Below are 230,686 nucleotides of genomic sequence, written 5' to 3'. Positions count from 1 at the left end.
GCGGTACGGACCTCCGGCCTCAGGGCGGACGATCTCGCGGCCCGGCTGGCCGCCCTCGCACCCGAGCTGACCAAGCTCAACCAGGGTGCGGGGCGGCACGGCGTGCCCGAGACGCTGCAACGCGCGGACCGGGTGCTCCGGGATGCGGAGGCCGTGCGGACCGAGGCCGAGCGGCTGCCGGAGCGGGCGGCGGAGATCGACCGGCGGCTGGTGTCGCTGCGGACCCGGGCGCAGGCGCTCACGACCCGGGCGGGCAAGGTCGAGCCGATCCTGAGTGAGCTGCGCCGCCGGTTCACCGCCGCGTGCTGGCAGGACCTTCAGGCCGTGCCCGCGCAGACGGCGAGCACGGTCCGCCAGGCCGAGGAGAAGCTCGAAGAGGCGGTCAAGGCCCGCGAGGAGCAGCGGTGGCCCGACGCCACCGCTCTGCTCAGTACGGTCCGTGCCCTGCTGAACTCCACCGACGAGGCGGTTTCGGCGGCCGGCGACCGGCTGCAACGGCTCAACGCCGTGTCCAAGGACCCGCAACACGAGATCGAGCGGACGCGGTTCGCGATCAGGGACGCCCAGCGGCTGGCCATGGCCGGTCGCAGTACGCCCGACCCCCGCCATGCCCGCCCGCTGGACGATTCGGTGGCCCGGGTGGAGCGGGCCGTCGCGGGTCTGGAAGGCCGTCACCCCGACTACTGGCACTTCCTGACGGAGATGGAGGGGGTACGGCGCACGGTGGCGCGGGTCGTCTCGGGCATCCGGGAGGAACGGGGCGCGGGCTCCTGAACGGCCCGATGACTCAGTAACCTGTGGGCATGCCCCGTTACGAGTACCGCTGCCGCTCCTGCGGCACCAGCTTCGAGCTGAACCGGCCGATGGCCGAGTCCTCCGCGCCCGCCACCTGCCCGGACGGGCACGACGACACCGTCAAGCTGCTGTCCGCCGTCGCCGTGGGCGGAACGGCCAGGTCCGCCGCTCCCGCACCTTCCGGTGGAGGTGGCGGCGGCGGCTGCTGCGGCGGTGGATGCTGCGGCTGAGGCGGCGCGGGACGGCCGGCGCGGTGCGCCGGACGTCCTCCCGAGGACGGGCTCGCGAGGACGCGCTACCGCCGCGATCAGCGCTTTCGCGAGAGCGTCACTCCGTCCGCCACGGGGATCATGACGCTCTCCATGCGCTCGTCGGCCGTCACCCGGTCGTTGAACTCCTTGATCGCGGCCGCCGCACCCGTCGCGTCCGGGTCGGTGACGCCTCCGTGGAAGAAGACGTTGTCGGTGGCGATCACACCGCCCTGCCGCATCCTGGGCACCAACTCCTCCCAGTACGGCACGTAGTTCACCTTGTCCGCGTCGAGGTAGGCGAAATCGATGTGCGGCTCGGCGGGCATCGCGCGCAGGGTGTCCAGGGCGGGGCCGATGCGCAGCTCGACGCGGTCGGCGACGCCCGCCTTCGCCCATGCCTCGCGTGCGTACTCCGTCCACTCCTGCGACACGTCGCACGTGATCAGCCGGCCGTCGGAGGGCAGGGCCCGCGCCATCGACAGCGCGGAGAAGCCGGTGAACGTACCGATCTCGACGACGTGCCGGGCCCCGGTCAGCCGGACCAGGAAGGCCAGCAGCGGCCCCTGTTCCTCGGCCGACTGCATGCCCGCGTGCTCCGGAAACTGCCGGTAGGTGGTCTCTACGAGTTCCCGCTGCACGGTGTCCAGCCGCGGGTTGTGCGCCAGCATGTAGGCGTACAGCTCGTCGGTGAGTGGAGTGCTGTTTCCCTTGCTCATCGCGTTCCTCACGGTAGTCGGCGCGTTCCCGGACAGTAGTCACCAGTCACGTCATCGGCCCGGTCCCGCCGACCCGCCCGCACGGCAGTGGCCGGCGGGCTTCTTCAGCGTGGCTTCAGGCGCGGAATTCTATTGTGACGCGCATGATCGGAAGCGGCGCACCACAGTGGATCAGCGACCTCATGGACACCCTGGGGGCGCCGGGGGCGGGCCTCGCCATCGCCCTGGAGAACCTGTTCCCGCCCCTGCCCAGCGAAGTGATCCTGCCGCTGGCCGGGTTCGCCGCCAGTACCGGGCGGATGAGCCTGGTCGCCGCCCTGTTGTGGACCACGGCGGGCTCGGTCGTCGGCGCGCTCGCGCTGTACGGGGTGGGGGCGCTGCTCGGCCGCGAGCGGACCGTGGCCATAGCCGCCAGGCTGCCGCTGGTGAAGGTGTCCGACATCGAACGGACCGAGGCGTGGTTCCTGCGGCACGGGACCAAAGCGGTGCTGTTCGGGCGGATGATCCCCGTCTTCCGGAGCCTAATATCGGTGCCCGCCGGGGTGGAGCGCATGCCGCTGCCGGTCTTCCTCGGGCTCACCACGCTCGGCAGCGCGATCTGGAACACCGTCTTCGTCCTCGCCGGGTACGCGCTGGGCGATAACTGGCAGGACGTGACGGGTTACGTCTCGGCGTACTCGAAGGTCGTGCTCGTGGGGGCCGTGCTGGCGGTACTGCTCTTCGTGGGCCGCCGGGTGGTCAGGCCGGGTGCCGGCCGGCGGCGCGGATGAAGGACCGCAGGATCTCCTCGCCCGCCGCGACGCCCGCCTCGGGCAGCACGGTGACCTGCGGGGCGGTCCAGCCGGTGTCGGCCAGCTCGCCGTGTCCCGGCCGCCAGCCGTGGTCCGCGGCCAGCAGCAGGTCGGCGTCGAGCAGGGAGTCCCCCGCGGCGAGGGTGAGCGTGGCACCGGTGCGCCGGGCCACCTCGCGCATCGCCGCGCTCTTGGTGAGCGGCTTCGGCACGGCGTAGATCTTGCGGCCCTGGAGGGAGACCGTCCACCCGCGTTCCTCCGCCCACTCCCCTAGTTCCTTGACCCATTCGTCCGGCAGCAGGGCGCGCTCGACGACGAGATAGGCGAAGAGGTCCTCGGCGATCCGCTCCTTGAGCAGCCAGGCGGGGTCGGCGGCGGCGAGGAGGTGGGCGCGGACCTCCGCCAGGGAGGCGCACTCGTCCGCCAGTCTCGCGGCGACCTGGACCTGCCAGTCGGGGTCGGACACTCCGTCGACCAGCAGGTGCCCCCCGTTGGCGCAGATCGCGAACGCCGGGGTGGGAACGGGGAGCCGGATGCGGTGGTACTGCTCGCGGGTGCGGGTGGTCGTCGGCACGAAGCAGGTCTCGGCGGCGAGCTGCCCCATCAGGCCGGCGGCGGTCTCGGTGACGTAGGACAGCGGCTTGCTCTCGTACACCTCGACACAGAGCAGGCGCGGCGCCTCGGCGTCGGGCATGCGCAGGCCGAGCGCCGCGGTGGAGTAGATCAGCGTGCGGTCGAGGTCGCTGGCGATCAGGACGGGAGGGTGGCTGGTCACTTCGCTGCTACCGCCTTGCCGTCCGCGCCGGTGGCGCCGCGTGTGTACTGGGGGTGGATCAGCCCGACGCAGGTGTACGGGAGCCCGTCGACCTCCTCGACCGGGACCCCGCGCTGCTCCGCGAGGAGCCGTACGTGGTCGAGGTCGGGTCCGGCGCCGCGCTTGGCGAGGATCTTCCAGGGGACGCGGCGCAGCAGGACGCGCGTGGTCTCACCGACGCCGGGCTTGACGAGGTTGACGTCGTGGATGCCGTACTCCTCGCTGATCCGCTCGACGGCCGCCCAGCCCTCCCAGGTCGGGGCGCGGTCCGCCGAGAGCAGTTCCTTGACGTCGGCGCCCACGGCGTCCGCCACCTCGTCGAAACGGGCGGCGACGGTGTCGACGAAGAGACCGGACACGTCGTCGCCGGCGAGCTCGCGGTAGAACTTCGCCCCGTGGAAGTCGTCGGGGCCGACCAGATCGGCGCGCAGGACCGTGCGCGAGATCAGGCCGGAGACGGTCGAGTTGAGGCAGGCGGACGGGATGAGGAAGTCCTCGCGGGTGCCGTACGTCTTCACGCAGCCGCCGGGGTCGGCGAGGACGGCGATCTCCGGGTCGAAGCCGTGGATGCCGGTCCGGGCCGCGAAGTCGTCGAGGGCCTGGGCGAGTTCGCGGGTGATCGCGCCCTTGCCCGTCCAGCCGTCGACGAAGACGACGTCGGCCGGGTCGTGGTGCGCGGCGAGCCAGCGCAGCGCGGTCTCGTCGATCCCCCGGCCCCGCACGATGGAGACGGCGTAGTGCGGGAGGTCGAGACCGTGCCGGTGGCGGCCGTAACGGCGCATCAGTACGCCGACGGGTGTGCCCGCGCGGGCGAGGGAGACCAGCACGGGGCGGGGGGAGCGCTCGGCGAGGACCGTCTCGGTGACGGTGGCGACGGCCCGGGCGATACGGGCGGCCGAGGTCTCCAGGGCGGCCTTGAAGAGCTGCTGGTACTGGGCGCTCGGCTGGTACTCGACGGGCAGCGACTCGGCGTAGTGGGCGCCGCCGCTCTGGATCGCTTCCTCGCGCTCCTCCGTCGGGGCTTCGAGCTGGATGTCCGAGAGGTCCTGGAGGAGCCAGCCCACGTCCTCGGCCGCGTAGGAGGAGAAGGCGGGGCCGCGGAGAGGTTCGGGCATGTGCGGCTCCTGCCGTCCGGGGGCTTGCTCGGGTACGTCGCCGGGTATGCCGGGCGCACCGGGTATGTACGAGGGGACGACCGCCAGCACCACGTGCCCGGTGTGGGCGGCGAGCGCGGCGAGCAGGCCGTCAGGGGCGTGCAGCGCGGGGGTGTCGGCCGCGGAGTCGACCACGGCGACGACGGCGTCGAATCCGGCGCCCGCCACGTTGTAGGCGTAGCGCGCGCCGGGCCCGTCGGCGGGGTTGTCGTGCGCGGGGAAGACGATGCGGGTACGGATGGCGTAGCCGGGGTCGTCGACGGCGAGGACGGGCGAGCGCGTGGTGGTCGAGTACCGCACCTCGGCGTCGACGCGCTCCTCCAGCGCGGTGGCCAGCCTGAGCGGCGCGTACATCAGCTCCTCGAAGCCGAGGACGAGTACGCGGCGGGCGCCTTCGGGGAGCGCCCCGGCGATACGGTCCGCCATGCCCGGCAGCGCGGCCTCCAGCGCGGCCCGGTGCGCGGGCCCGAACCCGTGCCGGCCCCCGTCGGGCACGCCCGCGGGCCAGTTCAGCTCCACGCGGACGGGCGCCGCGCCGGGGGGCGCTGTGCGCGCCGGGACGGCGCCGGGGGTGGCTTCGTACCGCGCCACCAGGGCTTGGCCCCGTTCCAGTACGTCCTCGGGCAGGCGGACCGTGCCCGACGCCGTCGCGATCAGGTCGACCCGGGCGCCGATCTCACGGGCGAAGTCCTCCAGCCGCCCCCGGTCCCGCGCCGAGCGCATGTCGACCAGGGCGACGATGACGTACCACTCACGCGGGTAGCGTTCGTGCAGGCTGCGGATGGTGTTGAGCACCGTGTTGCCGGTGGAGAACTCGTCGTCGACCAGGACCAGCGGTCCGTCGCCCGCCAGCAGTGCTGGGTCTTCCGGCAGCAGCAGGTGGGAGGTGGCATGCGAGTGGGACTCCTCGAAGCCGCCCGCCGTGGCGACGCCGTCGACCGGGCGGCGCGTCGAGTGCAGGTACGGCGCTGTGCCGACGCCGTCGGCCACCGCGTGGCCGAGCCCGGTGGCCGTCTCGGCGTACCCGAGGACCACCGCGCGGGCGGCCGCCTCGTCGCCCAGCAGCCTGCGGACGTCCTCGCCGAGCGCGAACCCCGCCCCGTACACCCGGGACGGCAGTTGCGGCACGTGCTTGCCCAGCACGTTCGACACCAGCAGATGGGCCCGCTTCGGGTTGCGGCGCAGGGCCAGGCCCAGCAGGTCCCGCAGGCCGCCGGACCCCTGTCCGCCGCCGTCGGCGACGAGCTCGACGCCCAGCCGCTCCGCGACCCACGTACCCGACCACACCACGTCGTCCGTTCCCATCTCAGCCGGCCGTCCCCGCTGTCAGCAGCTCTACGAAGCCGACGTCCTCGCGTGCCACACCGAAGACCTCGGCGCGCAGCAATGTGCGCTCGGCCCACGCGCGGTGCGGCTTCACTTCGTTCATCTTGTTCGTATACGCGGAACGCATCACTCCGCCACCGTCCCGCTCGGGGCGCAGGATGTCCTGCGCGTCGCTGAACTCCTCGTGGCTGACCACCGACAGTGCGTGCACGGGCAGCACGTGCGACGGGTGGATGCACGTCTTGCCGAGCAGCCCGTTCGCGCGGTCGAGCGCGATCTCCCGCAGCAGCCCGTCCATGTCGTGCTCGATGAGCGACGCGCGCAGCGCCTCCGCCTGCCCCACGAAGGGGCTGCGGCGAAGCTGCGGCTTGAACATCCGCTCCTGGACGCGGAAGTACTCCCACACCGGGCCGGTGATCGTGAAGCCGGTGCCGTCCGAGCGCCCCAGCACGTTCACCACGTCGGCGATGACCCCGGCCACGATCTGCACGTCGTACGCCGTCATGTCGGGCGCCCTGCGCAGCCCGTACGCCGAGCAGAAGTCGGTGACGCCCAGGCGCAGCGCCAGTACGCGCTCCCGGTACTTGTCGATGGTGCGGGCGATGCCGCGGAGGGTCTCCGCGCGGGTCTCCAGGTGGAGCAGCTGCGGCGATTCGAGAACGGGCATGGCGAACAGCCGGTGTCCGCTCACCGCCTCCGCGGCCGTGAGCGCCTCCAGGAACGCGACGCCGCGCTCCTCGGTGAACTTCGGCAGTACGAATCCGGACAGCAGCCGCGCCGAGGTCCCGAGACGCTGGACGAGGTCGGAAATCTGGCCCGGTTCCCGGACCCGGACGAAGAGCAGCGGCAGCTCCGCGCCCAGCGCTTCGAGCTCCGCGAACTGCCGGACGAGGTTCTCCTCGGCCCCGGCGACTTCCGCGTCGTCGATGGAATCCTCCAGGCAGAGCACCATGGAGACGACTCCGCGCCCCGCCTGCTTCAGGACGTCGCCGGCGAGCCGGGGCCGGGTGGCGGGGCTGTAGAGCGTGGCGCCGAGAGCGGCGGAGAGCGTGCGGGCCGAGGACCCGGCGTCGAACGCGACCGGCTCCTGGTGGAACAGATTCTCCCGGACAGAGGGCGGGATATGCCCGAAATGACGCATGTAAATCCCCCCGTGCTGCCGTGTCGGCCCATCGTTGTATGGCCGGTAATAGTACGTAGGGACAGTGTCAAGAGTTCCCCGCATACGTGAATTTCAGGTTACCCACGTGAAAGCAGATATGCGGCTATGGGCCCCCGCGTTGTCGGTGGGAGCCCCGGGAGGGCAGGATGACAGGCATGACGCACGCCATGCTGAAGGGCTCGAACGTCCCGCTCGAAGCCACGGCCGTAAGGGCTGTGCTGCGCTGGACCCCCGGCCCCGACGTCCCCGAAGTGGATGCCTCGGCCCTGCTGCTCGGCGTCGACCGGCGCGTGCGGTCCGACGAGGACTTCGTCTTCTACAACCAGCCCCGCCACCCGTCGGGTCTGGTGCGGAGCCTGGGCAAGAAGCGGCTCCCGGACGGCGTCACCGACTCGGTGCAGACGGACCTCGCGGCACTCGAACCGGCCGTGGACCGGGTACTGATCGTGGCCTCGACGGACGATGTCCCGTTCGAGCGCGTACGGGATCTGCGCATCGAGGTGTACGACGCCTCCGCCGCCGGGGGCGCCGAGCCGCTCACGTACTTCGAGATCAGGCCCGAGACGGGGGCGGAGACCGCGCTGATCTGCGGGGAGCTGTACCGGCGCGGCGAGGGGTGGAAGTTCAGGGCGCTGGGCGAGGGGTACTCGAACGGGCTGATCGGGCTGGCCACGGACCACGGGATCTCCGTGGACGAGACGGGAGACGCGGCGGAGGAGGCGTCCGGCGCCGGTGCGGCGCCCGCGACGCCGCCTCAGGCATCGCCCTCCGAGCCCACGCAGCCCATGCAGCCCGCGTACGGGTACCCGCAGCCGGCCGCCGACCAGGGCCAGGCCGCGGCCACGGCCGCGCCCGCTTACGGGTTTCCGCAGTCGGCGTCGACCCAGCCCGCCTACGGCTACCCGCAGCCGGCCGCTGCCGCCGCCTTCGCTCCCGACCCGAACTTCCGGCTGCCGCCGCAGGGGCCGCAGTTCGTACGCGCCCAGTAGATCCGGGCCGGAAGCGGGCTCTTCACGCCTTCGTCTTGTAGCCGCGGCCCCATTGCAGGCCCCATCCGTACAGCCGGTCCAGTTCCGCCTGGAAGCCGTAGACGAACTTCACCTCGCGGCGCACCATCAGCTCGCCCTTGCTGTTCTCGACGGTGAAGACGGCGCACGAGCGCGCCTGCGGGGCGCGTTCGTCCAGTTCGATCTCGATGCGCGGGCCGTTGCCCGGGAACAAGGTCACCACGGCGTGCGTACGGTCGAACGCCGGGGTCTGGTCGTAGATGTAGACGAAGACCAGCAGTCGCCTGATCTCCTCGCGGTGGTCGAGGTTGACGTAGATCGTCTCGCCCGACGGGGCGCCGAACCGGTCGTCGCCGCTCAGCTTGATGTACGGCGGCGCGTTCAGGCTTCCCAGGAAGCCGCCCAGCGGCTGCACGACCCCCTTGGTGCCGTCCGTCAGCTCGTACAGGCAGCCCAGGTCGAGGTCCACGTTGACCATGCCCTGGGTGTGGGCCTGCACCAGTTCCGGCTGGAAGAACTTGAACGGCCGGCGCAGCAGGCTGCCACTGCGCCGCGACGACGTGCCCCCGATGTCCGAGGTGCGCATCCGCCACGAAAGGTTGACGCGCAGATTTCCGGTCGTCGCGCCCTGCTTGGCGAGCGAGACCGAGGGGTTCCTCCTGGTCAGTTCGATCGTGTTGCTCGCGGCGTTGCCGGACGCGAACTGATCTGCCGCCCTGTCCCTCCGCAGGCTGTCCCAGATAGCCATACCGCCCCCACCCCCAGGTGTCTCGTGAGCCCCCGCGCATAGGCTTGCAAAGCCTCGCGGGGCGGCCCCGAGGCCCGACGCCTCGTGACCGCCCCGCTTCAGAGCGTTCCTCAATCCCTGCCGGGTCACACCCCGGACTGGACCTCAGTCTTGTCGCCCGGCGCCGGACCGTCCGGTCCCTTGCCGCTCTCGGCGGCCTCGAGCCGCTTGTTGCGGCGGATCGAGGACCAGAACGAGGCGGCGATCAGGAGGACACCGACGAGACCCGTGATGATCTCGCTGATCTCGTGCTCGATGGTGACCAGCAGGATGGCCGCCAGCGCGCCGATCGCGTAGTGCGCGCCGTGCTCCAGGTAGACGTAGTCGTCGAGAGTGCCCTGGCGGACCAGGTAGACCGTCAGCGAACGTACGTACATCGCGCCGATACCGAGGCCGAGCGCCATCCAGAAGATGTGGTTCGTGATGGCGAAGGCGCCGATGACGCCGTCGAACGAGAACGAGGCGTCGAGGACTTCCAGGTAGAGGAAGAGGAAGAACGCGGCCTTGCCCGCCAGACCGACGAGGGACGGGTCCTTGCCCTCCGCCTTGGCCTTCTCCTCCTCCTCGTGCTCGCGCTCCTCTTCTTCCTCGATCTTGTTCTCGAAGTGGCTGGAGAGACCGCCGACGACGAGGTACGTGATCAGGCCGGCGACGCCGGCGAGCAGTACCGTGGCCGACTTGTCCTGATAGCCGGAGCTGGTGTGCGCGTGCGTCGCGAACGTCATCGCCGTGCCGAGCAGGACGATCAGCGCGATGCAGACCGACAGCATGTCGACCTTGCCGAGCTTGGCCAGCGGGCGCTCGAGCCAGCCGAGCCACTTGATGTCCCGGTCCTCGAAGATGAAGTCCAGGAAGATCATGAGCAGGAACATGCCGCCGAAGGCCGCGATCGCCGGGTGGGCGTCCGTGACCAGGGCTTCGTACTGCTCGGGCTTGTCCATCGCGAGCTGGATCGCCTCGATCGGACCGACCTTGGCGCTGATCGCGACGATGGCGACAGGGAAGACCAGCCGCATACCGAAGACGGCGATCAGGATGCCGATCGTGAGGAAGATCTTCTGCCAGAAGGCATTCATCTTCTTCAGGATTCCGGCGTTGACGACCGCGTTGTCGAAGGACAGTGAGATTTCGAGGATCGACAGGATCAGTACGACCCCGAACGCCTCCCACCCCCACTGCCAGGCGGCGAAAGCCAGTCCGAGTGCCGTGACGGCAAACGACCAGCCGAAGGTTTTCAGAACCACTGGCTACCCCATCGTGTAAGTACGGGTCTCCCCCGCGCCGTGCGCGGCTTTACGAAACGTTGACCCCGAAGTCTAGGGCGATGCCTCGCAGACCCGACGCATACCCCTGTCCAACGGCCCGGAACTTCCATTCCCCGCCGTACCGGTACACCTCACCGAAGATCATCGCCGTCTCGCTCGACGCGTCCTCGGAGAGGTCGTAGCGGGCCAGTTCCTGACCGTCCGCCTGATTCACCACGCGAATGAAGGCATTGCTGACCTGGCCGAACGTCTGCCCTCGATTGTCCGCGTCATGAATCGAGACCGGAAATACGATCTTGTCGCAGCTCTCCGGCACCAGGGTGAGGTCGATGATCATCGACTCGTCGTCGCCGTCGCCCTCACCGGTCAGGTTGTCACCGGTGTGCTCGACCGAGCCCTCGGGGCTCTTGAGGTTGTTGTAGAAGACGAAGTACTCGTCGCCGAGCACCCGGCCGTTCTGGCACAGCAGCGCGCTGGCATCGAGGTCGAAGGGGGCTCCTGTGGTGGAGCGCGCGTCCCAGCCGAGCCCGACCAGCACCTGGGTGAGGTTCGGTGCGGCCTTGGAGAGGGAGACATTGCCTCCCTTGGCGAGCGTAACGCCCATGATCTTGATTCCTCCCCGCGGTACGGAATGAGTGGTGAGGCGCGTCCGGCGCCACACACGCACGTGCGTGTGCGTATGCGGCGCCGGACGGGACGGGGCTCGGCTCAGACGTTGACGCCGAAGTCCTGCGCGATGCCGCGCAGGCCCGAGGCGTAACCCTGGCCGATGGCCCGGAACTTCCACTCCGCCTGGTTGCGGTACAGCTCGCCGAAGACCATCGCGGTCTCGGTCGAGGCGTCCTCGCTCAGGTCGTAGCGCGCCAGCTCCGTGTTGTCGGCCTGGTTCACGACGCGGATGTACGCGTTGCGGACCTGGCCGAAGCTCTGCTGCCTGGCCTCGGCCTCGTAGATCGAGACCGGGAAGACGATCTTGGCGACATCGGCCGGTACGCCCGCCAGGTTCACCTTGATGACCTCGTCGTCGCCCTCGCCCTCACCGGTGGTGTTGTCGCCGGTGTGCTCGACCGAGCCGTCGGGGCTCTTCAGGTTGTTGAAGAAGACGAAGTTCGCGTCGTTGGTGACCTTGCCCTCAGCGTTGGTCAGCAGGGCGCTGGCGTCGAGGTCGAAGTCACCCCCGGTGGTGGTACGAGCGTCCCAGCCCAGACCGACGATGACCGCGGTCAGGTTGGGGGCGGCCTTGGTCAGCGAGACGTTGCCGCCCTTGCTGAGGCTGACTCCCACGAGTCCTCCCATGTGTGTCGAGGGGCCGAGGGACCCCCGTAATGCGCTGGCATCGGATCAACGAGTCGATCCTAGTGACCGGTTCCCGTACGCAGCATGCCCGGTGTCCCGATTTTTCGGGCGTTCACGCCGGGACGTCCGGGGTCCCGGCGGTCCCGGCGGTCCCCGCGGTCCCCGCGGTCCCGGCGGTCCCGGCGGTCAGAGCGTGCCGAGCGCCTTGAGGTAGTCGTTCAGGTCCCGCGCGTCGGGCAGGCCGTTGACCACGGTCCAGCGCACCACGCCCTCCTTGTCGATGACGAAGGTGCCGCGCACCGCGCAGCCCTTGTCCTCGTCGAAGACCCCGTACGCGCGCGAGACCTCACCGTGCGGCCAGAAGTCCGACAGCAGCGGGAACTCGAAGTCCTCCTGCTCGGCGTAGACGCGGAGGGTGTGGATGGAGTCGGTGGACACGGCGAGCAGCTGTACGTCGTCGTTGACGAACCTCGGCAGCTCCTCGCGCAGCGCCCGCAGCTCGCCCGTACAGACCCCGGTGAACGCGAAGGGGTAGAAGAGCAGCACCACGTTCCGGGCGTCGCCGGGGAAGCCGCCGGAGAGCTGGAAGCCGGACAGCGTCACGGCGCGTCCGTGGTTGTCCTTCAGCTCGAAGTCCGGGGCCCTGTCGCCCACCTCGACCGCCATGGATGCGTTACCCCCTCATTGGGCCGTATGTGTCCGGCCAGCGTACGCACAGGGCCCCCGCCGACCGATGTCGGAGGGGGCCCTGTTTCGCCTTGGGCGCAGCCTGCTCATGAGGAGTCTGCTCGGACGCGGCGGTGGCTCAGCGCTTGCCCTTGGGGGTCACCAGCCGGCCGGCGCTCCAGTCCTTGCCCGCGCTGACGGTCTTGGTCTGGGACAGACCCGCCGTCTGGGCGGCCTCGCTGATGTCGCTGGGCTCGACGTAGCCGTCGCGGCCGGTCTTCGGGGTCAGCAGCAGTACGGTGCCGCCGTCCTCGAGCAGACCGATGGCGTCCACCAGCGCGTCCGTAAGGTCGCCGTCCTCGTCACGGAACCAGAGAACAACGACGTCAGCGACGTCGTCGTAGTCTTCGTCGACGATTTCCTGGCCGGTGATCGCCTCAATGCCCTCACGGAGTTCCTGCTCGACGTCGTCGTCGTAGCCGATCTCCTGGACCACCTGTCCGGGCACGAACCCCAGGCGTACTGCCGGGTTGGTCCGCTCCTCCGCGTGGTCCGCGGTCGCGCTCACGGATTGCCTCCTGATCATGTTTTGGGGAATACCTTCACTCCACGCGCGTGCGTGGGCGTTGGCCGTAGTCCACACGTGCGGGACCGATCGCGCAAGTACCCGGCCGTGGAGACAGCCGAAACGGTGACGGATGGGGCCGGTTCACCGCAACTCCAGACCCGGCCGGAGACGGCCCCGGTGATCCATCCCACACCATTGCGACACGTTTGTAAGCCTACGCGGCTTCGGTAGGCCAATCGGACCCGAACAGCCGTACCGAACGCATAAACGTGTTGGGCGTAAGGTTGCGATTTGGCCGGACCCATCCTCGGGCTGACGCCGAGCCTCGTACCGCGTGGGGGTTACCCCTCGGTAGAGATGACGTTTGCGATTCCGGGGTACACGATGGAGGCGGCGCGACAGCCCTCAAGACCCAACCAGCGAAGGAACAGCGTGGCTTCCGGATCCGATCGTAATCCGATCATCATTGGCGGCCTTCCGAGCCAGGTCCCGGACTTCGATCCTGAAGAGACCCAGGAATGGCTCGACTCCCTCGACGCCGCCGTCGACGAGCGGGGCCGCGAGCGCGCCCGCTACCTGATGCTCCGTCTCATCGAACGGGCGCGTGAGAAGCGCGTCGCCGTCCCCGAGATGCGCAGCACGGACTACGTCAACACCATCGCCACCAAGGACGAGCCGTTCTTCCCCGGCAACGAGGAGATCGAGCGCAAGGTCCTCAACGCGACCCGCTGGAACGCGGCCGTGATGGTGTCGCGTGCGCAGCGCCCGGGGATCGGCGTGGGCGGTCACATCGCCACGTTCGCCTCCTCCGCCTCCCTGTACGACGTGGGCTTCAACCACTTCTTCCGGGGCAAGGACGAGGGCGACGGCGGCGACCAGATCTTCTTCCAGGGGCACGCGTCCCCCGGCATCTACGCCCGCGCGTTCCTGCTGGACCGGCTGAGCGAGCAGCAGCTCGACGCCTTCCGCCAGGAGAAGTCGAAGGCTCCGTACGGGCTGTCCTCGTACCCGCACCCGCGGCTGATGCCGGACTTCTGGGAGTTCCCGACCGTCTCGATGGGCCTCGGCCCCCTCGGCGCGATCTATCAGGCGCGGATGAACCGCTACATGGAGGCGCGCGGCATCGCCGACACCTCCAAGTCGCATGTCTGGGCGTACCTCGGCGACGGCGAGATGGACGAGCCCGAGTCGCTCGGCCAGCTTTCCATCGCCGCCCGTGAGGGCCTGGACAACCTGACCTTCGTCGTCAATTGCAACCTCCAGCGCCTCGACGGCCCGGTGCGCGGCAACGGCAAGGTCATCCAGGAGCTGGAGTCGCAGTTCCGCGGCGCCGGCTGGAACGTCATCAAGCTGGTCTGGGACCGGAGCTGGGACCCGCTGCTCGCGCAGGACCGCGACGGCGTGCTGGTCAACAAGCTCAACACGACCCCGGACGGCCAGTTCCAGACGTACGCCACGGAGACGGGCGCGTACATCCGCAACCACTTCTTCGGTGACGACCACCGCCTGCGGGCCATGGTCGAGAACATGACCGACGACCAGATCCTGCACCTGGGACGCGGCGGTCACGACCACAAGAAGGTGTACGCGGCCTACGCGGCGGCCAAGGCGCACAAGGGCCAGCCGACCGTGATCCTGGCCCAGACCGTCAAGGGCTGGACGCTGGGTCCGAACTTCGAGGGCCGCAACGCGACCCACCAGATGAAGAAGCTGACGGTCGAGGACCTGAAGCGCTTCCGCGACCGGCTGCACATCCCGATCACGGACAAGCAGCTGGACGAGGGCTACCCGCCGTACTACCACCCGGGCCGCAAGTCCGAGGAGATCCAGTACATGCACGACCGGCGCAACGCGCTGGGCGGGTACGTACCGACCCGTGTCGTGCGGGCGAAGCCGCTGCCACTGCCGGTCGAGAAGACGTACGCGGCTGCGAAGAAGGGGTCCGGACAGCAGTCGATCGCCACGACGATGGCGTTCGTGCGCGTGCTCAAGGACCTCATGCGGGACAAGGAGATCGGCAAGCGTTTCGTGCTGATCGCGCCCGACGAGTACCGCACCTTCGGCATGGACGCGTTCTTCCCGAGTGCGAAGATCTACAACCCGCTGGGCCAGCAGTACGAGGCGGTCGACCGCGACCTGCTGCTCGCGTACAAGGAGTCGCCGACCGGTCAGATGCTGCACGACGGCATCTCCGAGGCGGGCTGCACGGCGTCGCTGATCGCCGCGGGTTCGGCGTACGCGACGCACGGCGAGCCGCTGATCCCGGTCTACGTCTTCTACTCGATGTTCGGCTTCCAGCGGACCGGCGACCAGTTCTGGCAGATGGCCGACCAGCTCGCGCGCGGCTTCGTCCTGGGCGCGACCGCCGGCCGTACGACGCTGACCGGTGAGGGCCTCCAGCACGCGGACGGCCACTCGCAGCTGCTCGCGTCGACGAACCCGGGCTGCGTCTCGTACGACCCGGCCTTCGGGTACGAGATCGCGCACATCGTGCAGGACGGTCTGAGGCGGATGTACGGCGAGAACGCCGAGGACGTCTTCTACTACCTGACCGTCTACAACGAGCCGATCCAGCACCCGGCGGAGCCCGAGAACGTGGACGCCGAGGGCATCCTCAAGGGCATCTACCGCTTCAAGGAGGGCGAGAAGGGCGAGATCGCGGCCCAGATCATGGCCTCCGGTGTGGCGGTGCCGTGGGCGGTCGAGGCGCAGCGGATCCTCGCGGAGGAGTGGAACGTCAAGGCCGACGTCTGGTCCGCCACCTCCTGGAACGAGCTGCGCCGCGACGCGGTCGAGGCGGACGAGTACAACCTGCTCCACCCGGAGGAGGAGATGCGCGTCCCGTACGTGACGCGGAAGCTCTCCGGCGCGCAGGGCCCGTTCGTGGCGGTGTCCGACTGGATGCGTTCGGTTCCGGACCAGATCTCCCGCTGGGTGCCGGGTCCGTACACCTCGCTCGGCGCGGACGGCTTCGGCTTCGCCGACACGCGTGGGGCGGCCCGCCGGTACTTCCACATCGACGCGCAGTCGATCGTCCTGGCGGTGCTCACCGAGCTCGCCAGGGACGGCAGGATCGACCGCTCGGCGCTGAAGCAGGCGGTGGACCGCTACCAGCTGCTGGACGTGACGGCGGCGGACCCCGGTGCCGCCGGGGGCGACGCGTAGCACGGCACGGTCGCGAAGGGCGGCGGGGCCCTCTGGTCCCGCCGCCCTTCGGCGTTCCCTACGATGCGGGCATGAAGGTGCAGACGGCGCAGACCCGGTGGGAAGAGCGCACACACGGGCTCCTGCTGGGGCTGGCCGGGGCCTTCGCTCTCGCGTACGCGGTCCCGATAGTGGCGCCCGACGCCAACGGACTGGTGCGCCAGGTGTGCCTGGTGACCGAGTGGGTGGTGTGGGGGGCCTTCGCCCTGGACTACGTCGTACGGCTGGTCCTGTCCCCCGGCAAGTGGCTGTTCGTCCGCAGCCATCCGCTGGACCTGCTCGCCGTGCTGCTGCCGCTGCTGCGGCCCCTCCAGCTGCTGCGGCTCGTCTCCACGCTGCTGCTGGTCGGCCGGCGGGCCAGGATGGCGCCGCAGATACAGCTCACGACATACGTGGGCGGCGCGGTGGTGGGTCTGCTGATGTTCGGCTCGCTGGCCGTGCTGGAGGTCGAGCGGGACTCACCGGACGGGAACATCAAGACGCTGGGTGACGCCGTGTGGTGGTCGTTCACGACGATGACAACCGTCGGGTACGGCGACCACCCCCCCACGACGGGCCTCGGCCGGGTGCTTGCGGTGGGCCTGATGCTTTCGGGAATCGCGCTGCTCGGTGTGGTGACCGCGAACATCGCGGCCTGGTTCATCTCCCGCTTCGAGCGGGACGACGTCGAGGAACGCCGTCAGACGGCGGCGATCGAGCTGCTCACGGCGGAGGTGCGCGCCCTGCGGGCGCAGGTCTCGGAGCTGACGTCGGGGGCGCCGGGGGCGCCGGTCCCCGCGCCGGGCACGGCTGAGGGGCCGCCCGTGCGGACGGCCCCCTCACCGCGGCTTCCGGAACAGACGCGTCAGATGGACATGCCGTAGACGGCGGCGCCGCCTATCAGCGCGACGATCGCGAGAACGGTGATGATCAGGCCGAGGATGAAGCCGATCATGGCGGGCACGTTGCCGCTGTTGAAGCGCTTGCCCATGGCGATCCAGCCGGTGATCAGCGCGACGGGGCCGAGAACGATGCCGAAGGTGAAGAATCCGACGATGCCGCAGATGAGCGAGACCCAGCTGAGGGCGCTGGTGTTGGACGAGCTGTGTGCGCGGCTGTTGGTCGCCATGGTCACTCCCTAGGTCGTGCCCTGGAATTCGTGTGATCCGGGCTTGACCACCGGTTGCCCCGCTTTCCGGCGCGCATCCCCCTCAGTTCTCCCACACTTTGAACGCCCGTACGCGGTACGGCGATTGGGGCACCCAGGTCCCGCCGCCGGGGTATGTCTCGAATTCTCCCGTTTCGGCGCACTCGGCTGACTGGTACGTCGTGACCGGCCGCCCGGTGCGGTTGGCGACGGCCTGGGCGTCGGTGCCGGGCGGGAGCGGAACGCAGCTCTCGATGTCGACGACGGACAGTTCGTGGGTCTGGCGCGCCCCCTTGAAGTCCGGCTTCTGCCACAGGCAGAGCTCGCCGGGCGCGCAGGTGCCGAGGCGCGGCGGCCCGGCCTGGGCGGGCTGCGGCAGCAGTGCGGTGACGGCCAGGGCGCCGGCCGCGAGGACGGTCGTACGCAGCATCGGAACGGTCGTGCGCATCGGAATCAACCCCCGTGTGGTGTGGATCGGTTGGCCCACACTGAGCTGCGCGGACGCCGCCGCGGAAGACGCCCGGGGCTGTTCCACCCGCATAGGCGACAGCCCCGCCGGACGCGTCCGGCGGGGCTGTCGTACGTACGGGGTTGACGTCAGATGTGGGCGCCGCCCGCGGCCGCGTCCGCGTTCTCGCCGCGCTTGGTCAGGGTGGCGACGAGCGCCGCCACGACCGCGACGATGCCGGCGACGGTGAAGGCGAGGTGCATGCCCGACACGAACGTGTCATGGATGACGCCACCGATCTTGTCGATCAGGGGCTGTTCCAGGCCGGCCTTGGCCAGTTCCTTGGTCGGTACGGAGGCGAACTCGGCCGCCTCCTCCAGCTTGGGGTCGGCCGGGATCGGGATGCCCGCTTCCTTCCAGTTGCCGGCGAAGTCCGCACTGACCTTCGAGGACATGATCGCGCCGAGGACCGCGGTGCCGAGCGCGCCGCCGACCTGCATGGCGGCCTGCTGGAGTCCGCCCGCGACGCCGGAGAGCTCCATGGGCGCGTTGCCGACGATGACCTCGGTGGCGCCGACCATGACCGGCGCGAGGCCGAGGCCGAGGAGGCCGAACCACAGCGACATCATCAGCGTGCTCGTGTCGGCCGTGAGCGTGGTCATGCCGAACATGGCGGCGGCCGTGGCGACCATGCCGCCGACCAGCGGGACGCGGGGGCCGAACTTGGTGATGAGCACGCCCGCCAGCGGCGAGGAGACGATCATCATGCCGGTCAGCGGCAGCAGGTGCAGGCCGCTGTCGACCGGGCTCATGCCGTGCACGCCCTGGAGGAAGAACGTCACGAAGAACAGGCCGCCCATGAAGGCGATGGCCATGAGCACCATGAGGACGACGCCCGCGGAGAGCGGGACGGACCGGAACATCGCGAGCGGGATGAGCGGTTCCTTCACCTTCGTCTCCCAGACCGCGAAGACGACGAAGAGGGCGACGGAAGCGCCCAGCCAGGCCCACGTGCTGGGGCTGTCCCAGCCCCACTCACCGGCCTTGATGATGCCCCAGACCATGGCGAACATCGCGCCGGAGAGCAGCACGATGCCGGGGATGTCGAAGGAGCGCGGGGCGTTGGCCGCGCGGTGGTCCTTGAGGATCACCAGGCCGAAGACCAGCGCGACGACGCCGACGGGCACGTTGATGAAGAACACCGACTGCCAGTTGACGTGCTCGACGAGCAGACCGCCGACGATCGGGCCACCGGCCGTGGACGCGCCGATGACCATGCCCCAGATGCCGATGGCCATGTTCAGCTTCTCGGCCGGGAAGGTGGCGCGCAGCAGGCCGAGCGCGGCCGGCATCAGGAGCGCGCCGAACAGTCCCTGGAGTACCCGGAAGGCGATGACCAGGGAGATCTCGCTGGAGAGGCCGATGGCGCCGGAGGCGAGAGCGAAGCCCGCGATGCCTATGAGGAAGGTCTGGCGGTGGCCGAAGCGGTCGCCGAGCTTGCCCGCGGTGATCAGGGCGACGGCGAGCGCCAGCAGGTAGCCGTTGGTGATCCACTGCACGTCGGCGAGGGAGGCGCCGAGGTCCTTCTGGATGGCGGGGTTGGCGATCGCGACGATCGTGCCGTCGAGCGCGACCATCATCACGCCGATCGCCACGGAGAAGAGCGTCAGCCAGGGGTGGCCCCGGAGCCCTTTGGCCGGCGCGGGCGCGGGATCCCGCGGCGGCGGCGTCTTGTCGATGGTGGTCTGACTAGTCATACGGACCACGCTAGTGACAGTCGCTGACAGTTGACAAACGAATTCACAAGCCGGTAACTGTCACGTAGCTCACAGGTATCCTGAGCTGGACAAAAGGCGAAAGAGGCGTACCTACGCATGACCGAGCAGCAGGCGACCGGCGCGTCGACGGCGGGGCTGCGCGAGCGCAAGAAGCAGCGCACCCGCGACGCCCTCCTGCGGGTCGCGCTGGAGCTCTTCACCACCCAGGGGTACGAGCGCACGACCGTCGACGAGATCGCCGACGCCGTCGACGTCTCCCAGCGCACCTTCTTCCGCTACTTCGCCAGCAAGGAGGAAGTCGCCTTCGCCGTCCAGGAGATGGTGGAGTCGCACTTCGTGGCGGAACTGCTCGTACGGCCCCCGGAGGAGCGCCCGTTCGCCGCCATGCGCAACGCCGTGCTGTGCGCATGGAACACCATCGGCGAGGCGATCGAAGCCGTCGTGCCGGTCGAACTGCACATGCGCACCTACCTGATGATCGAGTCGACGCCCGCCCTGCTCGCGGCGCATCTCCGCCGCTCCACCGAGCTGGAGGAGCGGACCGCCCGGATCGTCGCCGACCGCGAGGGCGTCGACCTCGACGCCGACCCGCGGCCGCGCATCGCCGTCGCGGCGTTCACCGGCGTCATGCGGGTGACGGGGCGGCTGTGGGGGCAGGGCGAGGACGCCAGCATGGAGTCCATCAGGTCCCTGACCGAGCTCTACCTGGACCACCTCGAACCGGCGCTCGCCGCGGACTGGCGCGCTCCGGCGCGTACGCCGGGAGCGCCGGGCGCACACGAAGAGTGACGGAGCCTCAGCCACTTCTGCCTTGAAACGTGATTCGCATCACGGATTTCGCGGGGAGCCCCACGCTTCTCCTAGGGTGGCCAGCAGTGACTTCCTTCGACTCCTCCCCCACCCTCAACGCATGGCGCGCGCTGCTCGCTCTCGCCGTGGTGTTCGTCCTGCTGGCCACCACGGGCTGGACCGCGATACGCCACCACAACGGCGACTCCGACCTCCGAGGCGCGTCGTTGGCCGCCTGGGCGCGGGACCGCGTCGACGGCCGCGCGTTGCCGGCGGCCGGGTCGGCGCCCGAGCGGCTGGCCCGTTTCTTCGCCGGACTCACGGCTTCCCAGCGCGCCCGGCTCGTAGACCGCCACCCGCTGGTCGTGGGCAACCTCAACGGCGTCCCGCTCACCCTCCGCTACCGGGCCAATCACCTGGCCCTCACGCAGGCACGGGCGGTCGAGCGGGAGCGCATGCACGACGAACGTCTGACTCCCGCAGGCCGTCAGACGGCGGGGCGCAGGATGCACCGCTTCGCGTCGCTGATGGGCGAGGGGCGGCAGATCCTCGCGTTCGACCCCGACGGCTCCGGCCGGGTCGCGGAGGTCTTCGGCGACCTCGGGCGCGCCGAGCGGGTCTCGGTCGTGGTCCCCGGTGTCGACACCAACGTGGTCAACTTCGAGCGGACGCGCCGCAAGTACACCGCGCCGGTCGGCATGGCGAAGTCGCTGTACGCCGCCGAGCGCGCCGCGTCGCCCCGTACCCGTACCGCCGTCATCGCCTGGGCCGACTACACCTCGCCCGTGGGCGTCGGCATGGACGCGGCCATCGGCAGGCTCGCCCGGGACGGGTCGAAGCGGCTCGGCTCCCTCGTGCGGGCGCTGCCCGGAGACTCGAAGGTGTCGCTCTTCTGCCACAGCTACGGCTCGGTGGTGTGCGGAGTCGCCGCCGGCGCGTTGCCGTCCAGGGTCTCCGACATCGCGGTCGCGGGCAGTCCGGGCATGCGGGTCGAGAGCGCGAAGGAACTGGGTACCGGGGCGCGGGTGTGGGCCGCCCGCGACAGGGACGACTGGATCCAGGACGTGCCCTACCTGGAGGTCGGCGGGCTCGGGCACGGCGCCGATCCCATGACGCCGGAGTTCGGGGCGCGGGTCGTCTCGGCCGCCGGCGCGGTGGGACATACCGGCTATTTCGAGCCGGGTACGGAAAGCCTGAGCAACTTCGCCGGCATAGGCGTCGGCTCGTACTCCACCGTCAGCTGCGCGGGCGGCGACGGAGCCTGCCGGAGTGGAATTTCCGGCGCGGAAGCGAACTGACGCGCGTAGAACCTCGTGACGACCGGAGTGCGGCCGGAGCATGGCCCGGGGATCGCCCCCGGCACCGAGGGCGACGCGCGGGCGCACGCCGCATACGATGAGCCGCATGGGTGATGTGCTGGCCGGAATTCATGCCACCTGGGAGTTCGAGAGCGACTCCGTGCTCATCCGCTTCGAACGGGGGATCCGCACGCCGAAGCTGTTCCAGGCGCTCGGCGAAAGACGCGTCCCGCACGAGGCGCTGGCGTTGGTGACCCTGACGCCGGGGAAGCGCGGCACAGTCGTTCTGCACGCGATCCCGCGACCGGGTGCCGACCCGCTGATGGAGGCCGCGGCGGGGCAACTGCGGGACGGCTCCGACCCGTACCGGCTGGTGCTGCCGGCGGAGCGCGAGATGCTCGCCGAGTACTACGCCGACGAGCTGCGCGCCCTGCTCGGCCCAGAGGCGGCGCTGCCGGCCGAGAAGTTCCTGGTGGCCGCCCCGCAGGCGCCACTGCACTTCAAGGCGTACGACGGCAAGGCGTCCTTCGACGGGTCGCGGGTGTCCTTCCGCTGGTTCTGGACGGGTGCGTCCTCCGCGAAGTGGAAGGCGGGCGACCAGAGTTTCCCCGTGCAGGAGCTGCACGGCGTCGAGTGGCGTTCCCCCGACGTATTCGACGGGTACCTGCGGCTGCTGCGGCGCGGCGGCGGCCTGGGCGCGCCCGCGGCGCAGCCGGCCCAGGCCGACCAGGATCCGGCCGCCGTCGTCTTCGGCCTCGGGTACGGCCCGGTGCACGAGTCGCTGCCGTTCGCCGCGGCGGTGCTCGGGGCGGTGCGCACCGGGAGTGCGGCCCCGGACCACCTGGTGCCTGCCGAACCCGTGCCGGTGCCCGTCGCGGCGCGGCGCGACCCGGCGGACATCGCCGAACGGATCCGGCACCTCGGCGATCTGCGCGAGGCGGGCCTGGTCACGGACGAGGAGTTCACGGCGAAGAAGGCGGAACTGCTCGCGGAGCTCTAGCCGTTGGGGGGCGGCCGCTGATCCGCGCGGGGGCCCCTGCGGGGCGTTCCCCGATCCGCCCCTTCCCGGACCGCGCAGCACCGTTCGGCGGCGGGGGTAGTACCCAGGTATGAGGGCCGGGTCCGGACCCGGGTATGACGACCCGCGCCGCCGGGCTGCCTACGCTGAGCGGGCCATGACCCCACCCTCCGCTCCCCCGCCCCCCGCCGACGGTCTCCTCGCCGCCGGGCGACGCAATCTGCGTGCCCTCGCGCACGCCGTGTCGCACCCCTCGCACCCGCCGACGCCCTTGTTCGCCGATGCGCCGAAGCGGTGGCAGAGGCTGCTGCCGTACGTCGTGGTGGTCGCGCTCGTCGCCACCTTCCTCCCCCTCACGATCACCGTCCTCACCGACTACGGCATGTCCGGCGGGCTGGCCGGGGCCATCGCCGCCGTGCAGACCGTTCCGCTGCTGATGATCGCCCACCGGCCCCTCCAGGCGTGGTGGATCATCCTGCCCGCCGATGTGGTCGGCGGGCTGTTCGCGCTGGGCGGGCCCGCCTCGCAGAGCTCCTGGCCGTGGACCCCGTCCGTCATCGTGGCGTATCTGTTCCTCATGCTCGCGCTCGCGCTGCGCGAGACGCGCCAGACCCTCATCGGTGTCTGGCTCGTCACCGGCGCGGCCGGCGCTGTCCTCGGCCGGCTCTTCCCCGGGGAGAGCGACGGTACGAACGTTCTCCTGCTCGTGCTCAGCGCGGTGGTCCTCGTCATCGGCGGGGCACTGCGCGAGCGCGGTGAGGCGCAGCGGCGGCTCGTCGAGCAGGAGACCATCAGCGAGGCGGAGCGCGCCCACCGCACGCTGCTCGAAGAGCGCACCCGTATCGCCCGCGAACTGCACGACGTCGTCGCCCACCACATGTCGGTGATCACGGTGCAGGCGGACTCCGCGCCGTACCGCGTCGGCGGCCTCCCGCCCGAGGCACAGGCGGAGTTCGCCTCCATCGCCGCGAGCGCGCGCGAGTCGCTGACCGAGATGCGCCGGCTCCTGTCGGTGCTGCGCAGCGAGGACGCCACGGGTGAGCGCGCCCCGCAGCCCGGCCTCGACCGGCTCCAGCAGCTCGTCGAGGCGACGGTACGGGCGGGGGTCCCGGCCGGGCTGTCCCTCACCGCGGGTCTCGCCGAACCCGGCCGACTGCCGCAGACCATCGACCTCTCCGCCTACCGCATCGTCCAGGAGGCCCTGGCCAACGTGGTGCGTCACGCACCCGGCGCCGACACCCGCGTCTCCGTCTCCAGCGACGGCACGGACCTCACCGTCCTCGTCGTCAACGGCCCTCCCGCTGGGCCGGCTTCGCCCGTGGAGGCCGGCGGGGCGGGCGGACACGGACTCGTGGGCATGCGTGAACGCGTACGGTTGACCGGCGGCACGCTCGACACCGGCCCGCTGCCCGACGGCGGCTTCCGGGTCGCCGCCCGGCTTCCCCTCGGCACGAAGGAACCCGTCTCCCCATGACCATCCGCGTGATCATCGTCGACGACCAGGCCATGGTGCGGGCGGGGTTCGCCGCGCTGCTGTCGGCGCAGAGCGACATCGACGTGGTCGGCGAGGCACCGGACGGGCGGCAGGGGATCGAGGTCGGCCGGGCCACCCACCCCGACGTGGTCCTCATGGACGTCCGCATGCCGGAGTTGGACGGGCTCGCGGCGGCGCGCGAGCTGCTGGACCCGCCGCCCGGCGTCGTCCACCGGCCGAAGGTCCTGATGCTCACCACGTTCGACGTGGACGACTACGTGTACGAGGCGCTGCGCGCCGGGGCGTCCGGATTCCTGCTCAAGGACGCACCCCCGGCGGACCTGATCTCGGCGGTACGGGTGGTGGCGGCCGGAGACGCGCTGCTGGCGCCGTCGGTGACCCGGCGTCTGATCGCGGACTTCGCGCAGCAGCGGCCGGCTCCGCGCAAGGACCCGTCGCTGCGGCTCAACGGGCTCACGCCGCGCGAGACGGAGGTCCTGGAGCTGATCGCGCGCGGGCTGTCGAACCAGGAGATCGCGGCGGCGCTGGTCCTGGCCGAGCAGACGGTGAAGACGCACATCGGCCGCGTCCTGGCCAAACTGGACCTGCGCGACCGCGCGCAGGCGGTGATCTTCGCGTACGAGTCGGGGCTGGTGTCGCCGGGAGCCTGACGCCCCGCCGCCGCCCGCACCCCCGGACCGGTACGCCGACCCGGCACCCCCGCCCCTCCCAATACCCCAGTAGCACAACCGACTTGGCTCCCCGGTGTGACGCCCCCGCAGGCGTCGCCCTCCTACCTTCCTCCCGCCACCCACCGGAAGCGGAAGAAGAAGAGGGCACCATGCGCCGCTACAAGAGGACCATGGCCGCAGTCGCGCTGGCCACCACCGTCATATCCGGCACCGCCGGCTGGGCCTCCGGCTCCGCGCAGGAGCCCGTCACCGGCCCGCCCCCCGGCTCCGCCGCCTGGCAGCGCGAGGGTCTGCCCGATCCGGCCGCGACCACCCCCGCCCAGGTCGCCCGCTTCTTCTCGACGCTCGGACCCGACCGGCAGCAGGACCTCGTACGCCGCCATCCCACCGTCGTCGGCAACCTCGACGGCGCCCCGGTGAAGCTGCGTTACGCCGCCAACTCCCGTACCGCCAAAGCCGGCGGCTTCGAGGACCTCGCCCGGCCCGGCCGTCAGATCCTCGCCCTCGACCCGCGCGGCCGGGGCCAGGTCGCCGAGGTGTACGGAGATCTGAGCCGGGCGGAGCACGTGGCCGTCGTCGTCCCCGGCTCCGACATCGACGCCCGCACCTTCGACCGTACGAACGACGCCTACGGCACCCCGGCGGGCATGGCCAAGTCCCTGCGCGACGCGACGAAGGGCCACCGCACCGCCGTGATCGCCTGGGCCGGCTACACCACGCCCGTCGGCGTGGGCGTGGACGCCGCCACCGGTGACCTCGCCGAGGCGGGCGCCGACCGCCTGGCCCGGCTGACGCGAGGGCTCGACGCCACCGGCGCCCCGGACCCGGCGCTCTTCTGCCACAGCTACGGCTCCGTGGTCTGCGGCCTGGCCGCCCGCGCCTCGACGCCGCCGACGTCGTCGCGCTCGGCTCCCCGGGGATGCGCGCGGACACGGTCGCCGACCTGCACACGAACGCCCGCGTGTGGGCGGCCAAGGACCCGTCCGACTGGATCGACAGGATCCCGAACGTCCGGTTCGCGGGCCTCGGCCACGGCACCGACCCCACCGACCCGGCCTTCGGGGCCCGCCGCGTCCCGGCCTCCGACGCCGACGGCCACACCGGCTACTTCGCCCCCGGCACCGAGTCGCTCCGTACCTTCGCCTCGATCACCGTAGGAGCGTCGCGATGAAGGCTCTGGCGATAAAGGCCCAGGCAGTGCGCATCGACGCACGGACCCCAGCCCACCGCGACCGGGCCGTCGACGGTCTGCGCGCCCTGGCGCTGCTCGCGGTGCCGGTCGGCCACTGGATGCTCGGCGGCTTCACGCCGGACGACGACGGCGCCCTGCACAATGCGAGCCCGCTCGCCACGTTCGGGTTCTTCGCGCCCGTGAGCTGGGTGCTCCAGATGCTGGGGATCTTCTTCCTGGTCGGCGGCTACGCGTCCGTCCTGTCGTACCGCCGTCACCAGGGCCCGCCCGGCGAGTGGCTGCGCGGCCGGATCGTGCGGCTCGGCCGGCCGGTGCTCGGCGTGACCGCCGTGTGGGCGGCGATGCTGCCGGTGCTGTACGCGACGGGGGTGCCCGGCGCGACGCTGCGGACCGGGTCGACGCTGGTGATCCAGCCCCTGTGGTTCGTGGGGGTGTACGTCGCGGTGACGGCGCTGACGCCGTACTGCGTCCGCGCCTCGCGGAGGATGGGCGCCTGGGCCGCCGCACCGCTCATCGCCTCCGTGGCGGTGGTCGACTTCCTGCGGTACGGGCCGTACGCCGACGCCGTGCCGTCGTGGCTGAGCCTGCTGAACCTGCTGCCGGGCTGGCTGTTCGCGTACCAACTCGGCGTCTGCTGGGGCGAGAAGCGCATCGGCCGGCGCGGTGCGGCGGTGCTGCTGGCCGGTGGGGCGGTGCTGTTCGCCTTGCTGCTGGTGGTGTTCCACTATCCGGCGTCGATGGTCGGCGTACCGGGAGAGACCCGTACCAACTCGCACCCGCCGTCCCTGCTGGTGCTGGCCCTCGCGGCGGCGCAGAGCGGTGCGGCGATCCTGCTGCGCGACCGGATAGGGCGGCTGCTGCGCAGGCCGGCGCTGTGGGCGCCGGTCGTCGTGATCAACCTGTCGGCGATGACGATCCTGTGCTGGCACCAGACGGCGATGCTCGCCGCGGCCGTCCCCGCCTCGTTCCTCGGTACGGTTCCGGGCCTGACCGGGGCGCCGGACTCGCTCGGCTGGATCCTGGCGAGGGTCGCGTGGCTGCCCGTGTTCGCGGGGCTGCTGCTCCTGATCGGGCGGTACGCGCGGGCGTTCGAGGCGCCGTGGGGAAACGTGACGGCGGCCCGGCGCGCGGTGGCGGGGCTGCTGGCGGCGGGGTTCGCGGTGTTCGCGCTGGGGCTGGCGTGAGCGGGGCCCCGGGCGCCGGCGCCGTGAGCGGGGCCCGGGGCACCGGCGCCCCGAACCCACCGCCCCGGCGCTCCCGCCCCTACTCGCGCCCCGCCGAAGTGAACGTCATGTCCGCGTACCGGCCGCCCGCGACCTGGCTCGCGATCGGTTCGAGCAGCTCCATCTCGCTGTCGGTGAGCAGCAGCCGCGTCGCCGCCGCGTTCTCCTCGACCCGGATGCGGCTGCGGGTTCCCGGGATCGGTACGACCGCGAGTCCGTGCACGCTCGCCTGCTGCTGCACCCAGGCGAGCGCCACCTGCCCGAGCGTGGCGTTGCGGCCCTCGGCCAGCTTGCGCACCGGGTCGAGCAGCGAGGCGTTCACGGCAGCGTTGTCGCCGGTGAAGCGGGGCTGGTTCCGGCGGAAGTCGTCCTCGGTGAGGTCCCTCTCGGCGCTGGTGAACGCGCCGGTGAGGAAGCCGCGGCCGAGCGGGGAGTACGGCACCAGGGCGACGCCGAGCTCGCGGGCCGCCGGTACGACGCCTGCCTCGATGTCGCGGCTGAACAGCGACCACTCGGACTGCACGGCCGCGATCGGGTGCACGGCCTGTGCGGCCCGCAGCTCGCCGCCGGTCACCTCGCTCAGCCCGAGGTGCTTGACCTTGCCCTCGCGCACCAGCTCGGCCATCGCGCCGACCGACTCCTCGATGGGGACGTTCACGTCACGCCGGTGCATGTAGTAGAGGTCGATCTCGTCAACGCCGAGGCGCTGGAGGCTGCCCTCGACGCACTGGCGGATGTACGCCGGGTCGTTGCGGATGATCCGCTTCGTCGGGTCGGCCGGGTCCACCGACAGCGCGAACTTCGTCGCGACGACGACCTCGTCGCGGTGCGCCTGGAAGAACGGCGCGAGGAACCTCTCGTTCTCGCCGACCGCGTACGCGTCCGCCGTGTCGTAGAGGGTGATGCCCAGTTCGAGCGCCCGCTCCAGCGTGGCCCGCGCCTCGTCGGCGTCCGTGGGTCCGTAGGCGAAGCTCATGCCCATGCAGCCGAGGCCCTGTACGCCGACCTCCGGCCCACCGGTTCCCAGTCGGACCTTGTCGATCTTGTTGTCGTCGCTCATGTGGGTTTCAGACCCTCTCCGACGCCCTCCGGGCGTCCGCGTAAAAGTCGATCTTGTAGTCCAGTACGGCGAGCGTGTCCCGCAGTTCGTCGATGCGCGCCCGTACGTCCCGGCGCGTGGACTCCAGCAGCTCCTGCCGCTCCTCGAAGGTGTGCTCGCCCTCCCGCAGCAGTTCGGCGTACCTGACCATGTCCGCCACCGGCATGCCGGTCAGCCGCAGCTTGCCGACGAACGCGAGCCAGTCCAGGTCCCGGTTGGTGAAGCGCCGCTGGCCGGTGTGCGAGCGGTCGACGTGCGGCATCAGCCCGATCCGCTCGTACCAGCGCAGGGTGTACGCCGTGAGGCCGGTGTGCGCGGCGACCTCGCTGATCGTGTAATGGTCCCGGCCCTCGGGACGGGGGTGCGGGCGGGGCTCGGTGGCGCAGGAATCGGTGCGTGCGGGGACGGTTTCCGTCACGGTCATGGCCTCCACGCTAGGACCTTGGAGTGCACTCCAAGCAACCGTAAACCGGAAGATTTCCGCGGACGCCATGACTAGCCTCCGGGATCATGAATCCCGCACGCCGCGCCAACGCCGCGGACGCCGCCGAAGTGCTCCGTCTGCGTCAAGTCATGATCGACTCCGTGCACGGCGGTGACCCGTCCACGGACTGGCACGCCGAGTCCCTTCCGACGGTACGGAGGAAGCTCGCCGACCCGGACGGGAACTTCGCCGCCTTCGTCGTCCACGACCCCGGCCGGCCCGGCGCGCTGGCCGCGCTCGCGGCCGGAACGGTCGAGTACCGCATCGGGCGCTCCGGCAATCCCCACGGCTCGGTCGGACAGCTCTTCAGCGTCGCCACCGACCCCGCCCACCGCCGCCGGGGTCACGCCCGCGCGTGCGTCGAGGCGCTGCTCGACTGGTTCCGCGAGCGCGGCGCGGGGAGCGTCGACCTCAACGCGTCAGCCGAGGCGGAGCCGCTCTACGCCTCGCTGGGCTTCGTGCGCAAGCCCGACCCCTCCATGCGGCTCACCCTGTGAAGCCTTTACGCTCGTACGCATGCAGAGCCTGGCGTCGCTGATCGAGAACTGGCCGGTACCCACCGCGGCGGCCGCCGTCGTGCGGGCGGACGGCACCGTCCTCGGGTCGTACGGCCCGACCGGCCACCGCTTCCCGCTGGCGTCGGTCACCAAGCCGCTCGCCGCGTACGCCGCGCTCGTCGCGTACGAGGAGGGGGCCGTCGAGCTCGACGAGCCGGCCGGCCCCGAGGGGTCCACGGTCCGCCACCTCCTCGCCCACACCAGCGGTCTCGCCTTCGACGAGCACCGGGTGACGGCGCCGCCCGGTGAGCGCAGGCTCTACTCGAACGCGGGCTTCGAGGTGCTCGGCGACCACATCGCGAAGGCGACGGACATCCCCTTCGCCGACTACCTGCGCCAGGCGGTGCTCGAACCGCTGGGCATGTCGGCCACCTCGCTGGACGGCTCGCCCGCGAAGGACGGGGTCTCGACCGTCGACGATCTGGCCCGTTTCGCCGCCGAGCTCCAGGCCCCGCGCCTGCTGGACCCGCGCACGGTCGCGGAGGCGACGGCCGTGGTCCACCCCGGACTGAAGGGCGTCCTGCCCGGCTACGGCCACCAGAATCCCAACGACTGGGGCCTGGGCTTCGAGATCCGCGACTCCAAGTCCCCGCACTGGACGGGTGGTTCGTCCTCACCGCGTACGTTCGGGCACTTCGGCCAGTCCGGTACGTTCCTGTGGGTCGACCCGGACGCGGGCCTCGCCTGCGTCGCGCTGACGGACCGCGCGTTCGGCCCGTGGGCCGTCGAGGTGTGGCCGCCGTTCACGGACGCGGTACTGGCCGGATTCGGCGCCCGCTAGGTTCCGCGAGCCCGCGCGGACGCCTTTCCACGGGCCGCGCGCTCATGGACGCGCTCGCGGCGTGGCTCCGAACGAGTGGACTCCGGGCAACGCGTACCGGACGAGGACTTCCACCGGGGGGACGGATGGTGATGTTTGCCGTCCGAGCCCTTGACCTGGAAGAGGCGCCCTGACATGCGACGTACCCCCTCCCGCCGGCTGTTCGCCGCAGGGCTGCTGATGGCGTCCGCCCTGGCTCCCCTGGCAGCGGCTCCCGCCACGGCCGTCCACGCGCCGGCCGTCGACCGGCACGACCAGGACACGTACCCGTCGGGCGGTCTCGGTCCCGAGCTGAACGCCCGGCTGGACCAGACCATCGAGCACGTCCGCCGGCAGGCCCGCATCCCCGGTGTCGTCGTCGGGCTGTGGATGCCGGGCAAGGGGAGCTACGTCCGCGCGACGGGTGTCGCCGACACCCGCACCGGCCGGCCGATGACCACCGACGTCTACACGCGGATCGGCAGCGAGACGAAGACGTTCACCGTCACCGCGCTGCTCGAGCTCGTCGACGACGGCCGGATCCGGCTGGACGACCCGATCGCCCGCTACGTCGACGGTGTGCCCAACGGCCGCCGGATCACCCTGCGCCACCTCGCCGAGATGCGCAGCGGCCTGTTCCCGTACACCGCCGACCCGGAGTTCACGCGGGCGCTGGAGGGCGACCCGAGTCGCTCGTGGGACCCGCGGGAGCTGCTCGCGTACGGCTACAAGCACCGGAACACCTTCGCGCCGGGCACGAAGTTCCAGTACTCCAACAGCAACCTCATCCTGCTCGGGCTGGTGATCGAGAAGGTCAGCGGCCGGCAGTTCGGCGACTTCCTGCACCAGCGGGTGCTCCGCCCGGCCCGCCTGCACCACACGCTGCTCCCCGAGGGCGCCGAGTTCCCCGAGCCGCACGCACGCGGCTACACCAACCAGACGCTGAGCGGCGCGTACGTCGACTCGACGAACTGGAACCCCAGCTGGGCCTGGTCCGCCGGGGCGATGATCTCGAACCTGCACGACCTGCGCCGCTGGGCCAGGGTCGTCGCCACCGGGACGCTGCTCAGCCCGGAGACCCAGCGGGAGCGTCTCAAGACGCTGCCGACCGGCTTCCCCGGTACGTCGTACGGCCTCGGCATCCTGAAGACCGGCGGATGGATCGGGCACAACGGCTCCCTGCCGGGCTACGAGAGCGTGACCGTCTACCTCCCTTCGCAGAAGGCCACGTTGGTGCTGATGCTGAACACGGACGCCATGCACGAGGGCCAGGAGCCGTCCTCGCTCCTCGCCCGGGCGATCACCGAGATCGTCACCCCGGACAACGTCTACGACCGCCCGGTCCCCGCGCGCTAGTCCGGGCGCCGGGAGACGGCAGGCGGTCCTACGAGCAGGCGGTCGCCGGCAGCGAGCCGTCGCTTCCCGTGAGGGCCACCTTCACCAGGCCCTCGGGGTCCTCGGCGTGCGCCGCGGTGCAGACCAGCTGCCGGACGGCGGCCGCGTCGAGGGAACGCACCGCGAACCCGGTCGTGACGCGGACGGCGTCCGGCGCACCCGCCTCCCGGCCGGGCCCGGAGTCCTCCCGGTCCGCCGGCACCACCTCGATCTCCTTCGCCGCGGCGGGCAGCCGGGTGGTGATCCCGACGGCCCGCTCCTCCTCGGTGGGGCCGCCGAGCAGCGCGTCGAGCGTCCTGGCGGTCGGCGAGGGAACGTCCGTCACGTCCAGGGGCCTGGCCACGGGGATCGGCCTGCCGTCCGGTCCGACGAAGAAGAGCAGCATCCTCTCCAGCTGGTCGGGGACGACGGGGACGACGGCCGGGCCGCCGGCCTCGACCACTTCGCTGGCCTGGATTCCGCAACCGGCGAGCAGCAGCAGCGACGCCGACACCCATGCCGCGGCGCCGCCGCGCACCCGCCTCACGCGGTCACCTCGCTCGTGGTGAGCGGTATTTCGACGACGAACACGGCGCCGCCGTCAGGGCCGTTCGCTGCCCTGACGGTACCGCCGTGGAGCCGTACGTTCTCCAGGGTGATGGCGAGTCCCAGGCCGCTTCCCTCCGAGCGGGTACGGGCCTGGTCCGCCTTGTAGAAGCGGTCGAAGACGTGCGGCAGCACGTCCGCCGGGATGCCGGGGCCCCGGTCTGCCACCTCGGTGACCAGCCAGTGCGTGACGCCGCCGCCCGGTGCGTCCGGCGTGCCGTCCGCCGGCCCCTCGGCGGCCTCCGCCGGGCCCGGCGGGCGGGTCTCGGTGCGCAGCGCGACCGTGACGGGCGGCCGGCCGTGCCGCAGCGCGTTGCCGACGAGGTTGGCGACCACGACGTCGAAGCGCCGGGGGTCGAGCCGGGCGCGGATGCCGTCGGGCAGGTCGAGGACGATCCGCTCCGGGTCGGTCCAGTGCCGGCTCTGGAGGGTCCTGCGGATGGTCTCGGCCGCGTCGACCTCGTCGGTGTTCAGCTCGGCCGCGCGGGCGTCGAAGCGGGAGATCTCCATCAGGTCCTCGACCAGTACGGCGAGTTTGTCCGTCTCGCTGCTGATCAGCCGGACGGCGGCGGCCGTGTCCGGGTCCAGGCCGGCCGCGTCCTCGTCGAGCAGCTCGGTGACGGCGAGCATCCCGGCGAGCGGGGTGCGCAGTTCGTGCGACACGTCGGAGGCGAAGCGCCGGGCGCGGGCCTCGGCGCGCTGGAGTTCGTCCACGGAGCGTTCTAGCGCGGCGGTGGACTCGTTGAACGTACGGGCGAGTTCGGAGAGTTCCCCGCCGCCCTTGACGGGGATACGGGTGTCCAGCCGGCCCCGGCCGAGGCTGCGGGCCGCCTGTCGCAGGTCGCGGACCGGGCGCAGCACGCTGCGGGCGGCGAGGAGGGCGGGCACCAGGGCGACCGCGAGCGCCGGCAGCGCGCCGTCCCGTGCGGCGACGACCATGGCGTCGACGTTGACCTGTTCGTCGGTCAGCCGCATGACGGCGTAGAAGGTGAGACCGGCGGGCCGTCGTGTCTGTCCCCCGGTGCCCGTCTGGGCGGTCTTGAAGACGACCGGCATGGCCATGGTCAGGTAGGGCTCGCCGTTCTTGACGACCCGCTGGAAGCTGCCGTGCGGGGTGCCCCGGGCCCGGCGGCGCAGCTCGGGCGTGATGACGGTGGAGGTGGGGTTGGTGCCGGAGGAGAGCCGGACCGACCCGTACTCGACGTACACCCACCAGTTGCGGGGCTTGCCCTGCCGGGCGAGCGAACGGGCCATCCCCTGCATCTGTTCCGTGTTGGGCGGCAGGTTGAGGTGGAAGCCCTCGACCTGGTCGCGGAACGACGAGACGGCCGTGTCCTGCGCCTGTTCCAGGAGGGCGTTGCGCGCCTCGCGGTAGGTGAGGGCGGCGGTGGTGCCGCAGCCCACCGCGGCGACGAGGAGGAAGGCGAGGACGAGCCGCGTGCGCAGCCCGGAGATCATCACAGCGGTCCGAAGCGGTAACCGAAGCCGCGCAGGGTCTGGATGTAGCGGGGGCTGCCCGGCACGTCCTCGATCTTGTTGCGCAGCCGCCGTACGCACGCGTCGACGAGCCGCGCGTCGCCGTGGTAGCTGTGCTCCCAGACGTGTTCCAGCAACTGCTGCCTGCTGAAGACCTGTTCCGGAGCGGCGCTCAGGTGCAGCAGCAGCTTCAGCTCCGAGGGGGCGAGGGCGACGCGCTCGCCGGACTTGGCGACGGTGAGCCCGGCCCGGTCGACGGCGAGCTCGCCGTGGAACTCGACGGCGGGCCGCCCGCCGCCGGGCTCCTCGATGCGGCGCAGCACGGCCCGGATGCGGGCCTCGATCACCTCCGTACGGGCCGGTTTGACGATGTAGTCGTCGGCGCCCGCCTCCAGGCCGATGACGACGTCGAAGTCGTCGCCGCGGGCGGTGAGCATGATGATCGGCAACTGGCTGGTGTCGCGCACCCGCCGGCAGACCTGGACGCCGTTCATGCCCGGCAGCATCAGGTCCAGCAGCAGCAGGTCGGGACGGAACTCGGCGAGGGCGGCGAGCCCGGCCTCCCCGGTGGCGGCGGTCCGCACGTCGTGGCCGCGGCGGCGCAGCCCCAGCTCGACCCCTTCGCGTACGGCGGGGTCGTCTTCTATCAGGAGCACGCGTGGCATTTGTGGAGTATCCCAAGGGGTGAGGGCCGGGTGTTCGTCGCTGTCCTGGCGGGCGCTGTCCTCGCGCGCGCCGTCCTCGTGGCCGCCGTCCTCATCGCCGCAGCCGCCGTACCGCTCCCGTCAGCAGGGCGTCGACCTCGGTCAGGCGCAGCGGCTTGGCGAGGGCGGCGAACACCGCGAGGATCGCGGCCGCTCCCGCCGCCGTCGCCGCCGGGGCTCCGGCCCCGGACGCCCATCCGGCGGCGAGATGGCCGAGGACCGCGGCGGGCACGGCGGCGGCCAGCAGGCGGGCATGGGCGGCCAGCGAGGGGGAGCGTCCCGCCGTCCGGTCCGGGGGCAGGCGCCGGTGCAAGGTGTACGCCGTGAGCGCCCAGCCCGCGCACAGGGCGAGCGAGTACGCCCCGGCCATGCCCGTCACCGCCCAGCGCGCCGGCAGCAGGAGGTACGCGGCCGTCGACAGGCCCGCGTTGAGTGCGGCGATCACCAGGTTGAGGAGGAAAGGAGTGCGGGTGTCGCGCAGGGCGTAGAAGGCGCGGGAGAGGACGTACTGGCCCGAGAAGGCGATCAGGCCCGGCGCGAACGCCATGAGGATGCCGGACATCGCCGCGATGTCGTCGGCGCCGGTCCTGCCGTACTGGAAGACGAGCGCCATCAGCGGCTGGGCCAGGGCGAGCAGCGCGCAGGCCGCCGGCACGACGGCGGCGGCGCTGGTGCGCAGCGCGTACGAGACGTCACGGCGGACGGCAGGCCCGTCCCCGTCGGCCGCCGCCCCGCTCATCCGGGGCACCAGGGCGGTGACGAGCGAGACGGTCACGATGCCGTGCGGCACGGCCCACAGGAGATAGGCGTTGTTGTACGCGCTGAAGCCGACGCCGCCGTCGATGCCCAGGGCCAGCGCCCGCTCTCCGGCCGACGTGGCGAGCCGCGTCACCACCCAGTACGCGGCCTGGTTGGTGAGGACCAGCAGCACCAGCCAGCCGGCCGCGCGCATCGGCCTGGTCAGTCCGCTGCCCCGCCAGTCGAACCGGGGCCGCCACCGGAAGCGGGCCGCGCGCAGGACGGGCAGGAGGGCGAGCGCCTGGACGGCTATGCCGGCGGTCGTGCCCCAGCCGAGCAGGGCCGTCCGGCCCGGCGTCAGGATCCCGTCGCTCCGCGCGGCGAGCCCGAGCCCGAGGTAGAGCCCGAACACGGCGATGACCACGACGTTGTTGAGGACCGGCGTCCACATCATGGCGCCGAACCGGCCGCGTGCGTTGAGGACTTGGCCGAGCAGGGTGAACAGGCCGAGGAAGAAGATCTGCGGCAGGCAGTAGCGGGCGAAGGCGACCGTCATGTCGGCCCGCGCACCGGTGTAGGAGGTGTACGTGTCGACGATGGCGGGCGCCGCGAGGACCGCTCCCCCGGTGATCGCCAGCAGCGCCACGACGCAGACGGTGAGCAGCCGGTCGGTGTACGCGGCTCCGCCGTCCTCGTGCTCCTTGGCGGCCTTGACCAGCTCGGGCACGAAGACGGCGTTGAGGGCGCCGCCGAGCAGCAGCATGTAGACGATGGTCGGCACGGTGTTGCCGACCGCGTATCCGTCGGCGGTCACGCCGACGCCGAGCGCCGCCGCGACGACGGCGGACCGTACGAATCCGGTGGCGCGCGAGACGACGGACCCGGCCGCCATGAGCGCGCCGCTGCGCAGCACGGACGACGGCTTCGGCGCGGCGAGCGTCGTGGTGCTCATCGGCGGGCCAGATAGGCCTGGAACGCGCGGTACAGCGCGTGGTTGGTCGTGCCTGCCATCGGCGTTTCCCACTCCCCCAGTGTTTCGACGACCTGTCCGCCCGTGCCGAGTTTCCAGCGCAGCAGACCGTGTTCGCGGTCGTCGGGATCGAGGGTGGAGGGTACCCCGCGCATGTCGTAGACGGCGGCGCCCAGTTCGTGGGCTTCGCGCAGCATGCGCCACTGCAACGCGTTGGACGGGCGGACCTCGCGCCGGTGGTCGGCGGAGGCTCCCGTCTGGTACCAGACCCGGCGGCCCACCGTGAGCATGGTGTGGGCGGCGAGCGTCTCGCCGCCGTGGCGGGCGAGGTAGAGCTTCATCCGGCCCGGCTCCTCGGCGTTGAGGACCTCGTACTGCCGCTCGTAGTACGCCAGGGAACGGCCGAGCCGGAATCCGTCGCGCTGCTCGGTGATCCGCAGCAGCCGGTAGAACTCGGGGAGGTCGGCCGCGCCGCCCACGGTCACCTCGACACCGCACTTCCGCGCCCGGCGCACATTGCGGCGCCACTCCTGGTTGAGCCCGTTCCACAGGTCGTCGGCGGTGCGCCCGGCGAGCGGCACCTGGAAGACGAGGCGGGGCTGCGCGTCGCCGTCGCCGGCCGGGCCGTCGCCGCCGCAGCGCCGCCAGCCGCGTGAGCGCAGCCGCTCGGACACGGCGGTGCCGAGCGGGTCGACCTCGCAGGCGAGGACGTCGTCGACGCGCCGGCCACGGCCGGTGAGCTGCTTGAGCCGGGGGGCGTTCCACCGCCGGTAGGCGGGCGCGGGCCCGATGCGTACGGCGAAGACGCAGGCCTCCCGCAGATGCTTCAGCAGCGGGGTCAGCCAGCCGTCGATGTCGGGATCGGCCCAGTCGGCGTACGGCCCCTCGGGCAGGTACGCGAAGTACTTCCGGGTGCCGGGGAACTGGCGCAGCAGCACCAGGGCCACCCCGGTCAGCCCCTCGGCGCCGGGCGGGCCGGAGCCCTGCGGCGCGGGTCCCCAGCCGATCAGCCGGGACTGCCACCCCTCCTTAACAGCGGCCCAGGAGGGGCACTGGAGAAAGCTGGGACCCGACGGCCCGGCCGCCCGGGACGCCAGGAACGCGCGGTACGTCTCGGCGGTGACGGGCCCGAGCCACGTCTCCCGGCTGCGGGCGGCCGCCGTCACGAGCAGAGCTGACACAGCGTGAGCCTCCGTTTTCCGCCCCCTCGTCGGTGGGGCGGCAAGGAGATTCACAGCCCGCCATGACCGCATCGCGCGACGAATGTGACCGGACGGCGACGGTTTGTCTTCAGCCGCTGTCACATGGCCGCCACGCCGGTTTCCGGCGCTTTTCGCGGCCTAGAGTCCGGACATCCCACCCCTTTCTGGAGGCTTTTCGTGAGTCAGATACGTGCGTCGCGTTCCGCTGCCGTGGCCGGCGTACTGAGCGCCGTGCTCTGTGCCTGTTCGTCCGGCGGCGCGAGCGTCGCGCCGTCCGCCGACGGCAAGCGGGCCGGCGGGTCCGACCGCCCGGCGACCGTCACCGTGGCCCCGGACGGCAGGGGCGCGGCGGCCGGGAAGCCGGTCGTGGTCACGGTGAAGGACGGCACGCTGACCTCCGTGACGGTCGTCGACGCCGAGGGCCGGCGGCTCCCCGGCCGGCCGGCGCCCGGCAAGGCGTCGTGGACCTCGGACCGCAAGGCGGTGCCCGGCACGACGTACACGGTGGAGGCGAGGACCCGTACCGGCGACGGCCGCAAGGCCACGAGCAGGACCTCGTTCACCACGGCCGCCGCCGGTCACGTCAACAAGCTGTCGCTGGCACCCGGCAAGAACACCACGGTCGGCGTCGGCCAGCCGCTGTCCGTCGTCTTCGACCGCCCGGTCGCGAGGAAGGCCGACGTGGAGAAGCAGCTCAAGGTCACCACCTCGAACGGCACCGAGGGCTCCTGGGGCTGGGTCCGGGACCACTCCGGCAAGGACCGCGCGGACTGGCGGCCGAAGGAGTACTGGAAGGCGGGCACGAAGGTGACCCTCGACGCCCAGCTCAACGGCACCGATTCCGGGCCCGGCGGGGGCTGGTTCGTCCGCGACTACCTGACCGGCTTCACCGTCGGCGCGAACCAGGTCGTACGGGTCGATCTCGACCGCAAGCGCCTCACTCTGGTACGGGACGGGAAGACGGTCCGGGAGATCCCGGTCTCCGGCGGCACCCCCGGCGGCGTCAAGCGGTCCTGGCGGGGCACGGCCGTCCTCATGTCGAAGGAGGGCACCATCAACATGAACTCGGAGACCGTGGGCCTGGCGAACGCGTACGACAAGATGGTCGACTACTCGATGCGGCTCACCTGGTCCGGGATGTACGCGCACGCCGCCCCCTGGAACGCCCGCTACTTCGGCAGGGCCAACATGAGTTCGGGCTGCATCGGCATGAGCGACGCGGACGCGGCGTACTTCTACGGCCAGGTCCGGGTGGGCGACCCGTTCGAGATCAAGGGCGAGGACACCAAGGGCACGGTCGCCGAGGGCAACGGCTACGGCGCGTGGAACCTGTCCTGGGAGCAGTGGAAGGCCAAGAGCGCGCTGAAGGGCTGACGTACGCCTCAGCCGCTCATCTCCCACAGCAGCACCTCGGCCGGGCCGGCGTCCGCCACCAGCTCCAGGCCGTCCGCCCCGGTGATCCGGGCCGCGTCACCGGGCCCGAGCGCGTACTCCCCGAGTCCGAAGCGGCCCCGTACGACGTGGGCGTACACCAGCGGCGCGTCCGGGACGGCCGTGCGCTCGCCGGCGCCCGGCCGCCGGACGTGCAGCAGCGCGCCGGCGGCGGGCAGGGCGTACGGCGTGGCGTCCGCGATGCCGCGCACCACCTCGTACGACGGCTCGCCGCCGGGGTCGCGCGGCGCCAGCCACATCTGTACGAACACCAGCGGCACGTCGCCGTCGTTGCGCTCGACGTGCCGCACCCCGCCGCCCGAGCTGAGCCGCTGCACGTCGCCGGGGCGCACCACGGTCGCGTGCCCGGCCGAGTCGCGGTGGGTCAGCTCCCCCTCGACGACCCAGGTGACGATCTCGGTGTGGCTGTGCGGGTGCTCGTCGAAGCCCGCTCCGGGTGCCAGGCGTTCCTCGTTGCAGGCCAGGACCGCCCCGAAGCGCAGGTGGTCCGGGTCGTAGAAGTGCCCGAAGGAGAAGGCGTGCAGGGACTCGATGCCGGCGGGGGCGTCACCGCCGCGGAAGCGGTCCGCGGAACGCCGTACGGAAATCACGAGGCCCACCGTAGCCCCGGCCCACCGACCACGGGTTCCGATAAGGCAGTCTTGTCCCGTGCCCCAACCCGATCCTGAGCAGCCCGCCGCGAAAGCCGCCCACCCGCATTCCGCGACCCTGCGCCGGCTGGAGAAGTCCTCCGGCCGCCTCGCCGCGAACGCGATCGCCCGCATGGACGAGACGCTGCCGTGGTACCGGGCCATGCCGCCGGAGAACAGGTCGTGGATCGGCCTGGTCGCCCAGGCCGGTATCGCCGCCTTCACCGAGTGGTTCCGGCATCCCGAGACCCCGCAGGCCATCTCCACCGACGTCTTCGGCACCGCGCCCCGCGAGCTGACCCGGGCGATCACGCTGCGCCAGACCGTCGAGATGGTGCGTACGACGATCGAGGTCATGGAGACGGCGATCGAGGAGGTCGCGGCGCCCGGCGACGAGTCGATCCTGCGCGAGGCGCTGCTCGTGTACGCCCGCGAGATCGCCTTCGCCACCGCCCAGGTGTACGCGCAGGCCGCCGAGGCCCGCGGCGCCTGGGACGCCCGGCTCGAATCGCTCGTCGTGAACGCGGTGCTGTCCGGCGAGGCGGACGAGGGCGCGGTGTCCCGCGCCGCCGCGCTCGGCTGGAACTCCCCCGAGCACGTCTGCGTCGTTCTCGGCACCGCGCCCGACGGCGACTCCGAGCTGACGGTCGAGGCCATCCGCCGCGCCGCCCGGCACGCCAAGCTCCAGGTGCTGACCGGGGTGCTCGGCAGCCGCCTGGTGGTCATCGCGGGCGGCAGCGACAACCCCCTCCAGGTCGCGAAGGCCCTGATCGGACCGTACGCCGCCGGGCCGGTGGTCGCGGGGCCCATCGTGCCCGACCTGCTCGCGGCGACCCGGTCCGCGCAGGCCGCCGCGGCGGGGCTCAAGGCGTGCCAGGCATGGCAGGACGCCCCGCGTCCGGTTCTCGCGGACGATCTGCTGCCGGAGCGGGCGATCGCTTCGGATCCTGCCGCGCGGGACCAGTTGGTGGAGGAGATCTACAGACCGCTGGAAGAAGCGGGCTCGGCTCTGCTGGAGACACTGAGTGTGTATCTGGAGCAGGCGAGCAGCCTCGAAGGGGCGGCGCGGATGCTTTTCGTCCACCCCAACACCGTGCGATACCGGCTCCGACGTGTGACTGATGTCACCGGCTGGTCACCCTCCGATGTTCGATCCGCCTTCACTCTGCGGATCGCCCTCATCCTGGGGCGTCTGGCCGACGGCGACCCGCAGTCCTAGACTTTTGTCGAACACCAACAAATCCCCCGACGGTTCTTGGTCCCTGTCCCCACGGGTACGCAGCACCGTCCACAAGAGAGAGTGTGAGGGTGCTCGTACTCGTCGCTCCCGGCCAAGGCGCCCAGACGCCCGGCTTCCTGACTCCCTGGCTCGACCTCCCCGGCGCCGCCGACCGGCTCGCCGCCTGGTCCGACGCCATCGGGCTCGACCTTGTCCACTACGGCACGCAGGCCGACGCGGACGCGATCCGCGACACGGCCGTCGCGCAGCCCCTGCTGGTGGCCGCCGGACTGTTGTCCGCCGCCGCGCTCGACGCCCGCCCGGACGTCTCTGCGGTCGCCGGTCACAGCGTCGGTGAGATCACCGCCGCCGCGTACGCCGGTGTGCTCACCGAAGAGGCCGCTCTCGGTTTCGTGCGCACCCGGGGCCTGGGCATGGCCAAGGCCGCGGCCGTCACCGAGACCGGCATGTCGGCTCTGCTCGGCGGCGACGCCGAAGTCGTCGTCCCGCACCTGGACAAGCTGGGCCTGACCCCGGCGAACGTCAACGGCGCGGGCCAGATCGTCGCCGCAGGCACGATGGAGCAGCTCGCCGCGCTCGCCGAGGACAAGCCCGAGGGCGTACGCCGCGTGATGCCGCTCAAGGTCGCCGGCGCGTTCCACACGCTCCACATGGAGCCGGCGGTCACGGAGCTGGGCAAGGCCGCGCAGGATCTGGTGGTCTCCGACCCGGCCGTCACGTACGTCTCGAACGCCGACGGCCGTACCGTCTCCACCGGCTCCGAGGTCGTCGCGCGTCTGGTCAGCCAGGTTTCCAGCCCGGTCCGCTGGGATCTGTGCATGGAGACGCTCAAGGAGCTGGGCACCACGGCGCTCATCGAGGTCTGCCCCGGCGGCACGCTGACCGGCCTCGCCAAGCGCGCGCTGCCCGGCGTGCAGACTGTGGCGCTCAAGACCCCCGACGACCTCGACGCGGCCCGCGCGCTCATCGCTGAGCACGCGGCGCGATAGGAGCCCGAGAGAGCATGTCGAAGATCAAGCCCAGCCAGGGCGCCCCGTACGCGCGCATCATGGGGGTCGGCGGCTACCGTCCGACCCGTGTCGTGCCCAACGAGGTGATCCTCGAGACGATCGACTCGTCCGACGAGTGGATCCGCTCCCGCTCCGGCATCGTGACCCGCCACTGGGCCTCCGACGAGGAGACCGTGGCCGCCATGTCGGTCGAGGCCGCCGGCAAGGCGCTGGCCGACGCCGGGATCACCGCGGGAGAGGTGGACGGCGTCATCGTGTCCACCGTCTCGCACTTCCAGCAGACCCCGGCCGTCGCGACCGAGATCGCGGACAAGATCGGCGCCAAGAAGCCGGCCGCCTTCGACATCTCGGCCGGCTGCGCCGGTTTCGGCTACGGCCTGACCCTCGCCAAGGGCATGGTCGTCGAAGGCAGCGCGAAGTACGTCCTGGTCATCGGCGTCGAGCGGCTCTCCGACCTGACCGACCTGGAGGACCGCGCGACGGCCTTCCTGTTCGGCGACGGTGCCGGAGCGGTCGTCGTGGGCCCCGCCCAGGAACCGCACATCGGCCCGACCGTCTGGGGGTCCGAGGGCGACAAGGCAGGCACGATCAAGCAGACCGTGCCGTGGGACCGCTTCCGCATCGGCGACGTGTCCCAACTGCCCCTGGACTCCAAGGGCGAGGTCAAGTTCCCGGCCATCACGCAGGAGGGCCAGGCGGTCTTCCGCTGGGCCGTCTTCGAGATGGCGAAGGTCGCCCAGCAGGCGCTCGACGCTGCCGGGATCACCGCGGACGACCTCGACGTCTTCATTCCGCACCAGGCGAACATGCGGATCATCGACTCGATGGTGAAGACTCTGAAGCTGCCGGAGCACGTCACGGTCGCCCGTGACGTCGAAACCACCGGTAACACCTCGGCCGCCTCGATTCCGCTCGCGATGGAGCGGCTTCTGGCGACCGGACAGGCGAAGAGCGGCGACACCGCGCTGGTCATCGGCTTCGGGGCGGGTCTCGTCTACGCCGCGACGGTCGTTACCCTCCCCTAGGCACGTCCGGACCGTTTCCGGCCTGCCGCACCACCCAATTCCCTCTGCTCAACACCGAAGGAGCGCCACAATGGCCGCCACTCAGGAAGAGATCGTCACCGGTCTCGCCGAGATCGTCAACGAGATCGCCGGCATCCCCACCGAGGACGTCCAGCTGGACAAGTCCTTCACCGACGACCTGGACGTCGACTCGCTGTCCATGGTCGAGGTCGTCGTCGCCGCCGAAGAGCGCTTCGACGTCAAGATTCCCGACGAGGACGTCAAGAACCTCAAGACGGTCGGCGACGCTGCCGACTACATCCTCAAGCACCAGGCCTGATCCGGCCGGTCCTGTGTCGCCGCCCGGCGGTGGCGCCGTGAAAATTCAGCACCCTCTACACGTGGAGAAAGAATTCCTGTGAGCCCGACCAATCGCACCGTGGTCGTCACCGGTATCGGCGCAACAACACCGCTGGGTGGCGACGCCGCATCGACCTGGGAAGGCCTGCTGGCCGGACGTTCCGGCGTCAAGCCCCTGGAGGGCGAGCGCTTCGCCGAACTGCCCGTCCGCATCGCGGCCCTCGCGGCCGTCGACCCGGGCGACGTACTGCCCCGCCCGCTGGCCCGCAAGCTGGACCGCTCGGCGCAGTTCGCGCTGATCGCGGCCCGTGAGGCGTGGGCCGACGCCGGTTACACCGGCAAGGCGGGCGAGGACGACAAGATCCAGCCGAACCGCCTGGGGACGGTCATCGCCTCCGGCATCGGCGGCGTCACGACCCTGCTCGACCAGTACGACGTGCTGAAGGAGAAGGGCGTACGCCGCGTCTCCCCGCACACCGTGCCCATGCTCATGCCGAACGGCCCCTCCGCCAACGTGGGCCTGGAGGTCAACGCCCAGGCGGGCGTGCACACTCCGGTCTCCGCGTGCGCCTCCGGCGCCGAAGCCATCGGTTACGCCGTCGAGATGATCCGCACCGGGCGCGCCGACGTGGTCGTGGCCGGCGGTACGGAAGCGGCGATCCACCCGCTGCCGATCGCGGCCTTCGCCAACATGATGGCGATGTCCAAGAGCAACGACGAGCCCGAGAAGGCCTCGCGTCCATACGACACGGGCCGCGACGGCTTCGTCCTCGGCGAGGGCGCGGGCGTCGTCGTCCTGGAGTCGGCCGAGCACGCCGCCGCGCGCGGTGCGCGGGTGTACTGCGAGGTCGTCGGCCAGGGCCTGTCCGCCGACGCGCACCACATCGCGCAGCCCGAGCCGAGCGGCCGCGGCATCGCCGCCGCCATGCAGAACCTGCTCGACGACACCGGTCTGAAGCCGGATGAGATCGTGCACCTCAACGCCCACGCCACATCGACCCCGCAGGGCGACGTCGCGGAGATCAAGGCGCTGCGCCGGGTCCTCGGTGACGACCTCGACCACGTGGCGGTGTCCGCCACGAAGTCGATGACCGGGCACCTGCTGGGCGGCGCCGGCGGCATCGAGACCGTCGCGACGGTGCTCGCGCTGCACCACCGGACGGCTCCGCCGACCATCAACGTCGACGACCTGGACGCCGACGTCGACGCCGACATCGTGCGCGGCGAACCGCGCGCCCTGCCCGAGGGCACGATTTCCGCGATCAACAACTCGTTCGGCTTCGGCGGCCACAACGTGGTGCTGGCCTTCCGTTCGGTCTGATCCGCGCGTCGCACAGCCGAAAGGCCCTGCCGGGAGCTCCGTGCTCCCGGCAGGGCCTTCGCCGTCCAGCGGTTCCCGGCGCCGGTCAGCGCACGGCGAACACCGACGGCTCCCCGTCGGTGTACCGGTTGACGACGACATAGCCGTCGCTGACCGCGAGCATGTCGGCGTCGATCGACACCGGCGCCTCCGCCCCCAGCGCCGTCTTGCGTGCGGCGCCCTTCGCGGCCGGGTCGAGCACGACGACGTCCGTACGGGGCCAGCCGGACGTCAGCGCCGCGACCCGTCCGTCCTCCCGCAGGGCGAGCGCGCCGATGACGCCGAGCCTGCCGGTACGCCACAGCTCCCTGCCGTCCGCGAGCGAGAACCCGCCGACGTACTGGGGCTGGTCCTCGCCCGGCTTCTTCATGGCGGCGACCAGCGTGTCGCCCGCCACGAAGGGGCCCTCGGTGGTCAGGTCCGCCTCGGAGAGTCTGATGTCGAGGTCACCCGAACGGCCGGTGAACGGCACGGCCGCGCGCCTGGTGCCCCGGTCGTCGAAGGCGAGCACCGCGCGGACGCCCCGCTGGTCGGACTCCTGGAAACCGATCACGGCCGGCTCGGCGGAGTACACGTACGCGGTGCCCGCGCTCTCCACCGGCAGCTTCGTGGCCCACCGCTCCTCGCCGGTACGGGTGTCGAGGGCGAGCAGCCGCGCGCCGACGGCGCCGCCAGTCTTCGCCGGGAGGCACTCCTCGACCACCAGGGTGCGCGCGGCGCTCGCGCCCACGGCCAGCGCCTTGCAGCGCTCGGGCACCGGACGCTGCCACCGCTCGCCGCCGGTCGCGGCGTCGCGTCCGACCACCGCCCCGTCCTCCGGGGTGACGGCGGTGGCGCCGCCCAGCGCGATGCCCTTGCCGATGCCTTCACCCTTGAGTGTCCGCTTCCACAACGTGGTGCCGTTGTCGAGCCGTACGGCGGCGAGCGTCAGGCAGGGCTTGTTCTGGCGTCCGTAGGCGACGAGTCCGATGCCCTCGGCCGGGCGCGTGCTCTGGGCGCACACGGACTGGCGGACCGGCGCCGTGACGTTCCACCGCTGTTTGCCGTCCCGCACGGCGTGGGCGGAGAGCCCGTCGGCGCGGACCCGGACGACGGTGTCGCCGGCGGACCAGCCGCGAAGTCCGCGGGGGGCGGCGCCGCTGTTTGGTTCGGTCCGCCAGGCGAGCTTCAGCCGCTCGGCGCCGCGCACCGGCCCGTCGGCCGTCGCCGGCGCGTCGGCGCGCGCCTGCTCGCCGCGGAGCCACTGGTAGCCGTACACGCCGGGCAGCAGGCCGGCCAGCAGGCCGCTCACCACGACGGCCGCGGCGGCCCCCCGGCTCAGTTTCGCCCGCGTCAGCGTCCAGCCGATGAGAGCCACACCGCCGACGGAGAACACGACGGCCAGGACGAGCACGGCGGGCAGGCCCTCCGGGCAGTCGTCACCGCCGCACGAACCGCCGCTCTCGCGTACCAGCGCGGTCCAGCCCAGGGCATGGAAGAGAACGGCCCAGCAGAGCACGACCGAGGACAACAGGACGGCGGCCACTTTGGCCGCCGGTCGTATACGCACAACCGACCCCTACACAGGTGGTGCACCGTGTGTGCACTGTGGGGCGGAATGTATCCGGGCGGCGGACGGCCGCGGTCGGGAGGGTCAGACCACCTGGTGGAGCCAGCGCACCGGGGCGCCCTCGCCCGCGTATCTGAAGGGTTCCAGTTCGTCGTCCCACGGCTTGCCGAGCAGCTTGGCGACCTCGGCCTCCAGGTCGGTCTCGCCGCCCACCGAGCGGGCGAGAGCGGCGCGCAGCCGGTCCTCGGGGATGAGGATGTCGCCGTGCATTCCGGTGACGGCGTGGAAGATGCCGAGGCCGGGGGTGGAGCTGTAGCGCTCGCCCTCGGCCGTGGGGCACGGTTCGGCCGTCACTTCGAAGCGCAGCAGGTGCCAGCCGCGCAGGGCGGAGGCCAGCTTGGAGGCGGTGCCCGCCTGGGCCTGCCAGGAGAACTCGGCTCTCCAGGTGCCGGGCGAGGCCGGCTGTCTGATCCAGTCGAGATTGACCCGCACACCGAGTACGCCCGCTACTGCCCATTCGACGTGCGGGCACAGCGCGCGCGGTGCGGAGTGAACGTACAGAACTCCACGTGTCGTCACCGGGACCTCCAGTGTGGGACGAGGTTCGCCTTCCCCAGCGGCCTCGCGCCCGTACCGCCTCTTCCCGGTCGGCTCCCGAGGTTGTCAACAGTAAACAGCATCGGGAGTTAATCTCCTGAAAAGGGACAGTATGTGACGTGATGTAATTTACCGGAGCCCCGGATGGGCGAAGGGCTGCTGGTTCGACGGGGAAAAACTACCGTGCGGCGGCGTCCGGCGGGTGACGTACTGTCGGTCCGGGGGGCCGTGGACACGAAGCTTTCACTCGCCAGGACCCCCGTCCGACGCAACGGAGGGGATCAGGGGATGCGGGTACGCCGCCGCGAACGCCGCTCGCGCGCCGCCGTGGCCACCGCGACGGCGGCGCTGCTCGTCCTGCTGGGCGCGGTCGCCGGGTGCGACGCGGCGGACGACACGGGTCCGGGCGGTTCGTCCGAGGCCCGGCGGCCCTCACCGAGGCCCACTCCTCCGTGGGACCGCAGCCCGGACTCCGTCGCGGCGGTCGGGGACTCCATCACGCGCGGTTTCGACGCGTGCACGGTACTCGCGGACTGCCCCGAGGTGTCCTGGGCGACGGGCACGGAGCCGACAGTGCGCAGCGTGGCGTGGCGGCTGCTCGGCAGGGCGGGAGCGACCGCGCGCACCTGGAACCACGCCAAGTCGGGCGCACGGATAGCCGAGCTGCCGGAGCAGATGGCGCGGGCGGTGGCGGACAGGCCCGAGCTGGTGACGGTCATGGTGGGGGCGAACGACGCCTGCCGTGACGATGTGTCGCACATGACATCGGTGGCTGACTTCCGGACGTACTTCGAGACGTCGGTGAAGAAGTTCCGTGGCGAGCTGCCCAAGTCCCAGCTGTACGTGTCGAGCGTGCCGGATCTGAAGCGGCTCTGGTCCGAGGGTCGTGTGAACCCGATGGGCAAGCAGATCTGGGCGCTGGGGATCTGCCAGTCGATGCTGGCGTCGCCGGACGCGATGGACGCGGCGGCGGTGGCGCGGCGGGAGTCGGTGCGGGAGCGGGTCGTCGCGTACAACAAGGTGCTCGAGGACGTGTGCGCGCGGGACTCGCGCTGCCGGTACGACGGCGGGGCGGTCTTCGAGTACCGGTTCACGGGCGACCAGTTGAGCCAGTGGGACTGGTTCCACCCGAGCCGGAACGGTCAGCAGCGGCTCGCGGAGATCGCGTACCGCAACATCACGGCCGCGCGGCCCCCGGAGTAGGTCGCTTAGGCTTTCCGATCATGAGCGCGCACTCCTCGGACCTCTTCGGCACACTCCACGACGGCACGCCCGTCCATCGCTGGGTCCTGGAACGGGACGGGGTGGTGGTGCGCGTCCTGACGTACGGCGGGATCGTCCAGTCGGTGGAAACGCCCGACCGGGACGGGCGTGTCGGCGGCGTGGGGGTCGGCTTCGGCAGCCTCGCCGGGTACCTGGACTGCCCCGGCCCCTACTTCGGGGCGCTGGTCGGGCGGTACGCGAACCGGATCGCGGGCGGGGCCTTCGAGCTGGACGGGCGCGGGTACGCGCCGACGCGCAACGGCGGGCCGCACAGTCTGCACGGCGGTGAGCGCGGCTTCGACAAGCGGGTGTGGGACGCGGAGGCGGTCGCGCAGGGCGTGCGGCTCTCGCGGGTCAGTCCCGACGGCGAGGAGGGTTTCCCCGGGCGCGTCGAGGTCTCGGCGACGTACACGCTGGAGGAGGGCGGGGCGCTGCGGATCGCCTACCGGGCGGTGACGGACGCGCCGACGGTGGTGAACCTGACGAACCACACGTACTGGAGTCTCGGGGGCGGCGGCCCGTACGAGCTGCGGCTGGCGGCGGGGGCGGTGACGCCGGTGGACGGCACCGGGATACCGACCGGGGAGATCCGGCCGGTGGACGGGTCCCGCTTCGACTTCCGCGAGGCGCGGGTGCTGGGCGGCGGGTACGACCACAACTTCGTACTGGACAAGGGTGTGACGGGCGGGCCCGAGGCGGTGGGCGAGCTGTACGACCCGGGGTCGGGGCGGGTGGTGACGCTCGCCACGACGGAGCCGGGGGTGCAGCTGTACACGCCGGACGGGTTCGACGGTGTCGCGCTGGAGACCCAGCACTTCCCCGATACGCCGAACCGGCCGGAGTTCCCGCCGGTGGTGCTGCGGCCGGGCGAGGTCTTCGAGTCGGCGACGGTGTACGGGTTCGGGGTGCGGGGGGTCTGAGCGGGGCCGGTGGGCCGCCGGAGGGGCTGGATCGGCCGCGGTAGCCGATCCGGCCCCTCCGGCGTTCGAGGACGTGCCCGCAAGGGCTCAGCCCTGGAGGTCCAGGGTCGCCGTCAGGCGGGTGTCGGTGAGGGAGCGGCCCGTGCGCACCTCGTACGCGCCGGGGACGAAGGCCCAGGAACCCGTCTCCTCCTGCCAGACCTCGAACGCACGGGCCGGCAGCGCGATCACCGCGTCCACCCACTCCCCCGGCCCCGCCCCGACGCTCGCGAAGCCCGCCAGCCACCGCGCCGGCCGCTCCACCCCGTCCGCCTGCGGGGCCAGGTAGACCTGGACGACCTCGCGGCCCGGGCGTGAACCGGTGTTGCGGACCCGGACCTTGGCCGTCGCCGGGGTCACCTCCAGGGACTCGTACTCCCAGGTGGTGTAGCCCAGGCCGTGGCCGAACGGGTACGCGGGCGCGGTACCGGCCCTGTCCCACGCGCGGTAGCCGACGAACAGGCCCTCGCGGTAGCGGAGTTCGCCGTCGGTGGGCACGACCTCCGTGACCGGCGCGTCGGCGAATGCGGCCGGCCAGGTGGTCGGCAGCCGCCCGCCCGGCTCCTCGGCGCCGAGCAGCACGTCGGCGAGCGCCGCGCCGCCCTCCTGGCCCGGGAACCAGCCGAGCAGCACGGCCGCGACGTCCTCGCGCCACGGCATCTCCACCGGCGAACCGGCGTTGACGACCACGACGGTGTTCGGATTGGCGGCGGCCACCGCGCGGACCAGGTCGTCCTGGCGGCCCGGCAGGCGCAGGTCCGTACGGTCGAAGCCCTCCGACTCGACGCGTTCCGTCGTGGCGACGACGACGACCGCCGCGTCGGCGTCCCGCGCCGCGTCGACGGCCTCGGCGATCAGTTCGTCGGCGTCACGCCGGGGCGCTCCGTGCAGGAACGAGAACATGACCGCCGGGAGCGGCGCGTCGTCCCGCCTGTCGACCGGGTGGGTGAGGGAGACCTCCACCGGCTCGCCCGCGGTGAGGCGGACGCGGCCGCGTTCCGCCGGGGCGCCGAAGAACGCCTCGAAGGGGTCGGAGGCGTCGGAGATGGGCTGGACGCCGTCGTAGAGGACCTCTCCGGCGACGGTCAGCGTGTAGGCGCCGAGGCCGCGGGTGCCGAAGGCGTGCTCGCCGCTCTCGCGCGGGACGAAGGTGCCCCTGACCTCGACGCTGTGGAGCGTCTCGTGGGTGACGCCGTCCGGCAGGTCGTTGCCGATCCACTGGACCTGGCCGCCGGGCAGCGAGCGCGTACCGATGACGTCGCCGGCGGCGTCGCGGCAGACGGCCTGGAGGCTGAAGCCCTTGTCGGCGGGGCTGAGTTCGTCGCTGGGGTCGGCCCCGACGGCGTAGGTGAGGGCCGAGTCCGGGAGCGCGGCGGCGAGGCCGTCGAGGGGGGCGATTACCCGCTCGGGGAAGACGGTGGCGGAGCCGCCGCCCAGGACGCGCGCGTCGCGCGCCGCCGCCCCGATGAGCGCGAGCTTGCGGAGCTTCGAAGCGTCGAAGGGCAGGATGTGGTTCTCGTTGCGTACGAGGACGAAAGCGCGACGGGCCACCTCGCGGGCCAGCGCCTGCCCGTCGACCGCCTCCGGCAGCTCGGTGACGACCGGCGGGGCGCCTTCCAGAATGCCGACGCGGGCGGCGAGCCGCAGGACGTTGCGCACCGCGTCGTCGACGGCGGCCTCGTCGGCCTCGCCCGACCTGACGGCGCCGGCGAGCGCGTCGCCGTAGACGGTGGCCGGGCCCGGCATCGCGACGTCGAGGCCGCCTTCGATGCCGCCGGTCGTGGAGCGCGCGGCCATCCAGTCGGAGACGATGAAGCCGTCGAAGCCCCACTCGCCGCGCAGCACCTCGTTCTGGAGGTAGCGGTGCTCGGTCATGGTCACGCCGTTGACCTGGTTGTACGCCGACATGATGCCCCAGGGGTGGGCGTTCTTGACGATGGCCTCGAAGGGGGCGAGGTACAGCTCGCGCAGCGGGCGGGGGGCGATGACGTTGTCGACGGTGAAGCGGTCGGTCTCCGCGTCGTTGGCCACGAAGTGCTTGACGGTGGTGCCGACGCCGCCGTCCTGGACGCCCCGCACGTACCCGGTGCCGATCTCGCCGGTGAGGTGCGGGTCCTCGGAGTAGCACTCGAAGTGCCGGCCGCCGAGGGGCGAGCGGTGCAGGTTGACCGTAGGGGCGAGGAGGACGTGCACGTTCTTGCGGCGGGCCTCCTGGGCGAGCAGGCGGCCGGCGCGGCGGGCCAGCTCCGGGTCCCAGGTCGCGGCGAGCGCGGTCGGTGACGGCAGGGCGATCGACGGGTCGTCGGCGGTCCAGCGGACGCCGCGCACGCCCACCGGGCCGTCGGACATGACGAGGGACTTCAGGCCGATCTCGGGAAGTGCGGGCAGGGACCACATGTCCTGGCCGCCGAGCAGCCGTGCCTTGTCTTCGAGGCCGAGTTTGCGCAGGGCCGCTTCGACGGCCTCCTCGCGCGTCCGGTCGGCGCCGTCGGTCACGCCGGTGTCCTGGGGGGTGGGGTCTGCTGCCACGGCCGTACCTCCTCGTTGAAGTTCTGCGGGTCTCGCGCCCGTCCATCGTCACGCGTTTACCTGTAGAGTGGTAGGCTTCGTTATTCTTTCGTGATTATTGGCGATGGCGTACCGTCCTGCCAGCACGTACGAGGGGAAAGGACCAGCGCGATGGCCAGGGCCAGGAGCGAGGAGCGGCGGGCGGAGATTCTGCGCGCGGCCCTCGAAGTGATCGCCGAACGCGGCTACCGGGGGGCGACGCTCGGCGCGGTCGCCGAGCGCGTCGGCCTGACCCAGCAGGGGTTGCTGCACTACTTCCCCACCAAGGAGAACCTGCTGGTCGCCGTACTCGAGGAGCGCGACCAGTGGGACACCGGCGGCTCGGGGCGAAGCGCCGGGGCCTGGCGGCTGGACCTGCTCGACTCGCTCGTCGAGTACAACGCGATGCGTCCCGGGATCGTGCAGACCTTCTCCGCACTGCTCGGCGAGAGCGTCACCGAGGACCATCCGGCGCAGGAGTTCTTCACCCACCGCTACGCCCAGGTCCGTGCGGGCATGGCGAGCGCCCTGCGCGCGGAGTACGGCGACGCGCTGCCCGGCGGGCTCACACCCGAACAGGCGGCTCCGCTGCTGGTGGCGGTCATGGACGGGCTCCAGTACCAGTGGCTGCTCGATCCGCGGTCGGTGGACATGCCGGCCGCCTTCCGCGACTTCCTCTCCCTACTGCAACGCTCCCCTGCCCCGTAGCGCGCGACACAGGCGTACCGGGATACTGCCGCCACCCGACGGAAGGATCACCGTGTCCCCGATACGCCCGGCACGTCCGAATCGCTCCCGGCGCACCGCACTTGGCGTCACGCTCCTGACCCTGGCGCCGCTGATCGGGGCGCTGCCCGCCGCGGCGGCGCAGCCGCCGGCCGCGGCTGCGGCGACCGTCGAGGAGCAGCGGCTGGAGCGTGCCGTTCCGCAGGAGATCCTACGGCGCAGCGGATTCGACGCCGCGGCGGCGGACTTCGCGCGAACGCTGGACAGGGTGCGGTCGTACACCGCTGCCGAACGGGCCGTCGTACGACACGGATCGCGGCTCTGGCAGCGGGCCGTGGACCGGGCGCAGGGGCGGGGCCCGGCCGGCGGCGACATGAGCCGGGACGACGACCGGCCGCTGTACTGGGCGCGGTTGAGCATGACGCGCGAACTGCGCCAGTGGCAGGCGCCGTTCGGGCTCTCCGACGCGGCGCGGGCGAGGCTGCTGGGCCGGCTGGAGCGGTCCTCGCGCGGCCAGGACACGATCCGCTTCCCGGCGGCGAAGACCGGAGCGGGCAAGGGCACGGACACCGGCACCGGCACCGGCACCGGCACGGACAAAGGTCTCAAGCGCGTACTCGTCACCGGCTTCGACCCGTTCACGCTGGACCGGGACATCCGGATCAGCAACCCGTCGGGTGCGACGGCGCTCGCGCTGGACGGCACGGTCGTACGGACCGCCGACGGCCCCGCGCGGATCGAGACGGCCGTCTTCCCCGTCCGGTGGCGGGACTTCGCGGACGGCACGGTCGAACGCGCCCTGCGCCCGCACCTGCCGGGGGTCGACCTCTTCGCCACGGTGAGCCAGGGCAGGGTCGGCCGGTTCGACGTCGAGCGCCACAACGGGGCCTGGCGCGGGGGCTTCGGGGACAACGCGAACGAGTCGTTCACCGGGACCGTTCCGGTGGACGACCCCGCCTCGCAGCCGCAGTGGACCGCCACCACGCTTCCGTACCGGGAGATCGTGGCGGCCGACACCGGGCGCTTCCCCGTGTACGACAACACGTCGGTGACCGAGGTACCGGCGGGCGCGACCGCCCCCGTGGTCCGGCCGGACGGCCCGACTCCGGGCTCGGCCGCACGCGCCGGGGGCGGCGGCGACTACCTCTCGAACGAGATCGCCTACCGCGCGACACTGCTGCGCGACCGCCTGGGGCTGCGGGAGCTGCCCGGCGGGCATGTCCACACGCCGGTGCTCCGGTTCGGCGCGGGCAACACGACCGAGGTCACCGACCCCGAGTTCGAGCGCGACCGGCTGGACATCGTCGCGCAGGTGCGGGCGATCGTCACGGTGGCGGCGGGCACGCCCTGACCGGCAGATGGACGAGTACGCCCGCGGCCACTCCGGCGGCGGCGAACAGGCCGGTCGTACGCCCGTAGAGGCAACTGCTGCGGACGACCATCGCGAAGTCGGCGCCCGGGCTGATGACGGCGAGAAGGGTGATGACGGCTACGGCTATCACTTCTGTCATGCCAGTGATGCTTGCCGTCCCGCCCCCGCCGATCAAGGGATTGCCGACAATGGTCCGCATACTGGTCGCAGCGGCGCAGTTCACGCCGGGGCCGGGCTGGGCGCGGTGTGCGGGCCGGACGGTACGCCGGTCGCCGAGGCGGCGCGGCACGAGGCGGGCCTGGTGCGGCCCGACGTGCCTACGCGGTAGCGGGCGGCGGCGTCACCACGTCGCCGGCCACGACGTCGTCCGCGTCGGCCGACGGCTCCTCCAGCAGGTCACGTGCCATCAGCGTGGCCCCGGCCACCGCGCCGGGCATCAGGAAGACGGCGACCAGCGGCACGAGGAAGGCGAGGGTGATGGGGACCCCGAAGCCGAGCGTGAGGAGGCGGCGGCCGCGCAGCAGCGCGAGCCGCTGCTTCAGCTCGATGCCCCGGCGCTGGAGCGCCACCGACGTCAGCTCCTGCGCGAGGAAGAAGCCGGAGACACAGAAGCCGATGACCGGGACGACGGTCTGGCCGATCACCGGGATAAAACCGCAGGCGAAGAGCAGGATGCCGTACAGCAGCACCCGGACGAGGACGCGCAGGCTGTCCCGGGCGGAGATCCACAGTTCGCGGATCAGCGGGAGATCCGACTCGGGGGCGGTCCCGTCTGGGGACACCGAGCGGTCGACGCGCTCGGACAGCGCCTCGTAGAAGGGCTGGCCGACGAGCAGCGTCACGGCGGTGAAGGTGATCACCGCGAGGAACAGCGCCAGCGCGAAGAGCAGGGCGGTCAGCGCGCCCCGGAAGAGGCCGAGCCAGGGCGAGCCCCAGTCGTCGGCGAAGGGCGTGGCCCAGGCCGTCAGGTCGTCGGCGCCGAGGCCGAGCCCGACGAGCGCACCGGCGTACAGCACCAGGGTCACCAGGCCGGGCAGCAGCCCGAAGCCGTAGGACTTGCCGTGCCGGCCTGCCCAGCGCTGGCCTTTCATCAAGTAACCGAAACCCACCCCGAGATCACGCATGGCTTCAGCCTATCCACTGGCCCAGGCGGAGCTGATACCGCGTACCCGGCCGCCCGCCCAGGTCGATGTCGCCGACCGGGACGAAGCCGTTGCGGGTCAGGACGGCGCGCGAGGCGGGGTTGTCGAGCGTGGTGGCGGCGGTGAGAGCCGTGAGGCCGTAGTCGGTCGCGGCGCGGGCGCGGATCTCGCGTACGGCTGCTCCGGCCAGGCCGCGTCCGGCAGCGCGCTCGGCGACGCGATAGCCGAGGTCGGCGGTCGAGTCCGTGTCGTCGACCAGGTTGACGTCGACCAGGTTGACGCGGCCGAGTACGTCGCCGTGGTCGTCGAGGAGGAGGTGAAAGTGGCACGCGCCGGTTTCCTGCTCGGCGAGCAGGGCGGCGTGCCGGGAGTCGAAGTGGGCGAAGTAGTCGTCGCCCCGGTCGGGTATGGAACGCGCGAAGTAGGCGCGGTTCTCCCGCTCGAAGGCGAGCACGGCCCGGGCGTGCTCCGCACGCAGGCGCGTCAGGTGCACGGAGGGAGGCAGGGGCGGGGGCGGGGAGCCGGGCGGGGGCGAGGACGGCGTCGGCGGCATGGGGGGACCGTACAAGGCATGGCCGCGCTCGTCATGTGCGTTCCGGGGACCGTCCGCGGGACCCGACCGGTCCGGCGGGAGCGACCGTCGCGGTCCCGACGGCTTGGTACGGGGCCCACGCGAGCCGGCTGGCCCGGGCCGGCACCGGCCTCAACGCCCCCTTGTCGTACCGGGATTCACCGGGTAGACCCCTGCTTACCGATCTTCTCTGATCGCTTCCGACGCACCCGGAGACACACGCATGGGCACAGGCATACCGAGACCCCTCCTCCTCACGACCGCCATGGCGAGCGCGGTCCTGCTCTTCCCCGTCACCGCCACCGCACAGCCCGGTCCGCCCGGGACCGGCGGCGGCGCCGGGGACGGCGTGCACCGGGAGCGGGCCACCGGCCAGGGGCAGGCGGCCCGCACTCCTGCGGACGCGGCCGCGCAGGCGCTGGACGGCGGACGGTCGACGGCCGCCGCGCCGCGCAAGGGCGCCGGGTACCCGCGCCGTACGCACCTCACCCCGCCCGCGCCGAATCCGGCCGACAAGTCGATAAAGCTGGGGCTCACGCCGTACCACTCGATCGCCCCGGCCCTCAACACGTTGCAGAAACTGGGCGACCGGGTCAGCGTCGAGGTCGCCGGGCGGTCGGCCGGCGGGCACGAGCTGTACCTGGTGACCGTCACCGCGCCGGAGAGCGACCGCGAGGCGCGGGAGCAGGAGCGGATGCGCGAGCTGATCGAGAACGCCCCCGCGGCCGCCGCGAAGGACCGTCGTATCAAGACGGCCTACAAAGCACCCGTGTTCATCAACAACAACATCCACGGCAACGAGTGGGAGGGCACGGACGCAGCCCTGAAGCTCATCGGGGACCTGGCGAAGGCGAAGGACCGCAAGACCGCCGATCTGCTGGCCAAGACGCGTGTCCACTTCAACGTCACGGCCAATCCCGACGGGCGGATCGCCGGCACCCGCGCCAACGCCAACGGGTTCGACCTCAACCGGGACTTCATCACCGCGACCCAGCCCGAGGCGCGCGCGATCCGGCGGATCGCCATCGACAAGCAGCCGGCCGTCATGATCGACCTGCACGGGTACGTCAACGGCACGCTCATCGAGCCGACGACCCCGCCGCACGGCGAGAACTACGAGTACGACCTCTTCCTCAAGAACTCCTACGCCAACGCGCTCGGCATGGAACGCGCCGTCAACGGTCTCGGTTACACGCCGGCGAAGGACGGCGTCGAGCCCGCCGTCATCCCCTTCCGCGACCAGGAGGAGGGCTGGGACGACTGGCCGCCGATCTTCACGCCGCAGTACATGCCGTTCCAGGGCGCGGTCGCGGCGCACACGATCGAGTTCCCGATGCAGGTCAACAACCGCGCGTACGACACCCTTCCGGTCGCTGAGCTGCGCCGCAGGGCGGCCGTCAACACCGACATCGCGGGTGCGGCGATGCGCGCGACGCTCACCTACACGGCCGAGAACCGGTCCTCGGTCGTGGCCGACCAGATCGAGACGTTCCGGCGCGGCGCGGCGGGAGCCGCGCAGGTGCCGGTGTCGGCGGAGACCGTTCCGGGCGTGCCCGGGATCGGACCGGAGGACGTCTACACGACGGACTTCCCGCGGGCGTACGTCGTCCCGGCCGGCCGGGGCCAGCGCTCCGCGACGGCCGCGGCCCGGCTCGTCGACCACCTCGTCGCCAATGACGTGCGCGTGCGGCGCGCCCACCGGGACTTCCGCCTCGGCGGCCGGTCGTACGAGGCGGGGTCGTACGTCGTCGACATGCGCCAGCCCAAGCGCGGCCTGGCCAATGTGATCCTGCACGAGGGCCGGGACATCAGCGCGGACGTCTCGACGATGTACGACATCTCGGGCTGGAGCCTCGGCCTGCTGTGGGGCGCGAGCGTGGAGAAGGTGCGCAGCGCTTCGGGCGGCGTGGACGTGGCGGGGCGTACGGTCCAGGCCGCGTCGCCGGCCGGCTACGTCGCTCCGCGCGGCGCGCTCCGGCTGCGGCTCGACGACCCGAAGGAGCTGGCCGCGCTGAACTCCCTGCTCCGGGACGGGGTGGAGGTGCGGCGTACGGCCGACGGCAGCGCGCTCGTGCCGGCCTCCGCCCGTAAGAAGGCCGCCGCACTGGCGGACCGGTACGGCGTCGCCTTCCGCGCCACCAAGGCCAGGAGTACGGGCACGCTGCACCGCACGCGGGTCGCGGCGGCGGTCACCCCCGGTGAGCTGTTCGCGCTGCGCGAGATGGGCTTCGAGGTGCTGCCGGTCTCGACGGCGGCGCTCAACTCGGGCTTCGACTGGGCGAAGGCGGACGTCCTGTTCGTGTCGTCCGGGCTGGAGTACGGGAAGCTCGACGCGGCCGCGCGCGGCGCGCTCGACGCGTTCCTGAGCGGTGGCGGCGGCGTGGTCGGCCGGGGCGCGGCGGGAGCCGCGTTCAACTCCGAGGCCGGCCTGCTGGCGGCGAAGCCGGTCGAGGGCAACGGGGACGCGAACGGCGTCGTCCGGGTCGTCAACGCGGGCGGCGCGGTGACCGGCGGCGCGCCCGCGCACACCTTCGTCTACTCGCCGATGTGGTTCACCGACCTCGGTCCCGGCGTCCGCGCCGACCAGTCGTACGGCGCGGGCAACCCGCTCGTGTCCGGCCACTGGCGGGCGGCCGGGGACGGCAGCGGCGGTCCCGGTGACGCGGCGGGCAAGGCGGCCGTGGTCAGCGGTACGTCGGCGAAGGGCGGCGCGGAGGTCGTGCTGTTCGGTACGGAACCGCTGTTCCGGGCGCACCCGAAGGGCGCATACGCGCAGCTCGGCCGGGCACTGGTCGTCGCGGCCGGCTGAGTCGGGAACATTTCCCCGGCGGCCGTCACTCAATGACCGGGCGGCGTGGGCCAGGACGTCCGCCCGCGAGGCTGCTGGTCCTGGCCGCCCGCGAAAGCCGAAGCGACTGCGAAAACGACCGCGAAAGGCCGCACCCCTTGGACGGGGTGCGGCCTTTCAGGTCAGCGGTGCTCCGCGTCCCGGCAGACGTCAGACGACGGCCAGGTCGACCTTGATGTTGCCGCGGGTCGCGTTGGAGTACGGGCACACCTGGTGCGCCTTCTCCAGCAGATCCAGCGCGGTGGCCTCGTCCACGGTCGGGATGTGCGCGGAGAGCGCCACCTCAAGGCCGAAGCCGCCGTTTCCGTTCGAGCCGATGCCGACCTTCGCGGTCACGGTCGAGCCGGAGATGTCCACGTTCTCCTTGCGCGCGACGACCCCCAGCGCACCCTGGAAGCAGGCGCTGTAGCCGGCGGCGAAGAGCTGCTCCGGGTTGGTGCCGGCGCCACTGCCGCCCATCTCCTTGGGCGGGTTGACGACGACGTCGAGCTTGCCGTCGTCCGACGCCACGCGGCCGTCACGGCCGTTCTCGGCGGTGGCGACAGCGGTGTACTTCACGTCTATGTCGAGAATGGTCATGCTGAAGCATTCCTCCTGCTGTGTACGCCGCGACTCGCGCCCACGACCGCGGCGGCTGGGGGTGAGCTTATCGGGTGAGCGAAACGATCATCTTGCCGGTGTTCTCGCCCCGGAGGAGACCGACGAACGCGTCGTAGCCGTTCTCGATGCCCTCGACTGCCGTCTCGCTGTACTTCAGCTCGCCGGAGCGGATCCAGGCCGAGACCTCCTCGACGAACTGCGTCTGGAGCTCCGCGTGGTCGCTGACCAGCAGTCCCTGGAGCCGCAGCCGCTTGCCGATGATCAGCGCCATGTTGCGCGGGCCCGGCGTGGACTCGGTGTTGTTGTACTGCGCGATCATGCCGCAGATGGCTGCCCGGCCGTGCACGTTCAGCGAGCCGATGGCCGCTTCGAGGTGGTCGCCGCCGACGTTGTCGAAGTAGACGTCGATGCCGTCGGGCGCGGCCTCGCGCAGCTGCTCGGCGACCGGTCCGTTCTTGTAGTTGAAGGCGGCGTCGAAGCCGAGGTCCTCGACCAGGTGCTTGACCTTCTCGTCGGAGCCCGCCGAGCCGATGACGCGCGAGGCGCCCCGCAGCTTCGCCAGCTGGCCGACCTGGCTGCCGACGGCGCCGGCCGCGCCGGAGACGAAGACCGCGTCGCCCTCCTTGAAGGAGGCGACCTCGAAGAGTCCCGCGTAGGCGGTGAGGCCCGGCATGCCCAGGACGCCGAGGTAGGCGGAGAGCGGGGCGAGCGAGGCATCGACCTTGGTCGCGTGCTTCGCGGGGACCTCGGCGTACTCGCGCCAGCCGAGCCCGTGCAGGACGTGGTCACCGACGGCGAAGCGCTCGTCGGCCGAGGCGATGACCTCGCCGATCGCGCCGCCGTCCATCGGCTGGTCCAACTTGAACGGCGGTACGTACGACTTCACGTCGTTCATGCGGCCGCGCATGTAGGGGTCGACCGAGAAGTGGAGGTTGCGGACCAGGATGCGGCCCTCGCCCGGTTCCGTCACCGGAGCTTCACGCAGCGCGAAGTCCTCGGCCTTGGGCCAGCCGTGCGGGCGGGCGACGAGGTGCCAGGAGCGGCCGGTCGTGGGCAGTGCGGTCATGCGGTGCGACCTCCTTGAAAAAGCTTCACGTAATGAAACAACCATGCTCCTGGATATTTCACGTTGTCAAGTAAATGGGTACGATGGACTCCATGCCCCCGCGCACAGACCCCCTGACCCTCGAAGTCGTCGAGCTCATCGGCGAGGTCGTCTCCCGGTACCACGAGGAGTACGACGAGGCGGCCGCCCAGCACGCCCTCACCGGCGCTCAGGCGCGCGTGCTGGGTCTGCTGTCCACCGAGGCGATGCCCATGCGGCGCATCGCCATGAAATTGAAGTGCGAGCCGTCGAACATCACGGGGATCGTCGACCGGCTGGAGGCGCGCGGCCTGGTCGCGCGGCAGCCCGACCCGGCCGACCGGCGCGTCAAGCTCGCCGCCGCCACCGAGGACGGGCGGCGCACCGCGGCGCGGCTGCGCGAGTCGCTGGACTTCGCGCGCGAGCCGCTCGGTGAACTGTCGGCCGACGAGCGCACGGCACTGCGCGACCTGCTGCGGCGGATGCTCGGGAACTGACCGCGCCCGCCGGGCCGGGCAGGACCGGCCGGGCCACGCCTCAGCCGCACCACCACAGGAACCGGTCGCAGTCGTCCTGGGTCGGCGTCGGATCCGGCGTCGGCTGCGGCGCGGGGCCCGGGTCCGCGGACGACGCCGGGGGCGGCGGCGGGGCCGGCTGCTCGGGCGCGGGTGCGGACGACGGGCCGCCTCCGGGCTCCGGCGGCGCCTCGCCGGACGGGGACCCCGGCTCCGGGACGGCGGCCTGCGACGTGGCCGTGGCCTTCACCGAGGCGGACTGCGAGGGCTTGGCGGACGGCGAGCCCTTCGCCGAGGCGGAGGCCGACGCGGACTTGGACGCACTGGGCCCGGACGCCGACGGTTCCGCCTCCGCGCCCACGGTGCCGGTGGTGCCGTCGCTCGCACCGTCACCGGCCGGGGCCGGCCCGCCCGTGCCGCCCTCGTCCTCGCCGTCGTCCTCGTCCTCGCCGTTCACGGCTCTGGAGACCCACCCCGCGCCCCCGGACTCCGTGGCGAGCTCGGCCAGGCTCAGCGCACCGCCGGCCAGCACGAGCCCCATCCCCACGAGCACCATCTTGCGGCCGCGCCGCCGGTGCGCCCTGCGGCCGCTGCCGCGGGCCCGCTCCGTACGCCGGGCGGCGCGGCCGGGGCCCACGGGCTCCGAGGCGCCGTCGGGCGCGGCGTCGTCGTCGGGCCCGGCGTCCGCCGCGTCACCGCCGTAGGCGTCGGGCTCCGTCCCGGGAACGTCGTAGCCGTGATCGTCAGAATCCCCGGCGACACCAGCGGCACCGTAGGCATCGGGCACCTCAGGAGCACCGTAGGCATCGGGCACCTCAGGAACGCCGTAGGCATCCTGCGCCTCATAGGACCCGTGAGCCGCCGACATCCCATAGGCCCCGCGAGCTCCGGGCACCTCATGGGCCGGCACCTCATGGACTCCGTACGCGCCGGGAGCGCTCCCGCCGTGACGGACGTCGTGTCCGGAGGGCGCCGCGGGCACGGCGTGGCCCCCGGGGGCGGCGTGGCCGAGTTCACCGACGGGGGCTCCGCATCCGGCGCAGGCCAGCGCGCCGTTGAGGTGCCTGCGGCAGGAGTAGCAGTAGTCCATGGCGCCCGCAGATTATGCGGCCGAGGGTCAACATCGGGAGCCGGAGCTGTGAGGATCCTGTGTGGAAGCGCGTATTCCTCGGCGTGTCAGCCCTGCGGGGCAGGATGGACGTATGCGAACGGGCACATCTACGGGCACCCCTCCCTTCGGGCCGCTCGACTTCCAGCTGGTCCTGTTGCGCCGGATGGCCGACCACCAGCCCGAGCTGGTCGAGGACGCCCGCCGCGAGCTGGGGGTGACGCTCGCGCGGATGCGCGAGGCCAACCGGCGCTGGCAGGCCATGGTGCGTTCGCCCCGGGCACGCGGCTCGGTGGCGCGCTACCGCTCGGTGCTGGGGGCGCCCGAGACGTCCGTACGCCGCAGAATCGGCGACCTGGAGTGCGACGCCCTGGCCTGGCCGGTGCCGCTGTGGCCCGGCCTGCGCTTCGAGGTGCTCACCGCGCCGGGCGGCGGCGTATGGAACGAATGGCTGGTCCGCGCCCCCGGCACCCAGGCCCCCGAGCTGCGTACGGCCGACGACCTGCGCCCGTGGTCGTGCACCGTCGACGAGGCGGCCCGTGCCTTCCCGCCGGCTCGCCCGATGGAGGGAACGGCGCCCACCCGCTGGCGGCTGGCGCTGACGCTGCCCGGCGGTAAACCCTGCGTGGCCGAGTTCACCTGGGGTCTGCTCCAGCGCGTGGGGTTTCCTGACGGCGCATGACGTCGGCCGGACCGGTGGCGCACCGGCGCGGCCGGGCTGCTGGCACGGCGTCAGCTCGTACGCCCGACCGGCTCACCCAGCGCGCGCCCGGCCACCGGGCCGCGCACGATGCGAAGCAGGACCCGGCACCCCCGCCGGTCCGTCAGCGCTCTCGGGAGACCCTGCCGTGACCGTCAGTCTTGAGCAGTTGCGCCGTTGCCATATCGCCGTCGATCTCGGGGCCGCCAGGACCCGGGTTTTCGTGAAGGGTGTGGGGCTCGTCGTCGACGAGCCGAGTGTGGCCGCCGTCAACACCCGCACCGGCGCGCTCATCGCCGTCGGTGCCCTCGCCGAACAGATGACGGGCCGTACGCCCGACTACATCCGCGTCGTACGCCCCGTCTCCGGCGGCACCGTCGTCGACATCGAGATGGCGCAGCGCATGCTGCGCCATCTCATCGGGGAGAAGCTCCGGCGCCAGCTCCGCCGCAAGCCGCGGCTGCGCGCCGCCGCCTGCACGCCGCACGACAGCGACCCGCTCGCCCAGCGCGCGACCGTGGAAACCCTCATCGGCCTCGGCGCGCGCCGCGTCGAACTCGTCGACACCCTCATCGCCGCGGCCGTCGGCTGCGGGCTGCCCGTGGAGCAGCCCTCGGCCACCATGATCATGATGTGCGGGGCGGCGGCCACCCAGGTCGCGGTGCTCTCGCTCGGCTCCATCGTCACCGCCGAGCGGATCCCGATCGGCGGCAACGCCATCGACCACGCGGTGATCCAGCACCTGCGCCAGCAGCACGAGCTGATGCTGCCGAGCCAGTCCGTACGTCCCCTCCAGCTCGCACTGCGCGGAAACGGCCTGACCGCGGAGGGCCCCGCGTCCACCGAGATCCACGGCCGGGACGTGGCCACCGGCCTCGCCCGTTCCGTGCACGTCGACACCGCCGCCGTGCGCCAGGCCATCCACACGCCGCTCACCGCCGTGCTCGACGGCATCGGCAAGGTGCTGCGGGACTGCCCGCCCGACCTCGTGGCCGACCTCGCCGACCGGGGCATCATGATGGTCGGCGGCAGCGCGCTGCTGCCGGGTCTCGACCAGATGCTGCGGGACGCGACCGGGATGCCGGTGCACATCGCGGAGCGGCCCGACGTCTGCTCGGTACTGGGCCTCGGGGCGATGCTGGAGGGCAAGATCCAGCCGATGACCCTCGAACCGGTCACCACCCGCTGAGCGGCGCGGCGCGCGTACGGGGCGGTGTGTGAACCCGGAGAACGGCGCGAGTGAGGCGCTCCGGCTGCCGATGCTGCTGGAGGCCGTACTGCACGTCGGCTCCGACCTGGAACTGCGCGCCACCCTCCAGCACATCGTGGACACCGCCACCGAGCTGGCCGGGGCGCGGTACGGCGCGCTCGGAGTCGTCGATCCCGAGCGCGGCGGCATCACCGGCCTGTTCACCTCGGGCGTCGACGACGAGACGTACGAGCGCATCGGCCGGCTGCCCGACGGGCACACCGGTCTGATCGGCCACCTGCTCCGGGAGCGGCGGCCCCTGATCGTCCCCGACGTGCCGGCCGACGTACGCTCGGCCGGCCTGCCCCCCGGGCACCCGGCCGTGACCACGTTCGCGGGCGTTCCCATCCGCGTCCGCACCGAGGTCTTCGGCCACCTCTGCCTGGCCGAGAAGCGGGGCGCGGGCGGCTTCACCGCGGACGACCTGGCTCTGCTGCGGGTGCTCGCCTCGCAGGCGGGCATCGCGATCGGCAACGCGCGGCTGTACGACACGGCCCGCCGGCGCGAGCGCTGGATCGAGGGCGCCGCCGCGTGCACCACCGCGCTGCTGGCCGGTGAGAACGCCGATGACGCCCTGAGGACGGTGGCCGAGCAGGCCCGTATCCTCGCCGACGCCTCGGCGGGCGTGGTGCTCCAGCCCACCGCCGAGGGCGGCATGGAGATCGTCGCCGCCTCCACCCACGGCGATCCGGCCGACCTGATCGGTACGGTCATCGAGCCCGGCAGCCCGGTCCTGGAGCAACTGCTCGGCGGGGAGCCGGTGTTCATCGAGGACTCGGCGACCGACGAACGCATGACGACGCGGGTACGGGCCCGGTTCGGGCCGAGCATGATGCTGCCGCTCCAGAGCGGCGGCAAGCTGATCGGCACGCTGGCGCTGCCGAGGCGGCGCGGCGGACCTCCGTACTCGGCGGTCGACCGGCTGCTCAAGCTGCTCGGCGCGGCCGTCGACGAGCTGGACTCCACCATCCAGGAAGTACGGACCACGATCTTCGCGCTGCAACAGCCCCCGGCGGACGTGCCCGACACCTTCCGGGGCCGGGTCCTGCGCGAGACGGCGGGCGCGGCCACGCTGCTGGGCTTCCAGCCGTCGGTGCGCTTCGGGGGCGCGGTGGACGCCCTGGTGACCGAACCGGAGGGCAGCCGGCTCCTGACCGCCCTGCGCGGAGCGCTCGCGGCGGCGCACCGGGCGGGGGTCACGGCGGTGCGGGTGGAGATCGACGCGACGGGGCGGCCGGCGGACGGGCGGGCGGCCGTACGGCTCACGGTCACGGACGACGGGGCGGCCAAGCAGGGCCGCCACGGCACGACGTTCACCTGGGAGCCATCCGGCAGCGAGTGACGTCGGCCCGGAGCCGAACACCTGGCGCGTGCGCACATGGGTGCCGGCAGCGGTCGGCGTGAACCCGCTCCTGGGAATCCCCCGCGTCGTTCCGCCCACGGCTTCTTCTGTGGTACTTCGCCGTGAACTGGCCGCTCGCGAGCGGCGACGGGCCGGCGTCCGGGCTTCGCCGCGATGCGGCGGCCGGGGGTGAGTGAGTGAGGGCCGCCACGGCTGCGCGGCGGCCCCCGTTTCTGCCCTTCTCAAGGAAGAAACGTTTCTGCGTGACCACTGGGTGGTGGGGCGGGTGGGACTCGAACCCACGGCCGACGGATTATGAGTCCGCTGCTCTAACCGGCTGAGCTACCGCCCCTTACGGCGCGTCGCGCACATTTGTGCGCGCCGTCTGCCGCAGCATAGCCGCTCATACGATCTCCTGCCTCGGGTGGTCGGCCACGCATGCCCATGAGGACCGCACTGCCGCCTGCGCGGTTCCAGGAGACACGAAAAAGGACCCCCTGAGGGGCCCTTTTTCTTACCGCTCCCCCGACTGGACTCGAACCAGTAACCCTCCGGTTAACAGCCGAATGCTCTGCCAATTGAGCTACAGGGGATCGCGCTCCCCCGACTGGACTCGAACCAGTAACCTGCCGGTTAACAGCCGGCTGCTCTGCCAATTGAGCTACAGGGGATTGCTGCGTTGCACCGAACGTACCCACCGGATGGCGTCCCGGGGGGCGTGTGCTCGCTGCGACACATACATTAGCGCAAGCAGGGGGGTGCTCCGCCAATCGGTAGCGCCCGGACTGATCACGGGTGCCCACGGGTAGGCGGCCAGCACAGCCCCACGGTCCGAAACTGCCCCGGACGCAGGGGACCGCCGACGCAAGAGAAGGGTGACAGCCATGCGCTACCGGCTCACATTCATCGCCGGACTGGCCCTCGGGTACGTGCTCGGGACCCGCGCCGGGCGTGAGCGTTACGAGCAGTTGAAGAAGTCCGCCCGCCAGGTCGCCCAGAACCCCGCCGTGCGCAACGCCGCCGAGTCCGCCGCGCACAACGGCCGCGACTTCGCCGGCAAGGCGTTCCATACGGTCAGCGACAAGGTCGGGGACCGCGTGCCCAGCTCCGTGACCGAGCGGGTGCGCTCACTGCGCGAGCGGGGTCAGAGCGGCGAGGACGACTGGGGTACGACGAACACCTAGCCCCGGCCCGGCCCCGGCGTTCGGGCGGGGCGCGTCCCCGGCCGCGCATGCGGCACAATCTGGGGCATGGGGATAGTCGCCGGCTTGGACAGTTCGTCTGGTTCTACGCGCATCGTCGTGTGCGATGCGGATTCGGGTGCCGTGCTGCGGCAGGGCTATGCCCCGCACCCCGTGGAGGCGAAATCCACCGAGGCCGATCCACAGGTGTGGCTCCTCTCCCTGGGCGAGGCCGCGGCCGGCGGACTCCTCGAAGGGGTCCAGGCCATCGGCGTGTCGGCGCAGCAGCACGGCATGATCCCGCTCGACGCCCACGGCTCGGTCGTACGTCCGGCCCTGCTCGGCAATGACAAGCGGGCCCAGGTCGCGGCGGCCGACCTGGTGGACGCGCTCGGCGGACGTCAGGCCTGGACCGAGGCCGTCGGGTCCGTACCGCAGGCTCCGCAGCCGGTGTCGAAGCTCCGCTGGCTGGCGCGCAACGAGCCGGAGTCGGCGCAGCGCACCGCCGCCGTGATGCAGCCGCACGACTGGCTGGTGTGGCAGCTGCTCGGGCGCCCGGCCCGCCGGACCACCGACCGGGGAGCGGCGTCGGGGACGGGTTACTGGTCGGCCGTGACCGGCTCCTACCGGCCCGACCTGGTCGAGCTGGCGCTGGGGCACCAGGCCGCGCTGCCCGAGGTGCTCGGCCCTTCGGACGCCGCCGGGACGACACCCGAGGGTCTGCTGATCTCCGCCGGCACCGGGGAGACGATGGCCGCCGCCTTCGGGCTGGGGGTCGCGGTCGGGGACGCCGTGGTGTCGCTGGGGGCCTCTGGGTCCGTGATGGCCGTGCATCACGAAGGGCTGGCGGATTCGAGCGGGCTCATCACGTCGTTCGCCGACGCCACCGGGATGCACCTGCCGGTCGTGCACACGCTGAATGCCGTACGGGCACTGCGCGGCACCGCCGATCTGCTGGGGACCGATCTCGACGGGCTGTCGGCGCTGGCGCTCAAGTCGTCGCCGGGCTCGTACGGGCTCGTACTGCTGCCGTATCTCGAAGGGGAGCGTACGCCGCAACTTCCGCACACCGCCGGGACGTTGAGCGGTCTGCGGCGCGAGTCGATGAAGCCGGAGCACCTGGCGCGGGCGGCCTTCGAGGGCATGCTGTGCTCGCTGGCCGACGCCATGGACGTACTGCGGGCGCGGGGCGTGCAGGTGCGGCGGGTGTTCCTGCTGGGAGCCGCCGCCGAGCTGCCCGCCGTGCAGGCGGCGGCGCCCGCGATCTTCGGTACGCAGGTGGTCGTGCCGCAGCCCGCCGAGTACGCGGCGCTGGGCGCGGCCCGGCAGGCGGCATGGGCACTCGGCGTGTCGCAGGGCACGCTGGCCCCGCACGCCCCGCCGGCCTGGCAGGGCGCGGCGGCGCAGGTGCTGGAGCCGGGGGACGACCTGGCGGTGGGGCAGGCGGTCCGCCAGCAGTACGGGGCGACGCGGGACCAGATCCACCCGGGGGCGTTCGGCGGCTGAGCCGGCCGGGCGGGGGCGTGCACTCTTGACCCGGCGATGGGTAAATCCTTTGGTATTGCCGGGGTCGGGTGTCGGAGGATGGGGCGACCCGTGACCGTGCCGACCCCGAGAGACTCCGCGTGCTCATAAGACTCCTACGGGCCCGTCTCGGCCCGTACAAGAAACCCATCGCCCTGCTCGTGCTGCTGCAACTGCTCCAGACCTCGGCCACCCTCTACCTGCCCACCCTCAACGCGGACATCATTGACAACGGTGTCGTGACCGGTGACACCGGCTACATCCTGGAGTTCGGCGGCATCATGATCGCCGTCAGCGTCGTCCAGGTGGTGTGCAACATCGGAGCCGTGTACTACGGCGCGCGGACCGCCGCCGCGCTCGGCAGGGACGTGCGGGCGGCCGTCTTCGACCGTGTGCAGAGCTTCTCGGCGCGGGAGCTCGGGCAGTTCGGGGCTCCCTCGCTCATCACGCGCACGACCAATGACGTGCAGCAGGTCCAGATGCTGGTGCTGATGGGCTTCACGCTGATGGTGTCGGCGCCGATCATGTGCGTGGGCGGCATCGTCATGGCGCTCGGGCAGGACGTACCGCTGTCCGGTGTGCTCCTCGCGGTCGTTCCGGTGCTGGGGATCTCGGTGAGCCTCATCGTGCGGCGTATGCGGCCGCTGTTCCGCACGATGCAGGAGCGGCTGGACACCGTGAACCAGGTGCTGCGCGAGCAGATCACCGGCAACCGGGTGATCAGGGCCTTCGTGCGTGACGAGTACGAGAAGGGCCGCTTCCGGGAGGCGAACACCGCGCTGACAGACGTGTCGCTGTCGTCGGGTCGGCTGATGGCGCTGATGTTCCCCATCGTGATGACGGTCGTGAACGTCTCCAGCATCGCGGTGGTCTGGTTCGGAGCGCACCGGATCGACGACGGCGCCATGGAGATCGGGGCGCTGACGGCGTTCCTCGCGTATCTGATGCAGATCGTGATGGCCGTGATGATGGCCACCTTCATGTTCATGATGGTGCCGCGCGCCGAGGTGTGCGCCGAGCGCATCGAGGAGGTCCTGGACACGGCCTCCAGCGTCGTACCGCCGGAGAATCCGGTACGGGAGCTGCGGAGCCACGGCCAACTGGAGCTCCGGGGAGCGGAGTTCCGCTATCCGGGCGCCGAGGAGCCGGTGCTCAGGGACATCGATCTGGTGGCCCGGCCCGGTGAGACGACGGCGATCATCGGGTCGACGGGCAGCGGGAAGTCGACGCTGCTGGGGCTCGTACCGCGGCTGTTCGACGCGACGGCCGGGGAGGTGCTGGTGGGCGGCGTCGACGTACGGACGCTTGATCCGGTGCTGATGGCGAAGACCGTCTCGCTGGTTCCGCAGAAGCCGTATCTGTTCTCCGGGACGGTCGCGACGAATCTGCGGTACGGGAAGCCGGACGCGACGAACGAGGAGCTGTGGCACGCCCTGGAGGTGGCGCAGGCGCGGGAGTTCGTGGAGCGGCTCGACGGCGGGCTGAACGCGCCGGTCTCGCAGGGCGGTACGAACGTCTCGGGCGGGCAGCGGCAGCGGCTCGCGATCGCGCGGACCCTGGTGCGCCGCCCGGAGATCTACCTCTTCGACGACTCGTTCTCGGCGCTCGACTACACGACCGACGCGGCGCTGCGGGCCGCGCTGGGGCGGGAGACGGCCGACGCGACGGTGGTGATCGTCGCCCAGCGGGTGTCGACGATCCGTGACGCCGACCGGATCGTGGTCCTCGACGAGGGACGGGTGGTCGGCAGGGGCCGCCATCACGAGCTGATGGAAGGCAATGAGACGTACCGGGAGATCGTGCTCTCCCAGCTGACGGAGGCTGAGGCGGCATGAGCGGACCCGGTGGACGCATGATGGCCGGCGCCGGCGGGCCGGCCGAGCGGTCGATGGACTTCAAGGGCTCCGGGAAGCGGCTGCTGCGGCAGTTCGCTCCGGAGCGGATCACGTTGTGGTGGATGCTCGCGGCGTGCGTGCTGAGCGTCGCGCTCTCGGTGATCGGTCCGAAGATCCTGGGGCGGGCGACCGACCTGGTCTTCGCGGGGGTCGTCGGGCGGCAGACGCGGGACGGCGGCAGCAAGGCGCAGGTCGTCGAGGGCCTGCGGGAGAAGGGCGACGACGGGCTCGCGGACATGCTCTCCGGGGTGGGGTTCACCCCCGGGCGGGGCATCGACTTCGGGGCGGTCGGCGACGTACTGCTGATGGCGCTCGCGGTCTACGTGGCAGCGGGGCTGCTGATGCTGGTGTCGACGCGGCTGTCGATCCGGGTCATCAACCGGACCGTGTTCCGGATGCGCGAGGACGTACAGGCGAAGCTGTCGCGGCTGCCGCTGAGGTACTTCGACCAGCAGAAGCGCGGCGAGGTGCTCAGCCGGGCGACGAACGACATCGACAACATCTCGCAGACCATGCAGCAGACGATGGGGCAGCTCATCAACTCCCTGCTGACCATCGTGGGCGTGCTGGCGATGATGTTCTGGATGTCACCGCTGCTGGCGCTGGTCGCGCTGGTGACCGTACCGCTGTCGGTGGTGGTGGCGGCGAAGGTCGGCAAGCGGTCGCAGCCGCAGTTCGTGCAGCAGTGGAAGACCACGGGAAAGCTGAACGCGCACATCGAGGAGATGTACTCCGGCCACGCGCTGGTGAAGGTCTTCGGGCGGCAGGACGAGTCGGCGGATGCCTTCCGCGAACAGAACGAGGCGCTGTACGAAGCCGGGTTCCGGGCGCAGTTCAACAGCGGGGTCATGCAGCCGCTGATGTTCTTCGTGAGCAACATCAACTACGTGCTGGTGGCCGTGGTCGGAGGGCTGCGGGTGGCGTCGGGCTCGCTGTCGATCGGCGACGTGCAGGCGTTCATCCAGTACTCGCGGCAGTTCTCGATGCCGCTGACGCAGGTTGCGTCGATGGCGAACCTGGTGCAGTCGGGCGTCGCCTCGGCCGAGCGCGTCTTCGAGCTGCTGGACGCGGGAGAACAGGAGCCGGACGCGGCTGCCGACGAGCGTGCGGTGCTTCCGGCTCCGGCGCAGGGCCGGGTGACACTGGAGAAGGTGTCGTTCCGGTACGAGCCGGACAAGCCGCTCATCGAGAACCTGTCGGTCGCGGTGGAGCCCGGGCAGACGGTCGCGATCGTCGGGCCGACGGGGGCGGGCAAGACGACGCTGGTGAACCTGCTGATGCGGTTCTACGAGGTGACGGGCGGCCGGATCACTCTGGACGGCGCCGACATCGCGAAGATGCGGCGGGAGGAGCTGCGTTCGGGCATCGGGATGGTCCTTCAGGACACCTGGCTGTTCGGCGGCACGATCGCCGAGAACATCGCGTACGGGGCGTCGGCGACGCGCGAGGTCACCCGCGAGCAGATCGAGGAGGCGGCGCGGGCCGCCCACGCGGACCGGTTCATACGGACGCTTCCCGACGGGTACGACACGGTGATCGACGACGAGGGGTCGGGGGTCAGCGCGGGTGAGAAGCAGCTGATCACGATCGCACGGGCGTTCCTGTCGGATCCGGTGATCCTGGTCCTCGACGAGGCGACCAGTTCGGTCGACACCCGGACCGAGGTGCTGATCCAGAAGGCGATGGCGCGACTGGCCCACGGTCGTACGAGCTTCGTGATCGCGCACCGGCTGTCGACGATCCGGGACGCGGATGTGATCTTGGTGATGGAGAATGGGTCCATTGTCGAACAGGGGACGCATGACGGGCTGTTGGCGGCCGGGGGCGCGTACGCGCGTCTGTACGCCGCGCAGTTCGCTCAGGCGGTTGCGGAAGTGGACTGAATGACCAGGGAAGAAGAGAGCGGGCCGGGGAGCGTTCCCCGGCCCGCCGGGGGTGCGGCGGCGAGCGGGGGCCCGGCGGCGGACGCGAAGGCGCCCGTCTCGGGCATCGCTCTCGGACTGTCGCTCGGGATGACGTTCGGGGTGGCCTTCGGGTCGCTGCTGCTCGACAACCTGGCGACCGGGATCGCGTGCGGCATGTGCGTGGGCGTGGGGATCGGGGCCACGGTCGACGCGCGCAGGAAGGCCAAGGACGCCCCGGCCGCGGGGGCGTCGGACGGCTTCTGACGGGAGCCGGCGCACGGGAGAGGACGGCCGCCCGGCCCCTGGCCGGGCGGCCGTCGTCAGTCCAGGTAGCCGCGGAGCTGGTCGGCGAACGCGTGGTCGCGGAGCTTGTTGAGCGTCTTCGACTCGATCTGGCGGATGCGCTCGCGCGTCACCCCGAACAGGCGGCCTATCTCCTCCAGCGTGCGCGGCCGGCCGTCGTCGAGGCCGTAACGCAGCTGTACGACCTTGCGTTCGCGCTCGCCGAGCGTGGAGAGCACCGCCTCCAGGTGCTCGCGCAGGAGCAGGAACGCGGCCGATTCGACGGGCGACGCGGCGTCGCCGTCCTCGATGAGGTCGCCGAGCGCCACATCGTCCTCCTCACCCACGGGAGCGTGCAGCGACACCGGTTCCTGGGCGAGGCGCAGCACTTCGCCGACGCGCTCGGGGGTGAGTTCCAGGTGGGCCGCGACCTCCTCGGGGGTCGGCTCGTAGCCGCGCTCCTGGAGCATTCTGCGCTGGACGCGGACGACGCGGTTGATCAGCTCGACGACGTGGACGGGGACGCGGATGGTGCGGGCCTGGTCGGCCAGCGCGCGGGACATGGCCTGGCGGATCCACCAGGTCGCGTACGTCGAGAACTTGTAGCCGCGGGCGTAGTCGAACTTCTCCACGGCGCGGATGAGGCCGAGGTTGCCCTCCTGCACCAGGTCGAGCATGGTCAGGCCGCGGCCGACGTATCGCTTGGCCACGGACACGACGAGGCGCAGATTGGCCTCGATCAGGCGGCGTTTGGCCATCCGGCCCATGACCACGAGTTTGTCGAGGTCGACGGCGAGCCGGGAGTCGAGGTCGGGGGTGCTGCTGAGCTTCTCCTCGGCGAAGAGACCGGCTTCGACGTGGCGGGCCAGGTCGACCTCCTCGGCGGCGGTCAGGAGCGGGATGCGGCCGATTTCGCGCAGGTACTGGCGGAAGAGGTCGGAGGAGGGGCCCGCGGTGTCGGCCCGGGGGTTGCGACGGCGCTCGGTCGCGTCCGGGGTTTCGGGCGCGTCGGCGGGGTCCTCGACGAGGACTTCGGCCTCCGCCCCGCCGAGCTCTGCCGGTTCGGCTTCGGGGTGGAGTTCGCCCCGGTTCTGCGGAGGGACCGTCGCGATGACGTCGGTCAACGTCTGGGTCTGGGTCTGCACGGGGGCGACCTCCAGGGTGATCGCTGCCGGTTCGGGGGCGTGCGGCAGCGGGACGGGAGCGGCGACCGGGCCGCCGTCCGTCCCGTACACGATGAGTGGATCCGCGGGTGTTCGAGGCCACTCGGCGTGGGCCGGCCGCGCTCCGAGGACTCAGGCACCGCCACCCAGTGTGGGGTACGACACATCGCTGCCACGAGGGGCGTGCGGTGACTTTTTGAGTCCGGTCCGTTACGGGGCGGGTACGGGACGTTTCGTTCCCGGTCCGCCCCCGGCCCGTCAGAGTGCGGCCGCGCCGTGGTTGCGCAGGGACTGGGAGTACTGCTGGAGGACCCACAGCTCGTTCTGTACGGCGGCGAGTTGTTCCGGGTCGGCGTGCGGGCCGCCGAGGCGGGCCAGCGTGCCCTGGACGTCCAGGATGCGGCGGTCGACCGCGCGCAGGCGGACCCGGATCAGCTGCTCCCCGGCGTAGATCTCGTCGACCGTCTTGCGCATGATCGGCTCGACTGCCAGCTCCGTGACCAGCGCGCGCACCGTGTCGTTGGGGGCCGCCTCGCGGACCTGCGCCAGGTAGTCGGAGGCGTTCCCCGCGCTTTGCTCGGCGCCGCCGGCCTCCTCGATGACCTGGCGGACCGCGGCGTACGGCGGGGCGGTGAACTCGTCGGCGCCGTACGCGTCGAACGCCGGCGAGACCAGCTCGGGCCGCTGGAGGGCGAGCTTCAGCAGCTCGCGCTCGGTGCGGTGGGCGGGGCTGCGCAGATTCAGCGCGGGGCCGCTCGGGGCGGCGGGCCCGGCGTCGTACGACGGGGTCGCCCGGCGGTCCTGGGGCGCGGCGGGGCCGCGCCCGCCCCGGTCGCGCGCCCAGCGGGCGAGCTGCGCGACGCGCTTGACCACGAACTGGGTGTCGAGGATGCCGAGGATGCCCGCGAGCTGGACCGCGGACTCGTGCTGGATCGCGATGTTCTTGATGTTGGCGACGATCGGCGCGGCCTCGTCGAGCGCGGCGGCCCGCCCCGCCGGGGTCTCCAGGTTGTGCCGGGACACGACGTGGCGGATCGCGAACTCGAAGAGCGGTGTGCGGGTCTCCACCAGGGACGCCACCGCCGCGTCGCCCTTGGCCAGCCGCAGGTCGCAGGGGTCCATGCCGCCGGGCGTGATCGCGATGGACGTCTCGGCGGCGAACTTCTGGTCGTCCTCGAACGCCCGCAGCGCCGCCTTCTGGCCGGCCGCGTCGCCGTCGAAGGTGAAGACGACCTCGGCCGAGGCGTTGTCCATGAGCAGCCGGCGGAGGATCTTGATGTGGTCGCCGCCGAAGGACGTGCCGCAGGTGGCGATCGCGGTCGTGACGCCCGCCAGGTGGCAGGCCATGACGTCGGTGTACCCCTCGACGACGACGGCCCTGCTGGTCTTGGCGATCTCCTTCTTGGCCAGGTCGATGCCGTACAGGACCTGCGACTTCTTGTAGATCGCCGTCTCGGGGGTGTTGAGGTACTTGGGGCCGTTGTCGTCGTCGCGCAGCTTGCGCGCGCCGAAGCCGACGACCTCACCGGTGATGTCGCGGATCGGCCACATCAGGCGGCCGCGGAAGCGGTCGATGGGGCCGCGGCGGCCCTCCTGGGAGAGGCCGGAGAGCGTGAGCTCCTTGTCGGAGAAGCCCTTGCCGCGCAGGTAGCGGGTCAGGTGGTCCCAGCCCGCCGGGCTGTAGCCGACGCCGAAGTGCTGGGCGGCGCTCTGCTCGAAGCCGCGTTCGGCGAGGAACTTGCGGCCGATCTCCGCCTCGGCGGAGTCGAGCTGCTCGACGTAGAACTGGGCGGCGGCCTTGTGCGCCTCGACCAGGCGGACGCGCTCGCCGCGCTGGTGCGTGGGGTTGTAGCCGCCTTCTTCGTACCGCAGGGTGATGCCCGCCAGGGCGGCGAGGCGCTCGACCGTCTCCGAGAAGGAGAGGTGGTCGATCTTCATCACGAAGGCGATCGTGTCGCCGCCTTCCTGGCAGCCGAAGCAGTGGAAAAGACCCTTGCTCGGGCTGACCTGGAAGGACGGGGACTTCTCGTCGTGGAAGGGGCACAGGCCCTTCAGATTGCCGCCGCCGGCGCTGCGGAGCTGGAGGTACTCGGAAACAACGGCGTCGATCGGGACCGCGTCCCGGACCGCCTTCACGTCGTCATCGTTGATCCTGCCTGCCACGCGTGAAGTGTACGGCGGTGCTCGGACACTCCCGTCAGCCCAGCAGGGAGGCCAGCTCCACGGCGGGGTTGCCGAGGGCTTCCGGGTCCACCGGGGCCCCGGAGCGGATCAGCGCCTGGACGGTCTCGGTGACGTCCCACACATTCACGTTCATGCCGGCGAGGACCCGGTTGTCCTTCAGCCAGAACGCGATGAACTCCCGCTTTCCCGCGACGTCGCCGCGGATGACGACCTGGTCGTACGTGCCGGGCGGCGCCCAGCCGGAGTATTCGAGCCCGAGGTCGTACTGGTCGGAGAAGAAGTACGGGATCCGGTCGTACGACACGTCCTGGCCGAGCATCGCCCGGGCGGCCGCCGGGCCTCCGTTCAGGGCGTTGGCCCAGTGCTCGACGCGCAGCCGGCTGCCGAGGAGCGGGTGCTGGGCCGCCGCGACGTCGCCGGCCGCGTAGATGTCGGGGTCGGAGGTGCGCAGTGCGGCGTCGACCGCGATGCCGCCGCCGTGGGCCCGGTCGGCGAGCGTGAGGCCGGCGGCCTCGGCGAGGGCGGTGCGCGGGGCGGCGCCGATCGCAGCCAGGACGTCGTGGGCGAGGTGCTCCACGCCGTCGTCGGTACGGGCGGCGAGGACCATGCCGTCCTGACCGGTGATCTCGGTGAGGCGGGCGCCGAAGTGGAAGCGGACGCCGTGCTCGCTGTGCAGGTCCGTGAAGAGCTGGCCGAGTTCCGGTCCGACGACCTGGTGGAGGGGTGTGGGCTCCGGTTCGACGACGGTGACCTCGGCGCCGTAGCCGCGCGCTGCGGCGGCGACCTCCAGGCCGATCCAGCCGGCCCCGGCGATGACGATGTGCCCGTTGTCGCGGCCGAGGGACGCCAGTACGCCGCGCAGCCGCTCGGAGTGGGCGAGGCGGCGCAGGTGGTGGACGCCCGCGAGGCCGGTGCCGGGGATGTCGAGGCGGCGCGGTTCGGCGCCGGTCGCGAGGAGGAGCTTGTCGTAGCGGACGGCGGTGCCGTCGCCGAGGCCGACCGTCCTGGTTTCGCGGTCGAGGTGCACGACCGACTGGCCGAGGTGCAGCTCGATGTCGGCCTGCGCGTACCAGCCGGGTTCGTGCACGAAGACGCTGTCGCGTTCCTCCTTGCCCGCCAGGAAACCCTTGGACAGGGGAGGGCGTTCGTACGGATGGTCACGTTCGTCCCCGATGAGGATCACCCGGCCGGTGAACCCCTCGCTGCGGAGAGTCTCGGCGGCCTTGGCCCCCGCCAGTCCTCCACCGACGATGACGAACGTCTGATCTGCGTCGACCACTTGGTGCCTCCTCTGTGCCGCCCACACGCTGAGCCGCCGTATTCGAGCGTCCCGCACAGAGCGTGATGGGGGAAGAGGGGGTGTGCCGTGGGCGTGTCGCACAGGTGGCCCGGAGGTGGCGACCGGGGCCCGGCGCCCGGCGGGGGCACGGCAGGCGGGCTCGGGCGGGGCACGGCGCGCCGGGGCGGGGGCACGGCGTCCGGGCCGGGGCACGGCGTCCGGGCCGGGCGTGAGAAAGGTGGCCGCGGACGTCTCCCCCGTTGACAGCCCGCAGCCACCTCGCCACAAGCGTCACGCCGATGTGGAGGCCGCGCGGGGCTTTCGTGCACAACGCAAAAGGACCGTACGGTTCCGGTCGTCGGTGAGTACGCTCGCTCATGCGCACGCAGGGGAGTCGGGCGCGCACGCACGGCAGTTGGGGCGGCGGTCGGGGCGCGGCACACGAAGCGATGTGGAGGGCGCGTGTTACGCATCCACTTCACCACGGAGGATCTGAACCGGCTGCGGGTGGCCGCACGGCCGGACCCGCTGTGGGAGATCGTGAACAGCCTGCACCTGCTCCAGAACCGGCAGGGCGCGCTGGTCTTCGACCCGTGGCGGCGTGAGACCCGGGCGGCGATCGCCCGCGCCGGGCTCGGCCGGACAGTGGCTTCGCTGCACCGCCTGTGCCCGTGCGCCGCGTACCTCCCCGACTTCCTGACGCCGGGCCGGGGCATCCCGGATCTGGAGACCGGCCTGGACCAGGTGCTCTCCACTCCCGCGACCAGGATGAGGGCGGAACTCGGGCGGCTCTTCGCGGACGGCCCCGTGCCGCCGGTCGCCCGCCGGCTGGCGGACGGCGACGTGGAGGCGCTGGAGCGGCTGGGCGAGGCGCTGCGCCGGTACTACGCGGTGGCGGTGGAGCCGTACCTGGACGTGATCAGGTCGGCGGTGGACGCCGACCGTCCCGTACGGGCCGAGGCGGCTCTGTCGCAGGGCCCCGAAGGGCTGCTGGCGACGTATCAGGATTTCGCCTGGCGCGACGACGGCGTGCTGGAGTCCGGCTATCCGGTGGACAAGGACCTGGAGCTGCGGGGGCGGTCGCTGACGATGATCCCGTCGTTCTTCTGCATCCGGTACCCCGTCGCGCTGGCCGACGAGGAGCTGCCGCCCGTACTGGTCCACCCGGTGACGCCGGACCCCGGCTGGCTGGCCGTCGCCCGGGGGCACGGCGCGGACGGGCCGGGGGCGCGGGCGGCCGGGCTGCCGGTGGCGCAGCTCATCGGCCACACGAGGGCGGCCGTGCTGGAGGTGCTGGGGCGGCCGATGACCACGACGCAGCTCGGCGGCGTCCTGCGGCTGGCGCTGTCCACGGCGAGCCGGCACGCGACGGTGCTGCGGGAGGCGGGGCTGGTCGTCTCGGAGCGGCACGGGAGCCGCATCGTGCACCGGCGGACCACGCTCGGTGACGCGCTCATGGGCGGTGGCCCCTTGGGGCCGTGAGCCGGGCGTGCAGGGAGCGGGCCGCGGCGTCCGTGAAACAGGCGATCTGGTCGACGATCACGCGCTTGCGGGCCCTGTCGTCGGCCGCGCCGGTGAACAGGGCGCGGAACTGGGGATCGAGACCCTCGGGGGCCCGGGCGGTGAGCGCGTCGGCGAGCTCGGCGATGACGATGCGCTGGTCGGCGCGCAGCCGCTCCTGTTCGTCACGCTGCATGACGTAGCGGTCGGCCACGGCCTTGAGGACGGCGCACTCGTGGCGCACCTCGCGCGGGACGACCAGTTCGGCGGCGTACCGGGTGAGCCGGCCCGTTCCGTAGGCCTGGCGGGTCGCGCCCTCGGCGGACAGGCAGAAGCGGCCGATGAGCTGGCTGGTGGCGTCCTTCAGCCGGGCCTGGGCGACGGCCGAGCCGTCGTAGCCGTGCGGCCACCACTCCTCGTCGAGGAGGCGGTCGAGGGCGGCCGACAGCTCGTCCGGGCTGGTGTCCTCCGGTACGTACCTGCCGATCGCCACCGCGAAGATCTCCTGGCGTTCGGGCTCCGCGAACAGGCAGTTGGGGTCGAGGTGACCGGCGTGCAGACCGTCCTCGAAGTCGTGCACCGAGTAGGCCACGTCGTCGGACCAGTCCATGACCTGGGCCTCGAAGCACTTGCGGTGGGCGGGGGCGCCCCGGCGGACCCAGTCGAAGACGGGCAGGTCGTCCTCGTAGACCCCGAACTTCACCGAGCCGGGGTCAGTGGGGTGCGCGCCGCGCGGCCAGGGGTACTTCGTGGCGGCGTCGAGGGCGGCGCGGGTGAGGTTGAGGCCGACGCTGACCATCTCGCCGCTCTCCGCGGACGGTACGAAGCGCTTGGGCTCCAGGCGGGTCAGGAGGCGGAGCGACTGGGCGTTGCCCTCGAAGCCGCCGCAGTCCTTGGCGAAATCGTTGAGTGCCTGTTCGCCGTTGTGCCCGAAGGGCGGGTGGCCCATGTCGTGCGAGAGGCAGGCCGCCTCGACGAGGTCGGGGTCGCAGCCGAGGGCCGCGCCGAGTTCGCGGCCGACCTGGGCGCATTCGAGGGAGTGGGTGAGGCGGGTACGGGGGCTGGCGTCCCAGACCTGGCTGCTGGAGCCGGGGGTGACGACCTGGGTCTTGCCGGCGAGGCGGCGCAGCGAGGCGGAGTGCAGCACGCGCGCGCGGTCGCGCTGGAAGGCGGTCCTGCCCGGCCGTTTGTCGGGCTCGGTGGCCCAGCGCTCGGTGGCGGCCCCGTCGTACAGGGCGGTGTCGAGGGCGGCGGGGGGCTGGACGTCGGCGTGCCGGTCTGCGGTGTGCGGGGTTTCGCGCGCTGTGCCTTCCATGCACCGACAGTAGACGCAGCCAGTGACAGCCGGGGCTCAGGCGGCGGTCAGCTGCCGCCGGGGCGCGGGGGAACGGCCGGCGAGAGCCTGGTCGTAACGGAGCAGGAGGAGCCGCGCCAGGGCCGGGTGGGCGCCGAGCGGCGCGGACGCGATCCAGGGCGCGGCGGCGGCGCTCTGCGCGGCGAAGCGGCCGGGGGCGGTGAAGTACGAGGCGACGGCCGTCCGGTGCCGGCCGCGTGCCGCGAGGGCGCGCAGGGCCTCGGGGACGGTGGGTGAGGCGGCGGAGGCGTAGGCGGGAAGGACGGGGACTCCGCCGAGGCGTTCGCCGAGCAGGGCGGCGGTGGTCCGGGTGTCGGCGGCCGATTCCGGGTCGCGGGAGCCCGCGGCGGCCAGCACGACGCCGCTGCCCCGGTGCGCGGAGTCGGAGGCGGTCCAGCCGGCCTCGGTGAGGCGGGCGTACAGCGCCTCGACGAGGAGGGGGTGCGGGCCGAGCGGGGCCGCTGTCCGGATGCGCAGGTGGGGGGCGGTGACGGCGGCCTGCGGCAGGTCGTACTTGACGTGGTACCCGCGGCCGAGCAGCAGCGGTACGAGCACGGCCCGGCCCGGCTCGAGGTCAGCGAGGGTGCCCGTCAGCAGCGGCTCGTTGAGTTCGATGTGCCCGAGCCGTACGTCGAGACCCGGGCGCAGCTCCCGCACGCGCTCCAGCAGCGCGGTGACGGTACGCAGGGCGCCGGGGTCGCGGCTGCCGTGGGCGACGGCGACGAGGGTGGGCGGGGGCGGCGGGAGGGCCCGGTACGCGGCCGGGTGCGCCCTGTACGGGGCCTGGTGCGGGGGCGGGTGCGGGGGCGGGGTCATCGGCCGGCGGGTTCCGTTCAGTGAGACGTGCCTCAGCTGGGTGCCGAGCTGGGTGGTGATACGGGTGAGCAGTTGCGCCGTGCTGTCGAGAGGAAGTGACTCGCGGTGTGCTGCCGACTCCGTCATGGACCGATACTGCCGGGCCCAGGTTGCCGCCTCGTTGCACGGGCGTGACGGGTGTTTTCCGCGGCCTCACGGGAGCGGCGCGGCCGCTGACAGGCGGCCCGCTCTTTCCCTGCGCCGCCCTTCTCGTAGCGGGGTCCGCGCCGGGTCCCCTTCCCTGGTCACCGGGAAGCCGTCCGTGAGGAAGTCCTGGCGGCCGACGGTCCTGCCCTCGCACCGCACGGCGAGGCTGAGCGTCCACTTCTCCGGCCGCCACCCGGCATGGTGCCCAGGACGTGCTGGAAGGTCGCCCTGGCCCGGTCCTGCGGCGACCGTCCGTCCACGGCACCGTGAAGGGCATGGACGCCTCGTCGTCGAGTACGCCGTCGGCCGCGACGCCGGCCAGTTCGTCCAGCACCTCACCGTCCGGCACGGTCAGTTCGAGCCGGGGAGTTGTGATGCGCAGTCCGTACAGGGGCCAGAATCGTTTCGACATGGCGAACATCCCAACGGGGGGACGGACAGGGCATGCGATTTTCAAGGAGCGGGGCACGGGCCACGGCAGGCGGCCGGGCGCAGCGGTGGGCGGCACGCGGGTGGCGGCTGCGACTCCCGCCCCTCATACCCCGCACCCGCCGGGCCCAACGGCGTACCGTCCAGGCCCTCATGCTCGCCGCCGTCCTCGCGCTCGCGCCCGCGACCTGGCTGCACGCCGTCGCCGACAGCCGGGTCAGGACGACGGCCGACGCCCCCGCCCGAGACGTGGTCGTCGTCTTCGGGGCGGGTCTCTGGCGGGGCGGCCCGTCGCCGTACCTGGCCAACCGCCTCGACACGGCCGCCGAGCTGTACCGGGAGGGCAAGGCGAAGGTCGTGCTCGTGACCGGTGACAACAGCCGGACGGAGTACGACGAACCGGACGCCATGCGTGCCTACCTGGTCTCCCACGGCGTACCCGACCACCGCATCGTCAGCGACTTCGCGGGCTTCGACACCTGGGACTCGTGCGTACGCGCCAAGAAGATCTTCGGGGTCGACCGGGCCGTGCTGGTGAGCCAGGGGTTCCACATCCGCCGGGCGATCGGGCTGTGCCGGGCCGCCGGGCTCGACGCGTACGGCGTCGGCGTCGACGCCCGGCGCGACGCGACCTGGTACTACGGCGGCGTACGGGAGATCCTCGCGGCCGGCAAGGCCGCGCTCGACGTCGTGACCGAGCCCGATCCGCGGTTCCTCGGGCGCCAGGAGAACGGTGTGGCCGAAGCGCTGGCCGAGGCTTCGGGGGGCTGACAGACTGGCGGTCGCCGATATGCCCCATGCCGATGTGCCTCACAGGCATGGAGCCGAGTGAGCCGGGGGGCTGGTCGTTCGTGTCTGCCGCTGCTGTTCCCACTGCTGGCGTCGATCTGTGCGACAAGGTCGTCCTGGTGACCGGCGGTGCGCGCGGCCTCGGCGCCGCGACGGCGCAGGCCGTCGTCGACGGCGGCGGGAAGGCCGTGATCACCGACGTGCTGGAGGAGGAGGGCGCCGCGACGGCCGAAAGGCTCGGTGACGCGGCGCGTTTCGTACGGCACGACGTGACCAGCGAGAGCGACTGGCAAGCCGCACTGGATTTCGCGGTCGCCGAGTTCGGGACGGTCGACGGCCTGGTCAACAACGCCGGGACAGCCGCCGGCCGGCTCCTGGAGCACGAGACGGTCGAGCATTTCCGTCAGGTCGTCGAAGTCAATCTGGTCGGAACCTTCATCGGGCTGAAGACCGTGATTCCGCTGATGAGGGAGCAGGGCGGTGGGTCCGTCGTCAACATCTCGTCGGCGGCCGGACTCACCGGCCTCGCGCTGACCGCCGGGTACGGCGCCTCCAAGTGGGGCGTACGGGGCCTGTCGAAGATCGGCGCGGTCGAGCTGGCGGAGGCGGGGATCCGGGTGAATTCGGTGCATCCGGGGATGACGTACACCCCGATGACCGCCCCCGTCGGCATCCGGACCGGCGAGGGCAACTACCCGGGCGTCCCGCTGGGCCGGGTCGCGGTACCCGAGGAGATCGCGGCCGCGGTGGCGTTCCTCCTGTCGGACGCGGCGGTGTACATCACGGGCTCCGAGCTGGCGGTGGACGGCGGCTGGACGGCCGGAATGACGGTGCGGCACCTCAGGGGGCAGTAGTCACCGCGGGTCGCCGGACAGGCGCACCTCACCGGCCGGCGGGCGCCGGTCGGAGCCCGGCGTACCGGGGGCGTAACATCCGGGCGACCGTCGCCGTAACACCGCCGTCGCATGCTGACGGCATGCCCCGCACCTCCCCCGCCCCCGCCCCGGCGTCCACCCCCACCCACTGCCCGTACTGCGCACTCCAGTGCGGCATGAACCTGCGCGCCGCCGCGGGCAGTGAGGCCGCGGGCGGCGACGTGGTGGAAGTCGTCGAGCGTACGGACTTCCCCGTGAACCGGGGCGCACTGTGCGGCAAGGGCCGCACCGCGCCCGCCGTGCTCTCCTCCCGGGTGCGCCTGACCAGGCCACTGGTCCGTCGCCCCGCCACCGGCCGGCTCGAACCGGCCACCTGGGAGGAGGCCCTCGCGAAGATCGCGGAGGGGCTCGGCCGTACACAGCAGGCGTACGGGCCGGACGCCGTCGGCGTCTTCGGAGGCGGCGGGCTCACGAACGAGAAGGCGTACGCGCTCGGCAAGTTCGCCCGCGTCGTGCTCTCCACCTCGCAGATCGACTACAACGGCCGCTTCTGCATGTCGTCCGCCGCCGCCGCCCACCAGAGGGCCTTCGGCCTCGACCGCGGCCTGCCCTTCCCGCTGGAGGACATCCCGCGCACCGGCTGCGTGATCCTCGTCGGCTCGAACCTCGCCGAGACGATGCCGCCCGCGCTGCGCTACCTCACGGAGCTGAAGGAGAACGGCGGCACACTCATCGTCGTCGACCCGCGCCGCACCCGCACCGCCGAGCAGGCCGACCTGCACCTCGCCCCGCGTCCCGGCACCGACCTGGCGCTCGCGCTGGGACTGCTGCACCTCGTCGTGTCCCAGGGCCGTACGGACGAAGCCTTCATCCAGGAGCGCACCGCCGGCTGGGACGAGGCGCGGGCCGCCGCGATGGCGCACTGGCCGGAGCATGTCGAGCGCGTCACCGGCGTCCCGGTCCCCCAACTGCGGGACGCGGTACGGATGTTCTGCGACGCCGAGACCGGCATGGTGCTGACCGCGCGCGGCCCCGAGCAGCAGTCCAAGGGCACCGACACGGTCGGCGCGTGGATCAACCTCTGCCTCGCCACGGGCAACGCGGGCAGGCCGCTGTCCGGTTACGGCTGCCTCACCGGCCAGGGCAACGGGCAGGGCGGCCGAGAGCACGGCCAGAAGGCCGACCAGCTGCCCGGCTACCGCAAGCTCACCGACCCGGCCGCGCGCGAGCACGTCGCGGGCGTGTGGGGCGTGGACCCGGACAGCCTCCCCGGGCCCGGGCGCAGCGCGTACGAACTCCTCGACGCGCTCGGCGGCGACATCAAGTCGCTCCTGCTCATGGGCTCGAACCCGGTCGTCTCCGCGCCCCGCGCCGCCCATATCGAGGAGCGCCTTCGCTCGCTGGACTTCCTCGCCGTGGCGGACGTGGTGCTCTCCGAGACGGCGGCGCTCGCCGACGTCGTCCTGCCCGTCACGCAGTGGGCGGAGGAGACCGGGACGACGACGAACCTGGAGGGGCGGGTGCTGCTGCGGCGCAGGGCGGTCGATCCGCCGCCCGGTGTACGTACGGACCTGGAGGTACTGCACTCCCTGGCCGCCCTGCTCGGCCACGAGAAGGGCTTCCCCGTCGACCCGGAGGAGGTCTTTGACGAGCTGCGCCGCGCCTCGGCGGGCGGCCCGGCCGACTACTCGGGCATCTCGTACCGCCGGATCGCCGAGGAGGACGGCGTCTTCTGGCCCTGCCCGGAGACGCCGGCGGGTGACGAGCGGACCTCTGGCCAGGACCGGACCGCGGGCGCAGACCGGAGCGCGGGCGCAGACCGGAGCGCGGGCGAAGACCGGACCACGGGTCAGGGCCGGACCGCGGGCGCACCACCCGCCGGTGACGACCGCCCCGCCGCTCCCCACCCCGGCACGCCCCGCCTCTTCCTCGACCGCTTCGCGACCGCGGACGGGCGCGCCCGGTTCGTGCCCGTCGCGCACCGCCCGGCGGCGGAGGAGACCGACGCCGAGTACCCGGTCCTGCTCACCACCGGCCGGGTCGTCGCCCAGTACCAGTCCGGCGCCCAGACCCGCCGTGTCGACGAACTCAACGCGGCCGCGCCGGGCCCCTTCGTGGAGCTGCATCCACGGCTCGCGCAGCGCCTGGGCGTGGCCGAGGGCGAGCGGCTCACCGTGGTGTCCCGGCGGGGGCGGGCGGTCGCCCCGGCCCGGATCACCGATTCCATCCGCTCGGACACGGTCTTCATGCCGTTCCACTGGCCCGGCGAGGGACGGGCCAACACCCTGACGAATCCGGCGCTGGACCCGACGTCCCGGATGCCGGAGTTCAAGGTGTGCGCGGTACGGATCGAGCGCGCCCAGGACTGATCACGGGGCCGTGGTCTCCTGCGTCACCCAGGCCAGGTACTCCGCGCTGCCGCGCACGACGGGCGTGGCGATGATCTCGGGCGTCTCGTAGTCGTGCGCGCCCTTGAGATGCGCCTCCAGCTCGTCGTAGCGCGCACTCGCCGTCTTGAACACCACCTGCCACTCCTGCGCCGTCTCCGTCGCCCCCTCCCACCAGTAGACGGAGGCCACGGGCCCACCGACCTGCGCACAGGCCGCCAGCCGCGCGTCGACGGCCCCGCGCGCGAGGTCCAGCGCCTTCTCCCGGCTGTCGGTCATGGTCAGTACGGTCAGGAATTCGGCCACTTCTGTCACGGTGCTCTCCTCACAGGCGGTTTCGCGGGCGGGCCCGCCATCCGCTGCGACACCTACCACGACCAGGTGGTGGTGGGCTGTCCTACGACGACCAGGTGGTGGTGGGCTGTCCTACGACGACCAGGTGGTGGTGGGCTGTCCTACCACGACCAGGTGGTGGTGGGCTGTCCTACCACGACCAGGTGGTGGTGGGGTGTCCGCCGAGCCCGCATCACGGTCCGGCCGCCGCCCGCACCACGGTCCGGCCGCCGTTCAGCCGGTGTACGGACGGACGGACTTGGCGTCGCGCAGGGCGTGGGCCCACCAGGTCAGCTGGTTGAGGAGGGACTTGGCGGCGGTGTTGGCGGCCGACGGGTCCTTGTGCCGGCCGTCCTCGTCGAAGTGGGACCAGGCACCGTGGAAGCTGACGGTGTCGCGGATGGTGGTGGCGTGCATCTCGGCGAAGACCTGGCGCAGTTGCTCGACTGCGCGCAGGCCGCCGGACATTCCGCCGTAGGAGACGAAGCCGACCGGCTTCGCTTGCCATTCACCGCCGTGCCAGTCGATGAGGTTCTTGAGGGCGGCCGGGAAGGAGTGGTTGTACTCGGGGGTGAGGACGACGAAGGCGTCGGCGGCCGCGAGCCGGGGCGAGACCTGTGCGAGTACCGCCTTGATCTCGTCGGACGGCTGGAAGGAGAGGGCGGTCGGCAGGTCGACGCCGGCCAGATCGATCACGTCGATGTCGAGATCGTCGTGCGCTGCGGCCCGGGAGACGAACCAGTCGGTGATGACGGGGGCGAAGCGGCCTTCGCGGTTGCTGGCGACGATGACGGCGACGCGCAGCGGGGCCGGGGCGTCGGTAGGGGCGTCGGTGGCGGCCTCGGCCGGGGCCTTGGCAGGGGCGTTGGCAGGGGCGTTGGCAGGGGCCTTGAGCTGGGCGGATTCGTGCGTCGTGAGGTCCATGCGGCAAGACTCGTACCTCAAGCAAGATTGAGGTCAAGCCGTTCCGGCGTTGCGGCGGTCGTTTCTCGAAGTGCTCCCTGCCGAGGGTCGCGTACGTCCCCTCTACGGTGGCCGCATGACCACTTCTTCCGAGCCCGCCGCTCCCCACATCGAGATCGACGGCCGCAGGGCGACCACCGCGGACGACCTTCTCGTCCCGGCCCTGTACGGCGGTTACGCCCACTTCACGGCGATGCAGGTACGGGACGGCAGGGTGCGCGGGCTGCGCACGCACCTCGCGCGGCTCGACTCCGCCAACCGGGAGGTCTTCGGCGCCGGTCTCGACGCGGAGCTGGTGCGCGAGCGCGTGCGGCACGCGCTCGACGGGGCCGGGGTGCGCGACGCGGCGGTGCGCGTGCACGCGTTGTGGGCCCCCGGCGCGGAGGCGGCCTGCCTGATGGTCACCGTCCGCCCGCCCGCCACCATGTCCGCGGCCCCGCAGGCCCTGATGTCCGTACCGTACGAACGCCCTTTCCCGCACCTCAAACACCTCGGCGGCTTCGCGCAGACCCACTACGGGGTGCTCGCGCGGCGGGCGGGCTTCGACGACGCGCTGCTGACCGCTCCCGGCGGGGTGGTCACCGAGGGTGCGGTCACCAACATCGCGTTCTACGACGGCACTTCGGTCGTCTGGCCGGACGCACCCTCATTGCATGGCGTCACGATGACCCTGCTCGAAGCCCGGCTTCCCGGAGCCGGGCTGCCGTCGGTGCGGGGTCCGGTGACGCTGGACGGTCTGGGCGCCTACCGGGCCGCGTTCGTCACGAACTCGCAGGGCATCGCGCCGGTGCGGCGTATCGACGGCACGGGGTTCGCGGTGGACGAGGAGCTGATGAAGAGGGTCACGTCGGTCTACGCGGCGACGCCCTGGGACGAGGTCTGAGCCGCCGGCCGTACGCGGACCTGCACGGGTGACCCGTACGCGGAGCCGCACAGGTGACCGTACGCGGCCGCACAGGTGACCCGTACGCGGACCTGCGCGGGTGACCTGTGCGTCGCGTCGCGTACGGATGGCGTACGTACGCCTCACGTCACCCATTCGGGGCGCCAGGCGGGGCGGACCGTGCGCACTGCCGCCGCCCGGGGGCTGACCTGGGTGAACGCCCGGCGCGTGGGGGGGCGGCGGCGGGGCGAGGCCGGGCATCTGAGCCGGCTTCGGCAGGCGCCGGGCGCTCAGGGCCACTTATCTCGGAGGGAGTGCCGTACCGAAGCTTCCGGGAGGATCACCATGCGCCCTGCACTTCTGCTGACCGGTACCGCGCTGGCGGCCGCCGTGATCGGGCTCGGGGCTGGTCCGGTGCACGCCGAGAACGACACCCCTCAGCAGAAGCTGGAGGTGCACCCGGCGACCGCGCGCCCCGGCGAGACCATCACCGTGAACACCACCGCCTGCGGTACCGACAGCAGCGGCACGGGAGACGCGAACTCCGTCGGAGCCGGTGACTTCGAGCTGCGGCCGGCCACCCACAAAGAGGCCGTCGCCGGGCAGTTCACTCTGCCCCCGGACGCCCCTGAGGGAACCCACGACATCGCTGTGGCCTGCGACAACGGCAACACCGCCCAGGGAACCCTGACCGTGACCCCCGGTCCGCCCGAGCCCACCCACGACGACCCGGCCCACCACGACCCCACCCGGCACGAACCCGCCGAGCACGACCCGGCCCGCCACGAGCCGGGCCACAGGCCCACGCATCCCACGGGCCACGTCAAGACCGGTGTCGGCGGAGCCGCGGGCTCCAACACCACCCAGATCGCGGCGGGTGTGGCCGTACTGGCCGCGACCGCCGTCGGCGGTACCTGGCTCCTGCGTCGCCGGGCGAGCGGCACGCGGGAGCGCTGACGGGCCGGCGCCCTGCCGCCCGTACCCGTACCGCCGGAGTTCCCCGTGCCTCCGCCCAGGCCCCGAGCCGGGCGGGGGCACGCGGGGCGTACGGCCGCGGAAAGGACTGGAGGAGGGGTGAGCACCGATGACGGACCGGCGTACGAAGGGCGGCCTCGTCGCCATCGGCATCTGCACCGGCCTCTGGCTGATCCAGAACGGAGTGGCGGGTCAGGACCCGCCCCGGCCGTCGTCCGCGGAGGCGTTCGGCGGCGGTTCCGAGCATGTGCCGAGGAGTACGGTTCCGCCGGAGCGACCGCTGCGGCCCTCCGAGCCGGTGCGGATCCGGATACCCGCCGTACAGGTCGACGCGCCCCTCATGCGGCTCGGCCTGGGCCCCGACGGGAGTCTCGACGTACCGCCCGCCGGGAATCGCAACCTCGCCGGCTGGTACAAGGACGGCACCCCGCCCGGCGCGCGGGGCACGGCGGTCGTCGCCGGGCATGTCGACAACGCGCGGGGACCGGCAGTCTTCTACCACCTCGGCTCGCAAAAAAAGGGCCACACCGTCGAGGTGGTGCGCAAGGACGGGCGTACCGCCGTCTTCACGATCGACGCCATCGAGGTGTACGACAGCGAGGACTTCCCGGAGCAACGGGTGTACGCCGCGTCCGGGCAGGCGGAGCTGCGGGTGATCACCTGCGGCGGCACGTTCTCGGAGAAGACCGGCTATCGGGGGGACGTGGTGGCGTACGCCCACCTCACGGCGGTGCGGTAGGCGCGGGTCGCGGCGGGTGGGGGCGGGTGCGGTCGAGTTAGGCGCGGGTCGCGGCGGGTGCGGTCGAGTGGGGGCGGGTCGCGGCGGTGCGGCGGGGCCGCGCCACTACGTCCACTGGTCGAACGCAAGCTTCGCGACCAGGGAGAAGACCACCACCAGCAGCACCCCGCGCACGAACTCGCTGCCCTTCCTGAGCGCCATCCGCGCGCCCGCCATCGCGCCGGCGAGGTTGAAGACGGCCATGAGGGCGGCGAGTTGCCACAGCACCGTGCCCTGGTAGGCGAACATCGCGAGCGCGCCGGCGTTGGTGCAGACGTTGACGATCTTGGCGTTGGCGGAGGCGGTCACCAGGTCGAGGTGGAGCACGGCGGTGAGCGCCAGGACGAGGAACGTACCGGTGCCGGGTCCGAAGAGGCCGTCGTAGAAGCCGATGCCGCCGCCGACGAGGACGATCGCGGTGACGGTACGGGCCCGGGTGACCAGGACCTTCGTGTCGCCGGCCGCGCGGCCGAAGGAGGGCCGCAGCAGCACGAAACCCGCGACGGCGAGCAGTACCACCATGATCACCGGGCGCAGTACGTCGCTGCTGATCCCGGCGGCGAAGAAGGCGCCGGTCATGGAGCCCGCCAGGGCCGCGAGCCCTATCCGTACCGCCGTCCCGACCTTCACCGGCGCCTTGCGCAGGTAGGTCACCGCGGCGCCCGACGTGCCGACGATGGCCACTGCCTTGTTGGTGCCGAGGATGTGCGCGGCGGGCACTTGCGGCAGGCCGAGCAGCAGAGCGGGCAGGAGCAGCAGCCCTCCGCCGCCGACCACCGCGTCGATCCAGCCGGCCACAGCGGCGGCGAGACACAGGACAACGAGCGTGGTCAGCGATATGTCGGGCATGGTCGCGACCTTAGGGAGGAGATGGGTGTGGCGTCCATCGATCCCGGGAACGTTGAGCGACATCTGAGGTTCCGGCGGGACGGGGCCGGTCGGGGGCGGTCGGGGGCGGTCGGCCGGTCGGTCGGTCGGTCGACGAGTAGAGGCAACCAGGGCCATGAAAGACCTCTTCAGCGGCCTGTCAGTGTTTTTCGCGAGGCGGCCTGTCAGGGCTTCGCGAGGCGGCCTGGAGGCGGCTTTGAGGACCGGCCGGCCGCTCGTCGCGCCCCCGACGCCCGCCCCCATGGGCGCGGGTGTCGGCCCCCGGCTCCCCGCTCCGGCCCTCACAGTGCGGTGCGCCGGACGCTGAGGGCAGTGTTCCCCACGGGAAACAGACGGGATGCGGCCGGGTAACACCGCCCCCGCACTCTTCAGTCATGAGCAAGGACATCGTGGTGATCGGCGGCGGGACGGCGGGTGCCCGGCTGGCCCGGCAGCTGACCCGCCAGACCGCCCCCGCGGCCACAGGGGCCCCAGGGGCCCCGGAAGCCGCGTCGTCGGCGGCGGTCACCGTCACCGTCATCGGCGAGGAGGAGCACGCCCCCTACAACAGGGTGCTGCTCGCCGAGGTCCTCGCCGGGCGTTACGGCCCCGAGGTCATCGCGCAGCCCGCGACGCCGGTGCGGCGCGGAGTGCGGGTGGTCCGTATCGACCGCGCCGAGCGGGTGGTGCAGTGCGACGACGGCAGCGTCGTTCCGTACGGCACGCTCGTCCTCGCGACCGGCTCCAACCCTGTTCTGCCACCGCTGCGCGGTCTCGGCGCCGACCTCCCGGACGGTGTCCACCCGTTCCGCACCATGGACGACTGCCTGGCCCTGGCCGGCGGCGTCCGTGAAGGCACCCGCGCCGTCGTCATCGGCGGCGGTCTCCTCGGCGTCTCCGCCGCCCGCGCGCTCGCGGAACGCGGCGCCCAGGTCGTACTGGCCCAGCAGGGCGAGCACCTCATGCAGCGCCAGCTCGACCCGGACGCGAGCGAGCTGCTGCGCGGCCACCTGGAGGCCCTGGGCGTCGAGATCCACACCGAGTGCCGGGTACGCGGTCTGCGCTGCGAGGCGGGCGAGGGGGCCGGGACCGTCCGGGCCGTCGAACTCGCCGACGGTTACGCCCTCGACGCCGACCTCGTCGTCCTGGCCTGCGGGGTACGCCCCCGAGTCGGCCTCGCGCAGGCCGCCGGCCTGGAGGTGCGCCAGGGCATCGTCGTGGACGACGAGCTGCGCACCTCCGACCCGCACATCCGCGCCATCGGTGACTGCGCCGAGCACAACGGCCGCGTATACGGTCTCGCGGGCCCCGCCCTCGAACAGGCCGACATCCTGGCCGATCTGCTGCTCTCCGCATCCAGGGCGACCGCGCTCGACGCCCCGCGGACGGGCCACGGCGCGGTGGCGGTCCCCGCAGGGGCCCCGGCGGGAGGCCCCACCGTTGAGGCGAGCGCTTCCTCGCCGCGCTACACCGGGACCCGCGCCCTCACCCGCCTGACCCTCACCGGCGTCGGCGCCCGGAGCACCGGCGCCGGTCCGCTCGACCTCGCCGCCTTCGGCGAAACCAACCCGCTGCCGGGCGACGACGTCGTCCGCCTCGCCGACGCCACCCGCGGCGCGTACCGCAAGGTCGTCGTGCGCGGAGACCGGCTGATCGGCGGCATCCTGCTTGGCGATCTCGGCGCCGTCGGCGAACTCGCCCGCACCTGGGAGGGCGACGAGCCGCTCCCCTCCACCCCGTTGTTCCATCTGCTTGGAGGCGCCTGAGATGTCCACACCCCCCACGATCGTGGTCGTCGGCCACGGCATGGTCGGCCAGCGCTTCCTGGAGGCCCTCGCCGAGCGCGGCGTCACCGAGCGGGCGAGGATCGTCGTCCTGTGCGAGGAGCCCCGCCCCGCGTACGACCGTGTCCAGCTCACCTCGTACTTCTCCGGCCGCACCCCTGACGACCTCGCCCTGGGCGAGCCGGGCTTCATGGAACAGCACGGCATCGAGCTGTACCTGGACGACCCTGCGACCGCCGTCGACCGCGAGGCGCGCACGGTCACCGCGCGCAGCGGACGGAGCTTCTCGTACGACACGCTCGTGCTCGCCACTGGTTCGTACCCCTTCGTACCACCCGTTCCCGGGAAGGACGCGGAAGGCTGCTTCGTCTACCGCACCATCGAGGACCTGCTCGCGATCGAGGCGTACGCGAAGACAGCGCGTACGGGAGCGGTCGTCGGCGGCGGGCTGCTCGGCCTGGAGGCGGCGGGCGCGCTGAGCGGACTCGGACTCGACACGCACGTCGTGGAGTTCGCACCGCGTCTGATGCCCGTACAGGTCGACGAAGGGGGCGGCGCGGCCCTTCTGCGGACGATCGAGGGCATGGGCCTGACGGTCCACACGGGTGTCGGCACCCAGGCCGTCACCACGGACGCCGCCGGGGTCGTCAACGGCATGTCCCTCTCGGACGGTTCGACGATCGAGACAGACCTCGTCGTCTTCTCGGCCGGTGTACGGCCGCGCGACCAGCTGGCCCGCGACTGCGGTCTGCCGGTCGGCGAGCGGGGCGGTATAGCCGTGGACGAGCAGTGCCGTACCTCCGACCCCGCTGTCTTCGCGATCGGCGAGTGCGCGATGGCCGTCGACGGCCGGGTGTACGGCCTTGTGGCGCCCGGTTACGAGATGGCCGAGACGGCCGCCGAAACCATCACGGGAACGCTCACGGAGCCGCTCCCGGGAACGGCCGCGACGGGGAACCGCGCGTTCACGGGTGCGGACATGTCGACGAAGCTCAAGCTCCTCGGCGTGGACGTGGCCTCCTTCGGCGACGCGCACGGCCACGCGGAGGGCTGCCTGGACGTCACGTACTCCGACTCGCGCTCCGGCGTCTACAAGAAGCTCGTCGTCAGCCCGGACGGCGCGCTCCTCGGCGGCGTCCTGGTCGGCGACGCCGACGCCTACGCGATGCTGCGACCGCTCACGGGATCGGTTCCGCCCGTCGCACCGGAACAGCTGATCGCGCCGGCCGGCGGCGGCCAGGTCACCCTCGGCCCGTCCGCTCTGCCCGACGACGCCGTCGTCTGCAACTGCCACAACGTCACCAAGGGAGCTGTCACCGCCTGTTCCACGCTCCCCGAGGTCAAGAAGTGCACCAAGGCGGGGACGGGCTGCGGCAGCTGCGTCAAGCTGATCGGCCAGCTGCTCCCGCAGACCGGCGACAAGGGCCTGTGCGGCTGCTTCCCGCACACGCGCTCCGAGCTGTACGAGATCGTCCGCACCCTGCGCATCACGTCCTACGCGGCGCTCCTCGACTCGCACGGCCGTGAGGCGGCGCGCGGCGGCGAGGGCTGCGAGGTCTGCAAGCCGACGGTCGGCTCGATCCTGGCCAGCCTGAGCAACGGCTACATCCTCGACGGCGAACAGGCCGCCCTCCAGGACACGAACGACCACTTCCTCGCCAACATGCAGCGCAACGGCTCGTACTCGATCGTGCCGCGCATCCCGGGCGGCGAGGTCACCCCCGAGAAGCTGATCGTGATCGGCGAGGTGGCCCGCGATTTCGGCCTCTACACGAAGATCACCGGCGGCCAGCGCATCGACCTCTTCGGCGCCCGGGTCGACCAGCTCCCGCTGATCTGGACGAGGCTGGTGGACGCCGGCTTCGAGTCCGGCCACGCCTACGGCAAGGCGCTCAGGACGGTGAAGTCCTGCGTCGGGCAGACCTGGTGCCGTTACGGCGTCCAGGACAGCGTGCGCATGGCCATCGACCTGGAACTGCGCTACCGGGGTCTGCGCGCGCCGCACAAGCTGAAGTCGGCGGTCTCCGGATGCGCCCGCGAGTGCGCCGAGGCGCAGTCGAAGGACTTCGGCGTGATCGCCACCGCGAACGGCTGGAACCTGTACGTCGGCGGCAACGGCGGTGCGACCCCGCGTCATGCCGATCTCCTGGCCCAGGACCTGTCCGACGCTGAACTCGTCCGTCTCATCGACCGGTTCCTGATGTTCTACATCCGCACCGCGGACCGCCTGGAGCGCACGTCGACCTGGCTGGAGCGGCTGGAAGGCGGCCTGGACCACCTCCGGGACGTGGTCGTCCACGACTCGCTCGGCATCTGCGAGCAGCTGGAGGCCATGATGGCCACCCATGTCTCCGGCTACCGCGACGAATGGGCCGAGACCATTAACGATCCCGAGCGGTTGTCCCGGTTCGTCTCGTTCGTCAACGCTCCCGACGCGCCGGATCCCTCCGTACGGTTCGTTCCCGAGCGCGATCAGATGAAGCCGGACCTGACCATCCTCACCCTCGAAGGGACCCGTGCCGGATGACCCTGCAACTGCGTATCGACGACTCCTGGTTCACCGCCTGCGACGCGTCCGCGCTCACACCCGGGCGCGGGGTGGCGGCCCTGCTGCCCGACGGCCGTCAGGCCGCCCTGTTCACGGACCGCAAGGGGCGCGCGTACGCCATCGACAACCGGGACCCGTTCTCCGGCGCGCAGGTGCTGTCGCGCGGTCTCATCGGATCCGAGAACGGCCGTCCCTTCGTCGCTTCGCCTCTGCTCAAGCAGCGCTTCGATCTGGAAACGGGGCACTGTCTGGACGACGAGACAGTGACCGTGCAGACGTTCACCGTGCGCGTCGGAGCTAATTGACCGATCGTTCCAGAACGACTAGCGTGCAGGGCGTGGCCAGGACCAAGGAATTCGATCCCGACGCCGCCCTGCACGCAGCCCTGGAGCTGTTCTGGAGGCGCGGCTACGAGGCGACGACCATGGCCGGCCTCGTCGAGCACCTCGGCATCGGCCGCGCCAGCATCTACGCCACGTTCGGCAACAAGCACGAGCTCTACCTCAAGGCGCTTACACGGTACGCCGACTCCCGCAACCCGCAGTTGCTCGGCGAGCTGTCCCAGCCGGGCCCCGCACTGCCGGCCGTGCGCGCGGTGATGCGGCGGTTCGCCGCCGAGGCGGCTTCCGACGAGGAACGTCTGGCCGGCTGCTTCGTCACCAACACGGCGGCCGAGCTGGCCCCGCACGACGCAGCGGCGGCCCGCCGGGTGGCGGTGAGCTGGGAGCGCGTCGAGACCCTCCTGCACTCCGCGCTCGTACGCGCACAGGCGCAGGGCGAGCTGCCCGAGGACCGCGATCCGCGGGCGCTCGCCCGCATGCTGCTCGTGCTGATGCAGGGTCTGCGGGTCGTCGGCAAGGCGTCCAGCGATCCGGCCAGGGTGCGGGACGCGACCGAACAGGCACTCGCACTGCTCGACTGAACCGGACCCACCCGCCACTTCGAGGCGCCCTTAGGGCGCCTCTTTTACACCCTAATAACAGAACGATCGTTCAAATATTCCGCCAGAACCCATAGACCTCAGAGCAAGGACGGACAGATCATGACTGCTCGCTTCTCCGGCAGGACCGCCCTCGTCACCGGCGCGGGCTCCGGTCTCGGCCGCGCCACTGCGCTCGCCTTCGCCGCCGAGGGCGCCAACGTGGTCGTCGCGGGACGCCGCGCCGCGCCGCTCGACGAGACGGTCGCCCTGGCACGGCGCGCAGGCGGCACGGCGGTCGCCGTCACGGCCGACGTGAGCCGTTCCGAGGACGTGAGGGCGCTCGTTCGCGGGAGCGTCGAGCGCTTCGGCAGCCTGGACGTCGCGGTGAACAACGCCGGTGTGTTCCGGGGAGGCGGCCCCGTCGCCGAACTGTCCGAGAACGACTGGCGCACGCTCCTCGACATCAACGTCACGGGCGTACTCCTGTCGATGCAGGCCGAGATCGACGCCATGCGCTCCCAGGCCGGCGGCGGCGCGATCGTGAACATCTCCTCGAACCTCGGCGCCCACCTGCGCATCCCCGGCGTCGCCGGCTACCTCGCTTCCAAGGCCGCCGTCTCCGCCCTCACCCGCGCCGCCGCGCTCGACCACATCCAGGACGGCGTCCGGATCAACGCGGTCAGCCCCGGTCCGTCGGCCACCACCATGTCGCTGCTTCCCGGCGAGAGCGACGCGGAGCGCGCCGTCCGGATGAAGGCCGACTCGCCCCTCGGCCGGGTCTCGACGGCCGGTGAGGTCGCCGCCGCCGTGCTGTATCTGGCCTCCGCCGACGCCGCGTCCGTCGTGGGCACCGACCTCGCCATCGACGGAGGCGCCTCCGCCTGACCCGGTGCCCGGCCGTACGCTGGCCGCATGACGACTGGCTGGAAAGCGAGCGACATCCCCGACCAGAGCGGCCGTACGGCCGTGATCACCGGGGCCAACAGCGGCATCGGACTCGCCACGGCGCGCGAACTCGCCCGCCGCGGCGCGAGGGTGGTGCTCGCGTGCCGCAGCGAGCAACGCGGCAAGGAGGCCGCGGAGCACATCTCGCGCGAAGTCCCCGGAGCGTTGGTCGAGTTCACGCCCCTCGACCTCGCGGACCTCTCCTCCATAAGGGACTTCGCCCGCTCGTACGCGTACGAACGTCTCGACCTGCTCATCAACAACGCGGGCGTCATGGCGCTCCCGTACGGACGAACCGCCGACGGCTTCGAGACGCAGTTCGGCGTCAACCACCTCGGGCACTTCGCCCTCACCGGACTGCTGCTGCCGCACCTGCTGAGGACGCCCGGAGCCCGTGTCGTGAGCGTCTCCAGCGGGCTGCACGCCCTGTCCAACATCGACATCGGCGACCTCAACAGCGAGCGCACGTACCGCCGCTGGATCGCCTACGGCCGGTCCAAGACCGCGAACCTGCTCTTCGTCCACGAGCTGGCCGGGCGGCTCGCCGCGGCCGGCTCCGACGTGGTCGCCGCGGCCGCACACCCCGGTTACGCACGCACCAACCTCCAGACGGCGGGCGTGCGCATGGAGGGGCGCAGGGCGGCCGAACGGATCGTGGAGCTGGGGAACAGGATCATCGCCCAGCCCGCCGAGTCCGGCGCCCTGCCCACGCTGTACGCGGCGACCGCGCCCGGTGTACGGCCCGACTCGTTCACCGGTCCGAGGGTCCAGGGCTGGCGCGGCCCGCCCGCGAAGTCGTGGCGCGCGGCCTGGACGACGAACGACGTGGCGAGCGAGCGCCTGTGGGTCGCTTCGGAACAGCTCACCGGAGTGAGGTACGAGGGCCTCACGTCCTGAGGCCCCGCGTGGTCCCTCCCGTGGCTTGCGTGTCTCAGCCCTGGCCCTCGACCGCTGACGGGTCCATCCAGATGATCTCCCACGTGTGACCGTCGGGGTCCTGGAAGGAACGGCCGTACATAAAGCCGTGGTCCATCGGCTCGTTCGCGGGGGATCCACCGGAGGCGAGGGCCGTGTCGGCCATCTCGTCGACCTTCTCCCGGCTTTCGGCACTGAGCGCGAGCAGGACTTCCGTGGTCCTGCTCGTGTCCGCGATCTCCTTCTTGGTGAACTCCTTGAAGCGCGGCTCGGTGAGCAGCATGGCGAAGATCGTGTCGCTGATCACCAGACAGGCCGTCTTGTCGTCGCTGAACTGGGGGTTGAACGAGTACCCGAGCTTGCCGAAGAAGGTCTTCGTCGTGTCGAGGTCCTTGACCGGCAGGTTCACAAAGATCATCTGGGGCATGAGCTGTGTCTCTCTCTTCTCTCGGTCGGCGGGTCAGCGCCGTCGTTGCCATCCGCAGGGGTAGACCCGGGGGTCGCACGAAACTCATCGCTCGAACAGAAACTCGCAGAAAGATTCCGCATTGCGCGGGCGCCACGCCCGTCCTAGCGTCGACGCCATGACCAGTTCCGCCGGCAAGAAGATCACCGAGAAGCTGTCGGCCGATGTGCTGAAAGCGTCCACCGGCCGGGACTGGGACGGCTGGTTCGTCCTCCTCGACGCGTGGGGCGCCATCGAGCGCGGCCACACGGAGATCGCCCGCCACCTGACCGACGACCTCGGGGTGGACGGCTGGTACGCCCAGTCGATCACCGTCGGGTACGAACAGGAACGCGGCCTGCGCGAGGTCGGCCAGTCCTCCCAGGGCGACTGGCAGGCGAGCGGCAACAGGACGGTGGAAGCCCCCGTAGCGCGCTGCGAGGCCGCCTTCACGGATGCGGACGTACGCCGCCGGTGGCTTCCCGGGAGCGAGTTCTCACTGCGTACCCACCGCGAGGGCAAGACCCTGTCCGCCGACTACGCGGGCGGCCGGCTCTCGGTCCGCTTCACGCCCAAGGGCGGGGCGAAGACACAGGTGTCCCTCGAGCACACCAAGCTCGCCGACGCGGAGGCGGTGGCGGCGTACAAGGCGTTCTGGAAGGAGCGTCTCGCCGCGCTCAAGACGCTCCTGGAGAAATGAGCGTTTCCGGGAACGGAGGGAAAGCGTTCCGCGGAACGCCACAGGACCGTTCTCGGGAACAGCAGCGGGACCGTTCCCGAGAGCGGCACGAGACCGTTCCCCGGAACAGCACCGGACCGTTCCCCGGAACAGCACCGGACCGTTCCCCGGAACAGCACCGGACCGTTCCCCGGAACAGCACCGGACCGTTCCCCGGAACGGCACCGGACCGTTCCCCGGAACGGCACGGGACCGTTCCCGGGAGCGTCCGGAAAGCTCACTCCCTGAGCTCCTCCGCCGCGTCCGCGACCCGGCCGATCAGGCGCAGCAGCGTCTCCCGCTCCCCCTCGTCGAGGGGCGCGAGGAACACCCGGTTCATCCGCGTCGTACGGGTGACCAGTTTGCGATGCACCGCGGCGCCCTCGTCCGTCAGCTTGAGTACGTTGCGCCGCCCGTCGTGCGGGTCGCGCACGCGCTCCAGCAGACCGCGCCTGCCGAGGCGCGCCACCAGGTCCGCGATCGTCGAGCGGTCGAGGTGCACATGCTCGCTCAAGGTGCGCTGGTCGATGTCCGGCTTCTCGGCGAGCGTGTTGAGCACGGCGAACTGAGGCGACGTGGTCTCTTCCGACACCATCGTCGTCCACAGCAGGGTGTGCGCCTGTTGCAGCCGGCGGGCGAGGTGCCCGGGGTGGGTGCTCAGATCGACCGCAGCCATGCGGGCCTCCTGCGTTCTGGCGTAATGCTCCGTGTACTGAGCCATTGACGCGAGCGGTACTCGGTGGAATTGTACGGCCTCGTCGAGAAAGTAGTCAGTACACTGAGTACATCGCGGAGTGAGTCACGATGGCCGAGACACGCAGCCTGCACGACGCCGTGGCGGACCTCGTCCACGAGGGGGACACCCTCGCCATGGAGGGCTTCACCCACCTGATCCCGTACGCCGCCGCCCACGAGATCATCCGCCAAGGCATCACTGACCTGACCCTCGCCAGGATGACCCCGGACGTCATCTACGACCAGTTGATCGGCGCCGGTCTGGTGCGGAAGCTGATCTTCTCCTGGGGCGGCAACCCCGGTGTCGGTTCCCTCCACCGCTTCCGCGACGCCGTCGAGAACGGCTGGCCGCGTCCCCTGGAGCTGGACGAACACAGCCACGCCGGCATGGCCAACCGTTACGCGCGGGTGCGTCGCGCCTGCCGTTCGCCGTACTGCGCGGCTACCGCGGCTCGGACCTCGCGACCCGTACGGACACGGTCTCCTCCGTCACCTGCCCGTTCACTGGTGAGGAGCTGGCCGCCGTCGCCGCGCTGAACCCCGACGTCACCGTCATCCACGCCCAGCAGGCCGACCGCGAGGGCAACGTCCAGCTCTGGGGCCTGACGGGCGTCCAGAAGGAGGCCGCGCTGGCCGCCGGCCGGGTGCTGGTCACGGTCGAGGAGATCGTCGACGAGCTGGCGCCCCGCCCCGGCGGAGTCGTCCTGCCGACCTGGGTGATCGACGCGGTCGCCGTCGTGCCGGGCGGCGCGCACCCGTCGTACGCCACCGGCTACACGGTGCGCGACAACGCCTTCTATCAGGCGTGGGACCCGATCGCCCGGGACCGGGACACCTTCATGCACTGGATCGACGAAAACGTACGTGACCGGACAGCACGCACCGAAGGGGCTGACGCCCGATGACCACAGAGGACTTCACGCGCGACGAGCTGATGGAGGTCAACGCGGCCCGCGCGCTGGCGGGTGCGCGTACGTGCTTCGTCGGCATCGGACTACCGTCCACCGCCGCCAATCTCGCCCGCAATACCGGTAATCCGGACCTCGTTCTGATCTACGAGTCCGGGACGATCGGCTCCAAGCCGACCCGGTTGCCGCTCTCCATCGGTGACGGCGAACTGGCCGAGACGGCCGACGCCGTGGTGCCCGTACCGGAGATGTTCAACTACTGGCTCCAGGGCGGCCGGATCGACGTCGGGTTCCTCGGCGCCGCCCAGGTGGACCGTTTCGCCAACATCAACACGACGGTCGTCGACCGGGGCCCCGGCAGGCCGGAAGGCCGCCTTCCGGGTGCGGGCGGCGCGCCCGAGATCGCGTCGAACTGCGGCAGGGTCCTCATGGTGCTGCGCCACTCCCCCCGCAACTTCGTACGGAAGCTGGACTTCGTCACCACGCTGGGCCACGGTTCCGGCCCCGGTGACCGCGAGCGGCTCGGCATGCCGGGCGCGGGACCGGTCGCCGTCATCACCGACCTCGGCATCCTGCGGCCCGACCCGGCCACCGCCGAACTCGTCCTCACCGAACTGCACCCCGGCGTGAGCGTCAAGCAGGTACGGGCGGCCACCGGATGGGAGCTGAGGACCGCCGGCCCGGTCGCGGTCACCGAGCCGCCGACCGCCGCCGAACTGACCGCCCTGCGCGCCCTCAAGGCTGCGGGAACGTCTGCGGGGACTGTATCCGCGGGAAAGGGCGCCGGCCGATGACCCTCACCCAGTCCGACATCGACGGGGAGCTCGCCGCGATCCGCGCGGGCTACGAGAAGGCCCGCGCCGCCGGCGCCCCGCCCGCGCACCACCCGCCGCGCGACTCCCCGCCGTACCGCAGCAGCCTCCTGCGGCATCCGAAGCAGCCTCTGGTGGCCGTCGGCGGGGACCCCGAGGCCGTCGAGCTGTCCGGGCCCGTCTTCGGCCACACCGACGTCACGGAGCTCGACCACGACCTGACCCGGCAGCACGCGGGCGAGCCGCTCGGCGAGCGCATCACCGTCTCCGGGCGGCTGCTCGACCGTGCCGGCCGTCCCGTGCGCGGCCAGCTCGTCGAGCTGTGGCAGGCAAACGCCTCCGGCCGGTACGCCCACCAGCGCGACCAGCACCCGGCGCCCCTGGACCCCAACTTCACCGGTGTGGGGAGGGTGCTGACGGGCGACGACGGCTCGTACAGCTTCACCACCGTCAAGCCGGGCGCGTACCCGTGGCGCAACCACGAGAACGCGTGGCGCCCCGCCCACATCCACTTCTCGCTCTTCGGCCCTGCCTTCACACAGCGCCTGGTCACGCAGATGTACTTTCCCGGCGACCCGCTCTTCGTGTACGACCCGATCCTCCAGTCGGTGACGGACGACGCGGCGCGCGCCCGGCTCGTCGCCGCGTACGACCACTCCCTCTCCCGCCCCGAGCACTCGCTGGGCTACCGCTGGGACATCGTCCTCGACGGCCCGTCCGCGACCTGGATCGAGGAAGGCCGCCGATGACGCATCTGCCGCCCACCCCCTCCCACACCGTGGGGCCCTTCTACGGGTACGCCCTGCCGTTCCCGGGAGGCGGCGACATCCCCCCCCGGGAACGGTCCGACGCGATCACACTGCACGGGTACGTATACGACGGCGCCGGGGAACCGGTCCCGGACGCGATCGTCGAGTTCTGGCAGGCGGGACCGGACGGTTCCCTGGACGGTGCGCCCGGGTCGATGCGCCGCGATCCCGTGACCGGCGGGTTCCTCGGCCGTGACGGTGTGCGCTTCACCGGGTTCGGCCGGGTCCCGACGGACGCGGACGGCCACTACACGGTGCGCACCCTGCCGCCGGGCGCCCCGTCACCCGTCCCGTACATCAGCGTGTGCGTGTTCGCGCGGGGCCTGACCCACCACCTCTTCACGCGTGCGTACCTCGCGGAGGGGCCGGACGCCCTGCTCGCCTCGCTGAGTCCCGGGCGCCGGGCGACACTGATCGCCCGGCCCGAACCGCACCGCACGCACCGCTTCGACATCCGCCTCCAGGGCGAGGAAGAGACGGTCTTCCTTGACTTCGCCTGACCGACCGGCCGGACCCGACCGACCGGCCCGACCCGACCGACCGGCCCGACCCGACCGAACCACCCGGCCGGACCCGCTCGACCCGGCCGACCACGGGCTGCTCTCCCCCGTACGCGCGGGAACGGCGGCCGAGGCCGCGACCGGCGACATGGCCCTGCTCCAGGCGATGCTGGACGCCGAGGCGGCCCTGACGCGCGTCCAGGGGCCCGCCTGGGCGGGAAAGGCGGTCACGGCGGCCGCGGAGGCCGACCGCTTCGACGTACGGGACCTGGCATTGCGGGCCAGGTCCGGCGGCAACCCGGTGATCCCGCTGGTGGCCGCCCTCGCGGAAGCGGTGGGCCCACAAGTCGCGCCGTACGTGCACCGGGGCGCCACGAGCCAGGACATCGTCGACACGGCGATGATGCTGGTGGCCACCCGTACGGTGCCCCTGATCACGGCGGATCTGAACCGTACGGCGGAGGCCCTCGCCACCCTCGCGGCGGAACACCGGGACACCCCCATGCCGGGCCGCACCCTGACCCAGCACGCGGTCCCCACGACGTTCGGCCTGAAGGCAGCGGGCTGGCGCAGCCTCACCCTCGACGCCCACGCCCGCCTGCGGGCCCTCTCCCTCCCCGCACAGCTCGGCGGAGCGGCGGGCACGCTTGCCGCCTTCGCGCGGACAGGCCCCGATGACGCCTTCACGGTGCCGGGAGGGGACGTGCTGGGGCGCTCCCCGCAGGGTGTCGAACGCGACCACCCCGGTGAAAACGCAGTACCCGAACGTTCGACGCCCGAGGAGACGCCCCGGCGCGGCACCGACCCCAACGCCCCGCTCTCCTCCCCCTCCCCCACCCCCGCCCCAGAGCCCGACCCCGCCCTCACCCTCGTCACCGCGTACGCCGCCGAGCTCAACCTCGCGGCGCCCGGCCTCCCCTGGCACACCCTCCGCGCCCCCGTCGCCGACCTCGCCACCGCGCTCGCCTTCACCTGCGCCGCCCTCGGCAAACTGGCCACCGACGTCCTCACCCTCTCGCGCACCGAAATCGCCGAGCTCTCCGAAGGCACCGGCGGCGGCTCGTCCGCCATGCCGCACAAGGCCAACCCCGTCCACGCCACCCTGATCACCTCCGCCGCCCACCAGGCGCCCGCCCTGGCCTCCGTACTCCTCGCCTCCCTCGCCGGCGCGGGGGACGAACGCCCCGCCGGCGCCTGGCACGCCGAGTGGCAGCCCCTGCGGGAGCTGCTGCGGCTGGCCGGCGGCGCGGCGGCCTACGCGGCCGAGCTGACGGAAACTCTCCACGTCCACCCGGAGCGCATGCGCCAGAACCTCGGCCTCACCCAGGGCCTGATCGTCAGCGAACGCCTCGCGGCGGCCCTGGCCCCCGCCCTCGGCCGGACCCGCGCCAAGGACCTCCTCGCCGCCGCATCCCGGCGCACGGCCACCGAAGGCATCCCGCTGGCCGGGGCACTCGTGGACGCGCTCTCCCTGGACCGGTCGGCGGAAGCACTCGCGGACGCGCTCCCGCCGGACCGGCTGGCCGAACTCACCGACCCCACCCGCTACACCGGTTCCGCGGCCGCGCTGGTGGACCGCGCCCTGGACCGAAAGCCGGAGACCCCTCGTGACTGACCCCCAGAGCCTCCCCGCCCCCGTCCCCCGCCTCCGCCTCGACGGCCCCGAGTCCGGCACCCCCCTGATCCTCGGCCCCTCCCTGGGCACGTCCCACAAAGTCTGGGAACCCCAGCTCGCCGCCCTGGCCCGCGTCCACCGCGTCCTGCGCTGGGACCTGCCGGGCCACGCCGGCAGCCCCGCGGCGCTGATGCCGCTGGACGGCACGGCGACCGTCGCCGACCTGGCGGCGCTGGTCCTGCGGGCCGCCGACGCGCAGGGCTGGCACGCGTTCGCGTACGCCGGTATCTCGATCGGCGGCGCGGTCGGCCTGCACCTGGCGACGCACTTCCCCGAGCGCGTCACGGCCCTCGCGGTCGTCTGCTCGTCCGCCCGCTTCGGCGAGCCCACCACCTGGCGCGACCGCGCCGCGCTCGTACGGGCCGAAGGCACCGGGGCGGTGGTGGCTAGCCGCCCGGGCACCTGGTTCGCCCCCGCGTTCGCCTCCACGCCGCTCGGCCACGCGCTCATCGAGGACCTGCGCGCCACCGACCCGGTCGCCTACGCCGCCTGCTGCGACGCCATCGCGGCGTACGACCTGCGCGGCGCGCTGCCGATGATCACCGCACCGACCCTGGTCGTCGCCGGCCGGGACGATCCGGCGACACCGCCCGCGCACGCCCGCGAGATCGCCGACGCGATCCCGGGTTCGAGCCTTCTCGAAATCGCGGGCGCGGCCCACCTGGCGGGCGTGGAGCAGCCGGAGACGGTGGCCGCCGCCCTGCTCGCCCACTTCGCCCCGCCGCCCGCCCACACCGACGCGTCGCGCCACGCGGCGGGCACGCGGGTGCGCAGAGCGGTCCTGGGCCGGGCCCACGTGGACCGCGCGGTCGGCCGTACGACGCCGTTCACGGCGCGTTTCCAGGACTTCATCACCCGGTACGCCTGGGGCGAGATCTGGGCGGACGAGACGCTGGACCGGCGCACCCGCAGCTGCGTCACCCTCACCGCGCTCGTCGCCCACGGCCACGAGGCCGAGCTCGCGCTGCACGTGCGGGCGGCGCTGGCCAACGGCCTGAGCAGGGAGGAGATCGGCGCGGTCCTGCTCCAGACGGCGGTGTACTGCGGAGTGCCCGCGGCGAACTCGGCGTTCACCGTGGCGCAGGACGTCCTCGACGACCTCGGCCGCCTCGACTACGAGGAGGAGCCGGACGAGCGGAACAGCCCGGCCCTCCTGACCGACCGGGAAGAGCTGGAAGAGCTGGAAGAGCTGGAAGAGCCCGAGGACCGGCAAGAGCCGGAAGACCTGAGCGAGCCGGAAGACCTGCAAGAACAAGAGGACCTCAACGAACCGGAGGACCTGAACGAATCAGAGGATTTGCACAACCCCGGCGGCCCCAGCAGCCCCGGCACCAACGCCGCCCCCGGCAACTCCGGCAGCCCCGGCAGTCCCCCGGGCCCGGTCGGCGGCTGATCACTTCCCGCTCACCGGTTGTTGATGCACTGTCAATTCGAGACGCTTACGTTCCGAGGTCACAGTCCCCCACCCTGGAGTGACACATGGAACGTCGTAGCTTCCTGCGCGGCGCTGTCATCGGCACCTCCGTCGCCGCCTTCGGCGGCTCCCTCTGGCGCGGCGCGGCGTACGCCGACCCCGCGCAGCCCGGCGCCGGCCCCTACGGCGGCCTGGGCTCCGCCGACGCCAACGGCATACGCCTGCCGTCCGGCTTCAGCAGCCGCGTCATAGCCCGCTCCGGCCAGAAGGTCGGCTCCACCGCGTACACCTGGCACAACGCTCCGGACGGCGGCGCGTGTTACGCCGACGGCACCGGCTGGATCTACGTCTCCAACTCGGAGATCAGCCCCTCCGGCGGCGCGGGCGCGGTCCGCTTCTCCTCGACCGGCGCGATCACCAGCGCGTACCGCATCCTGTCCTCCACCCGCCAGAACTGCGCGGGCGGCAAGACCCCGTGGAACACCTGGCTGTCCTGCGAGGAGGTCGACCGGGGCTACGTCTACGAGACCGACCCGTGGGGCGTGAAGGCCGCCGTACGCCGCGACGCCATGGGCCGCTTCAAGCACGAGGCCGCCGCGGCCGACCCCGTGCGCCGGACGATCTACCTCACCGAGGACGTCACCGACGGCTGCTTCTACCGCTTCACCCCCACCACCTGGGGCGACCTCTCGTCGGGCAGGCTGGAGGTGCTGAAGATGGGTTCCGGTACGTCCGGACCCGTCACCTGGGCCACCGTCCCCGACCCCAGCGGCGCCACGGCCACCCGCAACCAGGTCTCGGGCGCCAAGCGCTTCAACGGTGGCGAGGGCTGCTACTACGCCGACGACGTCTGCTATTTCACCACCAAGGGCGACAACCGCGTCTGGCAGTACAACGCGGCCGCCCAGACCATCGAGCTGGCCTACGACGACTCCCTCGTGAGCGGCACCGCACCGCTGACGGGTGTCGACAACGTCACGGGCACGGCCTCCGGCGACCTGTTCGTCGCGGAGGACGGCGGCACCATGGAGATCTGTGTGATCACGCCGGACGACGTGGTGGCGCCCTTCCTGCGGATCGACGGACAGTCGGGCTCGGAGATCTGCGGCCCGGCCTTCTCGCCGGACGGAAGGCGCCTGTACTTCTCCAGCCAGCGCGGTACGAGCGGCAGCTCATCCGGCGGTATCACCTATGAGGTGACGGGCCCCTTCCGGGCCTGACGGCCCCCGCACCCGTCACGTCCGACCGGGGCCCGAGCGCCTGCGCCGTGGCGCCGCCCCGCAGCAGGGCGGCGCCCAGTGGTGTCAGGGTGTGGAGCACCGCGTTGCCGTGCCGCAGCGTGACGACGAGTCCGGCTTCCCGCAGGACGCACGCGTGCTGGCTCGCCGAGGCGAGCGACACTCCCGCCCTGCGCGCGAGTTCGCTCGTCGTACAGCCGCTGCCGATCGTGCCCAGGACCGTGGAGCGCGTCTGTCCCATCAGGCGCCCGAGGGGCGGTCCGGGGTCGTCGGCGGGCACCGGAGCGTCCGCGTGGGTCACCGGGTAGACCAGCACCGGAGGCAGGTGCGGATCGCGGTAGACGACCGGGGTGCCGCGGCAGAAGAACGACGGCTGGAGCAGCAGGCCGCGGCCGCGCAGATACAGGTCCCGGTCGACCGGATAGTCGGCCTCCAGGACGGGCGGGCGCCAGCGCAGCATCGGCGGGAGCGAGGTGAGGAGTTCGTCCGCGCCGCCGTCCAGCAGGGCGCGGCCCCTGGCCGCCCGGTCGGCCTCGACGCGGGCCTGGATGTGCGGCCAGTACGGTTCGACGGCGGCGCGGTGGTAGCCCCGCAGAGCGCCGGTGAGGCGGGCCAGCGGCTCGCCCCGGCCACCCGCCAGCGGGGCGAGGCACTGCCGGGTGGACGCCGCGGGGCTCTGCGGGGCCGTACGGCCGGCGAGGCGGTGGGAGGCGGCGAGCAGGGCCAGCTCGGCGCGCAGCCGCTCGGGGGCGGTGGCGCGCACGGCTTCGAGGCCCGTGTCCATGCCGCGTATTCCCTCACGGGGCGTCAGGAAATCGGGGAAATAACCCCGGTTGGGTATGACCGATGCCAGTATCCGTGTTTCACCGTTCAACCGAGTCCGTGATTCCCGGCGCCATTCTCCGAACACCTTGACTCCGCGCCGGTCGCGCAATCGGTGAAAACTGAGAACCGTTTCCCACAACGCGTCCGGCCGGTCGGACAGCCGAATCCTCGACAGGTCAACACCGGAGAAATGAACACGTAGCACCGAAGCCCCATCTGTTGCATCCGCAATCGTCCCCGCAGCAGGAGTATGCACGCAATCACAGGCCGTCACCACGGCCTTTCGGCCACAGTTGAAACGCATCGCGCGCCCCCTGTGCCGAACGAAATGCTGTTCCCCGTCGGGCACGACACCGGAGTCACCGGAAAGACACAGCGAAGGCCGTGGGGGGCTTTGCTGGGTCTGGCGGCGGTCGGCGAAGGTAGCGGCTCAGTGTCCGACGAGGTATCAGGATGTGGTCGCCGGGTGGGGATCCGGCGACCGCATCCTGCCGCAGCTTTCAGGGGAGAATGGCGTAATTCAACTGCTGTTGTTTTCTGTTGTTTCCTGAACATTTCAGGGCCCGATCGTATGCACAACAGAGCGGCGGCACCTCGTGCGAGGTGCCGCCGCTCGTGTGTTTCCGCCGGAACTAGCGCGAGTCGCTGCCCGAGGACTGCGCCGCCGCGCGGCCCGCCTCCAGGCGTGCCACCGGGATCCGGAAGGGGGAGCAGGACACGTAGTCCAGGCCCACCTCGTGGAAGAAGTGCACCGACTCCGGGTCACCGCCGTGCTCGCCGCAGACACCGAGCTTCAGGTCGGGGCGCGTGGCGCGTCCGGCCTCCACGGCGCTGCGCACGAGCGCGCCGACGCCGTCCCGGTCGATCGTCTCGAACGGGGAGACCCCGAAGATGCCCTTCTCCAGGTACGCCGTGAAGAAGCTCGCCTCGACGTCGTCGCGGGAGAAGCCCCACACGGTCTGGGTGAGGTCGTTCGTACCGAAGGAGAAGAACTGCGCGGCCTCGGCGATCTGGCCGGCGGTCAGGGCGGCGCGCGGCAGCTCGATCATCGTGCCGATGGTGAGCTTCAGGTTCGTGCCGGTGGCGGCCTCGACCTCCGCGATGACCTGGTCGGCCTCCTCGCGGACGATCTCCAGCTCCTGCACGGTGCCGACGAGCGGAATCATGATCTCCGCACGCGGGTCGCCCTTGGCGTTCTTGCGGTGCGCGGCCGCCTCGGCGATGGCGCGGACCTGCATCGCGAACAGGCCCGGGATGACGAGGCCCAGACGTACACCGCGCAGACCCAGCATCGGGTTCTGCTCGTGCAGCTTGTGCACGGCCTGGAGGAGGCGCAGGTCGTTCTCGTTCGCGTCCTTGCGGGACTCGGCGAGGGCGACGCGCACCGACAGCTCGGTGATGTCGGGGAGGAACTCGTGCAGCGGCGGGTCCAGCAGGCGCACCGTGACCGGCAGTCCGTCCATCGACTCGAACAGCTCGATGAAGTCGGCCTTCTGGAGCGGCAGCAGCGCGCCCAGCGCCTGCTCGCGCTCGTCGTCCGTGTCGGCCAGGATCAGCCGCTCGACGAGCTCGCGGCGCTCACCGAGGAACATGTGCTCGGTGCGGCACAGGCCGATGCCCTGGGCGCCGAAGCGACGGGCGCGCAGGGCGTCCTCGGCGTTGTCGGCGTTGGCGCGCACCCGCAGGCGGCGCACCCGGTCGGCGTACGCCATGATCCGGTGCACGGCGGCGACCAGCTCGTCGGCGTCGTCGGCGCCGGCGTGCATCCGGCCCTCGAAGTACTCGACGACCGGGGACGGTACGACGGGCACCTCGCCGAGGTACACCTTGCCGGTGGAGCCGTCGATGGAGACGACGTCACCCTCCTCGACGACGATCCCGCCCGGGGCCGTCATGCGGCGGCGCTTGGTGTCGACCTCGATCTCCTCGGCGCCGCAGACACAGGTCTTGCCCATGCCGCGCGCCACGACCGCGGCGTGCGAGGTCTTGCCGCCGCGCGAGGTCAGGATGCCTTCGGCGGCGATCATGCCGTCGAGGTCGTCCGGGTTCGTCTCACGGCGGATGAGGATGACCTTCTCGCCGGAACGCGACCACTTGACGGCCGTGTACGAGTCGAAGACGGCCTTGCCGACCGCGGCGCCCGGGGAGGCGGCGATGCCGCGGCCGAGCTTCTCGGTCTTCGCCTCCTCGTCGAAGCGCGGGAACATCAGCTGCGCGAGCTGCGCGCCGTTGACGCGCTGGAGCGCCTCGGCCTCGTCGATGAGGCCCTGGTCGACGAGCTGCGTCGCGATGCGGAAGGCGGCACCGGCGGTGCGCTTGCCGACGCGGGTCTGGAGCATCCACAGCTGGCCGCGCTCGATCGTGAACTCGATGTCGCAGAGATCCTTGTAGTGGGTCTCCAGCGTCTCCATGATCTGCATGAGCTGGTCGTACGACGCCTTGTCGATGTTCTCGAGGTCGGCGAGCGGCACGGTGTTGCGGATACCGGCGACGACGTCCTCACCCTGCGCGTTCTGAAGGTAGTCGCCGTACACGCCCTGGTGGCCGCTGGCGGGGTCGCGGGTGAACGCGACGCCGGTGCCGGAGTCGGGGCCGAGGTTGCCGAAGACCATGGAGCACACGTTGACGGCCGTGCCGAGGTCGCCCGGGATGCGCTCCTGGCGGCGGTACAGCTTGGCGCGGTCGGTGTTCCACGAGTCGAAGACCGCGTTTATGGCGAGGTCCATCTGCTCGCGCGGGTCCTGCGGGAAGTCGCGTCCGGCCTCGTCGGAGACGATCTTCTTGAACTTGCGGACCAGCTTCTTGAGGTCGGCCGCCTCCAGGTCGGTGTCGACCTTGACCTTCTTCGCGACCTTCGCCTGCTCCAGCGCCTCTTCGAAGAGTTCGCCGTCGACGCCGAGGACCGTCTTGCCGAACATCTGGATGAGACGGCGGTACGAGTCCCACGCGAAGCGCTCGTCGCCGCCGGCCTGCTTGGCGAGGCCGGTGACCGACTTGTCGGAGAGCCCGATGTTCAGGACCGTGTCCATCATGCCGGGCATGGAGAACTTGGCGCCCGAGCGGACGGAGACGAGCAGCGGGTTGTCGGCCTGGCCGAGCTTCTTGCCCATCTTCTGCTCAAGGGCGTCGAGGTGCTGGCTGACCTCGGCGCGCAGCGCCTCCGGCGCCTCGCCGCTGTCGAGGTAGACCTTGCACGCCTCGGTGGTGATGGTGAAGCCCGGAGGAACGGGCAGCCCGAGGTTGGTCATCTCGGCGAGGTTGGCGCCCTTGCCACCCAGCAGGTCCTTGAGGTTCCTGTTGCCTTCGGTGAAGTCATAAACGAACTTCTGACCCTCGGGCGCGCTGGCTACCTGGGGTTCTTTGTTTTCCGACACGGGTCTCGACTCCTCGAGGACGCGGTGGCTGCCCTGACGGCGAGGAACATACCCAGATCGAAGGTGTCTGGGTACGTCCACCTGACTGTCATGCGGCCTTAACCACTCGTCCGCCAGCAGATCGAAAGTGATCAACTAGGTGAGCCCGATTTTGGAGATCGTTCAAGTGTTTAACGCATAACTACATTGCGCAATGACCTTGGATCATATGATCACCACACAGTGACGGATGGTTTGATCGATCAAAACAAAAGAAGGTGGCACCCAGTGCCACCTTTTGAGAGGTGCAGCCCCGCCCGATGCGCTCATCTGAGCAATGACCGCATCAGGCGTGGCGAGGATCACGTCTCAGATGAGACCCGACCGAGACCCGAATCTCAGCCTCCGGACGTGTCCAGCTCCGCCTCCGCGCTCACGGCGGAGCAGTCGTACGGGTCCTTCAGCCAGCCATCCGGCAGGACAACCCGCCCATTGCCGGACGAACGACCCCGCGGCCCGTCCGCCCCCTCCGGCCACTCCTGATCCAGATTGAGCTCGCTCAAGTGAGCGTCCATCTCGTCCAGAGATGAGGAGATCGCAAGCTTCTTGCGCATCTCTGATCCGACCGAGAAACCCTTCAGGTACCAGGCGACGTGCTTACGGAAGTCAATGACCCCGCGTGCCTCGTCCCCGATCCACTCCCCCAGCAGTTCCGCGTGCCTGCGCATCACCGCGGCGACCTCGCGCAGCGTCGGGGCGGCGTACGCGTCCGTGCCCTCGAAGCCCGCCACCAGGTCCCCGAACAGCCACGGCCGTCCCAGACATCCGCGCCCGACCACCACGCCGTCACAGCCGGTCTGCCGCATCATCCGCAGCGCGTCGTCGGCGGACCAGATGTCGCCGTTGCCCAGGACCGGGATCTCGGGGACGTGCTCCTTGAGGCGTGCGATGGCGTCCCAGTCGGCCGTACCGCCGTAGTGCTCGGCCGCGGTCCGCCCATGCAGGGCGATCGCCGTGACGCCCTCCTCGACCGCTATCCGTCCCGCGTCGAGGTAGGTGAGGTGGTCGTCGTCGATGCCTTTGCGCATCTTCATCGTCACCGGCAGGTCACCCGCGTTGGACACGGCCTCGTTCAGGATGGCCCGCAGCAGCGGCCGCTTGTACGGCAGCGCGGAGCCGCCGCCCTTGCGGGTGACCTTGGGGACCGGGCAGCCGAAGTTCAGGTCGATGTGATCGGCCAGGTCCTCGTCCACGATCATGCGGACCGCCTTGCCGACCGTGACGGGGTCGACGCCGTACAGCTGGATCGAGCGCGGCGTCTCCGTCGCGTCGAAATGGACCAGCTGCATCGTCTTCTCATTGCGCTCGACCAGCGCCCTCGTCGTGATCATCTCGCTCACGAACAGCCCCTTGCCGCCGGAGAACTCACGGCACAGGGTGCGGAAGGGGGCGTTGGTGATGCCGGCCATGGGAGCGAGCACCACCGGCGGCTGCACGGAGTGCGGGCCGATGGAGAGCATGGGGAGCGCGGTGGTCATGGCCCCATTGTCCCGTACGGCGAGAGTCGTTAGGGCGCCGTACTATCCGCGTATGCCCGAGCTCACCCACCGGCGGCGGTCGCTGGTGCTGGCGATCTGCTGCATGAGCCTGCTGATCGTGAGCCTCGACAACACCGCCCTCAACGTCGCCCTGCCCTCCATGCGCGCGGAACTGGGCGCGACGGTCGCCGGGATGCAGTGGACGATCGACGCGTACACGCTCGTGCTCGCCTCGCTGCTGATGCTCGCCGGCTCCACCGCCGACCGGATCGGGCGGCGCAAGGTCTTCAAGGCCGGCCTGGTGCTCTTCACCCTCGGCTCGCTGCTCTGTTCCCTCGCGCCGAACCTCGGATCGCTGGTCGCCTTCCGCATGGTCCAGGCCGTCGGCGGCTCGATGCTCAACCCCGTCGCCATGTCGATCATCACCAACACCTTCACCGAGCCGCGCGAGCGGGCGCGGGCGATCGGGATGTGGGGCGGTGTGGTGGGGATCTCCATGGCGGCAGGCCCGCTGATCGGCGGCCTGCTGGTGGACGCGGTGGGCTGGCGGGCGATCTTCTGGGTCAATCTGCCGGTCGGCCTGGCGGCTCTGCTGCTGACCGTCCGGTACGTTCCCGAGTCGCGCGCCCCGAAGGCCCGCCGCCCCGACCCGGTCGGACAGCTCCTGGTCATGGCGCTGCTCGGATCGCTCACGTACGCGATCATCGAAGCGCCCGTGGCGGGCTGGACGTCGCCGCTGATCCTGCTGTGCGCGGGAACGGCCGCGACGGCGCTCGCCGGCCTTCTCCTGTACGAACCGAGACGCACCGAGCCGCTGATCGATCTCCGGTTCTTCCGCAGCGCCCCCTTCAGCGGGGCGACGGTGATCGCGGTGTGCGCTTTCGCCGCGCTCGGCGGCTTCCTGTTCGTGAACACGCTGTACCTCCAGGACGTACGGGGGTTCTCGGCCCTGCACGCCGGGCTGTACATGCTGCCCATGGCCGGGCTGACCCTGGTCTGCGCGCCGCTCTCGGGCCGCCTGGTCGGCAGCCGGGGGCCCCGGCTGTCGCTGCTGGTGGCGGGGAGCGCTATGGCGGCGAGCGGGGTGCTGTTCGCGGCGTTCGAGGCGGAGACGTCCACGCCCCTGCTGTTCACCGGATACGTCCTGTTCGGCCTCGGCTTCGGCATGGTGAACGCACCGATCACCAACACCGCCGTGTCCGGCATGCCGCGCGCCCAGGCGGGCGTCGCCGCGGCGGTCGCCTCGACCAGCCGGCAGGTCGGCCAGACGCTGGGCGTCGCCGTCATCGGCGCGGTGCTCGCGGCAGGGGTCCACGAGCGGCCGTACACCGGCACCTTCGTCGCGGCGAGCCGGCCGGCCTGGTGGATCATCGCCGGCTGCGGACTGTGCGTACTGCTGGTGGGGGCGCTGACCAGCGGCCCGTGGGCCCTGCGGTCGGCGCGCCGGACGGCCGCCAGGCTGGAGGACTGCCCGGCGGACCGGCCGTCGGCGGGCGCGGCGCGCTGAGCACACGCGAAGGGGCCCGGACCGCTGTCAGCGGTCCGGGCCCCCTGCTACGTCCACATGGCTGGGTACGTCAGCTCTGCGCGTCCTGGGCACCGTCGTCGGCGGCCGCCTCGCCGCCCTCTTCCGCGGCGGTACGCTCCCGCATCTTGCGCAGCAGCTCCTCCTTGTGGTCGGACGCGAGCTTGCGGTCGGCGTTGCGCGTGGGGCCGTTGTCCGCGAGTTCGGCGCGGGACATCCTCTTGCGCTGCCCGCCTACGCCGAGCAGGTTGTTGCGGCTCTTTGCCACGGGGTTCTCCCGAAGTGATGAGAAGTGATCTGCGGATTCGTCGGGTGGGGGGCGGACGTGGGATCCGCCGCGCGCTCACTCGTAGATCTGGAAGAACATGCCCCCGACAGTACCGGGCCGCCGGGGCGCCCGGCACCAGATTTCCCGCTCGACAGCCTCTCGAAAATGGACTGACAGATATTGGAATCTGTCAGTCCATACTCCATAGTCGTAGGAGCAGACACCCCACGACCCCAGGAGCCCCCATGACCACCCGGCCCTTCCCCACCCGCACCCTCGGCTCGTCCGGTCCCCGCGTCTCGGCGCTGGGCCTCGGCTGCATGGGCATGTCCGCGCTGTACGGCGACGCCGACCGTGCTGAGTCGATCGCCACCATCCACGCCGCTCTCGACGCCGGCATCACGCTGCTCGACACCGGCGACTTCTACGGCATGGGCCACAACGAACTGCTGATCAACGAGGCGCTGCGCACCGCCCCGGCCGCGGCCCGCGAACAGGCCCTGACCAGCGTCAAGTTCGGCGCCCTGCGCACTGTGGAGGGCGGCTTCACCGGCTACGACGGCCGCCCCGCCGCCGTCAAGAACTTCGCGGCGTACTCGCTCCAGCGCCTCGGCACCGACCACATCGACATCTACCGGATCGCCCGCGTCGACCCCGACGTCCCCGTCGAGGAGACCGTCGGCGCCATCGCCGAGCTGGTGGAGGCCGGGCACGTCCGCCACATCGGTCTCTCCGAAGTGGGCGCGCGCACGCTCCGCCGGGCCGCCGCGGTGGCCCCGGTCTCGGACCTCCAGATCGAGTACTCGCTGCTCTCGCGCGGCATCGAGGACGAGATCCTGCCCACGGCCCGCGAGCTCGGCATCGGCGTCACGGCGTACGGCGTGCTGTCCCGCGGTCTGATCAGCGGCCACTTCTCCCATGACCGCGAACTGGCCCCCGGCGACTTCCGCGGCATGAGCCCGCGCTTCCAGGGCGAGAACCTCCGGCACAACCTCGGCCTGGTCGAGACCCTGCGCAAGATCGCCGGGCAGAAGGGCGTCACCGTCGCCCAGATCGCCATCGCCTGGGTGCTCTCCCGGGCCGGCCGGCACGACGTCGACATCGTGCCGCTGGTCGGGGCCCGCCGCAGGGACCGGCTGGCCGAGGCCGTCGGCGCCCTCGGCGTGGCGCTCGACGCCGATGACCTGGCCGCGATCGAGGCCGCCTTCCCGGCCGGCGTCGCCGCGGGTGAGCGCTACCCGGCGAACCAGATGGCCCACCTGGACAGCGAGCACTGATCTGCGGGTACGGTCGGGATCACCGCCCAGTGAAAGGCAGCGCAGCCGCCATGCCGCCAGAAGCCCTGACCCCCGAACGCATCCTCGAAGCCACCGAGGACGTGCTGCGCCGGTACGGGCCGGCCAAGGCCACCGTCGTCGACGTGGCGCGCGCGCTCGGCGTCAGCCACGGCAGCGTCTACCGTCACTTCCGCACCAAGGCGGCGCTGCGCGAGGCGGTGACCGACCGCTGGCTGGAGCGCTCGGTGGGGCAGCTGGCGACGATCACCGCGACCGCGGGGCAGCCTGCCCCGGTGAAGCTGCGGCGCTGGCTGTCGGCGCTGTTCGACGCCAAGCGCAAGAAGGCGGGCGACGACCCGGAGCTGTTCGCCACGTACGGCGTGCTCATCGAGGAGAACAGCGGCGTCGTCGACGAGCACCTCCGCGAGTTGACCGGACAGCTCCGCGAGATCATCGAAGAGGGCGTACGCGCCGGCCAGTTCGCGGTCGAGGACACGGCGGTCGCCGCGCAGGCGGTCTTCGACGCCACCGCCCGCTTCCACGATCCGTGCCACGCCGCGGAATGGCGGAGCCCCACGATCGGTGACGAGTTCACCGCCGTGTCGGACCTCCTGCTCAACGGCCTGCGGGCCTGACCCCGGGACGGGCCCTCGTCGGCCGGCCACGGGGCCGGGGGCCCGCACGCGCCCGCGCGGACGGCTCAGGACCGGGAGCCCGCCGGATCCACGGTCGCCTGGTGGGCCTCCGCGAGGTGCTCCTCGGCCTTGAGCCAGGGCAGGAACTGCACCCCCTTGCGCCAGCCGCACGTCCCGCAGTTCAGCGAACGCTGCATGCCGGCCCGCTGGACCTGGACCACGTGCTCACGGCCGTGCTGATCCCATCTGCGGACCTTGCTGCCGGTCGTCGACGGCATCATGCCTCCCCCTGGTACGAATGGGCCCAGTGTGCCCGAAGACCCCGGCTCCGCTGTGCGGAACCGGGGTCTTCGGGACGTACGAGCGGGGTCAGCAGCCGAGGAGGCGGCCGCCCAGGTACGACTGGATCTGGTCCAGCGAGACGCGCTCCTGCTTCATGGTGTCGCGCTCGCGCACCGTCACCGCGTTGTCGTCGAGGGTGTCGAAGTCGACGGTCACGCAGAACGGCGTACCGATCTCGTCCTGACGGCGGTAGCGGCGGCCGATGGCGCCCGCGTCGTCGAACTCGATGTTCCAGTTCTTGCGCAGGTCGGTCGCCAGGCCCTTGGCCTTCGGCGAGAGCTGCGGGTTGCGCGACAGCGGCAGAACGGCCACCTTGACCGGCGCCAGGCGCGGGTCGAGGCGCATCACGGTGCGCTTCTCCATGACGCCCTTGGCGTTCGGGGCCTCGTCCTCGATGTACGCGTCGAGCATGAAGGCGAGCATGGCGCGGTTCACGCCGGCCGCCGGCTCGATGACGTACGGAGTCCAGCGCTCGCCGGCCTCCTGGTCGAAGAACGACAGGTCCTGGCCGGAAGCCTTGGAGTGCGCCTTGAGGTCGAAGTCGGTGCGGTTGGCCACACCCTCCAGCTCCGAGAACTCGTTGCCGCCGAAGTTGAAGCGGTACTCGATGTCGGCGGTGCGCTTCGAGTAGTGCGACAGCTTCTCCGCCGGGTGCTCGAACCAGCGCATGTTCTCCTCACGGAGACCAAGCTCGCGGTACCAGCTCCAGCGCTGCTCCATCCAGTATTCCTGCCACTGCTCGTCCTCGCCCGGCTTGACGAAGAACTCCATCTCCATCTGCTCGAACTCGCGCGTGCGGAAGATGAAGTTGCCGGGCGTGATCTCGTTGCGGAAGGACTTGCCCATCTGCGCGATGCCGAACGGCGGCTTCTTGCGGGAAGTCTGCTGCACCTGGGCGAAGTTGGTGAAAATGCCCTGCGCGGTCTCGGGACGCAGGAAGGCGCGCGAGCCGGTGTCCTGGGTCGGGCCGAGGTGGGTCTCCAGCATGCCGGAGAACTGCTTGGGCTCGGTGAACTGGCCCTTGGTGCCGCAGTTCGGGCAGTTGACGTCGGCAAGGCCGTTCTCGGGGGCGCGGCCGTTGTGCTTGGCCTCGTACGCCTCGATCAGGTGGTCCGCGCGGTGACGCTTGTGACAGGCGGTGCATTCGGTGAGCGGGTCGGAGAACGTCGCGACGTGGCCGGACGCCTCCCACACCTCGGGGGCCAGGATCACCGAGGAGTCGAGACCGACGACGTCCTCGCGCGCGATGACCATGGAGCGCCACCACTGGCGCTTGATGTTCTCCTTGAGCTCGACACCCAGCGGTCCGTAGTCCCAGGCGGCCCGGGAGCCGCCGTAGATCTCACTGCACGGGTAGACGAAGCCACGGCGCTTGCTCAGGCTGACGATGGTGTCGATCTTGTCGGCGGCCACGGTGCTCTCTTCATTACGACGACGACGAACGCGAATGATTCAGATTACCGGCGCTCGTACCCCCCGGATCAAATCGGTACCCGGGTAAGGGAGCGCGGCAGCGGCCGGGGCTCAGATCACACCCGGCATTATTGACAATCGTTTCCACTTTAGTTGAAAATGGGTGTCATGAACGTACGACGACGCCTCATACCCACCGCCGCTTCCGCCGGAGCCGTCGCGCTCGGCCTGATGGCTGTCAGCGCCTGCTCTTCATCCTCCGGCACCGCCGCCAAGAACGGCGAGGGCAAGCTCGACGTGGTGGCGTCGTTCTACCCCATGCAGTACCTGGCCGAGGAGATAGGCGGCGAGCACGTCGCCGTATCGACCCTGACGAAGCCGGGTGTGGAGCCGCACGACCTGGAGCTCAGCCCGAAGCAGACCGCCGGGCTCGGCGAAGCGGACTTCGTGCTCTACCTCAAGGGCCTCCAGCCCGCCGTCGACGAGGCGGTCGCGCAGTCCGGTGTGAAGAACACCGTCGACGCCGCCGGCCTCACCCAGCTCGAAGAGCACAGCGCCGAAGAGCACACCGACGAGCACGCCGGTGAGCACGCGGACGAGCACGCGGACGAAAACGCCGCGGAAGACGGCCACGACCACTCCGAGGCCGGCGGCGACCCCCACCTCTGGCTGGACCCGGTGAAGTACGCCGAGGTCGCCAAGGGCGTCGGCAAGGCCCTGGAGAAGGCCGACCCCGACAACGCCGCCGCGTACAAGAAGAACACCGACGCCCTGGTCGCCAAGCTCGACGGGCTGCACGCGAAGTTCGAGAAGGGGCTGAAGAACACCGACACCCGGACGTTCATCACGACCCACGCCGCCTTCGGGTACCTCGCCGAGCGCTACGACCTCAAGCAGGAGAGCATCAGCGGCATCGACCCCGAGTCCGAGCCCAGCCTCTCCCGCATGAAGACGCTCCAGAAGACCGCCAAGGACGACAAGGTCACCACGGTCTTCTTCGAGACGCTCGTCAGCGACAAGACCGCCAAGACCCTCGCGGGCGACACCGGCCTCAAGACGGACGTCCTGGACCCGCTGGAGGGAATCACGGACAGGTCCAAGGGCGCTGACTACGCCGAGGTCATGGAGTCGAACCTCGCCGCGCTGGAGAAGGCCCTCGGCGCGAAGTGAAGCAGATCACCCCAGCAGCACCAGCAGCATCGGAGGCGCGAGCCATGAAGCCAGAGCAGCCCGTCATATCCCTGCGCGGCGCCACGGCCACGCTCGGCTCGCGCCCGGTGCTGCGCGGCATCGACCTCACCGTGCACCGCGGTGAGGTCGTGTCGCTGCTCGGCGCCAACGGCTCGGGCAAGTCGACGGCCGTACGTTCCGTGATCGGCCAGGTGCCGCTCACCGGCGGCTCCGTCGAGCTCTTCGGTACGCCGCTGCGCCGCTTCCGCGACTGGTCGCGCGTCGGATACGTACCGCAGCGCACGACGGCCGCCAGCGGCGTACCCGCGACCGTCTACGAGGTCGTCTCCTCCGGGCGGCTGTCCCGGGCGAAGCTGCGGTGGCCCTCGAAGGCCGACCGCGCCGCCGTGCACCGCGCCATCGAGCTCGTAGGGCTCGCGGACCGCGCCAAGGACTCCGTGAACGCCCTCTCCGGCGGCCAGCACCAGCGTGTCCTCATCGCGCGGGCGCTCGCCTCCGAGCCGGAGCTGCTGATCATGGACGAACCGATGGCGGGCGTGGACCTGGCCAGCCAGGAGATCCTCGCGGCGACGCTGCGCGAGCAGGTGGTGGCCGGTACGACCGTCCTGCTGGTACTCCATGAGCTGGGCGCCCTGGAGCCCCTGATCGACCGCGCGGTCGTCCTGCGCGACGGCTGCGTCACGCACGACGGGCCGCCCCCGGAGGCGCTGGGCCAGCACGCGCTGCCCGGCCACGACCACGTACACCCGCACTCGGATTCCGAGCGCGTCCGGACGGGACTGCTGACCTGATCATGGAAATCCTCGAAACAGCCTTCATGCAGCGGGCCCTGCTCGCCGCCGTCCTCGTCGGCATCACCGCCCCCGCCGTCGGCATCTACCTCGTACAGCGCCGCCAGGCCCTGATGGGCGACGGCATCGGCCACGTCGCGATGACCGGCGTCGGCCTCGGCTTCCTCCTGAACGCCAATCCGGTGTGGATGGCCGCGCTCGTCTCGGTGGCCGGCGCCGTCGCGATGGAGCTGATCCGCTGGTACGGGCGCATGCGCGGCGACATGGCGCTGGCCATGCTCTTCTACGGCGGCATGGCGGGCGGTGTCCTGCTGATCAACCTGGCGCCGGGCGGCTCCAACTCCAACCTCATGTCGTACCTCTTCGGCTCGCTGTCGACCGTCTCGGACGCCGATGTCGTCGCCATGTGCGCCCTCGCCGCCTTTGTGATGCTGGTCACGGTCGGCCTGCGCCGCCATCTCTTCGCGGTCAGCCAGGACGAGGAGTTCGCGCGGGTGACCGGGCTGCCGGTGCGCGCCCTGAATCTGCTGATCGCGGTCACCGCCGCAGTCACGGTCACCGTCGCGATGCGCGTGGTGGGACTGCTGCTGGTCAGCGCGCTGATGGTGGTGCCGGTGGCGGCGGCGCAGCAGATCACCCGGTCCTTCAAGGTCACGTTCGTGCTGGCCGTGGCCATCGGCACGGCCGTGACGCTGGCCGGCACGGTGACCTCGTACGAGTACGAAGTGCCGCCGGGCGCGACGAGCGTGCTGCTGGCGATCGGTGTCTTCTTCGCGCTGACCGCGCTCGTCACCCCGCTCGCCAGGCGCCGGGCCAGGGCCGTGAGCGAGGCGGAGGCAGGTTCGGCCGCCGCCTGTAGCGTGGAGGCGGGTGGGCTGCCGGACGGCTCCCGCCCCGCCAACGGCGTCAAGGTCTGACCGCCGCTCGGCATCGACCTGGCAGAATGGCCCGGCATACGTACGGGCGACCAGAGGAGGCACCTGTGACCACTGCGGGAACCCCATCCCCGGTGCGTGGCCGGTCCACCCGGCAGCGGGCCGCCGTAGCGGCCGCGCTCGACGAGGTGGACGAGTTCCGCAGCGCGCAGGAGCTTCACGACATGCTCAAGCACCGGGGCGACTCGGTGGGGCTGACGACGGTCTATCGCACCCTTCAGTCCCTCGCCGACGCCGGTGAGGTGGACGTACTGCGCACCAGCGAGGGCGAGGCGGTGTACCGCCGCTGTTCGAGCGGTGAGCACCACCACCACCTGGTGTGCCGGGTGTGCGGCAAGGCCGTCGAGGTCGAGGGCCCCGCGGTCGAGAAGTGGGCGGAGGCCATCGCCGCGCAGCACGGCTACGTGAACGTGGCCCACACCGTCGAGATCTTCGGCACCTGCGTGGAGTGCGCGGCAAGCGTCTGACGCGGTAATACGCGTGCGGGCCCGTACCGGACGACATGTCCCGGTACGGGCCCGCACGCGTACTCGCGGCGCCTCAGAGCCGCTTCAGGTTCCGGTCGAGGATCGTCCGAAGCAGGTCGGCGTCCTCCGGGTCTCCGAGTCCCCTCTTGGGCAGGACCTCCAGGCACAGGATGTTCGGGTCCCCGCCGAGCAGGACGAAATGGCCGGGGGTCTCCCGGTAGCCCCGGAAGAGCGACCAGCGCGCGGTCAGGGCCGCGTGCTCGGCGGCGGCCGACACGCCCGTCCCGGTGACCGTCGTACGGTATTCGCCCTGCCGTCGCACCGCGCGCAGCACGTGGCCGGCCTGAAGGTGCGGGACCGACCACACGAACAGGGCGAGCGGCCCGTACACGAGGACGTTCATCGCCCCCGCGCCGTCCGGGGACAGCGTCAGCAGCAGGCCCAGGCCCGCCATCAGCGCGACCAACGCCCACCGCAGCGCGTCGAGCCGCCGGACGCGCTCGCGCGCCCGGATGCCCGCCAGAATGTCGCCGCGCGTCGGCCGGTAGGTCAGCTCGACGGTCTCCGCGGCCTGGATCATGCCCCGCCCCTGATCATCCATGGGGCGGGATCCTAGCGACGCGGTCCGGGCGGCCCCGCGCCGCCCTACATGCTGCCCGCGGCGAGCTGCTCCTCGTTCGGGACGGCGCCGCCGAAGCGCCGGTCGCGGGAGGCGTACTCGACGCAGGCCCGCCACAGGTCGCGGCGGTCGAAGTCGGGCCACAGGACGTCCTGGAAGACCATCTCGGCGTACGCGCTCTGCCAGATCAGGTAGTTGGACGTGCGCTGCTCGCCGCTGGGGCGCACGAAGAGGTCGACGTCCGGCATGTCCGGGTAGTACATGTACTTCGCGAAGGTCTTCTCGTTGACCTTCGACGGGTCGAGCCGGCCCGCCGCGACGTCGCGCGCGATCGCCTGGGCCGCGTCCGCGATCTCGGCCCGCCCGCCGTAGTTGACGCAGAAGTACAGCGTCATCGCGTCGTTGTCCTTGGTCTGCTCCTGAGCCACCTGGAGCTCCTGGACGACGGACTTCCACATCTTCGGCATGCGGCCGGTCCAGCGGATGCGGATGCCGAGCTCGTCCATCTCGTCGCGGCGGCGGCGGATGACGTCCCGGTTGAAGTTCATCAGGAAGCGCACCTCCTCGGGGGAGCGCTTCCAGTTCTCGGTGGAGAAGGCATACAGGGAGAGGTTCTTGACGCCCATTTCGAGGCAGCCCTTGAGTACGTCGAGCACGACGCCCTCGCCGACCTTGTGGCCCTCGGTGCGCGGAAGCCCGCGTTCCTTCGCCCAGCGGCCGTTGCCGTCCATGACGACGGCCACGTGCTCCGGGACGAGCTCGCTGGGGATCTTCGGCGGCCGGGCACCGGACGGGTGCGGCTCCGGCGTCTTGTACTCGCGCCGGTTACGGCCCAGAATCCCGCGTCGTGCCATGAGCTTCTCTCTCCCTCGATTCACTTTTCCACATACCGCAGCGAGCGCAGTCCGCGCTCCAAGTGCCAGTGCAGGTAAGCCGACACCAGCCCGCTGCCCTCCCTGACGTGCCGCGCCTCACAGCTGTCGGCCGTCGCCCAGTCCCCCGTGAGGAGTGCGCTGAGCAGCCCGACGGCCTCCGCCGAGGGTACGACGCTTCCCGGCACCCGGCAGTCGCCGCATATGACGCCGCCGGCGGCGACCGAGAAGAAACGGTTGGGCCCGTGCAGGCCGCACCGCGCGCAGTCGTCGAAGCTCGGCGCGTAGCCGTTGACGGCCAGCGAGCGCAGCAGGAAGGCGTCGAGGATGAGGTTCGGCGCGTGCTCCCCGCGGGCGAGGGTACGCAGCCCGCCGACGAGCAGAAGGTACTGCTGTACGGCCGGCTCGCCCTCGTGGTCGGTGAACCGCTCGGCGGTCTCCAGCATCGCCGTACCGGCGGTGTAGCGGCCGTAGTCCGTGACGATTCCGCCGCCGTACGGAGCGATGGTCTCGCTCTGCGTGCACAGCGGCAGGCCGCGCCCGACGAGTTCGCTGCCGCGCGAGAAGAACTGCACGTCGACGTGGGAGAAGGGCTCCAGCCGCGCGCCGAACTTCGACTTGGTCCGCCGCACGCCCCGCGCGACGGCGCGTACGCGGCCGTGTCCGCGCGTGAGCAGCGTGATGATCCGGTCCGCCTCACCCAGCTTCTGGGTGCGCAGCACGATGCCGTCGTCGCGGAACAGGGTCATGCGTCCATTCTCGCCCACCGGGCCGGCCGCCCGCTCCGTCCGGGGCCCGCACCGGTCCGAGGGGCCGCACGTCATCAAGCCCGCCTTTGAGTACCCATAAGAACTGCTTATGAGGTCATAGGAGGGGGTCAGGTACCTGACCCGGCATTTCGTTGCCTAGGGTGACGCACGAGACAGTTGTCGCCACCCGAAGGGAAATCCCCCATGGCCCGCCCCCTGAGGGTCGCGATCGTCGGCGCCGGTCCGGCCGGAATCTACGCCGCTGACGCCCTGCTGAAGTCCGACGCCGCGACCGACCCCGGGGTCTCCATCGACCTCTTCGAGCGGATGCCCGCTCCCTTCGGACTGATCCGGTACGGCGTCGCGCCCGACCACCCGCGCATCAAGGGCATCATCACCGCCCTCCACCAGGTGCTCGACAAGCCGCAGATACGCCTCTTCGGGAACGTCGACTACCCGTCCGACATCGGCCTGGACGACCTGCGCGCGTTCTACGACGCGGTGATCTTCTCGACCGGCGCGAGCGCGGACCGGGCGATGGACATACCCGGCATCGGCCTCGACGGCTCGTACGGCGCGGCGGACTTCGTCTCCTGGTACGACGGCCACCCGGACGTCCCGCGCACCTGGCCGCTGGACGCCGAGAAGGTCGCCGTGCTCGGCGTCGGCAACGTCGCCCTGGACGTGGCCCGCATCCTCGCGAAGACCGCCGACGAGCTGCTGCCCACCGAGATCCCGCCGAACGTCTACGACGGTCTCGCCGTCAACAAGGCCCGCGAGATCCACGTCTTCGGCCGCCGCGGCCCCGCGCAGGCGAAGTTCAGCCCGATGGAACTGCGCGAGCTCGACCACTCCCCGACCATCGAAGTCGTCGTCAACCCCGAGGACATCGACTACGACGACGGCAGCATCGCCACCCGCCGCGCCAACAAGCAGGCGGACATGGTCGCGAAGACCCTGGAGAACTGGGCGATCCGCGACGTGGGCGACCGCCCGCACAAGCTCTTCCTGCACTTCTTCGAGTCGCCCACCGAGGTCGTCGGCGAGGACGGCAAGGTCGTCGGCCTGCGTACGGAACGTACGCGGCTCGACGGCACGGGCAACGTCACCGGGACCGGCGAGACGCAGACCTGGGACGTGCAGGCCGTCTACCGCGCGGTCGGTTACCTTTCCGACGAACTCCCCAAGCTGCCCTTCGACTTCACCACCGGCACGGTCCCGCACGAGGGTGGCCGCGTGATCGAGGCGGGCGAGCACCTTCCGTCGACGTACGTCACCGGGTGGATCAAGCGCGGCCCCATCGGCCTCATCGGCCACACCAAGGGCGACGCCAACGAGACGGTGGCGAACCTCCTGGAGGACCACGGCGCCGGCCGCCTGGCCGCTCCCGTCGCACCGGACGAGGACGCCGTGGTGGACTTCCTCGCGGGCAGGGGCGTGGCGTACACGACGTGGGAGGGCTGGCACCGCCTCAACAGCGCGGAGCGCGCGCTGGGCGCCGCCGAGGGCCGCGAGCGCGTGAAGATCGTCGACCGCGAGGGGATGCTGAAGGCGAGCGGGGCGCCGACGCGGGACTGATACCCGGCGCAAGTCAAAGCCGCCGTCCGGCTCGCCCGGAGGCGGCTTTGCCGTACGCCCCGCCGCACGGACGGACGGCTGCGGCACGACCCGCTGATCCGGCTAAGCCGCAGCCGCACCACCGTGGCGTCCGCCCCGCGGGTGCGCGACGGATCACGAAGGGGTGCGGGCCGCCGCCAGCAGCCGGGCCGTGTCGTCCGGGCGGATCAGCAGCGCGCCTCCGACGATCGTCAGCACCTCGCGCTCGGCGGCGCTGTACGGGCCGTCGGCGAGGGCGATCCCGGCGCCCTGGAGCAGGATCGATTCGCGGCCGGCGGGCGCGAGGTGCGGGGCCAGCGGTTCGAGTGCCTCGTGCAGTTCGATGGCGAGCGCGGCGCCGCAGGGCTCGGACGTCCCGTCGTACGCCCCGGGTAGACGGCCGGTGTCGGCGGCGAGGGCGTCGACGAGGGTGGTGAGCTGGTCCTCGGTGCAGTCGTCGAACCCGGCGGCGCGGACGGCCGCGACGGCGGTGACCCTGACCGTACGGGAGGACGCGCCGCCCGCGGCGAGTACGGCGAGGGCGACGGTGTGGACCGCGTCGCGGAGCATCGCCGCGAAGCGGACGGTGGTGGGGTGGTCGAGCGCCTCGGTGCCGAAGTGGTTCTGGCAGGCGGCGCATTCGACGACCGGGCCGACGTACCCGCGCGGCAGCAGTGGAACGCCGAGGACCGTGAAGCGTCTGCGGCCCGTACGGCGCCGGTAGTTGCGGTCGCCGCCGCAGTCCGGGCAGAAGAAGTCACCGTCGCCGACGGTATTCCAAGCGGTGCGAATGCCCCATACGCATTGTTTCCGCCCTCGGGCTGTCCGCACGTCGCACCTCCGTAACGCTCCGGCAACGCTGCCGCGATGCCGTGATGTTAGCCACATCTGTGATGTGGCGTCAGCACCCTGACGCGGCAAGAGACGCACGAAACGCCGGGCGTGGCCGAAAATCGGCCCGCCCGGCGTTCGTGGATCAGCGCTCAGGAGCGCGTCAGCGCGCGGCCCTGTTCACCGCCGACACGACCGCCTTCAGCGACGCGCGGGTGGTGTTGGCGTCGATGCCGATGCCCCACAGCACCTTGCCGTCGATGGCGCACTCGATGTACGACGCGGCCTGGGCGCTCGCGCCCTCGCTCATCGTGTGCTCCTGGTAGTCCAGCAGCCTGGCGTCCACGCCGACCGCTCCCAGCGCCTCGAAGAAGGCCGAGATCGGGCCATTGCCGGTGCCGGTCAGCACGGTGTCGACGCCGTCCACGACCGCCTCGACGGTCAGCGTGTCCTGGCCGTCCGTGTCGGTGGTGGTCTGGCCGGAGCGCAGCTGGATGCGTCCCCAGGCGTTCTCGGAGTTCGGCAGGTATTCGTCCTGGAAGACCGACCAGATCGCCTTCGGCGTGACCTCGCCGCCCTCGGCGTCCGTCTTGGCCTGGATGATCCGGGAGAACTCGATCTGCATGCGGCGCGGCAGGTCCAGCTTGTGGTCGTTCTTCAGGACGTACGCGATGCCGCCCTTGCCGGACTGCGAGTTGACCCGGATGACCGCCTCGTACGAACGGCCCACGTCCTTCGGGTCGATCGGCAGGTACGGCACGGCCCACTCGATGTCGTCGACCGTCTTGCCGGCGGCGGCCGCCTGGGCCTCCATGGCGTCGAAGCCCTTCTTGATGGCGTCCTGGTGGGAGCCGGAGAAGGCGGTGTAGACCAGGTCGCCCGCGTAGGGGTGGCGCGGGTGGACCTCCATCTGGTTGCAGTACTCGCTGGTGCGGCGGATGTCGTCGATCTGCGAGAAGTCGATCTGCGGGTCGACGCCCTGGCTGAACAGGTTCATGCCCAGGGTGACCAGGTCGACGTTGCCGGTGCGCTCGCCCTGCCCGAACAGGCACCCCTCGATGCGGTCGGCGCCCGCCATGACCGCCAGCTCGGCGGCGGCGACGGCGGTGCCCCGGTCGTTGTGCGGGTGCACGGACAGACAGATGTGCTCACGCCGGGACAGGTTGCGGGACATCCACTCGAAGCGGTCCGCGTGCGTGGACGGCGTGGAGCGCTCGACGGTGGCGGGCAGGTTCAGGATGATCTCCCGGCCCTCCTCCGGCTGCCACACGTCACAGACGGCCTCGCAGACCTCCAGGGCGAAGTCCAGCTCGGTGTCGGTGAAGATCTCCGGGCTGTACTGGTAGCCGAAGATCGTCTCCGGGCCCAGCAGCTTGTCGGCGTACTCCATGACCAGCCGCGTGCCGTCCACGGCGATCTGCTTGACCTGCTCCTTGGAGCCGCGGAAGACGACGCGGCGGAACGTGGGCGCGGTGGCGTTGTAGAGGTGGACGGTCGCGCGCCGGGCGCCGACCAGCGACTCGACGGTCCGCTCGATCAGCTCTTCACGGGCCTGCGTCAGGACGGAGATCGTCACGTCCTCGGGGATCGCGCCCTCTTCGATGATGGAGCGTACGAAGTTGAAGTCGGTCTCGCCGGAGGACGGGAAGCCGACCTCGATCTCCTTGTAGCCCATGCGTACGAGCAGGTCGAACATCTCGCGCTTGCGGGCGGGAGACATGGGGTCGATCAGGGCCTGGTTGCCGTCGCGCAGATCGGTGGACAGCCAGCGGGGCGCCTTGGTGATACGGCGGTCCGGCCAGGTGCGGTCGGGGATGTCGACGGCCTCGTACCTGCCGTACTTGTGGACCGGCATCCCGGACGGCTTTTGCAGCTGCGTCGCGTTGGTGACGGGCGTGGGGCGGCCAACAGGGGCGTTCATCGCGTAGGGCTCCTCGGTGTCCTGCAAAGGGGACGGCCGACGGTGTCGCTGCAGCACCAGACTCCGCGGGGAGGGGGTCGGCCTACAACTACAGACCCTCGCCGCGGCAGCTAAGAAGGAGCAGCCCGTAACGCATGATGTGCCGCAGCCTAGCCGAGGGGAGCCGGTTTCGCCGGTCCCGTATCAGTATGCGGGACCACCCCATCAGTAACGGGCGAGTAACGGGCGAAAGTGATCCATCACTCGATTTCGTCAATCATGGTCGCAAGTAGTGACACCAGGGTTACGCAGTGCCACATTGCCGCCATGAAGGCCACTCATCCCGTGTTCTGCACCATCGTGCCGCCCCACGTCCTCGACAAGCTCGCCCAGGCCGACGATCCGGTCCTCGCGGGCCCCGCCCGCCGCACCCTCGAAGCGGACGCCGCACAGCGTACGCACCGCCGTCTGACCACGGTGCTCGGCGCCCGGCCGGCCGCCTCGGCCACCGCCGACGGCAAGCCGCACCGCACGGTCCACGACGCGCAGCACCGCCAGGTACTTCCGGGCGTCAAAGTCCGCGGCGAGGGTGAGGAGCCCGGCCAGGACGCGACCGTCAACCGCGCGTACGCGGGTCTCGGCGCGACCTTCGAGCTCCTCCTCAAGGGCTTCGCGCGCGATTCCGTCGACGGGAACGGCCTGCCCCTGGTCGCGAGCGTCCACTACGGCGAGAACTACGGAAACGCCTTCTGGGACGGCGAACAGATGGTCTTCGGCGACGGCGACGAGATCTTCCGCGACTTCACGCTCCCCGTGGACGTCATCGCCCACGAGCTGGCGCACGGTCTGACGCAGTACACGGCCAACCTCACGTACTTCGGCCAGCCCGGCGCGCTCAACGAGTCGGTGTCCGACGTCTTCGGCTCCCTGGTCAAGCAGTACGTCAACGACCAGACGGCCGACCGGGCGGACTGGCTGATCGGCGCGGGTCTGCTGACCGACCGCGTGACAGGGGTGGCCCTGCGCTCCATGAAGGCACCGGGCACGGCGTACGACGACGACGTACTCGGAAAGGACCCGCAGCCCGCGAAGATGGAGGACTACGTCCGCACCGGCCGGGACAACGGCGGCGTCCACATCAACTCGGGCATCCCCAACCACGCCTTCTACCTGCTCGCCACCGACCTCGGCGGCAAGGCGTGGGAGCGGGCGGGCCGGATCTGGTACGACACGCTGACCGGCGGGAGCCTGGAGGTCGACGCGAGCTTCGCCGACTTCGCGCGCGCCACCGTCGCGGCGGCCCGGGCCCGTTTCGGTGACGGTGAGGAGCACGAGGCTCTGCTGAAAGCGTGGTCCCTGGTCGGGGTGCCTACCGGCTGAGGCGTATCCGTACTAGAACGGAACCATGCGAATTGGGGTAAGGCGTACAGGAGGCTTCGCCGGCATCGAGCGGTACGCCGAGGTCGACACCTCCGGACGGCCCGACGCCGCGGAATGGCACGCCCTGGTCGAGGAGGCGGTCGCCGCCGGCCGGGGCACACCGCCCATCGGCGTACCGGACGGATTCAGCTACCAGCTCACGGTGGACGGCAGGACGGTGTACTGCGCGGACCCGAGACTCACCGAGGCACAGAGCCGGCTCATCTCGCAGGTCCTCAAAGAGGGCGCCTGAGCGGAGGCACCAGATAGCGGATCGCCTTCCTCGACGGTCATCTGCGGGCGCTGCACAGGGCGGTGGCGGAGGCGCCGATGTGCGCGCTGCTTCGTCTGGTCGCCCGTGGACAACTTCGAGTGGGCCGAGGGGTACGCCCAGCGCTTCGGCCTCGTCCACATCGATTACGAGACGCTGGACCGCACGCCGAAGGCGTCGTTCCGCTGGCTTCGGGACGCTTTGCGCGCGCAGCGGGCGTGACGGTCGCCGGAGGTCCGGCGGCTCAGAAGCCGAGCTTGCGCAGCTGCTTCGGGTCCCGCTGCCAGTCCTTGGCGACCTTCACGTGCAGGTCCAGGAAGACCGGCGTGCCCAGCAGGGCCTCGATGTGCTTGCGCGACTTCGTACCGACGTCCTTCAGGCGCTGGCCCTTGGGGCCGATGATGATGCCCTTCTGGCTGGGACGCTCGATGTAGACGTTCGCGTGGATGTCGAGGAGCGGCCTGTCGGCCGGGCGGTCCTCGCGCGGCAGCATCTCCTCGACGACGACCGCGATGGAGTGCGGCAGCTCGTCCCGTACGCCTTCGAGGGCGGCCTCGCGGATCAATTCCGCGACCATGACCATCTCGGGCTCGTCGGTGAGGTCGCCCTCCGGGTAGAGCGGCGGGCTCTCCGGGAGCAGCGGGATCAACAGGTCGGCGAGGAGCGAGACCTGGCTGTCGCCGACGGCCGACACCGGGACGATCTCCTGCCACTCGAAGCCGAGCTCCTTGGAGAGCTGGTCGATGGCGATGAGCTGCTCGGCGAGCTGCTTGGAGTCGACGAGGTCGGTCTTCGTGACGATCGCGATCTTCGGCGTCTTCTTGATGCCCGCGAGTTCCTTGGCGATGAACTTGTCGCCGGGGCCCAGCTTCTGGTCGGCGGGCAGGCAGAAGCCGATCACGTCGACCTCGGCCCAGGTGGTGCGTACGACGTCGTTGAGACGCTCGCCCAGCAGTGTGCGCGGCTTGTGGAGGCCGGGGGTGTCGACCAGGATCAGCTGCGCCTCGGGGCGGTGCACGATGCCGCGCACCGTGTGGCGCGTGGTCTGCGGCCGGCTGGAGGTGATGGCGACCTTCTGGCCGACCAGAGCGTTCGTCAGGGTGGACTTGCCCGCGTTGGGGCGGCCGACGAAGCAGGCGAAGCCGGCCCGGTGGGGGGCCTCGGAAGACTGGGTGCGAGCGCTCATGCGTGCCATTCTCCCCGATGTACGCCGCCGGGCCGACCAGTGCCGGCCCGGGCGGACGCGCGGGGGGTGGCCGTGGCGGCCGCGGACGGGACGCGGGTGACGGCCAAGGTGGCCGGAGACGGGGCGCGACCCGGGGCCGCGCTGTCGGAGAACGCCCGCGGGGTGGCCGGGTCCGTCAGAGACCGGCCTTGGCGCCGCACACCGGCCAGGCGCCGATGCCCTGGCCCTGGAGGACCTTGTCGGCGACGGCGGCCTGCTGCTGCGGGGTGGCCTGGTGGGCGCTCGCGGCGTACTTCGTGCCGCCGTACGCGGCCCAGGTGGACTGGGTGAACTGGAGACCGCCGGAGAAGCCGTTGCCGGTGTTCGCGTTCCAGTCGCCGCCGGACTCGCACTGGGCGACCGCGGACCAGTCGGCCGTCGGGGCGGCGGAGGCGCTGCCGGTGCCGGCGAGAACCAGCATGCCGGTGGCTCCCGCGGCGACGAAGGAACCGGTGACGCGGCGGCGGAGGGCGGTGCGGGTCAGGGAGGAGAACACGTGGGATGTCCTTCTTCGGGGGGCGGGGACTGCCCGGGGAGCGGGGCTCCCTGCTGGGCATGTCCTCCACCGTCGCAGCGCCGGGCGCCCCGATCCACGGTCCTTCGGGAGCCTGCGCGGGCCTTCCGGCCCCGCCCCTTGACAGCTCGGGCGCGGGCCCGGAGACCCGGGCCGAAGGTCCCGCCGCCCTCGTGGCACGGGCCTCCCGGCGGAGCCGTCCGGCGCCGCTCCGGGGGCCGGGCGGCCCCCGGAGCGGTGGGAGTGCGCCTGATCACACGAGACCACGGTCACGCCAGGTCGCGGCGGTGAGGGCCCATGCGACCCGTCCGGCACGCGGACCGCGCCGGACGCGCCATCGCGCCCGGGCGCCGCGGCTCGCGTTACGCGCCCGCCGCCACGCTCTCGCGCAGCGTGCCGTCGGGGCCTGCCAGGAGGACCGGCGTCCCGGGGCCGCCGAGGTCCCGTACCGCCGCACGGTCCTCCGCCGGGACGGAGTCCGCCGCCGTCACCACGGCCGCCGCCTCCAGCGACTTCGCACCGCTCGCGACGGCCATCGCGACCGCGGTGCGCAGCGCGCTCAGCCGCAGGGAGTCGAGGCCGACGGTGCCGGCGACGTACGTACGGCCCGTCTCGTCCCGCACGGCCGCCCCCTCCGGCACCCCGTTGCGTGCCCGCGCGCTGCGGGCCAGGGTGATGATCTTGCGGTCCTCGGGGTCGAGTTCGGTGCTCGGCGTGGTCTCAGTCATGCCCCGAGCATAGGGAGGCAACCCGGATCGGCCCGCCTCCGGGTACAGCCGGCCGCGCCGCCCCTGCGGCGACGCGGGTCACCCCGGCTTCGCCGCCGTGCCCGCCTCTGCGAGCGCGGTGTGCGGCACGGTCGTCCTCGTACCGAGCCGTGGACGCCGTGCTCGTGCTGGTCGCGGCGGCGGTCGTCAGTGCGGGGCGGCGGAGGGGAAGCAGGTGTCAGGGCCGGTCGAGCCGCAGGCGTTCCGCCTTCGGGAGGCCGGCCACCACCAGGTCGTACGAGTCCTCGATCAGCTCACGGACCACCCGGTCCGGGAGCCGGCCGTCGACGGTGACCGTGTTCCAGTGGCGCTTGTTCATGTGCCATCCGGGAACGATCTCCTCGTACTCCTCGCGGAGCCGGACCGCGATCTCCGGCTCGCACTTGAGGTTGACGGTGAGCGGCCGCGCGTCCAGGGCGCTGAGCGCGAAGAGCTTGCCGAGGACCTTGAACACGGACGTCTCGGGGCCGAAGGGGAACTCCTCGGTCGCCGCGTTGAACTCCAGGCAGAACGCCCTGAGCTCCCGCGGCGTCATGCCGCCTCCTTCCGCTCCGGCTCCACCAGTACCGTGACGATCTTGTTCCGGCGGCCGGCCGGGGACTCCGCGGTCAGCCGCAGCGCGCGCCCGTCGGGGAGGTCCACCGTCGCGGACGCGCCCGCGATCGGTACGCGGCCGAGCGCCTTGGCGAGCAGCCCGCCGACGGTCTCCACGTCCTCGTCGTCGAACTCGTCGAAGCCGAAGAGCTCACCGAGGTCGCCGATGTCGAGCCGGGCGGTCACCCGGTAGCAGCCGTCCTCCAGCTCCTCCACGGGCGGCAGTTCGCGGTCGTACTCGTCCGTGATCTCACCGACGATCTCTTCGAGGATGTCCTCGATGGTGACGATGCCGGCCGTGCCGCCGTACTCGTCGATCACGACGGCGACGTGGTTGCGCTCCTGCTGCATCTCGCGCAGCAGGTCGCCGGCGTTCTTCGTGTCGGGTACGAAGACGGCGGGGCGCATCGCGGTGGAGACCAGGTCGGCCTCGGAGTCGCGGTTGATGTGGGTCTTCCTGACCAGGTCCTTGAGGTAGACCACGCCGACGATGTCGTCCTCGTTCTCGCCGGTCACCGGGATGCGGGAGAAGCCGGAGCGCAGGGCGAGGGTGAGGGCCTGACGGATCGTCTTGTAGCGCTCGATGGAGACCAGGTCGGTCCTGGGGACCATGACCTCGCGTACGAGCGTGTCGCCGAGCTCGAAGACCGAGTGCACCATGCGGCGCTCGTCGTCCTCGATCAGGGACTCCTGCTCCGCCAGGTCGACCATCGCGCGCAGTTCGGCCTCGCTGGCGAAAGGGCCCTTGCGGAAGCCCTTGCCGGGGGTGAGGGCGTTGCCGATGAGGATCAGCAGCTGCGGGACGGGGCCCATGACGCGGGCCAGCGGCAGCAGCACGTAGGCGGACGCGGTCGCCGTGTTGAGCGGGTGCTGGCGGCCGATGGTGCGCGGCGAGACGCCGACGGCGACGTACGAGACGAGGACCATCACCGCGATGGCGATGGTCAGTGCCTCCCAGGTCTCGTCGAACTCCCGCAGGCAGGCGTACGTGACGAGGACACCGGCGGCCATTTCGCAGGCCACCCGCATCAGGAGGGCGACGTTGAGGTACCGGACCGGGTCGGAGGCGACCTGCGCCAGCTTGGCGCTTCCGCGCCGGCCCGACCGTACGGCCTCGGCGGCCCGGAAGCTGGAGACGCGGGCGATGCCGGCCTCCGCGCAGGCCGCCAGCCAGGCGACCACGACCAGCAGGACGGCCCCGGTGATCAGCTGGGCGGTCATGAAACGGTCGGCGCGGGGGACGGGCCGGTGAGGCCCTTCTCCGATCGCCAGCCGTCGACGATCGCCGCCTGGAGGCCGAACATCTCGGCCTTCTCGTCCGGCTCCTCGTGGTCGTAACCGAGCAGGTGCAGGACGCCGTGGACGGTCAGGAGCTGGAGCTCCTCGTCCATGGAGTGCTGCGTCTCGGCTTCCTCGCCCTGCCTCTTCGCGACCTCGGGGCAGAGCACGATGTCACCGAGGAGCCCCTGCGGGGGCTCCTCGTCGTCCTTCGACGGCGGACGCAGTTCGTCCATCGGGAAGGACATGACATCGGTCGGGCCCGGGAGGTCCATCCACTGCATGTGGAGCTGCTCCATGGCGGCCGTGTCCACGACGATCACCGAGAGTTCGGAGAGCGGGTGGATCCGCATCCGGGTGAGTGCGTAGCGCGCGATGTCGAGAATCGCCTGCTCGTCGACCTCGGTGCCGGATTCGTTGTTGACGTCGATCGACATGGTGCTGGTTCTACCCCTGGTTCGAAGTCACAGCCCGTTTTGGCTGTCGTCGTACTTCTGGTACGCGTCGACGATACGGCCGACCAGCTTGTGCCGGACGACATCCTGGGACGTGAGCCGGGAGAAGTGCACGTCGGCGACGTTGTCCAGGATCTCCTGGACTTGGCGCAGACCGCTCTTCGTGCCGCCCGGCAGGTCGACCTGGGTGACGTCGCCCGTGACGACGATCTTCGAGTCGAAGCCGAGCCTTGTCAGGAACATCTTCATCTGCTCGGCGCTGGTGTTCTGCGCCTCGTCCAGGATGATGAACGCGTCGTTGAGCGTCCGGCCCCGCATGTACGCCAGCGGGGCGACCTCGATCGTGCCCGCGGCCATCAGGCGCGGGATCGAGTCGGGGTCCAGCATGTCGTGCAGGGCGTCGTAGAGCGGGCGCAGGTACGGGTCGATCTTCTCGTAGAGCGTGCCGGGCAGGAAGCCGAGCCGCTCGCCCGCCTCGACGGCGGGCCGGGTCAGGATGATCCGGGTGACCTGCTTGGACTGGAGTGCCTGGACCGCCTTGGCCATGGCCAGATAGGTCTTGCCCGTACCGGCGGGGCCGATGCCGAAGACGATGGTGTGCTTGTCGATGGCGTCGACGTACCGCTTCTGGTTGAGCGTCTTGGGGCGGATGGTGCGACCGCGGCTGGAGAGGATGTTCTGGGTGAGCACCTCGGCCGGGGTCTCGGTGACGGCTTCCGCGCCACCGCCGTTCCCGTTGGCTCTGAGCATGGCGATCGAGCGTTCCACTGCGTCCTCCGTCATCGGCAGTCCGGTGCGGAGCACCAGCATCATCTCGGCCAGCAGGCGTTGGATCAGGGCGACCTCCGTCGGGTCGCCGACCGCGCTGACCTCATTCCCCCTGACGTGGATGTTCACGTCGGGGAAGGCGTTCTCGATCACGCGCAGCAGGGAGTCGCTGGAACCCAGCACCATGACCATGGGGTGCGTGTCCGGCACGGTGAACTGGGCGCGGGCCTGCGGCTGTGTGGGTGTCTGCGTCATGGGCCGGCACTGTGGCCTGCACATACCTCCCGTTGCAGGGTTCTCGCTGCTCGACAACCTCGTGACTCCAAGCCTACGTCGGTGCACCGACAAGGCCGAAGGCTTTTCGGGGGCCGCCCGGTCGGTTGCCGGGCGGTCAGGCCGGCCTGCGGAACCCGATCGTCGGCACCGCCCTGCGCAGCGGCCACCCGCGGCTCGCCGTGGGCAGCAGGCCGTCCAGGAAGGCGTACCGGCGCAGCGCCTGCGGGTCCTGCCCGTCGACCGCCTGCACCTGCTGCCACCAGGCGGCGATCTCCGACCAGCCGGGCGCCGACAGCGAACCGCCGAACTCCTGCACCGACAGGGCGGCGGTCAGCCCGGCGAAGGCGAGGCGGTCGGCGAGCGGCCAGCCCGCGAGCGTACCGGTGACGAATCCGGCGACGAAGACGTCACCGGCGCCGGTCGGGTCCAGCGCCTCGACGGCGATGGCGGGGACCTCGGCGGTCTCCCCGGTCGAGCCGTCCACGGCGTACGCGCCCTCCGCGCCCAGCGTGACGACCGCGACGGGGACCTTCTCGGCGAGGGCGTGGGCGGCGGCGCGCGGGCAGTCGGTGCGGGTGTAGCGCATCGCCTCCTCGGCGTTGGGCAGGAACGCCTCGCAGTGCTCCAGGTCGGTGAGGCCGGCCAGGTCCCAGCGGCCCGTGTCGTCCCAGCCCACGTCGGCGAAGATCTTCGCGCCCCGGCGGGCGGCGGAGGCGATCCACTCCTCCGTCCGGCCGGGGGTGAGGGCCGCGATGGCCGCACGCGCGCGGGGCGGGCAGTTGGGGAAGGGGCCGGGCTCGGCGGGCGGCGGCGCCTCGTGGCCGTGGGACACCATGGTCCGCTCGCCCTCGTACGCCATGGAGACGGTGACGGGCGAGTGCCAGCCGGGGACCGTGCGTGACATCTTCAGGTCGATGCCCTCGCCGTCGGCGAGTGCGTCCCAGCAGTACTCGCCGTAGTGGTCGTCGCCGAAGGCCGCGGCCAGCGAGGTACGCAGCCCGAGGCGGGCCAGGGCGGTCGCCATGTTGGCCACGCCGCCGGGGCTGGAGCCCATGCCGCGCGCCCAGGACTCGGTGCCGCGCACCGGGGCGCTGTCCAGGCCGGTGAAGATGATGTCGAGGAAGACCGTGCCGGTGAGGAAGACGTCGCAGCAGGGGCCGTCGGGGGCGCGGAGCCCGTCCAGGGGGTCGAGACGGGTCGCGTCGTCCTGCTGACCGGCATGGTCCGTGGCCGCCGAAGCGGCCGCTGCGTGCTTGCTCACCGTGCTCACCGTGCGCTCCTGTGATGTGGTGCGGATTCAGGCCAGTGTGCCCGATACGCACCCACGGAAGCTCGCGGTGATACGACGGCGACCTGCCCCCGGTCTCACCAGCGGGGCAGGCCGGGCGCCGTCCAGGTCTCGTGGCCCCGCGCCCTGCGCATGGCGGCGGCGTCGTCGCGCTCCCGCATCGCGGCGTACGACTCGTCGAGCCAGCGGGCGTGCAGCCGGCCGAGGGCATCGCGGTCGAGCTCGACGCCGAGGCCCGGGGCGTCGGAGACGGTCAGCCGGCCGCCGGTGAAGGTGTGGCGGCGGGTGATGACGTCCTCGGTCTGCCACGGGTAGTGGCTGTCGCAGGAGTGGCCGAGGTGCGGGACGGTGGCGGCGACGTGGGTCATCGCGGCGAGGCTGATGCCCATGTGGGTGTTGGAGTGCATGGACAGGCCGACGCCGAAGGCGTGGCAGACGGCGGCCAGTTCCTGGGTCGCCCGCAGGCCGCCCCAGTAGTGGTGATCGCTGAGAACGACCTGTACGGCGTCGGTGAGGAACGCCTCGCGGATCTCGGGAACGGCCGTCACGCACATGTTGGTGGCGAGCGGAACGTCCGTCCCGGCGGAGACCTCCGCCATGGCGGCGGCGCCCGGCGAGGGGTCCTCCAGGTATTCGAGCACCCCTTCCAGCTCGCGCGCGACCCTCAGGGAAGTCTCGGGCGTCCAGGCGCCGTTGGGATCGAGCCGCAGGGGCTGTCCCGGGAACGCCTCGGCGAGCGCCCGTACGGCGGCGATCTCCCGGTCGGGTTCGAAGACGCCGCCCTTGAGCTTGAAGGACCGGAACCCGTACTCGCGCACGAACCGCCGCGCCTGCGCGACGATCCCCGCCGGATCGAGCGCGGCGCCCCAGTCGTCCCTCTCGCCCGCGCCGTCCGGGTGCTCCTCCCAGCGGTGGAAGAGATACGCGCTGTACTCGACGTGGTCGCGCACCTTGCCGCCCAGGAGGGCGTGCACGGGCTGTCCGTACGCCTTCCCGAGCGCGTCCAGGCATGCCACCTCGAACGCGGAGACGACGGACAGCCGCACCTTGTCCGCCGTCTGCGCGCCGCGCAGCCCGGCGGCGTCGACGGCGTGCTCCACGCGCGCGTGGCCGACGGCGACCCGCTGCGCGAGGGCGGCCAGGCCGTTCAGGTCCGCGACCGAGTGGCCGGGCAGCAGACCGGCGTAGGCGCGGGCCGGTTCCAGGTACTTGGTGTCGCCGTACGTCTCACCGACGCCGGTGACGCCGTCCGCCGTGACCACCTCGACGACCAGGCGCGGGGTGTACGGCTGGTGGACGCCCTGGACGTTGAGGAGGGGCGGGTCGGCGATGAGGACGGGGGTCAGCCGGACATCGGTGACGGTCAGGTCCGACACAGCGCTTCATCTCCGTATGCAGACGGTGTCCACGTATGGGAATGCAGCGTAGGGAGGGGCCGGCGGAGGCGTCAACGGTTGCGGCACAGGCCCCTCAGAAGACGTAGGCGTCCACCTCGGCGAGATACGCCGCCCTGCGCTCCTCGTCGTGGTCGAGGAAGGCCGCGCGGAAGGAGTTGCGGGCCAGCTCGCGCAGTTGCTCCTGACCGAGGCCGAGCGCCTCGCGCACGGCGTGGAACGTGTCCCCGACGTACCCGCCGAAGTAGGCGGGGTCGTCGGAGTTCACGGTGACCAGCAGGCCGGCCTCCATCATCTGCCGCAGCGGGTGGTCCTCCAGGACGTCGATGGCCCGCAGGCGTACGTTCGACAGCGGACACAGCGTCAGCGGCACCCGGTCGCGCACCAGCCGCTTCACGAGTTCGGGGTCCTCCATGGAGCGCAGCCCGTGGTCGACGCGCTCCACGCCGAGGACGTCCAGCGCCTCCCAGATGTACGCCGGCGGGCCCTCCTCCCCCGCGTGCGCGACCTTCCGCAGCCCCAGGGCGGCGGCCGCCTCGTACACCTCACGGAACTTCGACGGCGGGTGCCCGACCTCCGCCGAGTCCAAGCCGACGCCCGCGATCCGGTGCAGATAGGGCCCGGCGGCCTCCAGCGTGGCCAGCGCGGACTCGGCGGACCGGTCGCGCAGGAAGCACATGATCAGCTGCGTGGAGATGCCGTGCCGCTCCTCGCTGCGGTCCAGAGCGCGGGCGAGCCCTTCGACGACCGTGCCGATGTCCACGCCGCGCGCGGTGTGGGCCTGCGGGTCGAAGAAGATCTCGGCGTGCCGTACTCCCTGCGCGGCCGCCCGCGCCAGGTAGGCGTCGGCGAGCCGGTCGAAGTCGTCCTCGGTGCGCAGGACAGCCATCAGCGCGTAGTACAGATCGAGGAACGACTGGAGGTCGTCGAAGAGGTAGGCGCGGCGCAGCTCTTCGGTGGTGGAGTACGGCAGGACCACGGCGTTGCGCGCGGCGAGTTCGAAGGCCAGCTCGGGTTCGAGGGTGCCTTCGATGTGGAGGTGGAGTTCGGCCTTGGGGAGGTGCATGAGGGGTCTTCTTCGTTCAGTGGCGCTTGGGGAGGGGGACGCGCAGCAGGTCGGCGGCGACGGTCAGTTCACCGTCGAAACCGGCCGCACGGGCCTGGCGTTCGAAGGCTTCGGGGTCGTTGTAGCGCTGCGAGAAGTGGGTGAGGACCAGGTGGCGGACACCCGCGTCGCGGGCCGCCCGCGCCGCCTGTCCGGCCGTCAGATGGCCGTGCTCGGCGGCCAGCTCCATGTCCTCGTCGAGGAAGGTCGACTCGATGACGAGCATGTCGCAGCCCTCGGCGAGGGCGTACACGCCGTCGCAGAGCCTGGTGTCCATGACGAACGCGAACCGCTGCCCGCGGCGCTCCTCGCTGACCTGGTCGAGCGTCACATCGCCGAGCCGGCCCTCGCGCTGGAGGCGGCCGACGTCGGGGCCTTTGATGCCGTGCGCGGCGAGCAGCGCGGGCAGCATGCGGCGGCCGTCGGGCTCGGTGAGCCGGTAGCCGTACGACTCGACGGGGTGCGACAGCCTGACCGCGTCGAGGACGTACGAGGACCCGGTCCCCAGCGGCCCGTCGGCGGCGACCGGCTCCTGGGCCAGCCGGACCGTCTCGCGGTAGGCGGTGGCGTACCGCAGCCGGTCGAAGAAGCGCTGGCCGCTCGCCGGGTAGTGCGCGGTGACGGGGTGCGGGACGCGGTCGAGGTTGATGCGCTGGATCACTCCGGCGAGGCCGAGCGAGTGGTCACCGTGGAAGTGGGTGACGCAGATCCGGTTGATGTCGTGCGCGGCCACGCCGGCCCGCAGCATCTGCCGCTGGGTGCCCTCTCCGGGATCGAAGAGGATGCCCTCGCCGTCCCAGCGCAGGAGGTAGCCGTTGTGGTTGCGGTGACGGGTGGGAACCTGACTGGCGGTGCCGAGGACCACCAGTTCTCGTGCTGACACAGATCGCTGCCTATCCGGGGGGCCAGTTGAGGCCGCGTCCGCCGAGGACGTGGGCGTGCGCGTGGAAGACGGTCTGGCCCGCTCCCGAGCCGGTGTTGAAGACGACGCGGTAGCCGGTGGCGTCGACCTTCTCGTCGGCGGCGACCCGGCCCGTCTCGGCGAGCACGTCCGCCAGGATCTGCGGCTCGGCGGCGGCCAGCGAGGCCGCGTCCGGGTGGTGCGCCCTGGGGATGACCAGGACGTGCGTCGGAGCCTGGGGGTTGATGTCGCGGAACGCGACCGTCGTCTCCGTCTCCCTGACGATCGTCGCCGGCACCTCCCCCGAGGCGATCTTGCAGAACAGGCAGTCTGCCTGGGGTTCTCCCGCCATGGTCCTGGCCTCCTCAATTGCGGCTGATCCGGGCGTGCCGATCAAGTATGGCCGCATGCTATCCGCCGCGCGGCCCGCTCCCCCGGAGTACGGACCCGCTGAGCGCGAGCGCCCCGCCGCGCCCGGCGTCACCACGCGCAGGCGGCGCCGGCCTGCCCGGAAGCCCGCGCGGCCGCCCTCACTTCGACGGCGGACCGGTGCGACCGGGCCCGGGATCCGGCGCCGGAGCCGGCTCGGCGGTGACCGTGGTGGTGACGGTCACGGTCGCCGTCGCGGCCGGCCGGTGCGTCACGGGCGACGCTTGACTGCCGCCGGTGCGCGTGGGCGTGGCCGTGGGCGTGGCGTGGCAGTCGCCGAGCACGTCCGCCTGGAAGACGGTCCTGTCACCCACCCGGGCCGTCAGATCGCCGCGTACGCACCGTCCGTCGCGCTCGTCGGTCACCTTGCCGTCGACGCGGATCTCCTGCCCGTCCCCGGTCTCGCCCTCGCACGTGACCGAGACGATCCGGCGGCCGGTCGTCGCCGTCGCGGCGGGACGCGTGCCGTCGGTGGCCCTGGCGCCCTCACCGGCCTTCGCCGTACAGCTCATCCACCGTACGGCCACGCCTTGGTGCTCCAGGGCGCGTGTGCCGGTCCGGTCGGTGGTCATGGCGACAGCCACCGGACTCGGCCCGCCGGTCCCCGGCTCGCAGGCCGAGATCCCCACAACTGCCGCCGCTCCGAGGCCGATCGCCGCCGCGGTTCGCCCGAGTGCCCCCATGCACGGCAGCCTCCCACCGGCGGCCGGGGCGCGGAAGACGACTTGCGGCCACGCTTGCCGCGCCTGCCCATGCGGCGACGGTGCGGGAAGGTCAGCCGCCGAGCAGCAGCCACTCCTGGAGTTCCACCAGGTTGCCCTCGGGGTCCTTCAGGTGCGCCACCCGCATCCGCTCCGTCATCGGCGCCGGCCCGTGCACCAGTACCGCTCCCCGCCCGGCGATCTCCTCGCAGTACCGGTCGAGGTCGTCAACCCGCAGCACGACCAGGGAGCGGTGGCCGTCCGGTTCTCCGGCGAGTTCGCCGAGCACCTCGGCCATCACGGCGCGGTCCTGGAGCGCGACACCCGCCGAGTCGACGGCCGGCGAGAACTTCTCGTACGGCCCCTGCTCGAAGCCCGACTGGGGCTTCAGGCCCAGCACGTCCCCGTAGAACCGGTAGCAGGCGGGGAAATCCGAGACGAGCAGACGAACCTGGGCGAGTTCCATGGAGGTGCCTTTCTGGTCACATCCGGCGGGTCAGGACCAGCGGCCCGTACGCCCCAGCAGCAGTGCCGCCGCCGCCGTCCCGGCGGTCGACGTACGCAGCACACTGTTCCCCAGCCGGTACGGCTTCGCACCAGCCTGCGCGAACACCGCCAGCTCCTCCGGCGACACGCCCCCCTCCGGCCCCACGACCAGCACAATGGAGCCGGTGTCGGGCAGCCCCGCCGTGGCGAGCGCGGCGCTGCCCACCGACGCGTCCTCGTGGAGGACGGCGGCGAAGTCGGCCGTGGCCAGCAGTGCGGCCACCTGCTTCGTCGTCAGGGCGTCCGTGACCTCGGGGAAGCGGAGCCTGCGCGACTGCTTGCCCGCCTCGCGGGCCGTCGCCCGCCACTTGGCGAGGGACTTCGCGCCCCGGTCGCCGCGCCACTGCGTGATGCAGCGGGACGCCTGCCACGGCACGATCGCGTCGACCCCGGTCTCCGTCATCGTCTCGACGGCCACCTCGCCCCGGTCGCCCTTGGGAAGCGCCTGTACGACGGTGATGCGCGGCACCGGTTCCGGCTCCGCCGTCACGTCGCCCACCTCGACGACGAGCCGGTCCTTGCCCTCGGCCGCCAGTACGACGGCCGCCGCGCCGGTCCCGAGCCCGTCGGTCAGTACGACGTTCTCCCCCGCGTGCAGCCGCCGTACCGAGACGGCGTGCCGCCCCTCGGGCCCTTCGAGTACGAACCGTCCCTTCGGCGGCACGGCGTCGACGACGAAGACCGGCGCCGTCACACCGCACCGCCCGCGCCGCGCAGGTCCAGTGCCGCCCGCGCCGCGTCGGTCTCGGCCGCCAGGACCTCGACCAGCTGACCGGCCGGCATCTCGCGCGCCATCCGGTGGCCCTGCCCGGCCCACAGCGCCATGCCCTGGGCGTCGCCCGCCTTGGCGGCGGCCTTGCGCAGCCCGGAGGTGATGTGGTGCACCTGGGGGTAGGCGGCGGGGGCGTACGGGCCGTGCTCGCGCATGAAGCGGTTGACGAGACCGCGCGCGGGGCGTCCCGAGAACGCCCGGGTGAGTTCCGTGCGGACGAACAGCGGGTTGGTCATGGCCTGCTTGTGCAGGACGTTGGCGCCGGACTCGGGGCACACCAGGAACGCCGTGCCGAGCTGCGCCGCGTCCGCGCCCAGCGCGAGGACCGCGGCGATCTGCGACCCGCGCATCACGCCCCCCGCCGCGATGATCGGGAGCTGCACGGTCTCGCGTACCTGCGCGACGAGGGACAGCAGCCCGATGCCACTGCCGTCGTTCTTGGGATCGTCGCGGTGCGTTCCCTGGTGGCCGCCTGCCTCGATGCCCTGGACGCAGACGGCGTCGGCGCCGGTCCACTGGGCGATCTGGGCCTCTTCCGGCGTGGTGACGGTCACGACGGTGAAGGTGCCGGCCTTCGCGAAGGCGTCGAGTACGGGCCGGGTGGGGCAGCCGAAGGTGAAGGAGACGACGGGGACGGGGTCGTCGATGAGGATGGCCAGCTTGGCTTCGTAGCCGTCGTCGGAGCAGTTGTCGGATTCGCCGAGGGGGGTGTCGTACCAGTCGGCCTCGCCGGCCAGCTGGTGACGGTAGACCTCCACGGAGGCGGGGTCGGCGTGGCTCGGCTGCGGCATGAAGAGATTGACGCCGAACGGCCGAGAGGTCAGACCCCGCAGCTGCTTGATCTCCTCGTACATACCGTCCGCGGTCTTGTACCCGGCGGCAAGGAACCCGAGGGCGCCGGCCTCGCAGACGGCGGCGACGAGTTGAGGACTGGAGGCGCCGCCCGCCATGGGGGCCTGCACGATCGGATAACGGCAAAGATCGGTCAGTGCGGAGGACATGAACGCATAGTTTCATGCCCTCCGCACTGCACCGAATCGAGGCTTCCGCCGTCCCGGAGGCGTGCGCCCGGCGCCTGTCGCAGGCGTTTGTGCGGCGATCGCGATACGCCGGTGAAGGCGTCCGTCCAGTGAGCGCCTACCGCCCGTTGAAGGCGTCCTTCAGGCGCGAGAACAGCCCCTGCTGACCGGGCTGGAACTGCCCCGTCGGGCGCTCCTCACCGCGCAGCTTCGCGAGCTGGCGCATCAGGTCCTCCTGCTGCGGGTCCAGCTTCGACGGGGTCAGTACCTCCACGTGCACGATGAGGTCGCCGCGCCCGCCGCCGCGCAGGTGCGTGACGCCGCGCCCGTGCAGCGGGATCGACTGGCCGGACTGCGTGCCGGGCCGTACGTCGATCTCCTCCACCCCGTCGAGCGTCTCCAGCGGGCACTTGGTGCCCAGCGCCGCCGCCGTCATCGGGATGGTGACCGTGCAGTGCAGGTCGTCGCCGCGCCGCTGGAACACCGCGTGCGGGAGCTCGTGGATCTCGACGTACAGGTCACCGGCGGGGCCGCCGCCGGGGCCGACCTCGCCCTCGCCCGCGAGCTGGATCCGCGTGCCGTTGTCGACACCGGCCGGGATCTTGACCGTGAGCGTCCGGCGCGAGCGCACGCGCCCGTCTCCGGCGCACTCCGGGCACGGGGTCGGTACGACCGTGCCGAAGCCCTGGCACTGCGGGCAGGGGCGCGAGGTCATGACCTGGCCCAGGAAGGACCGGGTGACCTGCGAGACCTCACCGCGGCCGCGGCACATGTCGCAGGTCTGGGCGGAGGTGCCGGGTGCGGCGCCCTCGCCCGAGCACGTCGTGCACACGACGGCCGTGTCGACCTGGATGTCCTTCGTCGTACCGAAGGCCGCCTCGTTGAGGTCGATCTCCAGCCGGATCATCGCGTCCTGGCCGCGCCGCGTGCGCGACCTCGGGCCGCGCTGCGACGCCGTACCGAAGAACGCGTCCATGATGTCCGAGAAGTTCCCGAAGCCGCCCTGGCCGAAGCCGCCGGCTCCGCCGCCCGCCTGCGAGAGGGGGTCGCCGCCGAGGTCGTAGACCTGCTTCTTCTGCGGGTCCGACAACACCTCGTAGGCGGCGTTGATCTCCTTGAAGCGCTCTTGCGTCTTGGGATCGGGATTCACGTCCGGGTGGAGCTCGCGCGCCAGCCGCCGGAATGCCTTCTTGATCTCATCCTGGGAAGCGTCGCGGCGTACGCCGAGTACGGCGTAGTAGTCGGTGGCCACTTACGACTCCGCCAGGATCTGTCCGACGTAACGTGCCACTGCGCGTACCGCTCCCATCGTTCCGGGGTAGTCCATGCGGGTCGGTCCGACCACGCCGAGTTTCGCGACTGCTTCGTCGCCCGAACCGTAGCCGACTGCGACGACGGACGTGGAGCTGAGCCCTTCATGGGCGTTCTCGTGCCCGATTCGTACGGTCATGCCCGAGTCGGTTGCCTCACCCAGCAGCTTGAGGAGCACGACCTGCTCCTCCAGTGCCTCCAGCACCGGCCGGATCGTGAGGGGGAAATCATGCCCGAAGCGCGTCAGATTGGCGGTGCCGCCGATCATCAGCCGCTCCTCGGTCTCCTCGACCAGAGTCTCCAGGAGGGTGGACAGAACCGTCGAAACGGTTCCCCGGTCCTCCTTGTCGAAGGATTCGGGAAGGTCCTGCACCAGCTGCGGTACGTCCGCGAAGCGGCGCCCCACGACCCGGCTGTTCAGCCGGGCGCGCAAATCCGCCAGGGACGTCTCGCCGAAGGGCGCCGGACAGTCGATCATGCGCTGCTCGACCCGTCCGGTGTCCGTGATGAGCACGAGCATCAGGCGGGCGGGAGCCAGCGAGAGAAGTTCCACATGCCGGACCGTCGACCGGGTCAGCGAGGGGTACTGCACGACGGCGACCTGCCGGGTCAGCTGCGCGAGCAGCCGCACCGTACGCGCCACGACGTCGTCGAGGTCGACCGCACCGTCCATGAAGTTCTGGATGGCGCGGCGCTCGGGCGACGACAGGGGCTTGACGCCCGCGAGCTTGTCGACGAACAGGCGGTAGCCCTTGTCCGTCGGGATGCGCCCGGCGCTCGTGTGGGGCTGGGCGATGAAACCCTCGTCCTCCAGGGCGGCCATGTCGTTGCGGACGGTGGCCGGCGAGACGCCGAGCTTGTGCCGCTCGGTGAGCGCCTTGGAGCCGACGGGCTCCTCGGTGCCGACATAGTCCTGGACGATGGCGCGCAGCACCTCGAGTCTGCGTTCGCTGAGCATCGCGCACCACCTCCAGCTGGTCGTTCGTCCGGTGTCTCCGGCGTCTGCCTGGCACTCACCGCGGGGGAGTGCCAACAGTCCCCGCCCAGTGTACGGCGGGCGGGTACGCGCCTAGCAAGGGCGGCCGGTCACGTTACCGCGCCAGTCGCGGCGCGACGGCCCTGTTCAGCGGGCGGGACTCCCGGGGATGGGTCTAGCGTCGCGGTATGGACGTCAGTTGGGAAGAGGCAGGCTGGGAGCGGCTCGCACCGGGGGTGGGGCGGCGGCGTATGCCCGTCTGGGACGCGACGGTGGGCCTGGTGGTCGGGGACGGCGGCCGGGCGCTGCTCATCGACACGGGGGCGACGCTGCGCGAGGGAGCGGAGCTGCGCGCGCAGGCGCAGCGGCTTCTGGGCCCCGGCAGAAGAGTGACGCATATCGCCCTCACCCATCCCCATTTCGATCACGTGCTGGGTGCGGCGGCGTTCTCCGGAACCGAGGTGTTCGGAGCGGTCGGCATCGACGACGTGCTGCGGCGGGACCGGGAGGCGCTGCGGGACGACGCGGTGCGGCACGGAGTGGAGCGGGGGACGGCGGCCGAGGCGGTGGACGTGCTGGTGGCGCCGCACCACACGGTGTGCGGCGAGTGGACGCTGGACCTGGGAGGCCGCCAGGTGCTGCTGGCGAACGTCGGCCCCGGACACAGCGGGCACGACCTGGCGGTGCTGGTGCCGGGCAGCCCCGAGGTCGTCTTCTGCGGAGATCTGGTGGAGGAGTCGGGGACCCCGCAGGCCGGCCCGGACGCCCTCCCGTCCCGCTGGCCGGCGGCCCTGGACCGGCTGCTGGCGCTGGGCGGCGAGAACGCGGTGTACGTGCCGGGGCACGGGGCGGTGGTGGACGCGGCGTATGTCCGGGCGCAGCGGGACGCGTTGGCGGAGCGGTTCCCCGTTTCGTGACCCCGGGGGCGGGCTATCGTCGGCGGAATGCGCAGCCGACAGTACGGGCCGGACCTCACCCCGCCCTGGAAGAAGACCGCCCCCGCTCCCGAGGTCCCCGCCGAGGCCGATCTGGTCGTGGAGGAGGTCACCACCGGTTTCTGCGGTGCGGTGATCCGGTGCGAGAAGACGGCGCAGGGGCCGGTGGTGACCCTGGAGGACCGCTTCGGGAAGCACCGGGTGTTCCCGATGGAGCCGCGCGGCTTCCTCCTGGAGGGCCGCGTCGTCACGCTGGTACGCCCGTCCTCCCCCGCGGCGGCGCGGTCGGCCCCCGCCCGTACGGCGTCGGGGTCGGTGGCCGTTCCGGGCGCGCGGGCCCGGGTCGCGCGGGCGGGCCGGATCTATGTGGAGGGGCGCCACGACGCGGAGCTGGTGGAGCGGGTGTGGGGCGACGATCTGCGTATCGAGGGCGTGGTCGTCGAGTACCTGGAGGGCATCGACGACCTCCCCGCGATCGTCGCGGACTTCGCCCCCGCTCCGGACGCCCGGCTGGGCGTCCTGGTCGATCACCTGGTCCCGGGCTCGAAGGAGTCCCGCATCGCGGAGCAGGTCTCGGACCCGTGCGTGCTGGTGGTCGGCCACCCGTACATCGACGTGTGGGAGGCGGTGAAGCCGTCCGCCGTGGGCATCCGGGCCTGGCCGAAGGTGCCGCGGGGCCAGGACTGGAAGACGGGCGTGTGCCGGGGGCTGGGGTGGCCGGAGAACACCGGCGCGGCGTGGCAGCGGATCCTGGCGTCGGTCCACTCGTACCGGGACCTGGAGCCGGCGCTGCTGGGGCGGGTGGAGGAGCTGATCGACTTCGTCACGGACGTCGGTGACGCCTGACGGAGGGGGCGGTGCGGTGCAGGTTGCCCGCGGCGCTGTTCCCCCGCCCGCGCACTCGCATCCCCCACCGGCGCCACGGGACGCCGGGACCCCGGGACGCCGGGACCCCGGGACCCCGGGACCCCGGGGTCAGTCCACCAGGTCCCGTACCACCGCGTCGGCCAGCAGCCGGCCCCGCAGCGTCAGGACCGCCCGCCCCGCGTCGAACGGCTCACGAGCCAGCAGCCCCTCCCGCAGCGCCCGCTCGGCCGCCGCCAGCCCGGCCGGGGCCAGCAGTGACAGCGGGCAGCCGTCCGCCAGCCTCAGCTCCAGCAGGATGCGCTCCACCCGCCGGTCCTCGGCGGGAAGCACCTCGCGCCCGGCGCCGGGCGAGCGACCGTCCCCCAGTGCCTGCGCGTACGCACCCGGGTGCTTGACGTTCCACCACCGCACGCCGCCCACGTGGCTGTGGGCCCCCGGCCCCGCGCCCCACCAGTCCGCCCCGCGCCAGTACAGCTCGTTGTGCAGGCACCGGGCCGCCTCGGAGGTGGCCCAGTTGGACACCTCGTACCACTCGAAACCCGCCGCCGACAGCGCGGACTCCGTCATCAGGTACCGGTCCGCGTGCACGTCGTCGTCCGTCATCGGCACCTCGCCGCGCCGGATCCGCCGCGCCAGCTGCGTGCCCTCCTCCACGATCAGCGCGTACGCGCTCACGTGGTCGGGACCGGCCCCGACCGCCGCGTCCAGTGACGCCTGCCAGTCCGCGTCGGACTCCCCCGGCGTGCCGTAGATCAGGTCGAGGTTCACGTGCTCGAAGCCCGCCGCCCGCGCCTCCGCGACGCACGCCTCGGGCCGCCCGGGGGTGTGCGTGCGGTCCAGGATCTTCAGTACGTGCTGCTTGGCGCTCTGCATCCCGAACGAGACCCGGTTGAAGCCACCGGCCCGCAGCTCCTCCAGGTACGCCGGGTTCACCGACTCCGGATTCGCCTCGGTGGTGATCTCCGCGTCGTCCGCGATCCCGAACTCGTCCCGGATCGCTCCCAGCATCCGTACGAGATCACCCGCCGCCAGCAGCGTCGGCGTTCCCCCGCCGACGAAGACGGTCCGTACCTCGCGCGGGTCGTCGCCGAGCACCTTCCTCGCCAGGCGCACCTCCTCCACCAGCGTGTCCGCGTAGTTGTCGCGGGAGGCCAGCGCACCGCCCGAGCCGCGCAGCTCGGTCGCCGTGTAGGTGTTGAAGTCGCAGTAGCCGCAGCGCGTGGCGCAGTACGGAACGTGCAGGTAGAAGCCGAGTGGCCGCTCCGCCGCGCCGACCAGGGCGTGCGCGGGCAGTGCCCCGTCTTCGGGCATGGGCTCACCGTCGGGCAGTACAGAAGGCATGCCCCCATTGTCACAGCTCCGGTCACATTGCCTGGAGGACGAGCAGCGCCAGGTCGTCGTCGGGCGGCGTCGGGGAGAAATCGCGCACCTCGCGCATGATCCTTTCTGCGACCCCCTGCGCGCTCAGCCCCACGCACCGCCCGAGCGCCGCGGCCAGCCCGTCGGCGTCGTCGAACATGCGGCGGCCGGAGCGCCGCTCGGTGACGCCGTCCGTGACGCACAGCAGGGTGTCGCCCGCCCCCAGCACGAAGGTCTCGCTCTCGTACGTCACGTCGTCGACGACGCCGAGCAGCATCTGCGAGGCGGCGGCCGGCCGCACGCTCCCGTCGGGGCGGAGCACGAGCGGCAGCGGATGGCCCGCGCAGGCGAGGGTGCAGCGCACGCCGCCTCCGTCCTCGGGCCCGAGGGGCACCAGTTCGCCGTACAGGAGCGAGAGGAAGCGGGGCTGCGGCGCCACGTCCCACAGGGTGACCGGCCCCGCGGGCACCGCCGGAGGCCCCGCGGGCACCACGAGAGGCCCGGCGGGCACCGTGAGCGGGCCGACGCCCGCCGCCACTGAGCCGACGGCCCCCGCGACGGAGCCCGTCACTCCCGCCGGCCCGGCCACCGCCCCTGCCGAGACCGCCGCCATCCGCGCAGTCGCCTCCGCCGCCTCCACCGCGTCGTCGAGCAATAGCCCGTTGAGCCGCCCCAGCACCTCACCGACCGCCCGGCCCTCGCGGGCGAGCAGCCGCAGCCACGGTCTGACCAGGCCGGTGACGACGGCCGCCTCCGGACCGTTGCCCTGGACGTCGCCGAGCGAGAAGGACCATCTGCCCCTCGCCCCGGGGAAGACGTCGTAGAAGTCGCCGCCGGCGACGCCCTGCCCGCGCGGCTCGTAGACGAGGGCCTTCGCGACGCCCGGGATGTCCGCCATCTGGCCCGGCAGCAGGGCCTTTTGCAGGACGTGGCTGATGGTGGCCTGCCGGGTGTACTGGCGGGCGGCGGCGACCGCCAGCGCGACCCGGCGTACGAAGTCCTCGATCAGGCCGGTCACCTCGTCGGGCATCCGTGTCAGCCCCGCCCGCCCCAGCATCAGCGTCCCGAGCCCGCGCCCGCCCGCCATCAGCCGGTAGGCGACCGCCGCGCCGTCCCCGCCGTGGGGTTCGTCACCGCCGGGCCACGGCACCGGCACGGGTCCGCCGCGCGCCGAGTCCGGCAGCGCGGGCGGACCCTTCTCCACGCGCCCGCGCAGGTCCTCGATGCTGCTTTCGCGCTGGTGCCAGACGCGGGCGAGGCGCGGCGCCGCGCCCTCCTCCTCCAGCCACACCGCGCACCAGTCCGCGAGCCTCGGCACCAGGAGCTGCGCGGCGAGCGCCGCGATCATGTCCTCGTCGAACTGGCCGGTCAGCAGGTCGGACGCCTCCGCGAGGAAGGACAGCGCTCCCCGGTTGATCCAGTCGCTGTCGTACTCGCGCGCGGGCCGGCGCGGTGCGGGCGCCAGGATCTCGGCCGCGCGCAGCCCGCGCTGCATCGCCTGCCCGGCGCTGTCGTCCGGTCCGGCGGCCGAGGCCGCCGGTACGCCGTCGACGGCGATCCGGGCCCAGACGGTCTTGAGGCCGGTGCGGTAGGTGACGCCCCAGCACGCGGAGAGGGCCGCGACCACGTGCAGGCCGCGCCCGAATTCGTGGCCGCCCGCCGCGTCCGGTCCGGCGGCCGGTTCGTCGCGCACGGCGCGGGCGGGGTGGTGGTCGGAGACCTCGACGACCAGAGCGGCCGGGTCGTCCTCCGCCGCCTCCTCCAGGTGGCACACCAGCTCGACGTTGGTGCCCGCGTGGACGACGGCGTTGGTCACCAGCTCGTTGACGAGGATCACCGCGTCGTCCGCGAGGCGGTCGGTGAAACCCTGGGCTGCCGGCAGGCCGAGCCCGGTCCATTCGGCGAGCGCCGCCCGGACGAAGCGCCGCGCGGCAGCCGGCGCGAGGGGGTTCCCCGGCAGGCTGGTCCAGGCGGCCGACTGTGGGTCCGGCAGCCCGTCCGGCAGATGCGTCGAGCGGAAGGTTGTCTTCCGCTGCCTCGGAATGGACCCCACTGTGCGGCTCCCGGTCGGTTCTCTGCTTACGCCGCTGGCGACATGGAACAGAGTGACAGAAGGACGCCGCGCATAAGCACCGAGTCACCGAAGTGGCCGTAATGAGTCCCGCGAGCGGGGCGCGGGGGCGCTACCGGAAAGCCACAGAAACCCCGCCCGAACGCCGCCCGAACGCCACCGGAACGCCGCGCGGGCGGAGCCTTGTCCGGCCCCGCCCGCGCTACCGCTGCCGCTACCCGCGTGCCTACCCCTCGCGCGATCCCGCGTACATGTCCTCGATCAGGTTCTTGTACTCGCGCTCCACGACCGGCCGCTTGAGCTTGAGGCTCGGCGTCAGCTCACCGTGCTCGATGTCGAGGTCGCGCGGCAGCAGCCGGAACTTCTTGATCGTCTGCCAGCGCTGCAAGCCCTCGTTGAGCCGCTGCACATAGCCCTCGATGAGCTCTTGCGTCTTCTTGTCCGCGACGACCTCGGCGTACGACTTGCCCTCCAGGCCGTTGTCCTTGGCCCAGCCCAGGATGGTCGGCTCGTCGAGCGCGATCAGCGCGGTGCAGAAGTTACGGTCCGCGCCGTGCACCAGGATGTTGGAGACGAACGGGCACACCGCCTTGAACTGGCCCTCCACCTCGGCGGGCGCGATGTACTTGCCGCCCGACGTCTTGATGAGGTCCTTCTTGCGGTCCGTGATGCGCAGGTACCCGTCGGCCGACAGTTCGCCGATGTCCCCGGTGTGGAACCAGCCGTCCGCCTCCAGCACTTCCGCGGTCTTCTCCGGCAGCCCGTGGTAGCCCTGCATGATGCCGGGGCCCCGCAGCAGGATCTCGCCGTCGTCCGCGATGCGCACCTCGGTGCCGGGGAGCGGCTTGCCGACGGTGCCGGTGCGGTACGCCTCACCCGGGTTCACGAAGGAGGCCGCGCTGGACTCGGTCAGCCCGTACCCCTCCAGGATGTGGATGCCGGCACCGGAGAAGAAGAAGCCGATGTCGGGCGCGAGCGCTGCCGAGCCGGAGACGCAGGCACGCAGCCGGCCGCCGAACGCCTCGCGGATCTTCGCGTACACGAGCTTGTCGGCGACCTTGTGCTTGGCGGTCAGCCCGAAGGGCGCGGAGGCGGTGCCGGTGCGGCGGAAGTTGTCCTGCGCGACCTTGGCGTACTCGCGGGCCACCTCGGCCGCCCACTGGAAGATCTTGTACTTCGCGCCGCCACCGGCCCGCGCCTTGGCCGCGACGCCGTTGTAGACCTTCTCGAAGATGCGGGGCACGGCGGCCATGTACGTCGGCTGGACCACCGGCAGGTTCTCGATGATCTTGTCGACCCGGCCGTCCACCGCGGTGACGTGCCCGGCCTCGATCTGCCCGGAGGTCAGCACCTTGCCGAAGACGTGCGCGAGCGGCAGCCAGAGGTACTGCACGTCCGTGGAGCTGATGAGACCGGTCGCCACCGTGGCCTTCGCCATGTACGACCAGCAGTCGTGCGGCAGCCGTACGCCCTTGGGGCGGCCCGTGGTGCCGGACGTGTAGATCAGCGTCGCGAGCTGGTCGGAGGTGATGGCCTCCACCCGCTCGGTGACGGCCTGCGGGTGCTTGGCCAGGTACGCCGTCCCGCGTGCCTCCAGGTCGGCCAGCGTGAGCACCCAGCCCTCTGGGTCGTCCTCGGCTGGCTCGACGCCCGTGGCGTCGATGACGACGACGTGCGCCAGGTTCGGCAGGTCGGCGCGTCGCTCACGCGCCTTGGCGAGCTGCGAGGCGTCCTCGGCGATGAGCACGCGGCTCTCGGAGTCGGCCAGGATGTACGACGACTCCTCCGCGTTGGTCGAGGGGTAGACCGTCGTCGTGGCGGCGCCGGCGCACATCACGCCCAGGTCGGCGAGGATCCACTCGACCCGGGTGTTGGACGCGAGCGCCACCCGCTCCTCGGGCTGTACGCCGAGGTCGATCAGGCCGGCGGCGATGGCATACACCCGCTCGGCGGCCTGCCCCCAGCTCAGTGACTTCCAGGCGTCCGCTCCCTGCCCGGACGCGGCCGGCACGGGGTACCGGTAAGCCTCGGCATCGGGCGTGGCAGCCACGCGCTCAATGAAGAGGGTCGCCACCGACGGCGGCCGGTTCTCGATCAAGGTCTGTGTGTCGCTCACGACGTCCTCCGGGCCTGCGGCATGCTGCACGACTGGCTGGTATTTAACTGGCGAGTAACCTTCGAGTGGTGATCAGAGTAAAGCGCGAGGGGCCGGGGCGTAAGGGGCTGCGGCGCGCGGCTTCATAACGGAACGGAACCGCTCCTCGCCGGTCTCCCCCTCACACAGGAAAGCGCCCGTCCGTGAGTACGGAGGGCGCTTTCGTGTGCGGTCGCGTGTCGCGGCTACTTCTTCTTGCCGCCGGAGTCGTCGCTGGACAGCACCGCGATGAAGGCCTCCTGGGGGACCTCCACGCTGCCGACCATCTTCATCCGCTTCTTGCCTTCCTTCTGCTTCTCCAGCAGCTTCCGCTTACGGGAGATGTCACCGCCGTAACACTTGGCGAGGACGTCCTTGCGGATGGCGCGGATGGTCTCGCGCGCGATGACGCGCGAGCCGATGGCGGCCTGGATGGGGATCTCGAACGCCTGGCGCGGAATGAGCTCCCGCAGCTTGGCGACGAGCCGCACGCCGTACGCGTACGCCGCGTCCTTGTGCGTGACGGCGGAGAAGGCGTCGACCCGGTCGCCGTGCAGCAGGATGTCGACCTTGACGAGCGACGCCGCCTGCTCGCCGGTGGGCTCGTAGTCCAGGGAGGCGTAACCGCGCGTCTTGGACTTCAGCTGGTCGAAGAAGTCGAAGACGATCTCCGCGAGCGGCAGGGTGTAGCGGATCTCGACGCGGTCCTCGGAGAGGTAGTCCATGCCGAGCAGCGTGCCGCGGCGGGTCTGGCACAGCTCCATGATCGCGCCGATGAACTCGCTGGGGGCGAGGATCGTGGCCCGTACGACCGGCTCGTACACGTCCGAGATCTTGCCCTCGGGGAACTCGCTCGGGTTGGTGACCGTGTGCTCGCTGCGGTCCTCCATCACGACGCGGTAGACCACGTTGGGCGCGGTCGCGATCAGGTCGAGCCCGAACTCGCGCTCCAGGCGCTCGCGGATCACGTCGAGGTGCAGGAGGCCGAGGAAGCCGACGCGGAAGCCGAAGCCGAGCGCCGCGGAGGTCTCCGGCTCGTACACCAGCGCGGCGTCGTTGAGCTGGAGCTTGTCGAGCGCCTCGCGCAGGTCGGGGTACTCCGAGCCGTCCAGCGGATACAGACCCGAGAAGACCATCGGCTTCGGGTCCTTGTAACCGCCGAGGGCCTCGGTCGCGCCCTTGTGCAGGGAGGTGATCGTGTCACCGACCTTGGACTGACGGACGTCCTTCACGCCGGTGATGATGTAGCCGACCTCGCCGACGCCGATGCCGTCGGACGGCGTCATCTCGGGAGACGAGACGCCGATCTCCAGCAGCTCGTGGGTCGCGTTGGTGGACATCATCCGGATGCGCTCGCGCTTGTTGAGCCCGCCGTCGATGACACGCACATAGGTGACGACACCGCGGTACGAGTCGTACACCGAGTCGAAGATCATCGCGCGGGCGGGCGCGTCCGCGTCGCCGACCGGGGCCGGGATGTCGCGGACGACGCGGTCGAGCAGCGCGTCCACGCCGAGGCCGGTCTTCGCCGAGACCTTGAGTACGTCCTCGGGCTGGCAGCCGATGAGGTTCGCCAGCTCCTCGGAGAACTTCTCCGGCTGGGCGGCCGGCAGGTCGATCTTGTTGAGGACGGGAACGATCGTGAGGTTGTTCTCCATCGCCAGGTACAGGTTGGCGAGGGTCTGCGCCTCGATGCCCTGGGCGGCGTCCACGAGGAGCACCGTGCCCTCGCACGCCGCGAGCGACCGCGAGACCTCGTACGTGAAGTCCACGTGTCCGGGGGTGTCGATCATGTTCAGGATGTGGGTCGTGCCCACGTCCGGGCCCTCGTTGGGCGCCCAGGGCAGCCGGACCGCCTGGGACTTGATCGTGATGCCGCGCTCGCGCTCGATGTCCATCCGGTCGAGATACTGAGCACGCATCTGCCGCTGATCGACGACACCGGTCAGCTGGAGCATCCGGTCGGCGAGCGTGGACTTGCCGTGGTCGATGTGCGCGATGATGCAGAAGTTGCGGATCAGCGCCGGGTCGGTACGGCTCGGCTCGGGCACGTTGGTAGGAGTCGCGGGCACGCAGGGTCTCGTCTCGGGGCGATGTTGGATCGATACGTAGCTTCCATGGTCCCACGGACGGCGGGCGGGCCTCGGTTTGGGCCGTCCGGCGGGCCGCTGGTACGCTGAGCAGCTGTGTCTCACAACCCTCGGAGTAGCTCTCCGGCCGGCGGGACACTCATCGAAGATCCAACGAACCTGTAGAGGCTCTTTCGTGGCGAACATCAAGTCCCAGATCAAGCGGAACAAGACGAACGAGAAGGCGCGCCTGCGCAACAAGGCCGTCAAGTCCTCGCTCAAGACGTCGATCCGCAAGGCCCGCGAGGCTGTCACCGCTGGTGACCTCGAGAAGGCCACCGTGGCCGTCCGCGAGGCTTCCCGCAAGCTCGACAAGGCAGTCTCCAAGGGAGTCATCCACAAGAACGCCGCCGCCAACAAGAAGTCGGCGCTGGCGCACAAGGTTGCCTCCCTCCAGGGCTGAGCATTCGCTTGCACGACCCGCACGATCGCCGGTAGGGACTCAGCGGGCCCTCTCTTCCGCTCCTGATCCGGCACCTCGCGCCGCACGCGGCCTGCGTTCGCCACGCGGGTGCGGCGCATCAAAGCTTTGACAGGCTTCAGGGCTTCACACGAAGGCCCCGGCCACCGTCCTCCCCAGGACGGCGGCCGGGGCCTTCGTGCTTCTTCGCCCCGGTGGCGGGCGGACTCCGATGTGGGTGGCGGACGGGCTTCCCCTTTACCGATGGCGGGCGGTCCTCAGATGTGGGGTGGCGGACGGTCTTCCGCTTCTACCGGTGGCGGGCGGCCTTCGCTTCTACCGGTGGCGGGCGGCCTTCGCTTCTACCGGTGGCGGGCGGCGCGGGCGACCGTGACGACGGCCTTCTCCAGCGCGTACTCCGGGTCGTCTCCGCCGCCCTTTACGCCGGCGTCGGCCTCGGCGACGGCCCGCAGCGCGAGCGCCACCCCGTCCGGTGTCCAGCCGCGCATCTGCTGCCGCACGCGGTCGATCTTCCACGGCGGCATGCCCAGCTCGCGGGCGAGGTCGGCGGGACGGCCGCCGCGGGCGGAGGACAGCTTGCCGATGGCCCGTACGCCCTGGGCCAGCGCGCTGGTGATCAGCACGGGCGCCACGCCGGTGGACAGCGACCAGCGCAGGGCTTCCAGCGCCTCGGCCGCCCGGCCCTCCACCGCGCGGTCGGCGACGGTGAAGCTGGAAGCTTCGGCGCGGCCCGTGTAGTACCGCCCGACGACCGCCTCGTCGATGGTCCCCTCGACGTCCGCGCACAGCTGGGCGACGGCGCTGGCCAGTTCGCGCAGGTCACTGCCGATGGAGTCGACCAGGGCCTGGCCGGCCTCGGGCGTCGCGGAGCGGCCCAGGGCGCGGAATTCGGACCGTACGAACGACAGGCGCTCGGCGGGCTTGGTGGTCTTGGGGCAGGCGACCTCACGGGCCCCCGCTTTGCGCGCCGCGTCGAGCAGCCCCTTCCCCTTCACGCCACCCGCATGGAGCAGTACGAGCGTGATCTCCTCGGCGGGCGCTTCGAGGTACGCCTTGACGTCCTTGATCGTGTCGGCCGAGAGATCCTGCGCGTTGCGCACGACGACGACCTTGCGCTCGGCGAAGAGCGAAGGGCTCGTCAGCTCGGCGAGGGTGCCGGGCTGGAGCTGGTCGGGCATGAGGTCGCGTACGTCGGTGTCGGCGTCGGCGGCGCGCGCGGCCGCCACCACCTGCTGCACGGCGCGGTCCAGCAGCAGGTCCTCCTGCCCCACGGCGAGGGTGAGGGGGGCGAGCGGATCGTCGTTCGAATTCTTCCTGGTGGCCATCGTGGTCCAGCATCCCACGGCCCACTGACACTCCCGTTCGTGTTGGAGAATGGGCAGGTGAGCGATGTGAGACACGTACTCGTACTGCCGGACCGCGACGCCGCCCAGGAGGTGGCCGTCGAGGTCTGCGAGCGCTTCGGAGCCGTTGAGGAACCGCAGCTCGTGCGGGATTCCCTGGCCGGCGAGGACGACGCGGAAGACGCGCAGTGGCTGGTCGTGGTCGAGGACCCGGGCAGCCGGCTCGACGCCGACGAGCTGCACGCGCTGGCCGGCGAGTACGAGGGCTGGCTGGAGCGGCCCTGACCTTTGGTCCTAGGCCGATTGCCCGAGGCGCGCGCGGGTCCGGCGTCGATACCGTGCGGACATGACGATCATGGAACCGGCGCGCCCCCGCGAGCAGCGCAAGCAGGACGTGCTCGACCGCCTGACGAAGGACGACGACCTCTGGGCCGCCACGGCCTCGCCGGACGGCCGGCCGTGTTTGGTGCCGCTCTCGTTCCTCTGGGACCGCGGCACGCTCCTGATGTGCACCCGCAGGACGAACGCCACCGCCCGGAATCTGACCCCGGCCGGGGAAGTACGGGTCTCCCTCGGCCACACCAGGGACGTGGTGCTGATCGAGGGCACCGCCGAGCTCGTGGAGGGGGCGGAGCTGGCGACGGAGTCGGCCGACGCCTTCGCGGCGAAACTGGGCGGCTGGGACCCCCGTAACGGGACGGCCTGGGTGTACCTGCGCATCACCCCGCGCACCGTGAAGGCGTGGCGCGAGGAGAACGAACTGGCCGACCGTGAGCTGATGCGGGACGGCGCCTGGCTCGTTTAGCCCGACTCCGCACCTTCAGCCCGACTCCGCACCCTCCCCGCAAGCCCCCCACCTGCTCCCACCTGCTCCCACCTGCGGCGGCCCTTGTCGCACGCCCTCGCGCTCCACACCTCCCGCGGCCCTTGTCGCACGCCCTCGCCGCTTCTCGCCGCCGGGATCTACAGCGCGTCCCGTCCCGCCGGCACCGCGCGCATGTCCCGGCCCGCACCCGTCACGGCGATCGCCCCGTCCGTGTCCGTGCGCAGCACCGCGGCCCCGCCGGTGCTCAGTGCGGCGAGCGTACGGGGCGAGGGATGCCCGTACGGGTTGTCCCGGCCGCAGGACACCAGGGCCAGCCGGGGCCGCGCGCGGGCTAGCAGCGCGGGGTCCTGGTAGGCCGAGCCGTGGTGGGCGACCTTCAGGACGTCCACGGGTGGCAGTATCGGATGGGCCCTCAGCAGGGCCTGTTGCGCCGGGGGTTCGAGGTCCCCGAGGAGCAGCAGGGTGAGGGCGCCGGAGCGGACGAGCAGCGTGACGCTGGCGTCGTTCGGCTCTTCCGGGAGCGGGGTGGGGAAGGGCTGCGGCCACAGCGCCCGCCAGGACAGCGGACCGATGCGGCGGTGATCCCCCGGGACCGTCTCCAGCAGTGGCACACGTGCGGCGGCCGCCGTCCTGCGGACGAACGCACTCTGTTCCGGGGGGTCCTGGAGCGACGTCGTCCGGATCTCGCCCACCGCCCGGCCGCGCAGCACGCCCGGCAGCCCCGCCACGTGGTCCGCGTGGAAGTGGGTGAGCAGGAGGAGCGGGACGCGGGTGACGCCGAGCGCCCGCAGGCAGCGGTCGACGCGCCGTGGGTCCGGCCCCGCGTCCACGACGACGGCGGTCCCCTCACCCGCCGCCAGTACGGAGGCGTCACCCTGGCCGATGTCTTCCCTGTCAAGTTCTGCGTGTTGAGCTTCGTCCCTCCTGAGCCCTGCTCGACGGACAGCTCCCTATCCCGGTGGTTCCGTTGGTCATCTGCGTCCCGGGACCGCCCTCAGTCAGTTGGTGTCCAGGGCCTCGGCAAAGTGGCGGGTCGTCTGGCTGTGCTCAAGTCACGCGGTGGCGGAGACGAGCGCGAGAACCTCGCCGTGCTGTGCCGGTCGTGCAACAGCCGCAAGCACAACCGGTGATCGCCTCAGATGCAACACGCGCTGACCGGCCGGCTGGGACGCAGACGCATACCGGGGGGGTAGGTAGAAGTTGCGGGTGATCATCTCCGGACCCTGCCCCCGCCCCAAAACTTCCTGTACGGTTCCGGCCGATTTTTTCGGGGCTTGCGTGATCGAACGACCCTCAGGACTTCTTCTTGGCCTTGAGCTGCAGCGTTCGAGTTTGACCGTACGGTGTCAGCTTCCAGTAGATGTTGCGGTCCGCAATTGGGCGCTTTCTGTCGCCCTTTTCGATGAGGCCAAGAGCCAGAAATTGGACCAATATGTTGTGGAAGTCCTCCGGCGGAATAGATAGAGAATATTCAGTTATCTCTTGATCTTCGAGGTTCAAGTCAGCCTCATCGAATGCATTTGCCAGCTCATTCGAGTAGATGCCTTCCCATAGATGGTCGGTAATCCAGTCGTTAATTGCATCATGCATTTGCTCTTGTTCGCACTCGCCCAGTAGGGACGGGCCCACCATCGAGAAGATTCCATCCCAGGTGAAGTCTCTCGCAGTCGCTAGACTTCCTCTCGCGACGACCCCTCCAGTTGCGTAGCGGAATCTAGCCTCAATATTAAGGCTCGTGGGATCGCTTCCGCTTTGCAGCTCTGAGGTGCCAGGCGGAGGGTTGTGAGCAGCGACCCCCAGTTGATTTTCCAGCTCAGAGATTCGCTTTCGCAAGGTTTCAATTTCTTGCAGCGACTCCACACTTGCGATCTTGTCGGCTCTAACCCATCCGATCGCGGGAAATAGTTTAATTTGACTAGGGAAGCTCACGGCCACCTGCCCGGCCAGATGGTCTGCACTTGTCCAATACTTGACATGCTTCCCTTGTTTAACCTTTTCGCGAAATTCTTTCAGCTTGTTCGCTATTCCGCTGTCTAGTTCTAGTTTCTTTCCTGGAAGTTTCTCGACGTCCCCATACAGGAAGGCCATGATTGGCTTTTTGATCGAGGCTGCATAATCATATTCTTTTTCCGTATAGCTCAAGTCGCAGTTGGGATCGATGGAGCCATACTTCCCGCCGATGACAAGGAGGTAGTAGTCGCAGTCATCAATAACCTGCTTGATGAGATTCCATGCGTCGGCGTCAACGGCCGGAAATATCTCCATGCCGGCAGGGATGGCATCCAAGTTGAGAAGGGTGGATATGATAGCTCGCCGCTCCTCCTTTAGATCCAAGTACGTAGAACTCACAAATACTTGATATCTTTTATCGGCGGCAACCATTGAACCTCCAGGATTTTTAATCCACCTTCCATGGTAGTCCAATTGGGCGATCGGGCAACCCGAGCTATTTCGCGAAAAAAGTGACGCCATCTCCAGGAGTTGAGGGGGAAATGCTAGGGACGCCGCCTAAATTGCCGGGAGAGCGCCAGCGCCGAAATGCTCGGGATCTCGGCACGGTGACCCCGCCGACGGGTGTGGTTGGGTTGGCAGTGCTCTGACTCGCGGATCGGGCTGGGTCAATGCATTTCGCAGCTGCCGATTCTCCGAGGTGAGCTGGTTGACGACGCGGACGAGATGTTCGACGTCGGTCCGTAGTTGACTCAATTCCTTGGCGTCTTCGTGACGAAGTTCCTTCAACTTGACGATCTGCTTTCGCAGGCGAACTTCGGAGTCCGGCATCTGGCCTCGTGCTTTGACCTGCGCATAGAAGTCATTCTTGAGGTCCAGGTGACGCTGGGGCAGCGCGTTGCGTGGGACGCCGGCTTCCTGAGCGAGTGCGACGATCGTCAAAGCTCCGTTGGAGTGCTGCGGGGTGCCTTTCAAGATGCGGTCCATGGCCGCGCGGATGCGGTCGCGTTCATCGTGTGCAGGGCTCATGCGGCGCCGTCCTGGAGAGTGATTCGGGTGCGGTGGTGAGCATCGGCGAGGTCGCGCAGGCGGTTGGCACTGCTGCGAAGGCGGTCACCGAGCGGGCCGGGGACGTGGGCCGCCTGCTTCTCGAGGAAGTCAGCCCGGTCCAGGATCTTGGTGATGTGCTGGTCGGTGCGGGCGATGTTTCCGCAGGTGGTGACGCAACGATCGAGGCTGGGGGTGTCCTTGACGCCGCGATGGCATAGGGCCTTGTCACGCTTGTAGACACACATCAGCAAGGTGTTGGGGTTGTCGTAGACAGCCAGCTGGGGGTTGGCGAGGATCTGGCGGGCCTGGCGGGCGTTGATGACCGTGCCCTCGTATTGGGCTGCGGTGGCTGCGGCTTTGATCGCTCGCCGGGCGGCCGGTCCGGAGATACCGATCCCGTCTTCGAGGTCGTCGTGCAGGTCAGCGACGGTGTCGATGGTTGCTCGGGCGGTCTCGACATCGAGGAGCTCGTGGATGCCATCGCGGCTGCGGGAGGCGTATCCGACGGATACGGAAGTTCGCAGATGGCCATACTGAATTGCCAGGGCAACGAGTCCACCGGGGCGGCGGGCGATGTGCCAGGCGAGGCTGCGACGGAATCGCTCGGTGCCGATCGCGCCGTGCGGGTCCGGCGGTATGACCTCGCTGATCAGACCGTGACTCGTCGCCTCCTCGTTGGCCCAGGAGACGAAGTCCTCCACCCGGTCCGCCATCGTCTGGACGGACAGTGCGCCGGTGCCAGCACGAGTGCCGCGCAGGTCGTGCGCATAGTGATCGAACAGCAGCTTCCCGTCCGGGACGATGCGCTCCAGGATGCGGATCGCGTTCACCACTGGGGCGATGGCCACCCAGGGAACGTCGCGGAGTTCGCCCTCGGATCGGTGGTTGCCGTCCTCGTCCCGGGCGGTCTTGTAAACAGTGCTCGTGATCAAGTGCCGTCCTGACAGCCCCTGCTCGTCGGGGTCGGGATCAGGGCAGCATCCACTGCGCAGGCCGACCGCCTCACCAGGGCGCATTCCAGTCAAGTAGGCGATGACGATGAAGCAGGCTGTGCCCAACTGTCGCATCAGGTAGGCGCCCTCGTTGTAATCGAGGGCCTCTCGCCAGGTAATGCCGGCCAGCATCCCGGTCACCGGGATGCTGAGGGGGCAGGGACCCGGTTTCTGCAGGGCCGCCTTCCGCCAGCCCAGGCGCTTAGAGGCGTTGTAGACCTGGTTCCGTGACGCGCCGGTCATCGCCGCGATGTAGGTGCCGGCGAGCGCTGTCTCGCCGTACCAATCCGAGGTCGGGATGGGCAGGCCACCGGCGATCAGCGGATCCATGAAGGACTTGAGCGAGGCCAGAGAAGCCGGGGTCGTCTGGTTGGCGTGGGCAGCCGCGTGGAGGCGGTTCCGCTCGGCCCAGGCGGCGAGGATGTCGTCGCTGAAGTCCTCGACCATGCGGATCGCCCAGATCAGCAACGGGCCCATGGTCTGTTCGGCAATTGCCTCGGTCTCGTTCTCACCGCCCGAAGTGGCCGGCGGCAGATAATCGTCCACTCCCTCGGCCTCCCAGGGCGGGCGACCGACCCCGCTGGGCCGCCCGCTGAGCTGGTCAAAGGCCCACAACCGAGTCAGGGACGACAGCATGATGTGCACTGACGAGCGGGCGGCCCCGCCGTCACGCAGACGATGGCCGTACTCACGCAGCACCTCCGTGGTGCAGTCACGGAGCTCGGTGATGCCGCGTTCGATGAGCCATTCGGCCAGGCGGGCCCAGATTCCGACGGTCTTGCAGGTCGCCCCCGGGCTCTGCCGAGATCGCCAGGACGGACCGCGTTCACGCAGGAACACCGACGTCAGCTCCCTATTGATCAACGTCCAGGCCAGCAGTCGCATTTCCTCCCGAAAGGCAGCAGGAAACGGGTCCCAGTGGATCGTGCTCTGGGTGACGCCCGGATTGCCGTTCATGGGAAGCAGCGGCCAGGACGGGGCCGCGAAGCAGGCGATCGGTCCTGTGTAGCCGTCAATGATCCGCTGAGCCGGGATGACAGGGGTGTCCGGTCCGGGGACGGCAGGAAGTTGAAGGGTTGCGGTCGCCGTCACTGGTCGAAGTCTCCGTTGAGCAGGTAGCTGATGATTTCGCGGTCGGCGTCGGTGACCTCGGCCAGGGCCTGGGCCCAGACGGCAGCTCCGAGGAGACGCTCACTCTTGAGGTGTTCCAGGCGGGCGTATGCATCGGCCCAGTCGGTCTGCCACTGGCCGGGGTCCATGACGGAGCGCAAGTTGTCCAGGGCATGGTGGAGATGCGCGAGCCGGCTGTGATGGACGGGGTGAACGCGGGCGTTCGGGCAGGCCAGACACATGAGGAACGAGGCCCCGCAGCCCCCGTCGGGGCTGGGGAACGGGCTGTTCTCGTAGTCATGGCAGTCGGCGGTGGCCGTTGGCTGGTCTGCCGGATCGGCCGTCTCGCGTAGCTCGGCGCCGAACACCACCTCGCGGGCCTTTGCCACGACCGCCTCAGCCGCCGCGGCGATGACTGGAACCGCAGCCGCCTGGGCCCGGGGGTCGGTCAGGACGTAGGTGCTGTCATGGGTGTCCTGGCTGTTCTGGCCAGGCTCCCGGCGATGCACCACGTTCACCGTCCGACGGCCCCTGCGAAACGGCGAGGACGCGAACTCCGCGTCCACGGCCCAGCTTTTCGCGGAGGATCCGGAGATCCCGAACCGGAACGGGCCGACGCCGGCTCCCTTCTTCCGGTCCGCCGGAGCATCGGCCGTAGGAGCCTTGCCCGTGCGCCAGATCATCAAGCGATCCGTGCCGGGGCTGAGGTCGTGGACGGCTGCCCGTGCGAACACGGTGGCCTCCAGGGCCTGCGTGATCAGTCGGCCCGGAGTGCCGGCCCCGTCATCGGTGAGGTTGCGGGTCTCGAAGTACCGTCCGGTGCCCCGCTTGTGCTTCTCAAGTTCGACCCGGTAGATCCGCTTGCCGTCCCGCCCGGCATCCGGCGTCGCCCGCGGCACCGCAAGACGGTTGATCACCGACAGATTCCACCCGTGCTCTGCCAGCAGCAACACTCCCAGCGCGACCGCTTCCATGCGGGTCAGGAACAGCCGCTGCCAGGTGTCCTCCGGCCTTTCTCCCCCCAGAACCCTGATGTAGCGGTAAATGATCCTGGTGGAGGCGTTTGCCCTCGTGTAGCAGGGGACCGTGCCGGTGCGGGCGAGACAGTCGAGCGCCTCGCCCAGCAGCCAGTCGTCGCTGCCTTGAGGGAAGGTTCCCGCGCGCCAGTCGGCCAGGTGCCGGGCGTTCTCCGTGATCCTCAGATGTGCGGTCCGGAACATTCGCCGGGCCGCGGAGGTGATCGCGTCGAACTCGCCGTCCTCGAAGGAGGTCTCCGTCACCTCCGGCGGGGGTATTCGCTTGGAGAGAGCTTCGCGTGCTCCCGCCGTCAGCCGGGGATCATCCAGCAACAGGTTTCTCACGGCGGTGAGTTCCTTGTAGCCAATCATCTGCGTGTTCCGACGGCTGAGTTGCCACTGCTTCCAAAGTCCCGCGGTCAATTCCTCGATGTCCGTCGGCGGGTCTTCGAGTGCGGACAAGTACTCGGTGAAAGTCTCCAGATGAACCCATACGTGTTTGCTGCTGTAGTGCGAGGTCCACCGGCTCGGAACGCAGCGGGCAGCGAACAACCGGGCCAGCGACCGCCGCATCGGGTCGGGGACCGGCAAGGTCCGGAAGTCATAGACCGCCACGTCTCCCTCCCCGTCGCGATGCTCGACGACCAGCCCGTCGGAGACGAGAACCGGCGGTTTGTGCTGGGTAGTTGTCGGCAGTGACGCTGAGCGTCCGCGCCGGCTCATGCCACCTCACCTGACGTGACCTGCATCTTCGCGTCGATGTCCTGGATGCCCTCGGCTTCGATCGCCAGACGCGCGAACACGTCGTCCATCTCGTGCTCTGACTGCGCTCCTTGCCCGATCACGGGGGCGGTGGCCAGCAGAGACCGCAGCTGGAGGTCAGCGACCGGGGCCAGATACCGCTCTCGGGTGGTCTCGATGGACGAATGCCCCAACAGGTCCTGAACCATCCGCCACGGATCTCCGTAGAGAAGCCGGTAATCCCGTCGTTCCTCAGGTGTCAGCCCCAATCGCTGGTCCAGCAAGTGGTGAAGAATCACGAGCATGTAGAGGGCAAAACTGTGCCGGCAGGAATGCGGAGTCGCATAAGGGGACAGGCTGCGGTGCGGGTCCAGCCGACGCTCCGGCTCCGGATCAAGGACCGCCCGGCACCGATTGTTGGCCGAAGTGAAGACGTTCTCCCACGAATGCGGCTGGAATGGCAGGCCCGTCTCACTCAGCCACAACCACAACGGCTCGGGGCCTCCAGGACCCTCGGTGTACCAAGTCATCCGCTCTTCTGCGAGCGCGTCCGTCAGCGCGACCCGGCCCATGACACCGTCGCGGTCGCACCAGTGCACGATCGGCTTGGGCCCGCGAGTCACCTTCGTGACCAGGCGCATGTCCCTCACGCCGTCGTAGCGGCCCTTCGCCTGAGCCTTGCGGATCACCGCGGCCCGCGAGGAGTCCATGTAACTCTCGATGTCGCCGACCACACCCGCCGCGACGTAATAGGTGCGGGCCTTCTTGGAACGCGTGACCGCCGCTGCCAGCCGACCCGTGTAGTAGCGCCCGCCTTCAAGTCGCAACGAGGGCACCTCGAACGTCAGCAGCGAGGCCCCCTCGAGCCGCCGCAGCCCGGAAGTGGTCAGCAAGCGCACAAACGCGACGTTGCGGTCTTCCAACCGCCCCACCCAGCCCGGGGTGCGAAGCCCATCAGCCCCGCATCCGCGCAGCCCCACATCCACCCAGAGCCGGAACGTACGAGGAGTCAGCCAATGTACGTTGCTGGCTTTGACATCCTTCGCCTTATCGTCCGGCACCTCTATGATCTGCCCATAGCGGCCCGTCACTTGGTGCGTCGGAATAGGGTTCCTCGGTACGAATGCGTTCTCCGGCTTCGCTGCCCACTTATACAAGCTCATCAGCGCCGCCAGGTCGCGGTCCCACTTGTTCGCGCCGACCCGCACAGGGTTTTCTGGCGAGTCCTGACGCCAGTACTGAAAATCGTTCACATCGGATTCCACTGCCTGCGTCCATATCTTCCCCCGCTGCCAAAGGAAGTTGAAGAACAGGCAATCGTCCGTGGTGTAGTTCCGCTTCGTCTCCGCCGTGTATCCCCGAAACGGGCTGCTGCGGGTATACAGGCTGAGCAGCTCGTCCACTCGGTAGTCCGGCGCCAGGAGGATCGGATCTCCGGGACGAATCCCTGCGGACTCCTCTCGCTCCGCGAGGTCAGCCCACCCCACCAGCACTGGTTCAGGAGGCACCGTCATCGCCGTCTTCGGCACCCAAAAAACACGCCACTTACTCATCGAGCCACCCTGTCAGATCGGTATCAACACGCCGATCCAATAGGGAAGATGTCGCACATCGCGAACTTCCAGCCCGGCGGTGGCCATCCGGTGACGATCCGGGTGAGCGGAACGGGCCGCAGGATCGCCAGCACCAGGAGGAGCGCACACGCCGCGCTCAGCCACGGGTGGCGCGGCAGCCGGCGCGCCGCGAACACAGCCACCGCCGTCACGGCCGCCAGCAGCAGCCCGCCGCGCCAGCCACCGGGCCAGGCGACCTCCGCGCCGGGCAGCCCGGCTCCGGCACGGGCTACGGAGGCGATCCACCCGGCCGGCCAGGCCGCGCACCGGGCCAGCAGTTCGGCGACGGGCATCGCCACCGGGGCCGCCGCCAGGGCCGCGAACCCGAGGACCGTCGCCGGGGCGACCGCGAACTCGGCGAGCAGGTTGCAGGGGATGGCCACCAGGCTCACCCGGGCCGCCATCATCGCGACCACGGGCGCGCACACCGCCTGGGCGGCTGCCGCGGCGGCCAGCACCTCCGCGAGCCTCGGCGGCACGCCGCGCCGTCGCAGCGCGGCGCTCCAGCGGGGGGCGAGAGTGAGAAGGGCGCCCGTGGCCAGTACGGAGAGCAGGAATCCGTAACTGCGGGCCAGCCACGGGTCGTACAGCACGAGCAGCAGGACCGCGGCCGCGAGGGCGGGAAGGAGCTGCCGGCGGCGGCCCGTTCCGATGGCGAGCAGCGTGATGAGCCCGCAGGCCGCTGCGCGCAGCACGCTCGGCTCCGGCCGGCACACCACGACGAAGGCGAGCGTCAGCGCCCCGCCGAGCAGCGCGGTCGTCCGCAGGGAGATTCCGAGGCGCGGGGCGAGGCCGCCGCGTTCGGCACGCAGGGCCGTACCGGGTGGTCCGATCAGCAGGACGAGGATGATCGTGAGGTTGCTTCCGGAGACGGCGAGGAGGTGCGTGAGGTCGGTGGCCTCGAAAGCCTCCTGGAGCTCGGGCGGCACCCTGGAGGTGTCGCCGACGACCAACCCGGGCAGCAGTGCCCGGGCGTCGGGAGCGAGCCCGGCAGTGGCCTCGCGCAGCCCTGCCCTGAGACCACCGGCCGTGCGCTGCACGGCGGTCGGCGGGCGCACGGCCTGCGGGGGCTCACCGTCCGGCACGCGGAGCACCGCGGCGGCCCGGTCACCGCCACCGCCCGTCGGCGGGGCCAGCCGCGCGGTGAGCCGCAGCCCGGTGGACGGCAGCAGCCGCTGCCACCGCGCCGCCGCCGGCCCCCGGGCCGGTGCGATCACCAGGACCGGCGTACGAACGTCGGCCGAGGTGCGGTCGGGTCCTGTGACGCGGGTGATGTCGGCGTCGAGTACGAGCGATCTCGGCAGCGTGTGGTCGCCGCGCACCCCGGGCCGGGTCGTACGGGCGTCGGAGGTGACGGTCAGCTCCGCCGTGACGTGCGCGTACTGGCGCGCCAGGCCGGGCACGGGGCCCCGGTGGAGGTCGGCCGCGTGCAACCCCGCCGAAGCGGCCCCGGCCGTCGCGCACAACAGCGCGGCGGCGACCGCGGTGACGCTCGGGCCACGCCTGGCCGCCAACCCCCGTCGCTCCTTCCACGCCCGGACCACCAGCAGTCCGGCCGCCGCGCCCACGCACACCAGTGCGCACCGGACAGCCCAGCGGCCCGAGGCCCCCACTGCCACGGCAGCCGCGATCCACGCGGCCAGCGCGGGCGGCACCAGGCGCAGATCAGCCGGCCCTTCCTGCCAGGGGTCGGAGAACCCAGCCTCTGCCCGGACGCGAGGTGAACCGCCGGGCGCGTCATGGCCGTACGAGCGGCAGGAGATCCGCGAACCGGCGGTCGCCGATCCCCTTGACCTCACGGAGCTCTTCGACGGAGCGGAAGCCGCCGTGCTCCGTCCGGTAGTCGATGATGTGCTGCGCCAGTACGGGACCGACCCCTGGCAGCGTCTCCAACTGCTCGGCGGTGGCGGCGTTCAGGCCGATCGGCCCAGCAGTCCCGCCGGGGGCCGCCGCAGGGCTACCGCCTCCCGCAGCCGGTCCGGCAGCCCCCGGAGGTGCGGGGACTCCGACCACCACCTGCTCGCCGTCCATGAGCAGGCGAGCGCGGTTGAGCCCGGCGGTGTCCGCGCCCGCCTTGACGCCACCTGCCGCCCGCAGCGCGTCCGCCACCCGCGACCCGGCGAGCAGCCGGTGGATGCCCGGCCGGCGTACTTTGCCGCTCACGTCGACGACGATGCGCCCCCGGCCGGGTCCCGACAGAGCCCCCGGCTCACCGGCGGCCGCCGTCGGAGGCGGCCCCGGTGACGGTTCCGGTCGTACGGTGGCCTGCCCCCGCCGACAATCCGCGGGGGCTGTACGGGCTGTGGCCGCCCCGTCCAGAAGTGCTGCGCGGCGAAACCGCCGGCCACTACAAGGACAACGGCCAGCGCCGCCAGCGCCCTGGGTTCGAGCCGCATCGCGCCTGCATATAGACAGGCAGCCGGTTGCGCAGGGCCGACCGCATCCGCACCAGACCACCGCCACCGCCACCGCCATCGCCATCGCCACCGACCGGTACGCCGTCGTCGGCAGCCCCTGCTGACGCCGGCGCTGGTGCCGGTGAAACCGGAAACGGAACCGCTGGGCCAGGAACCCGAGTCGGCGCAGGCGCGTCCACGACCGGAGCCAGGAGAGCCGTACCTGTACCCTGAGCGGCCCACGAAGCCGAGGGAGCCGCCGCCGCCCTCACCGCAAGCGGAACAACAGCCGAGGCCGGGCCCGGAGAGGCCGACGCCGGAACCACCAACCGGTCAGCGGCCGGCGAACGCCCGCTCGGCACCACCTCGAAAAGTGCCTCCGCGCGGCGGCGCAAAGCCGCCGATGCGGCGAAGTCGTGCCCCCGGCGGCGCAGCCGACGCCCGCCACTGCCGCGCCCCCTGCGGCCCCGGACGTCGAACGACCCGACGTCGGGGGCTCGGACACCCGAAGGACGGAAGTCGGACGGACGGACATCGGACGGAGGGGCGCCGGAGGACCCGGGGGCGCCCCGGGTCCTGTCGTCCGTGGACCGGTTGTCGGTGAACCGGCCATTCATGGACCGGCCATTCATGGACCGGCCGTCCATGGACCGGCCGTCCATTGACCGGCCGTCCGAGGCCGGGGCGCGGCCCGGGCCACTGGTTGCGGAGTGCGAGCGTGAGCGTGATCGAAGAGCCATGTCACGAGACGGTAGGCACAATCGCCCGATCCCGCCGATCACCGGCAATTTCCGTGGAAAAGCTGCCGGTTGTGGATATCCCCGCCACCCGGACGAGAGGGAGCAGCCGTCAGTGCGGCGCGACCACGACCGCCAGCAGCCCCGGTCCCGTATGTGCGCCGATCACTGCCCCCACCTCGCTGACATGCAGCTCCGCCAGCCCGGTAAGCCGTACCCGCAGCCGCTCCGCCAGCCGTTCGGCCCGCTCGGGGGCCGCCAGATGGTGCACAGCGATGTCCACGCGGCGCGTGCCCGCCCGCTCGGCGGCGATCTCCTCCAGCCGCGCGATCGCCTTGGAGGCCGTACGCACCTTCTCCAGCATCTCGATGCGCCCGCCGTCCAGCTCCAGCAGCGGCTTCACCGCGAGCGCCGAGCCCAGCAGCGCCTGCGCTGCGCCGATCCGCCCGCCCCGGCGCAGATAGTCCAGCGTGTCCACATAGAAGTACGCCGACATGCCCGCCGCGCGCTTCTCCGCCGCGGCCACCGCCTCGTCGACCGTGCCGTCCGCTTCGGCCACCTCCGCCGCCGACAGGGCGCAGAAGCCGAGGGCCATCGCGACCATCCCGGTGTCCACGACCCGCACGGGAACCGGAGCCCCCTGCGCGGCGAGCACGGCGGCGTCGTACGTACCGGAGAACTCGGCGGACAGATGCAGCGACACGATGCCGGTCGCGCCGGCTTCCGCCGCCGCGCGGTAGGCCGCGGCGAAGACTTCGGGGCTCGGCCTCGAGGTCGTCACGGACCGTCGTTTCTGTAGGGCCACGGCCAGCGAGCGCGCGGAGATCTCGGTGCCCTCTTCCAGGGCACGATCACCGATGACGACGGTCAGCGGCACCGCGGTGATGCCGTGCCGCTCCATCGTCTGCTGCGGCAGGTAGGCCGTTGAATCGGTGACGATAGCGACATGGCGGGACATGACCGGGAGGTTACCCGTCGGGGGCGCCCGGCGGCAGTCCGGGCCCGCTCAATGATCCGCGCGGGTCCCGAACTGTCTCAGACCGTGCCCTCCGGGCGAGCCGTCTTCTGCCACGGATATGTGGTCTGCCGGTGAGGGTCACGCGCCGTGATCGCCTCGGGCCCGGAAGCCGCTCGGCGTGCCGCGTCGCCGCTCTCCGCCCGGCGCCCAGCGGCCCCACCAGCTCCCCCAGCCGCACCAGCCGTATCAGCGGCCGCCGTGTCAGCCGCCGCCGACCAGGACGCATCCGCGTCCGGCCCGGTAGCCCAGTGCCGCAGCGCGCCCGACTCCACCTCGATCTGCGCGCTCAGCGTCGCGAGGTCGTCATTGGCGAACCGCTGCGCCCGGTCCCGTGCCGCCCACCGCAGCGAGTCCGCCGCATGCGTCACCCGTTCCGTGCGCTCCCGCAGGTCCGGCAGCCGCTCCGCGACCCGCGCCCTGTCCGGCTCGCGCTCCAGCCGCTTCAGGTCATCGTCCAGTTCGTGCCCGTGCGCGCTCAGCCGCTCGAACAGGCCGAGCGACTCCGACAGCGAGGCGTCCTCCGCCACGCCGGCGCTCAGCGCCTCCTGGGTGGCCTTCATCGACGTACGCAGTGAGAGCCTCAGCTGGGCCAGCTCACCGGCGACACCCACCTGCCCGAAGCTCTTCGCCCGCAGAGCCGTGTCCTCGACGGTGCGCCGCGCCTGCGTGATCTTCCGGTCCACGCCGCGCTTGGCCGCACCGACCGCCTTCACGCTCACGTACACCCCCGTCGCCACGAACGCCACACAGAGCAGCGTCAAAATGAGGATCAGGGTGACGGCATCCATGAGCGCCCCTCCGTTGTCGGTCCACTCGGTCGGCCACTCGGCTCGTGTGGTCTCTCCACGGTAAACGGAACGGGCAGGCCGAGGGTTCCATCGGAACCCCCAACCTGCCCGTAGGGGAAAGCACCTACCCCCGCGCTACGCCGGAACGATGTTGACCAGCTTCGGCGCCCGCACGATCACCTTGCGGATCCCCGCGCCGCCCAGCGCGGCGACCACGGCCGGATCGGCCAGCGCCAGCTTCTCCAGCTCCGCCTCGGCGATCGAGGGGGAGATCTCCAGCCGCGCCCTGACTTTGCCCTTGACCTGCACGACGCACGTCACGGTCTCGTCCACGACGTACGCCGGGTCGGCCACCGGGAAGTCCTGGTGCACCACGGAGTCGGTGTGCCCCAGCTTGCGCCACAGCTCCTCCGCGATGTGCGGGGCCAGCGGTGCGACCAGCAGCACCAGCCGCTCGGCGACCGACCGGGACAGCGGGCCGCCCGCCTTCGTCAGGTGGTTGTTCAGCTCGGTGACCTTGGCGATGGCGGTGTTGAAGCGCATCCCGGCCATGTCCTTGCCGGCGCCGTCGATCGCCTTGTGCAGGGCACGCAGCGTGTCCTCGTCGGGCTCGGTGTCCACGACGGTGGCCTCGCCCGTCGTCTCGTCGACGATGTTGCGCCACAGCCGCTGGAGCAGCCGGTACTGGCCGACCACCGCGCGCGTGTCCCACGGCCGCGACACGTCCAGCGGGCCCATCGCCATCTCGTACAGCCGCAGCGTGTCCGCGCCGTATTCGGCGGAGATCTCGTCCGGGGTGACGGCGTTCTTCAGGGACTTGCCCATCTTGCCCAGGACGCGGCTGACCTTCTCGCCCTGGTACCAGTACGCGCCGTCGCGCTCCTCGACCTCGGCCGCCGGCACCGCGATGCCGCGCGAGTCGCGGTAGACGAACGCCTGGATCATGCCCTGGTTGTAGAGCTTGTGGAACGGCTCGGAAGACGAGACGTGCCCCAGGTCGAACAGCACCTTGGACCAGAAGCGCGCGTACAGCAGGTGCAGTACGGCGTGCTCCGCGCCGCCGACGTACAGGTCGACGCCGCCGTGCGGCATGCCCTCGCGGGGCCCCATCCAGTACTGCTCGATCGCGGGGTCGACCAGCTTCTCGCCGTTGTGCGGGTCCAGGTAGCGCAGCTCGTACCAGCAGGAGCCCGCCCAGTTGGGCATGGTGTTGGTCTCGCGCCGGTACTTCTTCGGGCCGTCGCCCAGGTCCAGGGTGACGTTCACCCACTCCTGGTTGCGCGACAGGGGCGTCTCGGGCTCGGTGTTCGCGTCGTCCGGGTCGAACGTGCGCGGCGAGTAGTCCTCGACCTCCGGCAGCTCCAGCGGCAGCATCGACTCGGGCAGCGAGTGGGCGACGCCCTCCTCGTCGTACACGATCGGGAAGGGCTCGCCCCAGTAGCGCTGTCGGCTGAACAGCCAGTCGCGCAGCCGATAGTTGACGGTGCCCTCGCCGATGCCGCGCGCGGCCAGCCACTCGGTGATCTTCGCCTTGGCGTCGACGACGCCCAGCCCGTCCAGCGAGATGTCCGCGCCGGAGGAGTTGACGATCTTCGCGTCGTACGAGGCGAACGCGTCGTCCCACTCCGCCGGGTCCGTGCCCCGCCCGTCCGACGGCTCGACGACGCAGCGCATCGGCAGCTCGAAGGCGCGCGCGAAGGCGAAGTCGCGGGAGTCGTGCGCCGGTACGGCCATGATCGCGCCGGTGCCGTAGCCCATCAGCACGTAGTCCGCGATGAAGACGGGCACCTGGTCGCCGCTGACGGGGTTGACCGCGAACGCGCCGGTGAAGACGCCGGTCTTGTCCTTGGCCTCGGCCTGCCGCTCGACGTCGGACTTCGAGGCGGCCTGGGCGCGGTACGCCGCGACGGCGTCGGCCGGGGTGGCGTGGCCGCCGGTCCACACCTCGTGCGTGCCCTCGGGCCAGGCGGCCGGGACGATCTTCTCGACCAGGTCGTGCTCGGGCGCCAGCACCATGTACGTCGCCCCGAAGAGGGTGTCCTGACGGGTGGTGAAGACGGTGATCGCGTCGTCGCCGACGGCGAAATCGACCCGCGCGCCCTCGCTGCGGCCGATCCAGTTGCGCTGTTGCAGCTTGATCGCCTCGGGCCAGTCCACGCCGTCCAGGTCGTCCAGCAGACGGTCCGAGTAGGCGGTGATGCGCATGTTCCACTGGCGCAGCTTGGCCTTGAAGACGGGGAAGTTCCCGCGCTCGGAGCGCCCGTCGGCGGTGACTTCCTCGTTGGCCAGTACGGTGCCCAGGCCCGGCGCCCAGTTCACGGGCGCGTCGGAGGCGTACGCCAGGCGGTACTCGCTCAGGACGTCGGCGCGCTCGGTGGCGCTCAGCTCACTCCAGGGGCGCGCGTCCGGCGTGGCACGCTCCCCGCTCTCGAACTGCGCCACCAGCTCGGCGATCGGCCGGGCGCGGTCCGCCTCCTTGTCGTACCAGGAGTTGAAGATCTGGAGGAAGATCCACTGGGTCCACTTGTAGTAGTCCGGCTCGATCGTCGCGATGGAGCGGCGCTTGTCGTGCCCCAGGCCCAGCCGGCGCAGCTGCTGCTTCATGTTGTCCATGGCGGCCTCGGTCGACACCCGGGGGTGCGTGCCGGTGGCGACCGCGTGCTGCTCGGCGGGCAGGCCGAAGGCGTCGAAGCCCAGGGTGTGCAGGACGTTGTGGCCGGTCATGCGCTGGTAGCGGGCGAAGACATCGGTGGCGATGTAGCCCAGCGGGTGGCCGACGTGCAGTCCCGCGCCCGAGGGGTACGGGAACATGTCCATGATGAACTTCTTGGGCCTGGCGGCCAGCTCCGCGTCGCCCGCCAGGTCACCGCTGGGGTTCGGCGCCTCGTACGTGCCCTCCGCGTCCCAGAAGTCCTGCCAGCGTGCCTCGATGTCAGCGGCCATCGCGGCCGTGTAGCGGTGCGGTGCTGCCACCTCGGCAGCAGTATTCGTCTCGCTCATGATCCTCAAAGCTCCATCGATCGTCTCTGCCAGCGGCTGCGACATTCAGGCTGTGACGTTCAGCGAATGAACCGTGACGTTCAGCCAATGAAAAATCCCCTCGCACAGGAGGGGACGCCGCGCCGATTCCGACCGGATCTCTCATCCGTCGGGACTGATCAGCGCGGCTCGCTAAGCAGAAGGCGTACGGCACGCATGGCGTCAGGGTACCGCAGCGCCCGAGAGAGCCGCATCGCGTATCCGTCCCACGGACCGATCCCCCCTTGCCAAAGGGGTTACCCCGCGTATCGGCCCTATCCGGGGCACCGACCGGACAAGTTTTCCCGCCTTCTGAACGCTAAACCTCCAAACCTCGTACTGCCTGGTATGGGTCGACTTAGCATGCGGCAACGGGACCACTTTGCCGAACCATTCGGAGTCGCCCCCATGAACCCTCATCGAAAAATTTCGAGCTCTCTGGCTTTTCCCGCATTGAGCCGCCCCGCCCAAGGAGGTCTCACAGCCGTCGCGTTGCTCCTCATACCGCTGTTCGCCGTCCTCGGCAGCGACAGCCTGCGCGCCGCGCTCGACTTCACCACCGGCGTCCTCTCCCTGGTCTCGCTCACCGCCGCCGTCGCCTGGGGCCTGATCGCGACGGACCGGCTGCTGCTGCGGCCGCGCCACCGGCTGCTCGCCCAGGGCGTCCACCGCGCCACGGCGGTCGCCTCCATCGGCTTCCTCCTGCTCCACGTGACGGTCAAGGTCTCGCTGGGCCACGTCGCGCTCCTGGGCGCCCTCATCCCCTTCGGCCTCGGAGTCAGCGGTACGTCCGGCCTCATCGGGTTCGGCTCACTGGCCGGCATCCTGATGGTCGTCGCGGCCTCGACCGGCGCCATGCGCAGCGCGTTCGCCACCCCGGGACGCATCGCGGGCCGCTGGCGGTCGCTGCACATGGTCGCCTACCCGGCGTGGGCGTCGGCCCTGATCCACGGCCTGTTCACGGGCCGGCCCGCCGCCGGGTGGGTCGTCACGATGTACGCCCTGGCCCTCACGGCGGTCGTCGGCGCCCTCTCCCTGCGCCTGCTGCCCCCACCGCTCAAGCGGGCCGTCGCCGACCGGTTGGTGGCTCTCGTCACCTCCCGCTCGCTGACCCCGGCGCCCGAGCAGGCTCCCCGCGACCCCTCACTCTCGCCGCTGCCTGGCGGTGGTTTCGCCCCGCCTCAGGAGCAGCCGCGACCGCAGCGACAGCCCGAGCAGCTGTTCCGCGAGGACCAGCAGCCCCCGCCGCCCCGCCTCGCCGCTCCCGCCCCGCCCCTATACGAGGCGGGGCCCTCCACGGAGGGTCTACGCGCGGGGACAGGCACCGGCATATCCGCCGCGTACCGCGCCGTGTCGGGCTCGGCCGCGGCGCCCACCGAACGGATCCCCCTCGTGGAACAGATCCCCATGACAGAGGAGATCCCCGTCCAGTCAGCACCCCCGCCGCACCGCTGGCCCACCCCGTCGCCCCCGCCGCCCGCGCCGGCCGTCCGCCCGCCGTACGACCCGGACCGCGCGGCGTACGGCCCGGGAGCCGTCCCGGCACCCGACCTTCCGGGGTACGAGCCCGACGCCGTACCGAACGATCCCGGGAACGGTCAGAACCGTGAATTGGACGTTCCCTGGAACGGCGGGGACGCCGGAACGACCGCTCCCTCCTACAGCCCGTACGCCGAGAGCGACGTTCCCTGGAACGGTCCGGACGCCGGAACAGCCGCTCCCTGGAACGGTCCGGACGCCGAAACGACCGCTCCCTGGAACGGCCAGGACGCCGAAACGACCGCTCCCTGGAACGGCCAGGACGCCGAAACGACCGCTCCCTGGAACGGCCAGGACCCCGTTCCCGGCGTTCCCGGGTACGCCCCCGACGCACCACCCGCCGCACCGCTCCCCCATCCCCTCGACAGCACCGAGCCCGCGCCGGGTCCGCTCTACCGGCCCGCCGCCGGTGAGCCCTGGCACGCACCCGCAGGAGACCGACGTTGAACGTCCCCCTTCCCGACGTCCCCGAAGTACGCGTGGTCGGCCTTCCCCAGTTGACGACCGGCTTCGATCTGGTCGAGCGACTCGACCTCGGCATGCACCTGAAGGTGCACGGCCCCCTCCAGCCGATCGGCGGAGAGCGCCTGGCCGAACTCGCCGACCACATATCCCTGCGCGGCCGCGGCGGCGCCGGCTTCCCCTTCGGCAAGAAACTGCGGGCGGTCGCCCAGGCGTCCATCCGGCGCGGGGTGAGACCCGTGGTGGTCATCAACGGCAGCGAGGGCGAGCCCGCCTGCCGCAAGGACACCGTCCTGCTCAACCGCGCCCCGCACCTCGCGCTCGACGGCGCGCTGCTCGCGGCCGAGGCGCTCGGTGCCCGCACACTGATCGTCGGCGTCACCCGCAACTCGACCGAGGCGTCCATACGCGCCGCCTTCGCCGAGCGCGGCCTGTCCGACCGGCGCGGCCAGCAGCTGCGCGCACGGATCGTACGTACCCCGGAACGAATGGTTTCCGGCGAGGCGTCCTCCCTCATCCGCGCCGCGAACGGCGGCCCCGCGCTCCCGCCCGGACGCCGTGAGCGCGCCTCCGAAACCGGCGTCGGCGGCGCGCCCACCCTGCTGTCCAACACGGAGACCTTCGCGCAGCTGGCCGTCGCCGCCCGCATAGGCGCCCGCCGGTACGGCCACACCGGCCTGGAGAACGAGCCGGGCACCGTCATGCTCACCATCTCCGGCGCGGTGTCCCGCCCCATGGTGGTGGAGGTGCCCACCGGTGTTCCGCTGCGTTACGTCCTCCAGATGGCCGGCGCCCCGCCGCTCCCCCAGGGCGTGCTGACGGGCGGCTACCACGGCAACTGGATCGACGCGGTCGCCGCGCACGACGCGGTGATCTCCCGCGAGTCCCTCGCCTCGTTCGGCGGCGCGCTGGGCGCGGGCGCGATCCTCCCCATCGGCCCCGAGACCTGCCCCCTGGGCGAGTCGCTTCGCGTCGCGAACTGGCTGGCCGCCGAGACGGCCGGTCAGTGCGGCCCCTGCCGCCTCGGCCTGCCCGCCGCCGCCGGCGGCCTCTCCGACGTACTCAACGGTGGCGGCCAGGCCGCCCTGGAGGCCCTGCGCGAAGTGACGCAGGCCGTGAAGGGCCGGGGCGCGTGCAAGCACCCCGACGGCTCCGTGCGCTTCTTCGTCTCCACCCTCAACGCCTTCACCGACGACCTGGCGGCGCACGTCCTGGGCGGCGGCTGCGGCCGCGAGACGATGGGCGTACTGCCGCTGCCCGGCCCCGGTTACGAGGAGGAGGGCATCCCGAGCGGCGAGAAGTTCGCGGTGGACTGGACGCTCTGCAAGGGCCACGGCCTGTGCGCGGACATCGCCCCCGAGCTGATCCGGCTCGGCCCCGACGGCTACCCGGCCCTCGCGGACGCGTCAATTCCGGTGCACCTGAGGGGACGCGCCCAGCGTGCGGTACGCCGCTGCCCCGAGCTGGCGCTGCGCATCGAGCAGGAGGCCCCCGAGCGCCCGGCACGGCCCGCACTGCCGCCCGGCGGCAGAAAGGCCCTCGGAAGCGGCCGGGGCTGACCCCCGGAACGAGAAGATCCCCCGGTCGGTTCGACCGGGGGATCCTCGTCCTGTGGAGCTAAGGAGAATTGAACTCCTGACCTCCTGCATGCCATGCAGGCGCTCTACCAACTGAGCTATAGCCCCTTGCGTTCTGCCGCTTCGCGGGTTTCCCCGGCGGCTCCGCCAACATTACACGGTCCCCCCGGCCCTCCACCAAATCGTTTGTCCGCACACCCGTTCTGTCCCCATACGCCCGGTACTGTCAGCCCGCGTGACCGTCACCGCGCAGACCGTGCAGACCGCCGCAGCCCGTCCCGCCGCAGCCCGTCGGCCGATACTCGTCGCCGCCTCGGTCTGCCTGCTCTCCTTCGCGGCCTTCTGGGCCGCCCAGCGGGCCGCCGGCGTCTCGATGATCGACCTCATGGTCTACCGGGCCGAGGGCGAGACCGTACGGGCGGGCCGGGACCTCTACGCCATGCGCGCCACCGAGGCGAACCTGCCGAACACCTATCCCCCTTTCGCCGCCCTGCTGTTCACCCCGCTGACGCTGCTCGGCGTTCCCGGGATGCGCACCCTCGCCACCGCCGGGAACCTCGTCCTGCTCGTCGCCCTGGTGCGCCTCTCGCTGCGGCTGGTGGGCGGCGGGAGCGCCACCACCGTCCTGTTGGCCGCCGCGCTCGCCGTCTGGTGCGAGCCGGTGTGGACGACACTGCGGTACGGGCAGATCAACCTGCTGCTCGCGACCGCCGTCCTGTGGGACCTCACCCGCCGCGAGGGTCACCGGTGGGCCGGCGCGGGCATCGGTCTCGCCGCTGCGGTGAAGCTCACACCGGCACTCTTCGCGGTCTTCCTCCTGATCACGGGTCTCGTACGCGCCCGGGGGGCCGGGAGCCCGGCCCGCAACCCCTGGCTCCGGCAGGCCGGGACCGCCACCGCCGTCTTCCTGGGGGCGACCGTGACCGCCGCGGCCGTCCTGCCGTACGACTCGCACCGCTACTGGACCCGGATGATCTTCGAGGCGAACCGGGTGGGCCACGCCGAGGACACCGCCAACCAGTCCCTGCGCGGCGTACTGGCCCGGCTGCTGCACACCGGCGATCCGGGCCCGTGGTGGGCCGTGGCCGCCGCCCTGGCGGCCGTGGCGGGCCTCGCCGTCGCGGTGGCGGCCGAGCTGCGCGGCGAGCGGGCCGGGGCGGTGGTGGCCTGCACGGGGACCGCGCTCCTCGTCAGCCCGGTTTCCTGGTCGCACCACTGGGTGTGGTGCGTTCCCGCGGTGCTGTTCCTCGCCGCGCGCGGGCGCGTGCGGGCGGCGGCGGCGACGGCGGCGGTGTTCTGTTCGTACACGCTGTGGTGGGTTCCGCACGGGCCGGGACGGCTCGAACTCGCCCAGAACATCGGCCAGATGACGCTGTCGGCGCTCTACCCGCTGACGGCCCTCGCCGCACTGGTCACCGTGTTCACGCTGTGGCGAACGAATAGAAGCGCTTGAGCGTGCAGTGCTCGTCGAGCAGCCGTCCGTAGATCGGCTCCCCTTCGAGTTCGCGGTACGTCTCGATGGGGTCGCCTTTTATGATCAGCGCCCGTGCGCACTCCTCGCACCAGTACTGATAGTCGGCGTTGACCGGTTCCATGTCCCTGACGATGGGCGTGCCACTGCCGCACCAGTCGCATTTCCGCCTGTGTGCGCCCATCACTCAGCTCCGGCTGTGGCGGCAGGCCGTGCACACGTACGAGATACCTCCGTTGTCGGTGCCGGGCAGACCACGAACCGCATCGAGGATGCTCGCGGGCATCGCGCTCTCCCTCCCCATCGGACCGTCGTCCCCCTCCGGCGGTCCGATTCTGCCATGGCTACGCAAGGGGGGTCAGTGACGTGGGCGCAGGAGGCCCGCCGGTGCCCCGAAGACCGACGCGGCGGCCGGCGCAAGGGCACATACCCACAGCGCATCCTCGTACGCATGCGTCCCCGGTGGATTCACCCGGTTCAGGAAGAGAGTGCCGAATGCCGCGCCACCGGGCAACTGCCCCCCGTTGCGGGCGCGGAGGTGAGCCCCGCGCGGCCGACCGTGACGCGTACACCGGGAAGGCCGCGAACAGGGCCCCGAAGGCCCCCTGGGAGAGCCAGCACCACACCGGCCACCCCTGCGGGGCCTGCGGGCGCCGGCGGCGCCCTGAAGAGCGGCACGGCGACGGCGCGCGGAGCCACCGGCCTGGAGGCGCCAACTGACCGGTGTCCGCCGCCAGTCCGCAGGCCCGAGAGGCCCGGTGAATACGCCGGGCCCGCCCGGCCAGGTGCGACGGCGGCCGAGCGGGCCACCGAGCCCCTCCGCAACCCGGCGCCGGCCGCTCCGAGTTCGGGGCACATGGTCAGGGTTGACGGTCGGAGCGGATGGGCGGGGCGGCGGCGTTGACGCACACGTCCGACGACGAGGAGAGCCGGCAGCGGAAAGCGGCCCCAGTCACCACAACAAAGAATCCCGGCCCCTCCTGGAGGAGGAACCGGGATCCTGATTGTGGAGCTAAGGAGAATTGAACTCCTGACCTCCTGCATGCCATGCAGGCGCTCTACCAACTGAGCTATAGCCCCGCTGTTCTCCGCGCTGTGCGCTGCGAACAAGAAGAACTTTAGCCTGCGACCTGGCAGAAAGTGAAATCCGTCAGTCGTCGTCGCCGAGGACCGGTTCCGGAAGCGTCCCGGCGTTGTGCTCCAGCAGCCGCCAGCCGCGGGCGCCTTCGCCCAGCACCGACCAGCAGCAGTTGGAAAGCCCGCCGAGGCCCTCCCAGTGGTACGACTCCAGACCGAGGAGCCGGCCGATGGTGGTGCGGATGGTGCCGCCGTGGCTGACGACGACCAGCGTGCCGTGGTCGGCCAGCTTGTCGGCGTGCGCGAGCACGACAGGAGCCGCCCGGTCGGCGACCTCGGTCTCCAGCTCGCCACCACCGCGCCGCACCGGCTCGCCGCGCTTCCACGCGGCGTACTGATCGCCGAACTGCCCGATGATCTCGTCGTGCGTCAGGCCCTGCCAGGCACCCGCGTACGTCTCCCGGAGGGCGGCGTCGTGCGTCACGTCGAGGCCGGTCAGGACGGCCAGCTCGCGGGCCGTGGCCGCCGCCCGCCGGAGGTCGGACGCGATCATCGCGTCCGGCTTCAGGGAGGCGAGCAGCCGCGCGGCCCGGCGCGCCTGGGCGACGCCGGTCTCGGTCAGCTCGATGTCGGTGCTGCCCTGGAAGCGGCGCTCCAGGTTCCAGGCTGTCTGTCCGTGCCGCCACAGGACGATGCGGCGGCCCCGGCTCTTCCTGCCGGGGGCGGTGTCGCTGCCGTTCAGCTCAGGTCTCCGTCCACTTCACCGGCCGCACGCAGCTTGGCGTGCTCCTCGCCCAGACCGCGCGTCTTGACGGCGTCCTCGGGCAGCGTGATCTCGGGGCAGTCCTTCCACAGGCGCTCCAGAGCGTAGAACACACGCTCCTCGCTGTGCTGGACGTGGACGACGATGTCGACGTAGTCCAGGAGCACCCAGCGGGCCTCGCGGTCGCCCTCGCGGCGTACGGGCTTCACGCCGAGGTCCTTGTTCAGCCGCTCCTCGATCTCGTCGACGATCGACTTGACCTGGCGGTCGTTGGGCGCCGAGGCGACCAGGAAGGCGTCGGTGATGGACAGCACATCGCTGACGTCGTACGCGATGATGTCGTGCGCGAGCCGGTCTGCGGCCGCCTGAGCGGCGGCGTTGATGAGCTCGATGGAACGGTCAGTGGCGGTCACTAGCAGGCTTTCGTCGGCGGTCAGAGGTACCTCCAGGGTCTCACGGACCGCCGACGGCCCCGACGGCATTACTTCGCCTTGAAATCCTGACCCAGTACGACCGTCACATCGGCGTTCGCGGCCGCCTTGCCCTTGCGCACCGCGCCCGCCGGCAGACCCAGCGTCTTGGCGACCTCCTCAGCTGTCGCCTTCTTCGCCGCGTCACCATAGGTGACCTGCGAGGACGTGACCGGGGCAGTGGCCTGGCCGGCGTCCACGAACGCGTATCCGCCGTTGACCAGGGCGATCCTCGCGGTCTCGGTGGCGCCGGTGTCCCCCTGGGCGTTGCGGACGCCGACCCGCACGGCCGCGCCCTGCTCCGGGCTGCTGGCCGAGCCTCCGAGGATGTCCTTCACCACACTGTCGGCGGCGGAGTCGCTCAGTGTGCCGTCGGGCCGCACCGGCAGCTGCGCCGTCTCGTACGCGCCGCGCTTGGCGCGTTCGGCGAGCTTGGCGAGCGAGGCACCGAGGTCCTTCTCCGGCAGCGAGGGGTCGAGGACCTGCGCCAGGGTGCGGACGGTGGTCGTCGCGGCCTGCGGATCGTCCGAGATCTTCTTCAATACGCCGTGCATGACCTGCCCGAACCGCTGGAGCTGCGCCGTCTCGGCCTCGCCCGGCGCCCGGTGGGTGGCGTACGCGACGGCCATCCGGCCGCTCAGCGTCTGCTCCTTGCCCTGCCGCACCACGGGCGTGGCGCCCTTCTTGGTGTCGGGCACGTCGGTGTCGGTGTCGATCTCGATGTTGCCGACCAGCTCGACGAGGTTCTCCAGGTACGGCGTGTCGAGCCGCCAGGTGCCGCCGATCTTCGTCCCGAGTACGGAACCGATCGCCTCGCGGGTGCCGGCCGAGCCGTCGTCCTCGACGGACTTGGCAAGCGTGGTCGTGAGGCCGTCGTCGTTCGCGACGGAGAGCGAGTTGGGGAGCAGGACGGTGGTGCCCCGCTTCCTGGTGATGTTGTCCACGAGCAGCACCGTCGACGTGGCGCCCTTGGTGGTGTGCAGGTGCACCGCGATCACGTCGCGCTTCTGGGGGCCCGAAGCGGTGACCGGAGCGTCCTTCCCGGCGGAGAGGCCGGGCAGCATGCCCGCGTACCAGAGATAGCCCACACCGCCCGCGACAACGAGGGCGACGGCGACGACCAGGGCGACGACGCGGTTGCGTCCGCGGCGCCTGGCCTCCTCGCGGCGCTCGGTGCGGCTCTCGGTGAACTTCAGCCAGTCGATGACGTCTTCGGAGTCCTCGTCCGGCTCTTCGACGAAGGAGAACTGCTCGGTCGCGTACTCGTTCTTCGGGCGGCGCTGCTCGGGCACGGGAACGGACGCGCGGACCGGCTCGGGTTCCGGCTCCGGCACGGGCTCCGGTACGGGCCGGGGAGGCGCGGCCTGCTGCGGGATCCACTGCTGCTGCTGAGCGGTGTCGACGTACCCGTACTGCTGCTGCTGTTGTTGTTGTTGCTGCTGCTGCGCGTAGGGGTCGTACGGCTGCTGCGGCTGCTGGGCGTACGGGTCGTAGCCGTACCCCTGCTGCTGTTGCGCGTCGTACTGCTGCTGCTGCGGGTGCTGCGGCTGCGCCTGCTGGTACACCGGCTGCCCGTACGCGTCGTAGCCGATGATCTCCGGCTGCTGGGCGTACGGATCCTGAGCGTACGGGTCGTACGGATACTGTCCGTCGTTCACCGGTGCCCCTCTCCCTGCTTGTCTGTGCTCCCCGTACGGCCGTGCCGGACCGCTCAGTCGCGGTACAGCGCGCGCTTGTCGATGTAGCGGACCACACCGTCCGGAACGAGATACCAGACAGGCTCACCCGCCGCGACTCTCGCCCGGCAGTCGGTCGACGAGATCGCCAGCGCCGGCACCTCGACCAGGGACACACCGCCCTTGGGCAGCCCGTCGTCCGTGAGGTCGTGGCCGGGCCTGGTCACACCGATGAAGTGGGAGAGCGAGAAGAGCTCCTCCGCGTCCCGCCAGGTGAGGATCTGGGCGAGGGCGTCGGCACCGGTGATGAAGAAGAGGTCCGAGTCGCTGTTCAGCTCGCGCAGGTCCCGCAGCGTGTCGATGGTGTACGTCGGACCGCCGCGGTCGATGTCGATCCGGCTCACCGAGAACTGCGGGTTCGACGCCGTCGCGATGACCGTCATCAGATAGCGGTCCTCGGCCGGGGACACCTGCTTGTGGCTCTTCTGCCACGGCTGCCCGGTCGGTACGAACACCACCTCGTCGAGGTGGAACTGGGCGGCCACCTCACTGGCGGCCACCAGGTGTCCGTGATGGATCGGATCGAACGTCCCGCCCATCACGCCGAGTCGGCGCTTGCCGGGACCGCTCGGCCTCTGCTGCTCTCCCATGCGTGCAGAGCCTACTGGCCCCGTCTCGCGGCCCGGCCTCAGCGGTCGCGGTTGAAGCGCGTGGTGATCCACAGCAGGAGCAGGAGCGCGAGGAGCGCGCCGCCGCCGGTGAGGTACGGGTTGAGGGATTCGTGGTTCCCGCCGTGCTCGCCGCCCTCACCGGAGGCGAGGGTCACGAGGGAGACAGCGGTGCTGTGGAGGCTCATCTGCGGCAGGACCTATCCGGGAGTGGGAGCGGAGAACTTCGGAAACTTCGCCGACATCGTATGCGGGCGGCCCGGGCACGCTCACGCCGACTCAGTCGTTCAAGCGATGTCCGGCTCCGGGAACCTGCCGAGCGCGGCTCGCGCAGGCACATACGCTGAAGCGGTCCGGGGGACGGGAAACACTCGTAGACAGGGGGCCAACCATGACCGACGGCAATCACGAGAACGTACCGAGCCGCAATCGCCGGCGCTTCCCGGGCATCTCGTCCCGGGCGTACGAACATCCGGCGGACCGCTCGGCCCTGGTGGCCCTGCGCAAGCTCACCGGCTTCGACACCGTGTTCAAGGCGATGAGCGGGCTGCTTCCCGAGCGCAGCCTGCGGCTGCTCTTCCTCTCCGACTCGGTGCGGGTGAGCGAGGCGCAGTTCGCCCATCTGCACACGATGCTCCTTGACGCCTGTTACATCCTGGACCTTGAGAAGGTCCCTCCGATGTACGTCGCGCAGGACCCGAAGCCCAACGCCATGTGCATCGGCCTGGACGAGCCGATCATCGTGGTCACCACGGGCCTGGTCGAGCTGCTGGACGAGGAGGAGATGCGGGCGGTTGTCGGCCACGAGGTGGGCCACGCGCTGTCCGGCCACTCCGTCTACCGCACGATCCTGCTCTTCCTGACGAACCTGGCGCTCAAGGTCGCCTGGATCCCGCTGGGCAACATCGCGATCATGGGGATCGTGACGGCGCTGCGCGAGTGGTTCCGCAAGTCGGAGCTGTCCGCCGACCGCGCCGGTCTGCTGGTCGGCCAGGACCTCCAGGCGTCGATGCGCGGCCTGATGAAGATCGCCGGAGGCAACCACCTGCACGAGATGAACGTGGACGCGTTCCTGGAGCAGGCCGAGGAGTACGAAGCCGGGGGCGACCTGCGCGACTCCGTACTGAAGATCCTCAATGTCCTGCCGCGCTCGCACCCGTTCACCACGGTGCGCGCCGCCGAGCTGAAGCGGTGGGCGGAGAGCCGCGAGTACCAGCGGATCATGGACGGCCACTACGCCAAGCGCGACGAGGACGGTGACACCTCCGTCACGGACTCCTTCCGGGAGTCCGTGACGCACTACGCCGAAACGGTGCGCACCAGCAAGGACCCGCTGATGAAGCTGGTGGGCGACCTCGCGGGCGGCGCGGGCGACCTGGGCGGGAAGCTGCGCGACAAGTTCACCGGCGGCGGAAGCGGTAACGGCAAAGGCGGCAGCGGCGCCGACACCGGCGGGGGCCGGCCCTAGCCGCCGCCCCGCGGGCTCGGCATCGCGCTCGGCGCCAGCGTCCCGCACAGCGCCGCCGTGCTGGAGCCCGTCGCGTACGGGTCGGTCCCGGCGGGCCCCTCGCCGGTGGCACGCTGCCCGGCCAGTACGGGCCTCAGGTGGCTCACCGCGTCGGCCGAGCAGGACTGCGGGCCGGCCTGGACGTACGAGCCGAGCAGCTCGGCCCGGTGCATCCGCAGGTCGTCGCGGTCGAAGCGGAAGTGCAGCTCGCGGCGGACGGTGAACAGCGAGGCACCGTCCGCCCGCGCGTCACCGTCAGCGGCAGCGGCACCGGCCGGGCGCAGCGCGTAGACGAAGGCGTGGTCCGAGGTCACTTCGAGGCGCCCGGACGCGGTCTCCTCGACGCGCAGGACGCCCTGTACGCGCGGCTGCGGGCCCGCCGGCGTCACCTTCGCCGGATCGAAGCGCACCAGCCATCCGGTGGCCGCGTGCCTGCCGTCGCCGGCCGGGTCGCGAAAGCTGCGGTCGAACTGGGTGAGCTGGTCGGGGTCGAGCAGGGCGCGCACCGGGCGGACCGTGGACCCGTTCAGTACGTCCGGGTCCAGGGAGGACGCGACCAGGTAGTCCCTCGCGATGGTCAGCGCGGACATCACCTGGCCCTCCGAGAAGTGGGCGGTGCGCCGCGCGGGCGGCAGGGTGACGCCTTCGGCGCCCGTGCGGAACTGCGCCGCCGGACTGCGCGCGAAGAGTTCGGCGGGCTCACCTCCCGGCACCGTGTCCTGGGGGGCCAGCGGTATCACCGTCGCCCGCAGCAGCCCCGCGCGGGCGGCCGCGGGCGGCTGGTACGGGTGGCGTACGCCCAGGTAGATCGCCGTACCGAAGGCCATGGCGACGAGCAGAACGAGCACCAGTGCCTGCACCGGCCCCGATCCCCCGCGGGAACGGCCGGCGGCCGCGTCGCCGCGGACCCTGCGGACGGGCCGGGTGTGCACGGCCTTCTCGTGGTCGTCCATCCGCTCCTGCGCGGAGTACTCCTGAAGGCGGGCAGCCCGCACGAACGATTCGTCGAAGACGACGGACCGGTATTCGTCGTCGCTGCCACCCGGGAGGCCCTCGGGCGCCCCCTCGGGAGGCTCTCGGTGCCCTGCCATATCTTCAGGGTAGGTCGGCGGGGGGCATCGTAAACGCCCTGGTGCGCGTCAAGTTGTGACGGGCGCCCCCGACCCGGGGCCTTCGGCGAGGACGTTCCCGGCGGGCCCGCTCAGGGGGCGGTGCGCGGAACGGCGGACGCGGCCGGCGGGGAGTGCTCGGCGGACGCCGAGGGGCCGCCCGGCCGGGGGTTGTCGCTCGTCGCGGGCAGCGGGACCTGGTCCTCCCGGCTGCCGGAGGCCGCGCTCCGGTACACCGCGCTGAACGCGAGAGCCACCATCCCGATGCCCATCAGCAGGGCGAGCATCCAGGCCACGGGCCGGTGCCACCGCGCGCGCCCCCGGTAGGGGCGCCGAGCGCCGCCGTGCGGCCCGTACGGGCCCGTGCCGTCGTCGTACCAGCCGTAGGCGTCGTCCGCGTCCAGCGGGCCGTACGCGCCGTCGTGGCCCGGTTCGCGGGCGCCGTACTCGGAGCCGTACCCCTCGTCGTGGAGGTCGTCGTCCGGGTGGGCCTTGCCCGCTCTCGCCCTGGTGGCCTCCGCCTCGGCCCGCGCCTGGGCGGCGGCCAGCAGCCGCTCGACGGCGCTCGGCTCATGGATCTCGGCGGCCCGTACGAAGTCCTCGTCGAACACCACGGAGGCGAAGTCCTCTTCCGCGCCTCCGCGGTCGTCGTCGGGCTCCCAGCCGTCCTGGAACGGCTTGCCCCCCACGTCGTCCGGCACTCGTTCAGCGTAGACCTGGACGGTCGTTTTGGGCAGAGAACGTGCAAACGACGAACACCACTCCGGGATTACCGCGTGTGACCGTCGCCCGTCACGATGTACTTCGTCGAGGTCAGCTCCGGCAGACCCATCGGCCCGCGTGCGTGCAGCTTCTGCGTCGAGATCCCGATCTCGGCGCCGAACCCGAACTGACCGCCGTCGGTGAAACGGGTGGACGCGTTCACCGCGACCGTCGTCGAGTCGACCAGCTGGGTGAACCGGCGGGCGGCGGCCTGCGAGGTCGTGACGATCGCCTCGGTGTGCCCCGACGTCCAGCGGCGGATGTGGGTGACGGCCCCGTCCAGCGAGTCGACGACGGCGGCGGCGATGTCGTACGAGAGGTACTCCGCCTCCCAGTCGTCCTCCGTGGCGGCCACGACGGCCGCCTTGGACCCCTCGGCATACGGGAGCACCCGCTCGTCGCCGTGGACCGTCACGCCCGCCTCGGCGAGCGCGTCCAGCGCGCGCGGCAGGAAGGCGTCGGCGATGTCCCGGTGGACGAGGAGGGTCTCGGCGGCGTTGCAGACGCTGGGCCGCTGCGCCTTGGAGTTCACGAGGATGTCGACAGCCATGTCGAGGTCGGCCTCGGCGTCCACGTAGACGTGGCAGTTGCCGGTGCCCGTCTCGATGACGGGGACGGTGGACTCCTCGACGACCGTACGGATCAGGGAGGCGCCGCCGCGCGGGATCAGCACGTCGACCAGGCCGCGGGCGCGCATCAGCTCCCGCACCGAGTCGCGGGACTCCCCCGGCACGAGCTGCACGGCGTCGGCGGGCAGGCCGGCGGCGGCGATCGCGTCGCGCAGCACGCCGACGAGGGCCGTGTTGGAGGCGTACGCAGACGAGGAGCCGCGCAGCAGCACGGCGTTGCCGGACTTGAGGCAGAGCGCGGCGGCGTCCACGGTGACGTTCGGCCGGGCCTCGTAGATGATCCCGACGACGCCGAGCGGCACGCGGACCTGCCGCAGGTCGATGCCGTTGGGCAGGGTGGAGCCGCGTACGACCTCGCCGACCGGGTCGGGCAGGCCCGCCACGTCCCGGACGTCGGAGGCGATGGCGGCGACCCGCTCGGCGGTCAGCGTCAGCCGGTCGATGACCGTCTCGCTCGTACCGGCGGCCCGGGCCTTGGCGACGTCCTGGGCGTTGGCCTCGACGATCTCGTCCGTACGGGCCACCAGCGCGTCGGCGACGGCCAGCAGCGCGGCGTCCTTGACGGAGCGCGCGAGTGGCGCGATCGCGTCGGCGGCGGCGCGGGCGCGCCGGGCGGTCAGCGTGACGGGGGACGCGGCGGCCGCGGTCGGGTCGGTGCCGGCGAGAGGAGAGTGCGAGGTCATACCCGCAGGGTAATGCGCGCTCTGTGCGCATTCACCGGGTATCCCGCTCCGCGAGACGCCCGGTCCCGCGACACCGCGCTCACGCGTCGGCCCCCGCCGGGGCGCCGGACGCACCGGCCAGCACAGCGGTCCCGGCGATCCCAGCGGTGCCTGCGGTCCCAGCGGTGCCTGCGGTCCCAGCCCCGGAGTCCCGGCGGTCACACCGGTCAGTACGGATGCACGCCCACGGGCGCCGCCGGCGGCGGGCCGTACCCCTCGGCGATCCGGAGGTGGTAGGTGTCCCGGTCGATGACCTCCAGGCCCACGATCTCCCACGGCGGCAGCTTCGACGTCGACCGGTGCTCGCCCCACAGGCGCAGGGCGACGGCCGCCGCGTCGTGCAGGTCCCGCGCCTCTTCCCAGTACCGGATCTCCGCGTGGTCGTTGGCATACCTGCTGGTCAGCAGGAAGGGATGGTCGTGGGCGAGCTGTTCGAGGCCCCGTCTGACCTCCTGAAGCGGGGCCTCGGCGCCCGAGACGCTGAGAGTGATGTGCCAGAGCCTCGACACCTCCCGGGTGCCGTTGAGCTCCTGACCGGCAGCCGGTCCCTGGTCCTGCTCCGGGGCGTCGTCGAAGTCCGCCCCCGCCCCGACACTGGTCAGGGCGCGCTCGGCCGTCCCTCGGGGCAGCGCCCCCGGACGCGCTCGTCTCACCGGCGGCCTCCTGTAATGCGTTGCTGTGCTGTACCCCGCGCTGGTCCCCCGCAACAAAGTTGACCAGTCCTGGGCCCGGCGCGGGGCCGTTTTCGTGAAGGTCTCCGCCGCGAGGCTGGTCTTTCAGCCGTTTCAGGGGTGGAGAACGACCAGATCGTCCCTGTGTACGACTTCTCGCTCGTACGCCGGCCCGAGTTCCTTGGCCAGGTCCCGGGTGGAGCGGCCCAGCAGCTGCGGGATCTCCTTGGCGTCGTAGTTGACGAGCCCGCGGGCCACGGCGACACCCGCGGTGTCCCGCAGCTCCACCGGGTCGCCGGCGCTGAACTCGCCCTCGACCCGGGCGATTCCGGCGGGCAGCAGCGACGTACGCCGCTCCACCACGGCCCGTACCGCTCCGTCGTCGAGCACCAGCGCGCCCTGCGGCGTCGAGGCGTGGGCGAGCCACAGCAGCCGGTCGGCGCTGCGGCGGCCGGTGCGGTGGAAGTAGGTGCCCGTGTCGCGCCCGGCGAGGGCGTCCGCGGCGTGGACGGCGGAGGTGAGGACGACGGGGATGCCGGCGGCCGCGGCGATCCGGGCGGCTTCGACCTTGGTCACCATGCCGCCGGTACCGACGCCCGCCTTGCCCGCGCTGCCGATGGAGACGTGCGCGATGTCGCCCGGGGCGCGGACCTCGCCGATGCGCGTGGTGCCCGGGAGGCTCGGATCCCCGTCGTACAGCCCGTCGACGTCGGACAGGAGCACCAGCAGGTCGGCCCGTACGAGATGGGCGACGAGGGCGGCGAGCCGGTCGTTGTCGCCGAAGCGGATCTCGTCCGTGGCCACGGTGTCGTTCTCGTTGACGACCGGGACGGCGCCCATGGCGAGGAGCTGGTCCAGCGTCCGGTACGCGTTGCGGTAGTGGGCACGGCGGCTGGTGTCGTCGGTGGTGAGCAGCACCTGGCCGACGCGTACGCCGTAGCGCGCGAAGGAGGCGGTGTAGCGGGCCACCAGCAGGCCCTGGCCGACGCTGGCGGCTGCCTGCTGGCGGGCGAGGTCCTTGGGGCGACGGGCGAGCCCCAGTGGCGCGAGTCCGGCGGCGATGGCGCCGGACGACACGAGCACGATCTCCTTCTCGCCGCCGCTGCGCGTCTTGGCCATGACGTCGACGAGCGCGTCGACCCGGTCCGCGTCGAGCCCTCCCGACGCGGTGGTGAGTGAGGAGGAGCCGATCTTGACGACGATCCTGCGGGCCTCTGCTACGCCCTGCCTTGCCCCTGACACGTACCGTCCCCACTCCTGCTCGCCCGGTTCTCCCCGCAATGTACGTGAGCCGCTCCGGACGCCGCCTCCGCATTTCGCCCCGTGGACGCCCGGCCGCCCGTCTCCGGCGCTGGCGGGCCCCCTGATCGGGCCGGCGGGCGGTTCAACGGCCCAGGGTGGGCAGCGCCTGTGCGAGCGCCGCCCGCCAGTGCCTGAGCGGCTCGATCCCCGCCGTGTGCCACCGCTCGTGCCCCAGGACGCTGTACGCGGGCCGCGGAGCCGGGCGTGCGAAGGCGGCGCCGGGCGTGGGGCGCACCCGTCCGGGGTCGGCACCGAGGAGGGTGAAGATCTCACGGGTGAGACCGAACCAGGTCGTGTCGCCGCTGCTCGTGCCGTGGTAGATCCCGGGCTCGGCGGTGCCTTCGGCGGCGGCCCGCCCGAGCCGCACCAGCAGGTCGGCGAAGTCGGCGGTCCAAGTGGGCTGGCTGCGCTGGTCGTCGACCACGTCGACGGTCTCTCTGACGCCTTCCAGCTTGATTATCGTACGGACGAAGTTCCGGCCACCCGCCCCGTACAGCCAGGCCGTACGGACCACATAGCCGGTGTCGGGCAGCACCTCCAGGACGGCTCGCTCCCCCGCCAGTTTGGTGCGTCCGTAGGCGCTGCGCGGACCCGTCGGGGCGTACTCGTCGTACGGCGTGCGCGCGGTCCCCGCGAAGACGTAGTCGGTGGACACCTGGAGCAGCACGGCGCCGTTGGCCCGGCACGCCTCGGCGAGCCGGCGGGTCCCTTCGCCGTTGACCCGCAGCGCGTCGGCCTCCCTGGCCTCCGCCTCGTCGACGGCCGTCCAGGCGGCGCAGTTGACGACGACCGCTGGCCGGTGGGCCGCGAACGCGGCGCGCAGGGAGGCGGGTTCGGTGATGTCCAGCTCACGGCGGCCGAGGCCGGTGACCGGCTCGTCGCCCCGGGAGCCGAGGCGGGCCACGAGGTCCCGGCCCAGTATTCCGCCCGCGCCCGTGATCAGCCAGCCGCGCGCCCTGGTCGTCATGTCCCGATCTGTACCATGTGCGACCCGGACTTCCCGGGGGGACACCCCTTCGGGCCGTCTCCGTTGTTCCGGGGTGTGCGGCCGGATCACGGAGACGGGCCAGAAGTGGATGACCCTTCGTCAGGAACGGGCCCGGCGGCCCGCGACGGCGCCCCGTGCCATCCTGCGCAGCTTGCGCACCGCGCGGCGCGCGAAGGACGGCTTGGGCTTGCCGGCCCCCGGCGCAGTCACCCGCACCCCGCCGACCCACTCCGCGACCGTGACCGCGAACATCTCGTCGGGCACGCCCGCCTTCCTGTCCGTGAAGTGCGGGTACGCGAGGTAGGGCTTGCCCGCCGAGCCCTTGCGGACCACCTCGGGCACTTCCTTCGCGTCGAGGAACTTCAGGTGGTCCTCGAGGAGATCGGCCCGCCCCTCGGCCACGTAGTGCATTCGCAGCCGCTCGGGCACCTTCAGCCGGCGGGCCACACCCGGCGTCCAGTACTTGTCCATGAGCGGCTGCGCCAGCTCGATCTTGTTCTGGCGCGTGGCGGTCTTCGCCTTCAGCCAGCGGTGGTCGAACTGGGGCAGCAGCGTGATCACGAACGGCCGGATCATCAGCTCGTCACGCTTTTCGCCGGGCGGGAAGAATTCCGCGATCAGGTCCATCAGGGCCGTCGCCGAATCGAAGCGCATCGCATAACTGCCACTCTGCGTGATGTGCTTGCCGTCGTCGCGGCGCACGATATAGAGGCAGACGTAGTCGGCGATGATCGAGACCCCGGAACTTCGCACATATGCCTCAAGGGTGAAGCGTGCGTCCTCGCCGGTGTACAGCTGCTGATCGAAGCGCATTCCGTGCTTCTCCAGCAGCTCGCGCCGGAAGAGTTTCTCGGCGCTGAGCGTGAATTTGATATTGGACGAGAAGAGGTCCGTACGCTCCAGCGTGCGGCCGAACATGGACTTCGGCGCACCGCGCCCGATGCCCTCGATCTTGCCCAGCACGACGTCCGTGCCGTTGCGGTCGGCCATCGCGACCATGCGCTCCAACGCCTCCACGCCGAGGTAGTCGTCGGCGTCGAGGAAGAAGACATAGCGGCCGCGGGCCATGTCGAGACCTACGTTTCGGGGGCCACTCGGTCCACCGGAATTCTCCTGGTGGACGACGCGCGTGGCGACCTTGCTCCTGGCTGCGAACTCGTCGAGATACTCTCCGGTCCCATCGGTCGAGCCGTCATTGACGGCCACGATCTCTATGCGGTCGGCGCCCAGCGTCTGGGCTTCGACCGATTCCAGGCAGGGGATCAGGTAGGGCATCGCCTCGTAGGCACCGATGATCACGGTCACATCGGGAATCTCGACTGCGGCCATGCCCGTCTCATTCTCGTTCATCGACATCCAAGACAGTCGGCACATGGGTGTGGTTGTTCACCATCGTCACTTTTCCACGTGATGCTCGCCACATCACACACGAAAGGCCCGGCAGATCGTCTCGAAAAGACGCTCTGCCGGGCCGATTTCGGTCCTGTGTTCCAGCTGTCGACCGCCTGTCGGAGGTCAGCCCGCCACGGTCGAGTCGACCCCGCTGGCCTCCGGCGCCGAATCGCTCGGGTCCGCCGCGGTGACGGCGACCTCGATGCCGGTGCGCTGGGCCACGCCCTGGTTGCGGACCTCGGACTTGGCCGCCAACGCCCGTACCGCGTCGTTGAACTGCACGATGGACGCGGGCTCGTCGGGACCGAGCAGGTACTCCTTGAGCCCCCGCCGCGCCTGCGCCAGCGGGTCGGCGCTCTCGCCGCCCGTGATGGCGGCGAGCAGCTCACCGAGCTGCTCCGCCTCGTTGTCGAGGATCACGGCGGCACGTACGGCGGTGTTCTGCTGCTTGAACTCCTCGACGCCCAGCTCCGCGGAGTCGGTCACGGCGTACGGCTTGCCGCTGGCGATGAAGTCCGACACGACGCTGGAGATGTCGGAGACCATGCCGTCCGACTCGTTGAAGCAGTCGTACAGGCGCGGCTCGGCGCCGGTGATGACCCGGTGCTCCCACCATCCGAACGAGCGCCAGTACGCGTCGTTCCACTCGTCCCTGAGCTTCGCCAGCTCGGCCTCGCGCACCGGGTCGGGCAGCGCGTCCCGCGAGAGCTCGGCCTCGTCCTTGCCGTTCTTGGCGCCGCCCTTGCCCTTGGCACCCAGCTCGTCGAGGCGCGACTCGATCCGGGCCAGCTCGGCCCTGGCCGCCGCCCGGTCCGCCTGGAGGGCGGCGGCATCGTCCGCCCAGCGGGGATCGGTGGCGCGTTCGGCGGCCGCCGCCTCGACCATGGCGGTGATACGGGCGTGGACGGCCTTGGCGCGGGGGCTGCGCGTCCCGGTGAAGGGATGCGGCTTGTAGAGCACCCGGACCGGCTGCTCGGCCTCCAGCAGGCGCCTGACGATGTTCTCGCCGGCCAGCAGGATCGAGGTGTTGCCCGGGTTGTCGTCCCAGCCCTCCCACGTGGGGGCGTACAGCACGGTGGGGACGGGGTTCTTCGGTGTACCGCTCCAGGGCCGGATCGGGGCGAGCTGCGGGCGGCCCACCTCGACGATGTCCTCGTCACGCACGCCGACGTCCGCGAGCGCGTAGCGGTCGCGGCCGGCCCGGCCCGCGCTCCACACCTCGTCGTACACCTTGCTGAACGGGTTGATGCTCGCGACCTTGTCACTGTCGCCGTGCCCGATGAAGACGTGCTTCATGGTCGGAATGCGCAGCATGTGGATGTTCTTGCCGACGTTGGCGGCGTAGAGCGCCACGCGGACCGTGGACAGATCCATGTTCATCAGGTGCGTGGCGCTCGGTACGCAGATCACCGGCACCGACGTCGGGCCGAGCTGCGGCACGATGTGGCGCTCGCGCAGGAGGATCAGCGGTCTGCCGTCGAGCTGCTTCATCGTCTCGAGCCACATGTTGACCTGGTACGCCGACTCGCGGGAGCCGGAGAAGTACAGGACCGTGGTGGGGCGGTAGTCGCGCAGCCAGCTGTCGACGCCCTCCAGGACCGTCTCCACCGGCGGCACGCGACGGCCGCGCCGGGTGAACGGCATCAGCACGGCGACGTACGCGACGGCCAGGGCCAGGGTCAGCGCGAGGCCCGCGTAACCGACGGCGTACTCCTCGCTCGCGACCGCGATCAGCACGCCCGCGACGGCGAAGACGTCGAGGTGCAGCATCTTCTCGGCGGACCGGTTCAGCAGTCGTCTGGGCGGGGCCGGCGGGATGCTCAGCATGCCGAGATCGACGTTGCGGGTGACCACCGGCATCCTGCGGCGCAGGCGGATCAGGGTGACGAGCGCGCCGTGCGGGGCCTGGAGCGCGTAGAACAGCAGCAGGCCGGCGATCGTCACGTAGAAGATCGACTGCTCGGCCAGCTGCATACGGGCCAGCAACAGGATCAGCAGCAGCTGGCGCACGAGGAAGCGGATCGAAAGGCCGGCCCTGACCTTGCCGAGGCGATTGATCAAGTAGCTGCCGCGCTGGTGCAGGTGCCGGTCCGCGAGATACGTCGCGGCGACAGCGGCCGCGAAGAACCAGAGGTTCGGAATCAGCGCGGCGAACATCACGCACGGATAGGCGAGGCCCATGACGGCCGCTGCGGCCAGTTCGGAGCCGCTGCCCACGCGGGCCAGGCGGATGGCGGTCGAAATCACGAAGAACCTGCTCCAGATGGGTGCCGGTCATTTACTGTGCGAAAAGCAATGGAACTGTGAAGTCCAGCTCCACGAAGTCGGGCCTCTGCATATCGCTGTTTGGCGACTACAGAGGCCCGAATCATCAATTGTCAAGCAGTATTACACATCTTCCTGACGGTCAAGGACGGCCGCCAGAGCCTGCTCGAAGCCCGACGCCTTGGACGCCCCACGGGTCGGGTCCACCTGCCGTACGTCGATGACGTGACCGGTGAGATCCGACAGAAGTACGTCCAACGACGTACGCGCCACGGCCTCGGAGGACAGCAGCGAACCCGCGGGCTCGTCACCGAACGCCTTGGTGCGCATGGGGGTCGCCGTGCGCTCCGGGTTGACGCAGTTGACGCGCACACCGTCGCCCGCCCACTCGTCCGCGAGGGCCTGGGTGAGATTCACCATGGCGGCCTTCGTGGAGGAGTAGAGGCTGTACTCGGCGCGGCCGCGGGTGTAGCTGCTGGACGTGTAGAGCAGCAACTGGCCCTTGGTCTCGGCGAGGTACTTGTGCGAGGCACGCGCGATCTGCACGGGGGCCAGGTAGTTGACGTTCAGCGCTTCCTGGATGGTCGTGTTGTCCGTCTCGGCGAGCTTGCCGATGCGGAGCACGCCCGCCGTGTTGATGACGTAGTCGACCCGGCCGGTCTCCGAGTGCGCCTTCGACAGGGCGTCCTCGACGTGCTCGGGGTTCTCGACGTGCGTACCGGTGGTGGAGCGGCCCAGGGCGTACACCGTCGCGCCGTACTGCTCGGCGAGGGTCGCGATGTCGGCGCCGATGCCGTACGAACCGCCGAAGACGACCAGCGTCTTGCCGGCGAGCAGCTCGCGGTACGCGGCCTCGTCGGCCTGCTGCGGAGCGGCGGTGGAGGCGAGCTGGAACAGCTTGTCGGCGATGAAGACGTCGACCGGCTGCGTCACCTTCATGTTGTACTCGTCGCCCGCGACCACGTAGATCGGCACGTCCGGCAGGTACTTCAGCACGACCGAACAGTCGTCGGTGGCCTGGAAGTTCGGGTCGCCGGCCGCGACCTCGTACGCCTTGCGGATCGTCGACAGCTTGAAGGCCTGCGGGGTCTGGCCGCGGCGCAGCCGGGACCGGTCCGGGACCTCGGTGATGAACTCGCCGTCGCCGCCGTGCGTACGCGTCACGATGATCGTGTCGGCGGACGGGATGGCGACGTCGACCGCCTCGTAGCGCTCCAGCGCGTCGACGCAGTCCTGGATCACTCGCTGTGACAGCAGGGGGCGCACCGCGTCGTGGAAGAGGACGTTGCGGTCCTCGCCCTCGGCGAGACCTTCACCGAGCGCGGAGATGGCGCGCTCGGTGGTCTCGTTGCGCGTCGTACCGCCCTCGATGACCTTGGTGACCTTGGTGAACCCGGCCTTCACGACGATCTTCTCGACGTCGGGCACGTAACCCGGCGCCATGAGAACGATGATGTCGTCGATGCCTTCCGCCTGCTCGAAGATCGACAGCGTGTGCTCGATGACCGCCTTGCCTGCGATCTTCAGCAGCTGCTTGGGAATCGACAGACCCACACGCTGACCGGTCCCACCGGCGAGCACTACTGCTGTGGTTCGGGGCTTGGCTATGGGCTGCACAGACACAGACGACCTACCTTGCGGGGACGGGGAGACAACGCGATGGTCGCACTCTGCGTCACCGTCTCGCAAGGTGAGCATCCCTCTGCCGACACCTGTACGAAACCTGCACCGCTCGCCAACCGCCGGGCGGACTCGGCCATTTGAGTCCGCCCCGCGATCAGTGAGACGCCCGGGAGGGCGTCATGGTTCACACCCAGGGGGGTGAGCGATGCCACAGGGAGTGGCGGCCCCGCCCCTAGAAGGGGTTGAACTCGTCGTACTCGCGCTGCGAGTCGTCACGCTGCGCCTCGCGGTCCTTGCGGCGGGTGGCCGCCGGACGCGGGGCGTCCAGGCGGTGGTCCTCACCACGGCGGCCGAGCATCTCCGCGCCGGCCATCACGGTCGGCTCCCAGTCGAAGACGACCGCGTTGTCCTCGGCGCCGATGGCGACCGCGTCGCCCGCACGGGCGCCGGCCTTCATCAGCTTGTCCTCGACACCGAGGCGGCTGAGGCGGTCCGCGAGGTAGCCGACGGCCTCGTCGTTGCTGAAGTCGGTCTGGCGCACCCAGCGCTCCGGCTTCTCGCCGCGCACGCGGTAGACGCCGTCCTCCTCGGTGATCGTGAAGCCCGCGTCGTCGACGGCCTTCGGGCGGATGACGACCCGGGTCGACTCCTCCTTGGGCTTGGCGGCGCGTGCCTTGGAGACGACCTCGGCCAGTGCGAAGGAGAGCTCCTTGAGGCCGATGTGCGCGACCGCCGACGCCTCGTAGACGCTGTAACCACGCGCCTCCAGGTCCGGGCGGATCATCTCCGCGAGTTCCTTGCCGTCCGGAATGTCGATCTTGTTGAGGACGACGACGCGCGGCCGGTCGCCCAGACCGCCGTACTGCGCCAGTTCCTCCTCGATCACGTCGAGGTCGGTCAGCGGGTCACGGTCGGACTCCAGCGTCGCCGTGTCCAGTACGTGCACCAGCACCGAGCAGCGCTCGACGTGCCGCAGGAACTCCAGGCCCAGGCCGCGCCCCTGGCTCGCGCCCGGGATCAGACCGGGGACGTCGGCGATCGTGTAGACGGTCGAACCGGCCGTGACGACACCGAGGTTGGGGACGAGCGTGGTGAACGGGTAGTCGGCGATCTTCGGCTTGGCCGCGCTCAGCACCGAGATCAGCGAGGACTTGCCTGCGCTCGGGTAGCCGACCAGCGCCACGTCGGCGACGGTCTTGAGCTCCAGGACGATGTCGCCGCCCTTGCCCGGCTCACCGAGCAGCGCGAAACCGGGGGCCTTGCGGCGGGCCGAGGCGAGTGCCGCGTTGCCGAGGCCGCCGCGGCCGCCCTCACCGGCGACGTACGTGGTGCCGTGGCCGACCATGTCGGCCAGGACGTTGCCGTCCTTGTCGAGGACCACGGTTCCGTCGGGGACGGGCAGGATCAGGTCCTGTCCGTCCTTGCCGGAGCGGTTGTCACCGGCGCCGGGCTGGCCGTTCGTGGCCTTGCGGTGGGGGCTGTGGTGGTAGTCCAGCAGCGTGGTCACGGACTGGTCGACGACGAGGGTGACGTCGCCGCCACGCCCGCCGTTGCCGCCGTCCGGGCCGCCCAGCGGCTTGAACTTCTCACGGTGTACGGAGGCGCAGCCGTGGCCTCCGTTACCCGCGGCGACATGCAGTTCGACGCGGTCCACGAAGGTGGTCATGGGTGGGTCCTCCAGTACATACGGAAATGTCTACATACGTAACACGCCAAGGGCGGCCGCGCTTCCCCGTTCCCCGGGAAAGAGCGTCCGCCCTCGGAAAGTGCTGTGTGTACCGCTCGACGAAGGCCGGAATTACTCGGCGATCGGAACGATGTTCACAACCTTGCGGCCACGGTGCGTGCCGAACTCGACCGCACCGGCGGCGAGTGCGAACAGCGTGTCGTCGCCGCCACGGCCGACGCCCGAGCCCGGGTGGAAGTGGGTGCCGCGCTGGCGGACCAGGATCTCACCGGCGTTGACGGCCTGACCGCCGAAGCGCTTCACGCCGAGCCGCTGGGCATTGGAATCGCGACCGTTCCGAGTGGACGATGCGCCCTTCTTGTGTGCCATGTCTCAGTCCCTTTACTTCGCAGCCGTGGGGATACCGGTGACCTTGATCGCCGTGTACTGCTGGCGGTGACCCTGGCGACGGCGGTAACCGGTCTTGTTCTTGTACCGAAGGATGTCGATCTTGGCACCCTTGTGGTGGTCCACGACCTCGGCGGTGACCTTGATGCCGGCCAGGACCCACGGGTCGCTGGTGACGGAGTCGCCGTCGACCACGAGCAGGGTCGAGAGCTCGACCGTGTCGCCAACCTTGGCCGTGGGAATCTTGTCAACCTCAACGATGTCGTCGACAGCAACCTTGTGCTGGCGACCACCGCTGCGCACGATGGCGTACACGCTGATCTCTCTTTCGCTCGGGACGGGACCCCTGATGCCAGCCGTTCGCACGGGCCGTTGGGCCCGCGACAGATCCGAATGGACGAGCGGCCTCTAACGGCACCCCGAAGGAGTGCCGGAAGGGAGGTGCTCAGGAGATGGCGTGCACAAAAACACGCCGACGGTCAAGAGTACGGGCCGCTGCGGGGAGGGTCAAACCGGGTCCCCGCGGTCACTCCCCGGGGCACGCCAGGTGCGGCAGGACCCCGGCCGGCGCCCCGCCGCACGCCCTGCGCACAGCGGTGTGGGCCGCCCCGGATGTCGTCCGGGGCGGCCCACAGAGCCGTACTGCGCGAGGTACGACCTGAGGTCAGTCCTCGGTGGGAGCGGAGACCGCCGACGGCGCCTGCTGCTCCGCCGCCGAGGTCTTCTTCGAAGCCGACGCCTTCTTGGCCGTCGTCTTCTTCGCGGTCGTCTTCTTGGCGACGGTCTTCTTGGCCGCCGCCTTCTTCGCCGGGGCCTTCTTGGCAGCCGTCTTACGGGCCGCCTTCTTGGCCGGAGCGGCAGCCTCGGCCTCGGCACCGGCTTCGGCACCGGCCGGGGCCTCCGCCTCTGCCTCGGCGCCCTTGTCGGTCACCGGTGCCTCGACGACCAGCACGGCCGCCTCCTCGGCGCCCCTGGGCGAACCGGCGGGCGCGGTCGCCTTACGGGTCGCACGACGGCGCGCACGCGGCGGAGCCGCGGCTGCGGGCTCCTCGGCCACCGGCGCCTCGGCCTCGGGCTCCTCGGCCACCGGCTCCTGGGCCACAGGGACCGGAGTGACGACCTGCACCGCCTCGGCGGCAGCCTCCGCGGACTTCGGCGCACCGGCCGGAGCCGTCGCCTTGCGCGTCGCACGACGGCGCGTACGGGCCGGCGGAGCGGCCTCCTGCGCCACGGGCTCGGGCTCGGCCACGGGGGTCGGCTCGGGCTCCACTACGACGGCGCGCTCGGGAGCGGGCTCCGGCTCCGGCACGTGCACCGGCTCCGCGGCCTTCGGCGCACCGGCCGGGGCGGTCGCCTTGCGCGACGCCCGGCGGCGCGAACGGCCGCGTCCCGCAGCCGCCTCGGCCTCGGCCGGGCTGCTGTAGAGCTCCTCGTCCGGTACGAACTCGGGCTCGGGCAGCGCCACCGGCGCAGCCACCTCGGCGGCGACCTCGGCCTCCGTCTCCACCTCGGCCTCGGTCTCGGCCGGCTCCACGTGCTCGTGCTCGGCCTCGCCACCGCGGCCGCGCTTCTTCGCGCGCTTGCCACCGCCGCCGCCACCGGCGACGGTCGGCTGCTCCATGTGCACGATGACACCGCGGCCGTTGCAGTGGACGCAGGTCTCGGAGAAGGACTCCAGCAGACCCTGGCCCACCCGCTTGCGGGTCATCTGCACCAGGCCCAGCGAGGTGACCTCGGCGACCTGGTGCTTCGTACGGTCGCGTCCCAGGCACTCCAGCAGACGCCTCAGCACCAGGTCGCGGTTCGACTCCAGGACCATGTCGATGAAGTCGATGACGACGATGCCGCCCAGGTCGCGCAGCCGCAGCTGGCGCACGATCTCCTCGGCCGCCTCCAGGTTGTTCCTGGTGACGGTCTCTTCGAGGTTGCCGCCCTGACCGGTGAACTTGCCGGTGTTGACGTCGACGACGATCATCGCCTCGGTCTTGTCGATGACCAGCGAACCGCCGCTCGGCAGGTAGACCTTGCGGTCCAGCGCCTTCATCAGCTGCTCGTCGATCCGGTACGTCGCGAAGACGTCGACCTCCGACGTCCAGCGCGAGAGCCGGTCCGTCAGGTCCGGGGCGACGTGGTTGACGTAACCGTGGATGGTCTGCCACGCGTCGTCACCGCTGACGATGACCTTCGAGAAGTCCTCGTTGAAGATGTCGCGCACGACCCGGACGGTCATGTCCGGCTCGCCGTAGAGGAGTGTCGGACCGCTGGTCGCGCCGGTGCTCTTCGACTTCTTCTGGATGTCCTCCCACTGCTGCTGGAGGCGCTCGACGTCACGGCGCAGCTCGTCCTCGCTCGCGCCCTCGGCGGCGGTGCGCACGATGACGCCCGCGTCCTCGGGAACGATCTTCTTGAGGATGGTCTTCAGACGCGCGCGCTCGGTGTCGGGCAGCTTGCGGCTGATGCCGGTCATCGAACCCTCGGGCACGTAGACCAGGTAGCGGCCGGGCAGCGAGACCTGGCTGGTGAGGCGGGCGCCCTTGTGGCCGATCGGGTCCTTCGTGACCTGCACGAGGACCGACTGGCCGGACTTGAGGGCGGTCTCGATGCGGCGGGGGCCGTGGCCCATGCCGAGCGCGTCGAAGTTCACCTCACCGGCGTACAGGACCGCGTTGCGGCCCTTGCCGATGTCGACGAAGGCTGCCTCCATCGACGGCAGTACGTTCTGGACCTTGCCCAGGTAGACGTTGCCGACGTACGAGGTCGCCTGCTCCTTGTTGACGTAGTGCTCGACGAGGATGTTGTCCTCGAGCACGCCGATCTGGGTGCGGTCGCCGTTCTGCCGTACGACCATCACGCGCTCGACGGCCTCGCGGCGGGCCAGGAACTCGGCCTCGGTGATGATCGGGACGCGGCGGCGGCCCTGCTCGCGGCCCTCGCGGCGGCGCTGCTTCTTCGCCTCCATGCGGGTCGAGCCCTTGATGGACTGGACCTCGTCGAAGCCGGTGCCGGGCTCGCGCTCCGCTTCCTTCTTGCGCGGCTCGCGGACCTTGACGACCGTACGCTCCGGGTCGTCGACGCCGTTGGCCTCGGTCTCCGGACCCGCGTCACCGCTGCGACGGCGGCGACGGCGGCGGCGACGGCTGGACGCGGAACCCGCACCCGACTCGTCTTCCTCCTCCTCGGCGCGCTCTTCCTCCTCCTCGGCCCGCTCGGCGGCGGCCTCGTCGGGGGTCTCCTGCTCGTCGGTCTCGTCGGTGTCGGCGAGCTCGCCCCGGCGACGGCGACGGCCACCGCGGCGACGGCGGCGCGCCCTGCGGTCCTCGGCCTCGTCGGACTCGTCGCGAGCCTCTTCCTCGCGCTCCTCCTCAAGGGCCTCGACGGGCTCCTCGGGCTGCGGCGCGGCCTCGGCACGCTCCTTGCGCTCGGGGCGCTCCGCACGCTCGGTGCGCTCGTCCTCGGCGGGCTCACCGCGGCGACGGCGGCGACGGCCGCGCGGGGCGGCCTGCGGGGCGGGAGGAGCCTCGATGGTGACGGTCTCCTCCGCCTCCTCTTCCTCTTCCACGTCCTCGATGTAGTCCGGCTCCGTCACCCGGGCGGCGGCGGCAGCCGCGGCCGTCTCGGGGGTCTGGAACATCGGCTCGGTGAAGACCGGGGCCTGGAACACGGCCACGGCGGGCCGCGTCGCACGGCGGCGCGAACGCGTCGGCTCCTCGGCGGGCGCGGCGTCCGGCTGCGGCGCGGCTGCCTCTGCGGCGGCGGCCTCGTCGGCGGCCTTGCGGCCGGCCCGGCGGCGCGGGGTACGGCCACGGGGGGCCTCTTCGGCCTGCGCGGCCACGGGCTCCGCCGGGGCGGGCTCGGCGGCGGGCGCCTCTTCGGCGGGCGCGGCTTCGGCCTCCTCGGCCGGCTTCGGCGCACCGGCGGGAGCGGTGGCCTTACGGGTCGCACGGCGGCGCGTGCGGCCACGCGGCGCCTCTTCGGCGGCCTCGTCGGCTGCGGGAGCGGCGGGCGCCTCCGCCACGGCGGGGGCCTCGGGGGCCTCCACGGCAGCCTCAGCACCGGTCTCGGTCTCGGCCGCCTTCGGCGCACCCGCGGGCGCGGTCGCCTTACGGGTGGCGCGACGGCGCGTACGGGCCGGCGGCGCGGCCTCCTCGGCGACCTCGGCCTCGGGCGCCGCGGCGGGCTCGGGGGCGGCGGGAGCCTCGGCGGCAGCCGTCTCCTCGCTCTTCGGCGCACCGGCCGGAGCCGTGGCCTTGCGCGTCGCACGGCGACGCGGACGGGCCGGCGCGGCGGTCTCCTCCGCGGCGGGTGCCTCGGCGGCCGGTGCCGCGGGGGCTTCGGCGGCCGCGGGGGCCTCCTCGCCGGCGGTCTTCGGCGCACCCGCGGGCGCGGTCGCCTTACGGGTGGCACGGCGGCGCGTACGGGCCGGCGGAGCGCCCTCGGCGCTCTGGTCGGACACGGGCTCTGGGTTCTCTGCGGACGCGCTCACGGCACTCTCTCCGGCCGGTATGGCCGGAGCCGCGGCCTCTGTGTTGGCTGCGGGCTGGGCGGTCACTGCGGCCTTCGCGTCGCCCGCCGGGGGTCCGGCAGGGCGTGAGGCCGCGCGGCGCCGGCGGCGCGGCGGCAGCGTGTCGCTGGGGGAATGGTTGTTGTCGGTCTCCCCGGCGGTACGCGCGGTACCTGCCGAGGGCTCAGTGGAATCGTTCGGCTCAAGCATGCGGGCGGTTCTCCCGTCACGCTCCCGGGCGCCACACCTGGTTCCGGTCCGGTCCGGTCCGCGCGATGAGCGCGGTACCGCCGTCCGGGGCGCGGGCGCCGCACGGGAGCTGTTGTCTAGCTCGCCGGTTCCGTACGCGGTCTGCGTACGGCCTGGCGAAAGTCTTCTGGTCAGTGCGCCGCCCGACCCAGGTGGCTCCCGAGTACCAGGGCTGCGCTACAACGACCGCCCTACGCGGAACCTGCACCTTCCGGCGCCTTCGCGGTGGTCAGTCCGGCGGCCGTGGGTGGGGCGGCCGTGACTGCCTCGCGGTCGGGCGCGAGCGGGTCGGTCACCGTGCCGGACTCCTCGTCGAAGAGCCCCTGCGCCAGCCTGGTCACCGCTGCGGGGACCGGCGGCGCCAGGTCGGCCACAGCTCGGAGACCGGACAGGACGTCGTCGGGTCGTACGGCGGGTGTCAAATGCCGAACAACCAGCCGCAGTATCGCACAGGGCTTGTCCTGTGGCCTATCGGACGGGGCGGGAACGGCCTGGAGACCGGCGACGGCGCTGCGCGCGTCGAAGGACCGCATGCCGTTCTTGGTACGGCGCTGGACCTCGACGCTCTCGGCGGCGAGGAAGGCGTCGACGGCCTTCTGCGCGTCCTCGGGCGACACGCCGTCGAGGCGCATCTCCCACACGGACGCCTGGAGCCGGTCGGCGAGACCCGACGTACGCGCTTCGACCGCGTCGGTGATGTCGAGCCCGTCGGGGAGTGACTCGTCGAGCAGCTCGCGCAGCTCGCCGACGTCGCGCGGGGCGGTCAGTGCGATTTCCAGGTACTCGGCCTCGCTGCCCGTGCCGGTGGGTGCGGCATTGGCGTACGAGACCTTCGGGTGCGGGGTGAAGCCGGCCGAGTACGCCATGGGTACGTCGGCGCGGCGCAGCGCCCGCTCGAATGCGCGCTGGAAGTCACGGTGGCTGGTGAACCGGAGGCGGCCGCGCTTGGTGTAGCGCAGTCGGATGCGCTGCACCGCCGGTGCGGGCGGCGGGCCTTCGGGCTGTCGCTTGCCCAGTGGTTCTTCTCCTCGTGCGGGGCGGCGCGCTGTCCGCGCGTCACCCTTCCGGCGTGGGGGTCGCCCCCTCGCGTCCCGGCGTCCGGCTCACCCCTGGCCGGCTGTGCTCTTGCCAAGCAGGGAGATCTCGGACGCGGGTGCCGCGCTGGGGACGGTGGTCTTACTACCCAGAGTACGCGCAGGAGTCCGCACCGGTTCCACGGCCTCGGCCGCACCCGTGGGCGCACCGGCGGCGGGCCAGGTGTCCGCGGGACCCCCGACCAGCGCGCGCCACGCGTCGCGCCGGGCCTGGCGCACCGTCTCCCGCGCGGCCCGCAGCGCCCCGCGCGCCGCCCGGCCCGCTTCGAGGCCCGCCCGCTTCACCGGCGCCCACAGGGTGTCGCGCACCCAGTGCCCCACCGGCACGCACACCCCCAGCCACAGCAGGCGCACCGGCCGCCCCACCAGATTCCAGGCGAGCCACTTCAAGGCGCGCCCCACGGCCCGCGAGATGTACCCGGCGACCCGCCACGCGTGCCCGCACGCGTCCCCGACCTCCCGCCCGACCGGGACCAGGACCGCGCGCCAGACCCACGCGGCGGGCGTCACCAGGAACGTCACCAGGCACCAGGCCAGCCCGCGCCCCAGACCCGTGGCCAGCCAGGCGACGCCCCGGCCCAACGGCGCCAGGACGAACCGCCACAGCGCCACCCACGGCCACACGAACAACGCCCTGCCCACCCAGGCCAGCCCACGCCCGACCGGCGTGAGGACGTACGCGTACAGCCACACCAGCGGCGCCACGACGAGCATGCGGACCACCCACGCCACCGCGGTGCCCAGGGCGCGCGCGGCGGCGGCGACGGCGTACCCCGCCGTGCGCCCGAGCCGGGCGAGCCCGTGCCCGAGCGGGGTCAGCACCTGCCGGTACAGCCACACCGCCGGCACGACGATCCCGTACCGGACGAGAGGCACCACTACGTACCGCCACAGCAGCACCCAGGGCATCACGAGCACGGCGTGCGCGACGTACCCGAGCACCTTGGCGACGGGGACGAGCACCTTCCGGTACAGCCAGGCCAGGGGTGTCACGACCAGGACGCGCAGGACCACGCCGAGCGCGCGGCCGGCCGCCTTCCCGCAGACGGCGAGCAGGTCCCACACCATCCGCACGGGGACGACGAGCACCAGCACGATGATGCGCACGGGGATCCTGATGACGGCGGTCAGACAGCCCTCCGCCTGCGGCACTTCGCGCCGGGGGGCGGGCGGCTGCGGCTGCTTCTCGAAGTCCATGCCCGAACAGACGCACGGGACCGCTGTCCGGATCCCTGACCGGTCCGTCCGATGTTGATCTGTTACGCGGAAAGGCCCGGCCAAGAGGCCGGGCCTTTCCCTGCGTCGCGGCTACTTGACCACGGTCAGCGGCAGCAGCTTCTTGCCCGTCGGGCCGATCTGGATCTGCGTGTCCATCTGAGGACACACCCCGCAGTCGAAGCACGGGGTCCAGCGGCAGTCCTCGACCTCGGTCTCGTCGAGCGAGTCCTGCCAGTCCTCCCAGAGCCAGTCCTTGTCGAGACCGGAGTCCAGGTGGTCCCAGGGCAGGACCTCCTCGTACGTACGCTCACGCGTGGTGTACCAGTCGACGTCCACGCCGAAGTCGGGCAGCGTCTTCGCCGCGGCCTGCATCCAGCGGTCGTAGCTGAAGTACTCGCGCCAGCCGTCGAAGCGGCCACCGCCCTCGTAGACCGCGCGGATGACGGAGCCGATGCGCCGGTCGCCGCGCGAGAGCAGGCCCTCGACGATGCCGGGCTTGCCGTCGTGGTAGCGGAAGCCGATGGAACGGCCGTACTTCTTGTCGCCGCGAATCTTGTCGCGCAGCTTCTCCAGGCGGGCGTCCGTCTCCTCGGCGGAGAGCTGGGGCGCCCACTGGAACGGGGTGTGCGGCTTCGGCACGAACCCGCCGATGGAGACGGTGCAGCGGATGTCGTTCTGACCGGAGACCTTGCGGCCCTCGGCGATGACCTTGACGGCCATGTCACCGATCTGGAGGACGTCCTCGTCGGTCTCGGTGGGCAGGCCGCACATGAAGTACAGCTTCACCTGACGCCAGCCGTTGCCGTACGCCGTCGAGACGGTCCGGATGAGGTCCTCTTCCGAGACCATCTTGTTGATGACCTTGCGGATGCGCTCCGAACCGCCCTCGGGGGCGAAGGTCAGGCCGGACCTGCGGCCGTTCCTGGTCAGCTCGTTGGCGAGGTCGATGTTGAACGCGTCCACGCGGGTCGACGGCAGCGAGAGGCCGATCTTGTCCTCTTCGTACCGGTCCGCGAGGCCCTTGGCGATGTCCGCGATCTCGGTGTGGTCGGCCGAGGACAGCGACAGCAGGCCGACCTCCTCGAAGCCGGTCGCCTTGAGACCCTTCTCCACCATGTCGCCGATGCCGGTGATGCTTCGCTCCCGCACGGGGCGCGTGATCATGCCGGCCTGGCAGAAACGGCAGCCGCGGGTGCAGCCGCGAAAGATCTCGACGGACATCCGCTCGTGGACGGTCTCGGCGAGCGGGACCAGCGGCTGCTTCGGGTAGGGCCACTCGTCGAGGTCCATGACGGTGTGCTTGGACACGCGCCACGGCACACCGGACCGGTTGGGGACGACGCGGCCGATGCGGCCGTCGGGGAGGTACTCGACGTCGTAGAACCGGGGCACGTACACGCCGCCGGTCTTACTGAGCCGGAACAGCACCTCGTCCCGGCCGCCCGGACGGCCCTCGGCCTTCCAGGCGCAAACGATCTCGGTGATCTCCAGGACCGCCTGCTCGCCGTCGCCGATCACCGCGCAGTCGATGAAGTCCGCGATCGGCTCGGGGTTGAAGGCGGCGTGCCCGCCCGCGAGGACGATCGGGTCGTCGAGCGTGCGGTCCTTGGACTCCAGCGGGATGCCGGCGAGGTCCAGGGCGGTGAGCATGTTGGTGTAGCCGAGCTCGGTGGAGAAGCTCAGCCCGAAGACGTCGAACGCCTTGACGGGCCGGTGGGCGTCCACGGTGAACTGCGGGACGTCGTGCTCGCGCATGAGCGCTTCGAGGTCCGGCCACACGCTGTACGTGCGCTCGGCCAGGACCCCTTCGCGCTCGTTCAGTACCTCGTAAAGGATCATTACGCCCTGGTTGGGCAGCCCGACCTCGTACGCGTCGGGGTACATGAGCGCCCACCGCACGTCCGTGGCGTCCCAGTCCTTGACGGTGGAGTTGAGTTCGCCGCCGACGTACTGGATCGGCTTCTGGACGTGCGGGAGAAGCGCTTCCAGGCGTGGGAAGACCGACTCGACAGGCATCGTGTGTCTCTCATGAGCTGGCAGGGGTGACCATCAAGCGTACCCCGGCCCTCAGCCGCCCAGATCCGTCCGCAATTTCCCGGCCGTGGCCCGCTTCCACACCTCCGGCAGCTCACGTTCCCGGGCCTGTGAGGCGGCCTCTTCCCGCCCGTACAGAAGTCCCCAGGTGAACGCCGTCTCGCCGGCGGCGTCGGCCCGCGCCGCCAGGTCCCGCAGGGTCGTCCGGGCCACCACGCTGTCCTGGTGCTCGCCCAGCACCGACTGCACCGCCTTCACGTGCTTGGCGAACCGCTTGGCGGGCCCGCCGAGGGCGGGGCGCGCGGCGTCGGCGGCGTAACGGGTGCGCTTGGCCGCCTTGCGGGCGTTGTGCAGGGCCCGGTCGCGCTCGTCGCCGGGCGGCAGCGCGAGGGCCCGCTCCATGCGGACGGCCAGCCGGCCGAAGTCCTTGAGGACGGCCCTGGGCAGGACCTCGGCGGCGGGCTTCGACGCGGCGGGGCGCAGCGGCGGGTCGGCCAGCAGGGCGTTCAGGGCAACGAGGAGGTCCAGATGCCTCGGGCTGTCGAGCGCCTCGGTGGTCCTGGCCCGCGCGGCGTCGCGGGTGCCCACGGACCAGATGCGCAGCCGTCCGCGCACCGGGCCCCTGAGAAGCGTTCCGGGTACGTCTTCGAGCCGGGCATGGAGCCGGGCGTCCAGTACCTCCTGGTCGCGGTCGGCGCCCAGCTCCCCCGCCAGCCACTTGAGCTCCGCGACGACCAGGTCGGTGGCCGCCCGGTCCAGCACCTTGCGGTAGGTCCTGAGCGCGCTGCGCAGGCGGCGGGTGGCGACGCGCATCTGGTGGACGGAGTCGGGCAGGCCGCGCCGGACTGCGGGGTCGTACGCCACCAGCGCCTCGTACTGCTCGCGCAGGTAGGCGAGGACATGGTCGCCGGCGGTCCGCGGGCGCGGCGGCTGCCCGGGGGACTTCTCCGGCTGCGGCTCCGTGTCGGCCAGGGCCCTGGCCAGCTTGGACGCCGACCGGGCGGGCCGCAGGCCGGCCTTGCGGAGTTTCTTCCCGACGGCGTCGAGGAGGGCCGGGTCGCCCTCGTCGGCGAGTTCGACCTCGATCTCGGTCCAGCGGGTGGTGGCGCGGTCGGCCGGGACGCCGAGCCGCTGCGCGGTGACGGTGTCGACGCTGACCTCGGCGAGCGGTTCGCCCCGGGCGTCCAGCAGCTGGCGTACGTCACGCACGCTGCGCAGCCGCACGACGGGGGCGACGGGCTCCCCGAGGGTCCTGGACCGGATCAGCGCGGCCAGTGCCGATGGGAGGCCGTCCGTCAGCGGGGCCCGGATCTCGTCCCGTGTGTCCGGGGAGACCGGGAGCTTCAGGTGCCAGCCCGCGTCGTCGCCTCCGGTGCGGCGGCGCAGGGTGACGGAGTGGGCGGCGAGCCGCAGGTCTTCGGTGTCGTAGTAGACGGCGTCGAGTTCCACGACGCCGTCCTCCCGCACGGACGAGACGCCGGCCACCTTCGTCAGGTCGGGCAGCCGGGTCTCGCCGGTGGCTTCCGCTTCGGCTTCGTACTTCCGCTCGATCTCGCGCTTCGTATCCGCCATGAACCGAATCTAGACGCGAATGCGGCTCGTCGGCAGGTGCTAGGCCGACATGGGCCGCTGCACTCTGATCGACTGGAGCAGTCCGATCGCGACCCAGACAGCGAACATCGACGATCCGCCGTAGGAAACGAACGGCAGCGGCAGGCCCGCCACCGGCATGATGCCGAGCGTCATCCCGATGTTCTCGAACGACTGGAAGGCGAACCAGGCGATGATGCCGCCGGCCACGATCGTGCCGTACAGCTCGGTCGTCTCGCGGGCGATGCGGCAGGCCCGCCACAGCACCACGCCGAGCAGCAGCAGGATCAGGCCCGCGCCGACGAAGCCGAGCTCCTCACCGGCGACGGTGAAGACGAAGTCGGTCTGCTGCTCGGGTACGAACTGTCCCGTGGTCTGGCTGCCCTTGAAGAGGCCGGTGCCGGTGAGGCCGCCGGAGCCGATCGCGATGCGCGCCTGGTTGGTGTTGTAGCCGACGCCCGCCGGGTCGAGTTCGGGGTTGGCGAACGCGGCGAAGCGGTTGATCTGGTACTCGTCGAGCAGGCCGATCTGCCAGACGACGACGGCGCCGATGGTGCCGGTGCCGATGAGGCCGAGGACCCATCGGTTGGACGCCCCCGACGTGAGCAGCACGCCGAGGATGATCACCGCTATGACCATGACGGAGCCGAGGTCGGGCATCAGCATGATGACGACGATCGGTACGACGGCGAGGCACAGCGCCTTCACCACGGTGCGGTGGTCGGGATGCTCCTGGTCGCCGGCGTCGACGCGGGCGGCGAGCAGCATGGCCATGATCAGGATGATCGTGATCTTGGTGAACTCGGAGGGCTGGAGGGAGAATCCGCCGCCGAGCACGATCCACGCGTGCGCGCCGTTGATGGTCGCGCCCAGCGGGGTGAGCACGGCCAGGACGAGCACGACGGACAGTCCGTAGAGGACGGGAACGGCGCCGCGCAGGGTGCGGTGCCCCAGCCAGATCGTGCCGATCATCAGCACGAGGCCGATGCCGGTGTTCACGATGTGGCGCCAGAGGAAGTACTCCGGGTCGCCCTGGTTGAGCTGGTCGCGCGTGCGGGTCGCGGACCAGACGAGCAGCGCACCGATGACGGACAGGGCGAGCGACGCCCAGAGCAGCGGCCAGTCGAGCCGGCGCACCACGGAGTCGCGGGCGGTGAGCTTGGCGAGGGCGCCGCGCTCGGGGGCGTACCGCTGGACGGAGAAACCGTGTGGGCCGGACATCAGTCGCCACTCCTGCCGATCGCGATCTGCCGGTCCGCAGCCGGGTCCTTGGGCTTCTCGGGTACGTAGGGCCTGATCTCCGGGGCGTCGATGGAGCCGTCCGGACCGATCTTCGGGAGGTCCTTCTGCGGCTTGGGGAGCAGGGCCTTCTTCGGGTTGATGTCGCCGTCGTCGCTGACGCCGTAGAGGGCGTCGTAGATGTTGCGCACGGCGGGGCCGGAGGCGCCGGAGCCCGTACCACCCTGGGAGATCGTCATGACGATCGTGTAGTCGTCGGTGTAGGTGGCGAACCACGAGGTGGTCTGCTTGCCGTAGACCTGGGCGGTGCCGGTCTTGGCCCGCATCGGGATCTTGTCCTGCGGCCAGCCGCCGAACCGCCAGGCGGCGGTGCCGCCGGGCTCGACGACGGAGCGCAGGCCCTTGTCGAGGTCGCTGATGGTCTCGGCGTCGACGGGCAGCTTGCCGTGCGGCTTGGGCTTGATCTCTTCGATCCTCTTGCCGTCGGGGCTGATCACGGCCTTGCCGAGGGTGGGGTTGTAGAGGGTGCCGCCGTTGCTGATGGCGGCGTACGCCGTGGCCAGCTGGATGGGGGTGATGAGGACGTCGCCCTGACCGATGGCGAAGTTGATGCTGTCGAATGCCTTCAGCTGGTTGCCTTCGAGGCAGCTCTCATAGGCGATCTGCTCGACGTAGCTGCCGCCCTTCTTGCCCTGCTTGCACCACATGTCCTTGTTGGCCGCCCAGAAGTCGTGCTTCCACTGGCGGTCGGGGATGCGGCCCTTGACCTCGTTCGGCAGGTCGATGCCGGTCTCGAAGCCGAACCCGAAGTCGTGGGCGGTCCGGTAGAACCAGTCGTGGGCGCCCTTCTTGGGCTTTATCCCGCCGTCACGCTGCCACTCCTGGTGGCCCAGACGGTAGAAGACGGTGTTGCAGGAGAACTTGAGGGCGTCGCCCAGTGTGATGGGGCCGTGTCCCTTGGACTCGAAGTTCGCGAAGCTCCGGTTGCCCATGCTGTAGGAGCTGCTGCAGTTGTAGCGGCCGTCGAAGGGGTAGCCGGCCCGTACGGCCGCGCTCGCCGACACCACCTTGAAGACCGAGCCGGCGGGCGCCTGGCCCTGGATGGCCCGGTTGAGCAGCGGGTAGTTGGACTTCTTGTCCGTCAGCTGGGCGTACTGCTTGCCGGAGATGCCGCCGATCCAGGCGTTGGGGTCGTAGTCGGGCTGGGAGGCCATCGAGACGACGCGGCCGGTCTTGGACTCCATGACGACGACGGCGCCCGAGTCGGCCTCGTACGGGCGACCGGTGATCTTGTCGGTCTCCTTCCGGACGGTTTTCATCGCCTGGTGGAGCTCGTGTTCGGCAACGGCCTGGACCCGGGCGTCGATGCTGGTGACGACGTTGGCGCCGGGCACCGTCGGGTCGTTCTCCGCCTCGCCCATGACGCGGCCGAGGTTGTCGACCTCGTAGCGGGTCACGCCGGCCTTGCCGCGCAGTTCCTTGTCGTACGTACGCTCCAGTCCGGAGCGGCCGACCATGTCCGAGCGCAGGTACGGCGACGGGCCGTCCTTCGCCTTCTCGATCTCCTCGTCCGTGACGGGCGAGAGGTAGCCGAGGACCTGGCTCGTCCTGGCCTTGCCGGGGGCGGGGTAGCGGCGTACGGCCGTCGGCTCGGCGGTGATGCCGGGGAAGTCCTCGGCGCGCTCGCGGATCTGGAGCGCCTGCTTGGTGGTGGCCTCGTCGGTGACGGGGATCGGCTGGTAGGGCGAGCCGTTCCAGCAGGGCTGCGGGGTCTCGGAGTCGCAGAGCCTGACCTTGTCGGCGACCTCCTTGGGCTTCATGCCCAGTACGCCGGCGAGGCGGGCCAGTACGCCCTTGCCGTCGTCCTTCATCTTCATCAGCTCGGTGCGGCTGGCGGAGACGACGAGCCGGGTCTCGTTGTCGGCGAGCGGCACGCCGCGCGCGTCGAGGATCGAGCCGCGCACGGCGGGCTGGACGACCTGCTGCACGCCGTTGCCCGCGGCTTCGGCGGTGTACTCGTCGCCGTTGCGGATCTGGAGGTACCAGAGGCGGCCGCCGAGGGTGAGCAGGAGGGAGAAGACGAGCACCTGGATGACGATGAGCCGGATCCTGACCCTGGGGGTCCGCCCGGTCTCGGGAATGTTGCTCAAGCCGTCCCCTCCTCGGAGCCGTCGGAGTCCTGCTTGTCCTGCGTGTGCTGCGTGCTCTGGGTGCTCTGCGTGTTCTGGGGGGGCTGCGGCTTCCTGGAGCGGGCCGTGGTCACAGGCGCTTGACCCCCTTGATGCGTCCGGCCCGCGCCGCCCGCGAGCGTGCGGCCCTGACCCTCATTCCGGCGCGCTGACTGCCGATGCGCAGCCCGGTGCCGGAGGCGAGCCAGCCGCTCGCCACGTCGGCGCCGTTGTTGCCGCTCTGGCTGTCGGCGAGCGGATCGTTCTCGGCGCGTCTCGCGAGCGCCATCACCACGGGCACGACGAACGGCGCCAGCAGCAGGTCGTACAACGCGGAGGTGAGCAGCAGGTTCACGATGCCCACGTGGCGGGCGGCGGTGTCGCCGACCAGGGCGCCCACTCCGGCGTACAGCAGGGTGGAGCCGAGGGCGGCGACGACGACCGCGACCATCGGGGCGGTGGCGGACCTGAGCTGGCCGTTCTCCGGCTTGGCGAGTCCGGCGAGGTAGCCGATGACGCACAGGACGAGCGCGTAGCGGCCCGCCGCGTGGTCGGCGGGCGGGGCGAGGTCGGCGAGGAGGCCCGCGCCGAACCCGATGAGCGCGCCGCTCGTCGGGCCGTACACGAAGGCGAGTCCGAGGACGGTCAGGAGCATCAGGTCGGGTACGGCGCCGGGGAGTTGGAGCCTGGCGAGCACGGTGACCTGGACGACCAGGGCGACGACCAGCAGGGTGGTCGAGAGCAGGATCCGGTTGAAGCGCATGGGGTTCAGCTCCTACTCGGTGCCGTCGGCGGCCACGGTGCCGTCGGCCGGGGGCGCCGAGGGGGTGACGGTGACGGTGACCGTGGGCGTGGGCTTCGGACCGGCCGGCTTGGGCGGCAGGACCATGTCGCGCGGGTCCTGGCGCGGCGCCTGCACGACGACGCCGACGATGTCGAGCTTGGTGAAGCCGACGTACGGGCGGACGTAGACGGTTCGGGTGAGGTCGCCGCCGGACGGGTCCACGCGGACGACCGTGCCGACCGGGACGCCGGGCACGAACGGCTTGGCGGCCTGCGAGCCGAAGGTGACGAGCCGGTCGCCGGCCTTGACCTTGGCCTTGCCGTTGAGCATCTGGACGCGCAGCGGGCGGTCGCCCTGGCCGGTGGCGAAGCCGAGTTCGTCGGTCTTCTCCAGGCGGGTGCCGACGGTGAAGTCCGGGTCGTTGGCGAGCAGTACGGTCGCGGTGTCCGGGCCGACGGTGGTGATGCGGCCGACGAGTCCGTCGCCGTTGAGTACGGTCATGTCGCGCTTGATGCCGTCGTTGCTGCCGGAGTCGATGGTGACGGTCCAGGAGAAGCCCTGGGCCGCTCCTATCGCGATGACTTCGGCGCCCTTGATGCCGTACTGGCCCGCGCCGGCCCGCTTGAGCATCTTGTCGAGCTGGCGTACGCCGCTGCGGTTGCGGTCGTCACTGCCGAGCTTCTGCTTGAGCGCGGCGTTCTCGCGTTCGAGGACGGTGAGGCGGTCGTGCCGCTCCCCCGAGTCCCGAACGGCCCCGACAGCGTTGCCGATCGGGTCGACGGCTGCGGCGACCCCGTTCTCCACCGGTCCGAAGACGGTGGCGGCGGCCCGCCTGGCGCCGTCGACCGGCGAATCCTCGCCACCACGGATGTCCACCGTGATCAACGCGAATGCGATGGCGATCAGCAGCACCAGGAGCAGCCGGCTCTCTCGTGTGTCCCTCACGTGCGGCGGCCGTGCCTTCCTCGTCGGAATTCTCGTGTCTGTATATCAACGATCCGCCGCACGAGAAGGAAGGCCTCGTACGGCGGATTCGTCGGGGCGGCTCATCGGCGGGGCTGGGCGTCCAGTACCTGCTGGAGTGCCTCGAACTCCTCGACGCACTTGCCCGCTCCGAGCGCGACGGAGTCGAGCGGGTCCTCGGCGATGTGGATCGGCATGCCGGTCTCGCGGCGCAGGCGCTCGTCGAGACCGCGCAGCAGGGCGCCGCCGCCGGTGAGGACGATGCCGCGGTCCATGACGTCGCCGGAGAGCTCGGGCGGGCACTTGTCGAGCGTCGTCTTCACGGCGTCGACGATGGCGTTGACCGGCTCCTCGATGGCCTTGCGCACCTCGGCCGCCGAGATGACGACGGTCTTGGGCAGACCGGAGACGAGGTCGCGGCCGCGGATCTCGGTGTGCTCGTCCTTCTCCAGGTCGAACGCCGAGCCGATGGTGATCTTGATCTGCTCGGCGGTGCGCTCGCCGAGCAGGAGGGAGTACTCCTTCTTGATGTGCTGGATGATCGAGCTGTCCAGCTCGTCGCCGGCCACCCGGATCGACTGTGCTGTGACGATTCCTCCGAGGGAGATGACGGCGACCTCGGTGGTGCCGCCACCGATGTCCACGACCATGTTGCCGGTGGCCTCGTGGACGGGCAGACCCGAGCCGATGGCCGCGGCCATGGGCTCCTCGATGATGTGCACCTGGCGGGCGCCGGCCTGGGTGGACGCCTCGATGACGGCGCGGCGCTCGACTCCGGTGATGCCGGAGGGCACGCAGACGACGACCCGGGGGCGGGCCAGGTAGCGGCGCTTGTGGATCTTCAGGATGAAGTAGCGGAGCATCCGCTCGGTGATCTCGAAGTCGGCGATGACGCCGTCCTTCAGCGGCCGGACGGCAACGATGTTGCCCGGCGTCCGGCCGATCATCTTCTTGGCCTCGGCACCAACGGCGAGGATCCCGCCGGTGTTGGTGTTGATGGCGACGACGGAGGGCTCGTTGAGCACGATCCCTTTACCCCTGACGTACACCAGCGTGTTGGCGGTCCCGAGGTCGACAGCCATGTCACGGCCGATGAACGACATTGAGTTCCCCTTGTTCCCCATGAGGATGCGTCGGGCCTTCCCAAGTGGAGCGGTTGGCTTTTCAGGACGGCGAAGTGGGTGGTGCGGGCGTGGAGGCTTCCATCGTAGTGCCGCTTGCACGGATGCGGCGCGAGGGCCCTTCGCCATTGTCAGCGGAACACGTACCGGTCCCAGTAATGGTGACGCCGTGTCGGAGGGATCCGTTCCCCACATCTTCCCGCATATGCCGGAGGGCGGCCGAATTACTTCGGTCGCCCCAGGCGATGACCTCTATTTGGTTGACGTTATGTCAGGAAATGCCGGGGAAGAAAAGCTTCAGCTCCCGCTCCGCGGAGGTTTCGGAGTCCGAGGCGTGGATGAGGTTCTCCCGGACGATGGTCCCGAAATCGCCACGGATGGAGCCAGGAGCCGCCGCGATCGGGTCAGTGGGACCCGCCAACTGGCGTACACCCTCGATGACGCGCTCACCCTCGACGACCAGGGCGACGACCGGACCGGAGGACATGAACTCGACCAGCGGCTCGTAGAAGGGGCGGCCCTTGTGCTCGCCGTAGTGCTGCTCCAGCGTCTCGTGGTCGAGGTCGCGCATCTCCAGCGCGGTGATCTTCCAGCCGGCCTTGCGCTCGATGCGGCCGACGACCTCGCCGATCAGCCCACGCCGGACCGCGTCCGGCTTGAGAAGGACGAGAGTGCGCTGAGTCATGTACGGCTCCTTGCAGGGCATAGCGAATGCGATGCCCTGAGGCTACAAGGACACGCCGCAGGGCCCGCACCCGGCACTGGTGCGGGCCCCGCGGCGTCGTACCCCGGGGGGTCGGGACCGCGGCATCCGGCCTAAGGCGTCTGCGCCCCGGCCGCGTCGGCGGCCTCGGCCTGGGCCGCCCACTTCGCCTTCGCCTCGTCGATCTTGCGGCCGTAGTGGATCGACGCCCACCACAGCCCCGCGAAGACCGCGCCCAGGAAGAACATCGCCGGGACCACGAAGCCGCTCGCGATCAGCCCGATCTGGAGCGCCCAGCCGAGTTGTACGCCGCCCGGCCGGCCGAGCATCCCGCAGAGCAGCACGGACAGCAGCATCGCGATGCCGCAGACGGTCCACACCGCGGTCGTCGACAGGTCGTCCGACTTCATCGCGACGAGGCCGGCGAAGGCCACCACGAAGAACTCGCTGATCAGAGTGGAAGCGCACAGCATACGCAACGGAATCAACCCCTCCCCAGAAGCAGCCGGGCCTCGCCGACCGTGATCACGGAACCGGTCACCAGCACGCCGCCGCCCGCGAACTCGCCCTCTTCCTCGGCGAGCGTGACGGCAGCCTCCAGCGCGTCGTCGAGGCGCGGCTCGACCTGGACGCGGTCGTCGCCGAAGACCTCCACGGCGATCGCGGCCAGCTCGTCGACGTCCATCGCGCGGGAGGTGGAGTTACGGGTGACGACGACCTCGGCGAAGACCGGCTCGAAGGCTTCGAGGACGCCCCGCACGTCCTTGTCGCCGCTCGTGCCGACGACGCCGATCAGCCGGCTGAAGCTGAACGCCTCGGTGACGGCCTCCGCCGCCGCCCGCGCACCCGCCGGATTGTGCGCCGCGTCGAGCACGACGGTCGGGCTGCGGCGCACGACCTCCAGGCGGCCCGGCGAGGTGACCGAGGCGAAGGCCTTGCGGACCGTTTCGTTGTCGAGGGTGCGCGTGTGCTCCGCGCCGATGCCGAAGAACGCCTCGACGGCCGCCAGGGCCACCGCGGCGTTGTGCGCCTGGTGGGCGCCGTGCAGCGGCAGGAAGATCTCCTCGTACTCGCCGCCGAGCCCGCGCAGGGTGATCAACTGGCCGCCGACCGCGATCTCGCGGGAGACGACGCCGAACTCCATGCCCTCGCGGGCGACCGTGGCGTCGACCTCGACGGCCTTCTTCAGCATCACCTGGGCCGCGTCGACCGGCTGCTGGGCCAGGATGACCGTCGCGCCCTGCTTGATGATCCCGGCCTTCTCGACCGCGATCTCGCCGGGCGTGGAGCCGAGCCGGTCGGTGTGGTCGAGGTCGATCGGCGTGATGACGGCGACCGACGCGTCGATCACGTTCGTCGCGTCCCAGCTGCCGCCCATGCCGACCTCGACGACCGCGACGTCGACGGGCGCGTCGGCGAACGCGGCGTACGCCATGCCCGTCAGCGTCTCGAAGAACGACAGGCGGTGCTCCTGCATGCCGTCGGTCATCTCGACGTACGGCTGGATGTCCTTGTACGTCTCGATGAAGCGCTCGGGGTCGATCGGGGCGCCGTCGAGGCTGATGCGCTCGGTGATCGACTGGACGTGCGGGCTGGTGTACCGGCCGGTACGCAGCTCGAAAGCGTTGAACAGCGCCTCGATCATGCGGGCGGTGCTGGTCTTGCCGTTGGTGCCGGTGATGTGGACCGAGGGGTACGCCCGCTGGGGCTCGCCCAGGACGTCCATCAGTGCCGCCATCCGGACCAGCGACGGGTCCAGCTTGGTCTCCGGCCAGCGGCCCAGGAGCTCCTGCTCGACGGCCCGCAGCGCCTTGTCCACCTCCGGGTCCTGCGGACGCCCGGCGGCGTCGTCGCCCTGGCGCGCGGCGCCCTGGGTGCGCAGCGTACGGCTGCCGGCCTCGATCACCGCCAGGTCGGGGTCGCGGCCGGTCTCGGCCTCGACGATCTCTTCGAAGGCGTCGGGTGTGTCGCTGTCATCGTGCGGGGGGAGCTGGCTCACGGGACCAGTCTACGGAGCACCTGTGACAGCGCCCCGCCAGGACCTGCGAGCCGCCTTCGGACGCTCTGCGGCGGCGGATTCGGCGATGTCGTGCCAGCCTGGGGACACCACGATCGGAGGTTTCTCCTGATGGGTGACACGGCCAAGGACATCGGCATAGACCTGGGTACGGCGAACACCATCGTCTACGCCCGGGGCAAGGGCATAGTCCTCAATGAGCCTTCCGTGGTGGCGGTGCAGGCCAGGTCCGGCGCCGCTCTCGCGGTGGGCCGGGAGGCCAGGGACACGATAGGCCGGACGCCGGGTTCGATCACGGCGATCCGCCCGCTCAAGGGCGGTGTGATCAGCGACTACGCGGCCGCCGAGGAAATGATCCGGCACTTCGTGCGCAAGGCCGTGCCCGGCCGCAAATCACGCCCCCGGATGGTCCTGTGCGTACCGAGCGGGATTACTCCGGTCGAGCAGCGCGCGCTGGTCCAGGCGGCCGAGCGCGTGGGCGCGAGCACGGTGCACCTGGTCGACGAGCCGATGGCGGCTGCGATGGGTGCCGGGCTGCCGGTGTCCAGGGCGCACGGTTCGATGGTGGTCGACATCGGCGGCGGCACCACGGAGGTCGCCGTGATCTCGCTGGGCGGGATCGTCGCGGCGTGGTCGCTGCGGGTGGGCGGCGACCGGCTGGACTCGGCGATCGCCGACCATGTGCACAAGGAGCACGGGCTGCTCATCGGGGAGCGGACGGCCGAGGCCGTGAAGCTGGCGATCGGGTCGGCGGGGCCGGTGCCGGAGGACCCGGACCTCGAGCACCGCACCTTCTCCGTGGGCGGGCGGGAGAAGGTCACGGGCGGGCTGCCGCACACGCTGGAGCTGAGCGCGGCCGAGGTGCGGGCCGCTCTCGACGAGTCGTGCGAAGCGGTCGTGTCGGCGGTGAAGTCGACGCTGGAGGAGTGCCCGCCGGAGCTGGCCGACGACGTCATGGAGCACGGCATCGTGCTCACGGGCGGCGGCGCGCTGCTGCCGGGGCTGGACCTGCGGATCGCGGCGGGGGCCGGGATCCCGGTGTTCGTGGCGGACGACCCGATGGACTGTGTGGCGCTGGGGACGGGCAAGTGCGTCGAGAACTTCGACGCGCTGGAGGAGTTCCTGGCCGACTGGTAGCCGCACGGGCCGCTCCGGTTCGTACGACGGCTGCGTACGACGGCTACGTGCGACGAGACGACGCACGACGACGGCCCGGTCCGGGCGTGCCCCGTACGGACGAAGACGCCCCGGCACATGGACGAGGGCCCCCGCGCGGTCGGCGCGGGGGCCCTCGACGTACGTCGTGCCCGCCCCTACTTCTGCGGCAGCGCCGCGAGCTGGGTGGTGATGCGCTCGATGTCCGCCTCGGCCTTGGAGAGCCGCCCGCGGATCTTGTCGACCACGTTGTCCGGGGCCTTGGCCAGGAACGCCTCGTTCCCGAGCTTGCCGATCGCCTGGGCCTTCTCCTTCTCGGCCGCCGCGAGGTCCTTCGCCAGGCGCTTGCGCTCGGCCTCGACATCGATGGTGCCCGACAGGTCGAGCTCGACCCGGGCGCCGGCGACCGGCAGGGACGCGGTGGCGTGGAAGCCCTCCTCGGCCGGCTGGAGGCGCAGCACCTGGCGGATGGCCGCCTCGTGCGGGGCGAGCGCCGTACCGTCCAGGGTCAGCCGGGCCGGGACCTTCTGGCCGGACTGGAGGCCCTGGTCGGAGCGGAACCGGCGGACCTCGGTGACGACCTGCTGGACGAGCCCGATCTCCTGCTCGGCCTCGGTGTCGCGGAAGCCCGAGTCCTCGGGCCAGTCCGCGATGACGAGCGACTCCTTGCCGGTGAGCGTGGTCCACAGCGTCTCGGTGACGAAGGGGACGACCGGGTGGAGCAGGCGCAGCATCACGTCGAGGACCTCGCCCAGGACGCGGGCGGAGACCTTGGCCGGCTCGCCGCCCGCGAAGAAGGTGGTCTTGGACAGCTCGACGTACCAGTCGAAGACCTCGTCCCACGCGAAGTGGAAGAGCGCGTCCGAGAGCTTCGCGAACTGGTAGTCCTCGTAGTACGCGTCGACCTCGGCCACCGTGGTGTTGAGCCGCGAGAGGATCCACCGGTCGGTCGCCGACATCTGCTCGGCGGGCGGCAGTTCGCCCTCGACCGTCGCGCCGTTCATGAGCGCGAAGCGGGTGGCGTTCCAGATCTTGTTGGCGAAGTTGCGGGAGCCCTGGACCCAGTCCTCACCGATCGGGACGTCGACGCCCGGGTTGGCTCCGCGGGCGAGGGTGAAACGGACGGCGTCCGAGCCGTACTCGTCCATCCAGTCCAGCGGGTTGACCGCGTTCCCGAAGGACTTCGACATCTTCTTGCCGAACTGGTCACGGACCATGCCGTGCAGGGCGATGGTGTGGAACGGCGGGACGCCGTCCATCGCGTACATGCCGAACATCATCATCCGGGCGACCCAGAAGAAGAGGATGTCGTAGCCGGTGACCAGGACCGAGTTCGGGTAGAACTTCTCGACGCTCGGGGTCTGTTCGGGCCATCCGAGAGTGGAGAACGGCCACAGACCCGAGGAGAACCAGGTGTCCAGGACGTCCGTGTCCTGGTGCCAGCCCTCGCCGGACGGCGCCTCCTCGTCGGGGCCGACGCAGACGATCTCGCCGTTCGGGCCGTACCAGACGGGGATCCGGTGGCCCCACCACAGCTGGCGCGAGATGCACCAGTCGCGGAGGTTGTCGACCCAGCCGAAGTAGCGGGGCTCCATCTCCTTGGGGTGGATCTTGACGCGGCCGTCACGGACCGCGTCGCTGGCCTCCTTCGCCAGCGGCCCGACCTTGACCCACCACTGGAGGGAGAGCCGCGGCTCGATGGTCGTCTTGCAGCGGGAGCAGTGCCCGACCTGGTGGACGTACGGACGCTTCTCGGCGACGATCCGGCCCTCGGCGCGCAGGGCGGCGACGATGGCGCTGCGCGCCTCCAGCCGGTCCAGGCCCTCGAACGGGCCGTGCACGGTGATGACCGCGCGCTCGTCCATCACGGCCAGGTTGGGCAGGCCGTGGCGCTGGCCGATCTCGAAGTCGTTCGGGTCGTGGGCCGGGGTGACCTTGACGGCGCCCGTGCCGAACTCGGGGTCGACGTGCTCGTCGGCCACGACCGGGATACGGCGGCCGGTGAGCGGCAGTTCGATCTCGGTGCCGACGAGGTGCGCGTACCGCTCGTCGTCGGGGTGGACGGCGACGGCGGTGTCACCGAGCATCGTCTCGGCGCGGGTCGTCGCGACGACGATCGACGCGTCCCCGGAGCCGTACCGGATGGAGACGAGCTCGCCGTCGTCCTCCTGGTACTCGACCTCGATGTCGGAGATGGCCGTCAGACAGCGCGGGCACCAGTTGATGATGCGCTCGGCGCGGTAGATCAGCTCGTCGTCGTACAGCTTCTTGAAGATGGTCTGGACGGCCTTGGACAGGCCCTCGTCCATCGTGAAGCGCTCGCGCGACCACGCGACGCCGTCGCCGAGGCGCTTCATCTGGCCGGAGATCTGGCCACCGGACTCGGCCTTCCACTGCCAGACGCGCTCGACGAACGCCTCACGGCCCAGGTCGTGGCGGGACTTGCCCTCCTTGGCGAGCTCGCGCTCGACGACGTTCTGCGTGGCGATGCCGGCGTGGTCCATGCCGGGCTGCCAGAGCGTCTCGTAACCCTGCATGCGCTTGCGGCGGGTGAGGGCGTCGATCAGCGTGTGCTCGAAGGCGTGGCCGAGGTGGAGCGATCCCGTGACGTTCGGCGGCGGGATGACGATGGTGTACGGCTCTTTGCCGCTCTTCTCGTCGGCTTCGAAGTAACCGCGTTCCACCCAGCGCTCGTACAGCTTCCCCTCTACCTCGGCCGGCGCGTACTGGGTCGGCAGTTCGGGGGCGGGGGCGGCTGGCTGCTGCGATGAGTTCTCGGTCACGGGCTCAGTTTACGGGCGTCACAGCCCCGTACCGAAACCGGATTCTTGGTAACGGTGAGCCCCCCGCCGCCCCGGGACGCCGGTGGTTCCGTCAGGATGTTCGTAACGCATAAGTATCCGGAGGGGAACCCAGTCCATGAGCTACAACCAGCCGGGTCCGTACGGTCAGCAACCCCCGCAGCCGGGCCCCTACGGCCAGCCGCCGCAGGGCCAGCCGAACCCGTACGGCCAGCCCCAGCAGCCGCCGCAGGGCCAGCCCGGCTACGGCTACCCTCAGCAGGCACCGCCCGCCCAGGGCTACGGCTACCCGCAGCAGCCGCAGCAGCCGGGTCCGTACGGCCAGCAGCCCCAGTACGGCCAGCCGCAGCCGCCCGGCCCCTACGGCCAGCAGCCGCAGTACCCCGGCGGCATGGTCCCGCCCCCGCCGGGCGCGCCGAAGAAGAAGACCGGCCTGATCGTGGGCGCGGTGGTCGTGGCGCTGGCGGTGATCGGCGGCGGTGCGTACTTCTTCATGAGCGGCAGCGGTGTCGCGGACGACGGGAAGAAGTACGAACTGACCGCGCCGGCGACCGTCCTCAACGGCGAGTACAAGAAGTCGGCCTCCCCCAGCGGCGGCGGCATGACCGCGGACGACGTCAAGGAGCTCGAAGCGCAGGGCGTGACCGGTGCCAAGAACGTCAACGGCCAGTACACGTCCGGGCAGACCGTGAGCCAGAAGGCGCTCAACTTCACTGGTCTGTACGGCGAGATCGACGATCCGGAGAAGGTCGTCGACGCCATGTTCGCGGAGATCAAGAAGAACTCCACGCAGGGCTCGTCCGACGGCTTCAAGTTCATCGGCTCCCCCGAGGAGTTCACTCCCGAGGGCTTCGAGAACGGCATCATGAAGTGCCAGAAGGCCGAGTTCAAGATGGGCGAGACCGGCGCGGACGACGCGGGCGTGCCCAACAGCTTCAAGACGCCGATGTGCGTATGGGGTGACCACAGCACGGTCGCGTACGTCATGTACTCCGATGCCGGCGCCACCCTGACCGGCAAGGACATCCCGATGGAGGACGCCGCCGCCAACGCCGCCAAGCTGCGCAACGACGTCCGCGTCGAGATCAAGTAACGCGGTACGGACACGGGGAACGGACACGAAGGGGCGCCCGGCGAAGAACCGCCGGGCGCCCCTTGTTCGTACGGACCGGACCGCTACGCGGACTTCTCGTGGCGGCCGTCGTTCTTGATGATGCGCGGCTCGCGCGGGACCAGCGTCGGGTTGACGTTGTTGTGGACCACGTCCGCCGTGATGACAACGCGGGCGACGTCCTTGCGGGACGGGACCTCGTACATCACCGACATCAGGACCTCCTCCATGATGGCGCGCAAGCCGCGCGCGCCCGTCTGGCGGAGGATCGCCTGGTCCGCGATCGCCTCCAGCGCCTCGCGCTCGAACTCCAGCTCCACGCCGTCGAGTTCGAAGAGCCGCTCGTACTGCTTCACCAGCGCGTTGCGCGGCTCGACCAGGATCTGGAGGAGCGCCTCGCGGTCCAGGTTGTGGACCGAGGTCAGCACGGGGAGGCGGCCGATGAACTCGGGGATCATCCCGAACTTCACCAGGTCCTCCGGCATGACCTCCTGGAACTGGTCGCTCGCCTCGATCTCCCGCTTCGAGCGGATCGTCGCGCCGAAGCCGATGCCCTTGGCGCCCGCCCGCGACTCGATGATCTTCTCCAGGCCGGCGAACGCGCCGCCCACGATGAACAGCACGTTCGTCGTGTCGATCTGGATGAACTCCTGGTGCGGGTGCTTGCGGCCGCCCTGCGGCGGGACCGAGGCCGTCGTGCCCTCAAGGATCTTGAGGAGGGCCTGCTGGACGCCTTCACCCGATACGTCGCGCGTGATCGACGGGTTCTCGCTCTTTCGGGCGACCTTGTCGATCTCGTCGATGTAGATGATCCCGGTCTCGGCCTTCTTGACGTCGTAGTCCGCCGCCTGGATCAGCTTGAGCAGGATGTTCTCGACGTCCTCGCCGACGTAGCCGGCTTCCGTCAGCGCCGTGGCGTCCGCGATCGCGAAGGGCACGTTGAGCATGCGCGCGAGCGTCTGCGCCAGCAGCGTCTTGCCGGAACCCGTCGGGCCCAGCAGGAGGATGTTGGACTTGGCCAGTTCGATCGCGTCGTCGCGGCCCGAGCCGCTGCCCGCGTTCTCGCCGGCCTGTACGCGCTTGTAGTGGTTGTAGACCGCCACCGAGAGCGCCTTCTTGGCGGGCTCCTGGCCGACTACGTATCCCTCGAGGAATTCGTAGATCTCCCGCGGCTTGGGGAGTTCCTCCCACCGCACCTCGGAGGTCTCTGCGAGCTCCTCCTCGATGATCTCGTTGCAGAGGTCGATGCACTCGTCGCAGATGTACACACCGGGACCTGCGATGAGCTTCTTCACCTGCTTCTGGCTCTTGCCACAGAACGAGCACTTGAGCAGGTCGCCGCCATCACCGATGCGTGCCACGAGGTGCTTCCCCTTCGCCTGGGAGACGCCACGTTCAGCGTCTCCTGGTGCCTCATATCCGACGGTACCTTGCCTGGGCCCCCGTTCGGGCCCCCCTTGGCACGGTTCACATTGACGTGGACGGTGCCAAGGGGCGGGCTGCCACGCGTCAGGCGCCCACGGGCGCGTTCTTGCGGGTGGACACGATCTGGTCGATCAGACCGTACGCAAGGGAGTCCTCTGCGGTCAGGATCTTGTCGCGCTCGATGTCGTCGCGGATCTTCTCGATCGGCGTGGTGGAGTGCTTCGCGAGCATCTCCTCCAGCTGTGAACGCATCCGCAGGATCTCCTGGGCCGCGATCTCCAGGTCGGAGAGCTGCTCACGGCCGGTCTGCGAGGAGGGCTGGTGGATCAGCACCCGCGCGTTCGGCAGTGCCATGCGCTTGCCCGGCGTGCCGGCGGCGAGCAGGACGGCGGCGGCGGAGGCCGCCTGGCCCATGCAGACCGTCTGGATGTCCGGCTTCACGAACTGCATCGTGTCGTAGATGGCCGTGAGGGCCGTGAACGAGCCGCCGGGGCTGTTGATGTAGATGGAGATGTCGCGGTCCGGGTCCATCGACTCCAGGCACAGCAGCTGCGCCATGACGTCGTTGGCGGAGGCGTCGTCGATCTGCACACCGAGGAAGATCACGCGCTCCTCGAAGAGCTTCGCGTACGGGTCGTACTCACGCACGCCCTGCGAGGTGCGCTCGACGAAGCGCGGCACGATGTAGCGGTTGTCCACCTGCGGGCCGGTGTAGAGGCCGCTCGCGGAGAAGTCGTTCATGTGGGTTCTCACCATCCTGGTGGCGTTCGGTGGGCGGGGGAGGCTCGGTGCGGGGATCAGGCCCCGGTACCGCCGCCGCCCGGAACGCCCGAGGCGGAGCTGATGATCTCGTCGATGAGGCCGTACTCCACGGCCTCTTCCGCCGAGTACCAGCGGTCGCGGTCACCGTCACGGATGATCGTCTCGACGGTCTGGCCGGAGTGCCGGGCGGTGATCTCCGCCATGCGCTTCTTCGTACGCAGCAGCTGCTCGGCCTGGATCTTGATGTCCGAGGCGGTGCCGCCGAGGCCGGCCGAGCCCTGGTGCATCAGGATGTCGGTGTTGGGGAGCGCGAAGCGCTTGCCCGCGGCGCCACCGGTCAGCAGGAACTGGCCCATCGAGGCCGCGAGGCCCATGCCGATGGTGACCACGTCGTTCGGGATGTACTGCATGGTGTCGTAGACCGCCATGCCGGCCGTCACCGAACCGCCGGGGCTGTTGATGTAGAGGTAGATGTCCTTGTCCGGGTCGGCCGCAAGGAGGAGCAACTGTGCTGTGATCTTGTTGGCGATGTCATCGTCGACCTGCTGGCCGAGGAAGATGATCCGCTCGCCGAGCAGCCGGTTGTAGACCTGGTCGCCGAGGCCCCCACCGATGGACGGCTCACCCGCGGCGTACGGCATCAGATTCGTCACGTATACACCTGCTCGTCTCTGACGGCTTCGGCCGTCTCAGCGTCTTCGTACCGGAGGGCGGGGACTCCCCACTCTCCTCTTCATGGACCCTAACGCGCAGGTAGGACAACGCCATCCCGGTTCCCGAACTGTTCGCTGGGAGCGCAAGGTCCCGGACCGTACCCGCGTACGACGACGGGCCCGGACGCGTGATGCGTCCGGGCCCGTCCCCGCGGATCGGATCAGATCGGAGCGGTCGAGGCTCAGGCCTCGGTCGTCTTCTCCTCGGAGGAGGAGTCGGAAGCCTCGGCGGCCTCGTCCTCTTCGTCCTCGAGCTCGACCGGGTCACCGTTGGTGTCGGTGACCTTGGCGGCCTCGACGACGACGGCGAGCGCCTTGCCGCGGGCGACCTCGCCGACGAGCATCGGCACCTGGCCACCCTCGACGACGGCCTGGGCGAACTGGTCGGGGCTCATGCCGGAGGACTGCGCGCGCCGCATGAGGTGCTCGGTGAGCTCCTCCTGGTTGACGTTCAGCTTCTCCTTGTTGACGAGCTCGTCGAGGACGAACTGCGTCTTGATGCCCTTGACCGCCTGCTCGCGCAGCTCGGCGTCGAACTCCTCGGCCGTCTTGCCCTGGATCTCGAGGTACTTCTCGATGTCCAGGCCCATCTGGCCGAGCTGGTGGTGCTCGAGGTTGTGCTTACGGGTCTTGACCTCGTCCTCGAGCAGCTTCTCGGGGATCGGGACCTCGACCAGCTCCAGCAGCTTCTCCAGGACGCGCTCCTGGGCCTGCGTGGCCTGGTCGTACTGCTTCATGTTCTCGAGGCGCTTGCGGCTGTCGGCCTTGAGCTCGTCGAGGGTGTCGAACTCGCTCGCCATCTGCGCGAAGTCGTCGTCCAGCTCGGGCAGCTCACGGGCGGCGACCGCGGTGACCTTGACGGTGACCTCGGCCTCCTTGCCCTCCGCGCTGCCGCCCTTGAGCGAGGAGGTGAAGGTGGCCTCGCCACCGGCCTCCAGGCCGGTCACGGCCTCGTCGATGCCGTCGAGCAGCTCACCGGAGCCGATGGTGTACGAGACACCCTCGGCCACGCCGTCCTCGAGGACCTCGCCGTCGACCTTGGCCTCCAGGTCGATCGTCACGACGTCGCCGGCGGCGGCGGGGCGCTCGACCGGGTTGGTGGAGGCGAAGCGGCCGCGCAGCTCCTCCACGGCCTTGTCGACGTCCTCGTCCTTGACCTCGACCGCGTCGACCTCGACCTCGATGCCGGAGTAGTCCGGGATCTCGATCGTCGGGCGGATGTCGACCTCGGCGGTGAAGGAGAGCAGCTCGCCGTCCTTCAGCTCCGTGATGTCGACCTCGGGCTGGCCGAGAACGTTCAGCTCACCCTCGTTGACAGCCTCGGTGTAGAACTTCGGAAGGGCGTCGTTGACGGCCTCCTCCAGCACAGCACCACGGCCGAACCGCTGGTCGATGACTCGGTTCGGGATCTTGCCCTTGCGGAAGCCCTTCACCGTGACCTGCTGGTTGATCTTCTTGTACGCCGCGTCGAGGCTGTCCTTGAGCTCCTCGAAGGGCACCTCGATGCTGAGCCGAACCCGGGTCGGGTTCAGGGTCTCCACGGCGCTCTTCACGGTTCGGTCTCCTTGGGGGCTGACTTCTGGGGTTCTGCTGGGCCGCGCGGATGGCGGCTTCGCCGTTCGAGCCCGGCACATCAGACACACGGGCACGAGTTTGCATAGTAACGGCAAGCAGGAAGACTCCCACAATGCGATCTTGGTCGGGATCGCGCGGGATCATGTGTGTGATGGTCGGGGTGGCCGGATTCGAACCGACGACCTTCCGCTCCCAAAGCGGACGCGCTACCAAGCTGCGCCACACCCCGTCGGTGCGACACGTAGGGTACATGGCCGCGGACAGTACGGCCGCCGCTTTACGGGGGGCGTATCGGGTGTGCGCCGACCGCCGGGAACCCGCTACGATGCTCTTCGTGCCGCGGTCACGTGACCGGCGGTGCGCTGTGCGGGCGTAGCTCAATGGTAGAGCCCTAGTCTTCCAAACTAGCTACGCGGGTTCGATTCCCGTCGCCCGCTCCACGGCCTCCGGCCCGGCTCGGTGATACGTCACCGAGCCGGGCCGGACGCGTTTGCGGAGCCGTGGCGCTCCCGGGGGCCGCCGTTCCGGCCGCCCCCTCAGAAACTGATCTCGTTTATGGTCTCCGCCAGCGAGTTCAGGAAGCGGTTGATCGACGGCGCCATGCCGGTGGACGCGAGGAAGAAGCCGAAGAGCACGGCCACCACCGCCGGTCCCGCCTTGATCGAGCCCCCGCGGATCAACACCACCAGGACGATCGCCAACAGAAGCACCACAGACAGTGAAATGGCCACAACTGATCACACCCTCGGTCGGTCCGCCTTGCCGGCCCGGGAGCGCACGGCCCAGCGCACTCCCGCAGGCACCATCGTGCCACCAACTCACCACTGGTGGTTGCCGCGTGACGCAACGTCGGCACGTGGTTCGCGCCGTCGGCAGGCCCGGCGTGCACCCCGGGGCGCGGGCGCCGCACATGCGCGCCGCTGAATTGATCTGCCCCGTGCGGCAGTTATTAGGCATGATCGTTTCGCTATCCACACATCACGTTCGCAGGAAATTCGAATTGCGTGGACGCCCACATCTCGATGACCGGTAAAGACGCAATGAAACGGGACATATCACCAGAGTCGCCCGCTGGCGTTATGCACCATTTAATCTGGATGAGTTACCCCATACGGGGGTGAAAATGTGAGCCCGGCCATAAAAACCCATCACTATGTCGACTTCTCCGTCCACGGGGTACTCACACGAATAGCAGAGAGCGGCGAACGAGGTTTTACGGAATCCGGGGGCGCAGCTAGGGTGCCTCAGATGTTTCACGCTCCGCACGGATATCAGAGGGCCCCGCTCCCCCCGGCCCGGGAGCAGGAGCCCGAAACACCCCTCGCACGGACCGCCTCGGCCACCGCCCACGGGTACGGGACCGACGCGCCCCCCACGCCGGCCCGTGCCGCGACCCCCGTCCCCCTTCCGGGCGCCACCCCGGCCCCCAAGCAGCGCGACGCCTTCTTCGACAACGCGAAGTACCTGGCGATCGTCCTGGTGGCGATGGCGCACATGTGGGAGCCGGTGATGGACGGCAGCCGCGCCACCCGCGCGCTGTACATCGTCGTCTACAGCTTCCACATGCCGGCTTTCATCATCATCTCCGGCTACTTCTCACGTGGCTTCGATCTGAGCCGCAAGAAGCTCCAGCGCCTGATCACGGGCGTCGCCGTACCGTATGTGATCTTTGAGACCGCCTACACACTCTTCAAGCGGTGGGCCGACGACCCCGACCAGTCCATCAGCCTGCTCGACCCCTGGTACCTGACCTGGTTCCTGATCGCCCTGTTCGTGTGGCGGCTGACCACCCCGGTCTGGCAGTCACTGCGCCATCCCCTGCCGGTGGCGCTGGCCATCGCCGTCCTCGCCTCCGTGACCCCCAACATCGGAGACGACCTCAACCTCCAGCGCGTGCTCCAGTTCCTGCCGTACTTCGTGCTCGGTCTGCTGCTGAAGCCGGAGCACTTCCGGATGGTGCGCCGGCGCGAGGTCCGGCTGCTGGCCGTTCCCGTGGTCCTGTGCACGCTGCTCTTCGCGTACTGGGCCGCCCCCCGCCTCGGGCTCGGGTGGTTCTACCACAGCAGCGCCTCGCAGCAGATCGGCGCGCCCTGGTGGGCCGGGGTCGTCATGACCTTCGCCCTCTTCGGGTGCTCGCTGATCCTGACGGCCTGCTTCCTGGCCTGGGTCCCGGGCCGCAGGATGTGGTTCACGGTGCTCGGCGCCGGCACCCTCGGCGGATACCTGCTGCACGGCTTCCTGGTGAAGGGCGCGGGCTACGCCAACCTGTTCGAGACGTACCCGTGGCTCTCGACGCCGCTCGGCGAGATCTTCGTGACCGTCGCGATCGCCGTCGCGGTCACGCTGCTCTGCACCCCGTTCGTGCGGCGGATGTTCCGCTGGGCGATGGAGCCCGAGATGAACTGGGCCTTTCGCCGCGATCCGGTCGAGAACGCCCGGCAGCGGGAGCGCCGTTCGCTGATCAGGGCCTCCTAGAGGGAGGCGGTCCGGGCAGCGGTCCCGGGCCGGGGTTCCAGTCCTAGGAGACGGTGTACCTCCGCGTATTTGAGCGTGAGCCGGGCCCTGGTCGCCTCGTCGAGTACGGCGAGACGGCCGGGGTCCGCGTTGTGTGCGAGGTCCGCCTCCTTGACCAGGAGCGCTCCGGGCGTCGCGAGGACGCGCCGGGTGTACGCGCGCAGGTCCTCCCCCGGGCGCTTGGTCACCGCGAGCACCATGTCCTTGGTGGCCTGCGGAAGTTCCGCCGCCGCCAGCCACCCCGCCGACAGTGCGCCGTCCTCGACCGCGTCGTGCAGCCAGGCCGCGGCGATCTGCTCCTCGGAGCCGCCCCGCGCGCGGACGCCCTCGGCGACGGCGGCGAGATGCTCGGTGTACGGGCGGCCGGCCTTGTCGGTCTGGGTGGCGTGCGCGGCCCGGGCCACGGCCTCGACCTCGGCCAGTGTCAGATTCGGCATGGTCCGACTGTACGGACTGGAACCAGGGCGGTACGGACTCGGACCGGGGCTGTACGGACCGGGACCGGGGCCGGTTACGCGTCGTGGCAGATCAGGAGGAGCGCGCGGTCGTCGTTGACGTCCTTCGCCACCGCTTCGATCAGGTGCCACGCGGCGCCCTGGAAGCCGCAGGACACGTAACGGTCGGCCTCGCCGGTCAGGCGGTCGATGCCTTCCGCGATGTCCCGGCCCGACGCCTCCACCAGGCCGTCGGTGAACAGCATCAGTACGTCGCCGGGCTCCAGCGAGCCCTTGCAGGAGTCGAACTGGGCGCCGTCGTACACACCGAGCAGCGGGCCCTCGCCGGACTTCTCCTCCCAGCGTCCGCTGCCCGCGTGCAGCTGGAGAGCGGGGAGGTGACCCGCCGACAGGAGTTCGTAGTCGCCGGAGTCCAGGTCCAGGACCAGGTGGATGGAGGTCGCGAAACCCTCCTCCCAGTCCTGGCGCAGCAGGTAGCCGTTGGCGGCGGGGAGGAAGCCGTGCGGCGGGAGCGAGCCCAGCAGTCCGCCGAACGCGCCGGACAGGAGCAGGGCACGCGAGGCGGCGTCCATGCCCTTGCCCGACACGTCGGTGAGTACGACCTCCAGGGTGCGGCCGCCGTTCGTGCGGGCCGCGACCACGAAGTCGCCGGAGAAGGACTGGCCGCCCGCCGGGCGCAGGGCCATCTCGCTGTGCCAGTTCTTCGGCAGGCGGGGCAGCGCGCTCTGTACCCGGATGCGTTCGCGCAGGTCGAAGAGCATCGTGCCGCCGCGTCGCCACGGAACGCCGACCCTGGCCCGGAACTGGGCGATGATCAGGCCGAAGAAGCCGCAGGCCGCGACCGTGAGGACGGTGCCGGGGGTGACCGTGGCCGGGCCCCCCGCGTAGGGGCCGAGCGCGACCGACTCGACGATCAGCCCGCCGGCGGCCGCGGCGTACAGGCCGAGCAGGCTTGCGGGGCGCAGCAGCAGGCCGCCGGCCACGATCGGCAGCACGAGCATGGCCGGCGCGCACCAGACCGGCGACACGATCGTGCCGAGGACGATCGCCGGGACCGTCAGCAGCAGGCCGGCCAGGGCGATCCAGTCCGAGCCGTCTCCCCGGAA

Annotated in this window: 199 protein-coding genes, 7 tRNA genes and 7 pseudogenes (2 of these 213 running past the window's edge); 82 read left to right on the top strand and 131 right to left on the bottom strand. The window is 71.1% G+C overall.

The features are described from left to right. Together AS594_RS23805 and AS594_RS23800 are read left to right on the top strand one after the other, a co-directional pair. Nucleotides 1-774, top strand: partial view of a coiled-coil domain-containing protein gene (locus tag AS594_RS23805; protein ID WP_069928922.1) — the 3' portion only. It extends 603 nt beyond the left edge of the window; only the last 774 of its 1,377 coding nucleotides appear in the window; its start codon lies off the left edge, out of view; the stop codon is at nt 772-774. 29 nt (nt 775-803) lie between these two features. Further along, on the top strand, nt 804-1,025 hold the full coding sequence (locus AS594_RS23800; protein WP_069930733.1) for an FmdB family zinc ribbon protein: 222 nt from the start codon (nt 804-806) through the stop codon (nt 1,023-1,025). A gap of 77 nt (nt 1,026-1,102) precedes the next feature. Here the strand turns inward: AS594_RS23800 and AS594_RS23795 are convergent, their stop codons facing one another. Beyond that, nucleotides 1,103-1,762 (bottom strand): O-methyltransferase, encoded by a 660-nt coding sequence (locus AS594_RS23795; RefSeq protein ID WP_069935349.1) that lies wholly within the window; start codon nt 1,760-1,762, stop codon nt 1,103-1,105. Nucleotides 1,763-1,905: 143 nt separating this feature from the next. Between AS594_RS23795 and AS594_RS23790 the strand changes: the two genes are divergently transcribed. Then, the gene (locus tag AS594_RS23790) at nt 1,906-2,532 is read left to right on the top strand and encodes a DedA family protein (RefSeq protein ID WP_069930732.1); all 627 of its coding nucleotides are present in this window, start codon (nt 1,906-1,908) and stop codon (nt 2,530-2,532) included. Here AS594_RS23790 and AS594_RS23785 read toward each other — a convergent pair. The 3 genes from AS594_RS23785 to AS594_RS23775 are packed head-to-tail and all read right to left on the bottom strand — an operon-like array spanning nt 2,501 to nt 6,988. After that, a complete protein-coding gene (locus AS594_RS23785) occupies nt 2,501-3,328 on the bottom strand; it encodes an HAD family hydrolase (RefSeq protein ID WP_069928920.1) in 828 nt (275 codons plus the stop codon). The two genes, AS594_RS23790 and AS594_RS23785, sit on opposite strands and share 32 nt — an antisense overlap. Beyond that, nucleotides 3,325-5,826, bottom strand: a complete 2,502-nt coding sequence (locus tag AS594_RS23780; protein WP_069928919.1) for a phosphoribosyltransferase — start codon at nt 5,824-5,826, stop codon at nt 3,325-3,327. The genes AS594_RS23785 and AS594_RS23780 overlap by 4 nt, the downstream gene beginning before the upstream one ends. 1 nt (nt 5,827) lies before the next feature. Beyond that, the gene (locus tag AS594_RS23775; RefSeq protein ID WP_069928918.1) at nt 5,828-6,988 is read right to left on the bottom strand and encodes an HpcH/HpaI aldolase/citrate lyase family protein; all 1,161 of its coding nucleotides are present in this window, start codon (nt 6,986-6,988) and stop codon (nt 5,828-5,830) included. Between the two features lie 167 nt (nt 6,989-7,155). Between AS594_RS23775 and AS594_RS23770 the strand changes: the two genes are divergently transcribed. Then, nucleotides 7,156-7,998, top strand: coding sequence for a TerD family protein (locus tag AS594_RS23770; protein WP_079148742.1), 843 nt, complete (start codon nt 7,156-7,158; stop codon nt 7,996-7,998). 22 nt (nt 7,999-8,020) lie between these two features. Here AS594_RS23770 and AS594_RS23765 read toward each other — a convergent pair whose 3' ends face one another. The 6 genes from AS594_RS23765 to AS594_RS23740 form a co-directional block, all read right to left on the bottom strand. Next, entirely contained in the window at nt 8,021-8,764 is a 744-nt protein-coding gene (locus tag AS594_RS23765) for a TerD family protein (protein ID WP_069928916.1), read from the bottom strand. A 125-nt stretch (nt 8,765-8,889) separates the two neighbouring features. Further along, complete coding sequence (locus AS594_RS23760; protein ID WP_069928915.1) at nt 8,890-10,047, bottom strand: DUF475 domain-containing protein; 1,158 nt, start codon at nt 10,045-10,047, stop codon at nt 8,890-8,892. A gap of 49 nt (nt 10,048-10,096) precedes the next feature. Further along, on the bottom strand, nt 10,097-10,672 hold the full coding sequence (locus AS594_RS23755; RefSeq protein ID WP_069928914.1) for a TerD family protein: 576 nt from the start codon (nt 10,670-10,672) through the stop codon (nt 10,097-10,099). 104 nt (nt 10,673-10,776) lie between these two features. Beyond that, nucleotides 10,777-11,352 carry a TerD family protein gene (locus tag AS594_RS23750; protein ID WP_028811193.1) on the bottom strand — a complete coding sequence of 192 codons (576 nt, stop codon included), beginning with the start codon at nt 11,350-11,352 and terminating at the stop codon, nt 10,777-10,779. Between the two features lie 198 nt (nt 11,353-11,550). Then, a complete protein-coding gene (locus tag AS594_RS23745) occupies nt 11,551-12,030 on the bottom strand; it encodes a peroxiredoxin (protein ID WP_069928913.1) in 480 nt (159 codons plus the stop codon). A 139-nt stretch (nt 12,031-12,169) separates the two neighbouring features. Further along, complete coding sequence (locus AS594_RS23740; protein WP_069928912.1) at nt 12,170-12,598, bottom strand: DUF3052 domain-containing protein; 429 nt, start codon at nt 12,596-12,598, stop codon at nt 12,170-12,172. 432 nt (nt 12,599-13,030) lie between these two features. Here AS594_RS23740 and aceE point away from each other — a divergent pair, with 432 nt between their 5' ends. Beyond that, nucleotides 13,031-15,763 carry a pyruvate dehydrogenase (acetyl-transferring), homodimeric type gene (aceE, locus tag AS594_RS23735; protein ID WP_069928911.1) on the top strand — a complete coding sequence of 911 codons (2,733 nt, stop codon included), beginning with the start codon at nt 13,031-13,033 and terminating at the stop codon, nt 15,761-15,763. Nucleotides 15,764-15,834: 71 nt separating this feature from the next. Further along, nucleotides 15,835-16,665, top strand: coding sequence for a potassium channel family protein (locus AS594_RS23730; protein ID WP_069935347.1), 831 nt, complete (start codon nt 15,835-15,837; stop codon nt 16,663-16,665). On the opposite strand, the gene AS594_RS23725 is transcribed toward AS594_RS23730, so the two are convergent. From AS594_RS23725 to AS594_RS23715, 3 genes are all read right to left on the bottom strand, one after another. Continuing rightward, nucleotides 16,647-16,910, bottom strand: coding sequence for a hypothetical protein (locus AS594_RS23725; RefSeq protein WP_069930731.1), 264 nt, complete (start codon nt 16,908-16,910; stop codon nt 16,647-16,649). The two genes, AS594_RS23730 and AS594_RS23725, sit on opposite strands and share 19 nt — an antisense overlap. Before the next feature lie 82 nt (nt 16,911-16,992). Continuing rightward, entirely contained in the window at nt 16,993-17,376 is a 384-nt protein-coding gene (locus tag AS594_RS23720) for a peptidase inhibitor family I36 protein (protein WP_069932257.1), read from the bottom strand. 149 nt (nt 17,377-17,525) lie between these two features. After that, nucleotides 17,526-19,133 carry an MFS transporter gene (locus AS594_RS23715; protein WP_069930730.1) on the bottom strand — a complete coding sequence of 536 codons (1,608 nt, stop codon included), beginning with the start codon at nt 19,131-19,133 and terminating at the stop codon, nt 17,526-17,528. Nucleotides 19,134-19,250: 117 nt separating this feature from the next. On the opposite strand from AS594_RS23715, the gene AS594_RS23710 reads away from it, so the two are divergent. The 7 genes and pseudogenes from AS594_RS23710 (at nt 19,251) to AS594_RS23680 (ending at nt 26,801) form a co-directional block, all read left to right on the top strand. Beyond that, nucleotides 19,251-19,943, top strand: a complete 693-nt coding sequence (locus AS594_RS23710; RefSeq protein WP_069928908.1) for a TetR family transcriptional regulator — start codon at nt 19,251-19,253, stop codon at nt 19,941-19,943. Nucleotides 19,944-20,029: 86 nt separating this feature from the next. Next, on the top strand, nt 20,030-21,241 hold the full coding sequence (locus AS594_RS23705; protein WP_069928907.1) for an alpha/beta hydrolase: 1,212 nt from the start codon (nt 20,030-20,032) through the stop codon (nt 21,239-21,241). A gap of 106 nt (nt 21,242-21,347) precedes the next feature. Further along, a complete protein-coding gene (locus AS594_RS23700) occupies nt 21,348-22,241 on the top strand; it encodes a DUF4429 domain-containing protein (protein ID WP_069928906.1) in 894 nt (297 codons plus the stop codon). A 175-nt stretch (nt 22,242-22,416) separates the two neighbouring features. Then, nucleotides 22,417-23,733: a sensor histidine kinase gene (locus AS594_RS23695; protein WP_069928905.1), complete on the top strand. Its 1,317-nt coding sequence runs from the start codon at nt 22,417-22,419 to the stop codon at nt 23,731-23,733. Further along, nucleotides 23,730-24,404 carry a response regulator gene (locus tag AS594_RS23690; protein WP_069928904.1) on the top strand — a complete coding sequence of 225 codons (675 nt, stop codon included), beginning with the start codon at nt 23,730-23,732 and terminating at the stop codon, nt 24,402-24,404. The genes AS594_RS23695 and AS594_RS23690 overlap by 4 nt, the downstream gene beginning before the upstream one ends. Nucleotides 24,405-24,574: 170 nt before the next feature. Then, a pseudogene (locus AS594_RS23685) lies at nt 24,575-25,596 on the top strand (alpha/beta hydrolase). Next, a complete protein-coding gene (locus tag AS594_RS23680; RefSeq protein ID WP_069935346.1) occupies nt 25,593-26,801 on the top strand; it encodes an acyltransferase family protein in 1,209 nt (402 codons plus the stop codon). The pseudogene AS594_RS23685 and the gene AS594_RS23680 overlap by 4 nt, the downstream one beginning before the upstream one ends. A 79-nt stretch (nt 26,802-26,880) precedes the next feature. Here AS594_RS23680 and AS594_RS23675 read toward each other — a convergent pair whose 3' ends face one another. Next, complete coding sequence (locus AS594_RS23675; RefSeq protein WP_069928901.1) at nt 26,881-27,900, bottom strand: aldo/keto reductase; 1,020 nt, start codon at nt 27,898-27,900, stop codon at nt 26,881-26,883. A 7-nt stretch (nt 27,901-27,907) separates the two neighbouring features. Continuing rightward, nucleotides 27,908-28,363, bottom strand: coding sequence for a MerR family transcriptional regulator (locus AS594_RS23670; protein ID WP_069928900.1), 456 nt, complete (start codon nt 28,361-28,363; stop codon nt 27,908-27,910). A gap of 86 nt (nt 28,364-28,449) precedes the next feature. On the opposite strand from AS594_RS23670, the gene AS594_RS23665 reads away from it, so the two are divergent. The 3 genes from AS594_RS23665 to AS594_RS23655 all read left to right on the top strand — a co-directional run bounded on the left by AS594_RS23665 (nt 28,450) and on the right by AS594_RS23655 (nt 31,135). Next, nucleotides 28,450-28,920, top strand: coding sequence for a GNAT family N-acetyltransferase (locus tag AS594_RS23665; protein ID WP_069928899.1), 471 nt, complete (start codon nt 28,450-28,452; stop codon nt 28,918-28,920). A gap of 19 nt (nt 28,921-28,939) precedes the next feature. Continuing rightward, entirely contained in the window at nt 28,940-29,761 is an 822-nt protein-coding gene (locus tag AS594_RS23660; protein ID WP_069928898.1) for a serine hydrolase domain-containing protein, read from the top strand. Nucleotides 29,762-29,935: 174 nt separating this feature from the next. Beyond that, nucleotides 29,936-31,135, top strand: coding sequence for a serine hydrolase domain-containing protein (locus tag AS594_RS23655; RefSeq protein WP_069932261.1), 1,200 nt, complete (start codon nt 29,936-29,938; stop codon nt 31,133-31,135). Between the two features lie 28 nt (nt 31,136-31,163). On the opposite strand, the gene AS594_RS23650 is transcribed toward AS594_RS23655, so the two are convergent. The 5 genes from AS594_RS23650 to AS594_RS23630 form a co-directional block, all read right to left on the bottom strand. Then, complete coding sequence (locus tag AS594_RS23650; protein WP_069928897.1) at nt 31,164-31,700, bottom strand: hypothetical protein; 537 nt, start codon at nt 31,698-31,700, stop codon at nt 31,164-31,166. Beyond that, on the bottom strand, nt 31,697-33,217 hold the full coding sequence (locus tag AS594_RS23645) for a sensor histidine kinase (RefSeq protein WP_069928896.1): 1,521 nt from the start codon (nt 33,215-33,217) through the stop codon (nt 31,697-31,699). The genes AS594_RS23650 and AS594_RS23645 overlap by 4 nt, the downstream gene beginning before the upstream one ends. Next, nucleotides 33,217-33,900: a response regulator transcription factor gene (locus AS594_RS23640; RefSeq protein ID WP_069928895.1), complete on the bottom strand. Its 684-nt coding sequence runs from the start codon at nt 33,898-33,900 to the stop codon at nt 33,217-33,219. Before AS594_RS23640 ends, AS594_RS23645 begins: the two co-directional genes overlap by 1 nt. 91 nt (nt 33,901-33,991) lie before the next feature. After that, entirely contained in the window at nt 33,992-35,629 is a 1,638-nt protein-coding gene (gene murJ / locus AS594_RS23635) for a murein biosynthesis integral membrane protein MurJ (protein ID WP_069928894.1), read from the bottom strand. After that, a complete protein-coding gene (locus tag AS594_RS23630) occupies nt 35,626-36,828 on the bottom strand; it encodes a lipid II:glycine glycyltransferase FemX (protein WP_069928893.1) in 1,203 nt (400 codons plus the stop codon). The genes murJ and AS594_RS23630 overlap by 4 nt, the downstream gene beginning before the upstream one ends. Nucleotides 36,829-37,026: 198 nt before the next feature. On the opposite strand from AS594_RS23630, the gene AS594_RS23625 reads away from it, so the two are divergent. Continuing rightward, nucleotides 37,027-38,223, top strand: coding sequence for a L,D-transpeptidase (locus AS594_RS23625; RefSeq protein ID WP_069928892.1), 1,197 nt, complete (start codon nt 37,027-37,029; stop codon nt 38,221-38,223). 8 nt (nt 38,224-38,231) lie between these two features. Here the strand turns inward: AS594_RS23625 and AS594_RS23620 are convergent, their stop codons facing one another. Then, the gene (locus AS594_RS23620) at nt 38,232-38,891 is read right to left on the bottom strand and encodes a pirin family protein (protein WP_069932262.1); all 660 of its coding nucleotides are present in this window, start codon (nt 38,889-38,891) and stop codon (nt 38,232-38,234) included. Between the two features lie 58 nt (nt 38,892-38,949). On the opposite strand from AS594_RS23620, the gene AS594_RS23615 reads away from it, so the two are divergent. From AS594_RS23615 to fabF, 5 genes are all read left to right on the top strand, one after another. Beyond that, nucleotides 38,950-40,149 carry a PucR family transcriptional regulator gene (locus AS594_RS23615; protein ID WP_069928891.1) on the top strand — a complete coding sequence of 400 codons (1,200 nt, stop codon included), beginning with the start codon at nt 38,950-38,952 and terminating at the stop codon, nt 40,147-40,149. A gap of 89 nt (nt 40,150-40,238) precedes the next feature. Then, nucleotides 40,239-41,159, top strand: a complete 921-nt coding sequence (locus AS594_RS23610; protein ID WP_069928890.1) for an ACP S-malonyltransferase — start codon at nt 40,239-40,241, stop codon at nt 41,157-41,159. A gap of 14 nt (nt 41,160-41,173) precedes the next feature. After that, on the top strand, nt 41,174-42,205 hold the full coding sequence (locus AS594_RS23605) for a ketoacyl-ACP synthase III (RefSeq protein WP_069928889.1): 1,032 nt from the start codon (nt 41,174-41,176) through the stop codon (nt 42,203-42,205). A gap of 70 nt (nt 42,206-42,275) precedes the next feature. Beyond that, complete coding sequence (locus tag AS594_RS23600) at nt 42,276-42,524, top strand: acyl carrier protein (RefSeq protein WP_028811172.1); 249 nt, start codon at nt 42,276-42,278, stop codon at nt 42,522-42,524. 78 nt (nt 42,525-42,602) lie between these two features. Beyond that, entirely contained in the window at nt 42,603-43,865 is a 1,263-nt protein-coding gene (fabF, locus tag AS594_RS23595) for a beta-ketoacyl-ACP synthase II (protein ID WP_069928888.1), read from the top strand. Between the two features lie 85 nt (nt 43,866-43,950). Here the strand turns inward: fabF and AS594_RS23590 are convergent, their stop codons facing one another. Together AS594_RS23590 and AS594_RS23585 are read right to left on the bottom strand one after the other, a co-directional pair. Continuing rightward, nucleotides 43,951-45,453, bottom strand: a complete 1,503-nt coding sequence (locus AS594_RS23590; protein WP_079144439.1) for an outer membrane protein assembly factor BamB family protein — start codon at nt 45,451-45,453, stop codon at nt 43,951-43,953. An 84-nt stretch (nt 45,454-45,537) separates the two neighbouring features. Continuing rightward, nucleotides 45,538-46,032 (bottom strand): DUF3145 domain-containing protein, encoded by a 495-nt coding sequence (locus AS594_RS23585; RefSeq protein ID WP_069928886.1) that lies wholly within the window; start codon nt 46,030-46,032, stop codon nt 45,538-45,540. A 306-nt stretch (nt 46,033-46,338) separates the two neighbouring features. Here AS594_RS23585 and AS594_RS23580 point away from each other — a divergent pair, with 306 nt between their 5' ends. Next, nucleotides 46,339-47,253, top strand: a complete 915-nt coding sequence (locus AS594_RS23580) for an SGNH/GDSL hydrolase family protein (RefSeq protein ID WP_069928885.1) — start codon at nt 46,339-46,341, stop codon at nt 47,251-47,253. 20 nt (nt 47,254-47,273) lie between these two features. Next, entirely contained in the window at nt 47,274-48,233 is a 960-nt protein-coding gene (locus AS594_RS23575) for an aldose epimerase family protein (RefSeq protein ID WP_069928884.1), read from the top strand. A gap of 87 nt (nt 48,234-48,320) precedes the next feature. On the opposite strand, the gene AS594_RS23570 is transcribed toward AS594_RS23575, so the two are convergent. Continuing rightward, the gene (locus AS594_RS23570) at nt 48,321-50,801 is read right to left on the bottom strand and encodes a beta-glucosidase family protein (protein WP_069928883.1); all 2,481 of its coding nucleotides are present in this window, start codon (nt 50,799-50,801) and stop codon (nt 48,321-48,323) included. Nucleotides 50,802-50,951: 150 nt separating this feature from the next. Here AS594_RS23570 and AS594_RS23565 point away from each other — a divergent pair, with 150 nt between their 5' ends. Both AS594_RS23565 and AS594_RS23560 read left to right on the top strand, forming a co-directional pair. Then, entirely contained in the window at nt 50,952-51,527 is a 576-nt protein-coding gene (locus AS594_RS23565; protein ID WP_069928882.1) for a TetR/AcrR family transcriptional regulator, read from the top strand. A 52-nt stretch (nt 51,528-51,579) separates the two neighbouring features. Continuing rightward, entirely contained in the window at nt 51,580-52,896 is a 1,317-nt protein-coding gene (locus tag AS594_RS23560) for a pyroglutamyl-peptidase I (RefSeq protein ID WP_069932264.1), read from the top strand. A 4-nt stretch (nt 52,897-52,900) separates the two neighbouring features. Here the strand turns inward: AS594_RS23560 and AS594_RS41260 are convergent. The 3 genes and pseudogenes from AS594_RS41260 to AS594_RS23550 all read right to left on the bottom strand — a co-directional run. Beyond that, nucleotides 52,901-53,056 (bottom strand): annotated as a pseudogene (locus tag AS594_RS41260) (LysE family translocator); the annotation flags it as partial. 178 nt (nt 53,057-53,234) lie between these two features. Further along, nucleotides 53,235-54,041 carry an EI24 domain-containing protein gene (locus AS594_RS23555; RefSeq protein WP_069928879.1) on the bottom strand — a complete coding sequence of 269 codons (807 nt, stop codon included), beginning with the start codon at nt 54,039-54,041 and terminating at the stop codon, nt 53,235-53,237. A gap of 4 nt (nt 54,042-54,045) precedes the next feature. Continuing rightward, a complete protein-coding gene (locus AS594_RS23550; RefSeq protein ID WP_079144440.1) occupies nt 54,046-54,612 on the bottom strand; it encodes a GNAT family N-acetyltransferase in 567 nt (188 codons plus the stop codon). 241 nt (nt 54,613-54,853) lie between these two features. On the opposite strand from AS594_RS23550, the gene AS594_RS23545 reads away from it, so the two are divergent. Beyond that, nucleotides 54,854-57,439, top strand: a complete 2,586-nt coding sequence (locus tag AS594_RS23545; protein ID WP_069928878.1) for a M14 family zinc carboxypeptidase — start codon at nt 54,854-54,856, stop codon at nt 57,437-57,439. A 189-nt stretch (nt 57,440-57,628) separates the two neighbouring features. Here AS594_RS23545 and AS594_RS23540 read toward each other — a convergent pair whose 3' ends face one another. Further along, the gene (locus AS594_RS23540; protein ID WP_069928877.1) at nt 57,629-58,057 is read right to left on the bottom strand and encodes an organic hydroperoxide resistance protein; all 429 of its coding nucleotides are present in this window, start codon (nt 58,055-58,057) and stop codon (nt 57,629-57,631) included. Nucleotides 58,058-58,124: 67 nt separating this feature from the next. Next, a complete protein-coding gene (locus AS594_RS23535) occupies nt 58,125-59,144 on the bottom strand; it encodes an NADP-dependent oxidoreductase (RefSeq protein ID WP_069928876.1) in 1,020 nt (339 codons plus the stop codon). A 92-nt stretch (nt 59,145-59,236) separates the two neighbouring features. Between AS594_RS23535 and AS594_RS23530 the strand changes: the two genes are divergently transcribed. Then, a complete protein-coding gene (locus AS594_RS23530) occupies nt 59,237-59,659 on the top strand; it encodes a MarR family winged helix-turn-helix transcriptional regulator (protein ID WP_069930727.1) in 423 nt (140 codons plus the stop codon). A gap of 40 nt (nt 59,660-59,699) precedes the next feature. Here the strand turns inward: AS594_RS23530 and AS594_RS23525 are convergent, their stop codons facing one another. Continuing rightward, on the bottom strand, nt 59,700-60,767 hold the full coding sequence (locus tag AS594_RS23525) for an SCO2400 family protein (RefSeq protein WP_107357892.1): 1,068 nt from the start codon (nt 60,765-60,767) through the stop codon (nt 59,700-59,702). 112 nt (nt 60,768-60,879) lie between these two features. On the opposite strand from AS594_RS23525, the gene AS594_RS23520 reads away from it, so the two are divergent. The 3 genes from AS594_RS23520 (at nt 60,880) to AS594_RS23510 (ending at nt 64,076) form a co-directional block, all read left to right on the top strand. Further along, nucleotides 60,880-61,467 (top strand): hypothetical protein, encoded by a 588-nt coding sequence (locus AS594_RS23520; protein WP_069928874.1) that lies wholly within the window; start codon nt 60,880-60,882, stop codon nt 61,465-61,467. 166 nt (nt 61,468-61,633) lie between these two features. Beyond that, entirely contained in the window at nt 61,634-62,674 is a 1,041-nt protein-coding gene (mreB, locus tag AS594_RS23515; protein WP_069928873.1) for a rod shape-determining protein, read from the top strand. A 70-nt stretch (nt 62,675-62,744) separates the two neighbouring features. Then, nucleotides 62,745-64,076 carry a GAF domain-containing protein gene (locus AS594_RS23510; protein ID WP_079148880.1) on the top strand — a complete coding sequence of 444 codons (1,332 nt, stop codon included), beginning with the start codon at nt 62,745-62,747 and terminating at the stop codon, nt 64,074-64,076. A gap of 275 nt (nt 64,077-64,351) precedes the next feature. Here AS594_RS23510 and AS594_RS23505 read toward each other — a convergent pair. The 3 genes from AS594_RS23505 to AS594_RS23495 form a co-directional block, all read right to left on the bottom strand. Continuing rightward, nucleotides 64,352-64,428 (bottom strand) — tRNA-Ile (locus AS594_RS23505). A gap of 168 nt (nt 64,429-64,596) precedes the next feature. Next, nucleotides 64,597-64,669, bottom strand: a tRNA-Asn gene (locus tag AS594_RS23500). A 5-nt stretch (nt 64,670-64,674) separates the two neighbouring features. Beyond that, nucleotides 64,675-64,747: transfer RNA gene (locus tag AS594_RS23495), tRNA-Asn, on the bottom strand. Nucleotides 64,748-64,960: 213 nt separating this feature from the next. Here AS594_RS23495 and AS594_RS23490 point away from each other — a divergent pair. The 5 genes from AS594_RS23490 (at nt 64,961) to AS594_RS45455 (ending at nt 70,844) form a co-directional block, all read left to right on the top strand. Further along, a complete protein-coding gene (locus AS594_RS23490; protein WP_069928872.1) occupies nt 64,961-65,260 on the top strand; it encodes a hypothetical protein in 300 nt (99 codons plus the stop codon). A 66-nt stretch (nt 65,261-65,326) separates the two neighbouring features. Further along, complete coding sequence (locus tag AS594_RS23485; protein WP_069928871.1) at nt 65,327-66,763, top strand: FGGY family carbohydrate kinase; 1,437 nt, start codon at nt 65,327-65,329, stop codon at nt 66,761-66,763. Between the two features lie 119 nt (nt 66,764-66,882). Then, nucleotides 66,883-68,616 (top strand): ABC transporter ATP-binding protein, encoded by a 1,734-nt coding sequence (locus tag AS594_RS23480; protein WP_069932266.1) that lies wholly within the window; start codon nt 66,883-66,885, stop codon nt 68,614-68,616. Further along, on the top strand, nt 68,613-70,559 hold the full coding sequence (locus AS594_RS23475) for an ABC transporter ATP-binding protein (RefSeq protein ID WP_069935344.1): 1,947 nt from the start codon (nt 68,613-68,615) through the stop codon (nt 70,557-70,559). Before AS594_RS23480 ends, AS594_RS23475 begins: the two co-directional genes overlap by 4 nt. Further along, the gene (locus tag AS594_RS45455) at nt 70,560-70,844 is read left to right on the top strand and encodes a glycine zipper domain-containing protein (protein WP_069928869.1); all 285 of its coding nucleotides are present in this window, start codon (nt 70,560-70,562) and stop codon (nt 70,842-70,844) included. Nucleotides 70,845-70,900: 56 nt separating this feature from the next. Here AS594_RS45455 and AS594_RS23465 read toward each other — a convergent pair. From AS594_RS23465 to AS594_RS23455, 3 genes and pseudogenes are all read right to left on the bottom strand, one after another. Beyond that, nucleotides 70,901-72,165, bottom strand: a pseudogene (locus AS594_RS23465) (RNA polymerase sigma factor). A 118-nt stretch (nt 72,166-72,283) separates the two neighbouring features. Beyond that, nucleotides 72,284-74,188, bottom strand: a complete 1,905-nt coding sequence (dnaG, locus tag AS594_RS23460; RefSeq protein ID WP_069935343.1) for a DNA primase — start codon at nt 74,186-74,188, stop codon at nt 72,284-72,286. Between the two features lie 34 nt (nt 74,189-74,222). Further along, the gene (locus AS594_RS23455) at nt 74,223-75,488 is read right to left on the bottom strand and encodes an NAD(P)/FAD-dependent oxidoreductase (protein WP_069928867.1); all 1,266 of its coding nucleotides are present in this window, start codon (nt 75,486-75,488) and stop codon (nt 74,223-74,225) included. Between the two features lie 462 nt (nt 75,489-75,950). Here AS594_RS23455 and AS594_RS23450 point away from each other — a divergent pair, with 462 nt between their 5' ends. Next, nucleotides 75,951-76,970: an ArsR/SmtB family transcription factor gene (locus tag AS594_RS23450; RefSeq protein ID WP_069928866.1), complete on the top strand. Its 1,020-nt coding sequence runs from the start codon at nt 75,951-75,953 to the stop codon at nt 76,968-76,970. Here the strand turns inward: AS594_RS23450 and AS594_RS23445 are convergent. From AS594_RS23445 to AS594_RS46260, 3 genes and pseudogenes are all read right to left on the bottom strand, one after another. Continuing rightward, nucleotides 76,942-78,303, bottom strand: a complete 1,362-nt coding sequence (locus AS594_RS23445; RefSeq protein ID WP_079144441.1) for a deoxyguanosinetriphosphate triphosphohydrolase — start codon at nt 78,301-78,303, stop codon at nt 76,942-76,944. The genes AS594_RS23450 and AS594_RS23445 overlap by 29 nt on opposite strands. A gap of 36 nt (nt 78,304-78,339) precedes the next feature. Continuing rightward, nucleotides 78,340-79,284, bottom strand: coding sequence for a sirohydrochlorin chelatase (locus AS594_RS23440; protein WP_069928865.1), 945 nt, complete (start codon nt 79,282-79,284; stop codon nt 78,340-78,342). A gap of 150 nt (nt 79,285-79,434) precedes the next feature. Beyond that, nucleotides 79,435-79,756 (bottom strand): annotated as a pseudogene (locus tag AS594_RS46260) (GNAT family N-acetyltransferase); the annotation flags it as partial. Nucleotides 79,757-79,788: 32 nt separating this feature from the next. Between AS594_RS46260 and AS594_RS23435 the strand changes: the two are divergent. The 3 genes from AS594_RS23435 (at nt 79,789) to AS594_RS23425 (ending at nt 83,806) form a co-directional block, all read left to right on the top strand. Continuing rightward, the gene (locus AS594_RS23435) at nt 79,789-80,544 is read left to right on the top strand and encodes a SanA/YdcF family protein (protein ID WP_069928864.1); all 756 of its coding nucleotides are present in this window, start codon (nt 79,789-79,791) and stop codon (nt 80,542-80,544) included. An 80-nt stretch (nt 80,545-80,624) separates the two neighbouring features. Beyond that, complete coding sequence (locus tag AS594_RS23430; protein WP_069930724.1) at nt 80,625-81,416, top strand: glucose 1-dehydrogenase; 792 nt, start codon at nt 80,625-80,627, stop codon at nt 81,414-81,416. Between the two features lie 122 nt (nt 81,417-81,538). After that, nucleotides 81,539-83,806 carry a molybdopterin oxidoreductase family protein gene (locus tag AS594_RS23425; RefSeq protein ID WP_069935342.1) on the top strand — a complete coding sequence of 756 codons (2,268 nt, stop codon included), beginning with the start codon at nt 81,539-81,541 and terminating at the stop codon, nt 83,804-83,806. Here the strand turns inward: AS594_RS23425 and cutA are convergent, their stop codons facing one another. Further along, nucleotides 83,807-84,103 carry a divalent-cation tolerance protein CutA gene (gene cutA / locus AS594_RS23420; protein ID WP_079144835.1) on the bottom strand — a complete coding sequence of 99 codons (297 nt, stop codon included), beginning with the start codon at nt 84,101-84,103 and terminating at the stop codon, nt 83,807-83,809. 288 nt (nt 84,104-84,391) lie between these two features. Then, complete coding sequence (locus tag AS594_RS23415; protein ID WP_079148120.1) at nt 84,392-85,081, bottom strand: NADPH-dependent FMN reductase; 690 nt, start codon at nt 85,079-85,081, stop codon at nt 84,392-84,394. Nucleotides 85,082-85,196: 115 nt separating this feature from the next. On the opposite strand from AS594_RS23415, the gene AS594_RS23410 reads away from it, so the two are divergent. The 3 genes from AS594_RS23410 to AS594_RS23400 all read left to right on the top strand — a co-directional run bounded on the left by AS594_RS23410 (nt 85,197) and on the right by AS594_RS23400 (nt 87,717). After that, nucleotides 85,197-86,003: an aminotransferase class IV gene (locus AS594_RS23410; protein ID WP_069928861.1), complete on the top strand. Its 807-nt coding sequence runs from the start codon at nt 85,197-85,199 to the stop codon at nt 86,001-86,003. Nucleotides 86,004-86,348: 345 nt separating this feature from the next. Beyond that, nucleotides 86,349-86,960 (top strand): hypothetical protein, encoded by a 612-nt coding sequence (locus AS594_RS23405; protein WP_069928860.1) that lies wholly within the window; start codon nt 86,349-86,351, stop codon nt 86,958-86,960. A 127-nt stretch (nt 86,961-87,087) separates the two neighbouring features. Next, a complete protein-coding gene (locus tag AS594_RS23400; RefSeq protein WP_069935341.1) occupies nt 87,088-87,717 on the top strand; it encodes a class F sortase in 630 nt (209 codons plus the stop codon). 105 nt (nt 87,718-87,822) lie between these two features. Here the strand turns inward: AS594_RS23400 and AS594_RS23395 are convergent, their stop codons facing one another. Continuing rightward, on the bottom strand, nt 87,823-88,605 hold the full coding sequence (locus tag AS594_RS23395; RefSeq protein ID WP_069930722.1) for a sulfite exporter TauE/SafE family protein: 783 nt from the start codon (nt 88,603-88,605) through the stop codon (nt 87,823-87,825). A 413-nt stretch (nt 88,606-89,018) separates the two neighbouring features. Between AS594_RS23395 and AS594_RS23390 the strand changes: the two genes are divergently transcribed. From AS594_RS23390 to AS594_RS23365, 6 genes are all read left to right on the top strand, one after another. Then, nucleotides 89,019-90,389: an NAD(P)/FAD-dependent oxidoreductase gene (locus AS594_RS23390; protein ID WP_069928858.1), complete on the top strand. Its 1,371-nt coding sequence runs from the start codon at nt 89,019-89,021 to the stop codon at nt 90,387-90,389. Nucleotide 90,390: 1 nt separating this feature from the next. Next, nucleotides 90,391-92,934 (top strand): nitrite reductase large subunit NirB, encoded by a 2,544-nt coding sequence (nirB, locus tag AS594_RS23385; RefSeq protein ID WP_069928857.1) that lies wholly within the window; start codon nt 90,391-90,393, stop codon nt 92,932-92,934. After that, on the top strand, nt 92,931-93,260 hold the full coding sequence (nirD, locus tag AS594_RS23380) for a nitrite reductase small subunit NirD (RefSeq protein WP_069928856.1): 330 nt from the start codon (nt 92,931-92,933) through the stop codon (nt 93,258-93,260). Before nirB ends, nirD begins: the two co-directional genes overlap by 4 nt. A gap of 32 nt (nt 93,261-93,292) precedes the next feature. Next, complete coding sequence (locus AS594_RS23375) at nt 93,293-93,877, top strand: TetR/AcrR family transcriptional regulator (RefSeq protein ID WP_069935976.1); 585 nt, start codon at nt 93,293-93,295, stop codon at nt 93,875-93,877. Nucleotides 93,878-93,997: 120 nt separating this feature from the next. Continuing rightward, nucleotides 93,998-94,762 (top strand): SDR family NAD(P)-dependent oxidoreductase, encoded by a 765-nt coding sequence (locus AS594_RS23370; protein ID WP_069928855.1) that lies wholly within the window; start codon nt 93,998-94,000, stop codon nt 94,760-94,762. Nucleotides 94,763-94,789: 27 nt separating this feature from the next. Continuing rightward, complete coding sequence (locus AS594_RS23365; RefSeq protein ID WP_069935340.1) at nt 94,790-95,719, top strand: oxidoreductase; 930 nt, start codon at nt 94,790-94,792, stop codon at nt 95,717-95,719. Nucleotides 95,720-95,753: 34 nt separating this feature from the next. Here AS594_RS23365 and AS594_RS23360 read toward each other — a convergent pair whose 3' ends face one another. Further along, complete coding sequence (locus tag AS594_RS23360; protein WP_069928853.1) at nt 95,754-96,164, bottom strand: VOC family protein; 411 nt, start codon at nt 96,162-96,164, stop codon at nt 95,754-95,756. A gap of 157 nt (nt 96,165-96,321) precedes the next feature. Here AS594_RS23360 and AS594_RS23355 point away from each other — a divergent pair, with 157 nt between their 5' ends. Continuing rightward, nucleotides 96,322-96,882: an SRPBCC family protein gene (locus AS594_RS23355; RefSeq protein WP_079144444.1), complete on the top strand. Its 561-nt coding sequence runs from the start codon at nt 96,322-96,324 to the stop codon at nt 96,880-96,882. Nucleotides 96,883-97,138: 256 nt separating this feature from the next. On the opposite strand, the gene AS594_RS23350 is transcribed toward AS594_RS23355, so the two are convergent. Then, nucleotides 97,139-97,576, bottom strand: coding sequence for a MarR family winged helix-turn-helix transcriptional regulator (locus tag AS594_RS23350; RefSeq protein ID WP_069932269.1), 438 nt, complete (start codon nt 97,574-97,576; stop codon nt 97,139-97,141). Nucleotides 97,577-97,704: 128 nt separating this feature from the next. Between AS594_RS23350 and AS594_RS23345 the strand changes: the two are divergent. From AS594_RS23345 to AS594_RS23315, 7 genes and pseudogenes are all read left to right on the top strand, one after another. Continuing rightward, nucleotides 97,705-98,540, top strand: a pseudogene (locus AS594_RS23345) (CoA transferase subunit A). Then, nucleotides 98,537-99,337 carry a CoA-transferase subunit beta gene (locus tag AS594_RS23340; RefSeq protein ID WP_069935339.1) on the top strand — a complete coding sequence of 267 codons (801 nt, stop codon included), beginning with the start codon at nt 98,537-98,539 and terminating at the stop codon, nt 99,335-99,337. Before AS594_RS23345 ends, AS594_RS23340 begins: the two are co-directional and overlap by 4 nt. Then, nucleotides 99,334-100,104 carry a protocatechuate 3,4-dioxygenase subunit beta gene (pcaH, locus tag AS594_RS23335; protein ID WP_069928849.1) on the top strand — a complete coding sequence of 257 codons (771 nt, stop codon included), beginning with the start codon at nt 99,334-99,336 and terminating at the stop codon, nt 100,102-100,104. Before AS594_RS23340 ends, pcaH begins: the two co-directional genes overlap by 4 nt. Continuing rightward, complete coding sequence (pcaG, locus tag AS594_RS23330) at nt 100,101-100,664, top strand: protocatechuate 3,4-dioxygenase subunit alpha (protein WP_069935338.1); 564 nt, start codon at nt 100,101-100,103, stop codon at nt 100,662-100,664. Before pcaH ends, pcaG begins: the two co-directional genes overlap by 4 nt. 97 nt (nt 100,665-100,761) lie before the next feature. After that, a complete protein-coding gene (locus AS594_RS23325) occupies nt 100,762-102,279 on the top strand; it encodes a lyase family protein (RefSeq protein ID WP_069935975.1) in 1,518 nt (505 codons plus the stop codon). After that, the gene (gene pcaDC / locus AS594_RS23320; RefSeq protein ID WP_079148740.1) at nt 102,272-103,732 is read left to right on the top strand and encodes a bifunctional 3-oxoadipate enol-lactonase/4-carboxymuconolactone decarboxylase PcaDC; all 1,461 of its coding nucleotides are present in this window, start codon (nt 102,272-102,274) and stop codon (nt 103,730-103,732) included. Before AS594_RS23325 ends, pcaDC begins: the two co-directional genes overlap by 8 nt. Nucleotides 103,733-103,818: 86 nt before the next feature. Next, nucleotides 103,819-104,973: an alkaline phosphatase PhoX gene (locus AS594_RS23315; RefSeq protein ID WP_069935337.1), complete on the top strand. Its 1,155-nt coding sequence runs from the start codon at nt 103,819-103,821 to the stop codon at nt 104,971-104,973. Here AS594_RS23315 and AS594_RS23310 read toward each other — a convergent pair. The 3 genes from AS594_RS23310 to dusB form a co-directional block, all read right to left on the bottom strand. Continuing rightward, nucleotides 104,939-106,021, bottom strand: a complete 1,083-nt coding sequence (locus tag AS594_RS23310) for an ArsR/SmtB family transcription factor (RefSeq protein ID WP_079148739.1) — start codon at nt 106,019-106,021, stop codon at nt 104,939-104,941. The genes AS594_RS23315 and AS594_RS23310 overlap by 35 nt on opposite strands. A 427-nt stretch (nt 106,022-106,448) precedes the next feature. Next, nucleotides 106,449-109,190, bottom strand: coding sequence for a pyruvate, phosphate dikinase (gene ppdK, locus AS594_RS23305; protein WP_069928846.1), 2,742 nt, complete (start codon nt 109,188-109,190; stop codon nt 106,449-106,451). 377 nt (nt 109,191-109,567) lie between these two features. Next, entirely contained in the window at nt 109,568-110,707 is a 1,140-nt protein-coding gene (gene dusB / locus AS594_RS23300; protein WP_069928845.1) for a tRNA dihydrouridine synthase DusB, read from the bottom strand. Nucleotides 110,708-110,759: 52 nt separating this feature from the next. Here dusB and AS594_RS23295 point away from each other — a divergent pair, with 52 nt between their 5' ends. Continuing rightward, a complete protein-coding gene (locus tag AS594_RS23295; RefSeq protein ID WP_069935336.1) occupies nt 110,760-112,214 on the top strand; it encodes an MFS transporter in 1,455 nt (484 codons plus the stop codon). A gap of 70 nt (nt 112,215-112,284) precedes the next feature. On the opposite strand, the gene AS594_RS23290 is transcribed toward AS594_RS23295, so the two are convergent. Further along, nucleotides 112,285-112,500, bottom strand: a complete 216-nt coding sequence (locus AS594_RS23290; RefSeq protein WP_069928843.1) for a DUF6243 family protein — start codon at nt 112,498-112,500, stop codon at nt 112,285-112,287. 245 nt (nt 112,501-112,745) lie between these two features. Between AS594_RS23290 and AS594_RS23285 the strand changes: the two genes are divergently transcribed. After that, the gene (locus tag AS594_RS23285; RefSeq protein WP_069928842.1) at nt 112,746-113,777 is read left to right on the top strand and encodes an aldo/keto reductase; all 1,032 of its coding nucleotides are present in this window, start codon (nt 112,746-112,748) and stop codon (nt 113,775-113,777) included. 50 nt (nt 113,778-113,827) lie between these two features. Next, nucleotides 113,828-114,412 carry a TetR/AcrR family transcriptional regulator gene (locus AS594_RS23280; protein ID WP_069928841.1) on the top strand — a complete coding sequence of 195 codons (585 nt, stop codon included), beginning with the start codon at nt 113,828-113,830 and terminating at the stop codon, nt 114,410-114,412. Between the two features lie 65 nt (nt 114,413-114,477). On the opposite strand, the gene AS594_RS23275 is transcribed toward AS594_RS23280, so the two are convergent. After that, nucleotides 114,478-114,690 (bottom strand): hypothetical protein, encoded by a 213-nt coding sequence (locus AS594_RS23275; RefSeq protein ID WP_069930718.1) that lies wholly within the window; start codon nt 114,688-114,690, stop codon nt 114,478-114,480. Nucleotides 114,691-114,781: 91 nt separating this feature from the next. Continuing rightward, on the bottom strand, nt 114,782-116,167 hold the full coding sequence (locus tag AS594_RS23270; RefSeq protein ID WP_069928840.1) for a glycine--tRNA ligase: 1,386 nt from the start codon (nt 116,165-116,167) through the stop codon (nt 114,782-114,784). A 168-nt stretch (nt 116,168-116,335) separates the two neighbouring features. On the opposite strand from AS594_RS23270, the gene AS594_RS23265 reads away from it, so the two are divergent. The 4 genes from AS594_RS23265 (at nt 116,336) to AS594_RS23250 (ending at nt 119,551) form a co-directional block, all read left to right on the top strand. Then, the gene (locus tag AS594_RS23265; protein WP_069928839.1) at nt 116,336-117,337 is read left to right on the top strand and encodes a metal ABC transporter substrate-binding protein; all 1,002 of its coding nucleotides are present in this window, start codon (nt 116,336-116,338) and stop codon (nt 117,335-117,337) included. A gap of 44 nt (nt 117,338-117,381) precedes the next feature. Beyond that, on the top strand, nt 117,382-118,149 hold the full coding sequence (locus tag AS594_RS23260) for a metal ABC transporter ATP-binding protein (protein ID WP_069928838.1): 768 nt from the start codon (nt 117,382-117,384) through the stop codon (nt 118,147-118,149). Nucleotides 118,150-118,151: 2 nt separating this feature from the next. After that, the gene (locus AS594_RS23255; RefSeq protein ID WP_069928837.1) at nt 118,152-119,066 is read left to right on the top strand and encodes a metal ABC transporter permease; all 915 of its coding nucleotides are present in this window, start codon (nt 118,152-118,154) and stop codon (nt 119,064-119,066) included. Nucleotides 119,067-119,131: 65 nt separating this feature from the next. Further along, the gene (locus AS594_RS23250) at nt 119,132-119,551 is read left to right on the top strand and encodes a Fur family transcriptional regulator (RefSeq protein WP_028813525.1); all 420 of its coding nucleotides are present in this window, start codon (nt 119,132-119,134) and stop codon (nt 119,549-119,551) included. A 73-nt stretch (nt 119,552-119,624) separates the two neighbouring features. Here AS594_RS23250 and AS594_RS23245 read toward each other — a convergent pair whose 3' ends face one another. From AS594_RS23245 to recO, 3 genes are read right to left on the bottom strand one after another with little or no spacing between them, the layout of a single operon-like run. After that, on the bottom strand, nt 119,625-120,152 hold the full coding sequence (locus tag AS594_RS23245; RefSeq protein WP_240509082.1) for a YcxB family protein: 528 nt from the start codon (nt 120,150-120,152) through the stop codon (nt 119,625-119,627). 44 nt (nt 120,153-120,196) lie between these two features. Further along, nucleotides 120,197-121,024: an isoprenyl transferase gene (locus AS594_RS23240; RefSeq protein ID WP_069928835.1), complete on the bottom strand. Its 828-nt coding sequence runs from the start codon at nt 121,022-121,024 to the stop codon at nt 120,197-120,199. Nucleotides 121,025-121,044: 20 nt separating this feature from the next. Beyond that, nucleotides 121,045-121,791 carry a DNA repair protein RecO gene (gene recO, locus AS594_RS23235; RefSeq protein ID WP_069928834.1) on the bottom strand — a complete coding sequence of 249 codons (747 nt, stop codon included), beginning with the start codon at nt 121,789-121,791 and terminating at the stop codon, nt 121,045-121,047. A gap of 204 nt (nt 121,792-121,995) precedes the next feature. Here recO and AS594_RS23230 point away from each other — a divergent pair, with 204 nt between their 5' ends. Then, nucleotides 121,996-123,369, top strand: a complete 1,374-nt coding sequence (locus tag AS594_RS23230; RefSeq protein ID WP_069928833.1) for an FAD-dependent oxidoreductase — start codon at nt 121,996-121,998, stop codon at nt 123,367-123,369. Between the two features lie 153 nt (nt 123,370-123,522). Here AS594_RS23230 and AS594_RS23225 read toward each other — a convergent pair whose 3' ends face one another. Further along, complete coding sequence (locus AS594_RS23225; RefSeq protein WP_069928832.1) at nt 123,523-124,218, bottom strand: TerB family tellurite resistance protein; 696 nt, start codon at nt 124,216-124,218, stop codon at nt 123,523-123,525. 163 nt (nt 124,219-124,381) lie between these two features. Then, nucleotides 124,382-126,139: a 2-isopropylmalate synthase gene (gene leuA / locus AS594_RS23220; RefSeq protein WP_069930717.1), complete on the bottom strand. Its 1,758-nt coding sequence runs from the start codon at nt 126,137-126,139 to the stop codon at nt 124,382-124,384. A gap of 306 nt (nt 126,140-126,445) precedes the next feature. Here leuA and AS594_RS23215 point away from each other — a divergent pair, with 306 nt between their 5' ends. The 3 genes and pseudogenes from AS594_RS23215 to AS594_RS41250 all read left to right on the top strand — a co-directional run. Next, complete coding sequence (locus AS594_RS23215; RefSeq protein ID WP_069928831.1) at nt 126,446-127,498, top strand: M4 family metallopeptidase; 1,053 nt, start codon at nt 126,446-126,448, stop codon at nt 127,496-127,498. Between the two features lie 25 nt (nt 127,499-127,523). Next, nucleotides 127,524-127,790: a protealysin inhibitor emfourin gene (locus tag AS594_RS23210; RefSeq protein WP_069928830.1), complete on the top strand. Its 267-nt coding sequence runs from the start codon at nt 127,524-127,526 to the stop codon at nt 127,788-127,790. Nucleotides 127,791-127,807: 17 nt separating this feature from the next. Next, nucleotides 127,808-128,030: pseudogene (locus AS594_RS41250) on the top strand (family 1 glycosylhydrolase); the annotation flags it as partial. A gap of 22 nt (nt 128,031-128,052) precedes the next feature. On the opposite strand, the gene era reads toward AS594_RS41250, so the two are convergent. The 18 genes from era to hrcA all read right to left on the bottom strand — a co-directional run bounded on the left by era (nt 128,053) and on the right by hrcA (nt 144,109). Further along, nucleotides 128,053-128,994 (bottom strand): GTPase Era, encoded by a 942-nt coding sequence (era, locus tag AS594_RS23205; RefSeq protein ID WP_069928829.1) that lies wholly within the window; start codon nt 128,992-128,994, stop codon nt 128,053-128,055. A 175-nt stretch (nt 128,995-129,169) separates the two neighbouring features. Beyond that, nucleotides 129,170-129,529 carry a transglycosylase family protein gene (locus AS594_RS23200; RefSeq protein ID WP_069928828.1) on the bottom strand — a complete coding sequence of 120 codons (360 nt, stop codon included), beginning with the start codon at nt 129,527-129,529 and terminating at the stop codon, nt 129,170-129,172. A gap of 380 nt (nt 129,530-129,909) precedes the next feature. Further along, nucleotides 129,910-130,275, bottom strand: a complete 366-nt coding sequence (locus tag AS594_RS23195) for a cytidine/deoxycytidylate deaminase family protein (protein ID WP_069928827.1) — start codon at nt 130,273-130,275, stop codon at nt 129,910-129,912. A 217-nt stretch (nt 130,276-130,492) separates the two neighbouring features. Further along, nucleotides 130,493-130,849 carry an MmcQ/YjbR family DNA-binding protein gene (locus tag AS594_RS23190; protein ID WP_069928826.1) on the bottom strand — a complete coding sequence of 119 codons (357 nt, stop codon included), beginning with the start codon at nt 130,847-130,849 and terminating at the stop codon, nt 130,493-130,495. After that, nucleotides 130,846-132,129, bottom strand: a complete 1,284-nt coding sequence (locus AS594_RS23185; protein WP_069928825.1) for a hemolysin family protein — start codon at nt 132,127-132,129, stop codon at nt 130,846-130,848. Before AS594_RS23185 ends, AS594_RS23190 begins: the two co-directional genes overlap by 4 nt. Next, nucleotides 132,126-132,623, bottom strand: coding sequence for an rRNA maturation RNase YbeY (gene ybeY, locus AS594_RS23180; protein WP_069928824.1), 498 nt, complete (start codon nt 132,621-132,623; stop codon nt 132,126-132,128). Before ybeY ends, AS594_RS23185 begins: the two co-directional genes overlap by 4 nt. A gap of 27 nt (nt 132,624-132,650) precedes the next feature. Next, nucleotides 132,651-133,664 (bottom strand): PhoH family protein, encoded by a 1,014-nt coding sequence (locus AS594_RS23175; protein WP_069928823.1) that lies wholly within the window; start codon nt 133,662-133,664, stop codon nt 132,651-132,653. Nucleotides 133,665-133,800: 136 nt separating this feature from the next. Further along, the gene (locus AS594_RS23170; RefSeq protein ID WP_069930716.1) at nt 133,801-134,868 is read right to left on the bottom strand and encodes a carbohydrate kinase family protein; all 1,068 of its coding nucleotides are present in this window, start codon (nt 134,866-134,868) and stop codon (nt 133,801-133,803) included. 182 nt (nt 134,869-135,050) lie between these two features. After that, the gene (locus AS594_RS23165) at nt 135,051-136,349 is read right to left on the bottom strand and encodes a glucarate dehydratase family protein (protein ID WP_069928822.1); all 1,299 of its coding nucleotides are present in this window, start codon (nt 136,347-136,349) and stop codon (nt 135,051-135,053) included. Nucleotides 136,350-136,443: 94 nt separating this feature from the next. Next, a complete protein-coding gene (locus tag AS594_RS23160; RefSeq protein ID WP_069928821.1) occupies nt 136,444-137,433 on the bottom strand; it encodes an adenosine deaminase in 990 nt (329 codons plus the stop codon). A gap of 16 nt (nt 137,434-137,449) precedes the next feature. Continuing rightward, on the bottom strand, nt 137,450-138,355 hold the full coding sequence (locus AS594_RS23155; RefSeq protein WP_069928820.1) for a ribonuclease Z: 906 nt from the start codon (nt 138,353-138,355) through the stop codon (nt 137,450-137,452). A 10-nt stretch (nt 138,356-138,365) separates the two neighbouring features. Beyond that, nucleotides 138,366-138,725 carry a histidine triad nucleotide-binding protein gene (locus tag AS594_RS23150; RefSeq protein WP_069928819.1) on the bottom strand — a complete coding sequence of 120 codons (360 nt, stop codon included), beginning with the start codon at nt 138,723-138,725 and terminating at the stop codon, nt 138,366-138,368. A gap of 178 nt (nt 138,726-138,903) precedes the next feature. Further along, nucleotides 138,904-139,374 carry a hypothetical protein gene (locus AS594_RS23145; protein ID WP_240509081.1) on the bottom strand — a complete coding sequence of 157 codons (471 nt, stop codon included), beginning with the start codon at nt 139,372-139,374 and terminating at the stop codon, nt 138,904-138,906. Between the two features lie 202 nt (nt 139,375-139,576). Beyond that, on the bottom strand, nt 139,577-139,969 hold the full coding sequence (locus AS594_RS23140) for a VOC family protein (RefSeq protein ID WP_069935335.1): 393 nt from the start codon (nt 139,967-139,969) through the stop codon (nt 139,577-139,579). A gap of 30 nt (nt 139,970-139,999) precedes the next feature. Further along, nucleotides 140,000-140,743, bottom strand: coding sequence for a 16S rRNA (uracil(1498)-N(3))-methyltransferase (locus tag AS594_RS23135; RefSeq protein ID WP_069932277.1), 744 nt, complete (start codon nt 140,741-140,743; stop codon nt 140,000-140,002). Next, a complete protein-coding gene (locus tag AS594_RS23130) occupies nt 140,740-141,822 on the bottom strand; it encodes a nitronate monooxygenase (protein WP_069932278.1) in 1,083 nt (360 codons plus the stop codon). Before AS594_RS23130 ends, AS594_RS23135 begins: the two co-directional genes overlap by 4 nt. A gap of 136 nt (nt 141,823-141,958) precedes the next feature. Then, nucleotides 141,959-143,092: a molecular chaperone DnaJ gene (dnaJ, locus tag AS594_RS23125; RefSeq protein ID WP_069928814.1), complete on the bottom strand. Its 1,134-nt coding sequence runs from the start codon at nt 143,090-143,092 to the stop codon at nt 141,959-141,961. Beyond that, nucleotides 143,093-144,109: a heat-inducible transcriptional repressor HrcA gene (hrcA, locus tag AS594_RS23120; RefSeq protein ID WP_069935334.1), complete on the bottom strand. Its 1,017-nt coding sequence runs from the start codon at nt 144,107-144,109 to the stop codon at nt 143,093-143,095. A gap of 206 nt (nt 144,110-144,315) precedes the next feature. Between hrcA and AS594_RS23115 the strand changes: the two genes are divergently transcribed. Together AS594_RS23115 and AS594_RS23110 are read left to right on the top strand one after the other, a co-directional pair. Then, nucleotides 144,316-145,044: an MBL fold metallo-hydrolase gene (locus AS594_RS23115; RefSeq protein ID WP_069932280.1), complete on the top strand. Its 729-nt coding sequence runs from the start codon at nt 144,316-144,318 to the stop codon at nt 145,042-145,044. 27 nt (nt 145,045-145,071) lie between these two features. After that, nucleotides 145,072-145,908, top strand: coding sequence for a DUF3097 domain-containing protein (locus AS594_RS23110; protein WP_069932281.1), 837 nt, complete (start codon nt 145,072-145,074; stop codon nt 145,906-145,908). Between the two features lie 129 nt (nt 145,909-146,037). Here AS594_RS23110 and hemW read toward each other — a convergent pair whose 3' ends face one another. The 4 genes from hemW to lepA form a co-directional block, all read right to left on the bottom strand. Beyond that, entirely contained in the window at nt 146,038-147,270 is a 1,233-nt protein-coding gene (hemW, locus tag AS594_RS23105) for a radical SAM family heme chaperone HemW (protein WP_069932282.1), read from the bottom strand. A 22-nt stretch (nt 147,271-147,292) separates the two neighbouring features. After that, entirely contained in the window at nt 147,293-149,341 is a 2,049-nt protein-coding gene (locus tag AS594_RS23100) for an ATP-binding SpoIIE family protein phosphatase (RefSeq protein ID WP_069928809.1), read from the bottom strand. 244 nt (nt 149,342-149,585) lie between these two features. Further along, on the bottom strand, nt 149,586-151,475 hold the full coding sequence (locus tag AS594_RS23095) for an AMP-dependent synthetase/ligase (protein ID WP_069930715.1): 1,890 nt from the start codon (nt 151,473-151,475) through the stop codon (nt 149,586-149,588). 224 nt (nt 151,476-151,699) lie between these two features. Further along, a complete protein-coding gene (lepA, locus tag AS594_RS23090; protein ID WP_069928808.1) occupies nt 151,700-153,565 on the bottom strand; it encodes a translation elongation factor 4 in 1,866 nt (621 codons plus the stop codon). Between the two features lie 193 nt (nt 153,566-153,758). Here lepA and rpsT point away from each other — a divergent pair, with 193 nt between their 5' ends. After that, the gene (gene rpsT, locus AS594_RS23085) at nt 153,759-154,025 is read left to right on the top strand and encodes a 30S ribosomal protein S20 (protein WP_028813489.1); all 267 of its coding nucleotides are present in this window, start codon (nt 153,759-153,761) and stop codon (nt 154,023-154,025) included. A gap of 359 nt (nt 154,026-154,384) precedes the next feature. Here rpsT and holA read toward each other — a convergent pair whose 3' ends face one another. Then, nucleotides 154,385-155,368 carry a DNA polymerase III subunit delta gene (holA, locus tag AS594_RS23080; protein WP_069932283.1) on the bottom strand — a complete coding sequence of 328 codons (984 nt, stop codon included), beginning with the start codon at nt 155,366-155,368 and terminating at the stop codon, nt 154,385-154,387. A gap of 57 nt (nt 155,369-155,425) precedes the next feature. On the opposite strand from holA, the gene AS594_RS23075 reads away from it, so the two are divergent. Then, entirely contained in the window at nt 155,426-155,671 is a 246-nt protein-coding gene (locus tag AS594_RS23075; protein ID WP_069928806.1) for a hypothetical protein, read from the top strand. A gap of 61 nt (nt 155,672-155,732) precedes the next feature. Then, entirely contained in the window at nt 155,733-156,191 is a 459-nt protein-coding gene (locus tag AS594_RS23070; protein WP_069932284.1) for a pyridoxamine 5'-phosphate oxidase family protein, read from the top strand. 158 nt (nt 156,192-156,349) lie between these two features. Here the strand turns inward: AS594_RS23070 and AS594_RS23065 are convergent. Next, nucleotides 156,350-157,099: pseudogene (locus AS594_RS23065) on the bottom strand (ComEC/Rec2 family competence protein); the annotation flags it as partial. An 18-nt stretch (nt 157,100-157,117) separates the two neighbouring features. Here AS594_RS23065 and AS594_RS47950 point away from each other — a divergent pair. Then, nucleotides 157,118-157,342, top strand: a complete 225-nt coding sequence (locus AS594_RS47950; protein ID WP_420877899.1) for an HNH endonuclease signature motif containing protein — start codon at nt 157,118-157,120, stop codon at nt 157,340-157,342. A 163-nt stretch (nt 157,343-157,505) separates the two neighbouring features. Here the strand turns inward: AS594_RS47950 and AS594_RS41240 are convergent, their stop codons facing one another. From AS594_RS41240 to leuS, 10 genes are all read right to left on the bottom strand, one after another. After that, a complete protein-coding gene (locus AS594_RS41240; protein ID WP_167368039.1) occupies nt 157,506-158,594 on the bottom strand; it encodes a DUF4062 domain-containing protein in 1,089 nt (362 codons plus the stop codon). A 126-nt stretch (nt 158,595-158,720) separates the two neighbouring features. Then, entirely contained in the window at nt 158,721-159,191 is a 471-nt protein-coding gene (locus AS594_RS41235) for a hypothetical protein (protein WP_206281721.1), read from the bottom strand. Then, entirely contained in the window at nt 159,188-161,161 is a 1,974-nt protein-coding gene (locus AS594_RS23060) for an integrase (protein WP_240509080.1), read from the bottom strand. Before AS594_RS23060 ends, AS594_RS41235 begins: the two co-directional genes overlap by 4 nt. Before the next feature lie 131 nt (nt 161,162-161,292). Then, nucleotides 161,293-163,053, bottom strand: coding sequence for a hypothetical protein (locus tag AS594_RS23055; protein WP_069935331.1), 1,761 nt, complete (start codon nt 163,051-163,053; stop codon nt 161,293-161,295). Further along, nucleotides 163,050-164,624 carry a site-specific integrase gene (locus AS594_RS23050; RefSeq protein WP_069935330.1) on the bottom strand — a complete coding sequence of 525 codons (1,575 nt, stop codon included), beginning with the start codon at nt 164,622-164,624 and terminating at the stop codon, nt 163,050-163,052. The genes AS594_RS23055 and AS594_RS23050 overlap by 4 nt, the downstream gene beginning before the upstream one ends. 23 nt (nt 164,625-164,647) lie before the next feature. Then, nucleotides 164,648-166,198, bottom strand: a complete 1,551-nt coding sequence (locus tag AS594_RS23045; protein ID WP_420877823.1) for a ComEC/Rec2 family competence protein — start codon at nt 166,196-166,198, stop codon at nt 164,648-164,650. 223 nt (nt 166,199-166,421) lie between these two features. Beyond that, nucleotides 166,422-166,847: a ComEA family DNA-binding protein gene (locus AS594_RS47945; RefSeq protein WP_420877822.1), complete on the bottom strand. Its 426-nt coding sequence runs from the start codon at nt 166,845-166,847 to the stop codon at nt 166,422-166,424. A gap of 1,082 nt (nt 166,848-167,929) precedes the next feature. Then, nucleotides 167,930-168,775 carry a DegV family protein gene (locus AS594_RS23035; RefSeq protein WP_069928799.1) on the bottom strand — a complete coding sequence of 282 codons (846 nt, stop codon included), beginning with the start codon at nt 168,773-168,775 and terminating at the stop codon, nt 167,930-167,932. Nucleotides 168,776-168,852: 77 nt separating this feature from the next. After that, nucleotides 168,853-169,623 carry a hypothetical protein gene (locus AS594_RS23030; protein WP_069928798.1) on the bottom strand — a complete coding sequence of 257 codons (771 nt, stop codon included), beginning with the start codon at nt 169,621-169,623 and terminating at the stop codon, nt 168,853-168,855. Nucleotides 169,624-169,758: 135 nt separating this feature from the next. Beyond that, complete coding sequence (gene leuS / locus AS594_RS23025; protein ID WP_069928797.1) at nt 169,759-172,623, bottom strand: leucine--tRNA ligase; 2,865 nt, start codon at nt 172,621-172,623, stop codon at nt 169,759-169,761. A gap of 510 nt (nt 172,624-173,133) precedes the next feature. On the opposite strand from leuS, the gene AS594_RS23020 reads away from it, so the two are divergent. Both AS594_RS23020 and AS594_RS23015 read left to right on the top strand, forming a co-directional pair. After that, nucleotides 173,134-174,627: a ferric reductase-like transmembrane domain-containing protein gene (locus AS594_RS23020; RefSeq protein ID WP_338120178.1), complete on the top strand. Its 1,494-nt coding sequence runs from the start codon at nt 173,134-173,136 to the stop codon at nt 174,625-174,627. After that, nucleotides 174,624-176,201 (top strand): NADH-quinone oxidoreductase subunit NuoF family protein, encoded by a 1,578-nt coding sequence (locus AS594_RS23015; protein ID WP_069928795.1) that lies wholly within the window; start codon nt 174,624-174,626, stop codon nt 176,199-176,201. The genes AS594_RS23020 and AS594_RS23015 overlap by 4 nt, the downstream gene beginning before the upstream one ends. Before the next feature lie 53 nt (nt 176,202-176,254). Here the strand turns inward: AS594_RS23015 and AS594_RS23010 are convergent. Beyond that, nucleotides 176,255-176,327 (bottom strand) — tRNA-Ala (locus tag AS594_RS23010). A 127-nt stretch (nt 176,328-176,454) separates the two neighbouring features. On the opposite strand from AS594_RS23010, the gene AS594_RS23005 reads away from it, so the two are divergent. Next, nucleotides 176,455-177,672, top strand: coding sequence for a glycosyltransferase 87 family protein (locus AS594_RS23005; RefSeq protein WP_240509078.1), 1,218 nt, complete (start codon nt 176,455-176,457; stop codon nt 177,670-177,672). On the opposite strand, the gene AS594_RS23000 is transcribed toward AS594_RS23005, so the two are convergent. The 7 genes from AS594_RS23000 to AS594_RS44745 form a co-directional block, all read right to left on the bottom strand. Further along, nucleotides 177,641-177,874: a hypothetical protein gene (locus AS594_RS23000; protein ID WP_028813478.1), complete on the bottom strand. Its 234-nt coding sequence runs from the start codon at nt 177,872-177,874 to the stop codon at nt 177,641-177,643. The two genes, AS594_RS23005 and AS594_RS23000, sit on opposite strands and share 32 nt — an antisense overlap. A gap of 823 nt (nt 177,875-178,697) precedes the next feature. Beyond that, nucleotides 178,698-178,770, bottom strand: a tRNA-Ala gene (locus AS594_RS22995). Nucleotides 178,771-178,840: 70 nt separating this feature from the next. Then, entirely contained in the window at nt 178,841-179,509 is a 669-nt protein-coding gene (locus AS594_RS22990) for a histidine phosphatase family protein (RefSeq protein ID WP_069935329.1), read from the bottom strand. Further along, complete coding sequence (gene rsfS / locus AS594_RS22985) at nt 179,506-180,012, bottom strand: ribosome silencing factor (protein WP_176733100.1); 507 nt, start codon at nt 180,010-180,012, stop codon at nt 179,506-179,508. Before rsfS ends, AS594_RS22990 begins: the two co-directional genes overlap by 4 nt. Beyond that, nucleotides 180,012-181,658, bottom strand: a complete 1,647-nt coding sequence (locus tag AS594_RS22980) for an LCP family protein (protein WP_069935328.1) — start codon at nt 181,656-181,658, stop codon at nt 180,012-180,014. Before AS594_RS22980 ends, rsfS begins: the two co-directional genes overlap by 1 nt. 53 nt (nt 181,659-181,711) lie before the next feature. Then, nucleotides 181,712-182,326, bottom strand: coding sequence for a nicotinate-nucleotide adenylyltransferase (gene nadD, locus AS594_RS22975; protein ID WP_069928792.1), 615 nt, complete (start codon nt 182,324-182,326; stop codon nt 181,712-181,714). Between the two features lie 38 nt (nt 182,327-182,364). After that, nucleotides 182,365-182,532: a hypothetical protein gene (locus AS594_RS44745; protein WP_167368038.1), complete on the bottom strand. Its 168-nt coding sequence runs from the start codon at nt 182,530-182,532 to the stop codon at nt 182,365-182,367. Nucleotides 182,533-182,735: 203 nt separating this feature from the next. On the opposite strand from AS594_RS44745, the gene AS594_RS22970 reads away from it, so the two are divergent. Continuing rightward, nucleotides 182,736-183,812 (top strand): M48 family metallopeptidase, encoded by a 1,077-nt coding sequence (locus tag AS594_RS22970; protein ID WP_069928791.1) that lies wholly within the window; start codon nt 182,736-182,738, stop codon nt 183,810-183,812. Here the strand turns inward: AS594_RS22970 and AS594_RS22965 are convergent. From AS594_RS22965 to folC, 25 genes are all read right to left on the bottom strand, one after another. Beyond that, nucleotides 183,809-184,942: an SCO2583 family membrane protein gene (locus AS594_RS22965; protein WP_069928790.1), complete on the bottom strand. Its 1,134-nt coding sequence runs from the start codon at nt 184,940-184,942 to the stop codon at nt 183,809-183,811. The genes AS594_RS22970 and AS594_RS22965 overlap by 4 nt on opposite strands. A gap of 110 nt (nt 184,943-185,052) precedes the next feature. Further along, entirely contained in the window at nt 185,053-185,661 is a 609-nt protein-coding gene (locus AS594_RS22960) for an SCO2584 family spore wall biosynthesis protein (RefSeq protein ID WP_069928789.1), read from the bottom strand. Between the two features lie 68 nt (nt 185,662-185,729). Then, a complete protein-coding gene (locus tag AS594_RS22955) occupies nt 185,730-187,034 on the bottom strand; it encodes a glutamate-5-semialdehyde dehydrogenase (protein WP_069928788.1) in 1,305 nt (434 codons plus the stop codon). A gap of 206 nt (nt 187,035-187,240) precedes the next feature. Next, nucleotides 187,241-187,726 (bottom strand): hypothetical protein, encoded by a 486-nt coding sequence (locus AS594_RS22950; RefSeq protein WP_069928787.1) that lies wholly within the window; start codon nt 187,724-187,726, stop codon nt 187,241-187,243. A 132-nt stretch (nt 187,727-187,858) separates the two neighbouring features. Next, nucleotides 187,859-188,986 (bottom strand): glutamate 5-kinase, encoded by a 1,128-nt coding sequence (gene proB / locus AS594_RS22945; protein ID WP_069928786.1) that lies wholly within the window; start codon nt 188,984-188,986, stop codon nt 187,859-187,861. A 142-nt stretch (nt 188,987-189,128) separates the two neighbouring features. Next, nucleotides 189,129-190,013, bottom strand: a complete 885-nt coding sequence (gene rfbD / locus AS594_RS22940) for a dTDP-4-dehydrorhamnose reductase (protein ID WP_069928785.1) — start codon at nt 190,011-190,013, stop codon at nt 189,129-189,131. A 120-nt stretch (nt 190,014-190,133) separates the two neighbouring features. Next, on the bottom strand, nt 190,134-191,363 hold the full coding sequence (locus tag AS594_RS22935) for a glycosyltransferase family 2 protein (protein WP_069933820.1): 1,230 nt from the start codon (nt 191,361-191,363) through the stop codon (nt 190,134-190,136). Nucleotides 191,364-191,549: 186 nt separating this feature from the next. Continuing rightward, a complete protein-coding gene (locus AS594_RS22930) occupies nt 191,550-193,673 on the bottom strand; it encodes a hypothetical protein (protein WP_107357895.1) in 2,124 nt (707 codons plus the stop codon). Between the two features lie 141 nt (nt 193,674-193,814). Next, nucleotides 193,815-195,314: a bifunctional cytidylyltransferase/SDR family oxidoreductase gene (locus tag AS594_RS22925; RefSeq protein ID WP_069928783.1), complete on the bottom strand. Its 1,500-nt coding sequence runs from the start codon at nt 195,312-195,314 to the stop codon at nt 193,815-193,817. A 232-nt stretch (nt 195,315-195,546) separates the two neighbouring features. After that, complete coding sequence (obgE, locus tag AS594_RS22920; protein WP_069932288.1) at nt 195,547-196,980, bottom strand: GTPase ObgE; 1,434 nt, start codon at nt 196,978-196,980, stop codon at nt 195,547-195,549. Nucleotides 196,981-197,112: 132 nt separating this feature from the next. Then, a complete protein-coding gene (rpmA, locus tag AS594_RS22915) occupies nt 197,113-197,370 on the bottom strand; it encodes a 50S ribosomal protein L27 (protein WP_069928781.1) in 258 nt (85 codons plus the stop codon). A 12-nt stretch (nt 197,371-197,382) separates the two neighbouring features. Next, nucleotides 197,383-197,703, bottom strand: coding sequence for a 50S ribosomal protein L21 (gene rplU, locus AS594_RS22910; protein WP_028813461.1), 321 nt, complete (start codon nt 197,701-197,703; stop codon nt 197,383-197,385). A 349-nt stretch (nt 197,704-198,052) separates the two neighbouring features. Further along, entirely contained in the window at nt 198,053-202,099 is a 4,047-nt protein-coding gene (locus AS594_RS22905) for an Rne/Rng family ribonuclease (protein WP_069928780.1), read from the bottom strand. Nucleotides 202,100-202,329: 230 nt separating this feature from the next. Continuing rightward, nucleotides 202,330-203,112 (bottom strand): TIGR03936 family radical SAM-associated protein, encoded by a 783-nt coding sequence (locus tag AS594_RS22900; protein ID WP_069928779.1) that lies wholly within the window; start codon nt 203,110-203,112, stop codon nt 202,330-202,332. Between the two features lie 129 nt (nt 203,113-203,241). After that, on the bottom strand, nt 203,242-204,429 hold the full coding sequence (locus tag AS594_RS22895; RefSeq protein ID WP_069928778.1) for a hypothetical protein: 1,188 nt from the start codon (nt 204,427-204,429) through the stop codon (nt 203,242-203,244). Between the two features lie 111 nt (nt 204,430-204,540). Continuing rightward, the gene (locus AS594_RS22890; RefSeq protein WP_069928777.1) at nt 204,541-206,466 is read right to left on the bottom strand and encodes a TIGR03960 family B12-binding radical SAM protein; all 1,926 of its coding nucleotides are present in this window, start codon (nt 206,464-206,466) and stop codon (nt 204,541-204,543) included. 51 nt (nt 206,467-206,517) lie between these two features. Then, on the bottom strand, nt 206,518-208,056 hold the full coding sequence (locus tag AS594_RS22885; protein WP_069928776.1) for a CYTH and CHAD domain-containing protein: 1,539 nt from the start codon (nt 208,054-208,056) through the stop codon (nt 206,518-206,520). 39 nt (nt 208,057-208,095) lie between these two features. Further along, a complete protein-coding gene (rodA, locus tag AS594_RS22880; RefSeq protein ID WP_069928775.1) occupies nt 208,096-209,295 on the bottom strand; it encodes a rod shape-determining protein RodA in 1,200 nt (399 codons plus the stop codon). Next, nucleotides 209,295-211,463, bottom strand: a complete 2,169-nt coding sequence (gene mrdA, locus AS594_RS22875) for a penicillin-binding protein 2 (protein ID WP_069932289.1) — start codon at nt 211,461-211,463, stop codon at nt 209,295-209,297. Before mrdA ends, rodA begins: the two co-directional genes overlap by 1 nt. A gap of 109 nt (nt 211,464-211,572) precedes the next feature. Continuing rightward, nucleotides 211,573-212,244 (bottom strand): rod shape-determining protein MreD, encoded by a 672-nt coding sequence (gene mreD, locus AS594_RS22870; protein ID WP_069928773.1) that lies wholly within the window; start codon nt 212,242-212,244, stop codon nt 211,573-211,575. A 12-nt stretch (nt 212,245-212,256) separates the two neighbouring features. Further along, entirely contained in the window at nt 212,257-213,210 is a 954-nt protein-coding gene (gene mreC, locus AS594_RS22865; RefSeq protein WP_069928772.1) for a rod shape-determining protein MreC, read from the bottom strand. A 101-nt stretch (nt 213,211-213,311) separates the two neighbouring features. Next, a complete protein-coding gene (locus AS594_RS22860; protein WP_028813452.1) occupies nt 213,312-214,331 on the bottom strand; it encodes a rod shape-determining protein in 1,020 nt (339 codons plus the stop codon). Nucleotides 214,332-214,620: 289 nt separating this feature from the next. Beyond that, a complete protein-coding gene (ndk, locus tag AS594_RS22855) occupies nt 214,621-215,034 on the bottom strand; it encodes a nucleoside-diphosphate kinase (RefSeq protein WP_069928771.1) in 414 nt (137 codons plus the stop codon). 131 nt (nt 215,035-215,165) lie between these two features. Continuing rightward, complete coding sequence (locus tag AS594_RS22850; RefSeq protein WP_069928770.1) at nt 215,166-215,531, bottom strand: DUF4233 domain-containing protein; 366 nt, start codon at nt 215,529-215,531, stop codon at nt 215,166-215,168. Nucleotides 215,532-215,536: 5 nt separating this feature from the next. Further along, nucleotides 215,537-217,051: a bifunctional tetrahydrofolate synthase/dihydrofolate synthase gene (gene folC / locus AS594_RS22845; RefSeq protein ID WP_069935327.1), complete on the bottom strand. Its 1,515-nt coding sequence runs from the start codon at nt 217,049-217,051 to the stop codon at nt 215,537-215,539. A 129-nt stretch (nt 217,052-217,180) separates the two neighbouring features. Here folC and mreB (AS594_RS22840) point away from each other — a divergent pair, with 129 nt between their 5' ends. Further along, nucleotides 217,181-218,206, top strand: a complete 1,026-nt coding sequence (gene mreB / locus AS594_RS22840) for a rod shape-determining protein (protein WP_069928768.1) — start codon at nt 217,181-217,183, stop codon at nt 218,204-218,206. Between the two features lie 176 nt (nt 218,207-218,382). On the opposite strand, the gene AS594_RS22835 is transcribed toward mreB (AS594_RS22840), so the two are convergent. Next, nucleotides 218,383-221,007: a valine--tRNA ligase gene (locus AS594_RS22835; RefSeq protein ID WP_069935326.1), complete on the bottom strand. Its 2,625-nt coding sequence runs from the start codon at nt 221,005-221,007 to the stop codon at nt 218,383-218,385. A gap of 136 nt (nt 221,008-221,143) precedes the next feature. Here AS594_RS22835 and AS594_RS22830 point away from each other — a divergent pair, with 136 nt between their 5' ends. Continuing rightward, the gene (locus AS594_RS22830) at nt 221,144-222,118 is read left to right on the top strand and encodes a hypothetical protein (protein WP_069928766.1); all 975 of its coding nucleotides are present in this window, start codon (nt 221,144-221,146) and stop codon (nt 222,116-222,118) included. 83 nt (nt 222,119-222,201) lie between these two features. On the opposite strand, the gene clpX is transcribed toward AS594_RS22830, so the two are convergent. The 5 genes from clpX to AS594_RS22805 all read right to left on the bottom strand — a co-directional run bounded on the left by clpX (nt 222,202) and on the right by AS594_RS22805 (nt 226,840). Then, nucleotides 222,202-223,497, bottom strand: a complete 1,296-nt coding sequence (clpX, locus tag AS594_RS22825) for an ATP-dependent Clp protease ATP-binding subunit ClpX (RefSeq protein ID WP_069928765.1) — start codon at nt 223,495-223,497, stop codon at nt 222,202-222,204. A gap of 148 nt (nt 223,498-223,645) precedes the next feature. Then, the gene (locus AS594_RS22820; protein ID WP_079144453.1) at nt 223,646-224,317 is read right to left on the bottom strand and encodes an ATP-dependent Clp protease proteolytic subunit; all 672 of its coding nucleotides are present in this window, start codon (nt 224,315-224,317) and stop codon (nt 223,646-223,648) included. A 41-nt stretch (nt 224,318-224,358) separates the two neighbouring features. After that, nucleotides 224,359-224,964, bottom strand: a complete 606-nt coding sequence (locus AS594_RS22815; RefSeq protein ID WP_069928763.1) for an ATP-dependent Clp protease proteolytic subunit — start codon at nt 224,962-224,964, stop codon at nt 224,359-224,361. Nucleotides 224,965-225,218: 254 nt separating this feature from the next. Further along, a complete protein-coding gene (gene tig, locus AS594_RS22810; RefSeq protein ID WP_069928762.1) occupies nt 225,219-226,589 on the bottom strand; it encodes a trigger factor in 1,371 nt (456 codons plus the stop codon). Nucleotides 226,590-226,763: 174 nt separating this feature from the next. After that, a tRNA-Pro gene (locus tag AS594_RS22805) sits at nt 226,764-226,840 on the bottom strand. 137 nt (nt 226,841-226,977) lie between these two features. Here AS594_RS22805 and AS594_RS22800 point away from each other — a divergent pair. Next, nucleotides 226,978-227,051: transfer RNA gene (locus AS594_RS22800), tRNA-Gly, on the top strand. A 96-nt stretch (nt 227,052-227,147) separates the two neighbouring features. On the opposite strand, the gene AS594_RS22795 is transcribed toward AS594_RS22800, so the two are convergent. Beyond that, nucleotides 227,148-227,342, bottom strand: a complete 195-nt coding sequence (locus AS594_RS22795; RefSeq protein WP_069928761.1) for a hypothetical protein — start codon at nt 227,340-227,342, stop codon at nt 227,148-227,150. 517 nt (nt 227,343-227,859) lie between these two features. Between AS594_RS22795 and AS594_RS22790 the strand changes: the two genes are divergently transcribed. Then, nucleotides 227,860-229,086, top strand: coding sequence for an acyltransferase family protein (locus tag AS594_RS22790; RefSeq protein WP_069928760.1), 1,227 nt, complete (start codon nt 227,860-227,862; stop codon nt 229,084-229,086). Here AS594_RS22790 and AS594_RS22785 read toward each other — a convergent pair. Both AS594_RS22785 and AS594_RS22780 read right to left on the bottom strand, forming a co-directional pair. Further along, nucleotides 229,083-229,562 carry an HD domain-containing protein gene (locus AS594_RS22785; protein ID WP_069928759.1) on the bottom strand — a complete coding sequence of 160 codons (480 nt, stop codon included), beginning with the start codon at nt 229,560-229,562 and terminating at the stop codon, nt 229,083-229,085. The genes AS594_RS22790 and AS594_RS22785 overlap by 4 nt on opposite strands. A 74-nt stretch (nt 229,563-229,636) precedes the next feature. Beyond that, nucleotides 229,637-230,686 carry the 3' portion of a PP2C family protein-serine/threonine phosphatase gene (locus tag AS594_RS22780; RefSeq protein WP_069928758.1) on the bottom strand. Its footprint extends 96 nt past the window's final position, so 1,050 of the gene's 1,146 nt are visible here — the last part of the coding sequence; its start codon lies off the right edge, out of view — the gene reads right to left on this strand; its stop codon occupies nt 229,637-229,639.

This window comes from Streptomyces agglomeratus, assembly GCF_001746415.1.
Lineage (GTDB): Bacteria > Actinomycetota > Actinomycetes > Streptomycetales > Streptomycetaceae > Streptomyces > Streptomyces agglomeratus.
This window is presented reverse-complemented; position numbering and strand designations above follow the sequence as displayed.

Coding starts and splice junctions, on each gene's coding strand:
- AS594_RS23800 (WP_069930733.1), top strand. CDS start 804: ATGCCCCGTTACGAGTACCGCTGCCGCTCCTGCGGCACCAGCTTCGAG.
- AS594_RS23795 (WP_069935349.1), bottom strand. CDS start 1,762: ATGAGCAAGGGAAACAGCACTCCACTCACCGACGAGCTGTACGCCTAC.
- AS594_RS23790 (WP_069930732.1), top strand. CDS start 1,906: ATGATCGGAAGCGGCGCACCACAGTGGATCAGCGACCTCATGGACACC.
- AS594_RS23780 (WP_069928919.1), bottom strand. CDS start 5,826: ATGGGAACGGACGACGTGGTGTGGTCGGGTACGTGGGTCGCGGAGCGG.
- AS594_RS23775 (WP_069928918.1), bottom strand. CDS start 6,988: ATGCGTCATTTCGGGCATATCCCGCCCTCTGTCCGGGAGAATCTGTTC.
- AS594_RS23770 (WP_079148742.1), top strand. CDS start 7,156: ATGACAGGCATGACGCACGCCATGCTGAAGGGCTCGAACGTCCCGCTC.
- AS594_RS23765 (WP_069928916.1), bottom strand. CDS start 8,764: ATGGCTATCTGGGACAGCCTGCGGAGGGACAGGGCGGCAGATCAGTTC.
- AS594_RS23755 (WP_069928914.1), bottom strand. CDS start 10,672: ATGGGCGTTACGCTCGCCAAGGGAGGCAATGTCTCCCTCTCCAAGGCC.
- AS594_RS23745 (WP_069928913.1), bottom strand. CDS start 12,030: ATGGCGGTCGAGGTGGGCGACAGGGCCCCGGACTTCGAGCTGAAGGAC.
- AS594_RS23730 (WP_069935347.1), top strand. CDS start 15,835: ATGAAGGTGCAGACGGCGCAGACCCGGTGGGAAGAGCGCACACACGGG.
- AS594_RS23725 (WP_069930731.1), bottom strand. CDS start 16,910: ATGGCGACCAACAGCCGCGCACACAGCTCGTCCAACACCAGCGCCCTC.
- AS594_RS23720 (WP_069932257.1), bottom strand. CDS start 17,376: ATGCGCACGACCGTTCCGATGCTGCGTACGACCGTCCTCGCGGCCGGC.
- AS594_RS23715 (WP_069930730.1), bottom strand. CDS start 19,133: ATGACTAGTCAGACCACCATCGACAAGACGCCGCCGCCGCGGGATCCC.
- AS594_RS23710 (WP_069928908.1), top strand. CDS start 19,251: ATGACCGAGCAGCAGGCGACCGGCGCGTCGACGGCGGGGCTGCGCGAG.
- AS594_RS23700 (WP_069928906.1), top strand. CDS start 21,348: ATGGGTGATGTGCTGGCCGGAATTCATGCCACCTGGGAGTTCGAGAGC.
- AS594_RS23695 (WP_069928905.1), top strand. CDS start 22,417: ATGACCCCACCCTCCGCTCCCCCGCCCCCCGCCGACGGTCTCCTCGCC.
- AS594_RS23690 (WP_069928904.1), top strand. CDS start 23,730: ATGACCATCCGCGTGATCATCGTCGACGACCAGGCCATGGTGCGGGCG.
- AS594_RS23680 (WP_069935346.1), top strand. CDS start 25,593: ATGAAGGCTCTGGCGATAAAGGCCCAGGCAGTGCGCATCGACGCACGG.
- AS594_RS23675 (WP_069928901.1), bottom strand. CDS start 27,900: ATGAGCGACGACAACAAGATCGACAAGGTCCGACTGGGAACCGGTGGG.
- AS594_RS23670 (WP_069928900.1), bottom strand. CDS start 28,363: ATGACCGTGACGGAAACCGTCCCCGCACGCACCGATTCCTGCGCCACC.
- AS594_RS23665 (WP_069928899.1), top strand. CDS start 28,450: ATGAATCCCGCACGCCGCGCCAACGCCGCGGACGCCGCCGAAGTGCTC.
- AS594_RS23660 (WP_069928898.1), top strand. CDS start 28,940: ATGCAGAGCCTGGCGTCGCTGATCGAGAACTGGCCGGTACCCACCGCG.
- AS594_RS23655 (WP_069932261.1), top strand. CDS start 29,936: ATGCGACGTACCCCCTCCCGCCGGCTGTTCGCCGCAGGGCTGCTGATG.
- AS594_RS23645 (WP_069928896.1), bottom strand. CDS start 33,217: ATGATCTCCGGGCTGCGCACGCGGCTCGTCCTCGCCTTCCTCCTCGTC.
- AS594_RS23640 (WP_069928895.1), bottom strand. CDS start 33,900: ATGCCACGCGTGCTCCTGATAGAAGACGACCCCGCCGTACGCGAAGGG.
- murJ (WP_069928894.1), bottom strand. CDS start 35,629: ATGAGCACCACGACGCTCGCCGCGCCGAAGCCGTCGTCCGTGCTGCGC.
- AS594_RS23605 (WP_069928889.1), top strand. CDS start 41,174: ATGTCGAAGATCAAGCCCAGCCAGGGCGCCCCGTACGCGCGCATCATG.
- AS594_RS23600 (WP_028811172.1), top strand. CDS start 42,276: ATGGCCGCCACTCAGGAAGAGATCGTCACCGGTCTCGCCGAGATCGTC.
- AS594_RS23580 (WP_069928885.1), top strand. CDS start 46,339: ATGCGGGTACGCCGCCGCGAACGCCGCTCGCGCGCCGCCGTGGCCACC.
- AS594_RS23575 (WP_069928884.1), top strand. CDS start 47,274: ATGAGCGCGCACTCCTCGGACCTCTTCGGCACACTCCACGACGGCACG.
- AS594_RS23565 (WP_069928882.1), top strand. CDS start 50,952: ATGGCCAGGGCCAGGAGCGAGGAGCGGCGGGCGGAGATTCTGCGCGCG.
- AS594_RS23555 (WP_069928879.1), bottom strand. CDS start 54,041: ATGCGTGATCTCGGGGTGGGTTTCGGTTACTTGATGAAAGGCCAGCGC.
- AS594_RS23550 (WP_079144440.1), bottom strand. CDS start 54,612: ATGCCGCCGACGCCGTCCTCGCCCCCGCCCGGCTCCCCGCCCCCGCCC.
- AS594_RS23545 (WP_069928878.1), top strand. CDS start 54,854: ATGGGCACAGGCATACCGAGACCCCTCCTCCTCACGACCGCCATGGCG.
- AS594_RS23540 (WP_069928877.1), bottom strand. CDS start 58,057: ATGACCATTCTCGACATAGACGTGAAGTACACCGCTGTCGCCACCGCC.
- AS594_RS23535 (WP_069928876.1), bottom strand. CDS start 59,144: ATGACCGCACTGCCCACGACCGGCCGCTCCTGGCACCTCGTCGCCCGC.
- AS594_RS23530 (WP_069930727.1), top strand. CDS start 59,237: ATGCCCCCGCGCACAGACCCCCTGACCCTCGAAGTCGTCGAGCTCATC.
- AS594_RS23525 (WP_107357892.1), bottom strand. CDS start 60,767: ATGGACTACTGCTACTCCTGCCGCAGGCACCTCAACGGCGCGCTGGCC.
- AS594_RS23520 (WP_069928874.1), top strand. CDS start 60,880: ATGCGAACGGGCACATCTACGGGCACCCCTCCCTTCGGGCCGCTCGAC.
- AS594_RS23510 (WP_079148880.1), top strand. CDS start 62,745: ATGCTGCTGGAGGCCGTACTGCACGTCGGCTCCGACCTGGAACTGCGC.
- AS594_RS23490 (WP_069928872.1), top strand. CDS start 64,961: ATGCGCTACCGGCTCACATTCATCGCCGGACTGGCCCTCGGGTACGTG.
- AS594_RS23485 (WP_069928871.1), top strand. CDS start 65,327: ATGGGGATAGTCGCCGGCTTGGACAGTTCGTCTGGTTCTACGCGCATC.
- AS594_RS23475 (WP_069935344.1), top strand. CDS start 68,613: ATGAGCGGACCCGGTGGACGCATGATGGCCGGCGCCGGCGGGCCGGCC.
- AS594_RS45455 (WP_069928869.1), top strand. CDS start 70,560: ATGACCAGGGAAGAAGAGAGCGGGCCGGGGAGCGTTCCCCGGCCCGCC.
- AS594_RS23445 (WP_079144441.1), bottom strand. CDS start 78,303: ATGGAAGGCACAGCGCGCGAAACCCCGCACACCGCAGACCGGCACGCC.
- AS594_RS23440 (WP_069928865.1), bottom strand. CDS start 79,284: ATGACGGAGTCGGCAGCACACCGCGAGTCACTTCCTCTCGACAGCACG.
- AS594_RS23435 (WP_069928864.1), top strand. CDS start 79,789: ATGCGATTTTCAAGGAGCGGGGCACGGGCCACGGCAGGCGGCCGGGCG.
- AS594_RS23425 (WP_069935342.1), top strand. CDS start 81,539: ATGCCCCGCACCTCCCCCGCCCCCGCCCCGGCGTCCACCCCCACCCAC.
- cutA (WP_079144835.1), bottom strand. CDS start 84,103: ATGACCGACAGCCGGGAGAAGGCGCTGGACCTCGCGCGCGGGGCCGTC.
- AS594_RS23415 (WP_079148120.1), bottom strand. CDS start 85,081: ATGGACCTCACGACGCACGAATCCGCCCAGCTCAAGGCCCCTGCCAAC.
- AS594_RS23410 (WP_069928861.1), top strand. CDS start 85,197: ATGACCACTTCTTCCGAGCCCGCCGCTCCCCACATCGAGATCGACGGC.
- AS594_RS23405 (WP_069928860.1), top strand. CDS start 86,349: ATGCGCCCTGCACTTCTGCTGACCGGTACCGCGCTGGCGGCCGCCGTG.
- AS594_RS23400 (WP_069935341.1), top strand. CDS start 87,088: ATGACGGACCGGCGTACGAAGGGCGGCCTCGTCGCCATCGGCATCTGC.
- AS594_RS23395 (WP_069930722.1), bottom strand. CDS start 88,605: ATGCCCGACATATCGCTGACCACGCTCGTTGTCCTGTGTCTCGCCGCC.
- AS594_RS23390 (WP_069928858.1), top strand. CDS start 89,019: ATGAGCAAGGACATCGTGGTGATCGGCGGCGGGACGGCGGGTGCCCGG.
- nirB (WP_069928857.1), top strand. CDS start 90,391: ATGTCCACACCCCCCACGATCGTGGTCGTCGGCCACGGCATGGTCGGC.
- nirD (WP_069928856.1), top strand. CDS start 92,931: ATGACCCTGCAACTGCGTATCGACGACTCCTGGTTCACCGCCTGCGAC.
- AS594_RS23370 (WP_069928855.1), top strand. CDS start 93,998: ATGACTGCTCGCTTCTCCGGCAGGACCGCCCTCGTCACCGGCGCGGGC.
- AS594_RS23365 (WP_069935340.1), top strand. CDS start 94,790: ATGACGACTGGCTGGAAAGCGAGCGACATCCCCGACCAGAGCGGCCGT.
- AS594_RS23360 (WP_069928853.1), bottom strand. CDS start 96,164: ATGCCCCAGATGATCTTTGTGAACCTGCCGGTCAAGGACCTCGACACG.
- AS594_RS23355 (WP_079144444.1), top strand. CDS start 96,322: ATGACCAGTTCCGCCGGCAAGAAGATCACCGAGAAGCTGTCGGCCGAT.
- AS594_RS23350 (WP_069932269.1), bottom strand. CDS start 97,576: ATGGCTGCGGTCGATCTGAGCACCCACCCCGGGCACCTCGCCCGCCGG.
- AS594_RS23340 (WP_069935339.1), top strand. CDS start 98,537: ATGACCACAGAGGACTTCACGCGCGACGAGCTGATGGAGGTCAACGCG.
- pcaH (WP_069928849.1), top strand. CDS start 99,334: ATGACCCTCACCCAGTCCGACATCGACGGGGAGCTCGCCGCGATCCGC.
- pcaG (WP_069935338.1), top strand. CDS start 100,101: ATGACGCATCTGCCGCCCACCCCCTCCCACACCGTGGGGCCCTTCTAC.
- AS594_RS23315 (WP_069935337.1), top strand. CDS start 103,819: ATGGAACGTCGTAGCTTCCTGCGCGGCGCTGTCATCGGCACCTCCGTC.
- dusB (WP_069928845.1), bottom strand. CDS start 110,707: ATGACCACCGCGCTCCCCATGCTCTCCATCGGCCCGCACTCCGTGCAG.
- AS594_RS23295 (WP_069935336.1), top strand. CDS start 110,760: ATGCCCGAGCTCACCCACCGGCGGCGGTCGCTGGTGCTGGCGATCTGC.
- AS594_RS23285 (WP_069928842.1), top strand. CDS start 112,746: ATGACCACCCGGCCCTTCCCCACCCGCACCCTCGGCTCGTCCGGTCCC.
- AS594_RS23280 (WP_069928841.1), top strand. CDS start 113,828: ATGCCGCCAGAAGCCCTGACCCCCGAACGCATCCTCGAAGCCACCGAG.
- AS594_RS23275 (WP_069930718.1), bottom strand. CDS start 114,690: ATGCCGTCGACGACCGGCAGCAAGGTCCGCAGATGGGATCAGCACGGC.
- AS594_RS23265 (WP_069928839.1), top strand. CDS start 116,336: ATGAACGTACGACGACGCCTCATACCCACCGCCGCTTCCGCCGGAGCC.
- AS594_RS23260 (WP_069928838.1), top strand. CDS start 117,382: ATGAAGCCAGAGCAGCCCGTCATATCCCTGCGCGGCGCCACGGCCACG.
- AS594_RS23255 (WP_069928837.1), top strand. CDS start 118,152: ATGGAAATCCTCGAAACAGCCTTCATGCAGCGGGCCCTGCTCGCCGCC.
- AS594_RS23245 (WP_240509082.1), bottom strand. CDS start 120,152: ATGGATGATCAGGGGCGGGGCATGATCCAGGCCGCGGAGACCGTCGAG.
- AS594_RS23240 (WP_069928835.1), bottom strand. CDS start 121,024: ATGGCACGACGCGGGATTCTGGGCCGTAACCGGCGCGAGTACAAGACG.
- recO (WP_069928834.1), bottom strand. CDS start 121,791: ATGACCCTGTTCCGCGACGACGGCATCGTGCTGCGCACCCAGAAGCTG.
- AS594_RS23230 (WP_069928833.1), top strand. CDS start 121,996: ATGGCCCGCCCCCTGAGGGTCGCGATCGTCGGCGCCGGTCCGGCCGGA.
- leuA (WP_069930717.1), bottom strand. CDS start 126,139: ATGAACGCCCCTGTTGGCCGCCCCACGCCCGTCACCAACGCGACGCAG.
- AS594_RS23215 (WP_069928831.1), top strand. CDS start 126,446: ATGAAGGCCACTCATCCCGTGTTCTGCACCATCGTGCCGCCCCACGTC.
- AS594_RS23210 (WP_069928830.1), top strand. CDS start 127,524: ATGCGAATTGGGGTAAGGCGTACAGGAGGCTTCGCCGGCATCGAGCGG.
- era (WP_069928829.1), bottom strand. CDS start 128,994: ATGAGCGCTCGCACCCAGTCTTCCGAGGCCCCCCACCGGGCCGGCTTC.
- AS594_RS23195 (WP_069928827.1), bottom strand. CDS start 130,275: ATGACTGAGACCACGCCGAGCACCGAACTCGACCCCGAGGACCGCAAG.
- AS594_RS23190 (WP_069928826.1), bottom strand. CDS start 130,849: ATGACGCCGCGGGAGCTCAGGGCGTTCTGCCTGGAGTTCAACGCGGCG.
- AS594_RS23185 (WP_069928825.1), bottom strand. CDS start 132,129: ATGACCGCCCAGCTGATCACCGGGGCCGTCCTGCTGGTCGTGGTCGCC.
- ybeY (WP_069928824.1), bottom strand. CDS start 132,623: ATGTCGATCGACGTCAACAACGAATCCGGCACCGAGGTCGACGAGCAG.
- AS594_RS23175 (WP_069928823.1), bottom strand. CDS start 133,664: ATGACGCAGACACCCACACAGCCGCAGGCCCGCGCCCAGTTCACCGTG.
- AS594_RS23160 (WP_069928821.1), bottom strand. CDS start 137,433: ATGCACCTCCCCAAGGCCGAACTCCACCTCCACATCGAAGGCACCCTC.
- AS594_RS23150 (WP_069928819.1), bottom strand. CDS start 138,725: ATGGCGGGAGAACCCCAGGCAGACTGCCTGTTCTGCAAGATCGCCTCG.
- AS594_RS23145 (WP_240509081.1), bottom strand. CDS start 139,374: ATGACCACCGACCGGACCGGCACACGCGCCCTGGAGCACCAAGGCGTG.
- AS594_RS23140 (WP_069935335.1), bottom strand. CDS start 139,969: ATGGAACTCGCCCAGGTTCGTCTGCTCGTCTCGGATTTCCCCGCCTGC.
- AS594_RS23130 (WP_069932278.1), bottom strand. CDS start 141,822: ATGTCCTCCGCACTGACCGATCTTTGCCGTTATCCGATCGTGCAGGCC.
- hrcA (WP_069935334.1), bottom strand. CDS start 144,109: ATGCTCAGCGAACGCAGACTCGAGGTGCTGCGCGCCATCGTCCAGGAC.
- AS594_RS23115 (WP_069932280.1), top strand. CDS start 144,316: ATGGACGTCAGTTGGGAAGAGGCAGGCTGGGAGCGGCTCGCACCGGGG.
- AS594_RS23110 (WP_069932281.1), top strand. CDS start 145,072: ATGCGCAGCCGACAGTACGGGCCGGACCTCACCCCGCCCTGGAAGAAG.
- hemW (WP_069932282.1), bottom strand. CDS start 147,270: ATGCCTTCTGTACTGCCCGACGGTGAGCCCATGCCCGAAGACGGGGCA.
- holA (WP_069932283.1), bottom strand. CDS start 155,368: ATGGCCACCAGGAAGAATTCGAACGACGATCCGCTCGCCCCCCTCACC.
- AS594_RS23070 (WP_069932284.1), top strand. CDS start 155,733: ATGACGATCATGGAACCGGCGCGCCCCCGCGAGCAGCGCAAGCAGGAC.
- AS594_RS41240 (WP_167368039.1), bottom strand. CDS start 158,594: ATGGTTGCCGCCGATAAAAGATATCAAGTATTTGTGAGTTCTACGTAC.
- AS594_RS41235 (WP_206281721.1), bottom strand. CDS start 159,191: ATGAGCCCTGCACACGATGAACGCGACCGCATCCGCGCGGCCATGGAC.
- AS594_RS23060 (WP_240509080.1), bottom strand. CDS start 161,161: ATGAACGGCAATCCGGGCGTCACCCAGAGCACGATCCACTGGGACCCG.
- AS594_RS23055 (WP_069935331.1), bottom strand. CDS start 163,053: ATGAGCCGGCGCGGACGCTCAGCGTCACTGCCGACAACTACCCAGCAC.
- AS594_RS23050 (WP_069935330.1), bottom strand. CDS start 164,624: ATGAGTAAGTGGCGTGTTTTTTGGGTGCCGAAGACGGCGATGACGGTG.
- AS594_RS23035 (WP_069928799.1), bottom strand. CDS start 168,775: ATGTCCCGCCATGTCGCTATCGTCACCGATTCAACGGCCTACCTGCCG.
- AS594_RS23030 (WP_069928798.1), bottom strand. CDS start 169,623: ATGGATGCCGTCACCCTGATCCTCATTTTGACGCTGCTCTGTGTGGCG.
- leuS (WP_069928797.1), bottom strand. CDS start 172,623: ATGAGCGAGACGAATACTGCTGCCGAGGTGGCAGCACCGCACCGCTAC.
- AS594_RS23000 (WP_028813478.1), bottom strand. CDS start 177,874: ATGGGCGCACACAGGCGGAAATGCGACTGGTGCGGCAGTGGCACGCCC.
- rsfS (WP_176733100.1), bottom strand. CDS start 180,012: ATGCCGTCGGGGCCGTCGGCGGTCCGTGAGACCCTGGAGGTACCTCTG.
- nadD (WP_069928792.1), bottom strand. CDS start 182,326: ATGGGAGAGCAGCAGAGGCCGAGCGGTCCCGGCAAGCGCCGACTCGGC.
- AS594_RS44745 (WP_167368038.1), bottom strand. CDS start 182,532: ATGAGCCTCCACAGCACCGCTGTCTCCCTCGTGACCCTCGCCTCCGGT.
- AS594_RS22970 (WP_069928791.1), top strand. CDS start 182,736: ATGACCGACGGCAATCACGAGAACGTACCGAGCCGCAATCGCCGGCGC.
- AS594_RS22965 (WP_069928790.1), bottom strand. CDS start 184,942: ATGGCAGGGCACCGAGAGCCTCCCGAGGGGGCGCCCGAGGGCCTCCCG.
- AS594_RS22955 (WP_069928788.1), bottom strand. CDS start 187,034: ATGACCTCGCACTCTCCTCTCGCCGGCACCGACCCGACCGCGGCCGCC.
- rfbD (WP_069928785.1), bottom strand. CDS start 190,013: ATGACGACCAGGGCGCGCGGCTGGCTGATCACGGGCGCGGGCGGAATA.
- AS594_RS22935 (WP_069933820.1), bottom strand. CDS start 191,363: ATGGCCGCAGTCGAGATTCCCGATGTGACCGTGATCATCGGTGCCTAC.
- obgE (WP_069932288.1), bottom strand. CDS start 196,980: ATGACCACCTTCGTGGACCGCGTCGAACTGCATGTCGCCGCGGGTAAC.
- rpmA (WP_069928781.1), bottom strand. CDS start 197,370: ATGGCACACAAGAAGGGCGCATCGTCCACTCGGAACGGTCGCGATTCC.
- AS594_RS22905 (WP_069928780.1), bottom strand. CDS start 202,099: ATGCTTGAGCCGAACGATTCCACTGAGCCCTCGGCAGGTACCGCGCGT.
- AS594_RS22895 (WP_069928778.1), bottom strand. CDS start 204,429: ATGGACTTCGAGAAGCAGCCGCAGCCGCCCGCCCCCCGGCGCGAAGTG.
- AS594_RS22890 (WP_069928777.1), bottom strand. CDS start 206,466: ATGCCTGTCGAGTCGGTCTTCCCACGCCTGGAAGCGCTTCTCCCGCAC.
- AS594_RS22885 (WP_069928776.1), bottom strand. CDS start 208,056: ATGGCGGATACGAAGCGCGAGATCGAGCGGAAGTACGAAGCCGAAGCG.
- rodA (WP_069928775.1), bottom strand. CDS start 209,295: ATGTCCGGCCCACACGGTTTCTCCGTCCAGCGGTACGCCCCCGAGCGC.
- mreD (WP_069928773.1), bottom strand. CDS start 212,244: ATGCGCTTCAACCGGATCCTGCTCTCGACCACCCTGCTGGTCGTCGCC.
- AS594_RS22860 (WP_028813452.1), bottom strand. CDS start 214,331: ATGTCGTTCATCGGCCGTGACATGGCTGTCGACCTCGGGACCGCCAAC.
- ndk (WP_069928771.1), bottom strand. CDS start 215,034: ATGACTCAGCGCACTCTCGTCCTTCTCAAGCCGGACGCGGTCCGGCGT.
- mreB (WP_069928768.1), top strand. CDS start 217,181: ATGGGTGACACGGCCAAGGACATCGGCATAGACCTGGGTACGGCGAAC.
- AS594_RS22830 (WP_069928766.1), top strand. CDS start 221,144: ATGAGCTACAACCAGCCGGGTCCGTACGGTCAGCAACCCCCGCAGCCG.
- AS594_RS22820 (WP_079144453.1), bottom strand. CDS start 224,317: ATGGTGAGAACCCACATGAACGACTTCTCCGCGAGCGGCCTCTACACC.
- AS594_RS22815 (WP_069928763.1), bottom strand. CDS start 224,964: ATGCCGTACGCCGCGGGTGAGCCGTCCATCGGTGGGGGCCTCGGCGAC.
- AS594_RS22790 (WP_069928760.1), top strand. CDS start 227,860: ATGTTTCACGCTCCGCACGGATATCAGAGGGCCCCGCTCCCCCCGGCC.
- AS594_RS22785 (WP_069928759.1), bottom strand. CDS start 229,562: ATGCCGAATCTGACACTGGCCGAGGTCGAGGCCGTGGCCCGGGCCGCG.